The sequence below is a fragment of the Pseudomonas macauensis genome, assembly GCF_047902425.1.
Taxonomy (GTDB): domain Bacteria; phylum Pseudomonadota; class Gammaproteobacteria; order Pseudomonadales; family Pseudomonadaceae; genus Pseudomonas.
On the sequence record NZ_CP138377.1, the window covers coordinates 4,702,517 to 4,927,063 of the forward strand.

The 224,547-nt window shown below is 65.9% G+C and carries 211 protein-coding genes and 1 riboswitch (2 of these 212 only partly in view); of the genes, 98 read left to right on the forward strand and 113 right to left on the reverse strand.

The annotated features are described in order from the left end of the window. Positions 1–367 carry the 3' portion of a 23S rRNA (adenine(1618)-N(6))-methyltransferase RlmF gene (gene rlmF, locus SD196_RS21500; RefSeq protein WP_416310633.1) on the forward strand. The gene continues 644 nt to the left of window position 1, outside the view, so 367 of the gene's 1,011 nt are visible here — the last part of the coding sequence; its start codon lies beyond the left edge, outside the window; its stop codon occupies positions 365–367. 3 nt (positions 368–370) lie between these two features. Here rlmF and SD196_RS21505 read toward each other — a convergent pair whose 3' ends face one another. Beyond that, positions 371–913, reverse strand: coding sequence for a hydrolase (locus SD196_RS21505; protein WP_370599963.1), 543 nt, complete (start codon positions 911–913; stop codon positions 371–373). Between the two features lie 49 nt (positions 914–962). Next, the gene (locus SD196_RS21510) at positions 963–1,505 is read right to left on the reverse strand and encodes a gamma carbonic anhydrase family protein (protein ID WP_416310634.1); all 543 of its coding nucleotides are present in this window, start codon (positions 1,503–1,505) and stop codon (positions 963–965) included. 76 nt (positions 1,506–1,581) lie between these two features. On the opposite strand from SD196_RS21510, the gene prlC reads away from it, so the two are divergent. Continuing rightward, positions 1,582–3,627: an oligopeptidase A gene (gene prlC / locus SD196_RS21515; protein ID WP_416310635.1), complete on the forward strand. Its 2,046-nt coding sequence runs from the start codon at positions 1,582–1,584 to the stop codon at positions 3,625–3,627. Further along, positions 3,627–3,896: a YheV family putative zinc ribbon protein gene (locus tag SD196_RS21520; protein ID WP_275608395.1), complete on the forward strand. Its 270-nt coding sequence runs from the start codon at positions 3,627–3,629 to the stop codon at positions 3,894–3,896. The genes prlC and SD196_RS21520 overlap by 1 nt, the downstream gene beginning before the upstream one ends. A gap of 67 nt (positions 3,897–3,963) precedes the next feature. Here the strand turns inward: SD196_RS21520 and SD196_RS21525 are convergent, their stop codons facing one another. The 3 genes from SD196_RS21525 to sbcD all read right to left on the reverse strand — a co-directional run bounded on the left by SD196_RS21525 (position 3,964) and on the right by sbcD (position 9,485). Beyond that, positions 3,964–4,455 carry a Dps family protein gene (locus SD196_RS21525; protein ID WP_416311763.1) on the reverse strand — a complete coding sequence of 164 codons (492 nt, stop codon included), beginning with the start codon at positions 4,453–4,455 and terminating at the stop codon, positions 3,964–3,966. 357 nt (positions 4,456–4,812) lie between these two features. After that, entirely contained in the window at positions 4,813–8,262 is a 3,450-nt protein-coding gene (locus SD196_RS21530) for an AAA family ATPase (protein ID WP_275608396.1), read from the reverse strand. Then, complete coding sequence (gene sbcD, locus SD196_RS21535; protein WP_275608397.1) at positions 8,259–9,485, reverse strand: exonuclease subunit SbcD; 1,227 nt, start codon at positions 9,483–9,485, stop codon at positions 8,259–8,261. The genes SD196_RS21530 and sbcD overlap by 4 nt, the downstream gene beginning before the upstream one ends. 133 nt (positions 9,486–9,618) lie before the next feature. On the opposite strand from sbcD, the gene SD196_RS21540 reads away from it, so the two are divergent. From SD196_RS21540 to SD196_RS21550, 3 genes are all read left to right on the forward strand, one after another. Further along, complete coding sequence (locus tag SD196_RS21540) at positions 9,619–10,983, forward strand: TAXI family TRAP transporter solute-binding subunit (protein WP_343577604.1); 1,365 nt, start codon at positions 9,619–9,621, stop codon at positions 10,981–10,983. A 115-nt stretch (positions 10,984–11,098) separates the two neighbouring features. After that, positions 11,099–12,106 (forward strand): nucleoid-associated protein YejK, encoded by a 1,008-nt coding sequence (gene yejK, locus SD196_RS21545; protein WP_331319167.1) that lies wholly within the window; start codon positions 11,099–11,101, stop codon positions 12,104–12,106. A gap of 160 nt (positions 12,107–12,266) precedes the next feature. Continuing rightward, entirely contained in the window at positions 12,267–13,187 is a 921-nt protein-coding gene (locus SD196_RS21550; RefSeq protein WP_331319168.1) for a DUF4344 domain-containing metallopeptidase, read from the forward strand. Here the strand turns inward: SD196_RS21550 and SD196_RS21555 are convergent. The 4 genes from SD196_RS21555 to SD196_RS21570 form a co-directional block, all read right to left on the reverse strand. Continuing rightward, positions 13,168–14,103, reverse strand: a complete 936-nt coding sequence (locus tag SD196_RS21555) for a glutathione S-transferase family protein (protein WP_416310636.1) — start codon at positions 14,101–14,103, stop codon at positions 13,168–13,170. The two genes, SD196_RS21550 and SD196_RS21555, sit on opposite strands and share 20 nt — an antisense overlap. Before the next feature lie 63 nt (positions 14,104–14,166). Next, the gene (locus tag SD196_RS21560; RefSeq protein ID WP_275608402.1) at positions 14,167–14,469 is read right to left on the reverse strand and encodes a GIY-YIG nuclease family protein; all 303 of its coding nucleotides are present in this window, start codon (positions 14,467–14,469) and stop codon (positions 14,167–14,169) included. Further along, entirely contained in the window at positions 14,466–15,167 is a 702-nt protein-coding gene (locus SD196_RS21565) for a glutathione S-transferase C-terminal domain-containing protein (protein WP_275608403.1), read from the reverse strand. The genes SD196_RS21560 and SD196_RS21565 overlap by 4 nt, the downstream gene beginning before the upstream one ends. Before the next feature lie 72 nt (positions 15,168–15,239). After that, the gene (locus SD196_RS21570; protein ID WP_416310637.1) at positions 15,240–15,722 is read right to left on the reverse strand and encodes a nuclear transport factor 2 family protein; all 483 of its coding nucleotides are present in this window, start codon (positions 15,720–15,722) and stop codon (positions 15,240–15,242) included. A 112-nt stretch (positions 15,723–15,834) separates the two neighbouring features. Between SD196_RS21570 and SD196_RS21575 the strand changes: the two genes are divergently transcribed. After that, positions 15,835–16,791: a GlxA family transcriptional regulator gene (locus SD196_RS21575; RefSeq protein ID WP_416310638.1), complete on the forward strand. Its 957-nt coding sequence runs from the start codon at positions 15,835–15,837 to the stop codon at positions 16,789–16,791. Between the two features lie 40 nt (positions 16,792–16,831). Here the strand turns inward: SD196_RS21575 and pcsA are convergent, their stop codons facing one another. From pcsA to SD196_RS21600, 5 genes are all read right to left on the reverse strand, one after another. Next, on the reverse strand, positions 16,832–17,575 hold the full coding sequence (gene pcsA / locus SD196_RS21580) for a phosphatidylcholine synthase (RefSeq protein WP_370601703.1): 744 nt from the start codon (positions 17,573–17,575) through the stop codon (positions 16,832–16,834). Between the two features lie 282 nt (positions 17,576–17,857). After that, positions 17,858–18,634 carry an amino acid ABC transporter ATP-binding protein gene (locus tag SD196_RS21585; RefSeq protein WP_275608407.1) on the reverse strand — a complete coding sequence of 259 codons (777 nt, stop codon included), beginning with the start codon at positions 18,632–18,634 and terminating at the stop codon, positions 17,858–17,860. A gap of 12 nt (positions 18,635–18,646) precedes the next feature. Next, positions 18,647–19,744, reverse strand: a complete 1,098-nt coding sequence (locus SD196_RS21590) for an amino acid ABC transporter permease (protein WP_275608408.1) — start codon at positions 19,742–19,744, stop codon at positions 18,647–18,649. Between the two features lie 10 nt (positions 19,745–19,754). Further along, entirely contained in the window at positions 19,755–20,939 is a 1,185-nt protein-coding gene (locus tag SD196_RS21595) for an amino acid ABC transporter permease (RefSeq protein WP_416310639.1), read from the reverse strand. A 125-nt stretch (positions 20,940–21,064) separates the two neighbouring features. After that, positions 21,065–22,093, reverse strand: coding sequence for an amino acid ABC transporter substrate-binding protein (locus SD196_RS21600; RefSeq protein ID WP_275608410.1), 1,029 nt, complete (start codon positions 22,091–22,093; stop codon positions 21,065–21,067). Between the two features lie 514 nt (positions 22,094–22,607). Between SD196_RS21600 and SD196_RS21605 the strand changes: the two genes are divergently transcribed. The 8 genes from SD196_RS21605 (at position 22,608) to SD196_RS21640 (ending at position 32,586) form a co-directional block, all read left to right on the forward strand. Beyond that, a complete protein-coding gene (locus SD196_RS21605) occupies positions 22,608–23,261 on the forward strand; it encodes an alpha/beta hydrolase (protein ID WP_416310640.1) in 654 nt (217 codons plus the stop codon). A gap of 239 nt (positions 23,262–23,500) precedes the next feature. Beyond that, on the forward strand, positions 23,501–24,439 hold the full coding sequence (locus SD196_RS21610) for a GGDEF domain-containing protein (RefSeq protein WP_331319172.1): 939 nt from the start codon (positions 23,501–23,503) through the stop codon (positions 24,437–24,439). A 93-nt stretch (positions 24,440–24,532) separates the two neighbouring features. After that, on the forward strand, positions 24,533–25,690 hold the full coding sequence (locus SD196_RS21615) for a dipeptidase (protein ID WP_416310641.1): 1,158 nt from the start codon (positions 24,533–24,535) through the stop codon (positions 25,688–25,690). A gap of 142 nt (positions 25,691–25,832) precedes the next feature. Further along, positions 25,833–27,359: an ATP-dependent RNA helicase RhlB gene (gene rhlB / locus SD196_RS21620; protein WP_275608414.1), complete on the forward strand. Its 1,527-nt coding sequence runs from the start codon at positions 25,833–25,835 to the stop codon at positions 27,357–27,359. Positions 27,360–27,659: 300 nt separating this feature from the next. Next, positions 27,660–29,618, forward strand: coding sequence for a methyl-accepting chemotaxis protein (locus SD196_RS21625; protein ID WP_343577587.1), 1,959 nt, complete (start codon positions 27,660–27,662; stop codon positions 29,616–29,618). A gap of 183 nt (positions 29,619–29,801) precedes the next feature. After that, positions 29,802–30,749 (forward strand): ornithine cyclodeaminase family protein, encoded by a 948-nt coding sequence (locus SD196_RS21630; protein ID WP_275608416.1) that lies wholly within the window; start codon positions 29,802–29,804, stop codon positions 30,747–30,749. A 13-nt stretch (positions 30,750–30,762) separates the two neighbouring features. Further along, positions 30,763–31,893, forward strand: coding sequence for an NAD(P)/FAD-dependent oxidoreductase (locus SD196_RS21635; RefSeq protein WP_416310642.1), 1,131 nt, complete (start codon positions 30,763–30,765; stop codon positions 31,891–31,893). Positions 31,894–31,962: 69 nt separating this feature from the next. Beyond that, positions 31,963–32,586, forward strand: a complete 624-nt coding sequence (locus SD196_RS21640) for a helix-turn-helix transcriptional regulator (RefSeq protein WP_416310643.1) — start codon at positions 31,963–31,965, stop codon at positions 32,584–32,586. Between the two features lie 111 nt (positions 32,587–32,697). Here SD196_RS21640 and SD196_RS21645 read toward each other — a convergent pair whose 3' ends face one another. The 9 genes from SD196_RS21645 to SD196_RS21685 all read right to left on the reverse strand — a co-directional run bounded on the left by SD196_RS21645 (position 32,698) and on the right by SD196_RS21685 (position 45,653). Continuing rightward, on the reverse strand, positions 32,698–33,474 hold the full coding sequence (locus SD196_RS21645; RefSeq protein WP_275608419.1) for an ABC transporter substrate-binding protein: 777 nt from the start codon (positions 33,472–33,474) through the stop codon (positions 32,698–32,700). Between the two features lie 604 nt (positions 33,475–34,078). After that, positions 34,079–35,065 carry a GTP 3',8-cyclase MoaA gene (gene moaA / locus SD196_RS21650; protein ID WP_416310644.1) on the reverse strand — a complete coding sequence of 329 codons (987 nt, stop codon included), beginning with the start codon at positions 35,063–35,065 and terminating at the stop codon, positions 34,079–34,081. Positions 35,066–35,188: 123 nt separating this feature from the next. Beyond that, positions 35,189–36,007 carry a peptidylprolyl isomerase gene (locus SD196_RS21655; protein ID WP_275608421.1) on the reverse strand — a complete coding sequence of 273 codons (819 nt, stop codon included), beginning with the start codon at positions 36,005–36,007 and terminating at the stop codon, positions 35,189–35,191. 52 nt (positions 36,008–36,059) lie between these two features. Further along, entirely contained in the window at positions 36,060–36,746 is a 687-nt protein-coding gene (gene narI, locus SD196_RS21660) for a respiratory nitrate reductase subunit gamma (RefSeq protein ID WP_275608422.1), read from the reverse strand. Between the two features lie 2 nt (positions 36,747–36,748). Continuing rightward, entirely contained in the window at positions 36,749–37,489 is a 741-nt protein-coding gene (gene narJ, locus SD196_RS21665; RefSeq protein ID WP_275612000.1) for a nitrate reductase molybdenum cofactor assembly chaperone, read from the reverse strand. A gap of 17 nt (positions 37,490–37,506) precedes the next feature. Further along, positions 37,507–39,042 (reverse strand): nitrate reductase subunit beta, encoded by a 1,536-nt coding sequence (gene narH, locus SD196_RS21670; RefSeq protein ID WP_416310645.1) that lies wholly within the window; start codon positions 39,040–39,042, stop codon positions 37,507–37,509. 11 nt (positions 39,043–39,053) lie between these two features. Then, positions 39,054–42,833: a nitrate reductase subunit alpha gene (locus SD196_RS21675; protein WP_416310646.1), complete on the reverse strand. Its 3,780-nt coding sequence runs from the start codon at positions 42,831–42,833 to the stop codon at positions 39,054–39,056. Positions 42,834–42,934: 101 nt separating this feature from the next. Beyond that, on the reverse strand, positions 42,935–44,338 hold the full coding sequence (locus tag SD196_RS21680; RefSeq protein WP_416310647.1) for a NarK family nitrate/nitrite MFS transporter: 1,404 nt from the start codon (positions 44,336–44,338) through the stop codon (positions 42,935–42,937). Between the two features lie 7 nt (positions 44,339–44,345). Further along, on the reverse strand, positions 44,346–45,653 hold the full coding sequence (locus tag SD196_RS21685; protein ID WP_331319182.1) for a nitrate/nitrite transporter: 1,308 nt from the start codon (positions 45,651–45,653) through the stop codon (positions 44,346–44,348). 173 nt (positions 45,654–45,826) lie between these two features. Here SD196_RS21685 and SD196_RS21690 point away from each other — a divergent pair, with 173 nt between their 5' ends. The 3 genes from SD196_RS21690 (at position 45,827) to SD196_RS21700 (ending at position 48,925) form a co-directional block, all read left to right on the forward strand. Next, complete coding sequence (locus SD196_RS21690) at positions 45,827–47,689, forward strand: histidine kinase (RefSeq protein WP_343577568.1); 1,863 nt, start codon at positions 45,827–45,829, stop codon at positions 47,687–47,689. Next, on the forward strand, positions 47,686–48,339 hold the full coding sequence (gene narL, locus SD196_RS21695; protein WP_275608428.1) for a two-component system response regulator NarL: 654 nt from the start codon (positions 47,686–47,688) through the stop codon (positions 48,337–48,339). The genes SD196_RS21690 and narL overlap by 4 nt, the downstream gene beginning before the upstream one ends. Positions 48,340–48,556: 217 nt before the next feature. After that, complete coding sequence (locus SD196_RS21700; protein WP_343577565.1) at positions 48,557–48,925, forward strand: putative zinc-binding protein; 369 nt, start codon at positions 48,557–48,559, stop codon at positions 48,923–48,925. Between the two features lie 3 nt (positions 48,926–48,928). On the opposite strand, the gene ubiT is transcribed toward SD196_RS21700, so the two are convergent. The 13 genes from ubiT to SD196_RS21765 all read right to left on the reverse strand — a co-directional run bounded on the left by ubiT (position 48,929) and on the right by SD196_RS21765 (position 61,719). After that, positions 48,929–49,402 carry a ubiquinone anaerobic biosynthesis accessory factor UbiT gene (gene ubiT, locus SD196_RS21705; RefSeq protein WP_343577563.1) on the reverse strand — a complete coding sequence of 158 codons (474 nt, stop codon included), beginning with the start codon at positions 49,400–49,402 and terminating at the stop codon, positions 48,929–48,931. Next, positions 49,396–50,286 (reverse strand): U32 family peptidase, encoded by an 891-nt coding sequence (locus SD196_RS21710; RefSeq protein WP_331319186.1) that lies wholly within the window; start codon positions 50,284–50,286, stop codon positions 49,396–49,398. Before SD196_RS21710 ends, ubiT begins: the two co-directional genes overlap by 7 nt. A gap of 10 nt (positions 50,287–50,296) precedes the next feature. Then, positions 50,297–51,292, reverse strand: coding sequence for a ubiquinone anaerobic biosynthesis protein UbiU (gene ubiU, locus SD196_RS21715; RefSeq protein WP_331319187.1), 996 nt, complete (start codon positions 51,290–51,292; stop codon positions 50,297–50,299). A 54-nt stretch (positions 51,293–51,346) separates the two neighbouring features. After that, a complete protein-coding gene (gene glp, locus SD196_RS21720) occupies positions 51,347–52,582 on the reverse strand; it encodes a gephyrin-like molybdotransferase Glp (protein WP_416310648.1) in 1,236 nt (411 codons plus the stop codon). Beyond that, positions 52,579–53,133: a molybdenum cofactor biosynthesis protein B gene (gene moaB, locus SD196_RS21725; RefSeq protein ID WP_331319189.1), complete on the reverse strand. Its 555-nt coding sequence runs from the start codon at positions 53,131–53,133 to the stop codon at positions 52,579–52,581. Before moaB ends, glp begins: the two co-directional genes overlap by 4 nt. 135 nt (positions 53,134–53,268) lie before the next feature. Next, positions 53,269–54,783, reverse strand: a complete 1,515-nt coding sequence (locus SD196_RS21730) for a C69 family dipeptidase (protein ID WP_275608435.1) — start codon at positions 54,781–54,783, stop codon at positions 53,269–53,271. Positions 54,784–54,972: 189 nt separating this feature from the next. Next, a complete protein-coding gene (gene moaE, locus SD196_RS21735) occupies positions 54,973–55,425 on the reverse strand; it encodes a molybdopterin synthase catalytic subunit MoaE (RefSeq protein WP_275608436.1) in 453 nt (150 codons plus the stop codon). 4 nt (positions 55,426–55,429) lie between these two features. Then, complete coding sequence (locus SD196_RS21740) at positions 55,430–55,678, reverse strand: MoaD/ThiS family protein (RefSeq protein ID WP_275608437.1); 249 nt, start codon at positions 55,676–55,678, stop codon at positions 55,430–55,432. After that, positions 55,675–56,166 carry a cyclic pyranopterin monophosphate synthase MoaC gene (gene moaC / locus SD196_RS21745; RefSeq protein WP_275608438.1) on the reverse strand — a complete coding sequence of 164 codons (492 nt, stop codon included), beginning with the start codon at positions 56,164–56,166 and terminating at the stop codon, positions 55,675–55,677. Before moaC ends, SD196_RS21740 begins: the two co-directional genes overlap by 4 nt. A 283-nt stretch (positions 56,167–56,449) precedes the next feature. Beyond that, positions 56,450–57,841, reverse strand: coding sequence for a PhoH family protein (locus SD196_RS21750; protein ID WP_275608439.1), 1,392 nt, complete (start codon positions 57,839–57,841; stop codon positions 56,450–56,452). A gap of 313 nt (positions 57,842–58,154) precedes the next feature. After that, entirely contained in the window at positions 58,155–59,171 is a 1,017-nt protein-coding gene (locus SD196_RS21755) for a histone deacetylase family protein (RefSeq protein ID WP_416310649.1), read from the reverse strand. 12 nt (positions 59,172–59,183) lie between these two features. Beyond that, positions 59,184–60,413 carry a Zn-dependent hydrolase gene (locus SD196_RS21760; protein ID WP_343577550.1) on the reverse strand — a complete coding sequence of 410 codons (1,230 nt, stop codon included), beginning with the start codon at positions 60,411–60,413 and terminating at the stop codon, positions 59,184–59,186. 16 nt (positions 60,414–60,429) lie between these two features. Further along, positions 60,430–61,719, reverse strand: a complete 1,290-nt coding sequence (locus SD196_RS21765) for an MFS transporter (RefSeq protein WP_343577548.1) — start codon at positions 61,717–61,719, stop codon at positions 60,430–60,432. A 160-nt stretch (positions 61,720–61,879) separates the two neighbouring features. Between SD196_RS21765 and SD196_RS21770 the strand changes: the two genes are divergently transcribed. The 21 genes from SD196_RS21770 (at position 61,880) to SD196_RS21870 (ending at position 87,964) form a co-directional block, all read left to right on the forward strand. Beyond that, the gene (locus SD196_RS21770) at positions 61,880–62,836 is read left to right on the forward strand and encodes a LysR family transcriptional regulator (RefSeq protein WP_275608443.1); all 957 of its coding nucleotides are present in this window, start codon (positions 61,880–61,882) and stop codon (positions 62,834–62,836) included. A 57-nt stretch (positions 62,837–62,893) separates the two neighbouring features. Beyond that, on the forward strand, positions 62,894–63,673 hold the full coding sequence (yaaA, locus tag SD196_RS21775) for a peroxide stress protein YaaA (RefSeq protein ID WP_416310650.1): 780 nt from the start codon (positions 62,894–62,896) through the stop codon (positions 63,671–63,673). A gap of 976 nt (positions 63,674–64,649) precedes the next feature. Next, positions 64,650–65,960: a GDP-mannose 6-dehydrogenase gene (gene algD / locus SD196_RS21780; protein ID WP_275608445.1), complete on the forward strand. Its 1,311-nt coding sequence runs from the start codon at positions 64,650–64,652 to the stop codon at positions 65,958–65,960. Positions 65,961–66,107: 147 nt separating this feature from the next. Continuing rightward, a complete protein-coding gene (gene alg8, locus SD196_RS21785) occupies positions 66,108–67,592 on the forward strand; it encodes a mannuronan synthase (RefSeq protein WP_275612001.1) in 1,485 nt (494 codons plus the stop codon). 34 nt (positions 67,593–67,626) lie between these two features. Next, positions 67,627–68,796 (forward strand): PilZ domain-containing protein, encoded by a 1,170-nt coding sequence (locus tag SD196_RS21790; RefSeq protein ID WP_275608446.1) that lies wholly within the window; start codon positions 67,627–67,629, stop codon positions 68,794–68,796. A gap of 13 nt (positions 68,797–68,809) precedes the next feature. Next, the gene (algK, locus tag SD196_RS21795) at positions 68,810–70,219 is read left to right on the forward strand and encodes an alginate biosynthesis TPR repeat lipoprotein AlgK (RefSeq protein ID WP_275608447.1); all 1,410 of its coding nucleotides are present in this window, start codon (positions 68,810–68,812) and stop codon (positions 70,217–70,219) included. Positions 70,220–70,302: 83 nt separating this feature from the next. After that, the gene (locus tag SD196_RS21800) at positions 70,303–71,736 is read left to right on the forward strand and encodes an alginate export family protein (RefSeq protein WP_275612002.1); all 1,434 of its coding nucleotides are present in this window, start codon (positions 70,303–70,305) and stop codon (positions 71,734–71,736) included. Positions 71,737–71,888: 152 nt separating this feature from the next. Next, positions 71,889–73,574: a mannuronan 5-epimerase AlgG gene (algG, locus tag SD196_RS21805; protein ID WP_331319195.1), complete on the forward strand. Its 1,686-nt coding sequence runs from the start codon at positions 71,889–71,891 to the stop codon at positions 73,572–73,574. A 9-nt stretch (positions 73,575–73,583) separates the two neighbouring features. Then, a complete protein-coding gene (locus SD196_RS21810) occupies positions 73,584–75,002 on the forward strand; it encodes an alginate O-acetyltransferase (RefSeq protein WP_275608449.1) in 1,419 nt (472 codons plus the stop codon). A 38-nt stretch (positions 75,003–75,040) separates the two neighbouring features. Next, complete coding sequence (locus SD196_RS21815) at positions 75,041–76,165, forward strand: mannuronate-specific alginate lyase (RefSeq protein ID WP_331319315.1); 1,125 nt, start codon at positions 75,041–75,043, stop codon at positions 76,163–76,165. Between the two features lie 378 nt (positions 76,166–76,543). Next, complete coding sequence (locus SD196_RS21820; protein ID WP_416310651.1) at positions 76,544–78,106, forward strand: MBOAT family O-acyltransferase; 1,563 nt, start codon at positions 76,544–76,546, stop codon at positions 78,104–78,106. Positions 78,107–78,119: 13 nt separating this feature from the next. Further along, positions 78,120–79,322, forward strand: a complete 1,203-nt coding sequence (locus tag SD196_RS21825; protein ID WP_275608451.1) for an alginate O-acetyltransferase — start codon at positions 78,120–78,122, stop codon at positions 79,320–79,322. Between the two features lie 59 nt (positions 79,323–79,381). Next, positions 79,382–80,032, forward strand: coding sequence for an alginate O-acetyltransferase AlgF (gene algF, locus SD196_RS21830; protein WP_275608452.1), 651 nt, complete (start codon positions 79,382–79,384; stop codon positions 80,030–80,032). Positions 80,033–80,313: 281 nt separating this feature from the next. Next, positions 80,314–81,759, forward strand: coding sequence for a mannose-1-phosphate guanylyltransferase/mannose-6-phosphate isomerase (locus tag SD196_RS21835; protein WP_275608453.1), 1,446 nt, complete (start codon positions 80,314–80,316; stop codon positions 81,757–81,759). Between the two features lie 1,142 nt (positions 81,760–82,901). Continuing rightward, positions 82,902–83,366 carry a multidrug transporter gene (locus SD196_RS21840; RefSeq protein ID WP_331319196.1) on the forward strand — a complete coding sequence of 155 codons (465 nt, stop codon included), beginning with the start codon at positions 82,902–82,904 and terminating at the stop codon, positions 83,364–83,366. Positions 83,367–83,392: 26 nt separating this feature from the next. Further along, complete coding sequence (locus SD196_RS21845) at positions 83,393–84,691, forward strand: glycoside hydrolase family 3 N-terminal domain-containing protein (protein ID WP_416310652.1); 1,299 nt, start codon at positions 83,393–83,395, stop codon at positions 84,689–84,691. A gap of 60 nt (positions 84,692–84,751) precedes the next feature. Beyond that, a complete protein-coding gene (locus tag SD196_RS21850) occupies positions 84,752–85,582 on the forward strand; it encodes an SDR family oxidoreductase (RefSeq protein ID WP_275608456.1) in 831 nt (276 codons plus the stop codon). Beyond that, complete coding sequence (locus SD196_RS21855; RefSeq protein WP_331319199.1) at positions 85,582–85,968, forward strand: hypothetical protein; 387 nt, start codon at positions 85,582–85,584, stop codon at positions 85,966–85,968. Before SD196_RS21850 ends, SD196_RS21855 begins: the two co-directional genes overlap by 1 nt. 85 nt (positions 85,969–86,053) lie before the next feature. Further along, the gene (locus SD196_RS21860) at positions 86,054–86,719 is read left to right on the forward strand and encodes a dual specificity protein phosphatase family protein (protein WP_416310653.1); all 666 of its coding nucleotides are present in this window, start codon (positions 86,054–86,056) and stop codon (positions 86,717–86,719) included. Positions 86,720–86,794: 75 nt separating this feature from the next. Then, on the forward strand, positions 86,795–87,682 hold the full coding sequence (locus SD196_RS21865) for a TIGR01459 family HAD-type hydrolase (RefSeq protein WP_275608459.1): 888 nt from the start codon (positions 86,795–86,797) through the stop codon (positions 87,680–87,682). Between the two features lie 39 nt (positions 87,683–87,721). Then, positions 87,722–87,964 (forward strand): hypothetical protein, encoded by a 243-nt coding sequence (locus SD196_RS21870; RefSeq protein WP_331319316.1) that lies wholly within the window; start codon positions 87,722–87,724, stop codon positions 87,962–87,964. A gap of 167 nt (positions 87,965–88,131) precedes the next feature. Here the strand turns inward: SD196_RS21870 and SD196_RS21875 are convergent, their stop codons facing one another. The 4 genes from SD196_RS21875 to SD196_RS21890 are packed head-to-tail and all read right to left on the reverse strand — an operon-like array spanning position 88,132 to position 92,937. Next, positions 88,132–89,037: an HlyD family secretion protein gene (locus tag SD196_RS21875; RefSeq protein WP_275608460.1), complete on the reverse strand. Its 906-nt coding sequence runs from the start codon at positions 89,035–89,037 to the stop codon at positions 88,132–88,134. 13 nt (positions 89,038–89,050) lie between these two features. After that, on the reverse strand, positions 89,051–89,251 hold the full coding sequence (locus tag SD196_RS21880) for a DUF1656 domain-containing protein (RefSeq protein WP_152228250.1): 201 nt from the start codon (positions 89,249–89,251) through the stop codon (positions 89,051–89,053). A 1-nt stretch (position 89,252) separates the two neighbouring features. Next, on the reverse strand, positions 89,253–91,442 hold the full coding sequence (locus SD196_RS21885) for an FUSC family protein (protein WP_416310654.1): 2,190 nt from the start codon (positions 91,440–91,442) through the stop codon (positions 89,253–89,255). A 1-nt stretch (position 91,443) separates the two neighbouring features. Next, positions 91,444–92,937 carry an efflux transporter outer membrane subunit gene (locus SD196_RS21890; RefSeq protein WP_370601705.1) on the reverse strand — a complete coding sequence of 498 codons (1,494 nt, stop codon included), beginning with the start codon at positions 92,935–92,937 and terminating at the stop codon, positions 91,444–91,446. 217 nt (positions 92,938–93,154) lie between these two features. Between SD196_RS21890 and SD196_RS21895 the strand changes: the two genes are divergently transcribed. The 3 genes from SD196_RS21895 (at position 93,155) to SD196_RS21905 (ending at position 96,164) form a co-directional block, all read left to right on the forward strand. Next, positions 93,155–94,090, forward strand: a complete 936-nt coding sequence (locus tag SD196_RS21895) for a LysR family transcriptional regulator (protein WP_275608462.1) — start codon at positions 93,155–93,157, stop codon at positions 94,088–94,090. Positions 94,091–94,397: 307 nt separating this feature from the next. Beyond that, positions 94,398–95,372: a 2-hydroxyacid dehydrogenase gene (locus tag SD196_RS21900; RefSeq protein ID WP_416310655.1), complete on the forward strand. Its 975-nt coding sequence runs from the start codon at positions 94,398–94,400 to the stop codon at positions 95,370–95,372. Between the two features lie 102 nt (positions 95,373–95,474). Beyond that, positions 95,475–96,164: an alpha/beta hydrolase gene (locus SD196_RS21905; RefSeq protein WP_370599989.1), complete on the forward strand. Its 690-nt coding sequence runs from the start codon at positions 95,475–95,477 to the stop codon at positions 96,162–96,164. Between the two features lie 45 nt (positions 96,165–96,209). Here SD196_RS21905 and SD196_RS21910 read toward each other — a convergent pair whose 3' ends face one another. After that, positions 96,210–97,109, reverse strand: coding sequence for a DMT family transporter (locus SD196_RS21910; RefSeq protein ID WP_416310656.1), 900 nt, complete (start codon positions 97,107–97,109; stop codon positions 96,210–96,212). 137 nt (positions 97,110–97,246) lie between these two features. Between SD196_RS21910 and SD196_RS21915 the strand changes: the two genes are divergently transcribed. Further along, positions 97,247–98,122, forward strand: a complete 876-nt coding sequence (locus tag SD196_RS21915) for a helix-turn-helix domain-containing protein (protein ID WP_275608466.1) — start codon at positions 97,247–97,249, stop codon at positions 98,120–98,122. Positions 98,123–99,039: 917 nt separating this feature from the next. On the opposite strand, the gene SD196_RS21920 is transcribed toward SD196_RS21915, so the two are convergent. The 4 genes from SD196_RS21920 to SD196_RS21935 all read right to left on the reverse strand — a co-directional run bounded on the left by SD196_RS21920 (position 99,040) and on the right by SD196_RS21935 (position 103,130). Then, positions 99,040–99,363 carry a DUF3325 domain-containing protein gene (locus SD196_RS21920; RefSeq protein WP_275608467.1) on the reverse strand — a complete coding sequence of 108 codons (324 nt, stop codon included), beginning with the start codon at positions 99,361–99,363 and terminating at the stop codon, positions 99,040–99,042. Then, the gene (locus tag SD196_RS21925; protein WP_275608468.1) at positions 99,363–100,886 is read right to left on the reverse strand and encodes a PepSY-associated TM helix domain-containing protein; all 1,524 of its coding nucleotides are present in this window, start codon (positions 100,884–100,886) and stop codon (positions 99,363–99,365) included. Before SD196_RS21925 ends, SD196_RS21920 begins: the two co-directional genes overlap by 1 nt. Next, positions 100,883–101,197 (reverse strand): DUF3649 domain-containing protein, encoded by a 315-nt coding sequence (locus tag SD196_RS21930; protein ID WP_275608469.1) that lies wholly within the window; start codon positions 101,195–101,197, stop codon positions 100,883–100,885. The genes SD196_RS21925 and SD196_RS21930 overlap by 4 nt, the downstream gene beginning before the upstream one ends. Before the next feature lie 535 nt (positions 101,198–101,732). Continuing rightward, positions 101,733–103,130: a PLP-dependent aminotransferase family protein gene (locus tag SD196_RS21935; RefSeq protein ID WP_416310657.1), complete on the reverse strand. Its 1,398-nt coding sequence runs from the start codon at positions 103,128–103,130 to the stop codon at positions 101,733–101,735. A gap of 138 nt (positions 103,131–103,268) precedes the next feature. On the opposite strand from SD196_RS21935, the gene SD196_RS21940 reads away from it, so the two are divergent. Together SD196_RS21940 and SD196_RS21945 are read left to right on the forward strand one after the other, a co-directional pair. Continuing rightward, positions 103,269–104,156 carry a DMT family transporter gene (locus SD196_RS21940; RefSeq protein WP_370599992.1) on the forward strand — a complete coding sequence of 296 codons (888 nt, stop codon included), beginning with the start codon at positions 103,269–103,271 and terminating at the stop codon, positions 104,154–104,156. Between the two features lie 440 nt (positions 104,157–104,596). Further along, positions 104,597–106,627 (forward strand): DEAD/DEAH box helicase, encoded by a 2,031-nt coding sequence (locus SD196_RS21945; protein WP_416311764.1) that lies wholly within the window; start codon positions 104,597–104,599, stop codon positions 106,625–106,627. A 40-nt stretch (positions 106,628–106,667) separates the two neighbouring features. On the opposite strand, the gene SD196_RS21950 is transcribed toward SD196_RS21945, so the two are convergent. The 7 genes from SD196_RS21950 to SD196_RS21980 form a co-directional block, all read right to left on the reverse strand. Next, positions 106,668–107,453, reverse strand: a complete 786-nt coding sequence (locus tag SD196_RS21950; RefSeq protein WP_416310658.1) for a 3-hydroxybutyrate dehydrogenase — start codon at positions 107,451–107,453, stop codon at positions 106,668–106,670. 43 nt (positions 107,454–107,496) lie between these two features. Next, positions 107,497–107,844, reverse strand: coding sequence for a YceK/YidQ family lipoprotein (locus tag SD196_RS21955; RefSeq protein ID WP_416310659.1), 348 nt, complete (start codon positions 107,842–107,844; stop codon positions 107,497–107,499). A 54-nt stretch (positions 107,845–107,898) separates the two neighbouring features. Continuing rightward, positions 107,899–108,258 carry a YceK/YidQ family lipoprotein gene (locus tag SD196_RS21960; RefSeq protein ID WP_275608474.1) on the reverse strand — a complete coding sequence of 120 codons (360 nt, stop codon included), beginning with the start codon at positions 108,256–108,258 and terminating at the stop codon, positions 107,899–107,901. Between the two features lie 24 nt (positions 108,259–108,282). Next, positions 108,283–109,416, reverse strand: coding sequence for an ABC transporter permease (locus tag SD196_RS21965; protein ID WP_416310660.1), 1,134 nt, complete (start codon positions 109,414–109,416; stop codon positions 108,283–108,285). 9 nt (positions 109,417–109,425) lie between these two features. Continuing rightward, positions 109,426–110,598: an ABC transporter permease gene (locus SD196_RS21970; protein WP_275608476.1), complete on the reverse strand. Its 1,173-nt coding sequence runs from the start codon at positions 110,596–110,598 to the stop codon at positions 109,426–109,428. Next, positions 110,580–111,551, reverse strand: a complete 972-nt coding sequence (locus SD196_RS21975; RefSeq protein ID WP_331319210.1) for an HlyD family secretion protein — start codon at positions 111,549–111,551, stop codon at positions 110,580–110,582. Before SD196_RS21975 ends, SD196_RS21970 begins: the two co-directional genes overlap by 19 nt. Before the next feature lie 85 nt (positions 111,552–111,636). After that, positions 111,637–112,116 (reverse strand): phosphate-starvation-inducible protein PsiE, encoded by a 480-nt coding sequence (locus SD196_RS21980; protein WP_275608478.1) that lies wholly within the window; start codon positions 112,114–112,116, stop codon positions 111,637–111,639. A 197-nt stretch (positions 112,117–112,313) separates the two neighbouring features. On the opposite strand from SD196_RS21980, the gene SD196_RS21985 reads away from it, so the two are divergent. Then, positions 112,314–112,595 carry a DUF3509 domain-containing protein gene (locus SD196_RS21985; protein WP_416310661.1) on the forward strand — a complete coding sequence of 94 codons (282 nt, stop codon included), beginning with the start codon at positions 112,314–112,316 and terminating at the stop codon, positions 112,593–112,595. Positions 112,596–112,842: 247 nt separating this feature from the next. Beyond that, entirely contained in the window at positions 112,843–113,109 is a 267-nt protein-coding gene (locus tag SD196_RS21990; protein WP_331319211.1) for a YebG family protein, read from the forward strand. A 536-nt stretch (positions 113,110–113,645) separates the two neighbouring features. Here the strand turns inward: SD196_RS21990 and SD196_RS21995 are convergent. Then, complete coding sequence (locus tag SD196_RS21995; protein WP_275608481.1) at positions 113,646–114,680, reverse strand: Leu/Phe/Val dehydrogenase; 1,035 nt, start codon at positions 114,678–114,680, stop codon at positions 113,646–113,648. A 157-nt stretch (positions 114,681–114,837) separates the two neighbouring features. On the opposite strand from SD196_RS21995, the gene SD196_RS22000 reads away from it, so the two are divergent. Beyond that, on the forward strand, positions 114,838–115,647 hold the full coding sequence (locus SD196_RS22000; protein WP_275608482.1) for a SirB1 family protein: 810 nt from the start codon (positions 114,838–114,840) through the stop codon (positions 115,645–115,647). An 11-nt stretch (positions 115,648–115,658) separates the two neighbouring features. Here the strand turns inward: SD196_RS22000 and SD196_RS22005 are convergent, their stop codons facing one another. The 3 genes from SD196_RS22005 to SD196_RS22015 all read right to left on the reverse strand — a co-directional run bounded on the left by SD196_RS22005 (position 115,659) and on the right by SD196_RS22015 (position 121,575). Next, positions 115,659–118,187, reverse strand: coding sequence for a LuxR C-terminal-related transcriptional regulator (locus tag SD196_RS22005; protein WP_416310662.1), 2,529 nt, complete (start codon positions 118,185–118,187; stop codon positions 115,659–115,661). Positions 118,188–118,372: 185 nt separating this feature from the next. Beyond that, the gene (locus tag SD196_RS22010; RefSeq protein ID WP_343577499.1) at positions 118,373–119,743 is read right to left on the reverse strand and encodes a DUF1329 domain-containing protein; all 1,371 of its coding nucleotides are present in this window, start codon (positions 119,741–119,743) and stop codon (positions 118,373–118,375) included. Between the two features lie 23 nt (positions 119,744–119,766). After that, positions 119,767–121,575 carry a DUF1302 domain-containing protein gene (locus SD196_RS22015; RefSeq protein WP_275608485.1) on the reverse strand — a complete coding sequence of 603 codons (1,809 nt, stop codon included), beginning with the start codon at positions 121,573–121,575 and terminating at the stop codon, positions 119,767–119,769. Between the two features lie 294 nt (positions 121,576–121,869). Here SD196_RS22015 and SD196_RS22020 point away from each other — a divergent pair, with 294 nt between their 5' ends. From SD196_RS22020 to SD196_RS22030, 3 genes are all read left to right on the forward strand, one after another. Next, entirely contained in the window at positions 121,870–122,622 is a 753-nt protein-coding gene (locus SD196_RS22020) for a helix-turn-helix domain-containing protein (RefSeq protein WP_416311765.1), read from the forward strand. Positions 122,623–122,735: 113 nt separating this feature from the next. Beyond that, positions 122,736–124,157, forward strand: coding sequence for an NAD(P)/FAD-dependent oxidoreductase (locus tag SD196_RS22025; RefSeq protein WP_331319215.1), 1,422 nt, complete (start codon positions 122,736–122,738; stop codon positions 124,155–124,157). 33 nt (positions 124,158–124,190) lie between these two features. Further along, positions 124,191–124,538: a cupin domain-containing protein gene (locus SD196_RS22030; RefSeq protein WP_275608487.1), complete on the forward strand. Its 348-nt coding sequence runs from the start codon at positions 124,191–124,193 to the stop codon at positions 124,536–124,538. A 182-nt stretch (positions 124,539–124,720) separates the two neighbouring features. On the opposite strand, the gene SD196_RS22035 is transcribed toward SD196_RS22030, so the two are convergent. From SD196_RS22035 to SD196_RS22065, 7 genes are all read right to left on the reverse strand, one after another. Further along, entirely contained in the window at positions 124,721–125,488 is a 768-nt protein-coding gene (locus SD196_RS22035) for a crotonase/enoyl-CoA hydratase family protein (protein WP_331319217.1), read from the reverse strand. A gap of 123 nt (positions 125,489–125,611) precedes the next feature. Then, entirely contained in the window at positions 125,612–126,523 is a 912-nt protein-coding gene (locus tag SD196_RS22040; RefSeq protein WP_275608489.1) for an SDR family oxidoreductase, read from the reverse strand. A 106-nt stretch (positions 126,524–126,629) separates the two neighbouring features. Beyond that, positions 126,630–126,923 (reverse strand): hypothetical protein, encoded by a 294-nt coding sequence (locus tag SD196_RS22045; RefSeq protein ID WP_275608490.1) that lies wholly within the window; start codon positions 126,921–126,923, stop codon positions 126,630–126,632. A 99-nt stretch (positions 126,924–127,022) separates the two neighbouring features. Continuing rightward, positions 127,023–127,901, reverse strand: a complete 879-nt coding sequence (locus tag SD196_RS22050; RefSeq protein WP_416310663.1) for an alpha/beta fold hydrolase — start codon at positions 127,899–127,901, stop codon at positions 127,023–127,025. Next, the gene (locus SD196_RS22055) at positions 127,901–128,683 is read right to left on the reverse strand and encodes a class II aldolase/adducin family protein (protein ID WP_275608492.1); all 783 of its coding nucleotides are present in this window, start codon (positions 128,681–128,683) and stop codon (positions 127,901–127,903) included. The genes SD196_RS22050 and SD196_RS22055 overlap by 1 nt, the downstream gene beginning before the upstream one ends. 194 nt (positions 128,684–128,877) lie before the next feature. Further along, the gene (locus SD196_RS22060) at positions 128,878–129,564 is read right to left on the reverse strand and encodes an LrgB family protein (RefSeq protein WP_416310664.1); all 687 of its coding nucleotides are present in this window, start codon (positions 129,562–129,564) and stop codon (positions 128,878–128,880) included. Beyond that, positions 129,551–129,928: a CidA/LrgA family protein gene (locus tag SD196_RS22065; RefSeq protein WP_416310665.1), complete on the reverse strand. Its 378-nt coding sequence runs from the start codon at positions 129,926–129,928 to the stop codon at positions 129,551–129,553. Before SD196_RS22065 ends, SD196_RS22060 begins: the two co-directional genes overlap by 14 nt. A 113-nt stretch (positions 129,929–130,041) precedes the next feature. Between SD196_RS22065 and SD196_RS22070 the strand changes: the two genes are divergently transcribed. Then, the gene (locus SD196_RS22070; RefSeq protein ID WP_416310666.1) at positions 130,042–130,938 is read left to right on the forward strand and encodes a LysR family transcriptional regulator; all 897 of its coding nucleotides are present in this window, start codon (positions 130,042–130,044) and stop codon (positions 130,936–130,938) included. An 86-nt stretch (positions 130,939–131,024) separates the two neighbouring features. On the opposite strand, the gene SD196_RS22075 is transcribed toward SD196_RS22070, so the two are convergent. Together SD196_RS22075 and SD196_RS22080 are read right to left on the reverse strand one after the other, a co-directional pair. Beyond that, positions 131,025–131,492, reverse strand: a complete 468-nt coding sequence (locus tag SD196_RS22075) for a cupin domain-containing protein (protein WP_331319222.1) — start codon at positions 131,490–131,492, stop codon at positions 131,025–131,027. After that, positions 131,492–131,944: a flavodoxin gene (locus SD196_RS22080; RefSeq protein ID WP_331319223.1), complete on the reverse strand. Its 453-nt coding sequence runs from the start codon at positions 131,942–131,944 to the stop codon at positions 131,492–131,494. Before SD196_RS22080 ends, SD196_RS22075 begins: the two co-directional genes overlap by 1 nt. A gap of 140 nt (positions 131,945–132,084) precedes the next feature. Between SD196_RS22080 and folM the strand changes: the two genes are divergently transcribed. From folM to SD196_RS22105, 5 genes are all read left to right on the forward strand, one after another. After that, positions 132,085–132,810, forward strand: a complete 726-nt coding sequence (folM, locus tag SD196_RS22085) for a dihydromonapterin reductase (RefSeq protein ID WP_416310667.1) — start codon at positions 132,085–132,087, stop codon at positions 132,808–132,810. A gap of 31 nt (positions 132,811–132,841) precedes the next feature. Next, positions 132,842–133,402: a GTP cyclohydrolase I FolE gene (gene folE, locus SD196_RS22090; protein ID WP_331319225.1), complete on the forward strand. Its 561-nt coding sequence runs from the start codon at positions 132,842–132,844 to the stop codon at positions 133,400–133,402. Position 133,403: 1 nt separating this feature from the next. Beyond that, positions 133,404–133,775 carry a dihydroneopterin triphosphate 2'-epimerase gene (gene folX / locus SD196_RS22095; RefSeq protein WP_275608501.1) on the forward strand — a complete coding sequence of 124 codons (372 nt, stop codon included), beginning with the start codon at positions 133,404–133,406 and terminating at the stop codon, positions 133,773–133,775. A gap of 127 nt (positions 133,776–133,902) precedes the next feature. Continuing rightward, positions 133,903–134,214 carry a DUF1244 domain-containing protein gene (locus SD196_RS22100; RefSeq protein ID WP_275608502.1) on the forward strand — a complete coding sequence of 104 codons (312 nt, stop codon included), beginning with the start codon at positions 133,903–133,905 and terminating at the stop codon, positions 134,212–134,214. Positions 134,215–134,227: 13 nt separating this feature from the next. Next, positions 134,228–134,566 (forward strand): HopJ type III effector protein, encoded by a 339-nt coding sequence (locus tag SD196_RS22105; protein WP_275608503.1) that lies wholly within the window; start codon positions 134,228–134,230, stop codon positions 134,564–134,566. A gap of 235 nt (positions 134,567–134,801) precedes the next feature. On the opposite strand, the gene trxB is transcribed toward SD196_RS22105, so the two are convergent. After that, positions 134,802–135,749 (reverse strand): thioredoxin-disulfide reductase, encoded by a 948-nt coding sequence (gene trxB, locus SD196_RS22110; protein ID WP_275608504.1) that lies wholly within the window; start codon positions 135,747–135,749, stop codon positions 134,802–134,804. Positions 135,750–136,156: 407 nt separating this feature from the next. Here trxB and SD196_RS22115 point away from each other — a divergent pair, with 407 nt between their 5' ends. The 3 genes from SD196_RS22115 (at position 136,157) to SD196_RS22125 (ending at position 140,322) form a co-directional block, all read left to right on the forward strand. After that, positions 136,157–138,091 (forward strand): diguanylate cyclase domain-containing protein, encoded by a 1,935-nt coding sequence (locus tag SD196_RS22115; protein WP_416310668.1) that lies wholly within the window; start codon positions 136,157–136,159, stop codon positions 138,089–138,091. A 96-nt stretch (positions 138,092–138,187) separates the two neighbouring features. Then, entirely contained in the window at positions 138,188–138,928 is a 741-nt protein-coding gene (gene cysZ, locus SD196_RS22120) for a sulfate transporter CysZ (protein ID WP_275608506.1), read from the forward strand. Between the two features lie 191 nt (positions 138,929–139,119). Beyond that, the gene (locus SD196_RS22125) at positions 139,120–140,322 is read left to right on the forward strand and encodes a glycosyltransferase family 4 protein (RefSeq protein WP_416310669.1); all 1,203 of its coding nucleotides are present in this window, start codon (positions 139,120–139,122) and stop codon (positions 140,320–140,322) included. 2 nt (positions 140,323–140,324) lie between these two features. Here SD196_RS22125 and SD196_RS22130 read toward each other — a convergent pair whose 3' ends face one another. The 4 genes from SD196_RS22130 to SD196_RS22145 form a co-directional block, all read right to left on the reverse strand. After that, the gene (locus tag SD196_RS22130; RefSeq protein ID WP_275608508.1) at positions 140,325–141,284 is read right to left on the reverse strand and encodes a DegV family protein; all 960 of its coding nucleotides are present in this window, start codon (positions 141,282–141,284) and stop codon (positions 140,325–140,327) included. A gap of 356 nt (positions 141,285–141,640) precedes the next feature. Further along, positions 141,641–142,753 (reverse strand): NADH:flavin oxidoreductase, encoded by a 1,113-nt coding sequence (locus SD196_RS22135; RefSeq protein ID WP_275608509.1) that lies wholly within the window; start codon positions 142,751–142,753, stop codon positions 141,641–141,643. 81 nt (positions 142,754–142,834) lie between these two features. Next, the gene (locus SD196_RS22140) at positions 142,835–143,425 is read right to left on the reverse strand and encodes a TetR/AcrR family transcriptional regulator (RefSeq protein ID WP_331319229.1); all 591 of its coding nucleotides are present in this window, start codon (positions 143,423–143,425) and stop codon (positions 142,835–142,837) included. Positions 143,426–143,500: 75 nt separating this feature from the next. Beyond that, positions 143,501–144,391 carry a LysR substrate-binding domain-containing protein gene (locus SD196_RS22145; RefSeq protein WP_343577471.1) on the reverse strand — a complete coding sequence of 297 codons (891 nt, stop codon included), beginning with the start codon at positions 144,389–144,391 and terminating at the stop codon, positions 143,501–143,503. Between the two features lie 107 nt (positions 144,392–144,498). Between SD196_RS22145 and SD196_RS22150 the strand changes: the two genes are divergently transcribed. After that, the gene (locus SD196_RS22150; protein WP_275608512.1) at positions 144,499–144,906 is read left to right on the forward strand and encodes a tautomerase family protein; all 408 of its coding nucleotides are present in this window, start codon (positions 144,499–144,501) and stop codon (positions 144,904–144,906) included. Here SD196_RS22150 and SD196_RS22155 read toward each other — a convergent pair. From SD196_RS22155 to SD196_RS22165, 3 genes are all read right to left on the reverse strand, one after another. After that, positions 144,893–145,633 carry a nitroreductase family protein gene (locus SD196_RS22155; RefSeq protein WP_331319232.1) on the reverse strand — a complete coding sequence of 247 codons (741 nt, stop codon included), beginning with the start codon at positions 145,631–145,633 and terminating at the stop codon, positions 144,893–144,895. The genes SD196_RS22150 and SD196_RS22155 overlap by 14 nt on opposite strands. A gap of 112 nt (positions 145,634–145,745) precedes the next feature. Then, positions 145,746–146,231, reverse strand: a complete 486-nt coding sequence (locus SD196_RS22160; RefSeq protein WP_331319233.1) for a glutathione peroxidase — start codon at positions 146,229–146,231, stop codon at positions 145,746–145,748. A gap of 214 nt (positions 146,232–146,445) precedes the next feature. Continuing rightward, positions 146,446–146,931, reverse strand: coding sequence for an FKBP-type peptidyl-prolyl cis-trans isomerase (locus SD196_RS22165; protein WP_275608515.1), 486 nt, complete (start codon positions 146,929–146,931; stop codon positions 146,446–146,448). Between SD196_RS22165 and SD196_RS22170 the strand changes: the two genes are divergently transcribed. From SD196_RS22170 to SD196_RS22185, 4 genes are all read left to right on the forward strand, one after another. Further along, the gene (locus tag SD196_RS22170; RefSeq protein ID WP_243806424.1) at positions 146,900–147,232 is read left to right on the forward strand and encodes a DUF3565 domain-containing protein; all 333 of its coding nucleotides are present in this window, start codon (positions 146,900–146,902) and stop codon (positions 147,230–147,232) included. The genes SD196_RS22165 and SD196_RS22170 overlap by 32 nt on opposite strands. A 2-nt stretch (positions 147,233–147,234) precedes the next feature. Then, entirely contained in the window at positions 147,235–148,425 is a 1,191-nt protein-coding gene (locus SD196_RS22175; protein WP_331319234.1) for an acetate kinase, read from the forward strand. Positions 148,426–148,485: 60 nt separating this feature from the next. Next, positions 148,486–150,612 carry a phosphate acetyltransferase gene (gene pta / locus SD196_RS22180; protein WP_331319235.1) on the forward strand — a complete coding sequence of 709 codons (2,127 nt, stop codon included), beginning with the start codon at positions 148,486–148,488 and terminating at the stop codon, positions 150,610–150,612. 79 nt (positions 150,613–150,691) lie between these two features. Beyond that, the gene (locus tag SD196_RS22185) at positions 150,692–151,606 is read left to right on the forward strand and encodes an acyltransferase (protein WP_343577462.1); all 915 of its coding nucleotides are present in this window, start codon (positions 150,692–150,694) and stop codon (positions 151,604–151,606) included. 199 nt (positions 151,607–151,805) lie between these two features. On the opposite strand, the gene SD196_RS22190 is transcribed toward SD196_RS22185, so the two are convergent. The 3 genes from SD196_RS22190 to SD196_RS22200 all read right to left on the reverse strand — a co-directional run bounded on the left by SD196_RS22190 (position 151,806) and on the right by SD196_RS22200 (position 154,340). Beyond that, positions 151,806–152,516, reverse strand: a complete 711-nt coding sequence (locus SD196_RS22190; RefSeq protein WP_275608519.1) for an OmpA family protein — start codon at positions 152,514–152,516, stop codon at positions 151,806–151,808. A 92-nt stretch (positions 152,517–152,608) separates the two neighbouring features. Continuing rightward, on the reverse strand, positions 152,609–153,250 hold the full coding sequence (locus tag SD196_RS22195; RefSeq protein ID WP_207885970.1) for an MBL fold metallo-hydrolase: 642 nt from the start codon (positions 153,248–153,250) through the stop codon (positions 152,609–152,611). 70 nt (positions 153,251–153,320) lie between these two features. Continuing rightward, positions 153,321–154,340: an AraC family transcriptional regulator gene (locus SD196_RS22200; protein WP_275608520.1), complete on the reverse strand. Its 1,020-nt coding sequence runs from the start codon at positions 154,338–154,340 to the stop codon at positions 153,321–153,323. A gap of 121 nt (positions 154,341–154,461) precedes the next feature. Between SD196_RS22200 and SD196_RS22205 the strand changes: the two genes are divergently transcribed. Next, positions 154,462–155,301 (forward strand): metal-dependent hydrolase, encoded by an 840-nt coding sequence (locus tag SD196_RS22205; protein WP_275608521.1) that lies wholly within the window; start codon positions 154,462–154,464, stop codon positions 155,299–155,301. 344 nt (positions 155,302–155,645) lie between these two features. Here the strand turns inward: SD196_RS22205 and SD196_RS22210 are convergent, their stop codons facing one another. Both SD196_RS22210 and SD196_RS22215 read right to left on the reverse strand, forming a co-directional pair. Then, positions 155,646–156,584 carry an alpha/beta fold hydrolase gene (locus SD196_RS22210; protein ID WP_416310670.1) on the reverse strand — a complete coding sequence of 313 codons (939 nt, stop codon included), beginning with the start codon at positions 156,582–156,584 and terminating at the stop codon, positions 155,646–155,648. A 72-nt stretch (positions 156,585–156,656) separates the two neighbouring features. Beyond that, positions 156,657–157,301 (reverse strand): TetR/AcrR family transcriptional regulator, encoded by a 645-nt coding sequence (locus SD196_RS22215; RefSeq protein WP_416310671.1) that lies wholly within the window; start codon positions 157,299–157,301, stop codon positions 156,657–156,659. Positions 157,302–157,401: 100 nt separating this feature from the next. On the opposite strand from SD196_RS22215, the gene SD196_RS22220 reads away from it, so the two are divergent. Then, the gene (locus SD196_RS22220) at positions 157,402–158,277 is read left to right on the forward strand and encodes a hypothetical protein (RefSeq protein WP_331319238.1); all 876 of its coding nucleotides are present in this window, start codon (positions 157,402–157,404) and stop codon (positions 158,275–158,277) included. Between the two features lie 188 nt (positions 158,278–158,465). Here SD196_RS22220 and SD196_RS22225 read toward each other — a convergent pair whose 3' ends face one another. From SD196_RS22225 to SD196_RS22240, 4 genes are all read right to left on the reverse strand, one after another. Next, complete coding sequence (locus SD196_RS22225) at positions 158,466–161,192, reverse strand: LuxR C-terminal-related transcriptional regulator (RefSeq protein ID WP_416310672.1); 2,727 nt, start codon at positions 161,190–161,192, stop codon at positions 158,466–158,468. A gap of 217 nt (positions 161,193–161,409) precedes the next feature. Continuing rightward, a complete protein-coding gene (locus SD196_RS22230; protein ID WP_275608526.1) occupies positions 161,410–162,777 on the reverse strand; it encodes a DUF1329 domain-containing protein in 1,368 nt (455 codons plus the stop codon). A 152-nt stretch (positions 162,778–162,929) separates the two neighbouring features. Further along, complete coding sequence (locus SD196_RS22235; protein ID WP_275608527.1) at positions 162,930–164,852, reverse strand: DUF1302 domain-containing protein; 1,923 nt, start codon at positions 164,850–164,852, stop codon at positions 162,930–162,932. Positions 164,853–165,058: 206 nt separating this feature from the next. Next, a complete protein-coding gene (locus SD196_RS22240; RefSeq protein ID WP_416310673.1) occupies positions 165,059–166,741 on the reverse strand; it encodes a fatty acid--CoA ligase in 1,683 nt (560 codons plus the stop codon). 270 nt (positions 166,742–167,011) lie between these two features. Between SD196_RS22240 and SD196_RS22245 the strand changes: the two genes are divergently transcribed. Next, positions 167,012–168,187 (forward strand): thiolase family protein, encoded by a 1,176-nt coding sequence (locus tag SD196_RS22245; RefSeq protein ID WP_275608529.1) that lies wholly within the window; start codon positions 167,012–167,014, stop codon positions 168,185–168,187. A gap of 49 nt (positions 168,188–168,236) precedes the next feature. Here the strand turns inward: SD196_RS22245 and SD196_RS22250 are convergent, their stop codons facing one another. Further along, positions 168,237–169,421, reverse strand: a complete 1,185-nt coding sequence (locus SD196_RS22250) for an MFS transporter (protein ID WP_275608530.1) — start codon at positions 169,419–169,421, stop codon at positions 168,237–168,239. Positions 169,422–169,509: 88 nt separating this feature from the next. Here SD196_RS22250 and SD196_RS22255 point away from each other — a divergent pair, with 88 nt between their 5' ends. Then, on the forward strand, positions 169,510–170,286 hold the full coding sequence (locus SD196_RS22255) for a helix-turn-helix transcriptional regulator (protein WP_343577447.1): 777 nt from the start codon (positions 169,510–169,512) through the stop codon (positions 170,284–170,286). A 206-nt stretch (positions 170,287–170,492) separates the two neighbouring features. Here SD196_RS22255 and SD196_RS22260 read toward each other — a convergent pair whose 3' ends face one another. Next, on the reverse strand, positions 170,493–171,122 hold the full coding sequence (locus SD196_RS22260) for a LysE family translocator (RefSeq protein WP_275608532.1): 630 nt from the start codon (positions 171,120–171,122) through the stop codon (positions 170,493–170,495). A gap of 82 nt (positions 171,123–171,204) precedes the next feature. Here SD196_RS22260 and SD196_RS22265 point away from each other — a divergent pair, with 82 nt between their 5' ends. From SD196_RS22265 to SD196_RS22290, 6 genes are all read left to right on the forward strand, one after another. Beyond that, positions 171,205–172,170 (forward strand): 2-hydroxyacid dehydrogenase, encoded by a 966-nt coding sequence (locus tag SD196_RS22265; RefSeq protein WP_416310674.1) that lies wholly within the window; start codon positions 171,205–171,207, stop codon positions 172,168–172,170. Next, complete coding sequence (locus tag SD196_RS22270; RefSeq protein WP_416310675.1) at positions 172,167–172,931, forward strand: DUF3658 domain-containing protein; 765 nt, start codon at positions 172,167–172,169, stop codon at positions 172,929–172,931. Before SD196_RS22265 ends, SD196_RS22270 begins: the two co-directional genes overlap by 4 nt. 52 nt (positions 172,932–172,983) lie before the next feature. Beyond that, the gene (locus SD196_RS22275) at positions 172,984–173,988 is read left to right on the forward strand and encodes a methyltransferase (protein ID WP_416310676.1); all 1,005 of its coding nucleotides are present in this window, start codon (positions 172,984–172,986) and stop codon (positions 173,986–173,988) included. A gap of 117 nt (positions 173,989–174,105) precedes the next feature. Next, a complete protein-coding gene (locus tag SD196_RS22280) occupies positions 174,106–175,563 on the forward strand; it encodes an amino acid permease (RefSeq protein WP_275612008.1) in 1,458 nt (485 codons plus the stop codon). A gap of 44 nt (positions 175,564–175,607) precedes the next feature. Further along, positions 175,608–175,724, forward strand: a riboswitch (yybP-ykoY riboswitch). 90 nt (positions 175,725–175,814) lie between these two features. After that, positions 175,815–176,396 carry a TMEM165/GDT1 family protein gene (locus tag SD196_RS22285; RefSeq protein WP_275608536.1) on the forward strand — a complete coding sequence of 194 codons (582 nt, stop codon included), beginning with the start codon at positions 175,815–175,817 and terminating at the stop codon, positions 176,394–176,396. 107 nt (positions 176,397–176,503) lie between these two features. After that, positions 176,504–176,947, forward strand: coding sequence for a ketosteroid isomerase-related protein (locus tag SD196_RS22290; protein ID WP_275608537.1), 444 nt, complete (start codon positions 176,504–176,506; stop codon positions 176,945–176,947). A gap of 123 nt (positions 176,948–177,070) precedes the next feature. Here SD196_RS22290 and SD196_RS22295 read toward each other — a convergent pair whose 3' ends face one another. Both SD196_RS22295 and SD196_RS22300 read right to left on the reverse strand, forming a co-directional pair. Then, positions 177,071–178,078, reverse strand: coding sequence for an NAD-dependent epimerase/dehydratase family protein (locus SD196_RS22295; protein WP_275608538.1), 1,008 nt, complete (start codon positions 178,076–178,078; stop codon positions 177,071–177,073). A 34-nt stretch (positions 178,079–178,112) separates the two neighbouring features. Further along, the gene (locus SD196_RS22300) at positions 178,113–178,934 is read right to left on the reverse strand and encodes a M48 family metallopeptidase (protein WP_275608539.1); all 822 of its coding nucleotides are present in this window, start codon (positions 178,932–178,934) and stop codon (positions 178,113–178,115) included. A gap of 189 nt (positions 178,935–179,123) precedes the next feature. On the opposite strand from SD196_RS22300, the gene SD196_RS22305 reads away from it, so the two are divergent. After that, positions 179,124–181,256 (forward strand): methyl-accepting chemotaxis protein, encoded by a 2,133-nt coding sequence (locus tag SD196_RS22305; RefSeq protein WP_416310677.1) that lies wholly within the window; start codon positions 179,124–179,126, stop codon positions 181,254–181,256. A gap of 227 nt (positions 181,257–181,483) precedes the next feature. Here SD196_RS22305 and SD196_RS22310 read toward each other — a convergent pair whose 3' ends face one another. Genes SD196_RS22310 through SD196_RS22320 form a run of 3 tightly spaced genes read right to left on the reverse strand, consistent with a single transcriptional unit; the run spans position 181,484 to position 182,563 of the window. Beyond that, positions 181,484–182,095 (reverse strand): SOS response-associated peptidase, encoded by a 612-nt coding sequence (locus SD196_RS22310; protein ID WP_416310678.1) that lies wholly within the window; start codon positions 182,093–182,095, stop codon positions 181,484–181,486. 19 nt (positions 182,096–182,114) lie between these two features. Continuing rightward, positions 182,115–182,381: a DUF2007 domain-containing protein gene (locus SD196_RS22315; RefSeq protein WP_331319249.1), complete on the reverse strand. Its 267-nt coding sequence runs from the start codon at positions 182,379–182,381 to the stop codon at positions 182,115–182,117. Then, entirely contained in the window at positions 182,381–182,563 is a 183-nt protein-coding gene (locus SD196_RS22320) for a CPXCG motif-containing cysteine-rich protein (protein ID WP_207885994.1), read from the reverse strand. The genes SD196_RS22315 and SD196_RS22320 overlap by 1 nt, the downstream gene beginning before the upstream one ends. Before the next feature lie 142 nt (positions 182,564–182,705). Here SD196_RS22320 and SD196_RS22325 point away from each other — a divergent pair, with 142 nt between their 5' ends. Next, positions 182,706–183,863, forward strand: coding sequence for a 1-acyl-sn-glycerol-3-phosphate acyltransferase (locus SD196_RS22325; RefSeq protein WP_416310679.1), 1,158 nt, complete (start codon positions 182,706–182,708; stop codon positions 183,861–183,863). Positions 183,864–183,902: 39 nt separating this feature from the next. On the opposite strand, the gene SD196_RS22330 is transcribed toward SD196_RS22325, so the two are convergent. Then, positions 183,903–184,181: a hypothetical protein gene (locus SD196_RS22330; protein WP_275608545.1), complete on the reverse strand. Its 279-nt coding sequence runs from the start codon at positions 184,179–184,181 to the stop codon at positions 183,903–183,905. Positions 184,182–184,449: 268 nt separating this feature from the next. Between SD196_RS22330 and SD196_RS22335 the strand changes: the two genes are divergently transcribed. Then, positions 184,450–184,656: a hypothetical protein gene (locus tag SD196_RS22335; protein ID WP_275608546.1), complete on the forward strand. Its 207-nt coding sequence runs from the start codon at positions 184,450–184,452 to the stop codon at positions 184,654–184,656. Positions 184,657–184,722: 66 nt separating this feature from the next. Here SD196_RS22335 and SD196_RS22340 read toward each other — a convergent pair whose 3' ends face one another. Then, positions 184,723–185,310: a YajG family lipoprotein gene (locus SD196_RS22340; RefSeq protein WP_275608547.1), complete on the reverse strand. Its 588-nt coding sequence runs from the start codon at positions 185,308–185,310 to the stop codon at positions 184,723–184,725. A gap of 811 nt (positions 185,311–186,121) precedes the next feature. Here SD196_RS22340 and mqo point away from each other — a divergent pair. Next, on the forward strand, positions 186,122–187,615 hold the full coding sequence (mqo, locus tag SD196_RS22345) for a malate dehydrogenase (quinone) (RefSeq protein ID WP_331319250.1): 1,494 nt from the start codon (positions 186,122–186,124) through the stop codon (positions 187,613–187,615). A 70-nt stretch (positions 187,616–187,685) separates the two neighbouring features. Here mqo and SD196_RS22350 read toward each other — a convergent pair whose 3' ends face one another. From SD196_RS22350 to SD196_RS22360, 3 genes are all read right to left on the reverse strand, one after another. Further along, entirely contained in the window at positions 187,686–188,087 is a 402-nt protein-coding gene (locus tag SD196_RS22350; RefSeq protein WP_275608549.1) for a VOC family protein, read from the reverse strand. A 539-nt stretch (positions 188,088–188,626) separates the two neighbouring features. Then, the gene (locus SD196_RS22355; RefSeq protein WP_275608550.1) at positions 188,627–188,914 is read right to left on the reverse strand and encodes a PA4642 family protein; all 288 of its coding nucleotides are present in this window, start codon (positions 188,912–188,914) and stop codon (positions 188,627–188,629) included. A gap of 98 nt (positions 188,915–189,012) precedes the next feature. Then, on the reverse strand, positions 189,013–189,498 hold the full coding sequence (locus SD196_RS22360) for a hypothetical protein (RefSeq protein WP_416310680.1): 486 nt from the start codon (positions 189,496–189,498) through the stop codon (positions 189,013–189,015). Between the two features lie 137 nt (positions 189,499–189,635). Between SD196_RS22360 and SD196_RS22365 the strand changes: the two genes are divergently transcribed. Beyond that, on the forward strand, positions 189,636–190,553 hold the full coding sequence (locus tag SD196_RS22365) for a LysR family transcriptional regulator (protein ID WP_331319252.1): 918 nt from the start codon (positions 189,636–189,638) through the stop codon (positions 190,551–190,553). Here the strand turns inward: SD196_RS22365 and SD196_RS22370 are convergent. The 3 genes from SD196_RS22370 to SD196_RS22380 all read right to left on the reverse strand — a co-directional run bounded on the left by SD196_RS22370 (position 190,537) and on the right by SD196_RS22380 (position 193,211). Next, complete coding sequence (locus SD196_RS22370) at positions 190,537–191,961, reverse strand: aldehyde dehydrogenase family protein (RefSeq protein WP_416310681.1); 1,425 nt, start codon at positions 191,959–191,961, stop codon at positions 190,537–190,539. The two genes, SD196_RS22365 and SD196_RS22370, sit on opposite strands and share 17 nt — an antisense overlap. A gap of 214 nt (positions 191,962–192,175) precedes the next feature. After that, the gene (locus SD196_RS22375) at positions 192,176–192,652 is read right to left on the reverse strand and encodes a WbuC family cupin fold metalloprotein (RefSeq protein WP_416310682.1); all 477 of its coding nucleotides are present in this window, start codon (positions 192,650–192,652) and stop codon (positions 192,176–192,178) included. A 1-nt stretch (position 192,653) separates the two neighbouring features. Next, positions 192,654–193,211: a hypoxanthine-guanine phosphoribosyltransferase gene (locus SD196_RS22380; RefSeq protein WP_275608555.1), complete on the reverse strand. Its 558-nt coding sequence runs from the start codon at positions 193,209–193,211 to the stop codon at positions 192,654–192,656. A gap of 155 nt (positions 193,212–193,366) precedes the next feature. On the opposite strand from SD196_RS22380, the gene upp reads away from it, so the two are divergent. The 3 genes from upp to SD196_RS22395 all read left to right on the forward strand — a co-directional run bounded on the left by upp (position 193,367) and on the right by SD196_RS22395 (position 196,469). Then, positions 193,367–194,005: a uracil phosphoribosyltransferase gene (upp, locus tag SD196_RS22385; protein WP_275608556.1), complete on the forward strand. Its 639-nt coding sequence runs from the start codon at positions 193,367–193,369 to the stop codon at positions 194,003–194,005. 3 nt (positions 194,006–194,008) lie between these two features. Then, positions 194,009–195,310: a uracil-xanthine permease family protein gene (locus SD196_RS22390; RefSeq protein ID WP_275608557.1), complete on the forward strand. Its 1,302-nt coding sequence runs from the start codon at positions 194,009–194,011 to the stop codon at positions 195,308–195,310. Positions 195,311–195,470: 160 nt separating this feature from the next. Beyond that, positions 195,471–196,469, forward strand: a complete 999-nt coding sequence (locus tag SD196_RS22395) for a lysylphosphatidylglycerol synthase transmembrane domain-containing protein (protein WP_275608558.1) — start codon at positions 195,471–195,473, stop codon at positions 196,467–196,469. Between the two features lie 3 nt (positions 196,470–196,472). On the opposite strand, the gene SD196_RS22400 is transcribed toward SD196_RS22395, so the two are convergent. Beyond that, on the reverse strand, positions 196,473–196,658 hold the full coding sequence (locus tag SD196_RS22400) for a hypothetical protein (protein WP_275608559.1): 186 nt from the start codon (positions 196,656–196,658) through the stop codon (positions 196,473–196,475). Positions 196,659–196,748: 90 nt separating this feature from the next. Next, positions 196,749–197,600: a formyltetrahydrofolate deformylase gene (gene purU, locus SD196_RS22405; protein WP_207886010.1), complete on the reverse strand. Its 852-nt coding sequence runs from the start codon at positions 197,598–197,600 to the stop codon at positions 196,749–196,751. Positions 197,601–197,860: 260 nt separating this feature from the next. Here purU and mvaT point away from each other — a divergent pair, with 260 nt between their 5' ends. Then, positions 197,861–198,235 carry a histone-like nucleoid-structuring protein MvaT gene (mvaT, locus tag SD196_RS22410; protein ID WP_275608560.1) on the forward strand — a complete coding sequence of 125 codons (375 nt, stop codon included), beginning with the start codon at positions 197,861–197,863 and terminating at the stop codon, positions 198,233–198,235. A gap of 60 nt (positions 198,236–198,295) precedes the next feature. Here mvaT and sbcB read toward each other — a convergent pair whose 3' ends face one another. Beyond that, the gene (gene sbcB / locus SD196_RS22415) at positions 198,296–199,726 is read right to left on the reverse strand and encodes an exodeoxyribonuclease I (protein WP_331319256.1); all 1,431 of its coding nucleotides are present in this window, start codon (positions 199,724–199,726) and stop codon (positions 198,296–198,298) included. Between the two features lie 428 nt (positions 199,727–200,154). Here sbcB and SD196_RS22420 point away from each other — a divergent pair, with 428 nt between their 5' ends. The 7 genes from SD196_RS22420 to SD196_RS22450 all read left to right on the forward strand — a co-directional run bounded on the left by SD196_RS22420 (position 200,155) and on the right by SD196_RS22450 (position 207,889). Continuing rightward, positions 200,155–200,922, forward strand: a complete 768-nt coding sequence (locus SD196_RS22420) for a hypothetical protein (protein WP_331319257.1) — start codon at positions 200,155–200,157, stop codon at positions 200,920–200,922. 88 nt (positions 200,923–201,010) lie between these two features. Then, positions 201,011–201,751: an RDD family protein gene (locus SD196_RS22425; RefSeq protein ID WP_275608563.1), complete on the forward strand. Its 741-nt coding sequence runs from the start codon at positions 201,011–201,013 to the stop codon at positions 201,749–201,751. Beyond that, a complete protein-coding gene (locus tag SD196_RS22430) occupies positions 201,748–202,734 on the forward strand; it encodes a stage II sporulation protein M (protein WP_343577415.1) in 987 nt (328 codons plus the stop codon). Before SD196_RS22425 ends, SD196_RS22430 begins: the two co-directional genes overlap by 4 nt. Next, the gene (locus tag SD196_RS22435; RefSeq protein WP_416310683.1) at positions 202,721–204,298 is read left to right on the forward strand and encodes a DUF4129 domain-containing protein; all 1,578 of its coding nucleotides are present in this window, start codon (positions 202,721–202,723) and stop codon (positions 204,296–204,298) included. The genes SD196_RS22430 and SD196_RS22435 overlap by 14 nt, the downstream gene beginning before the upstream one ends. After that, positions 204,295–205,560, forward strand: coding sequence for a DUF4350 domain-containing protein (locus tag SD196_RS22440; protein WP_416310684.1), 1,266 nt, complete (start codon positions 204,295–204,297; stop codon positions 205,558–205,560). The genes SD196_RS22435 and SD196_RS22440 overlap by 4 nt, the downstream gene beginning before the upstream one ends. Beyond that, complete coding sequence (locus SD196_RS22445; RefSeq protein ID WP_331319260.1) at positions 205,557–206,564, forward strand: AAA family ATPase; 1,008 nt, start codon at positions 205,557–205,559, stop codon at positions 206,562–206,564. Before SD196_RS22440 ends, SD196_RS22445 begins: the two co-directional genes overlap by 4 nt. Then, on the forward strand, positions 206,561–207,889 hold the full coding sequence (locus tag SD196_RS22450; RefSeq protein ID WP_331319261.1) for a DUF58 domain-containing protein: 1,329 nt from the start codon (positions 206,561–206,563) through the stop codon (positions 207,887–207,889). The genes SD196_RS22445 and SD196_RS22450 overlap by 4 nt, the downstream gene beginning before the upstream one ends. A gap of 375 nt (positions 207,890–208,264) precedes the next feature. On the opposite strand, the gene SD196_RS22455 is transcribed toward SD196_RS22450, so the two are convergent. The 3 genes from SD196_RS22455 to SD196_RS22465 all read right to left on the reverse strand — a co-directional run bounded on the left by SD196_RS22455 (position 208,265) and on the right by SD196_RS22465 (position 209,555). Beyond that, on the reverse strand, positions 208,265–208,624 hold the full coding sequence (locus tag SD196_RS22455) for a PilZ domain-containing protein (RefSeq protein WP_275608569.1): 360 nt from the start codon (positions 208,622–208,624) through the stop codon (positions 208,265–208,267). Positions 208,625–208,684: 60 nt separating this feature from the next. Continuing rightward, positions 208,685–209,107 (reverse strand): DUF4124 domain-containing protein, encoded by a 423-nt coding sequence (locus SD196_RS22460; protein WP_275608570.1) that lies wholly within the window; start codon positions 209,105–209,107, stop codon positions 208,685–208,687. Positions 209,108–209,183: 76 nt separating this feature from the next. Next, positions 209,184–209,555, reverse strand: a complete 372-nt coding sequence (locus SD196_RS22465) for a tetratricopeptide repeat protein (protein ID WP_275608571.1) — start codon at positions 209,553–209,555, stop codon at positions 209,184–209,186. Positions 209,556–209,654: 99 nt separating this feature from the next. Here SD196_RS22465 and SD196_RS22470 point away from each other — a divergent pair, with 99 nt between their 5' ends. The 3 genes from SD196_RS22470 to pyk all read left to right on the forward strand — a co-directional run bounded on the left by SD196_RS22470 (position 209,655) and on the right by pyk (position 213,001). Then, positions 209,655–210,461 (forward strand): outer membrane assembly lipoprotein YfiO, encoded by an 807-nt coding sequence (locus SD196_RS22470; RefSeq protein WP_343577409.1) that lies wholly within the window; start codon positions 209,655–209,657, stop codon positions 210,459–210,461. Positions 210,462–210,552: 91 nt separating this feature from the next. Then, positions 210,553–211,461, forward strand: a complete 909-nt coding sequence (locus SD196_RS22475; protein ID WP_370600016.1) for a universal stress protein — start codon at positions 210,553–210,555, stop codon at positions 211,459–211,461. A gap of 88 nt (positions 211,462–211,549) precedes the next feature. After that, positions 211,550–213,001, forward strand: a complete 1,452-nt coding sequence (gene pyk / locus SD196_RS22480) for a pyruvate kinase (RefSeq protein WP_275608574.1) — start codon at positions 211,550–211,552, stop codon at positions 212,999–213,001. A gap of 429 nt (positions 213,002–213,430) precedes the next feature. On the opposite strand, the gene SD196_RS22485 is transcribed toward pyk, so the two are convergent. From SD196_RS22485 to SD196_RS22495, 3 genes are read right to left on the reverse strand one after another with little or no spacing between them, the layout of a single operon-like run. Then, the gene (locus SD196_RS22485) at positions 213,431–214,204 is read right to left on the reverse strand and encodes an enoyl-CoA hydratase-related protein (RefSeq protein WP_275608575.1); all 774 of its coding nucleotides are present in this window, start codon (positions 214,202–214,204) and stop codon (positions 213,431–213,433) included. A 48-nt stretch (positions 214,205–214,252) separates the two neighbouring features. Then, positions 214,253–215,191 (reverse strand): iron-sulfur-binding ferredoxin reductase, encoded by a 939-nt coding sequence (locus SD196_RS22490; protein WP_331319264.1) that lies wholly within the window; start codon positions 215,189–215,191, stop codon positions 214,253–214,255. Beyond that, on the reverse strand, positions 215,184–216,302 hold the full coding sequence (locus tag SD196_RS22495; RefSeq protein WP_331319265.1) for a GGDEF domain-containing protein: 1,119 nt from the start codon (positions 216,300–216,302) through the stop codon (positions 215,184–215,186). Before SD196_RS22495 ends, SD196_RS22490 begins: the two co-directional genes overlap by 8 nt. Before the next feature lie 261 nt (positions 216,303–216,563). Here SD196_RS22495 and SD196_RS22500 point away from each other — a divergent pair, with 261 nt between their 5' ends. Continuing rightward, entirely contained in the window at positions 216,564–218,087 is a 1,524-nt protein-coding gene (locus SD196_RS22500; RefSeq protein ID WP_275608578.1) for a fumarate hydratase, read from the forward strand. A 239-nt stretch (positions 218,088–218,326) separates the two neighbouring features. On the opposite strand, the gene SD196_RS22505 is transcribed toward SD196_RS22500, so the two are convergent. The 3 genes from SD196_RS22505 to SD196_RS22515 form a co-directional block, all read right to left on the reverse strand. Then, positions 218,327–218,629, reverse strand: a complete 303-nt coding sequence (locus SD196_RS22505) for a ribbon-helix-helix domain-containing protein (protein ID WP_275608579.1) — start codon at positions 218,627–218,629, stop codon at positions 218,327–218,329. A gap of 33 nt (positions 218,630–218,662) precedes the next feature. Next, a complete protein-coding gene (locus tag SD196_RS22510; RefSeq protein WP_275608580.1) occupies positions 218,663–219,244 on the reverse strand; it encodes a DJ-1/PfpI family protein in 582 nt (193 codons plus the stop codon). Positions 219,245–219,350: 106 nt separating this feature from the next. Further along, positions 219,351–219,929, reverse strand: a complete 579-nt coding sequence (locus SD196_RS22515) for a DUF2846 domain-containing protein (protein ID WP_343577399.1) — start codon at positions 219,927–219,929, stop codon at positions 219,351–219,353. Between the two features lie 188 nt (positions 219,930–220,117). Between SD196_RS22515 and SD196_RS22520 the strand changes: the two genes are divergently transcribed. Together SD196_RS22520 and SD196_RS22525 are read left to right on the forward strand one after the other, a co-directional pair. Further along, complete coding sequence (locus SD196_RS22520; RefSeq protein ID WP_275608582.1) at positions 220,118–220,387, forward strand: CopG family ribbon-helix-helix protein; 270 nt, start codon at positions 220,118–220,120, stop codon at positions 220,385–220,387. After that, entirely contained in the window at positions 220,378–220,665 is a 288-nt protein-coding gene (locus SD196_RS22525) for a type II toxin-antitoxin system RelE/ParE family toxin (RefSeq protein WP_275608583.1), read from the forward strand. Before SD196_RS22520 ends, SD196_RS22525 begins: the two co-directional genes overlap by 10 nt. On the opposite strand, the gene SD196_RS22530 is transcribed toward SD196_RS22525, so the two are convergent. After that, entirely contained in the window at positions 220,659–221,549 is an 891-nt protein-coding gene (locus SD196_RS22530; protein WP_416310685.1) for a carbon-nitrogen hydrolase family protein, read from the reverse strand. The two genes, SD196_RS22525 and SD196_RS22530, sit on opposite strands and share 7 nt — an antisense overlap. Beyond that, positions 221,549–222,142, reverse strand: a complete 594-nt coding sequence (locus SD196_RS22535; protein ID WP_416310686.1) for a GNAT family acetyltransferase — start codon at positions 222,140–222,142, stop codon at positions 221,549–221,551. Before SD196_RS22535 ends, SD196_RS22530 begins: the two co-directional genes overlap by 1 nt. Positions 222,143–222,251: 109 nt before the next feature. Between SD196_RS22535 and SD196_RS22540 the strand changes: the two genes are divergently transcribed. Further along, entirely contained in the window at positions 222,252–222,650 is a 399-nt protein-coding gene (locus SD196_RS22540; RefSeq protein WP_275608586.1) for a nuclear transport factor 2 family protein, read from the forward strand. A 301-nt stretch (positions 222,651–222,951) separates the two neighbouring features. Here SD196_RS22540 and SD196_RS22545 read toward each other — a convergent pair whose 3' ends face one another. Together SD196_RS22545 and SD196_RS22550 are read right to left on the reverse strand one after the other, a co-directional pair. After that, a complete protein-coding gene (locus SD196_RS22545) occupies positions 222,952–224,232 on the reverse strand; it encodes an acyltransferase family protein (protein ID WP_416310687.1) in 1,281 nt (426 codons plus the stop codon). Between the two features lie 44 nt (positions 224,233–224,276). Continuing rightward, positions 224,277–224,547: the final stretch of a phospholipase D-like domain-containing protein gene (locus SD196_RS22550; protein ID WP_275608588.1), read on the reverse strand. The gene runs 887 nt beyond the window's last position; only the last 271 of its 1,158 coding nucleotides appear in the window; the start codon falls outside the window, past its right edge — the gene reads right to left on this strand; the stop codon is at positions 224,277–224,279.

The window sequence follows — 224,547 nt, forward strand, 5'->3', positions numbered from 1 at the left end:
GCCCGAGGAAGCCAGCAGCGGCAGCCGGCGCAAATGGAAGAACCTCGGCAAGCTCGACCCGTCGCGCCAGCTACCGAAGCTGAACTTTGGCGGGCAGAGCAACGAGCTGTGGTGCGAAGGCGGTGAGATCGCCTTCCTGCGCAAGCTGGCGGCGGAAAGCGCGGGAGTCGGCAAGCAGGTGCTGTGGTTCAGTTCGCTGGTGTCCAAGGCCGGCAATCTCGACGAGTTCCGCCGCGCCCTGAAGAAGGCCGGCGCCGTCACCGTGCGCAGCGTGGACATGGCCCAGGGCCAGAAGCAGAGCCGCTTCGTCGCCTGGACCTTCCTCGAACCCGAGCAACGCGCGACATGGCGCGCACAGTGGCAATGACGCTCAGCGGATGAACTGCTTGCTGATCTCCCGGAACACTTCCGTGCCGGCGCGCTCCATCCACTCGAAAGCGACCATCTCCCGCGAGACGATCATCGCCCCGGCCTGACGCATGCGCTCCAGCGCCAGCGCTTTGTCCCGCGGGCGGCGCGAGCCGATCGCCTCGTCCACCACGAATACCTCGCGGTCCTCGGCCAGCAGGCCCAGCACCGTCTGCAGCACGCAGACATGCGCCTCGGTGCCGCAGACCACGAACTGCCGGCGCTCCCCGCCGGGCATCTGCAACAGGCCGGGATCGGTCACGGCGGAGAAGGCGATCTTCTCCAGCAGCGCCTCGGCCGGCAGCGCATCGCGCAGTGCGGGCAGGGTCGGCCCCAGGCCCTTCGGATATTGCTCGGTGGCCAGCACCGGTACGCCCAGGCGCTGCGCGACCGTCAGCAGCCAGGCTGTATGTTCGAGCACCGACTCGGCTTCATGAATGGCCGGGAACAGGCGTTCCTGGATATCGATGATCAACAGGGTGGACGTCTGGGCGCGTAACAGCATGGCGGGTTCTCCTCTGACGGGGCGTGGATGTCATGGGCTGGCCGGGCTCTCAGCCGGCATAGCCCTCGGCGATATGCTGGTCCTTGAGCTTCACATAGTTTCCGGCGCTGTAGCTGAAGAAGGCGCGCTCCTTGTCGGTCAGCGGACGGGCCTTCTTCACCGGGCTGCCAACGTAGAGGTAACCGCTTTCCAGCACCTTGCCCGGCGGCACCAGGCTGCCGGCGCCGAGGATCACCTCGTCCTCGATCACCGCACCGTCCATCACGATGGAGCCCATGCCCACCAGGATGCGGTTGCCGATGGTGCAGCCATGCAGCAGCACCTTGTGGCCGACGGTCACCTCGTCGCCGATGGTCAGCGGGAAGCCGTCCGGATTGAACGGGCCGGCGTGGGTGATGTGCAGCACACTGCCGTCCTGCACGCTGGTGCGCGCGCCGATGCGGATGCGGTGCATATCGCCGCGGATGGTGACCAACGGCCACACCGAGCTGTCCGCGCCGATCTCCACGTCGCCGATGACCACGGCGCTGGCGTCGACGAACACACGCTCGCCGAGCGCTGGCGTTTTGCCCTGATAGGTTCTAATCGTCACGATAAGCTTCCTCAAGCTGCGTACGGGGCCGATTGTATTTAAGATGGCCGGGTGTTTCTTCAACCAAGGTGCCACCGTGAGCGCGAATCCCCTTCTGCAGAGCTACGACCTGCCGCCCTTCTCGTCCATCCGTCCGGAACACGTGAAGCCGGCCATCGAGCAGATCCTCGCCGACAACCGCGCGGCCATCGCGCGCATTCTCGCCGAGCAGAACGGCACCCCGACCTGGGCCGGCCTGGTGCTGGCCATGGACGAACTGCATGACCGCCTGGGCAAGGCCTGGAGCCCGGTCAGCCACCTCAACGCGGTGTGCAACAGCGCCGAACTGCGCGAGGCCTACGAAGGCTGCCTGCCGCTGCTGTCCGCCTACTGGACCGAACTGGGCCAGAACCGCGAGCTGTTCAAGGCCTATGAAGCGCTGGCCGCCGGCGCCGAGTCCAAGGACTTCGACGTCCCCCAGAAGACCATCCTCGAACACGCCCTGCGCGACTTCCGCCTGTCGGGTATCGACCTGCCGGCCGACCAGCAGCAGCGCTACGCCGAAATCCAGACGCGCCTGTCCGAGTTGGGCAGCCGCTTCTCCAACCAGCTGCTGGATGCCACCCAGGCCTGGACCAAGCACATCACCGACGAAGCGGCCCTCGCCGGCCTGACCGACTCGGCCAAGGCGCAGATGCAGGCCGCCGCCCAGGCCAAGGAGCTGGACGGCTGGCTGATCAGCCTGGAGTTCCCCAGCTACTTTGCGGTGATGACCTATGCCGAAGACCGCGCCCTGCGTGAAGAGGTCTACGCCGCCTACTGCACCCGTGCCTCCGATCAGGGCCCGAATGCCGGGCAGAACGACAACGGCCCGGTGATGCAGGAAATCCTCGACCTGCGCCAGGAGCTGTCGCGCCTGCTGGGCTTTGCGAACTTCGCCGAGCTGTCCCTGGCCACCAAGATGGCCGAGACGCCCGAGCAGGTCCTGCACTTCCTCCGCGACCTGGCCGTGCGCAGCAAGCCCTTTGCCGCCCAGGATCTTGCGCAGCTCAAGGCCTACGCCGCCGAACAGGGCTGCCCGAACCTGCAAAGCTGGGATGCCAGCTACTTCGGCGAGAAACTGCGTGAAGCGCGCTACAGCGTGTCCCAGGAAGCCCTGCGCGCCTACTTCCCGATCGACAAGGTGCTCTCCGGCCTGTTCGCCATCGTGCAGAAGCTCTATGGCATCCAGATCCGCGAGCTGAACGACTTCGAGCGCTGGCACCCGGACGTGCGCCTGTTCGAGATCGAGGAAAACGGCCAGCACGTCGGCCGCTTCTACTTCGACCTCTACGCCCGCGCCAACAAGCGTGGCGGCGCCTGGATGGACGGCGCCCGCGACCGTCGCCGCACCGCCGGCGGCGAGCTGCAATCGCCGGTGGCCTACCTGGTGTGCAACTTCACCCCGGCGGTGAATGGCAAGCCGGCGCTGCTGACCCACGATGAAGTCACCACCCTGTTCCACGAGTTCGGCCACGGCCTGCACCACCTGCTGACCCGCGTTGAACACGCCGGTGCCTCGGGCATCAACGGCGTGGCCTGGGACGCGGTGGAGCTGCCGAGCCAGTTCATGGAGAACTGGTGCTGGGAGCCCGAGGGCCTGGCGCTGATCTCCGGCCACTATGAGACTGGTGCCGCGCTGCCCCAGGACCTGCTGGAGAAGATGCTGGCCGCGAAGAACTTCCAGTCCGGCCTGATGATGGTCCGCCAGCTGGAGTTCTCCTTGTTCGACTTCGAACTGCACGCCACCCACGGCGACGGCCGCAGCGTGCTCGACGTGCTGGAAAGCGTGCGCGATGAAGTCGCGGTGATGCGCCCGCCGGCGTACAACCGCTTCGCCAACAGCTTCGCGCACATCTTTGCCGGCGGTTACGCGGCTGGTTACTACAGCTACAAGTGGGCCGAAGTACTGTCCGCCGACGCCTTCTCCCGCTTCGAGGAAGAAGGCGTGCTCAACCCGGCGACCGGCGCGGCGTTCCGCGACGCGATCCTGGCCAAGGGTGGCTCCCAGGAGCCGATGGAACTGTTCGTCGCCTTCCGTGGCCGTGAGCCGTCCATCGACGCCCTGCTGCGCCACTCCGGCCTTTCCGAGGAGGCTGCGTGATGGCCGAGGTAAAGAAGCGCTTCATCGCCGGGGCCGTGTGCCCGGCGTGCAGCGAGCAGGACAAGATCGTCATGTGGGACGAAGACGGCGTGCCACACCGCGAATGCGTGGCCTGCGGCTATGCCGACACCCTCAACGCCCAGGGCCAGTCGGTGCCGAAGGAGCTGACCACGCGGGTCAACGTCAGCGGCCTGAAGAAGCCCGCCGACCCGAAGGTGCAGAGCGTGCAGTTCTTCCCCAACCCGAAGCTGAAGAAGCCGGGCGAGTAAGCTCACGCCGCCAATAAAAAAGCCGTTTCTCCCTCGGGAGAAACGGCTTTTTTCATGCGCCGGAGAATCAGTGGCCGGTGCCATCACCGCGGCGGCTGGTCTCGAAGAGGAACCAGGTGCGCTGCTCGGTTTCGTCGATCCAGTTCTCGATCAGGCTGGCCGTGGCGATGTCATGGTACTCGTCGCACAGGTCATGCACTTCACGCATGTAGGAGGTCAGCGCCTTGTTGTCCCCCTGCAGCTCGGCCAGCATGTCCAGCGGCTGCACGAACTCCGCATCGTTGTCGAGAATGCGCTTGTCGCGGGCGATGTGGCCGATGGAGCGGATGGTGTTGCCACCGATCTTGCGGGTGCGCTCGGCGATGGCGTCGGTCATCGCGAAGATCTCGGTGGCATGGTCGTCCAGCAGCAGGTGGTAGTCGCGGAAGTGCGGACCGCTGACGTGCCAGTGGAAGTTCTTGGTCTTCAGATAGAGGGCGAAGACGTCGGCGAGCAGACGGTTGAGCGCGGCGGAAAGATCGCGGGTGGCGTTCTTGCTCAGGTCCGAAGGCGTGGCCAGGGCCGGTGCGCGGCGAACCGCGGGCTTGGCGGCGGCCGGCTTGGCGGCGGGTTTGCTGGCAGCAGGCTTGCTGGCGGCGGCCTTGGTGGTCGGCTTGGCTGCAGGTTTGGCGGCCGCCTTCGCTGCCGGCTTCGTAGCGGCGGTTTTTGCCGCCGCAGGTTTCTTCGGAGCCGATGCGGATTTCTTCATCACAAATCACCTCTACGAAAGATCACGATACCTGTGGATGCCTTCCCATTCGGGGCGTGGCTGACTTACGCGGTTTTGAGCCTATCTCGCTCAGCGTTGTTTGCAAGTCGACAGCCGCCGGCAGCGATGCGTTCCCCATGAATGCAGATCAATCGTGCAACCACCTCCTCAACCTTTCTCCGGCGTGAAGCGGAAGCACGCGTCGAGCTGGCTGTAACCCATGCCGACGCCCTTGTGCACCTTGAGCTGCACCGGGATGCGTTCCTTAAGCGCTTCGACGTGGCTGATCACGCCAATGGTCTTGCCCGTTGCGTTGAGGCTGTCGAGGGCGTCCAGCGCCACTTCCAGCGTCTCGCCGTCGAGGGTGCCGAAGCCTTCGTCGAGGAACAGCGAGTCGATGCTGGTCTTGTGGCTGACCAGGTCGGACAGGGCCAACGCCAGCGCCAGGCTGACCAGGAAGCTTTCGCCGCCGGACAGCGTCTTGCAGTCGCGCGCGGTGTCGCCCTGCCAGGTGTCGATCACCTCCAGCTCCAGCTCGCCGTCACTGCGCCGCGCCAACTGATAGCGGCCGTGCAGACGTTGCAGCTGGCGGTTGGCGAGGTGCACCAGGTGGTCGAGGGTCAAGCCCTGGGCGAAGCGCCGGTAACGCGCACCGTCGGCCGAACCGATCAGGCTGTTCAGACGCTGCCAGAGATCGTGCTCTTCCTCCTGCCGGCGAATCTCCTCGAACAGGCTTTGCTGGCTGGCGCGTCGCGCATCGTCGCCCTGCAACTGTGCGCGGATTTCGCCCTGGCGCTGACCCAGTTCGCGCAGCTCGGCGTTGAGGGTGAGCAGTTGCTGGTTCAGCTCGTCCAGCGACAGATCGCCATGCGGCTCGGCCTTCAGGCGCTCGACGTCCCGCAACGCCGCCGCGCGCAAGGCAACGGCCTCGGTAATGGCCATTTCCAGTTTCTGCTTGAGGGCGCTGAGCTCGGCGCGCTGGACATCGTCCAGCAGCGCCGCGAGATACGCGGACTCGTCGGCGAACGGACTCTGCTCCAGGGCGTGCAGCCAAGCCGCCTGGCTCTGGGTCAGACGAACCTGATCCTGCTCCAGGCGCTCCAGCAGCGTCTGTTCGCGACCTTGCAGCGCATCGGCCTGGCGCTGGCTGGCACTCAGGAGGGCTTCGGATTCGGCCAGTGCCTGCTGCGGATCATCCACCTTCGGCAATTCTGGCCGTGATTCGAACGCCGAATCCTGCCAGCGCTGCTGCCACTGCTGCGAGACCTGCCGCGCCGAGGTAGCGGCCTGCGCCACATCACGCTCGGCGGCGGCCAGTTGCTGAGCCAACTGCTGGTCCCGTTGCCAGTCTTGCCATTCCTCGCTTCGTTCGACTAGCCACTGCTCGCCGTCGTCCGGCAGACCGTAACCCAGCTCCGCCAGCGCGACAGCCAAGGCGTCTTCCTGCTGTTGCAACTCGGCACGCAGGCCGGCGATCTGTTGCGTGCGCTCCTCCTGGCGCTGCCGGGCGAACTGCTGCTCGCCCTCGAAGAGCGCCAGCTGCTGCGCCGCCTCGCTGTGCGCCCGCTCGGCATCGACGCGCGCCTGTACGCTCTCCTGCAGGCGAGCCTTGTGCTCTTCCAGCGCCGTCAACTGCTGTTGCAGATCAGCCAGCGCCGTTTCGTGACGCTGGCGCTCGCTCGCCAGCGCCTGCTCATCCTCCAGCTGCAATCCCTGGGTAGCGCACTGCTGTTGCCAGGCTTCGTGCTGTTGCCGGAGCGCCGCGTCGGCTTCGTCGAGCTGACGTTGCCCTTGCTGTATCTGCGCCTCCAGCTCGGCCAGCTCGCCACGCAGGGCAATGCCCTGGCTCTCCAGTTCAGCCAGCGCCCGCTTGCTCTCTTCCAGCGCGGTCTGGGTCGCCGACACATCCAGTGCCTGGTAGGCGTCCACCGCCGGGTGCTGCTGGGAGCCGCAGAGCGGGCAGGCTTCGCCCGGCTGCAATTGCGCGCGCCAGTGTTCGAGCTGGTGGATGCGCTGCTCCTGCTGCAGGAGCTTTTCCCGGTCGGCAACCTGCTGCTGCATCGCCTTGTAGCGCTCGCGCAGGGTAACGATGGCGCCGTCGCGCTCGCCCTTGCGTTGGCGCAGCGCGAGCAGTTCCGGTTGCCAGCGGGCGAGCTGCGCGGCGGCCTGGGCCCGTGCCTGGGCGATCTGCTCCAGGCGGTCGAATCCACGGCCAAGCGCCTGCGACTGCTGCGCACGTTCGCGCAGTTGCGCCTCGGTCGCACCGGCCAGCAACGCATCCAGTTGCTGCCGGGCGGTGGACTCGTTCTGGCGAGCCTCGCCCAGCTTCTGCTCGGCATGACTGACGGCGCCTTGCAGCACCTCTCGACGGGTGCCGGCGTCGCGGAACGCCTGCTCCGCGAGATCGAACTGACGCTGGCTATCGGCACAGGCCGACACCAGACGAGCACGTTGGGCGAACTGCGCGCGCCAGCCCCCGAGCAATTCTCCCAGCCGGGCCCGTTGCGGTTGCTGGGCAAGACGAGCTTCCAGCGCCGTACGCTGCTCAGCCACAGCGTTCAGTTCCGCGCCACGAGCATCGCTGACCTGTCGGGCGAACTGGCTGGCGCTCCACAGTGCCTCGGCGATCCGCTCGCGGCCGGCAGCCTGTTCGGCGCGATTGTCCTCCAGCGCGGCGCGGTCCTGCGCCAGACTGTCATGATTGGCGCGCCAGGCCTGGTGCAGCGGCTGCAAACGCGCGGCGGGCTCGCTGGCGGCCAGGCGTTGCAGGTCCGGCTGCGCCGCGTCGAGCGACTGGCGGGCGCCGGCCTCCTTCTCGCTGGCCTGCTGCATCTGCTGCTCGGCGCGGCCGAGGTCCTCGCGCCAGCGATGCTGCGCCTGCAACGCCACCTGGCGGCCCTGCAGCGAGGCTTCCTTCAGCAGCGCCTGGTGGTTCTGTTGCTCGAGGGCTTCCCGCTGCTCGCTGCTGAGCAACTCGACGCCCTCGGCGCGGGCGCGCAGCTGGTCGAGCGCGCCACGCACGTCGCGGGTCCGTTCGAAGACGCGCTGCGAGATCAGCCCGTAGATTTCCGTGCCGGTCAGTTCCTCCAGCAACTCGGCGCGCTGGTTGGCGTTGGCTTCGAGGAAGGCGGCGAAACCGCCCTGAGCCAGCAGCATGGACTTGGTGAAGCGCTCGAAGTCGAGGCCGGTGAGGATTTCGGTCTGCTTGAGCTTGTCGTTGATCTTGTCGGTGAGGATTTCCCCTTCGCCGCTGGCGCGGTCGATGCGCACCAGCTCCACCTTCGGGGCCTGCAGCGCGCCCTCGGCCTTGTCGCGGGCGCGGCGCTGGCTCCAGAAGGCGCGGTAGGGCTGTCCTTTCACCTCGAACTCCACTTCCGCGAGGCAATCGGCGGTGTGCCGGGTCATCAGCTCGTTGCCGCTCTGCGACAGCACGCTCATGCGCGGCGTACGGTGATAGAGCGCAAGACAGATGGCATCGAGCAGCGTGGTCTTGCCGGCGCCGGTGGGGCCGGTGATGGCGAACAGGCCGTTGCCGGCGAAGGGCTCGGCGGTGAAATCGATCTTCCACTCGCCCTTGAGCGAGTTGAGGTTCTTCAGGCGCAGGCTGAGGATTCTCATGGCTGCTGCTCCTGATCTTGCAACTCGCTGACCACCTGCCGGTACAACCCGCTCAGGCGATCGCGCAACGGCGCGTCCAGCTCCTCGCTGTCCAGGCGCTGGCGGAACACATCCTCGGGGCTTAACTCATCGAGGGTTTCCTTCGCCTCGCTGAACAGGGTTGCCTGCGCATTACCGCGCTCGCGGCGGGTCCGCAGGACGACCACCGGCAGGTCCTCGCACAGCTTCTCGACTCGCACCTGGATATCGGTGAGGTAGTCGTCGGTGTGCACCAGTACCTCCAGCCATACCGGCTGTTCCACGCTGCCCTCCCGAGCCACGCGGGCCAGTTCGGCGGGCAGGCTGGCAAGGCTGCCGGACACCGACTTCAACGGCTGGAAGCAGGGCACCGGCAAGGCACTGACGCTGCGCAGGCCGCTGTCGTCCAGGTCCACCAGCAGCACCTCCTTGCCCTGGGTGGCCTCGTCGAAACTCAGCGCGATAGGCGATCCGCAATAGCGGATGTGCTCCAGCCCACCTACCTTCTGTGGCCGATGGATGTGCCCCAGGGCGATGTAGTCCGCCGGCGGAAAGGCACTGGTGGGGAAGGCTTCCAGCGTGCCGACGTAGATCTCCCGCACCGACTCGCTGGCGCTGGCGCCCACCGTGGTGAGGTGGCCGGTGGCGAGTATCGGCAAGTGGCGGCCGAGGGCTTCGCGCTGCGCCTGGGCGCGTTCGAACAGCTGCCGGTAGTGCGACTGGATCGCCTGTTGCAGCGCCAGCTGTTTGTCCTGCGCACTCTGCCCGGCCTGGCTGGTGAGCACGTCGCGGGGGCGGATGAAGGGGATCGCGCAGAGGATCGCACCGGGTTCGCCGTCACGCTGCGGCAGCACCAGCACCTGCGACTCGAGGTCGGTGCCGACCGCAGCGATCACCTGGGTATCCAGGCGCGCCAGCAACTCGCGGGACTCCTCCAGCATCGCCACCGAATCATGGTTGCCGCCCAGCACCACCAGGCGTGCGCCGGTATCGCGCAGCTCGACGATGAAGCGGTTGTACTGCTCGCGGGCATAACTGGGCGGCGCGCCGGTATCGAACACGTCGCCGGCGATGATCACCGCATCCACGCCCTGCTCGCGCACCTGCCCGACCAGCCAGGCGCAGAACGCCTGGTGCTCGGCCTCGCGGCTCTTGCCCATGAAGTGCTGGCCCAGGTGCCAGTCGGAGGTGTGGAGAATGCGCATACCGTGACGTCCGCAGCCGTTATCCAAAGGCTGGGATGATAGCGGCTTCCACCGCCGTGATGGCGGATTCGCCGGCCACCGCCGCGCAGGCTGGCTATCTTTTCAGGACGGCTCGACGCGAAAAGGACTCTCCATGCAACGCCTCGTCAACATGCTCAAGGACCTCGCCATCCTCGTCCGCGCCAACCTCTGGCTGGTGCCGGTGCTGGCTGCACTGGTGGCCGCGCTGTTCTACTTCGTCGCCCCGCCACCGCCCATGAGCGCGACCCTCGCCACCGGCGCACCGGGCGGCGGCTATGCGATCTTCGGCGAACACTTGAAGGAGGAGCTGGCCAAGCAGGGCTTCGAGCTGAACCTGGTGAAAACCGCGGGCTCGCGACAGAACCTGGAGAAGCTGCTGGATGAAGGCAGCGGAGTGAACATCGGGCTGGTGCAGAGCGGCCAGGAGCAGCAACTGGAACCCGCCCAGCGCGGCGGCTTGCAGACGCTCGGGGCGATGTTCCAGGAGCCCCTGTGGCTGTTCCAGCGCCGCGACCTGAAGATCGACCGCATCGCCGACCTGCTGCCGCTGCGGCTGGCCATCGGCACGCCGGGCAGCGGCACCGAGGCGGTGACCGAAGCCATCCTCAAGGCCAATGACATCCCCAGCGACCCACTGCCGGCGAACTGGCAGGCCCGAGGCGGCAACACGGTGGCCAGTGAGCTGCTGGCCGGCACCCTGGACGCGGCCTTCTTCGTCGGCCCGGCGGAGAACCCGCTGATCCAGCGCCTGGCGGCCAGCCCGGAGCTCAAGCTCGCCGGCTTCCGCCGTGCTCACGCCTACGAGGCACGGATTCCGTTCCTCAAGCGGGTGGAGGTCAGCGAAGGCCTGCTGAACCTGGCGCAGAACGTCCCGGAACAGGACATGGCCACGCTGTCGCCGGTGGCGACCCTGGTGATCAACGACAACTTCCACCCGGCGCTCACCCCGCTGATCCTGGAGGCCGCGCGCCGGGTGATGAGCAAAGGCACCCTGCTCGACCCGGCCGGCGCCTTCCCCAGCGCCGAGCCGCGCACCCTGGCCCTGCAGAGCGACGCCGAGCGCTACTACAAGAGCGGCCCGCCACTGCTGCAGCGCTTCCTGCCGTTCCGCATCGCCTCGCTGGCCGACCGCTACATCATCCTGCTGATCCCCTTCATCGCCATCCTGATCCCGCTGATGAAATCCATCGGCCCGCTGTACCGCTGGCGCATCCGCGCGCGCATCTATCGCTGGTACCGCTACCTGCGCGAGATCGACCGGCGCCTGGACGAACGCGCCGGCAGCGCCGAACTGAGCACCGAGATCGAACGCCTGGAGCAACTGGAAGCCGAGCTGGCCAAGGTCGAGGTGCCGCTGTCGTACTACAACGAGCTGTACGAACTGCACCTGCACCTGAACTACGTGATCCGCCGCCTGCGCCAGTTGCGCCGCAACCGCCGCGAGCGCGACGCGGGGACGATGCCGGTGGCGGACTGATCGGCGTAGAGCACAGGTGCTCCGGGTCGGGTAAACTCTGGCGTTTTCCAATCATCTGCCCGCCCCGTCGCTACCCTGCCTGCGGCGAGGCCGGCATTGAACATCCAGGTCCGCCATGCCGATTCGCCACGCCATCGTCCACCTGATCGACAAGAAGCCCGACGGCAACCCCGCGACGCTGCACGCACGCGAAGCCGAGCTGGGCGACTCCCAGGCCATCGAGAACCTGATGGCCGACCTCAACGAGAGCTACAACGCCAAGCCGAACAAGGCCTGGGGCCTGTTCCAGGGCGAATCCGGCGCCTACCCGTTCAGCGGCTGGCTGACCGAGTACCTGGACGGCGGCAAGGATTTCGTCGCCTTCTCCAAGCAGGCGGTGGAGCACCTGAAGTCGCTGATGGAAGAGTCGAATCTGTCCACCGGCGGCCACGTGCTGTTCTGCCACTACCAGCAGGGCATGACCGACTACCTGGCCATCGCCCTGCTGCACCACAGCGAAGGGGTGGCGGTGACCGAGTCGCTGGAAGTCACCCCGTCGCGCCACCTCGACCTGGGCCAGCTGCACATGGCAGCGCGGATCAACATTTCCGAGTGGCGTAACAACAAGACCTCCAAGCAGTACATCTCCTTCATCAAGGGCAAGGGCGGCAAGAAAGTCTCGGACTACTTCCGCGACTTCATCGGCTGCACCGAGGGCGTCGACGGGCCGAGCGAGACCCGCACCCTGCTCAAAGCCTTCAGCGACTTCGTGGAAAGCGAAGACCTGCCCGAAGAGCAGGCCCGCGAGAAGACCGACGTGCTGGTGGACTACGCCACCAGCCAGGCGAAGATCGGCGAGCCGATGGCCCTGGACGCGCTCTCCGAGCTGATGGACGACCAGGCGCCACGCGCCTTCTACGACTACATCCGCAACAAGGACTACGGCCTGTCGCCGGAGATCCCGGCGGACAAGCGCACCCTCAACCAGTTCCGCCGCTTCACCGGCCGCGCCGAGGGGCTGTCGATCAGCTTCGAGGCACACCTGCTGGGCAGCAAGGTGGAGTACGACGAGGAACGCGACATGCTGATCATCCGCGGCCTGCCGACCCAGCTGCACGACCAGCTCAAGCGGCGCAAGAACTGAAGCCGCACCGTGCATGAAAAAGCCCATCGAGAGATGGGCTTTTTCATGGGGGAGACTTCGAGGCCGGGCCGTTCGCGGCACTCCACCGACGAACCGCCGAAAACCTCCACGCCACGGCTGCTAGAGTCAATTGAGGCGCCTCACTCTCACGGTGGCCGCCATGTCCGCCCACGCATTCACCGCCGCCTCCCCTCCGCGCTCCGGGTGCTCCCGGACGCACCGCTCGTACCTCGCACTGCTGTTCCTGCTCTGTGCCGGGCTCGTCTGCGCCGATCCCGCGCCGCCGCTTTCGCCCAACGTCGCGCGCTTCGTGCTGGCCAACGCCGAATTCAGTGTGATGCACGAGATGGGGCACATGCTGATCGCCGAATACGATCTGCCGGTGCTGGGACGTGAGGAGGATGCCGCCGACCAGCTCGGCTTCATCCTGTTATTCCGCCTCTACGCGAAACTGCCCCAGGACGAGATCGACGCGCGCCTGCTGGACATCGCCGACTACTGGCGCCTGGAATGGCAGACCCCAAAGCCACCGCCGGACCAGGTGCTGGCCTGGGACAGCCATCCACTGGACGAACAGCGCTACTACAACATCGCCTGCCTGCTGTACGGCAGCGACATGGGCCGGCTGGACTGGGTGCCGGCGCTGACGGGGCTGCCCTACGAGCGCGCCGTGTATTGCGACCAGGAATTCAAGCAGGCCAGCAAGGCCGTGAACTGGGTGCTTCACGTCCGGCGCACCCAGGCCATACGGCATCATCCCGGGGCACGCCTGGAGTTCGAGCCACCGCTGATCAATCTTGAGGAAACCGAGCAGCTGATCGCCCTGCTGCGCGACGAGAACCACCTCCAGGCCCTGGTGAACGAGGTGTTCCTGCAGTTCCATCCGCCTCGCCCGCTGACCCTGCGACTGATCAACTGCGGCGCACCGGATGCCTGGTACAACATCAACGCGGGGGAAATGGCGCTCTGTTACGAGCGCCTGCAGCATTTCCGCGAGATGGCCGAGAACCTGCCGCGCCTGCGTACCCCAGTGACGCGGCAGTGCCCCGGGCCTGCGGGGCTCAGGCCGGGCGGATGCTGAAGCCCAGGCGCGGGAAGTGCACGTGGACGGTGCCGGCGCGCGGGTCCTCGCGACGCAGGATCAGGCTTTCGCGACCCGCGTGCAGCAGTTCGCCCTCTACCGGGTCCACACCATAGTCGGTGGCGGCAATCACCACCCGCGAACCAGCCGTGAAGCCATTGGGATCGACAAAATCGTCCTCCGGCAGTGCGGCGGGCTGGCTGTCACGGGCGATCGCGATGGCCTCCTCCGCGCTCATCTCGCTGTGGGCGCCGTGGCCGAAGCCGAGTACCCGGCCCAGCCAGGCGCTGGCCGCCGGGTAGTCGTCCACCAGCGGCGCAGTCACCGGCGTGCCCTTGAGGAACCACAGGCAGTGGGCCAGGGCGAAGTCGGCGATCGACGGCTCGCCGAACAGGAAGTCGCCCTCCTCCCGCGCCAGTTGTTGCTCGATCCGCGCCATGAACACCGGCCACTGGTGCCGGGCCAGCTCGGCCGGCAGGCGGCTCGCGGTGCCGCCGCTGAACAGCTGGCTGCGGTCGGCGATGAAGGCCTTGAGGAATTCCGGCGGCAACTTGCCGAAGCGCACCGCGATGGATTCGGGCTGGAACACCAGGCTGACGGCGTGCTGGAAGATCACCGAATCGGCCCACTGAGCGAAGCTGGCGGTAGTGAATTCCTGGCCCTCGGGGAACAGCGACGGCACGGCCTTTTCCTGCTCCAGGCGGCGGGCGATCAGGGCGGTATCGCAGTAGATGTCGGCGCCGACCTGCAGCACCGGGGTCCGGCGGTAGCCGCCGGTCAAGGCCATCAGGTCCGGCTTGGGCATCAGCGGCGGGATGGTTACCGAGTGCCAGGACAACTGCTTGAAGCCCAACAGCAGACGCGCCTTTTCGGCGAAGGGCGAAGTCGGGTAGTGGTGCAGGATCAGCTCGGACATCACGGGCTCCAACAGCCTGAAGGTAGACAGGCAGCTTAACCCGCAGGGCGGCGGCAGCCTACCTCATGCCTCGGATAGGGCAACATCCACGGCAGTGATGGCCGGATTGGCCTGCACCAGGCGCTCCTTGGCCAGCTTGGTCAGCCCCTTGATCGCCCGCTCGCGGCGCAGCGCATCGCCCTTGCCAGGGCAGGCTTCGACATAGACCAGCGCCTGCGCCGGGCTGGAATGGAAGAAACGCGCGCCGCGGCCGCTGCGATGGGTCTCGAAACGGCGCTGCGGGTCATCGCTGATGCCACAGTAGAGCGCGCCGTTCTCGGCGCGCACCAGGTAGACGAACCAGGGTTTGGCTTCTGCCGCGGTCACGATGCCCAGACCCGTGCCTGCATGCGCTCGCAGTAGGCCACCAGCCGTTCATAACTGCGCGCCATGTCGTTGAGCGGGGTTTCCAGGGTGCTCAGCACCAGGTTGGCCAGCACGCCGTAGGCGGCGGCATCGGCGCTGCACGGCTGGGCGCCGCCATAGAACGGCAGGTCGCCGAGCATGCCATCGAGCGCTTCGAGGTCATCGCGGGCGAAGCTCAGCAGCTCCTCACGGCTGTGCCGGGTCAGGCCGCGGCCGCTGAGGTGGCCACGGATCTTGCGCTGTATGAGCTGCCCCACCAGCGGGCGCAGGGGCGCCGGGATGCTGCGGAACATCACGTCCTTCACCTGGCGGAAGCCCTGATCGTCGAGCCAGCGGAAGTACACCAGCAGTGGCACCAGGTGCTCGTCGCACATCCGGGTGATCGACACCGCCCAGCCACGGCCGCGCGCGTCCAACCCGGCGTCAAGATCGAATTCGTAGTACTGCTGCAGGGTGCGCATGATGATCGCGGTATCGGCGATGGCCTTGCCGTCCAGGGTGATGAACGGCAGCTTGCCCTTGGGCCCCTTGCGCGGGTCGCTCACATGCTTGATCTGGTATTCCAGCCCGGCCAGGCGCAGGAAGGTTTCCAGCTTCAGGCAGAAGGGACTGACGTTGGGCACATTGAACGCGGGCGGGAACTGAAAAAGAGTGATCATGGCGGCATCCTGTCGGAGTCGCCTGTCATTTAAGCCTATCCGCCCCGCGCGGGCGAGCCCGGCACCTTGACATCAGGCCGTCGCGCCCCGCTGTGCGCGGTAGGCGGCAAGTGCCCTGGCCGCCTGGGCGCGGATCGAGGCCTGCACCGGAGGTGCCCAGCCCAGTAGGGCTCCCTTGGCGCCGAGGGCCTGGCGCGACCATTTCCACAGGTCGAACGAATCCACATGCTGACAGATCAATCCGTCGCGGAAGTGGAAATGTGCCTGGATGTGATTGATCACTTTCCGACCGGTCTGGGTAAAGGTGTAGGACGCCACCCAGCGCGCCGAACCCCGCGTCTCGTCGGCCTCCACGCCCTCGTAGCTGAGCGAGAAATCCTCGGCGCGGGCGGTGAGCATGCGCCACATGTCGCCGGCTTCGGCGCCACGCAGGTCGGTGAAGACCGGGTCGCTGAACCGCACATCGGCACTGTAGCAGGCAGCCATGGCCTCGCCATCGCGGCGCTGGAAGGCCTGGTAGAAGCGTTTGATCAACTGGGCATTGGGATGGGCCATGGCGGCGCTCGCAGGATGGGGTTGAGCGCAGTTTCGATGAAGCCTGGGCTGGACACGATTGGCAATATCGACAAAATTATGATCGATAACGCCAAAATCGCAGTGAGACGTCATGTTCAGGATAGCCCTGTTCGTCTGCCCGCAAACGCTATGTTCCAGCCTTGGCCTGGCCATGGATGCCTTCCACCTGGCCAACCGGCTCGCCGGCCGGCGTCTCTTCGAGGTCTTGCGCGTGAGCGCCGACGGCATGCCGGTTGCCCTCTCCTTCGGACGCATTGAAGTCGAAGGCGGTCTCGACCTCGCCAGCGACTGCAGTCTGCTGCTGATCCCCGCCACCGGACCGGACGTGGCCGCCACCTGCCGCGCCAATCAACCGCTGCTCGCCTGGCTACGCGCCGCGCCTACCGGCGTCGAACTGGGCAGCCTGTGCAGCAGCGCCTTCCTGCTCGCCGAAGCGGGAGTGCTGGATGGCCGTCGCGCCACCACCCACTGGGCGCTGGAGGCGGCCTTCCGCGAGCGTTATCCACAGGTGAACCTGGACATCGACGCACTCTGTACCGAAGACAGCGGCCGTCTCTGCTCCGGCGGCGCGCAGGCCGGGCTGGACCTGTGCCTGTACCTGATCGAGCGCCACGCCGGAGCGGCCCTGGCCCGACGCGCGGCGGCCACCCTGGTGTTCGAGCATGGACGTGGCCGGCAGCGGCGCTTCACCCCGCTGCTGCCCGAGCCGGTCCCCGAAGGTTCGGCGCTGGCCCCCTTGCTGGAATGGCTGGAAGACAACTACGCCGAACCGTTCGACCTGGCCGCGCTGGCGCAGCGCGCGCATTGCTCGACGCGCACCTTGCTGCGGCGCTTCCGGGAACAGTTGGGGATGACGCCGAACGATTATGTGCAGCGCCTGCGCATCGCCTCGGCACAGGAGGCGCTGGGCGACCCGGGGCGCTCGCTGGAGCGCATCGCCAGCGATATCGGCTACGCCGACCGCGCCAGTTTCGCGCGGTTGTTCAAGCAGTTGTGCGGGGAAACGCCGGGGGCCTTCCGGCAGCGGTTGCTGGGACGGTCGGCGTAGAAATGTAGGAGCGAGCTTGCTCGCTCCTACAGGAAGAGGATCAGTGGAACCACTCCATCGCCGTGCGCCATACGCAGACGCCGACGAAGTAGGCCGATGCGACGAACCACAGGCCCAGGAGCCAGGGCTGGTCGTGGGGCTGCTGGAGGATCAGCAGCGCACTGCTGAGCATCCAGACGAAGGTCACGGCAATGTTCAGCGGCATGAACTGACGCACGCGGAACGGGTGCAGGAACTTCATCTTGGTCAGGGTCAGCGCGGCCAGCACCAGCACGGTGACGAAGCTCACCCAGGGATGCAGGGCGAGTACGTAGAAGTACACCGCGACCACGTTCCACGCGGCCGGGAAGCCGACGAAGTAGTTGTCCTTGCTCTTCATGTTGACGTTGCAGAAGCAGAACAGCGAGGACACCAGGATCACCCCCACCGCCAGCAACTCCGTGTGCACCGGCAGCGGCACGTAACGGTAGATGAAGATCGCCGGAATGAAGACGTAGGTGAGGTAGTCAATCACCAGGTCCAGGGTGGAGCCATCGAAGTGCGGCAGTACCGCCTTGACGTCGAACTTGCGCGCCAGCGTGCCGTCCAGGCCATCCACCAGCAGGGCGACGCCCAGCCACAGCAGGCACGCCTGGGGTCGGTTGTCGACCAGAGCCAGCAGCGCCAGAAGCGCAAGGATGACACCGCTGGAGGTCACCGCATGGGCGCTCCAGGCTTTGGCTTTGCTCAGGTTCACTGGCGATAGGATCAGGTTCACGTCGGCTCTCTTCCTTCGGACGGCGATGCAGGCGAGCTACTTGAAACGTTAGCCCATCCCTGACAAACCACTGCACATGGGAACACCGACCCGCCGGCCGAGTTCAGCGCCCGCGCATCGATTCCGCCTTGGCGGCAGTGGAAAGTTCCAGCATACGCTGTCGCGGCGGCGGGGTGCCATCGGGGGAGACGAGCGTGAAGGATGGGCCTGACGGAATACTGCCTGTAGGAGCGAGCTTGCTCGCGAACGGCATGACACCGGCGCAACCGGGGAATCCGTTCGCGAGCAAGCTCGCTCCTGCAAGATACCTCAGTGCAGGATCTGGCTGAGGAACAGCTTGGTGCGGTCCGACTTCGGATTGTCGAAGAACTGATCCGGCGGCGCCTGTTCGACGATCTCGCCCTTGTCCATGAAGATCACCCGGTTCGCCACGGTGCGGGCAAAACCCATCTCGTGGGTCACGCAGAGCATGGTCATGCCGCTCTGCGCCAGGCCGATCATGGTATCGAGCACTTCCTTCACCATTTCCGGGTCGAGTGCCGAGGTCGGTTCGTCGAACAGCATGATCTTCGGCTTCATGCACAGCGCGCGGGCGATCGCCACGCGCTGCTGCTGGCCGCCGGAGAGCTGCCCCGGGTACTTGTTGGCCTGCTCCGGGATGCGCACGCGCTCCAGGTAATGCATGGCGATTTCCTCGGCCTGGCGCTTGGGCAGCTTGCGTACCCACATGGGCGCCAGGATGCAGTTCTGCAGCACGGTCAGGTGCGGGAACAGGTTGAAGTGCTGGAACACCATGCCGACCTCGCTGCGGATCGCCTCGATCTGCTTGAGGTCGTTGGTCAGCTCCGTGCCGTCGACCACGATGCTGCCCTGCTGGTGCTCCTCCAGGCGGTTGATGCAGCGGATGGTAGTGGACTTGCCCGAACCGGACGGGCCGCAGAGGACGATGCGCTCGCCCTGCTTCACCTCCAGGTTGATGTCCTTGAGCACATGGAACTGGCCGTACCACTTGTTCACGCCCTTCATGGTGATCATCGTGTGATCGCCGATGGCCGGCTGTGCGGTCTTTTGGGTGGCTTCCGACATGATGACGAACTCCTAACGCTTATGGCCGGTGTCCAGCTTGCGCTCCAGGTGCATGGAGTAGCGGGACATGCTGAAACAGAAGATCCAATAGACCGCCGCGGCGAACACATAGCCTTCGATGGCCATGCCCAGCCAGGCCGGGTCCGCGGTGGCGCGCTTGATGCTGTTGAGGAAGTCGAACAGGCCGATGATGATCACCAGGCTGGTGTCCTTGAACAGCGCGATGAAGGTGTTGACGATGCCGGGGATCACCAGCTTGAGCGCCTGCGGCAGGATCACCAGGCCCATGCTCCGCCAGTAGCCAAGCCCCATGGCGGCGGCGGCCTCGTACTGCCCCTTGGGGATCGCCTGCATGCCGCCGCGCACCACCTCGGCGATGTAGGCGGCCTCGAACAGCACCACCATCACCATGGCCCGCAGCAGCTTGTCCAGGTTCATGCCCTCGGGCAGGAACAGCGGCAGCATCACCGAGGACATGAACAGCACGGTGATCAGCGGCACGCCGCGCCAGAACTCGATGGTGGTGACGCAGATGACCTTGATCGCCGGCATCTTCGACCGCCGCCCCAGCGCCAGCAGGGTGCCCAGCGGCATTGCCCCGCAGATGCCAACCGCGGCGATCACCACGGTGAGCATCAGGCCGCCCCAGGAGCTGGTGGAGACGGTTTCCAGGCCGAGGAAGCCGCCGTGCAGCAGCCAGAAGGCCACCAGCGGCAAGGCCACGAGGAAGCACGCGCCGTACTTCAGTTTGTACTGGAAGCGTTTGAGGAACAGCGGCGCCGCCCCGAAGATCACGAAGAGCACGGTGAGGTCCACGCGCCAGCGCAGCTCCTCGGGGTAGAAGCCGTACATGAACTGGCCGAAGCGCGAGGCGATGAACACCCAGCAGGCGCCCTCGCGCGTGCAGTCGGCACGGGTGGCGCCGCTCCAGTTGGCCTTGATGAACGCCCACTCCAGCACCGGCGGCAGGATCAGGTACACCAGGTACAGGCCCAGCAGCGTCAGCAGGGTGTTGAACCAGCCGGAGAACAGGTTGGCGCGCAGCCAGCCGAGGACGCCCACGCTCATCGCCGGTGGCGGCAGGTCGGGCTTGAAGGTATGAGTTGCCATCGAAGCCTCCCTATCTCTCGATCAGCGCGATGCGCTTGTTGTACCAGTTCATCAGCAGCGAAATGCTGATGCTGATGGCCAGGTACACGCTCATGGTGATGGTCATGGTCTCGATGGCCTGGCCGGTCTGGTTGAGCACCGTGCCGGCGAACAGCGAGACCATGTCCGGGTAGCCGATGGCGGCCGCCAGCGAGGAGTTCTTCGCCAGGTTCAGGTACTGGCTGGTCAGCGGCGGAATGATCACCCGCAGCGCCTGCGGGATGATCACCAGGCGCAGGATCTGCCCCGGGCGCAGGCCGAGGGAGCCGGCGGCCTCGGTCTGGCCGTGGCTGACCGCCTGGATGCCCGCGCGCACGGTCTCGCCGATGAAGGCGGCGGTGTACACCGACAGCGCCAGGATGATCGACACCAGCTCCGGGATCACCACCCAGCCGCCACGGAAGTTGAAGCCCTGCAGCACCGGCACGTCCCAGTGGAACGGCGCGCCGGCGAACAGCGATACCAGCGCCGGCAGCAGGATCAGCAACGCCAGGCCGCTGAGGAACACCGGGAAGGTCTTGCCGGTGGCATGGCGGCGGGCCTTGGCCCACTTCCAGATCACCACCCAGCCGACCAGCGCCAGGACGAATGCGACGATGAACGGCCCCAGGCCGTCGGCAGCCATCGGTTCGGGCATCTGCAGGCCGCGGTTGTTGACGAAGAACAGGTTGCCGAAGCTGATGCTCTGCCGGGGGCCGGGCAGCGGCCCGAGCACGGCGAAGTACCAGAAGAAGATCTGCAGCAGCGGCGGGATATTGCGGAAAGTCTCGATGTACAGGGTCGCCAGCTTGCGGATCAGCCAGTTGCGCGACAGCCGCGCCACGCCGAGGATGAAGCCGATGACGGTGGCGAAGAAGATGCCGACCACCGTGACCAGCAACGTGTTCAGCAGGCCGACCAGGAACACCCGGCCATAGGTGTCGCTCTCGCTGTAGTCGATCAGGTGCTGGGAGATACCGAATCCGGCGCTGTTCTGCAGGAACCCGAAGCCGGACTGGATGCCCCGGTGCGCCAGGTTGGTCTGGGTGTTATCGAAGAGAAACCAGCCGACCGCGACAACGACGATCACCGCGATGACCTGGAAGGCCCAGGCACGGACCGTGGGATCGGTGAGCGAGAACCCTCGCGGACGCTGGGCTTTGATGGAATTCTGCATGTAAGCCCTCTCGGAATCCTCCGCAAGCGGGCACGGGGCTACGCCCGCGTCGCCAGCGGAGGCTTCACGTCATCAGAAACAGGGCCGGCGCCCACCATCAGGGCGCCGGGCACACACGGGAAGGGTCAGCGCACCGGCGGTGCGTACTGCAGACCACCCTTGTTCCACTGGGCGTTGAGGCCACGCTTGATCTTCAGCTCGCTGCCGTCGCCGACGTTGCGGTCGAAGATCTCGCCGTAGTTACCCACTTGCTTGACGATCTGCACCACCCAGTCCTTGGACAGTTTCAGATCCTTGCCGTAGTCGCCTTCAGCGCCGAGCAGGCGGGCGACGTCCGGGTTCTTGGTGTTCTTGGCCATCTCCTCGACGTTCTTCGAGTTCACGCCCAGTTCTTCGGCGTTGAGCAGCGCGAAGAGCGTCCAGCGCGCGATGTGGAACCACTCCTCGTCACCCTGGCGTACCGCCGGGGCCAGCGGCTCCTTGGAGATGACTTCCGGCAGCACCACGTAGTCATCCGGCTTGGCCAGCTTGATGCGCTGGGCATAGAGCTGCGACTGGTCGGAGGTCAGCACGTCGCAACGGCCGGACTCCAGCGACTTGGCGCTCTCGTCGGAGGTGTCGTAGGTGATGGGGGTGTACTTGAGGTTGTTGGAGCGGAAGTAGTCGGACAGGTTCAGCTCGGTGGTGGTGCCCGCCTGGATGCACACGGTGGCGCCGTCGAGCTCCTTGGCGCTGGAAACGCCGAGCTTCTTGTTCACCAGGAAGCCCTGGCCGTCGTAGTAGGTCACGCCGACGAAGCTCAGGCCCATGGCGCTGTCGCGCGAACTGGTCCAGGTGGAGTTGCGCGAGAGGATATCAATCTCGCCGGACTGCAGCGCGGTGAAGCGCTCCTTGGCGGTCAGCGGACTGAACTTGACCTTGCTGGCGTCGCCGAACACGGCGGCGGCCACGGCACGGCAGACATCGACGTCGATGCCCTTGTACTGCCCTTTGGCGTCGGCGTAGGAGAAGCCCGGAAGACCGTCACTGATACCGCACTGCACGTAGCCTTTCTTCTTCACTGCATCCAGGGTGGCACCCGCGTGAGCGAGGCCGCTGATACCGAACAGGGCGGCGGTAGTCAGCACAGCCAGGGTGGATTTCACCATCTTCATCGATCTTCTCCGTTGCTTTTTTAGTGTTCTGGAGTCCCGGTTCCACCGCCGTACCCTCGTGAGGCACAAGCAAGACCACTGACGGGATGGAGACCTAAGGGTGAGTCTAGTCGGCTCTCGGAATCCGCACCGAGGCATTGCAGACGTCCCCCGAGCCCGCAGGTGATGCGGGCTGGAACGGGTATAAGAGATCATTGCGCATGAAGGCGAAGACCCGTCGCGCCAACCGATGACCACGGCGGACGACGACGGGCCCTGAAGCGGCCCAAGGCCCTTGCCACCCCGCTTGCGGTACAGCTTTCCGGATGGGGTCGGTAAAGTGTTACCGCAAACGGGGTGGCAAAGCCTGGAACCTGAGATAGCAAGGGCCGTACCAGCTCCGCGTCGCCGCCATCAATCCGCCAGCGTCAAGCCCCGCAAGTTATGGCAATGCGACATCTTCTTGCACAACACTTCCGACAGTTTTCGCGCGCGGTGCGCCTTTGCAGAGCGCCCGCCCCACTCTGGAGCCTTCATGACCCAGCCCCTGATCCTCGAACCCTCCCGCCCGGCCGACGCCTGCGTCATTTGGTTGCACGGCCTGGGGGCCGACCGTTACGACTTCGAGCCGGTAGCACAACTGCTGCAGCGCAGCTTCAACAGCACCCGCTTCATCCTCCCGCAGGCGCCAACCCGGCCGGTCACGGTGTTCAACGGCATGCCCGCACCGAGCTGGTACGACATCCTCGCCATGGCGCCGGCCCGCGCCATCGACCAGGCCCAGCTGGACGCCTCCGCCGACAGCGTGATCGCGCTGATCCAGGGCCAATTCGACCAGGGCATCGAGGCCCGCCGCATCATCCTCGCCGGCTTCTCCCAGGGCGGCGCCGTGGTGCTGCACACCGGCTACCTGCGCTGGAACGGCGAACTGGGCGGCGTCATGGCGCTGTCCACCTATGGCCCGACCTTCGGGAACGACGTCAGCATCCCCGCGCCCCAACGACAACTGCCCGCGCTCTGCCTGCACGGCACGCTCGACGACGTGGTGACGCCCGACATGGGCCGCGCCGCGTACGACTTCCTGATCGGCAATGGCGTCCCGGCGCAGTGGCGCACCTATCCGATGAGCCATGAAGTGAGCAACGAGGAACTCGGCGACATCGCCGCGTGGCTGCGCGAACGCCTCTGACCCCTCCTCCGCAGGAGCCAGGCCCGGCGCACGGCCAGTGGAGGCCGGGCGTGCCGGCGCCATCAGGTGGAGTGGCTGGAGAGCTGATGGATCGCCGGGCCGACCGCCGGTCGGCCCGGCGTGAAGCCAGATTGCCAGTATCCAAATCTGATTAATACTGATGGCTCAATGTGCGAATTGGACTACTAGGGAGAGTCGGTCGTGCACATCATCAGCTCCTTCCCCGCCTCCATTGCGCCATGAAGCCCGCGCAATGGACGGAGGATATCCAGCAACTGCAGCACCTTCGCCTGTTCCAGAACGTGGCTGCGGCCAGCCTGCAACAGCTGCTGAAGGACTTCCGCGCCTGCGAACTGGAAGCCGGTGAAATCCTCCTCTCCCCGTTCAACCGCAACCACTTCCTTTATATGGTCCTGCACGGCCAGTTGAAGGTGTACCTGGGTTCGCTCGACAACCAGCCGGTCACCACCCTCAACCCCGGCGACTGCGCCGGCGAGATCAGCTTCATCGACAACGACCACCCTTCCGCCTACGTGGTGGCCGCCGAATCGACCACCGTCCTGCGCCTGCATCGCGAATCGCTGATCAGCCTCTTCCAGCACTCCCCGCAGGTGATGCAGAACCTCCTGGGCGTGCTTTGCGAAAAGGTGCGCCAGGGCAACCGGATCATTCTCGACACCGAGCAGAACGCCAACATCGACACCCTGACCGGGCTGTTCAACCGGCGCTGGCTGGAGCACATCTACGACCGCGAAAGCACCCGCTGCGCGTTCAACGAACACCCGCTGTGCCTGCTCATGCTGGATGTCGACCACTTCAAGGACTACAACGACGAACACGGCCACCTGGCCGGCGACTATGCCCTCTGCCTGGTCGCCCACACCCTGCGCAGCCAGTTGCGCCCCAAGGACAGCATGGCGCGCTACGGCGGTGAGGAGTTCGTCATCCTGCTCCCGGAGATCGGCGTGGAAGAGGCCCGGCGCATCGGCAACCGGTTGCGCCAGAGCCTGGAGCAGGTGAAGACCTTCTATTCGCCGATGGGCGTGCTGCCCGGCGTCACCGTATCCCTGGGCCTTGCCCAGATGGACTACCAGGAAACCCTGCCGAACCTGATCCTGCGGGCCGACAGCGCGCTCTACCAGGCCAAGCAGGAAGGCCGCAACCGCCTGGTGGGCTGACCTGCCCGCACAAGCCGCGCGGATTTCCCGCGCCTGTCCGTCCCGACCTTTGCTAGAGTCCGCGCACTAGAACAAGACAGCCGGGAAGCTGACATGCGCAAAACCCTGATCGTGTTGCTATTGCTGGTGGCCGTTGGCCTGGGGATCTTCTTCAACCTGCCGGTGTACCTGGACCGCAAGATGAACACCGTGGCCAGCCCGCCACCCTACCCCGCCTCGGAATCCGCGACCGCCCTGCACAACACACTGTTCGTCGCCGACCTGCACGACGACGCCCTGCTCTGGGACCGCAACCTGCTGGACCGCCACGACCACGGCCACACCGACGTGCCGCGCCTGCTCGAAGGCCACGTCGGCCTGCAGGTGTTCTCCACCGTCACCAAGACCCCGCGCGGCCTGAACTACGAACGCAATGGCGCCGACAGCGACAACATCACCCCGCTGGTCATCGCCCAGCGCTGGCCGTCCCGCACCTGGAACAGGCTGCTGGAACGCGCCCTCTACCAGGCCGAGCTGCTCGAGAAGGCCGCCGCTGATAGCCAGGGCAAGCTCACCCTGATCCGCAGCCGCGACGACCTCGCCCGCTTCCTCGCCGCCTGGCAGAAGAACCCGAATCAGCTCGCCGGCGTGCTCGCCACCGAAGGCCTGCATCCGCTGGAAGGCCGGCTGGAGAACATCGATGTCATGTACGACGCGGGCTTCCGCATCATGGGCCTAACCCATTTCTTCGACAACGAAGTCGGCGGCTCCGCCCACGGCCTGAAAAAGGGTGGCCTGACGCCCTTCGGCCGCCAGGTGATCGCCCGTCTGGAAGAGAAGAAGATGCTGGTGGACCTGGCGCACGCCTCCCGCGCCCTGATCGATGACGTGCTGGCCATCGCCACCCGCCCGGTGCTGGTCTCCCACACCGGCGTCGAGGGCACCTGCCCAGGCGTCCGCAACCTGACCGACGCCCACCTGCAACGCATCGCCGCCACCGGCGGGCTGATCGGCATCGGCTACTGGGACGGCGCCGTGTGCGACACCTCGGTCAAGGCCATCGTCAAGGCCATCCGCTACGCCGCCGACAAGGTCGGTGTTCAGCACATCGCGCTGGGCTCGGACTTCGACGGCGCCGTACACACGCCCTTCGACACCAGCGGCCTGGCACAACTGACCCAGGGCCTGGCGGAAGCCGGATTCAGCCAATCGGACATCGCTGCCATCATGGGTGGCAACGTGCGTCGCCTGCTGCTGGAAACGCTGCCCTGAGAGCCTGCTGCCGTTTCGCCGCACCGCGTCGAAACGGCATCCGCCCCGCCCGTCAAGCCCGCGAAATCCTGTGGCACTTCGCCCTGCGGGCATCTTGCATTACACTGGCGGCCGTTCATTCCTTAACCAGTACGAGACCACCGTGCTCAAAGCACTCAAGAAAATCTTCAGCAAGGGCGAGGGCGAGCAGCCCGTCGCCACGCCGGCAGCCCCCGCCCCCGCTGCCTCCGAGCCCGCCCAGAGCGGCGAGAAGCGTCCGCGCAAACCGCGCAATCCGCGTCCTGAAGGCGAAGCCGCCGAGAAGCAGGCCCGCGCCCCCAAAGGCGACAAACCCCGCGCCGAGCGTTCCGAGAAAGCCGAACGCGGCGAAAAGACCGAGCGCACCGACAAGCCTCGCGAGCCCAAGGCCGACAAGCCGCGCCGCGAGCGCAAACCGCGTCCGCCGGTGGTGGACAACTGGAAGCTGGAAGACTTCGTGGTGGAGCCGGCCGAAGGCAAGACCCGTTTCCACGACTTCAACCTCGACCCGCGTCTGATGCATGCCATCCATGACCTGGGCTTCCCCTACTGCACACCGATCCAGGCGCAGGTGCTGGGTTACACCCTCCGCGGCCAGGACGCCATCGGCCGCGCCCAGACCGGCACCGGCAAGACCGCCGCGTTCCTCATCTCGATCATCACCCAGCTGCTGCAGACCCCGCCGCCGAAAGAGCGCTACATGGGCGAGCCGCGCGCGCTGATCATCGCGCCGACCCGCGAGCTGGTGGTGCAGATCGCCAAGGACGCCGTGGGCCTGGCCAAGTACACCGGCCTGAACGTGATGAGCTTCGTCGGCGGCATGGACTTCGACAAGCAGCTCAAGACCCTGGAATCGCGCTTCTGCGACATCCTGGTCGCCACCCCGGGCCGCCTGCTGGACTTCAACCAGCGCGGCGAGGTGCACCTGGACATGGTCGAGGTGATGGTGCTGGACGAAGCCGACCGCATGCTCGACATGGGCTTCATCCCGCAGGTCCGCCAGATCATCCGCCAGACCCCGTACAAGGGCGAGCGCCAGACCCTGCTGTTCTCCGCCACCTTCACCGACGACGTGATGAACCTGGCCAAGCAGTGGACGGTCGATCCGGCCATCGTCGAGATCGAGCCGGAGAACGTCGCCAGCGATACCGTCGAACAGCACGTCTATGCCGTGGCCGGCAGCGACAAGTACAAGCTGCTGTACAACCTGATCGCGCAGAACGACTGGACCCGCGTGATGGTCTTCGCCAACCGCAAGGACGAGGTGCGCCGCATCGAGGAACGCCTGACCAAGGACGGCATCAGCGCCGCCCAGATGTCCGGCGACGTGCCGCAGCACAAGCGCATCAAGGTCCTGGAAGGCTTCCGTGAAGGCAAGATCCGCGTCCTGGTCGCCACCGACGTCGCCGGTCGCGGCATCCACGTCGACGGCATCAGCCACGTGATCAACTTCACCCTGCCGGAAGACCCGGACGACTACGTGCACCGCATCGGCCGTACCGGCCGCGCCGGCACCACCGGTACCTCCATCAGCTTCGCCGGCGAGGACGATGCCTTCGCCCTGCCGCCGATCGAGGAACTGCTGGGCCGCAAGATCAACTGCGAGATGCCGCCCACCGAGCTGCTCAAGCCGGTACCGCGCAAGCACTGATCCGCTGCTGCACCACAAGAAGGCGAAGCCCCACGGCTTCGCCTTTTTTGTTTCCACGTTGCGTTACGTCCGGTGACGCCTTCGCCTCCCTCCCCCTTCCCGCGCCGCTCATTCATCCCGCCGGACCCGCCGGGACGACCTGGCGTCGGCCCCCGCAAACAATGGCAACACGCCATCCTCCGGCGTAGGCGCCAGTCGCGCGCCCTTTTCGATCATTTTTATTTACAGTCGTAAATTAATTCGCACGCTTCTTGCACAGCAAGCGAGAACAAGTCCAAGAAACCTCGGCGGAATCCTCCCATGTCCCTGCGCGCCAAACTTGCCCTCAGTTTCCTGTCGATCGGCCTGCTTCCCGTGTTGGTGATGGCCATCGTGGTCTACCTCCAGGCCAGTCGAGCCCTCGAAGAGCAAAGCCTGAATGCCCTGGAGGCAGTCGCCAGCATCAAGCAGCGGCAATTGATGGATGCCTGGAAAGCGCGACACGACCAGCTCAGCAGCCTCGCCAACAACCTCGGCAGCAACTACGCGGGCCTCGACAGCGACGCCCTGGTGACCACCGCCAACTACGACCGCCCGGTGTTCGAGAACTTCATCAAGACCTTCGGCTACCGCGAGCTGCGCCTGGTGGCCGGCGACGGCACCGTGGTCTTCAGCCTCGGGCGCGGCGCCGACTACCAGCAGAACATCGGTTCTCCGACCTGGCGGGACACGCCGTTCGGGCGCTTCATCCGCTCAGCCCTGGACAGCGGCAAGGCCAGCATCAGCGACCTGGAGCCCGCGCTGGACGACCAGCAACCGGTGCAATGGCTGGCCACTCCGATCAAGGAGAACGACCAGCTGAAACTGCTGCTCGTCCTGGAACTGCCGCTCACGGCGATCAACGAGGTGATGCAGAACCGCCAGGGCCTGGGCGACGCCGGGGAAACCTACCTGGTGGGCAGCGATGGCAGCCTGCGCTCGGACTCGGTTCGCTTCGCCGATCACCACGTGCGCCGCGACAAGGAAAACCCCGCTTCCCTGCCCGGCCAAGCCATCGAGAAAGCCCTCGCCGGTGAGCAAGGACGCCTCGCCGAAACCGGCCTGAGCAACGAGCCGGCGCTTAAATCCTTCGTCCCGCTGAACCTCGACGGCCTGCACTGGGCGCTGGTGGCGGAGATGGACCAGGACCAGGCCTTCGCACCGGTGCGCAAACTGATGTGGCAGATCCTCGTGCTCGGCCTGCTGACCCTGGTCGGCGTGGCCACCGGCACCTGGCTGGTCAGCCGCAGCGTGATGCGCCCGCTGGGCGGCGAGCCGGCCAGCATGGCCGCTCTGGCCCAACGCCTGGCCAACGGCGAATTGCGCCTCAGCGACGATGCCAGCGCCAGCAGCGGCCTGATGCAGGCCCTGCGCGAAATGACCGCGGCCTGGCGCCAGGTGGTCGAGCGCCTGCGCCAGGCCAGCGAAGCCGTGGGCGATGCCAGCGGCGACATCCTCGACGCGGCCGGTCGCACCAGCAATCACCTGGACCAGCAGCAGGAAGCGCTGGAAATGGTGGTCAGCGCCGTCGACCAGATGGCCGCCACCGTGCAGGAGATCGCCGGCAGCGCCAGCCGCAGCGCCGATGGCAGCGCCGCCGCGCGAGAAGCCTTCACCGCCATGCAGGACACGCTGCAACACATGATCGGCCGTCAGGACCAATTGCTCACCGGCCTGCGCCAGGCCGATGGCGTGGTGCAGACGCTGGCCGGCGAGAGCCAGCAGATCGGCTCGGTGCTGGACGTCATCCGCTCCATTGCCGAACAGACCAACCTGCTCGCCCTCAACGCCGCCATCGAGGCCGCCCGCGCCGGCGAAGCGGGCCGTGGTTTCGCCGTGGTCGCCGACGAGGTCCGCAACCTTGCCCAGCGCACCCGTAGCGCCACGGACGAGATCGTCGCCATCGTCGGCAGTCTCGGCGATTCCTCCGTCCAGGCCCAGTCGAGCATGAGCGGCGCCAGCGAACAGGCGCGCACCCTGGAACAGAACACCCAGGCGGTACTGGAAACCCTCGGCGTGCTCGACGAGTCCCTGCAGGGCGTACACGCCATGGCCTTCCAGATCGCTGCGGCAGCCGAACAGCAGGCCGCCACGACCCAGGAAGTGAACCAGCACATGCACCGCCTGAGCGACATGACCGTGGAAAACCGCAAGACCGCCGCCCACACCCGCGACTGTGGCGAGCACCTGCGCCGCGTGGCGGGCGGTCAGCAGGAACTGGTAGCGCAGTTCAAGCTGTGACCGCCCGCGCCCTTCCATTGTAGGAGCGAGCTTGCTCGCGAACCGCACCACACCGGAATCACCGGCAGAATGCGTTCGCGAGCAAGCTCGCTCCTACGAAGAGCCGCAGCCGACCACCCGCTCTTGCCGAGCAAGACAATAGAGTCCAGAATGGAAAAATAAATCCACATTTGGAGTCTCGCCATGTCTGCCGCCACGCCCCTCACCCTCAACCAGGCCGACGCCGAGCGCCTGCTCGAACAGGTCGACGTGCTCCAGGCGATGCGCGACATGTTCGCCGAACTGGCCGGCGGCAACGCCGTGCAACCCGCGCAGCAACTGGTGGAATTCCCCAACGGCGGCGGCGACTTCATCAACTACCTGGGCGTGCTGGCTTCGCAGAAGGTCTACGGCGTGAAGACCTCGCCGTACATCGTGCGCCAGCCCAAATCGCTGGTCACCGCGTGGAGCCTGCTGATGTCCATGGAGACCGGCCAGCCGCTGCTGCTGTGCGACGCCGGTAGCCTGACCACCGCGCGCACCGCCGCCACCACCGCCCTGGCGGTGCAGGAACTGGCGCGCCCCGATGCCAAGCACCTGGTCATCGTCGGCAGCGGCCCGGTCGCCCGCGCGCACCTGCGCTATGTCGCCGGCCTGCGCGAGTGGCAGAGCATCCGTGTCTACTCGCCGAACCTGAGCGCAGGCGTGCTGGCCCAGTTCGGCGCCATCGACTCCCGCGCCGAACCGGCCACCAGTATCGAAACCGCCGTGGCCGATGCCGACGTGGTGCTGCTGTGCACCTCCTCCGGCACCCCGGTGCTCGACCCAGCGATCCTTACCAAGCCGGCGCTGATCACCTCCATCAGCACCAACGTCGCCCGCGCCCACGAAGTCCCGCCGCACTCCCTGGCGCAGATGGACGTGTACTGCGACTACCGCGCCACCACCCCGGCCTCCGCCGGCGAGATGCGCCTGGCCCGCGACGAGCACGGCTGGGACGGCAGCATCTGCGGCGACCTGCCGGAACTGGTCAGCGGCCGCGCCGCCAAGCCGGACTACCAGCGCCACGCCTTCTTCCGCTCCATCGGCCTGGGCCTGGAAGACGTCGCCCTGGCCAATGCGCTCTACCACCTCCAGACCAAGAACGCCTGAGCCGGAGACGAACATGATCGAAGTCGACTTCCTCATCATCGGCGGCGGCATTGCCGGCGCCTCCACCGGCTACTTCCTCTCCCGTCACGGCAAGGTCGCCGTGCTGGAGCGCGAATCCCACGCCGGTTACCACTCCACCGGCCGTTCGGCGGCGCTCTACACCGTCGCCTACGGCACGCCGCAGGTCCGCGCGCTGACCGCCGCCAGCCGCGCCTTCTTCGACAATCCGCCCGAAGGCTTCGTCGAACACCCGATCCTCACCCCGCGCGGCGAGATGACCGTGGACTTCGAAGGCAACCCGGAAGAGCTCCAGCGCCAGTACGAGAGCGCCCGCGCCAGCGTGCCGGAAATGCGCCTGCTGGACGCCGACGAGGCCTGCGCCATCGTCCCGGTACTGCGCCGCGAGAAGGTCCACGGCGCGATGATCGACCCCAGCGCCGCCGACATCGACACCGACGGCCTACTGCAGGGCTACCTGCGCGGCATTCGCCGCAACGGCGGCAGCGTCCAGCTGGACAGCGAAGCCCTGGAAATCAGCCGCATCGACGGCAGCTGGGAAGTGCGTTGCGCGCAGGAAACCTACCGTGCGCCCGTGCTGGTCAACGCCGCCGGCGGCTGGTGCGACAAGATCGCCGAACTGGCCGGCGTCGCCCCGCTGGGGCTCACGCCCAAGCGCCGCGCGGCCTTCCTGTTCAGCCCGCCCGAAAGCGTCGACAGCCACTCCTGGCCGGTGCTGGTGAGCCTCGACGAATCCTTCTACTTCAAGCCCGACGCCGGCATGCTGCTGGGCTCGCCGGCCAATGCCGACCCGGTGGAGCCCCACGACGTGCAGCCCGAAGAGCTGGACATCGCCCTGGGTATCTACCAGATCGAGGAACACACCACCCTGAGCATCCGCCGGCCGAGCCACACCTGGGCGGGTCTGCGTTCGTTTTTCGCCGACGGCGACCTGGTCTCCGGCTACGATCCCGTCACGCCCGGCTTCTACTGGGTGGCTGGCCAGGGCGGCTACGGCATCCAGACTTCGGCGGCGATGGGTGAAGCCAGCGCCACGCTGATCCGCGGTGAAGCGCTGCCCGAGCATCTGACGCGCCACGGCCTGAGCGCCGAGATGCTCTCGCCGGCACGCCTGCTGCAGAACTGACCGTGACAGCCCGCGGGCGCTTGCGGCACACTCGCCAGCGCCCGCCCCACCGCCCCGAGAGCCGTGCCCATGACCGCCGCTGATCCGCTGGACAATTACAAGGCCATCGCCGACGCCATCGCCGCCCTGTTCTTCCCCCACGCCGAAGTGGTCATCCACGACCTGCGCAATCAGCGCGTGGCCTACCTGGCCAACAACATCTCCAAACGCGAGATCGGCGACGACTCGGCGCTGGAAGACATGCTCGAAGGCGGTCACGACGAACGCAACATCGGCCCCTACGAGAAGCTCAACTGGGACGGGCAGAAGATCCGCTCCATCAGCACCGTGCTGCACGACGGCAAGGGCGAGCCGCTGGCGGTGCTGTGCATCAACCTCAACATCACCCTGTTCGAAACCGCCAAGGCGGCGCTGGACCTGTTCCTCTCCTCCAGCAAGGTCATCCCGCAGCCGGACGCGCTGTTCCGTGATGACTGGCAGGAGCGCATCAACACCTTCCTGCATGGCTGGCTGCAGCAGCGTCAGCTGAGCCTCTCCACCCTCAGCCGCGACCACAAGCGCGAGCTGGTGCTGGCGTTGCATGCAGAGGGGGCGTTCAAGGGCAAGAGCGCGGCGAACTATGTGGCCAATGTGCTGAACATGGGGCGGGCGACGGTTTACAAGCATTTGAAGGAGTTGAAGGAGGAGGTGTGAGCCGACTCCTTCCCGCGATTTATTCTCCGGTTCGCGAGCAAGCTCGCTCCTACGAAAGGCAAAATAAAAAGGCCGCCCAAAGGCGGCCTTTCCTGCAACTCAACGGGCAGATCAATCCCCGTAGATATCGCTCTTGAAGTACTTGCCTTCAATTTCCTTGTACTTGCCATTAGCCCGCAGCGCATCGATGGCGGCGTTGAGTTGGCCGACCAGCTCGGTATTGCCCTTGCGCACCGCGATACCAGCGCCCTCGCCAAAGTATTTCGGGTCCTTGAACTCCGGCCCGATGAAGGCGAAGCCCTTGCCGCGCTCGGTTTGCAGGAAACCGATCTCCAGCGGAATGGAGTCGGCGAAGGTGCCATCCAGACGGCCTGCGACCAGGTCCAGGTAGATCTCATCCTGGCTGGTGTAGCGCACGACGTTGGCGCCGGCCTTGCCCAGTACCTCGGTGGCGAAACGGTCGGCGGTGGAGCCGCGCTGCACGCCAATGTTCTTGCCCTTGAGCTGGCTGAACTGGTCATCCAGTTGCGAGCCTTCCTTCATCACCAGGCGGCCCGGGGTGAAGTAGTACTTGTGGGTGAAGTCCACCGAGCGCTTGCGCTCGTCGGTGATGGTGATGGACGACAGCGCGGCGTCGATCTTGCGCACCTTCAGCGAGGGGATCAGGCCGTCGTACTCCTGCTCGATCCACTGGCACTTGCGCTTCATCTGCTCGCACAGGGCGTTGCCGATATCGTAGTCGAAGCCGGCGATGCCGCCCTCGGGCGTCTTGTAGGCGAAGGGTGGGTACGCCGCCTCGATGCCGATGCGCAGCGGCTTGTCGTCAGCGTGGGAGAAGGTGGCAAAGGCAGCCAGCATTAGGCCGCCCAGCAGGGCTTTACGATTCATCGATGAACTCCGTGGCGTAGTCTGGGAACCCGGCAGCCGTGCGCCGGTACCTCGTTGGCAGTGCACAGGAAGAGCTTGGCTCGTCCGGGGTCGCGGCGCAGAACGCCGCAGCAGCATTGCCTTGCTCTTACCCAGGCGACCGTCTTGTTGTTGTTCGTCCATGCGTGCCATCACGCATAAACTTAAAATCCAATCTGGACTAAAAAGTACAGAACGTCAATCTGTCCTGCGACCGTCCGGCGCACTCTCCTTTGCTGCCCCGCCGCTACTCCTTCGGAGGAATGTCGGCCGCGGGTCGCTGGCCTTAGGCTGGACGTGTTCCAGCCAATCCGAGGAGGAGTCGAACAGTTAACCTGCATGATTTTTCGTAGATTCCACGGTTCAACTTGGCAGAGTGCCCGAGGCCCCGCGATACGCTCATGTCGCCGGGGCCTTTTTCTGTTGCAGAAAGAAAGCCCACGTCAGTGCGGTGCTCGATGACAGGGCGCGAGGGCCGCCCTCACCTCAGCCCTCTCCCACAGGGAGGGGGCTGATCGGCGAGGTAGCCGGGAACTGATGCAAGCAAGGCAAAGGGCGGGCGCAAGGCCCGCCGAGGGAGGAAGGATCAGCCGCCGCTGAGGTTCATGAAGCGCAGGACCTGCACGTCGCCCACGCTGAATTCGTGGCGCGCCGGCTTGCGCTGCAAGGCGCCGTGCAGCGCTTCGAGGATGGGCTCGTCGTGCAGCGGATGGCGCCGCAGCAGGCCGCGCAGGTCGAGGGAATGCTCGTGGCCCAGGCACAGCAGCAGACGGCCTTCGGCGGTCAGGCGCAGGCGGTTGCAGGTGGCGCAGAAGTTGTGCGAGTGCGGCGAGATGAAGCCGACACGCGTGCCCGGATGCTGCGCCAGGCGCACGTAGCGCGCCGGGCCGCCGCTGTGCTCGGCACTGTCCAGCAGGTCGTGGCGCTCGGCGATCAGCGCGCGGACTTCGTCGCTGGAGCAGAAGCTTTCCTCGCGCTCGCGACCGACCTGGCCCAGGGGCATTTCCTCGATGAAGCTGATGTCCAGCCCGTTAGCGATGGCGTAGTCCACCAGCGCCGGCACCTCGTCGGCGTTGCGGCCTTTCATCACCACGCAGTTCAGCTTGATGCGCTCGAAACCGGCCTTCTGCGCCGCTTCGATGCCGCGCAGCACTTGCTCCAGGCGGCCGGTGCGGGTGATGGCGGCGAAGCGTTGCGGGTCGAGGGTGTCGAGACTGATGTTCAGGCGGGCAAGGCCGGCGGCGTGGAGATCACCGGCCAATCGGGTGAGCTGCGAGCCATTGCTGGTCATGCACAGCTCGCGCAGGCCGGGCAGCGCAGCCAGGCGCTCGCAGAGGTGGACGATGCCGGGACGCACCAGCGGTTCGCCGCCGGTCAGGCGCAGCTTCTTCACACCGCGCTCGACGAATATCCGCGCCACCCGCTCGATCTCTTCCAGGGTGAGCACCTGCTGGCGCGGCAGGAAGCGCATGTTTTCCGACATGCAGTAGACGCAACGGAAATCGCAGCGGTCGGTTACGGACAGGCGCAAGTAGTCGACCTTGCGGCCCTGGCCGTCAATCCATTCGGACATGGTGTTTCACTCCGGGGCGGTCGTCCGGCGCGCGGCGCGGTGAGGACCGATATTCGTATCCGTTTCCGAAGCCCCTCCCTCCTTGGGGAGGGACGGTCGGGAGAGAGGGGCCCGGAACCCGGTTCACTGCACCAGCGGACTCTCCGCGCCATCGAAGGCGAAGCCCTCGATCCGCGCCTCACCGGCCAGCACGCTGATGTACTGGCTGACCGCGCGCTGCAGCACCTGGGCGCGCAGGTAGCCGGCGATGCGTGGGCGGGCCTGCTCGAAGTCCAGCGGCTCGCCGCCGTCGCGCTCGATCAGCTCGACGACGTGCAGGCCGTAGCGGCTCTCCAGCGGATGACCAAGCAGGCCGGGTTGCTGTTGCAGGAGTCGTTTTTCGAATTCGGGGACGGTCTGCCCCGGCTCGATCCAGCCCAGGCCACCCCCGTCGTCTTTCGACGGGCAGTCGGAGAAGCGCATGGCCTTTTCGGCGAAGCGCTCAGGATGCTCGCGCAGTTCGGCCAGCAGCTCCTCGGCGTGCTCGCGGGCCTTGGCGCGACCGTCCAGATCGTCCGGCGCGCAGCCCAGCAGCACGTGGCGCAGGCGCATGCGCCAGGGCGTGGTCAGGCGGGTCGGGTTGGCGTCGTACCACTGGCGGCAGCTGGCTTCGTCCGCCTCGGGCACCCCAACCTCACGGTCTATCAGTGCGCGGATACGTGCTTCTTCCGGGGCCTCGCCCTCCTCAGCGACGGCCGCCAGATCCAGCGCGTCGGCGCGTTGCAGCAGCAGCTGGCGCACGACCAGCGCACGGCAGGCGGAATACAGGGCTTCGCCATGGCTGGCGGCCGGGTGGTATTGCAGCTCACGGGCCAGTTCGCCCTCGTCGATGGCGACGCCGTTGACGGAGATGGCAGGCAGGTCGACATGCTCGACCTTGGCTTCGTAGTGGGAACAACTCATTTCGACTACCTCCGGTTGGCGGATAACGCCTGTGGCGTCATCCGCCGCTTCATTACGCTGCGCGACGCTTGGTGCGGACCACCTGGTAACGGCGGCCGAAGTACCACACCGGGGCGCTGACGATGTGCACCAGGCGGGTGAAGGGGAACAGAACGAACAGGGTCAGGCCGAGGGTCACGTGCAGCTTGTAGACCAGCGAGACCGGAGCGATCGCCTCGGCGGCGGCCAGCGGCTGGAAGGTGACGATGGACTGCGCCCAGTTGGCGAGCATCACCATCACCGAACCATCCAGGTGATGGGTGGAAGCGACGATGGTGGACAGGCCGAGGATCAGCTGGACGTAGAGCACCAGCAGGATCATCAGGTCCGACGCGTTGCCGGTGGCGCGTACGCGGTCGTTGGTCAGGCGGCGCAGGATCAGGCCGGTCAGGCCGATGAAGCAGAGAATGCCGAAGAAGCCGCCGGAGACCATCGCCAGCAGTTGCTTCTGCTCGGTGCTGATCAGGTGCTCATAGACCGAGTGCGGGGTCAGCAGACCGACGAAGTGGCCGGCGAGGATGAACAGCACCCCCACATGGAACAGGTTGCTGTACACGCGCATGCCCTTCTTGCTCAGCATCTGGCTGGAGCCGGCTTTCCAGGTGTATTGCGAGAGGTCGAAGCGCGCCCAGCTGCCGATCAGGCAGATGAGCAGCGCGACATAGGGGTAGATCCCGAAGGCGAGAAGATTGAGGGACATGGTCAGGCTCCTACTTTGGCCGCCCGGTACTGCATCTGCGGAACCGGCTGGGCGACCCACTGCATGGGTTGTTCGGCGGACGTGGAGACACGTCGCGCGCTGGTGGACGGGCAGCCGGCGGCCGGCTCGGCAAAGCTCACCGGGGTTTCCTCCCAGGCCTTGTCGATGGCTTCCAGGCTGTCGTCGCGCACTTCCTGTTCGCGGTCGCGCTTGAGCGCGCTCATGTCCGGCCGCTCGCCGGACAGCTCCAGCAGGCCCTGGAACACGGCGGCATAAGCGCTGCCGCGTTCCTCCAGACGCAGCGCGATCAGCGCGAGGATGTGCGCGACTTCCGCCAGGCCCACGCGGGCCGATTCGGCGTCCTGCAGGGCGAGGAACTCCAGGTACAGCGGCAGGTAGTCGGGCAGCTCGTTGACGTCGATGGCCAGGCCCGCCTGGGTGTAGCGGTCCATCAGGTCGACCATGGCCTGGCCACGGTCGCGGGACTCGCCATGCACGTGTTCGAACAGCAGCAGCGAGACCGAGCGACCGCGTTCGAACAGTCCGTCGTAACGGGCCTGCACGTCGAGGATGTCGCCCTGGCACAACTCGTTGAGCAACGCGGCGAGGCCGTCGCGCTGCGCTTCGGGCAGGTCGCAGGTGCGGATCAATGCATGCAGCGCCAGGCTTTCCTCGCGCAGTTCGACGCGCGGATAGTCCAGCAGCAGCGCGCTGAGCTTCAGTAACTGGCTGTGGCTTTCCATGGAAATGGTCATGGCGCTCACTCCTGTATCTGCACGGTCTGGATGACGTTGCGCTGGTCCACGGCCTTGCCGCCGAACAGGTTGACGCCGGAGTTGCTGGAGCAACCGTTGCCGAAGCTGAAGCCGCAACCCGAACGCTCGGCGAAGGCATCCGACAGCGCTTCCTCGCGATGAGCAGTGGGGATGACGAAGCGGTCTTCGTAGTTGGCGATGGCCAGGTAGCGGTACATCTCTTCCACCTGGTTCACGGAGAGGCCGACCTTCTTCAGCACGTCCAGGTCCTGCTTGCCTTCCACGTGCTCGGCACGCTTGTAGGCGCGCATGGCCAGCAGGCGCTTGAGCGCCAGCAGCACCGGGGCGGTGTCGCCGGCGGTCAGCAGGTTGGCCAGGTACTGCACGGGGATGCGCAGTGACTCGACATCCGGGATCACCCCGTCGCTGCCGATGTGGCCTTCGGCGGCGGCGTTCTGGATCGGCGACAGCGGCGGCACGTACCAGACCATCGGCAGCGTGCGGTATTCCGGGTGCAGCGGCAGGGCCAACTTCCAGTCCATGGCCAGCTTGTACACCGGCGATTTCTGCGCGGACTCGATGACGCTGTCCGGCACGCCGTCCTTGCGGGCCTGCTCGATCACTTTCGGGTCGAATGGATCGAGGAAGATTTCCAGCTGCTTCTGGTACAGCTCGCGCTCGTTCTCGCAGGTGGCCACTTCGTGGATGCGGTCGGCGTCATACAGCAGCACGCCGAGGTAGCGGATGCGACCCACGCAGGTTTCCGAGCAGACGGTCGGCTGGCCGGCCTCGATGCGCGGGTAGCAGAAGATGCACTTCTCGGATTTGCCGCTCTTCCAGTTGAAGTAGATCTTCTTGTACGGGCAGCCGCTGATGCACATGCGCCAGCCGCGGCACTTGTCCTGGTCGATGAGGACGATGCCGTCTTCCTCGCGCTTGTAGATCGCACCGCTCGGGCACGAAGCCACGCACGCCGGGTTCAGGCAGTGCTCGCACAGGCGCGGCAGGTACATCATGAAGGTGTTTTCGTACTCGCCGTAGATGTCCGCCTGGACCTGATCGAAGTTCTTGTCCTTGCGACGCTTGGCGAATTCGGTGCCGAGGATTTCCTCCCAATTGGGGCCCCACTCGATCTTCTGCATGCGCTGGCCGGAGACCAGCGAACGTGGGCGGGCGACCGGCTGGTGCTGGGCCTTGGGCGCGGTGTGCAGGTGCTGGTAGTCGAAGTCGAAGGGCTCGTAGTAATCATCGATTTCCGGCAGGTCCGGGTTGGCGAAGATGTTCGCCAGCACGCGGAACTTGCCGCCGATGCGCGGGACGATGGAGCCGTCGGCGTTACGCTTCCAGCCCCCCTTCCACTTCTCCTGGTTCTCCCACTCTTTCGGGTAACCGATGCCGGGCTTGGTTTCGACGTTGTTGAACCAGGCGTACTCGACGCCTTCGCGGCTGGTCCAGACGTTCTTGCAGGTGATGGAGCAGGTGTGGCAACCGATGCACTTGTCGAGGTTCAGCACCATGCCGACTTGCGAACGAATTTTCATGGCAGTAATCCTCAAATGTCCTGGGGCAGCGGTTGCGGCAGGGCGTCACCGCCCAGCCCGCCGTGCTCCGGCTCGTCGAGCCAGTCGACCTTGTTCATCTTGCGCACCACGACGAACTCGTCGCGGTTGCAGCCGACAGTGCCGTAGTAGTTGAAGCCCCACGCTTGCTGGGCGTAGCCGCCGATCATGTGGGTGGGTTTCAAGACCACGCGGGTCACCGAGTTGTGGTGGCCGCCGCGGGTGCCGGTGGTCTCGCTGCCCGGCAGGTTCACGATGCGTTCCTGGGCGTGGTACATCATCACCATGCCGTCCTTCACCCGCTGGCTGACCACCGCGCGGCAGGTCGCGGCGCCGTTGGCGTTGAAGACTTCGACCCAGTCGTTGTCCTCGATGCCGGCGCGCCTGGCGTCGTTCTCGCTCATCCAGATGATCGGGCCGCCGCGCGACAGGGTGAGCATCAGCAGGTTGTCGCTGTAGGTGGAGTGGATGCCCCATTTCTGGTGCGGGGTGATCCAGTTCAGGGTGATCTCGGTGTGACCGTTGGGCTTCTTGTTGAACAGCTTGTCGGTGCTGCGGGTGTTGACCGGCGGCCGGTAGCTGACGAAGCCTTCGCCGAAGGCCTGCATCCAGGGGTGATCCTGGTAGAACTGCTGGCGGCCGGTGAGGGTGCGCCACGGGATCATCTCGTGGACGTTGGTGTAGCCGGCGTTGTAGCTCACGTGCTCATCTTCGAGGCCCGACCAGGTGGGACTGGAGATGATCTTGCGCGGCTGCGCCTGGACGTCGCGGAAGCGGATCTTCTCTTCTTCCTTGGGCAGCGCCAGGTGGGTGTGGTCGCGACCAGTGAACTTCGACAGTGCTTCCCAGGCCTTCACGGCCACCTGGCCATTGGTTTCCGGTGCCAGGGCAAGGATCACCTCGGCGGCGTCGATGGCGCTCTCGATGCGCGGACGGCCTTCGCTGATGCCCGGTTCGGTCACCCGATGGTTCAGCTCGCCGAGCAGCTTGATTTCCTTGTCGGTGTTCCAGCCGATGCCCTTGCCGCCGTTGCCGAGCTTGTCCAGCAGCGGGCCGAGGGAGGTGAATTTCTTGTACGTGTTCGGGTAGTCACGCTCGACCACATGCAGGGTCGGCATGCTGCGGCCGGGAACCGGTTCGCACTCGCCCTTCTTCCAGTCGCTGCCGCCGAAAGGCTGCGCGAGTTCGTTGGCGGTGTCGTGCAGCAGCGGCACGGTGACCAGGTCCTTCTCCACACCCAGGTGACCGACGGAAACCTCGGAGAACTTCCTGGCGATGGCCTTGTAGATTTCCCAGTCGCTCTTGGCTTCCCACGCCGGATCGGTAGCGGCGGACAGCGGGTGGATGAAGGGGTGCATGTCGGAGGTGTTGAGGTCGTCCTTCTCGTACCAGGTCGCGGTCGGCAGGACGATGTCCGAATACATGCAGGTGGAGGACATGCGGAAGTCCAGGGTGGTGACCAGGTCCAGCTTGCCTTCGGCGCCCTGCTCGACCCAATCGACTTCGCCCGGGCACGGGCCGCCGGCCTTGCCGAGGTCGTCGTTCATCACGCCGTTCTTAGCGCCCAGCAGGTACTTGAGCATGTACTCGTGGCCCTTGCCCGAGGAGCCGAGCAGGTTGGAGCGCCAGATGAACATGTTGCGCGGGAAGTTCTGCGGATCGTCCGGCTGCTCACTGGCCACGCGCAGGTTGCCGGCCTTGAGTTCGCGCACCACGTAGTCCTGCACCGGGATACCGGCCTTCTCGGCGTCGGCGGCGATGCGCAGCGGGTTGCGGTTGAGCTGCGGGGCGGAGGGCAACCAGCCCATGCGCTCGGCGCGGATGTTGTAGTCCAGCGCGTGCTCGGGGAACTGCCTGGTATCGGCCAGCGGTGAGAGGACTTCGTGCATCGAGATCTTCTCGTGGCGCCATTGCGAGCTGTGCAGGTAGAAGAAGCTGGTGCCGTTCATCTGCCGCGGCGGACGGCTCCAGTCGGTGCCGAAGGCCAGCGGGACCCAGCCGGTCTGCGGGCGGAGTTTCTCCTGGCCGACGTAGTGCGCCCAACCGCCACCGCTCTGGCCGATGCAACCGCACATCATCAGCATGTTGATGACCGCGCGGTAGTTCATGTCCATGTGGTACCAGTGGTTCATCGCGGCGCCGATGATGACCATGGCCTTGCCGTGGGTCTTGTCGGCACTGTCGGCGAACTCGCGGGCCACCTGGATCGCGCGGGCCGCCGGAACGCCGGTGATACGGGCCTGCCAGGCCGGGGTGTAGGGCACGTCGGCGTCGGTATAGGACGCGGCCACGTTGCCGCCGCCCAGGCCACGATCGACGCTGTAGTTGGCCATCTGCAGGTCATACACGGTGGCGACGCGCAGGGTCTGGCCGTCGGCGCCAGTCACTTCGCGGAACGGCACGCGGCGCACCAGCACCTCGTCGTTGTCCACGCCCTTGAAGTGCGGATGCTCTTGCCCGGCGAAGTACGGGAAGGCCACGTCGCAGGCCTTTTCCGGACCGTCGATCAGGGTCAGGGCCAGGCGGGTTTCACGCTTCTCGCCGCCTTCGGTTTCCTCGATGTTCCATTTGCCCGACTCGCCCCAGCGGTAACCGATGGCGCCAGTGGGCGAAACCAGCTCGCCGGAGATTTCGTCCAGGCCGATGGTCTTCCACTCGGGGTTGTTGTCCTGGCCAAGATTGCCCGCCAGGTCCGCCGCGCGCAGGTAGCGGGTCGGCTTGAGCACGCCGCCTTCGTGCGGTTCGAGCAGCACCAGCATCGGCATGTCGGTGTACTGGCGGCAGTAGTCGACGAAGTAGGCGCTGGGTTTCTCGAGATGGAATTCCTTGAGGATGACGTGACCAAAAGCCATGCCCAGCGCAGCGTCGGTGCCCTGCTTGGGGTTGAGCCAGAGGTCGGTGAGCTTGGCCACTTCGGAATAGTCCGGGGTGACGGCCACGGTCTTGGTGCCCTTGTAGCGGACCTCGGTGAAGAAGTGCGCGTCGGGGGTGCGGGTCTGCGGGACGTTGGAGCCCCAGGCGATGATGTAGCTGGAGTTGTACCAGTCGGCCGATTCCGGCACGTCGGTCTGCTCGCCCCAGATTTGCGGGGACGCAGGCGGCAGGTCGCAGTACCAGTCGTAGAAGGACAGGCACACGCCGCCGATCAGCGACAGGTAACGGGCGCCGGCAGCGTAGCTGACCATGGACATCGCCGGGATCGGCGAGAAGCCGATGACGCGGTCCGGGCCATAGGTCTTGGCGGTGTAGACGTTGGCGGCGGCGATGATCTCGGTGACTTCGTTCCAGCTCGAACGCACGAAGCCGCCCAGGCCGCGCTCGCTCTTGTAGCTTTTCGCCTTGGCCGAGTCTTCGACGATGCTGGCCCAGGCGTCCACCGGGTCGTTGTGGACAGCGCGAGCTTCACGCCAGAGCTTGAGCAGCGGCTTGCGCACCTTGGGGTACTTCAGGCGGTTGGCGCTGTAGATGTACCAGGAGTAGCTGGCGCCACGGGGGCAGCCGCGCGGCTCGTGGTTGGGCAGGTCCGGGCGGGTACGCGGGTAATCGGTCTGCTGGGTTTCCCAGGTGATCAGGCCGTTCTTCACGTAGATCTTCCAGGAGCACGAGCCGGTGCAGTTCACCCCGTGGGTGGAACGCACGATCTTGTCGTGCTGCCAGCGCTGCCGGTAACTGTTTTCCCAGGCACGGCTCTCGTTGCTGACTTCGCCATGACCATCGGCGAATTCGCCCTGCTTCTTCTTGAAGAATTGCAGGCGGTCGAGCAGGTAACTCATCTGTATCTCCTCACCCGGTCTGCGCCGGGCGTTAAAACGCTAATCAAGCTCGCGAAACAGGTCTTGCGGCGGGCGCACGGGGCGCCCACCACGGCAATCGATCAACAGGGGCTTTCCGCGCCCTTGCGCGCGTACCACCACCAGGTGGCGACGATGCAGCTCAGGTAGTAGGCGACGAACAGGTACAGGGCGCCCTCGGCGCTGCCGGTCATGGCCAGCGAGGTGCCGAACGCCTTGGGAATGAAGAAGCCGCCGAACGCGCCGATAGCGGCGGAGAAACCGATCACCGCGGCCGATTCCATGCTGGCGTTCTTGGTTGCCTGGGCCTCGCTGAAGCCGCCTTGTTTCAGGCGCGCGGCCCACTCATTGCGGAAGATCACCGGGATCATGCGGAAGGTGCTGCCGTTGCCGATGCCGGCGAAGAAGAACAGTGCGATGAAGGAGCCGAGGAAGCCGAAGAAGCTGCCGGCGCCGCTCGCACCGGGCAGGAAGCTGATCACCGCGAACACGCCGGCGATCATTGCCGCGTAGTTCCACAGGGTGATGCGCGCGCCGCCGAACTTGTCCGCCAGCCAGCCGCCCAGCGGCCGGCTCAGGGCGCCCACCAGCGGGCCGAGGAAGGCGTACTGCAGCGGGTTGATATCCGGGAACTGGGTCTTGCTGAGCATGGCGAAGCCGGCGGAGAAGCCGATGAACGAGCCGAAGGTGGCCACGTACAGCCAGCACATCAGCCAGTTGTGCTTGCGCTTGAAGATCACCGACTGCTCACGGAACGAGGCCTTGGCATCGGCGATGTCGTTCATGCCGAACCAGGCTGCGATGGAGACCACGGCGATGAAGGGCACCCAGATCCAGCCGGCGTTCTGCAGGAACAGGCGACCGCCGTCACTCAGCTGCTGCGGCTCGCCGCCAAAGGCGCCGAACAGGCCACCGGCCACGGCCAGCGGGACGGCGAACTGCATCACCGAGACACCCAGGTTGCCCAGGCCGGCGTTCAGGCCCAGGGCAGTGCCCTGCTGGTTCTTCGGGTAGAAGAAGCTGATGTTGGACATGCTGGAGGCGAAGTTGCCGCCGCCGAAGCCGCACAGCAGCGCGATGGTGGCGAACACCCAGTAAGGCGTGCTCGGGTCCTGCACGGCGAAGCCCAGCCAGATACAAGGGATCAGCAGCGAGGCAGTGGACAGCGCAGTCCAGCGACGGCCACCGACCATCGGCACCATGAAGGAATAGAACACCCGCAGGGTGGCGCCGGAAATCGACGGCAGCGCGGCAAGCAGGAACAGTTGGTCGTTGCTGAAGCTGAAACCGGCGGCGTTCAGGCGCACGGTGACGGTGCTCCAGATCATCCACACGGCAAAGGCCAGCAGCAGCGCGGGAATCGAGATCCACAGGTTGCGTGCGGCGATACGCTTGCCGCTCTGCGCCCAGAACTCGGAGTCCTCGGGGCGCCAGTCGATCAGCAGCGGACCGCTGGCGGCTTTGAGTTGGGTGTTGATCATGCCCATGACGGCACTACCTCGGGATTGACGAAGAAGGAATGGGGGTGGCGTCGACATCGGCCGCCGGGGCCTGGCCGTCGCGGCGCTGTTGCTGCTTGATCGCGTAGTGCATCCAGACCATGCAGATCACGGTCAGGCCGAACAGCAACATGAAGCAGGAGGACCGCACGCCGATGCGGTCGGCGGCGTAGCCGAACAGGATGGGCAGGCAGAAGCCGCCGAGGCCGCCGATGACCCCGACCATGCCGCCGACGGTGCCCATGTTCTGCGGGTAATAGTCGTGGATGATCCGGTACACACTGGCCTTGCCGAAGCCCTGGGCGATGCCCACGACGAACACCAGGAAAGTGAACAGCCAGACGTTCAGGCCGATGCCGAGGCTGACGTCGCCCTTGATGCCGTGGATGGTCATGGTGGTCGGCGGGTAGGAGAGGAAGAACAGGCAGACCAGGCAGATCCAGAACACGCCCCAGTTCACCGCGCGGGCGCCGTAGTGGTCGCTGAACCAGCCGCCCAGGGCGCGGATCAGGCCCGACGGCAGGGTGAACAGCATGGTGATGAAGGACGCGGTGCGCAGGTCCAGGCCGTACTCGGCGATGTAGTACTTGGGTAGCCACAGGGCCAGGGCAACGAAGCCGCCGAAGACGAAGAAGTAGTACAGGCCGAAGCGCCACACGCGCAGCTCGCCCAGCGGCGCCAGCTGCTTGGCCAGGGTCGGCCGCGGGCGGCTCGGGTCGGCGTCGCCGCCCTTGGTGTGGGCCGGGTCGGTCCAGGTGCAGAACCAGAACAGCAGCGCGGTGACCAGCATGGCCACCGAGTAGATCTGCGGGACCATGCGCCAGCCGAAGGCGACCACGATCATCGGCGCCACCAGGTTGGTGATCGCCGCACCGGCATTGCCGGCGCCGAAGATGCCCATGGCGGTGCCCTGGCGCTCCTTTTCGAACCACGAGGAGGTATAGGCGATGCCTACCGCGAAGGAGCCGCCGGCCAGGCCGACGAACAGCCCGAGCACCAGGTAGTGCCAGTAGAGCGTGGCGAAGGCCAGGCCGTAGATCGGGATGGCCACCAGCAGCATGTGGATGAAGAACACGATGCGCCCGCCGAAGCGGTCGGTGATCAACCCCAGCGGCAGGCGCACCAGCGAACCGGTGAGAATCGGCAACGCCACCATCAGGCCGAACTGGGCTTCGGACAGCCCCAGCTCCTCCTTGATGCGAATACCGATGATCGAAAACATCGTCCAGACCGCGAAGTTCACGGCGAACGCCAGTGTGCTCATGCCGAGCACGGAGTACTGTTTCTGACGATGGGACAGCATGGCTAAGCTCACTTCCTGACAGCCTTTGCCCGCACGTTAGGTAAGGACTAGTCGCCTTCTCTTGATCGTCATCAATGAGCCAAAGGGCGATTCATGAGCAGATGCGCGCCGCTACCTCCTAGTGGGTATCACCGAAACGAATGCTTAATTTATTGTTTTTAAAGGCATTTTTAATGAACACGGTGCACTCGACCGAACCCTCCGCCAGCGACCGATTCTTTGTGGGTAGTCCCCCCGCCGGGCGCCCTTCCCTGCGCAAATCCATCGTCGTGCGCTTCGGCTGCTACCTCACCCTGCTGGTGTCGCTGGCGCTGGCCGGCATGTTCAGCGCCCTGCTGTTCGCCGACTATTCGCACCAGGACGCGGCGGTGATCAACCAGGCCGGTTCGCTGCGCATGCTCACCTACCGCCTGGCGCTGGACCCATCGCCGATCAACCGCCAGGCCCTGCAATCTACCCTGCGCGCGCGCCTGGACAGCGAGGAGATCAACCGCCTGCTGCGCCGCGCCGATGCCGACGCGCCGATCCGCCGGCAACACGAACAACTGCGCCAGGAGCTGAGCAAGCTCGACCTGGCCCAGGCCCCGGCACTGGAGACGCTGGACACCTTCGTCAGCCATATCGATGCCTTCGTCGGCACGCTGCAGAGCAACGCCGAGCAGCGCTCGCAGATGCTCAGCACGGTGCAGGGCCTGTGCCTGTTCCTCAGCCTGCTGGTGGTCTTCATCAGCCTCTACGACCTGAGCTACCACGTGGTCGGCCCCTTGCGCGACCTCACCAGCACCGCCCGCCGGCTCGGCCAGGGCGACCTCAGCGCGCGGGTCAGCAGCAGCGGCGAGGATGAGCTGAGTCAGCTGGGCGAACGCTTCAACCAGATGGCGACGGAACTGCAGGCCATCTACCGCGAGCTGGAAGCGCGGGTGGAAGACAAGACCCGCGACCTCTCCAACAGCCACCAGCGCCTGGAACTGCTCTACGCCAGCGCCCGCCGCCTGGGCCAGGACCCCTACGACGAACGTACCCTGCAACCGCTGCTGAACCAGCTCGAACGCGTGCTGCAAGCCGGCAAGGTGACCTTGTGCCTGAACAAGGACGGCGTCGAACGCGCCTACACCTCGCTGACCACCGACGGCATCACCGGCGGCTTCTGCCTGCAGGGCAACTGCGGCGACTGCCGTGCCCAGGCCGAGCACTGCAGCGAACCGACCAAGGGGCTCAACCCGTTGCTGATGCAGCCGCTGTCCATTGGCGAGCACCGCTTCGGCGAGCTGTTCATCGAGACTGCCAGCGGCCGTCTGGAAGACTGGCAGCGGCAGTTCGTAGAAGGCTTCTGCGACAACATCGCGCGCACCTTCGCCCTGTCCCTGCAACAGGAGCAGGAGAACCGCCTGGCGCTGTTCGCCGAGCGCGGCACCATCGCCCGCGAACTGCACGACTCACTGGCGCAATCGCTGTCCTACCTGAAGATCCAGGTCAGCCGCCTGGCCACCCTGCTCAAGCGCGAAGCGCCCGCGGAAAAGATCGACGAAACCCTCGACGAGCTGCGCGAAGGACTCAACAGCGCCTACCGCCAGTTGCGCGAACTGCTTACCACCTTCCGCCTGAGTCTGGAGCAATCCAGCCTGGAGGCGGCGCTGGTGAAGACGGTGGAGGAGTTCGGCGAGCGTGGCGACCTGGCCATCGAGCTGGACAACCGCATGGCGCACATCCCGCTCAACCCCAACGAGGAAATCCACATCCTGCAGATCGTCCGCGAGGCGCTGTCCAACGTGGTGCGCCATGCCCGCGCCAGCCACGCGAAGGTCAGCCTTGCCGAGGATGCCGACGACCAGGTGTGCATCACCATCGACGACGACGGCGTCGGCTTTGACCCAGCGCAGAGCCGCAATGGGCACTATGGGCTTAGCATCATGCGGGAGCGCAGCCAGACCCTGGAGGCGAACTTCAGCATCGCCCCACGCATGCCGCAGGGCACCCGCGTCAGCGTGCGCTTCACCCACAAACCCCTGTCGCAGTCCCCGGAGACCCACCCATGACGGCCACCCCCACCGACGACCGCGCGCGCATCCTGCTCGTCGACGACCACCCGATGATGCGCAAGGGCGTGGTTCAGCTGCTGGAGTTCGAGGACGACCTGCAGGTCGTGGGTGAAGCCGGCAGCGGCGAGGAAGCGCTGCGCCTGGCTGCGGAGCTGGAACCGGACATGATCCTGCTCGACCTCAACATGAAGGGCATGACCGGCCTCGACACCCTGCGCGCCATGCGCGAACAGGGCGTGGACGCACGCATCGTGGTGTTCACCGTCTCCGATGATCGCAACGACGTGATCAACGTCCTGCGTGCCGGCGCCGACGGCTATCTGCTCAAGGACATGGAACCCGAGCGCCTGCTCGAACACATCCGCCAGGCCGCCACCGGCCAGCTCACCATCAGCCCGCAGCTGACCCAGGTACTGGCCCAGGCCCTGCGCGGCGACGACCGCCCCAAGGGCATCGAGGAGCTCACCGACCGCGAACGGCAGATCCTGCGCCAGCTCGCTCACGGCTACAGCAACAAGATGATCGCGCGCAAACTCGACATCACCGAAGGCACGGTGAAGGTCCACGTGAAGCGCGTGCTGCACAAGCTGGGGATGCGTTCGCGCGTCGAAGCGGCGGTGTGGGCGGTGGAGAACCACCTGGTCTGACCGTCCCCCACCCGATCTGCCCCAACCTGTAGGAGCGAGCTTGCTCGCGAACAGACTCCGCTGCGGGGCTGGTTCGCGAGCAAGGACTGGGCGTCCCCCTCGCTCCTACAAGGAAGCCTCTACCTCACTGGTAGTAGTCCGCTCGCCGACTTGATTCAGATCATGTCGCGCCAGCCCAAGGCGGCAGGACACTGCGGAACTCACCCAGGAGGTCCCCATGCCGCCCTCGCCGCACCTGCCCCTCGTCTATTCCTGCTCCGGCTGCTCCAACCTCGCGCAGTTGGCCAATGACCTCGCCCTGCGCCTGGACCGCGATGGCCTGGCGGAAATGTCCTGCATCGCTGGCGTAGGCGGCGACGTACCGGCGCTGGTGAAGAAGGCCTGCTCAGGTCGGCGAATCATCGCCGTGGACGGCTGCCACCTGCACTGCGTGCAGAACTGCCTGGCACGCCATGGGGTGAAGGCCGAACACGAAATCACCCTCACCGAATACGGCCTGAAGAAACGCTACGGCCAGGACGCGCCGGTACAGGACTTCGAGATGCTCTACGAGGAACTGCAGTTCCTCGTACGCACCTCGGCCTGATGATCACGCATTTTCCTGCACCGCCCGGCTGGCGCGGCGCATCGCATTCCACAACCACGGAGGCAGGCTGTCAGGGTCGAGGCTGTCGATCAGGTTCTTCACCGCCAGCCCCAGTTCGGTATCGCCTTCGATCACCAGGCGGCGACGGAAGAACAGCGTGTCCGGGTCTTCCTGCCTGCCCGCCAGCAGCAGGAAGTCGCGCCAGCTGCCCCGAATGGTCACGCTGGGCGAACAGGCGTCGGCAAAGCGCAGGCCGTTGCGGTCATGGGTGAAGCTCCAGGCCAAACCGAGATCGCTCACTTCCAGCCGCAGCCAATGGCCGTCGAGGATATCGAAAGCGCCGTCAGCCAGCGCTTCGGCGAACAGCCGGTTGGCGGCGCGCTGCAATACCGCGTGCTGAAGTCCGGACGGAACCCGCGCCGCCAGCGGCAACAGGCAATCGGCAGTACGCAGGGCGCCGGCTTCGAGATTCAGCACAGGTTCACCTCATCACTGCGCAGCATGCCCGGACGGCCATGCCAGTATCCGTTGCAACCCTCCACCGCCAGCGGCGGCGTGGCACCCTGGCGTACGCGGTCGAAGGCCTGCACCACCTCCACCATGCCCTCGGCGCGCGGACTCAGACGCAGCAGATCGGCGCCACAGTCGCGCAGTGAGGCGTAGTCCGCCAGCAGGTTGCTGACCTCGCCGGACATCGTCTGGATACCGTTCAGGGTAAACAGCGGTGCGCCCTCCTGGCTGAGCATCGACATGCCCTCCGGGTAGTTCATGCAGCAGAACTGGCAGTCGTCCTTGGGACGGTTTTCCGCGCGAGCGGTGAAGCAGCGCGCCGAGTAGGCGAGCGGCAAGTGGCCGTAGGCGAACACCTCGGTCTCCACCTCGCTGATCCCCAACTCGCGGGCCTGCTCGATTACCGCGTGGATCTGCTCGCCGGAGCACTCCACCGGCGGCACCCAGCGGCGCAGGCCGGCTGCGTGCAGTTCCGCCAGCGTGTGGCCGTTGTAGACGTTGAGCGCAGGGCCGCCGACGAACTCGACGCCGAGGCTGGAGAGCATCTGCACCGCGCCCATGTCGTTGGCCTCGACCTGCAACTCGCCGTTCCCGCACAGCCGGCGCAGTGCGGAGAGCTCCGAGGCCGCCTCGATCAGCGCCAATCCCGAGACGAGAATCTGCGCCCTGCCCTGCTGCTGCAGCTCACGGCCAAGGCCGAGCCAGTCATCCAGCGACAGTGCACGGCGCTTGGAGCAGACGGTCTCGCCGAGGGTGATCACGTCCAGCGGCTGTTCGGCCATCTGCGCATAAAAATCCAGGAGTGTCCGGCGGTCCCAGTAGAACAGCACCGGGCCTAAGCTCAGTTTCATCACGACGCCCTCACTGCCAGGAACGATGGTAGGCGCCCAGGGTGGTCTGGTGGCCTTCGGAAAGCTTGTCCAGGGCTTCCTGCCACTGGGTCAGCGTGCGGTAACTCTCAGGCGCGCGCTTCCAGGAATCCAGCGCCTGGCGCCAGACGCGGGTGACCTGCTCGACATAGGCCGGGCTGCGCTGGCGGCCCTCGATCTTCACGGCCGCCACGCCGATTTCCGCCAATTGCGGAATCAGGTCGATGGTGTTGAGGCTGGTGGGCTCCTCCAGGGCATGGAAGCGCTCGCCGTTGACCACGAAGCGGCCCTTGCACAGGGTCGGGTAGCCCGCCGGTTCGTCTGGTGCATAGCGGTCGATCAGCACGTCGTTGAGCCGCGAGGTCAGCCCTTCGGGCTCCTCGCTCCAACGCACCGCCTTGGCCGGCGAGCAGACGCCGCAGAGATTCGGCGACTCGCCAGTGACATAGGACGACAGATGGCAGCGCCCTTCGGCCATGATGCACAGGCTGCCGAAGGCGAAGACTTCGATGGGCACCGGGCTGTTCGCCGCCACCTGGCGCACCTGCGCCAGCGACAGCACGCGCGGCAGCACGGCGCGGCGGATGCCGTAGCGCTCGTGGTAGAAGGCCAGCGCCGCGACATTGGTGGCCGAGCCCTGCACCGAGAGGTGAAGCGAGAGGTTCGGGTGGCGTTTGGCGGCGTAGCCGAGCACCGCGCAGTCGGCGGCGATCAGTGCGTCCACGCCCAGGTCGGCGGCATGGTCCACCGCACGCTGCCAGCGGGCCCAACCGGCGGCGCCGGGGTAGGTGTTGACCGCCACGTACATCTGCTTGCCGGCGCCGTGGATAAGTTCCACGCCCTGGCGCAGCTGGCGGTCATCGAGGTTGAGACCGGCGAAGTGCCGGGCGTTGGTGTCGTCGCGAAAGCCGACGTAGATGGCGTCGGCGCCTTCGCGCAGGGCCGATTTCAGGGCGGGCAGACTTCCCGCCGGGCAGACCAGTTGCATGCTTCCCCCGGACACTTCGAAGGCCGCCGGCCCCGCCGGCGGCCGGGAACGGCGTCAGGCGCCGAGTTCGCTGAAAGACAGGAAGGGCAGCGGCTCGCCGGCGTGCAAGGTGCGCCCGGCCTCCACCACCGCCAGGCCATCGGCCCAGCTCGCCGCGCGCAGCATGGCCGAGCCCTGCTGCGGGTGCAGGCAGATGCGCGCCACGCCGGCATCACCCAGCTCCAGACGCGCACGCAGGTACTGGCGGCGTGAATTGGGCGTGGGCCAGTCGAAGCCAGCCGGCAACGTCACCGGCAGCGTCTGCACGTCGCTGCGCCCCTGGGCACGCCAGAGGAAGGGACGGGCCACCACCAGCGCGGTGACCAGCGCTGCGGCCGGGTTGCCCGGCAGGCCGATCCACGGTTTGCCGGCGATGCTGCCGAAGGCCAGCGGCTTGCCCGGCTGCATCTTCAGCTTCCACAGGTGCAGCTCGCCCAGTTCGCGGATCGCCTGCTTGAGACAATCGCGGTCGCCCACGGAAACGCCGCCGCTGGTGATCAGCACGTCCCACTCGGAGGCGGCCAGGCTCAGGGCATCGCGGCTGGCCGCCAGGGTGTCGGCGAGCACGCCGTAGTCATGCACCTCCATGCCCCAGCCACGCAGCAGCGCGCCGATGCTGAAGCGGTTGGCGTTGTAGATCTGCCCCGGCGCCAGCAGTTCGCCCGGCTCGCGCAACTCATCGCCGCTGCTCAACAGGCAGACGCGCAGCGGACGGTACACGCTGACGCGATCCAACCCGACGCTGGCCAGCAGGCCGAGGTCCTGGGCGCGCAATTTCTTCCCGGCGCTGAGCAGGGCATCGCCCGCGCAAAGTTCTTCGCCGCGGCGACGTACATGGCTGCCGTGCTCGACCACGGGGACCTGCAGCCAGTCGCCATCGACCTCGCAGTCCTCCTGGGCGACCACGCTGTCCGCGCCCGGCGGCAGCGGCGCGCCGGTGAAGATACGCATGGCCTGCCCGGGTTGCAGCTCGGCCTGCGCGGCCTCACCGGCGGCGATGGTGCCGGCGATCTTCAACCGCGCGCCGGCGAGGCCCAGATCGGCGCTGCGCAGGGCGTAGCCGTCCATCGCGCTGTTGTCCCACAGCGGCAGGTCGATGGGCGCATGAATGTCCTCGGCCAGTACGCGGCCCAGGGCGTGATCCAGGTCGACGCGCACGATCGGCGGCGCCACGGGGACAAAGTCCATCAGTGCCGCAATGGCTTCGTCCACCGGGCGCAGGCCGGCGCCGGAACAGCCGCAGCCGCTCATGACCGGGTACCGCAGGCCAGCACAGGGCGCTCGGGCAGGCGCTTGAGATGGGGAACGAAGTTGCAGGGCCTGGTGCGGCTGTCCAGCTGGTGCACCAGGATCTTTTCCCAGGCGGTCAGGCAGGCGCCGGTGGAGCCGGGCAGGCAGCAGATCAGCGTGCCGTTGCTGATGCCGGCGATGGCGCGGGACTGGAGGGTGGAAGTGCCGATTTCCTCGCGGGAAATCTGCCGGAAGAGTTCACCGAAGCCGTCCACGGTGCGTTCCAGCAACGGAGCGACCGCTTGCGGAGTGTTGTCGCGCAGGGTGAAGCCGGTACCGCCGGTGATCAGGCCGACCTGGACCTTGGGGTCGGCGATCCACGCCGAGACCACGGCGCGAATCTGGTAGATGTCGTCGATGACCAGCCGGCGTTCGGCGAGGGCGTGGCCGGCGCGCTGCAGGGAGGTGACCAGGGCCTGGCCGGAGGTGTCGTTGTGCAGGCTGCGGGTATCGCTGACGGTGAGGACAGCGATCTCCAGCGCCTGGAATTCCTGGGTGCTGAGATGGCTCATGGAGGGGCTTTCCAAAGAAGGGCGAATAAGAGCGAAAAAGGGCTGGCGCCAGCCTGCGCCCGTTCGCGGATACCGCCCATTCCTCCTAGGAGGTACTGCCCCGGCGCGTGCGGGGCAGTACCGTCCGTCAAAGCCCTACAGATGCTTGATCTTCTCCAGCTCCTCGGGGCTGTAGTTCTGCTCGGTGGATTTGGTCAGGTCGGTGAGGATGTTGGCGCGCAGCACGCCCGCCTGGTCCAGGGCCCAGAGCGCGGTGCCGTTGCTGAAGCGTTCGGCGGCGGCGCGGGCCACTTCGCCGTCCTTCTGCGCGAGGGCCTTGAGCATCTCGTCCTGGGCCGGCTGCGCGGCACGCAGACTGCCTTCCAGGCGGTCGCGCCAGCCGTGCAGCAAGGGCATGTACTGCTTGTCGTTGGCGTGGGCGAGCGAAGTCAGGCTACGGAAGGTCCACCAGGCGGAGTGCTCGTCGAAGTCGTCGCTGCCCTGCTGGAACACCCGCGGCGTGCCGCGCAGGCTCTCCAGGTAGTACGGCAGCAGCAGGCCATCACGCACGTTGCCCAGCGATTGCCAGGACAGCACCTGCAAACCCTTGGGCATCTGCGGGCGAACCTGCAGGATGTGTGCCTCGACGTTGCGCTCCATGGCAATCGGCCGCTGCTTCTGGTCGCCGGCCGGTTTCTTGCCGTCCAGCGGCGTACCGGCGTAGCTGTCGATGCGCAGGATGGCAGCCACCTGCTCGACGCTGATGGGCTTCTCGGGCTTGGTATAGAAGGGATACTGCTGCTGACGGATATCCTGCTTGCGGCCGGGCTCCAGCTTGTTCTGCACCAGCCATTCGCGGTCGACGTTGTAGGCGTCGCCAACGATGCCGAAGGCCTTGGCGAAGTTGAATTTCGCCGGGTCGACTTTCTCCAGTAACTGGTGCTTCTCGGCGAACTCGGCGATGCCGGCGCTGCTCTGGACATTGGCCTTGTCGTTGAGGTCGGCGTCGTGCACGCGCATGCCGTTCGCCATCACCACGTAGCCGTCGTCCGGCACGCGCACGGCAATCCAGTGGTGCCCGGAACCGATCTCGAACAGCCAGGCCTCCTTGTCGTCGGCGATCTGGATGCCGTTGGTTTCCCCGGCACCCAGGGTCTCGACGTACTTGCCCAGCAGCTCCACGCCTTCGCGGGCCGTCTTCGCCTGGGGCAGGATCAGGTCCGGCAGGATGGCCTCGATCACCCCACCCTCGTCAGCCACCAGAGGGTCTGCCTTGGCCGCCTTCTCGTTGGGCTCGGTGCTGTTGGTGGCCGAGAGAATCACGCCGGCTTCGTTGGCGCCGAACTCGCTCCAGGGGCCGAGGGCGCCGCGCTGGTCGCCGTTCCAGTCGCGCATGGCGGTGTAGCGCATCCCGGACTTGGGCGCGGGTACGCTGACGCCGTTGTCGAAACTCAGCGTGTCGCCGTCCTTGTACTGTTGCGGCGGCACCACGACGAAGCGCTTGGCGTGGTTGTTGTAGGTGTAGTCCTCCAGGCGCGCGACCAGCACGGAGCCGTCGGCGGTGGCCTTGCGCCCGGCAATGATGGTGGTGCAGGCCAGCGCGCTCTGGCAGAGGCCGCCGACCAGCAGGGCGGCGGTGAGCGCCTTGAGCGCGAAATGGGGCTTGTACATGGGGAATCTCCTTGGCGAGCGATTCCGCCGTGGCGGCATTCACCGGCACGGCGCTGGAGCCAGGAGATGTACAACGTGGCGCGGAACGCTTCCTTGGCGTAGAGCAACGACACCTCCCTGGCATCGCCCCTGAGCATAGACAAGCCCCGCGCTCACGCCCTCTTCAGGGCGCAGGCGCGACGAATGGACTCAGCCTTTCCAGCGCTCGGCGGCAGCCTGGTCGCTACAGCGGCCCTCGACCCAGCGCGGGCCTTCGCTGGTGTCTTCCTTCTTCCAGAACGGCGCACGGGTCTTGAGGTAGTCCATGACGAAGTTGCAGGCGTCGAATGCCGCCTGGCGGTGGGCGCTGGCGGCGCCGACGAAAACGATGGGTTCGCCCGGCTCCAGGCGGCCTATACGGTGGAGGATTTCCAGGCGCAGCAGCGGCCAGCGCTGGTTGGCCTCCACGGCGATCTTCTCCAGCGCCTTCTCGGTCATGCCGGCGTAGTGTTCAAGGAACATCCCGCCGACTTCGCGGCCGTCGTTGAAATCACGCACGTAGCCGACAAAGCCGACCACCGCACCGACGCCGACGTTGGCGGCATGCATCGCATTGAGTTCGGCGCCCGGATCGAACGCCGCCGGCTGCACGCGGATCGCCATGCTCTCAGCCTCCGGTAACGGTGGGGAAGAAGGCCACCTCGTCGCCATCGGCGAGGGGTTCGTCCAGGGAGCACAGCTCCTGGTTACGCGCGCACATCAGGTTCTGTTCGCCGAGCACGCTCCAGGAACCGCCGCGCTCCAGCAGCAGGCGCCGCAGGTCGTCGAGGCTGGCCAGGGACTGGCTCCAGTTCAGCTGCTCGCCGTCGAGGCCCAGGGCTTCGCGGTAGCGGGCGAAGTACTGCACGCGGATCATGGGGTGTCTCCTGCCACGCTATCTGTCGCCAAGTAATGGCCACTCTTGCCGCCGAGCTTTTCCAGCAGGCGCACGCTTTCGATGGTCATGCCACGGTCCACGGCCTTGCACATGTCATAGATGGTCAGCGCGGCGACGCTGGCAGCGGTCAGCGCTTCCATCTCCACGCCGGTCTGCCCGGCCAGCTTGCAGCGGGCGACGATGTGCACGGTGTCCTCGCCTTCGGCGGCGAGCTCGACCTTGACGCTGGTGAGCAGCAGCGGGTGGCACAGCGGGATCAGTTCATGGGTCTTCTTCGCCGCCTGGATGCCGGCGATGCGCGCCACGGCGAACACGTCGCCCTTGGGGTGGCCGCCGTCCTGGATCAGTTGCAGGGTCGCCGGGAGCATGCGCACCCGGGCTTCGGCCACGGCTTCACGGGACGTCACGGCTTTTTCGGTGACGTCGACCATGTTGGCGCGGCCTTGGGAATCGAGATGGGTCAGCACGGGCGGGAACTCTCCGGAGAATGCGGACGATCAAAGGAACAGTGTAACCCCGGGGCGCGTCGACGGCAGTACGACGGGCGGCGCGTTGGGGAGAGGATTGTATACAAAAAGAGGTATGAACAGGCTAGGCAATGGCGCCGGACGGCTTCGCGAGCAAGCTCGCTCCTACGAAGAGCCGTACCGGTTGTTACTGCGCGCACGGGACGAAGGAGACGCCCAGTCCTTGCTCGCGAACACCCCGGCCTGAAAAGAAAAGGCCCGCCGATTGGCGGGCCTTGGTGAGTTACAGATGCGCCTCGGCAAACTCCGCCAGCACCGAGCGCGGCACCCCTTGCAGGGTCACGTGCACGCCGTGGGGGAAGTCCTTGAAGCGTTCGGTCAGGTAGGTCAGGCCCGAGCTGGTCGCCGACAGGTAGGGCGTATCGATCTGCGCCAGGTTGCCCAGGCAGACCACCTTCGAGCCGTTGCCGGCGCGGGTGATGATGGTCTTCATCTGGTGCGGGGTGAGGTTCTGGCACTCGTCGATGAGGATCAGGCTCTGCTGGAAGCTGCGGCCGCGGATGTAGTTCAGCGACTTGAACTGCAGCGGTACCTTGCTGAGGATGTAGTCGACGCTGCCATGGGTGCACTCGTCGTCCGAATGCAGCGCCTCCAGGTTGTCGGTGATGGCGCCGAGCCAGGGTTCCATCTTCTCTGCCTCGGTGCCCGGCAGGAAGCCGATGTCCTCGTCCAGCCCCTGCACGCTGCGGGTGGCGATGATGCGACGGTAGCGCTTGCTGACCATGGTCTGCTCGATGGCGGCGGCCAGGGCCAGGATGGTCTTGCCCGAGCCCGCGGCGCCGGACAGGTTGACCAGGTGGATGTCCGGGTCGAGCAGCGCATAGAGGGCCAGCGCCTGGTAGATGTCACGCGGGCGCAGGCCCCAGGCTTCCTGGTGCAGCAGCGGCTCCTGGTGCAGGTCGAGGATCAGCAGCTCATCCTGCTGGATGCCCTTGATCCAGCCGACGAAGCCCTGCTCGTCGACGATGAACTCGTTGATGTGCACCGCCGGCAGGTTGTCGGTGAGTTGCACGCGATGCCAGGTGCGCCCGTGGTCCTGACGGGTCTCGACCTTGCTCACGCGGTCCCAGAACGAACCGGACAGCGAATGATAGCCACGCGACAGCATTGCGACGTCATCGACCAGCTGGTCGGTGTGATAGTCCTCGGCGAACACCCCACAGGCGCGCGCCTTCAGGCGCATGTTGATGTCTTTGGTGACCAGCACCACGCGCTTGCTGCTGTGGCGACTCTTCAGCTCCACCAGCTGGTTGATGATCTTGTTGTCGTTGAGGTGCTCGGGCAGCCAGGTGATCGGCTCGGCCCGCTTGCTCATGAGGATCGACAGGCTCCCGCAGGGGCCGCTCTTGCCGCGCTGGATGGGGACGCCATCCTCCACCTGCTCGGGCGTCGCCTCGCCCAGCACCGAATCGATGAGGCGGATCGCCTGGCGGCATTCCGCAGCCACGGTGTGCTTACCGGTCTTGAGCTTGTCCAGTTCCTCCAGCACCGTCATCGGGATGGCGACATGGTGCTCCTGGAAGTTCAGCAAGGCGTTTGGATCGTGGATCAGAACATTGGTATCGAGGACGTACAGGGTGGGCTGGGTCGGGCTGGAGCGTCCATGGTCATCCATACGCGGTTCACCTCTTCTGGGGGCGTTACGACGGAATGCCACTACAGCGCTCCGCCGCGCGGTGAGCCGCCTGCTCTCGCTACCGGGGCACGAGAGCACTGCATACAAGGGGACGGGCCGGGGCCGCCACCTGTCTGCAGGGTTCGGCGGTCTACGACTCCAGAAATACAGGAAAAAACATGACGATAAAAAGTCTTTTTCTTTCTCAGAACAGTTTTTTTCGCCACACGACAAAATACCTTGGCGGGGGCTCCGGACAGCGCTAGTTTTAAAAGTCCTGCCTCCCGCCTTGCGTTGGCTGTTTTTTGGCCGATCAGTCCATCATCCCACCGAAGAACGCCTGCGCATTGGCCTGAAGCGTCTGCAGGTGATAACCGCCCTCCTGCACGATGACCGTCGGCATGCCCAGCGCCGCGACCTCGCGCCCCAGCCGGGCGAAGCCTTCGGTAGTCACCGCCACTTTCGATTGCGGATCGTCCTTGTAGATGTCGAAGCCCAGTGACAGCACCAGCGCCTGCGCACCGAACTTACGGACCGCCTGCTGCGCTGTTTTCACCTGCGCGAAGAACTCCTCCTCGCTGGCACCGTGAGCCATCGGCAGGTTGACATTGAAGCCTGCGCCCTGCCCCTCCCCCCGCTCGTCGTCGAAACCGGCGACCACCGGGTAGAAGTTGGTCGGGTCGCCATGCACCGAGACATAGAGCACGTCATCGCGGCCGTAGAAGATTTCCTGGATGCCCTGGCCGTGGTGCATGTCGGTGTCGAGGATGGCGACCTTGTCGAAACGCGCACGCAACTCGGCGGCAGCAATAGCGGCGTTGTTCAGGTAACAGAAGCCACCGGCTGCTTCTTCCCGCGCGTGGTGACCCGGCGGGCGGCATAGCGCATAGGCGGACGGAGCACCATCGCGTACAACTCTCGCCGCCGCCACGGCGCTTTGCGCCGACCAGTACGCCGCCCGCCAGGTATGCTCGCCCACCGGACAGCTGCCATCAGCGAGATAACGCGCAGCCTGGGCGAGAATTCCACGCAGCGGATTACCCTCGCGAATGAACACGTTGGACATCACCTCGTCGCCCCAGTCCTCCGGCACCTCGTGCCAGCGTGCACAGGCGTGCTCGAGGAAGTCCAGGTATGCCGCGCTGTGTGCCCCCAGCAACGGCTCGCGACCGAAGTCAGCTGGCGCCACGATCGGGAAGCCCAGTTCCCCCACGGCTTTCAATAGGCATTCGGCACGCTGCGGGATCTCTTGAGGGGTACGCATCTGGCCGCGGGAAAAATAGCTGCGCGGCAGGTGCAGCAGTTGATCTGGATGGAAGAAAGTCAGCATGGCTATCTCCTGTCAGTCGTCACGGCCGGCGCGGGCCAGCACGGCGTTGAGCAGCACGTCGGCGCCCTGGGTCGCCTGTTCGGGGATCACGTCCTCGGCCTCGTTGTGGCTCAGGCCGCCGACGCAGGGAATGAACACCATGGCGGTCGGGCACATGCGCGCCAGGTGGATGGCGTCGTGGCCGGCGCCACTGACGATGTCCTGGTGCGAATAACCCAGGCTCTGCACGGCCTCGCGCACGTGGCCGACACAATCGGCGTCGAAGGGCGTGGCCGGGCTGATCCAGTGCACACCGATCTGCAGCGTCAGCTCGCGGCGTGCGGCGATTGCTTCGAGCAGCGCGCGAGCCTCCTGCTCCATCGCGGCGATCACGTCGTCACGGTGGTGGCGCAGGTCGATGGTGAAGTCCAGCAGGCCGGCGATGGTGTTGCGCGAGGACTTGGCAATTTCCAGCTGGCCGACGGTCACCAGCCCGTGGGGCGCAAAGCGCTGGGCCAACGCTTCGAGGGCCTGGATCATCTCGGCAGCGCCGAACAACGCGTCGTGGCGCAGCGGCATCGGCGTGGTACCGGCGTGGGCGGCCTGGCCGCTGACGCGTACGTCCAGCCAGCGAATCGACTGGCCGCCGGTGACAACCCCGACATCGATGCCGTTGTCCTCCAGGATCGGCCCCTGCTCAATGTGCGCCTCGAAATAGGAATCCAGGCGCCGTCCCAACGGCAGGTCCCCCTGCCAGCCAAGCGTCTGCAGCGCTTCGCCGACGCTCACGCCCTCGGCATCCCGAGAGGCCAGCGCGGCATCCAGCGGCATGGCGCCAGTGAAGGTGGCCGAGCCGAGCATGGCCGGCGTGAAGCGAGCGCCTTCCTCGTTGGTCCAGACCGCCACTTCCAATGGGCGGCGGGTACGGATGCCTTGGTCATTCAGGCTACGCAGCACTTCCAGCCCGGCGAGCACCCCGTATACGCCGTCGAAGCGGCCGCCCTCGGGCTGGGTGTCGAGGTGACTGCCCATGACCACCGGGTCAAGACTGTCGTCTGCCCCGGCACGACGGGCGAACAGGTTGCCCACCGGGTCACGACGCAGGCTCAGGCCGGCTTCACGGCACCAGCGCTCGAACAGCTGGCGGCCGGCGCGATCCTCTTCGCTGAGCGCCAACCGGCGCGAGCCGCCACGCGCGGTAGCACCGACCCCGGCCATGTCCATCAGGCTCGCCCACAGGCGAGCGCCATCGATCTTCAGCATTGCAGTCTCCTGGAAATCACACGGTGGCCGGCGCGGCGCGCACCCGCAGACGGCGGTCGAGGCCGACGATGCACAGCAGCGAGAGGCCGGCCAGCAGGGAATAGAACAGCGCCAGCGGCAACCACTGGCCCTCGAAGCGGTGCGCCAGCCAGGTGCCGACCAGTGGGGTCAGGCCACCGGCGATGGCGCCGCAGACCTGGTAGGCGATGGAAATCGCCGAGTAGCGCACGCGGGTGTCGAACACATCGCTGACATAGCCGGCAATCACCGAGTAGAAGCTGGACATGCACACCACGGCGGTGGCGATACCGAGAACGATCGCCAGCGCATGGCCCTGGCTGACCAGCAGGAACATCGGGTAGGGCGAAGCCACCGCCAGCAGCGCCGCCAGCTTGAGGAAGCGCGCCGCGCCAATGGCTTCGGCCAGGCGTGCGGCGAGCGGCTGCACGCAGAACTGGATGATCGCCACATAGAACAGGCAATCGAGGATCAGTGTGCGGTCGATGGCCAGGTTCTGGGTGGTGTACGAAATCATGAAGGTATTGGTGAAATAGACCCCGGCGATACCGATGGTGTTGGCGCCGATGCACAGCAACAGCGGCCGCCAGGCCGTGCGCACGACTTCCAGCGCCGGCAGCTTGTGCTGCCGCGCCTGCTGCTTGATTCGCGCGAACTCGGGAGACTCGTTGACACCCAGTCGGATCGCCAGGCCCACCAGCAACAGCGCCGAACTGGCAAGGAATGGCAGACGCCAGCCCCAGTCGAGGAAGGCCTGGCTGTCCATGCTGGTCACCGCCTTGAACGCCAGCAGCGAGAGGATCAGCCCGGCCGGGCTGCCCAGTTGGGCGAAAGACGCGAAGAAGGTGCGCCGGCCGCTGGGCGCGTGTTCGCCGGCCATCAGCACAGCCCCGCCCCACTCGCCGCCAACGGCGATGCCCTGAACGATGCGCAACAGGACCAACAGTACCGGCGCGAGCAACCCGATCTGTCCGTAGGTGGGCAGCAGGCCGATACAGACCGTGGCCACCCCCATCATCACCAGGGTGACCAGCAGCGCCTTCTTGCGACCGATACGGTCGCCCAGGTGGCCGAAGATCAGGCCGCCAAGCGGGCGGGCGAAGAAGCCCACGGCGAATGTGCCGAAGGCAGCCATGGTGCTGAGGAACTGGCTGTCGGAGGGGAAGAACAGCGTGCCGAACACCAGGGCGGCGGCGGTGGCGTAGATATAGAAGTCGTACCACTCGATCATGGTGCCGATGAACGCGGCCGTGGCGGCGCGAACCGGCTGGGGTGCGGGCTGGGACATCTCAGGCTCCCGATCTTGTCGATTGTTTTAGGCGGGCTGGGCGCTCTCTGGCGCACCGGGACGTTATCGCCCCTCACCTGATAATCAGTCAATTTTCTAATCGTTATTCAAAGAATAAACCCTGCTTATAATAGGAGCATTCTTTCACCGGAGCCCCCCCATGGAACTCGGCCGCTTCCTCAATGACCGCCTGGACTGGAACCTGTTGCGCACCTGGCTGGTGATTGGCCAGGAACGCAGCATCAGCCGCGCCGCCGCACGCCTGCACCTGACCCAACCAGCGGTCAGCCAGGCGCTGCGGCGGCTGGAGGAGCAGTTGGGCGCGGCCCTGGTACAACGGCGCGGGCCGCGCTTCGAGATCACCGCGCTGGGCGAGGAAATCCTGCGCATCGCCGGCGACATCAACGGCAACGTCTCGCGCCTGGCGGCCGCTCTGGAGCAGCCGGCCGACCAGGTGGTGGGCAAGGTCCGCCTGCTGAGCATCAGCCGCATCCAGTCGGACTTCTACGACCAGTTCCTCTGCGACTTCCACCGCGCTCACCCCGGCGTGGAACTGGATGTAGAGGTGATGCGCAGCGCCGACGTGCTCAGCTCGCTGCAGCAGAAGACCGCCACCCTGGGGCTGGCCCTGTGCCGCCAACCCTCGCCGCGCCTCGAGCAACGTGCCTTCCTGCGCCAGCGCTATGTGTTCCTCTGCGGCCGCCACCACGCGCTCTACGGCCGCCGCGACCTGCACCTGGCCGATCTGCAGGGTGAGGACTACGTCACCTTCACCAGCGACCAGATTGGTGAAGTGCTTTCACCGCTGACCATCTTCCGCGACCAGCAGGGCTTCACCGGCAAGCTGGTGGCCTCCTCTCCCAGCCTTGAGGAAGTGCGCCGCCTGGTGACCTGCGGCTTTGGCATCGGCTGCCTGCCCCACCACATCGTCGCCGACGACCTTGCCATGGGGCGGCTGTGGGCACTGCCGCCGGAAGACGGCGTGGCCGATGTGGACATCCACCTGCTGTGGAATCGCGAGCAGAAGCACACTCAGGCTGAGCGCTGCTTCCTCGGCGAGCTGCTCAAACGCATGGAAGAGGTGCCGGTGGAGCAGCGCCTCCTATCGTCCCCATAGCTGGAGCCAACGCCTGCGACTCCTTACAATCGCCGCTCGCTTGTAGGAGACCGCACGATGCTGATGGTGATTTCCCCCGCCAAGACCCTGGACTACGGCACCGCCCCGGTGACGGAGCGCTTCACCCTGCCCGAGCACCTGGATGATGCGCAGGAACTGATCGGCATCCTGCGGGAACTGTCGCCGGCGCAGATCGCCGAGCTGATGAGCCTGTCGGACAAGCTCGCCGGCCTGAACGCCGCACGCTTCGGCAGCTGGCACCCGGAGTTCACCCCGGCCAACGCCAAGCAGGCGCTGCTGGCCTTCAAGGGCGACGTCTATACCGGCATGCAGGCCGAGGACTTCAGCGAGGACGACTTCGACTTCGCCCAGCGCCACCTGCGCATGCTGTCCGGCCTCTATGGCGTGCTGCGCCCGCTGGACCTGATGCAGCCCTACCGCCTGGAAATGGGCACCAGACTGGCCAACGCCCGTGGCAAGGACCTCTATGCCTTCTGGGGCGAACGCATCAGCGGCTGGCTGAATGAAGCCCTGGCCCAGCAGGGCGACGACGTACTGCTGAACCTCGCCTCCAACGAGTACTTCGGCGCGGTGAAGCGCAAGGCATTGAACGCGCGGGTGATCGACACCGAGTTCAAGGACCTGAAGAACGGCCAGTACAAGATCATCAGCTTCTACGCCAAGAAGGCTCGCGGGATGATGGCGCGCTACGTGATCAAGGAGCGCCTGCAAAGCCCCGAGGGCCTGAAGGACTTCAACTATGCCGGCTACTTCTATAACGCCGAGCACTCCAAGGCGGATCAGCTGGTGTTCCTGCGCGATCACCCCGAAGACTGACCCGCCCTGCCGGGAGCCCATCGGGCTCCCCTCCCGCCGTTCCTGCCCTGCCTCTCCGCCTGATGCCAAGTCGCCTGTAAGCCATTGACCATGAAATGAGTCAGCCAAAGGGGGCTGGCTTGTCTATTTCTTGCTCAAAAAACGCCCGATTGACCTTACTGTTCATAGGGTCTGTATAGCCGTTCGTCTGCTTCGGGAAAAATCGTGAGATTTTTTTTCGACCCCCGACCTGCCGTTCGTGGCAAGAAAACCTCCCTGATTTGCCCTCCCCAAGCCTCTCAATTGCCACTAACAGCCCATGGCCATGACGTGCATTTCACGATTGCAACTTGCAATGGAGAAAGCTGAACGGCAGCTGAACGAACCTATTGAAGGCGACGCGCGGTCGAATTTCACCGAAAATTCAATTGAACTTTTCCACACCTTGCAGATTGCACTGCACCGATACACTCCAGAACGACTTCCCTTTTGCCATTACTGCGGCATCAAATGATGTCATTTGGATATTTCAAAAGATTTCAGGGATGGGATGAGTGGAAGGAACTAACCCTGTTCGGGATAAATCCTATTTCCGCAACGATCATTGATGCAGATCACCGAAGTGCATCGATGACATGGGCTCTTTTGTTCTAACGATAATTCCCAATTGGCATTGAACAATCGCAAGCACATGAAAAAACTGAACTTTTAGATGATGAAGGCAATCATCAAAGCAAACCGGAGCACATCAGCGCGGAAATGAACACACAGTGAAATCCGCCTGAAACATAACGGGGCAAGTATTTGAAATTTGCCCAAAGACAGTGCTCTGAAGTTTAGCACTACTTTCCCTGCCTAACCGGAGGAAGTACGGAGGACACCTGAGTGTGCCTTCCGCGGATTCTTTCAGCCTGAATAAAGTGCCCTGCGGGGCAAACGAAATAAACCGCCCTTCGGGGCAACTTTGAAAGCTCGACAATTGAACGAGGTGAATGCGATGCGAATCAGCATCTTTGGTCTTGGGTATGTTGGCGCAGTATGTGCCGGCTGCCTGTCCGCACGAGGCCACGAAGTCGTCGGGGTGGATGTTTCCACCACCAAGATCGATCTGATCAACAAAGGGAAGTCGCCCATCGTCGAACCCGGTCTGGAATCGCTGCTGGAGCAGGGCATCCGTTCCGCTCGCCTGTCGGGCACCACCGACTTCAAGAAAGCTGTTCTGGACACCGATGTGTCGTTCATCTGCGTGGGCACGCCGAGCAAGAAGAACGGCGACCTGGACCTGGGCTACATCGAATCGGTCTGCCGCGAAATCGGCTACGCCATCCGCGAGAAGAAAGACCGCCACACCGTGGTGGTGCGCAGTACCGTACTGCCGGGCACCGTGAACAACGTGGTGATCCCGATCATCGAAGACTGCTCGGGCAAGAAGGCCGGCGTCGACTTCGGCGTGGGCACCAACCCGGAGTTCCTGCGCGAATCCACCGCGATCAAGGACTACGACTTCCCGCCCATGACCGTCATCGGTGAACTGGACGCCCAGACCGGCGACCTGCTGGAAGAGATCTACCGCGAACTGGACGCGCCGATCATCCGCAAGACCATCGAGGTCGCCGAGATGATCAAGTACACCTGCAACGTCTGGCACGCCGCCAAGGTCACCTTCGCCAACGAGATCGGCAACATCGCCAAGGCGGTGGGCGTCGACGGCCGCGAGGTGATGGATGTCATCTGCCAGGACAACAAGCTCAACCTGTCGCGCTACTACATGAAGCCCGGCTTCGCCTTCGGCGGTTCCTGCCTGCCCAAGGACGTGCGCGCCCTCACCTACCGTGCCAGCCAGCTGGACGTCGAGCACCCGATGCTCGGCTCGATCATGCGCAGCAACCAGCACCAGGTGCAGAAGGCCTTCGACATCATCGCCGCGCACGGCAGCCGCAAGGTCGGCCTGCTCGGCCTGTCGTTCAAGTCCGGCACCGATGACCTGCGCGAAAGCCCGCTGGTGGAACTGGCCGAGATGCTCATCGGCAAGGGCTACGACCTGCAGATCTTCGACCGCAACGTCGAGTACGCCCGCGTCCATGGCGCGAACAAGGAGTACATCGAATCGAAGATCCCCCACGTTTCCTCGCTGCTGGTCTCGGACCTGGATGCCGTCGTGAAGTCCTCCGACATCCTGGTGCTGGGCAATGGCGACGAGCTGTTCGTCGACGTGGTGAACAAGGCGTCCGAAGGCAAGAAGGTCGTTGACCTGATCGGCTTCATGCCGAGCGTCACCGACGAACGCGCCGAAGGCATCTGCTGGTAAGCGCAACCGGCTCTTCGTAGGAGCGAGGGAGACACCTCGTCCTTGCTCGCGAACGCTCTCCGCCACACCACGGTGCCAGGCGGGTTCGCGAGCAAGCTCGCTCCTACGAGGGCCTCCACCGCCCCAACGACGCGACTGACGGATCTCATCATGGAAACCTACAAACGAGTGATCGGTGAAGCCCTGGGCTGGCTGGCCTTTCTCAGCCTGCTGATGGTTTTGGCGCTGGCAGTGCCCAAGACCGTGTTCGACGCCGACTCCAAGGACTTCCTGCTACTGATCGGTGCGGTCGGCATCTGGCGCTATTCCATGGGCGGCCTGCACTTCCTGCGCGGCATGCTGTTCCTCTATGGCGTCTACCCCTACTACCGCCGCAAGCTGCGCAAGATGGGCGACGCGGCCGATCCATCCCATGTATTCCTGATGGTCACCAGTTTCCGCATCGACGCACTGACCACTTCCATGGTCTATCGCTCGGTGATCAAGGAGGCCATCGCCTGCGGCTATCCCACCACCGTGGTGTGCTCCATCGTCGAGATGTCCGACGAGGTGCTGATCAAGCAGCAGTGGCAGAAACTCAATCCGCCGGAACACGTTTCGCTCGACTTCGTGCGCATCCCCGGCACCGGCAAGCGCGACGGCCTGGCCCACGGCTTCCGCGCCATCTCCCGCGACCTGCCGGATGAACACGCCGTGGTCGCGGTGATCGACGGCGACACCGTGCTGGAGCCCGGCGTAGTACGCAAGACCGTGCCCTGGTTCAAGCTGTTCAGCAACGTCGGCGGCCTGACCACCAACGAATTCTGCGAGGTGCAGGGCGGCTACATCATGAGCGAGTGGCACAAGCTGCGCTTCGCCCAACGCCACATCAACATGTGCTCCATGGCCCTGTCCAAGCGCGTGCTGACCATGACCGGGCGCATGTCGGTGTTCCGCGCCCAGGTCGTCACCGACCCGGACTTCATCGCCGACGTGGAAAGCGATCACCTCGACCACTGGCGTCTGGGCCGCTTCCAGTTCCTCACCGGCGACGACAAGTCCAGCTGGTACAGCCTGATGCGCCTGGGCTACGACACCTTCTACGTGCCGGACGCGGCGATCAACACCGTCGAGCACCCGCCGGAAAAGAGCTTCATCAAGGCCAGCCGCAAGCTGATGTTCCGCTGGTACGGCAACAACCTGCGGCAGAACTCCCGCGCCCTGGCCCTGGGCCCGCAACGCCTGGGCTGGTTCACCAGCGTGGTGCTGTTCGACCAGCGCCTGTCGATGTGGACCTGCCTGCTGGGCCTGGTCGCCGCAATCATCGCCAGCATCAAGTACAGCATCGTCTTCCTGCTGATTTACCTGCTGTGGATCGGCATCACCCGATTCATCTTGACCCTGCTGCTGTCGCTGTCGGGGCACCACATCGGGCCGGCCTACCCGCTGATTCTTTATTACAACCAGATCGTCGGCGCCATGGTGAAGATCTACGTGTTCTTCCGCCTCGACCAGCAGTCGTGGACCCGCCAGAACACCAAGCTCGACCGCGGTCTGGCCAGCTTCCAGCAATGGTTCAACACCTGGTCCTCACGCGCCATGACCTTTTCCGCGGCCAGCGTCTTCGTTGCCGTACTGCTGACCATCGTCTGACCGCCCCCTATTAGCTACAACAGGACTCGCCCACATGAATACCGCCGTCAACGTCAATGTCGTGCACGAATCCGAAGCCCAGCGCCAGCACGCCCGGGTCAAACTGCCCGCGCGCATCCGCTACATCGGTGCCAACCGTGAAGGCGTCGATGCCCGCCTGCTGGACATCTCCGCCGGGGGCTTCGCCTTCACCGCGGGCAGCGCGCCGGTCCAGGTGGGCGACCTGCACAAGGGCAAGCTGCTGTTCCAGATCGACAGCATCAGCTTCTCCCTGGAAGTCGACTTCCAGGTGCGCTCCTTCGAGCCGGACAGCCGCCGCGTCGGCTGCGAATTCCAGCACCTGAAGCCGCGCGAGGTCGCCGCCCTGCGCTACCTGATCACCTCCTTCCTCGCCGGTGAAGTGATCAGCGTCGGCGACATGCTCAACACCCTGCAGCGCGAGAACTTCACCAAGGCCCGAAAGCACGGCATCGGCAGCGGCGGCATGGGCTTCTTCAGCCGCATCCGCGCGGTGACCCTGAGCACCGCCATCTTCGTGGTCGGCGTCGGCGCCTTCGCGGTGATCCTCAACAACATCTACAACCTGTACTTCGTCACCCACGCCGACTCGGGCGTGGTCAACGTCGCCAACCAGCAGATCACCATGCCGCGCGAAGGCACCGTGGAGAGCCTGGTGGAGGCTGGCGCCGACGTCGCCAAGGGCGCGCCGATCGCCACCTTCTCCGCCAACCTGCTGGACCTGCTCAAGGGCAACCTGACCGAAGAGCAGCTCAGCCCGAGCAACATCGAGAAGCTGTTCGGCCACCAGATGAAAGGCACCCTGACCAGCCCGTGCGACTGCCGCGTGGTCGAGCAGCGCGTGGCCAACGGCCAGTTCGCCAACAAGGGCGACATCATCTTCACCCTGACCCCGCGCGACAGCACCGCCACCGTCGAGGCCCGCTTCCCCTACCGCAACGCCGCCGAACTCTCGCCGGGCACCGCCGTGCACTTCCAGATCGCCGGTGACAGCGAAGTGCGTGGCGGCCGCATCGTCCGCACCGCGCCGGTGGACGGCGACCTCGCCTCGGAAATCCGTGTACAGATCCAGCCGGACCAGCCGCTGGACACCTTGCTCGCCGGTCGTCCGACCGAAGTCAGCATCGGCGGCCTGCCGGGCCGCACCCTGCTGAACAAGGCGATGGCCCTGGCCACCGCACGCTAAGAGGGAATACGCCATGAACCGTCCCGTCGAAGCCCTTGCCCTGAAGATGGCCCCTAAGCTGGCCCTGGCACTGGCCATCGCCGTGGCCGCTGGCTGCGCCGGCCTGCCTGACCAGCGCCTGGCCCAGGAAGCCCTGGAACGTGGCGACATCGCCACCGCCCAGGCCAACTTCCAGGCCCTGGCGACCATGGGTTACGCCGACGCACAGGTCGGACTGGCCGACATGCAGACCGCCACCGGCGACCCCGCCGAGCAGGCCCGCGCCGAGAAGCTCTACCGCGAAGCGGCCGAGACCTCCCCGCGCGCCCGTGCCCGCCTGGGCAAGTGGCTGGCGGCCAAGCCCGGCGGCACCGACGCCGAGCACCGCGAAGCCGAGCAACTGCTGACCCGCGCCTTCAACGAGGGCGAGGACAGCGCACTGGTGCCGCTGATCGTCCTCTACCTGCAATACCCGCAGGCCTGGCCGAACGTGAACCCGCAGCAGCGTATCGACCAGTGGCGCGAACAGGGCCTGCCGCAGGCGGACCTGGCGCAGATCATCCTCTACCGCACCCAGGGCACCTACAACCAGCACCTGGGCGAGATCGAGCAGGTCTGCCAGCGCTGGCTGAGCCGCATGGACGTGTGCTGGATGGAACTGGCCACCGTGTACCAGATCCAGGGCAACAAGGATAAGCAGAACGCCCATATCGAAGCGCTCAAGACCACCTGGAAGGCCGGCCACGTGCCCTCCGAGCGCGTCGACTCGGTGGCTGGCGTGCTGGCCGACGAAAACCTCGGCACGCCTGACCCGCAAGCCGCCCAGGCGCTGCTTACCGAAATCGCCCCGGCCTACCCGGCGGCCTGGGTGAGCCTGGCCAAGCTGCAGTACGACAACCCCGACCTGGGCGACCTGGACCAGATGCTCAGTTATCTGAAGAAAGCCCAGGACGCCGCCCAACCGCGCGCCGAGCTGCTGCTGGGCCGCCTCTACTACGACGGCAAGTGGGCCCCGCAGGAGCCGCAGAAGGCCGAACAGTACCTGCTCAAGGCCGCCGCTACCGAGCCCCAGGCGCATTACTACCTCGGCCAGATCTACCGCCGTGGCTACCTGGGCAAGGTCTACCCGCAGAAAGCGGTGGACCACCTGCTGATCGCCGCGCGGGCCGGGCAGGCCAGCGCCGACATGGCGCTCGCGCAATTGTTTTCCCAAGGACGTGGCGTTCGGCCGAATTTGGTCAACGCTTACGTCTTCGGCGAGCTTGCAAAGCGCCAGCAGGTCCCCACCGCAACTGACCTGATGGCGCTGATCGAGCCGCAGATACAACCGGCCGACCGCACTGCGGCCCAGCAGTTGCTCAAGCGCGAGGAACAAACGCGCGGCGCCAACTGGCAAGCCACCGTCAGCCTTCTGCAGAACAACCAGGAACAAGAAAACCTATGAAGCGCAACGTCCCGATGACCACCCCGCTGTTTCAACCGCGAGCTCTGGCTTCCGCTGTTCGCCGCGCACGCCTGTTCCCAGCCATGCTCGGCGCCGGCATCAGCCTCGCCGGCACCCTGTTCGGCAGTCTTGCTCTGGCGGCAGAGGAGCCGCCAAAGAACTACGGCCTTGACGTCAAGATCACCGCTGAATCCGAGGATGACCGCGACCTGGGCACCGCCCACGGCGGCGACCTCAACGGCCTGGGTATCGACCTGCGCCCCTGGGCCTTCGGCCAGTGGGGCGACTGGAGCGCCTACGTGATGGGTCAGGCGGTCGCCGCCACCGACACCATCCAGACCGACACCCTGCAGAACGACGACATCAACAACGACAGCACCCAGGGCAGCGACAACAAGCGCGAGCCGGACGACGCCTACCTGGCCCTGCGCGAGTTCTGGGTGGACTACGCCGGCCTCACCCAGTACCCCGGCGAGCACCTGCGTTTCGGCCGCCAGCGCCTGCGCGAAGACAGCGGCATGTGGCAGGACACCAACATCGAGGCCCTGAACTGGACCTTCGACACCACCCTGCTGCGTGCCCATGTCGGCGCCGCCCAGCGCTTCTCCGACTACCGCACCGACATCACCGACCTGGCGCCGGACGACAAGGACCGCACCCACGTCTTCGGCGACATCTCCACGCAGTGGATGCCCCAGCACTGGGTGGGCCTGCGCCTGCACCACTCCGATGACAGCGGCAGCCTGCCGGACCCGGGCGAGACCGTCGACTCCCTGGACAAGCGCTCCACCGGCGACCTGACCTGGGTCGGCATCGAAGCCAACGGCGACGGCTACAACTGGCGCTCGCAGATGCCCATCAACTACTGGGCCAGCGCCACCTGGCTGACCGGTAACCGCGACCGCCTGACCACCGTCCCGGTGAACGGCGAGCGCATCGCCACCGGCAAGCAGAGTGGCGACGTGGATGCCTACGGCGCCGACCTCGGCCTGCGCTGGAACATCGACGAGCAGTGGCGCGTCGGCGGTGCCTACGCCCGTGGCAGCGGCGGTGGCAAGAACGGCGAAGACCAGTTCGAACAGACCGGCCTGGAAAGCAACCGCTCCAACTTCACCGGCACCCGCGCCCGCGCGCATCGCTTCGGCGAGGCCTTCCGGGGTGAGCTCTCGAACCTTGAGGCCGCCACCCTGTTCGGCTCCTGGCAACTGCGCGAGGACTACGACGCCAGCGTCATCTACAACAAGTTCCGGCGCGTGGACAGCGACTCGGATATCGGCAACAGCGGCATCAGCGCCCCGCTGGTCAACGACTCCAAGGACATCGGCCAAGAGGTCGACCTGGTCATGACCAAGTACTTCAAGCAGGGCCTGCTGCCGGCATCGATGAGCCAGGCAATCGACGAACCGTCGGCGCTGGTGCGCTTCCGTGGCGGTGTGTTCAAGCCCGGCGACGCCTACGGCAGCCACGTCGACTCGACCATGCACCACGCCTTCGTCGATGTGATCTGGCGCTTCTGAGGACTGCAGCAATGGCTGGTTTGTTGATGGCTCCCCACAGTGGCGGGAATGACGCAAAAGCGCAGGCGGACGACCGCCTGCGGCTCGCCCGTCACGCCCGTAAGCAAGGGAGCCCGACAAACCATGCCAGCGCTCGCAAGGAGACAACGGCCATGAACCGCCATCCGTTACACGCCCTGCCGCTGACCGCGCTGCTGCTTGGCGGCCTGTTCAGCGCCACCGCGCCGGTGTGGGCCGCGTCGCCCGCGGACAAGGCCCACGCCAGCGCGAAGGTGGAAGCCTCCGCCCATGGCAAGAACGGCAATGCAAAAGCAAAAGACAGCAGTGCCGAAAAAGCCCCCGAAGCCCCCTCGGGCACCGAACCGGGCCAGACCAAGACGCTGAAGGAATCCGGCAGCTACACCGTGACTGCCGCGCCCAGCGAGCCGCTGCACATGGAACCGCCCAAGCTGCCTGACCTCTCCGGCTACACCGCCGAGGCCGTGCAGAAGAAGATCGACCGCAGCAAGCATGGCAAGGCCGTGGTGCAGCGCATGGTCCAGCAGCAGCCGCTGAAGGAATTCACCGGCGGCAAGAACCGCCTCGCCGAATGGGTGAAGCGCCAACGCCAGATGCCCCAGGCGATCTTCATCGAAGGCGGCTACGTCAGCCTCGCCGACCTCGCCGCCAAGCTGCCGAAAACCGCGCTGGAAGAGGTCGAACCGGGCATCTACATTGCCCGCCTGCCGATCGTGGTGAACCAGGGCGCGACCCTGGAGATCGATGGCAAGGTCAAGGAACTGCGCCTGTCCCAGGACCGCGGCGCCTTCCTGGTCAACGACGGCAAGCTGTTCGTGCGCGACTCCAAGGTCACCGCCTGGAACGAGGCGAAGAAAGAGCCGGCCTGGTTCAAGAGCCCGAACGAATTCCGTCCGTTCCTGATTTCCTGGGGCGGCGCCGAGGCCTACCTGGTGAACAGCACCTTCACCAGCTTCGGCTACAACGCCTCCAAGGCCTACGGCATCTCCATCTCCCAGTACAGCCCGGGCATGGACAAGACCATGAAGCGCCCGCGCCCGAAAGGCTGGGTGATCGGCTCGACCTTCGTCGACGCCTGGTACGGCTTCTACTGCTACGAGGCGGACGACCTCGTGGTACGCGGCAACACCTACAAGGACAACGTCATCTACGGCATCGACCCGCACGACCGCTCGCGCCGCCTGGTCATCGCCGAGAACGTCGTCCATGGAACCAAGAAGAAGCACGGCATCATCGTTTCCCGTGAGGTGAACGACAGCTGGATCTTCCACAACAAGACCTACGACAACCACCTCTCCGGGATCGTCCTGGACCGTAACTCCGAACGCAACCTGGTGGCCTACAACGAGGTGTACCGCAACCACTCCGACGGCATCACCCTCTACGAGTCGAGCGACAACCTCATCTACGGCAACCAGGTACTGGCCAACCAGCGCCACGGCATCCGCATCCGCAACAGCGTGAACATCCGCCTGTACGAGAACCTGGCCGCCGGCAACCATCTGATGGGCGTTTACGGCCACATCAAGGACCTGTCCGACACCGACCGCAACATCGACCTCGACCCCTTCGATACCAAGGTCTCGTTGATCGTGGTCGGCGGCAAGCTGGCCGGCAATGGCTCCGGCCCCCTGTCGGTGGACTCGCCGCTGTCGCTGGAGCTCTACAAGGTGGCCATGCTCGGCCCGACCAAATCCTCCGGGATCAGCTTCAACGGAGTGCTCGGCGAGAAGCAGGACCAGATCCTGGACCTGCTGGTGCGCCAGCAACGCGCCGTGCTGCTCGACCCCGTGGAAAGCCAGGCCGAATTGCAGAACTGAGGACCGACCATGAAACGTATGACTTCCAACCTGTTGCGCCTGTCGGGCCTCACCGCCAGCCTGCTGCTCGCCCACCAGGCCCTGGCCGCCGACGCCTCGGCGCCGACCTACACCGCCCAGCCGACCGCTGCGCTGTGCCCGAACGCGGCCAACGACGCGGCCTACAACACCAAGTACCTGGGCTTCTTCACCCACCTGGTGCCGGCCCAGGAAGACTGGCTGTTCCGTACCACCTACGACCTGCGCACCGACTTCGGCACCACGGCCGAAGGCTGGCGCGAGCTCAAGCAACTGCGCGACGAACTCAAGCGCAAGGGCATCGACCTGGTGGTGGTCTACCAGCCCACCCGCGGCCTGGTGAACCGCGAGAAGCTCAACCCGCAGGAGAAGGCCAGCTTCAACTACGAACTGGCCAAGCAGAACTACCTGGCGACCATCGCCCAGTTCCGCAAGGCCGGCATCTACACCCCGGACTTCTCCCCACTGTTCGACGAGAAGCAGGAGCACCCCTTCTACTTCAAGGGCGACCACCACTGGACGCCCTACGGCGCGATGCGCAGCGCAAAGATCGTGGCCGAGACGCTGAAGGAAATCCCCGCCTACAAGGACGTGCCGAAGAAGGAATTCGAAAGCAAGCGCGTGGGCCTGCTGTCCAAGCTCGGCACCTTCCACAAGGCCGCCGCCCAGCTCTGCGGCAGCGGCTATGCGCCGCAGTACGTCGACCGCTTCGAGACCGAACCGGTAGGCGATTCGGGCGGCGGCGATCTGTTCGGTGAAGGCGGCGATGCCCAGGTCGCGCTGGTCGGCACCTCCAACAGCGGCCCGGCCTACAACTTCGCCGGCTTCCTGGAGGAGTACGCCAAGGTCGACATCCTCAACAACGCGGTCTCCGGCGGCGGCTTCGACAGCTCCCTGCTGGCGTACATGACCAGCAAGGAATTCCACGACAAGCCGCCGAAGATCCTCATCTGGGAATTCGCCACCCACTACGACATGGCGCAGAAGAGCTTCTACCGCCAGGCCATGCCGCTGGTGGACAACGGCTGCGCCAACGGCAAGCCGGCGTTGACCCGCAAGGTCAAGCTGCATCCGGGCAGCAACGAGGTGCTGGTAAACAGCGGCGCCATGCCGATCCGTTCGGGCAGCTACACCGCCGACGTCACCTACTCGGACCCCGGCGTGCACGAACTCAAGAACACCATCTGGTACATGAACGGTCGGCGCGAACAGCTGAAGATCGAGCAGTCCAAGTCGGTGGACACCGGTGGACGCTACGTCTTCGAGCTGCGCAACGACGAAGACTGGTCGAACCAGCAGTTCCTCTCCCTGGAAATCGAGGCGCCGGAAGACATGCCGGCGGGTCTGGAGGTCGAGGCCAAGCTCTGTCAGACCCCAACAGCCAAGTCGGCCGATGTGGCCGCCAACTAGAGAGAGCGGGGACGAAAGCCATGCCCAGCCTACGAAAGATCAAGACACCCATCGTGGCCCGAATCGGCCTGACCGTCGCCGTGGTCGGCGCGTTGTTCGGCGGCCCCCTGTTTCCCAGGATCGGTCACGCCGCCGACCTCGTGCCGCCGCCGGGTTACTTCTCCGCCGTCGGTGAAAAAGGCAGCAAGAAGGATTCGGACAGCTGCCCGGCCATCCCCACGCCCTACACCGGCAGCCTGCAGTTCACCAGCAAGTACGAGGGCTCGGACTCCTCGCGCTCGACACTCAATGCCGATGCGGAGAAGAAGTTCCGCACCCAGATCAAGGACATCACCGAGATGGAGCGCGGCACCGCCAAGCTCATCACCAAGTACATGCGCAGCGGCAACAAGGGCGACCTGGACTGCGCAATGAACTGGCTGGAAGCCTGGGCCGAGGCCGGCGCGCTGGAAAGCACCGACTTCAACCACACCGGCAAGTCCATGCGCAAATGGGCCCTCGGCAGCCTGTCGTCGTCCTACATGCGCCTGAAGTTCTCCAGCAGCCGCCCGCTGTCGGCCTACGCCGAGCAGGCGAAAACCATCGAGAGCTGGTTCAGCACCCTGGGCAGCCAGGTGGTTCGCGACTGGAGCGACCTGCCACTCAAGCAGATCAACAACCACTCCTACTGGGCCGCCTGGTCGGTGATGTCCACCGCCGTGGTGACCAACCGCCGCGACCTGTTCGACTGGTCCGTGCAGGAATTCAAGGTCGCCGCCAACCAGGTGGACAACGACGGCTACCTGCCCAACGAACTCAAGCGCAATCAGCGCGCCCTGTCGTACCACAACTACTCGCTGCCGCCGCTGACCATGATCGCCGCCTTCGCCCAGGTGAATGGCGTCGACCTGCGCCAGGAGAACAACGGCGCCCTGCAACGCCTGGCCAACCGCGTGATGCAAGGCGTGGACGACCAGGACCAGTTCGATGAGAAGACTGGCAAGGACCAGGACATGGACGACCTGAAGGACAACAGCAAGTTCGCCTGGCTGGAACCCTACTGCGCACTCTACAGCTGCGCCCCGAAGACCCAGGACTGGAAGAAGAAGATGGAACCCTTCAACAGCTTCCGCCTGGGGGGTGAAGTGACCAAGGTTTTCAACCGACAGGGGGCGGGGAGCTGAAGCAGCGACCCACCCCAGCCTCTCCGTGACGACGAGAGGTCCGACTTGAAAGGTCCGTCACCCTAACCCTCTCCCCCAAGGGAGCGGGAACTGTCCGAGCGATCGGGCGGCACCCAATCAGCCGGTGGGCATGAGCATCCCCGCCAGCACGGATACCCCCTCTCCTTTTGGGAGAAGGCCCGGGTGAGGGAACCCCTGCGCCGAAATATCGGCAAGGACATCCACCCGACCCACGCGACAAAGACGTGGGCGGGCGCAAGAGATTAAGCAACACCAGGGGAGGAAATGGCGGGTTGTCCCGGCCTTTCCTCAAGGCGTCGAGAGACGCCGGAAGGGCTGGAGCGACCTTAGGTTTGAAGCTCCAGAGAGAGACGCGGAATGGTCTTTTCTTCCAACGTGTTCCTGTTCCTGTTCCTGCCGATATTTCTCGGCCTGTACTACCTGAGCGGGAACCGCTACCACAACCTCCTGTTGCTGGTGGCCAGCTACGTCTTCTACGCATGGTGGCGGGTGGACTTCCTGGCGCTGTTCGCCGGCGTGACGCTGTTCAACTACTGGATCGGCCTGCGCATCGGCGCGGCCGGCGTGCGCACCAAGGCTGCGCAGCGCTGGTTGATCCTCGGCGTGGTGGTCGACCTCTGCGTGCTGGGCTACTTCAAGTACGCCAACTTCGGCGTCGACAGCCTCAACCAGCTCATCACCTCGATGGGCATGCAGCCCTTCGTGCTGACCCACATCCTGCTGCCCATCGGCATCAGCTTCTACACCTTCGAATCGATCAGCTACATCATCGACGTGTACCGCGGCGATACCCCGGCCACGCACAACCTGATCGACTTCGCGGCCTTCGTGGCGATCTTCCCGCACCTGATCGCCGGCCCCGTGCTGCGCTTCCGCGACCTGGTGGACCAGTTCAACCACCGCACCCACACCGTCGACAAGTTCGCCGAAGGCTGCACCCGCTTCATGCAGGGCTTCGTCAAGAAGGTGTTCATCGCCGACACCCTGGCGGCGGTGGCCGACCACTGCTTCGCCCTGCAGGACCCGACCACCGGTGACGCCTGGCTCGGCGCCCTGGCCTACACCGCGCAGCTGTACTTCGACTTCTCCGGCTACAGCGACATGGCCATCGGCCTGGGCCTGATGATGGGCTTCCGCTTCATGGAGAACTTCAACCAGCCCTACATCAGCCAGTCCATTACCGAGTTCTGGCGTCGCTGGCACATCAGCCTGTCCACCTGGCTGCGCGACTACCTGTACATCAGCCTGGGCGGCAACCGCGGCACCACATTCCAGACCTATCGCAACCTGTTCCTCACCATGCTGCTGGGCGGCCTGTGGCACGGCGCCAACGTCACCTACATCATCTGGGGCGCCTGGCACGGCGTGTGGCTGGCCATCGAGCGCGCTCTGGGCGTGAACGCCGCGCCCCACGTACTCAACCCGCTGAAGTGGGTGTTCACCTTCCTGCTGGTGATCGTCGGCTGGGTGATCTTCCGCGCCGAGAACCTGCATGTGGCCTGGCGCATGTACGAGGCCATGTTCAGCTTCGGCGACTGGAAGCTTTCCGAGCTGAACCGCGCCAGCCTCACTGGCCTGCAGGTCGGCACCCTGGTGATCGCCTACATCGTCCTGGCCTTCTTCGGCATCCGCCAGTTCTACAGCCAGCCGCTGCAGAGCAAGGCGCCCAAGGCCGCGGCGAAATCCGACGAGGTCCAGGCCGACGGCCCGGCCAGCGCCCAGCCGCGCCCCCCGGCGGCAGCCCAGGACGACCCGGCGGCCATCGCCTACTCGCCCAGTGGCGCTGCCGTCTACACGCAGCACTGGATGACCCAGCTGCCGGTGCTGGCGACCCGCATCGCCCTGCTCCTGCTGTTCGCCGCCTCGGTGCTCAAGCTCTCGGCGCAGAGCTACTCGCCGTTCCTCTACTTCCAGTTCTGAGCGAGGCCGGATCATGCAACCGACTACACATCCCACTCTCAGCAAACCCCTGCAGTACACCTACATCGCCGTGTTCGGCGGGATGCTGCTGGGCCTGGCAGGCCTGTCGCTGAAGGCCTTCCCCAGCTTCTCCGCCGCCGAGGGCACCACCGTGCTCAACGGCAAGCTGGCCCACGCCTTCGAAGGCCACTACGACGACCAGTTCCCGATCAAGCGCCTGGGCACCAACCTCTGGGCCGCGCTGGACTACACCGTCTTCGAGGAAGGTCGTCCGGGCGTGGTGCTGGGCAAGGACGGCTGGCTGTTCACCGACGAGGAATTCAAGCCCGCCCCCACCCAGCAGCAGCTGGATGACAACTGGGCGCTGGTGCGCGGCGTGCAGCAGGAGCTGGAGCGCCGTGGCGTGAAACTGGTGCTGGCGATCATCCCGGCCAAGACCCGCCTCTACCCCGAATTCCTCGGCAAGGAACAACCGGCGGCGCTGCACGCCTCGCTCTACCAGGACTTCCTGCAGCGCGCCCGCCAGGCCGGCATGGCCGCGCCCGAGCTGCTGGAAACGATGGAGAAGGCCAAGGACAACGGCCAGGTCTTCCTGCGCACCGATACCCACTGGACGCCGCTGGGCGCCGAAGCCGTGGCCCAGCGCCTGGGCGAAAGCATCCGCGCCGGCCAGGGCGCCGACCTGCCGAGCCAGACCTTCATCACCGAAGCCGGCAAGAGCGGCCCACACAAGGGCGACCTGCTCACCTTCCTGCCGCTGGACCCGCTGTTCAGCAACCTGCTGCCGCCGGAAGACCAGCTCGAGCAACGCCAGACCCATCCGGCCGAGGAAGCCGCAGCCGGCTCCGACAACAGCGGCGCTGGCGACCTCTTCGGCGACAGCGCCCAGCCGCAGGTCGCCCTGGTCGGCACCAGCTACAGCGCCAACCCGCGCTGGAACTTCGCCGGCGCCCTCAAGCAGGCGCTGTCGGCGGATGTCATCAACTACGCGAAGGAGGGCAAAGGCCCTCTGGAACCGATGCTCGAACTCTTGCAGGACGAAGGCTTCAAGCAGAAGCCGGCGCAACTGCTGGTCTGGGAATTCCCCGAACGCTACCTGCCGATGCACAGCGACCTCAGCCAGTTCAACCCGGACTGGGTGGCGCAGCTGCGCGCAGAAGGCAACCGAGACGAACGCCTGGCCGCCAACCAGGCAGGCAACCCAACGGCGCACTGAGCGCCGCGACAGGGCATCACCCATGCCCCTACAAGAGAGAAAGACGGAGGTACAACCCCATGAACCGACTGACCATTCGCACCCTGAAGTCGTCCGCACTGGCCCTCGCCCTGGGCGCCGCATCCTTCGGCGCTTTCGCCGGCGGTGAAGGCGCACTCTACGGGCCACAGGCGCCCAAGGGTTCGGCCTTCGTGCGGGCCTACAACGCCGGCAGCTCCGAGCTGAACGTCGCGGTCGGCAACGCCACCCTGAACGACGTCTCGCCGCTGGGTTCCAGCGACTTCAAGTTCCTCCCGGCGGGCAACTACACCGCCAAGGTCGGCAGCCAGAACCTGCCGGTGAAACTCGATCCGGACGCCTACTACACCCTCGTCAGCCAACCCGGCGGGCAGCCGCGCCTGGTGCCCGAGCCGCCGTTCAAGAACAAGCAGAAAGCCCTGGTCCGCGTACAGAACCTGAGCGGCCAGGCCCTGACCCTGAAAACCGCTGACGGCAAGACCGACGTGGTTGCCAACGTCGCTCCGCAAAGCCACGGCGACCGCGAGATCAACCCGGTGAAAGTAAACCTCGCGCTGTACGACGGCGCGAAGAAGGTCAGCGACCTCAAGCCCGTCACCCTCGAGCGCGGCGAAGTGGTCTGCCTCTACGTCACCGGCGAGGGCGGCAAGCTCAACCCGGTCTGGGTCAAGCGCCCTGTGAAGGTGGACTGATCCCATGAGCCGGCGGCCACTGCCCTGCCACTCCCATACGGAGTGCGGCCGAGACTGCACATCTCCCGCCGGCACCCACTGCCTCCCCCTCCCCCTGGGAGCGGGCCGGGGTGAGGCGCTCGTGAAGCGCCTCCCTCCCAACAACGAGACCGGTCCTACGCCGGCAGAAGCATCGGTGCGCCGCCACTCCGGCACGCACAGGAGAGGTCACCCACAAGGCACGCCGGGCTGCATGACGCGGCGCGGCAAACAGTACGCATGAACGCTTTAGGAGAATCCACATGATCCCAGTAATCCTTTCCGGTGGCAGCGGCTCGCGACTCTGGCCTCTTTCCCGCAAGCAGTACCCCAAACAGTTCCTCGCCCTCACCGGCGACCACACGCTGTTCCAGCAGACCCTGGAGCGTCTGGCCTTCGAAGGCATGGAACCCCCGGTGGTAGTCAGCAACCAGGAGCACCGTTTCATCGTCCAGGAACAGCTCGAAGCGCTGCAGCTCAAGACCCAGGCGATCCTGCTCGAGCCCTTCGGCCGCAATACCGCGCCGGCGGTTGCGATCGCCGCCATGAAACTGATCGCAGAAGGCCGTGACGAACTGCTGCTGATCCTCCCCGCCGACCACGTGATCGAGGACCAGCGTGCCTTCCAGCGCGCCCTCGCCCTGGCCACCAACGCCGCCGAAAAAGGCGAAATGGTGCTCTTCGGCGTCCCCGCCACCCGTCCGGAAACCGGCTACGGCTACATCAAGTCCGGTGACGAGCGCGGCCTGCCGGAAGGCGTGATCCGCGTCGAACGCTTCATCGAGAAGCCCGACGAAGCCCGCGCCCAGCAGTTCGTCGAAGAAGGCGGCTACTACTGGAACAGCGGCATGTTCCTGTTCCGCGCCAGCCGCTTCCTGGAAGAGCTCAAGAAGCACGACACCGACATCTACGACACCTGCCTGCTGGCCCTGGAGCGCAGCCAGCACGACGGAGAACTGATCAGCATCGACGCCGCCACCTTCGAGTGCTGCCCGGACAACTCCATCGACTACGCCGTGATGGAAAAGACCCGCCGCGCCTGCGTGGTGCCGCTGTCCGCCGGCTGGAACGACGTCGGCAGCTGGTCGTCGATCTGGGAAGTCCACGAGAAAGACGCCGATGGCAACGTCACCATGGGCGACGTGGTCGTCCACGACAGCCACAACTGCCTGGTGCACGGCAACGGCAAGCTGGTCTCGGTGGTCGGTCTTGAAGACATCGTGGTCGTCGAGACCAAGGACGCCATGATGATCGCCCACAAGGACCACGTGCAGGACGTCAAGAAGGTGGTCAACCAGCTCGACGCCGCCGGTCGCAGCGAGACCCAGAACCACTGCCAGGTCTACCGTCCGTGGGGTTCCTACGACTCGGTGGACATGGGCGGCCGCTTCCAGGTCAAGCACATCACCGTGAAGCCCGGCGCACGCCTGTCGCTGCAGATGCACCACCACCGCGCCGAGCACTGGATCGTGGTATCCGGCACCGCGCAGGTGACCTGTGACGACAAGACCTTCCTGCTCACCGAGAACCAATCCACCTACATCCCGATCGCCTCGGTCCACCGCCTGGCCAACCCGGGCAAGATCCCGCTGGAAATCATCGAAGTGCAATCAGGCAGCTACCTGGGAGAAGACGACATCGAGCGTCTGGAAGACGTCTACGGGCGCACCACGGAGAACGTGGAGCCACTGCGTGCAGTAGCCCGCTGAGTCTGGCGCTTCCCTCATCGGCGCCAACGCCCCTGCACCGATTGGTGCGGGGGCTTTTTTATGGGTGCGCCATTACTCCGCTGCGGACTGATACTCCCATCGAGGACCTGGCCCGCTCCTGCAAAGGCCATACGGGGCTCACCCTGTAGGAGCGGACTTCGTCCGCGATGATCTTGCTCTTCGTAGGGCGGATAACGCCTCTGCCTTATCCGCCGTATTGGGGTTGAGTGTTTCCGCGCCGCTTCGGCGTGCTCGGATGTTTCTTGTTTCGCCCCCTCGGGCGAGTCCCTTTTGGGCCCCAAAAGGAACCAAAAGGGCCCGTCCCGGCATCCGGGTCCGGCTTCGCCGGACTGCCCTCGCTCCGGTATCGCTCCGAGGGTCGGCGTACAAGGGCCGTCCCTGGCCCTTTACGCCTCTCGCGACATCCATGTCGCTCGCCCCTCTGCGCAATACCTCCACTCGGCCTCCTGACGGGACTCTGCGCGCGCCTGGAACTTTGGCTGCTTCATGCTGGATGGCGCTTCGTAGGATGGCGTAGAGCGAAGCGAAATCCATCAAGGCGGATAACGCTGCGCGTTATTCGCCCTACAGGTGTTCACCCAGCTACGTGGGTGCACTGCTAAGCCCTCGCGGACAAGGTCCGCTTCTACAAGAGCATGACCAGCGCGGGACAAAGCGCTCTGCCTTTGCTCTTGAAGACTTCCAGAGAAACTTTCGCACGCACCGGAGCGCCCCTTCAGGAGGCCGAGTGGAATCGGAGTTTCAGGGGTTGAGCGGCATGGATGCCGCGAGAGCCGCGATGGGCCAGGGATGGCCCTTCGCGGCGGGCCCCTGAAACTTCGATGTAACGAGGGAATTTTTCGCCTAAGCGAAAAACCGGATGCAGGGGCAAGACCTTTTGGTTCCTTTTGTGTCGTTTGACAAAAGGGACTCGCCCGAGGGGGCGAAACCCAATACATCAGCACACACCGAGGCGGCGCAGAAACACAGAACAAGACGGCGGATAACACCTGAGCGTCATCCGCCCTAAAAGAGCATCGCGGACAAAGTCCGCTCCCACGAAGAGCCACGCCCCGCTCTGCATCAACCCGCCCCACCCCACCTCCTGCTAAGGTAATCATCAAATCCCCACGGAGCGCTCCATGCTGTATGGCATCCTGCTGATCGTCACCTGGATCATCCTGCTGATCCGCTACCCCTCCCGTGCCCTGCCCATTTCCGGCGCCGGCCTGGTCGGCCTGGCAGCAGTGATCGCCCTCGCCATCTGGCAGGACAGCAACGACACCCGCCAACTGCAACACCTGGAGCTGCGCATCGCCTACCAGCCCGAGCAATGCCCACCCGGCCGCCCGCTGGCCGTCAGTCTGAAGAACGGCGCCAGCCGTCCCCTGCTGGAGCTGCGCTGGAAGGTCGCCGCCTACCGCCCCGGCGACACCACCGACCTGGCCGAAAACCTCTACGAAGCCCCGCGCTACCGCGGCCCCGGCGCGCTGCTCGCCGGCGACGCCTGGAGTGACTGCCTGCCCCTGCCGCCGCTGCGCCCCGGCTACCGCGCCAGCACCCTGGAATTCCGCGCCGAGCGGGTGAGCGGGCGATTCGGTAACTGATTTCATCTCCCCACGGGAAGGACCCCATGACACTTCGCACACGACTCCTCGTGGGTCTGGGCTGGCTGATCGGCATTCTGCTGCTGGTGCTGGCCGCCAACCTGCAGGACCCTCACCTGCTGCCGGTACGCGGCGTCGCGCTGCCGATCCTGCTGGCCGTCTGCGCAATCGGCATCCTCATCTGGCTGGGATCCGGACGGCGCTGGTACTGCTGGGTCGGCTGCCTTCCCCTGTTGCTGGCGATGCTGCTGGCCGGCTGGAACCACTACCGCCTGCTCGACGACAAGACCCTGGTCCTGGAACGCGGCAACGCGAACCTGCAAGCGCTCGGCGGGCACTTCATCGTCGGTGTCGGCGCCCCTCGTACCGTCGAGCCGCTGATTCGCCAGGGCCTGGTCGCCGGCCTGTTCATCACCGCGCGCAACGTTCAGGGGCAGAGTGCCGAAGCCCTCCGCCAGCAGATCGGCCAATGGCAGGCGCTGCGGCGCGAAGCGGGATTGCCGCCGCTGATCATCGCCGCCGACCAGGAGGGTGGCATCGTGTCCCGGCTGTCTCCGCCATTGCCGCGACGTCCACCGCTGGCCGCGCTGCTGAACGCCAACTCCACGCCGGAAGCCCTGACCGCAGCCGCCTTCGAATACGGCGCCACCCAGGGCCGCGAGCTGGCCGAGCTGGGCGTCACCCTGGATTTCAGCCCGGTGGTGGACCTCAAGCCCGCGCAGCGCTCACGCCTGGACTTCCACAGCGCCATCGCGTTGCGGGCGATTTCCGCCGATCCGCAAGTGACCACCAACGTCGCCCTCGCCTATGTCCGCGGACTCGAACACAGCGGGGTGCACGCCACCCTCAAGCACTTCCCGGGGCTGGGGGACGTCCCGCAGGATACCCACCACTTCTCCGCCAGCCTGGCGACTGACATCAGACGCTTGCAGGCCTTTGACTGGCGCCCGTTCCGCCAGATCGCCCAGCAGACCCAGGCGCTGATCATGCTGGGCCACGTGAAGGTCACCGAACTGGACGCACGCAACCCGGCGTCCTTCTCGGCCACCGTGGTGCAGAAGATCATCCGCGAAGGCTGGCGGCACGACGGCGTGCTGATCACCGACGACCTGACCATGGCGGCCGCCTACAACCAGGGCCTGTGCCATGCCACGGTGCAGGCCTTGAACGCCGGCGTCGACCTGCTGTTGGTCAGCTATGACGACGAGAAGATCTACCCCGCGCTGGCCTGCGCCTTGCGCGCACTGGAGGACGGCAAGCTTTCCACGCAACGGCTGGAGCAGAGCGCACGCCGACTGGCGCGAACCTTCGGCCCAGCGAAATGATTCACCCGTCCGCCGCAATCCGGTACGTTAGTGCCGCCCATTGCCCAAGGACCGCTCGCCATGCCCCAACCCGTCGCGCTCATCACCGGATGCTCCAGCGGCATCGGCCGCGCCCTCGCCGATGCCTTCCGCAACGCCGGCTACCAGGTCTGGGCCACCGCCCGCCGTGACGAAGACGTCGCCGCCCTCGACCAGGCAGGCTTGCGCGGTGTGCTGCTGGACGTCAACGACGAACCCGCCGTCGAGCGCCTCGCCGAACAGCTGCAGCATGAAGCCGGTGGCCTCGACGTGCTGGTCAACAACGCCGGCTACGGCGCCATGGGGCCGCTGCTGGACGGCGGCAGCCAGGCAATCCGCAAGCAGTTCGAGACCAACGTGTTCGCCGTGGTCGGCCTGACCCGTGCGCTATTCCCGGCACTGCGGGCGCGACGCGGGCTGGTGGTCAACGTCGGCAGCGTGTCCGGTGTGCTGGTCACGCCCTTCGCCGGTGCCTACTGCGCCTCCAAGGCGGCGGTGCATGCGCTGAACGAAGCGCTGCGCCTGGAACTCGCTCCCTTCGGCATCGAGGTGCTGGAAGTGCAGCCCGGCGCCATCGCCTCCAACTTCGGCGCCAACGCCAGCCGCGAGATGGCGGCAGTGGTCAGCGAGGACTCCGCCTGGTGGCCGCTGCGCAACTTCATCCAGGCGCGCGCCGCCGCGTCCCAGGACAAGCCCACCCCGGCCAGCGACTTCGCCCGCGAACTGCTCGCCGCCGTACAGCGTTCGCCACGCCCGCGCCTGGTGCGCATCGGCCACGGCAGCCGCGCCCTGCCGCTGATCGCCCGCTGGCTGCCCAGCGGCATGCTGGACAAGGTGCTGAAGAAACGCTTCGGCCTCGACGGACAACTCTGATGACGTACCAGGTCCGCTACCTCGCTCTGGCCGGCATCCTCGCCGCCTTCTTCCTCAACGTGGTGGCGCGCGGCCTGTTGCGGGTCGGCGGGGTGCCGGCGACCCTGCTGGTGGCGGCGCTGATCGCCGCCGCCATGGCCTTCTGGTTCGCCCGCCGGCACAAGCGCCTGGCGCAGACCGGCGAGCGCTGGCGGCTCACCGCGCTCTACGGGGGTGGCCTGGCCGTGCTCTACCTGATCCTGGTCGGACTGGCGGCCTGGAAGAACACACCCAGTCCCGCCGCCCTGCTGCTCTACGGCCTCAACTACCTGTGCTACCCGCTGAGCCTCTGGTGGTTCTTCCGTCCTGGCGTGCTGGTGCGCTTCCTGCCCGAAGACGCCCACTGAGCCCCTTCACTTATTTTTCACACCCATTTCATCCGGGCACCACTCGACGCGACCTATCGTGGCGCGGACCTTTCGAGGAGTGCCCATGTCCTTCCCCCGCATTCTGCGCGGCGCCGCTGGCGTCGTTGCCCTGATCGCCACGCTGACCACCCTTCCCGCCTTCGCCACTGGCGAGACGCAGGCCGACTGGGCCAAGCCGGTGGACAAGTCGTTCAACCTCTACCAGATGTCGCCGACCCTGTACCGCAGCGCCCTGCCCGGCAGCCAGAACCTGCCGGAACTGCAGCAGCTCAAGGTGAAGACCGTGGTCAGCTTCATCAAGGACGACGACAAGGCCTGGATCGGCGGGCAGCCGATCGATGTGGTGAGCTTCCCCACCCACGCCGACCGCGTCGATGACGCCGACGTGCTGAAGGTCCTGCGCATCCTCCAGCAGGCCGAGCAGCAGGGACCGGTGCTGATGCACTGCAAGCACGGGCGTGACCGCACCGGCCTGTTCGCGGCCATGTACCGCACCGTGGTCCAGGGCTGGAGCAAGGAAGACGCGCTGAAGGAAATGACCGAAGGCGGCTTCGGCACCGAAGACGACATGAGCGACGCCATTGCCTACGTGCAGAAGGCCGACGTGGACAAGCTGCGCCTGGCCCTGGCCAGCGGCGACTGCAGCACCAGCGCCCTCTCCAGCTGCCACCTCAAGGAGTGGCTGGTCAGCACCTTCAGCGAGTCGCGCGCGGCGCACCCCAATCACTGATCCACTTCGGCTCACGCCAAATGCCGGCGAGTGCGGTAGGTTAGGAGACTTTCCCATCCGCTCGCCAGGCCCGCCATGACCTCCTCCCGCTTCAGCGCCGTCACCCACACCCGCTACATCGACCACGCAGGGCTGGACGCCTTCTGCGCCGACTACGACGGCTTCCTTCTCGACCTCTGGGGCGTGCTGATCGACGGCCTCGACGTATTCCCAGGCGCCCTCGCCTGGCTCCGCCGACGCGCCGCCGAAGGCAAGCCGGTGTGGTTCCTGAGCAATGCCTCGCGCAGCGTCAACGAGATGGCCGATACCCTGGAGCATCTGGGCGTTGCTCGCGATCTCTACAGCGGCATCACCACCTCCGGCCAGTTGGCCATCGACGCCCTCACCCATGAGCGCGAACTCCAGCGCGGCCTCATCCATACCGTCGGTGTGGTCGACTCACTGGCGACCTGGCCCGACGAAATCCGCGAACGCTTCAGCGATGACCTTCACGCCGCCTCGCTGATTCTCGGTGTCGGCAGCTTCCCCCAGGACGAGCTGGAGGCGCGTTTCGCGCCGCTGCGCGGCGCCACCGACAAGCCGTTCCTGTGCGCCAACCCGGACCGCGTGGTGGTCTCCGGCGGCAGGACGGTATTCGGCGCCGGCCGCCTGGCCGAGGCCTTCGCCGAAGAGGGCGGCACCGTGCACTGGTACGGCAAGCCCGACCCATCGGCCTTCCGCATCGCCCAGCGGCAACTGGAAGCGCGTGGTGCCCAGCACATCCTGTTCGTCGGCGACTCGCTGGTGACCGATGTACCCGGAGCGCTGGCCGCGCGCATCGACACCCTCTGGCTGGCCGCTACCGGCATCCACCGCCAGGCGCTGGGGGTGCCGTTCAACGGCGCACTCGACCCGGAGCAGACCAACGCGCTGCTCGACGGCTACCCGGTTCGCCCGCACTTTGCCGCGCCGGGGCTGGTCTGAAGTCAGGACATCCCCCGAGTTCGACCGCCCATGAACGAGATGATCGACCTGCTGCAATGGCCGGCCATGCTGGTCACCGTCCTCGCCGCCTGGCTGGTGGGCTCGCGCGACCGCAAGCGACGCAAGGTGGGCTTCTGGGTGTTCCTCGCCAGCAATGCCTTGTGGATCGCCTGGGGTCTGCCGGCCAAGGCCTATGCGCTGGTGCTGCTGCAGCTGTGCCTGGCGGCGATGAACCTTCGCGGGAGCTACAAGAACCGCCGGCGCGAACAGACTGGCGGCTGAACAGCTTTTGTAGGAGCGAGCTTGCTCGCGAACCGCATGGCGCCGGAGCTGGGCTGTTCGCGAGCAAGCTCGCTCCTACGAAGAGCCAGGGCACTCTGCCCAGCAATCGCCTGCACGGGCCCCATTGAAAACGGGAGCCGAAGCTCCCGTTTTTCCAGTGGATCAGCTCACTGCACCGTCGCAGCCGCCCCTTCCGAATGCTCCGCATCGCGCGTCTGCGGATTGACGATCACCGTGGCGGTGATACCCGCCGCCAGCAGCACGCCGTCCGGCACTTCGTCGATGTGGATGCGCACCGGCACGCGCTGGGCCAGGCGCACCCAGTTGAAGGTCGGGTTGACGTCGGCCACCAGCTCGCGGCTTTCCGGGTTGTCGCGGTCGTAGATGGCGCGGGCGATGCTCTCGACGTGGCCCTTCAGGCGCTCGCCGCTCATCAATTGCAGTTCGGCCGGATCGCCCAGTTGGATGTGCGGCAGCTTGGTTTCCTCGAAGTAGCCGTAGATCCAGTAGGAGTTCTCGTCCACCACGGCCATCTTCGCCTCGCCAACGCGGGCGTAGTCGCCACGGTGCACGTTGAGGTTGGTCACGTAGCCGTCCACCGAGGCGCGCACCTGGGTGCGTTCCAGGTTCAGCTTGGCGGCGTCCAGCGCGGCCAGGGCCTGCTGGTAGTCGGCCTCGGCGGCGGCGGCGGTGTTGCTGGCGTCGTCCAGGCTCTCGCGGGACACCACTTCCTCGTCCATCGCACGGCGGCGCTTGGCGTTGAGCTGGCGCATCTGCAGGGTGGCCTTGCGCGAGGCTACCGCGGCCTCGGCCTGCTTCACCGCGATCTGGTAGTGGTCCGGGTCGATCTGCATCAGCAGGTCGCCTTTCTTCACCTGCTGGTTGTCGCGCACCGGCACGTCCACCACCACGCCGGAGACGTCGGCGGCGACGTTGATGATGTCGGCGCGCACCCGGCCGTCGCGGGTCCAGGGGGTATCCATGTAGTTCACCCAGAGGGCGCGGCCGATCAACGCGGCGACCGCCAGGATGATCAGGGTCGCCAGCAGGCTGATGATGGATTTGAGGGTCATGGATGCACGCTCGTTACTTGTAGATGGTGAGGGAGAGGCCGCCGAACAGGCAGGCGAACAGGCACACGCGGAACAGCGCCGGGTGCCAGGTGAAGCGGTACAGGCCGATGGAGGCGAAGATGCGGTCTATGCCCCAGCAGATCACCGCGGCAACGATGAACATCAGGGTCAGGGTCGGCATGTAGACCCCGTGGAACGCGATCTCGCGGGGCAGGTCAGGCAACATGGAGGGTCTTTCCTGAAGAGGTTTTGCTGTCGCGCAGCGGCGACTGCGGGTCGAGCAGGCTGCTGCGGATGAAGTGCAGGTAGCTGAGCACGCGGCGCAGGGGCGAACTCTCGAAGTCGGGGGCGCGCGGCTCGTCTGTGTGTTTCACGCAGTCGATGGCCTGTTCCACGGCGGCCAGGGCGCGCTCGCGGTTGGCTTCGCTGGGTTTGACGAACAGGCGGATCAGCGCACGGCCCACGGCGCGGATCGACTGGCGCCAGGGGGTCGACTCGGCGTAGCAGGGCTCGTTCGGCAGGGCTTCCTGTTCAGCGCGCAACTCGATGACCGCATGGCCGATCTCCAGCACCACGAAGGTCCAGCGCAACAGGCGACGCTGCATCTGCGGGCTGCGCGCGGCCGCGCCGTAGGCCTGGTTGAGCAGGTCGCGGGTGCCGCTCTCGAAGGACGACACCAGGCCATCGAGCTTGCCGCTGATGGCTTCCACCACGCGCAGGCGCAACTCATTCTCCAGGCGGCGCCACAGCCAGGCGCTGGTCGGCGGCATGATCACCGCGACGATCACCGCAGCCAGGCTCTGCGACAGCACCAGGGCGATGTACTCGTTGAGCATGCGGCCCGGATCGTAGACCGTCAGGTTGGCCGGGATCGCGCCGAAGCTGAAGAACACCAGCAGGCCCAGGCCGTAGCCGGCGTACTGGGGTTTGATCGAGAGGAACGCGCCCACCGCGAACACCGGCGCCAGGGCAAAGGCCAGCAGGGCGAAGCCGTCCAGGTGCGGGAACACGAAGAAGGTTTCGGAGAAGCCGAGGATCGCCGCGAAGAAGGTGCCCACGGCCATCTGCATGGCCAGCTTCGCAGGGTCCGGCGCCGCCGAGACCAGCGCGGCGACGGCGGCCGCGTTGAGTACGAAGGTGCTGCCGCTGGGCCAGGCGGTCTCGATCCAGAACAGGCCGAACACCAGCACCATCAGCGCGGTACGCCCGCCCGCCACCAGCGAGGCGACCAGGTTGGCCTTGGGCGAGAAGCCGTGCTTCCAGTTCTCCCGCTCGTGCTTGTGGGCGGCCAGGGAGGCGTGGGTCAGGGCGTAGTTGTAGAGGTCGTCGGCCAGGCGGTAGAGCAGCTCGCCGGCGGTGTTGTAGTCCAGCAGTGCGGCGGCGTCATCCTGCTCGGCGAGCAGTTGCCCACGGCCCGCGCGGATGCACTGCATCATCCGCGAGCGGTGGCTTTCCAGCTGCGCGGCGAGGCGTTCGGCATCGCGCTCGGTGACCGACTGCCCGCGCCAGGGCGCGAGCACCTGGGCCAGTTCGTCCAGGCAGGGCTGCAAGGCGCGCAGCACCGCTGCGGCTTCCTGCACGCGCAGGCGCTCGAGCAACTGGTGCAACGCGTTGTAGCGGGTGGAGACGACCATGAACTCGTTGTTCAGGCGCGACAGGCGGCCCGAACGCAGGCGCATGTGCGGGTCTTCGAAGCGGGTGACGCTGCGCAGCGCTTCCAGGCCCACGGCCTGGGAGGCGAAGGCCACGTTGGCGGCTTCGAACTTCGGCCGCTCGCCGCCGCCGAGGTTGTCCAGGACGAAGCCGGCGAAGGCGCCGAAACGCTGGTACAGCGCGCTGCGCATGGCGGTGGTGGAGGTCTGCGGGAACAACGTGGCGCTGACCACGGTGGAACAGACGATGCCGAGACAGATCTCCAGCACCCGCCAGATCGCCGACATGAACGCGGCTTCAGGGTGCAGGGTGGCGGGCAGGCCGATCAGCGTCGCAGTGTAGCCCGCCAGCATGCAGGCGTAGGAGCGGAAGTCGCGGTAGCGCGCGGCGCCCACGGTGCACAGGCCGATCCACAGCGCCGAGACGAGCAGGAACAGCACCCGCTCCTGAGCGAAGATGGCGATCAGCGCCACCATCACGGTCAGGCCGATCAGGCTGCCGATGATCCGGTAGAAACTCTTGGCGAACACCTGGCCGCTCTGCGGTTGCATGACGATGAACACGGTGATGGTCGCCGTGCTCGGTTGCGGCAGCTCCAGGCGCATCGCCAGCCACAGGGTCAGCAGCGCGGCGAGCAGCACCTTGGCGATGTAGATCCAGGTGACGCCGTCGCTGCGCCCCCACTCCAGCAGTGCGCGACGCAGGGCGTCGAGCGGCGCCGGCGGATGGGCGCTGTAGTCATTCGCCGCCATCTCAGCGCTCGCTCACCGCACGGACGTCGACGGTCTCCGGGACCATCTTCGAATCCCTCGGCCCTTCCTGGACGTCCATCAGGCCACCGCCCAGGGCAACCACCAGGCCGGCATGGGTGGAAAGGCGCGCGGCGCGCACCTGCTGTTCCACCAGCTGCTGCTGGAACAGGCGGGTCTGCGCGTTGAGCACGTTGAGGTAATCGGTCAGGCCGCCACGGTAGGCCTTGGTGGCGATGTCGTAGGTGCGCTGGGCAGAGGCCACGGACTTCTCGGCGAAGCCCTGCTGCAGCTCCATGGAGTGCATGCGGATCAGCTGGTCGGAGATGCCCTTGAGGGCGTTGACCAGGGTCTGGTTGTACTGCGCCACGGCGGCGTCGTAGCCGGCCGATTCCTGGCCCAGCTGCGAACGGCGGCGACCGCCGTCGAAGATCGGTAGCGAGATGGCCGGGCCGACGCCATAGGTGAACTTCTCGGCGTTGAGGAATTCCAGCACGCCGCCGCCCACTGCGCTGTAGCCGATGCTGGCGACCAGGTCGACGTTGGGATAGAACTCGGCGCGGGCGACGTCCACGCCCTTGGCTTGCGCGGCGACCTTCCAGCGGCTGGCGACCACGTCCGGACGGTGGCCAAGCAGTTCCATCGGCAGCTTGCTGGGCAGGCCAGGGCCTTCGGCAAGCTTCAGGCTCGGGCGCTGGATCGCGGCGCCGGCGCCAGGGCCCTTGCCGGCCAGGGCAGCGATCTGGTTGCGGGTCAGCTGGATTTCCTCGTCCACCGACTCGATCTTGCGTTCGGTTTCCGGCAGCGGGGTTTCCGCCTGGCTGACTTCGAAATGGGTGCCGATGCCGCCGGCCAGGCGGCGCTGGGCGAGGGCGAGGATGTCCTGCTGCTGCTTGAGCATGGCCTTGCCGATGTCCAGCTCGGCGTACTGCAGCGACAGCTGGATATAGGCGCGGACGATGTTGCTCTCCAGCTCCAGCTGGGCCATGCGCGCCTCGGCGGCGGTCATCTTGGCGATGTCCAGGTAGCGCTCGGTGTTGCTGCGCTCGCGGCCCCAGAGGTCCAGCGAATAGCTGAAGCCCAGGGCGGCGTTGTTGTTGAAGGTAGTGGTGTCGGCCAGGTCACCCGGACCGTAGAAGTAGTCGGTCGGCCAGCGGTGGCGGGTCAGCGAGGCGTCGGCACTGATCTGCGGCGACTCGGCGGACTCGGCGACGCCGGCCATGGACAGCGCCATGCGCACCCGCGCCTCGGCCTGGGCCAGGGTCGGACTGCCCTCCAGCGCGGTCTTCACCCAGGCATTCAACTGCGGATCACCATAGGCGCGCCACCACTGCTCCGCCGGCCAGCCGGCTTCCCGGTTGGCGTGCGCGATGGCGGCATCGGTGGCCAGCTCGGTATCGCCCAGGCGCTGTTCCTGCGGGGCGATGCCATTGGTGCTGATACATCCGGCGATTGTTGAAAAAATGACAAAGGAGCCGACGAACGTCAGTCCTTTCATGAGGTGACGCGACACGGTGGAGGTCCTGGAAGTGATCTAGCTTTTCAGCGTGGGGCCGGGCTTGGAGATGCCGGCAGAGCCAATTGCGGCGATTGAATTTTAGGGAGGTGAAAGGGAACGGATAAGACGGCTGATTTGCGATTGTTTGTTACCGATAATGAAACAATAGAACCTTCCATCCGTGTGACAATACGCCGCTCCCACTGACGAGGCCCCCATGGACACATTGCAGACCATGCGAGCGTTCGTCTGCGTCGCGGAAACCGGCAGCTTCACCGCCGCCGCGCAGCAGCTGAACACCACCACCGCCTATGTTTCGCGTGCGGTGGCCAACCTCGAATCGCACCTCCAGGCACGCCTGCTCAACCGCACCACCCGGCGCATCGCCCTGACCGAGGCCGGCCAGCGCTACCTGCTGCGCTGCGAGCAGATCCTCGCCTACGTCGAAGAAGCCGAGGCCGAGGCCAGCGACGCCCACGCCCGCCCCGCCGGCCGCCTGCGCGTGCACTCGATGACCGGCATCGGCCAGCACTACGTGATCCGCGCCATCGCCGAGTACCGCCAGTTGCATCCGGAGGTGACCTTCGAGCTGACCATGGCCAACCGCGTGCCGGACCTGCTCGACGAAGGCTTCGACGTGGCCATCGTGGTCGCCTCGGAACTGCCGGACTCGGGCCTGGTGTCGCAGCGTATCGGCGAAACCTACAGCATCCTCTGCGCCTCGCCCGATTACCTGGCCCGGCGCGGCACGCCGAAAACGCCTTCGGAACTGATCGAACACGACTGCCTGCGCCTTATCAGTCCAGTACTACCCCTGGACAGGTGGTTGTTCGATGGTCCCAACGGCCAGGAAATGATTACCCTTGGCCAGTCGGTCTTCCAGGTGAACGTGGGCGATGCGATGACCGAGGCAATCAGCTCCGGCATGGGCATCGGCGCCCTGCCCGTCTACTCGGCGGTCGCCGGCCTGCGCGACGGCTCGCTGGTGCGGGTGCTGCCGCGCTACAAACTGCAGCAATTGAACGTGTACGCGCTGTACCCGTCGCGGCAGTACCTGGACGCGAAGATCAAGACCTGGGTCGCCTACCTGCGCGAAAACCTGCCCGGCGTGCTCCAGGCCGACGGCGCGGGTGTCGCCAGCGTCGCACCCTGATCCGCTTTCCCGCGTTTGCGGGCAAGTTCGCTCGATGTAACTCCTTACCCCGGTGTGAGCGAACTTGCCCGCAACCCTCCTTCTCCCGCTCCGTAATGCCCGGAAACTCCCTGTAGGAGCGGGCTTGCTCGCGAACCGCATGGCACCGAGATCGCAGGGAAGTCCGTTCGCGAGCAAGCTCGCTCCTCCCCCAAGGCAACAGCCATCCCAGCGTTCGATAAGCGCCCGCCACGCGTGTGGGCCTTGCCCCGCTCCGGCCTGACGGTGGTAGGGTTACCCCCTTCATTTCACCAGCCGTCCGAGCGCCATGAAAAAGAACGTCTTCGTCTTCAGCCGCCTTGCCCCGGAACACCTCGACCGCCTGCGCAGCCAGTTCAACGTCACCGTGCTCGACCCCAAGCAGGGCGACGTGAACGAACAGTTCGCCGCCTCCCTGCCGACCACCCACGGCATGATCGGCGTGGGCCGCCCGCTGGGCGAGAAGCAGTTGGCCAACGCCGGCCAGCTGGAAGTGATCTCCAGTATCTCGGTCGGCTACGACAACTACGACCTCGCCTACCTGAACCAGCGCGGCATCCCGCTGACCAACACCCCCGACGTACTCACCGAAACCACCGCGGACCTGGGCTTCGCGCTGATCATGGCCACCGCCCGGCGCACCGCCGAGCTGGACGCCTGGACCAAGGCCGGCCAGTGGAAGCGCACCGTGGATACCCCGCAGTTCGGCGTCGACGTGTACGGCAGGAAGCTCGGCATCCTCGGCCTGGGCCGCATTGGCGCGGCCATCGCCCGCCGTGGCCGCTTCGGCTTCAACATGGACGTGCTCTACCACGGCAACAGCCGCAAGCCGGAACTGGAGCAGGAACTGGGCGCGCGCTTCTGCGGCTTAGAGGAGCTGCTGGGCGAGGCGGACTTCGTCTGCGTGGTGGTGCCGCTGTCGGAGCAGACCCGCAAGCTGATCGGCAAGCGCGAGCTGGAGCTGATGAAGCCGAGCGCCATCCTGGTCAACATTGCCCGTGGCCAGGTGATCGACGAAGCCGCGCTGGTGGAAGCGCTGCAGGAAAAACGCATCCTCGCCGCCGGCCTGGACGTCTACGAGAAGGAGCCGCTGGCCGAATCGCCGCTGTTCGCCCTGCCCAACGCCGTGACCCTGCCGCACATCGGCTCCGCCACCTTCGACACCCGCCGTGCCATGGCCGAGTGCGCGCTGGAGAACTTCGAGACCGCCCTGCGCGGCGAGCGGCCGAAGAACCTGGTCAACCCGCAGGTGTGGAAGGGCTGAGCCCAGACGCCACCGCTCATCCGGCTGCTGCATTGCGCGCTGCAGCGCACCTATCCTTACCACGCCTGCCCGGCCGGGCAGGCGTCCCTTGAGGAGCAGCCTATGAGCGAATTGCCTACCATCGTCCTGGTCCACGGCTTCTGGGGTGGTGCCGCGCACTGGAGCAGGGTCATCGTCGAACTGACACGGCTGGGCCACACCGGCCTGCACGCGGTGGAGCTACCGCTGACCTCGCTGGCCAACGACGTCGAACGCACGACGAAAATGATCGCGCAGCAGAAGGGGCCCGTCCTGCTGGTCGGCCACTCCTACGGCGGCGCGGTGATCAGCCAGGCCGGCAATCATCCGCAGGTAGCGGGCCTGGTCTACATCGCGGCTTTCGCCCCGGACGCCGGTGAAAGCCCCGGCGGCATCACCCAGGAGCACCTGCCGGAAGCTGCGCCCAACCTGGAACCGGACAGCGACGGCTACCTGTGGATAAAGGCCGACAAGTTCCATGAAAGCTTCTGCCAGGACCTGAGCGCCGACGAGGCACTGGTGATGGCGGTGACGCAGAAGGCGCCGCTGGCCAGCACCTTCGGCGACACGCTCAGCACACCGGCCTGGAAGGCCAAGCCGTCCTGGTATCAAGTCTCCAGCGCGGACCGGATGATCGCACCCGCCAATCAGCAACGCATGTCCGCGCGCATGAACCCGAGGAAGGTCATCACCCTCGACAGCAGCCATGCCTCGCTGGCGTCGCGGGCCCAGGAAGTCACTGCCCTTATAGACGAGGCCGCCAGGTCGCTCTGACCAAGCAAGAATGCAAAGGGCTGGAAATCTCCAGCCCTTCTCGCTTCATACCCGCGCCGGTTGCGCCGTCACCTGCGGCTTCGGCTTGCGGAACACCAGCACGTTGCCCGCCATCACCAGCGCCAGGCCGGCCAGCGCCGGCAACGTCCAGTGATACCCCTCGGCATAGGCCGAAACGTTCAACGCCACCACCGGGAACAGCACGGTGCAGTAGGCCGCGCGCTCCGGCCCCATGCGCCCCACCAGCGTGAGGTAGGCGGTGAAGCCGATCACCGAGCCGGGAATCGCCAGGTAGAGCAGCGAACCGACGTACTGCGTGCTGCTGTCGAAGGTCAGCGGCACGCCCTGCACCAGGCAGATCGCCAGCAGGATCAGCGAGCCGTAGAGCATGCCCCAGGCGTTGGTCGACAGCGGCCGCAGCCCGGCCTTCTGCTGCAGGCTGGAGAGCAGGTTGCCCGCCGAGAAGCACAGGGTGCCAGCCAGGGCCAGGCCCAGGCCGTAGTAGGTCTCGCGGCCAGCGCCATGGCTGGACAGTTCCGGCCAGAACAGCAGCACCAGCCCGACCAGCCCCAGGGCACCGCCGCCCAGCACGTTCGGTGCGATGCGCTGCTTGAAGAAGATCCGCGCATTGAGCGCATTCCACAGGGTGGCGGTGGAGAACACCACGGCGATCAGCCCGCTGGGTATCCACTGGCTGGCGGTGTAGAAGCAGAGGAAGTTCACGCAGAACAGGCACAGCCCCTGGGCCAGGCAGATCGCCTGGCCGCGCCGTCCCAGCGGTTGCAGGCGGCGCGAGACCAGCAGCAGGGCGAACAGCACCAGTGCCGCCAGGCTGAAGCGATAGGCGATGGACAACGGAATGGCGACCACGCCGACCTGCAGTTTGATGGCGATCCACGTGGTGCCCCAGATGAGCACGGTGAGCAGGTAGAGCGAGAGGTTCATGGCGGTCTCCGGAGTACTGGGGAATCAGTCTCCCGCCCGGCCCTGGCGCCGGCTTGCAGATTCTTGCGCTTATTACTAAAAAGCCAGCTGGCAACCCGCGCCCGCGCGGGTAGAGTGGGCACAACAGAGGAACGCCCATGTCCGCCATCCAACAGCTCGAAGTCTTCCAGTCGATGAACGCCTCGCCCAACGCCCGCCTGGAGCGTTGCGCCGAGCTGGGCGACGGACTGTCGGCGGCCATCTGGAGCAACAGTCACGACGCCCGCGACTACCACGCGCCCAGCCACCACACGCTGTCGTGCTACCTGAACGATGGCACCGGCACCTTCCGCCGCGGCGCGCCGGGTAGCAAGGGCGCGCCGGACAAGCTGTGCGTGATGCCCGCCGGCTCCGAGTCGGCCTGGATCGTCAACGGCGACATCCGCCTGGCCCACCTGTACATCGGTCAGGAACAGTTCGCCCTGGGCTGCATCCGCCTGCTGGACCGGGAACCGCGCGAGCTGCAACTGCACGAGCGGACCTTCCTCGACGACCCGCAACAGGCGGCGCGCTTCCGTCAGTTGGTGAAGCTGGACTGGCATGAGCCGGGCGAACGTATCCGCACCAGCAGCCTGGCTCATGAGCTGATCGATCACCTGCTGCTCAATCAGGTCGGGTTGCGTGAAGGGCTGCGCCTGAAGGGCGGGTTGGCGCCGGTGATGCGCCGACGCGTCGCGGAATACATCGAACAGCGCCTGGACCAGCCGCTGTCCCTGGGTGAACTGGCGATGCAGACGGCGCTCTCGGAATACCACTTCGCGCGGATGTTCCGGGAAAGCTTCGGCATGCCGCCGCACCAATACGTCCTGGCCCGCCGCGTGGCCCTGGCGCAGCGCCTGCTGCGCGACACCCGCCAGCCGCTCGCCCAGGTTGCCTTGGCTTGTGGATTTTCCAGTGCGAGCCATTTCGCCAACCGGTTCCGTTCGGTGGTGGGAGGGACGCCGGGGGAGTATCGGCAGGCGTTCGAGGAGTGAGGGAGCGGGGGCGTACCGAGCCGGTAGGCGGATCGCGGACGGACGTCCACTCCTACGGTGTGATCGCGCTGGGGGCTGCTTTCGTAGGAGCGGATTTTGGTTTTTGTTTAGGTGTCCAGCGTCGCTTCGGCGTGTGTTGGGAGATTTTGTTTCGCCCCCTCGGGCGAGTCACTTTCTCAAACGACAGAAAGTAACCAAAGGTCTTTGCCCCATCATCCGGGTCCGGCTTCGCCGGACTTCCCTCGCTCCATCGAAGTTTCAGGGGCCCGCGTCGACGGGCCATCCATGGCCCAACGACGCTCTCGCGGCATCCATGCCGCTCAACCCCTGAAACTCCGACTCCTCTCGGCCTCCTGAAGGGGCGCCCCGGTGCGCGCGGATATTTCTCTGGAAGTCTTTAAATCCAGAGCCAGAGCAGTGTGCATGCGTTCGTAGGAGCGGACTCCGTCCGCGATGCTCTTGCTTTTCGTAGGGCGAATAACGCGCAGCGTTATCCGCCGAGATGGGTATCGCTTCGCTCCACGCCATCCTATGAAGAACATCCACCGTCACCGGCACGCGCAGAGTCCCGTCAGGAGGTCAAGTGGAGGTATTGCGCGAGAGGCGTAGAGGGCCAGGGATGACCCTTCTACGCCGACCCTCGGAGCGATACCGGAGCGAGGGATGTCTGAGCGAAGCGAAGCCCCGGATGCCGAGACTAGCCTCCTTGGTTACTTCTTTGGAGGCGGCATTCCGACGCTTGGAAGAAGTAACTCGCCCAAGGGGGCGAAACCAAAGACATCCGAACACGCCGAAGCGGCGCTGAAACACCGAAGCCGCGGCTAATCGGCGGATAACGTCGAACGTTATCCGCCCTATGAAAGGCATCGGGCGCAACGGCAGAGTACGGTTCGCGAGCAAGCTCGCTCCTACAAGGTTCAGCCCAACACCGCCACCACGCCACCAATCACCGGCATCGCCGCCGCCGTCGGCAGTGCCCAGCGCGGCCGCCAGGCCAGCAGCAAAACCAGCGCGGCCCCGGCGATCATCAGCAGACACGCCCAGTAGACGATACCCAGCTCGATCCCCATGCGATGAATCGCATAGGCCAGCGCCAGCGCCCCATCCACCAGTGCCACACCCCGTAGCAGGCGCACGCGGAATTCCGAGGGCGCGCTGCCGAACAGATCACGATGATGACGCGACAGCGAAAGACAGGCCGCCGCCAGCGCCAGCAGGTTCAGACCGAACACCAGCAACATCAGGCGAACTCCTCGGTACGGCCACGGCGCACCCGCACGGGCTCGGCGCGTTCCCGGCCCAGGTGCCAGGCCAGTACAGCGCACAGCGCGCCCATCAGCAGCAGACCAAGATCGATCCCCGCCATCAGCCAGTCGCCCTCGGCGATACGGCGGGTCAGTCGGCCGGGCTCGGGCCCGAACAGGCCGAGCACCGGCAGCAGCAGCGCCAGCGCGGCCAGCGCACCGAACTGTTCACGGGCCATGCCGCGTCCACCGCGGCGCCACAGCGCATGGGCCAGCGCCAGCAGCCAGGTCGCCACGAACGCGGTGGCCTCCCAGCGCTCACGCCCGGCCATCCCGGCGGGCAGCAGGCGCGATGCCGCCAGCAGCCCCAGCGACGCCAGCGGCAGCCCGCCGCACACCGCGCCATTGAGTACCCGTACCAGCGCCACGCCCCGATGAGCGCGCGCCTCACGCTTGCTTACCCAGACCTGCAATCCGCCGAAGACCATCGCGCAGCCCAGCAGGCCGAGGATGAAATACATCACCCGCAGCAGATGGTTGCCGAACTGCGCCATGTGCAGGCCGGTCAGCCAGGCGTAGGTGTGATAGCCGGATTTGTAGGGCGGCTGCACATGCAGCAGCGCGCCGGTGCCGGAGTCGAACGACACCGTACGTTGATCATTCACCATGCTGCGCTCGACGGCCCGGCGCACCTGGACCATCGCCGAGGCGTCATTAGGATGCTCGACGTTGATCCAGCCCACGGTGCTGTCGTCACCCCAGGCCTCGCGCGCCTTGAGGATCATGCGGTCGATGGACTTCGGCGGCTTGGCCGGCTTGCCCAGTTCCTCCCGCTCGAAGGCGCCCTGCACTTCATGCTCGAAGCGCTCCATGTCGTTCTTGTAGGCGGCCTGGATGCCGGCAGTCATGTAGAAGGTGATGAAGATCGCCAGCCCCGTGTACGCCATCAGCAGATGGAACGGCAGGCCGAGCACGCCCAGCACGTTGTGCGCGTCCAGCCAGGCGCGTTGCCTGGCCGCCTGCGGCCGCAGGGTGAAGAAATCCTTGAAGATGCGCCGGTGCACGATCACCCCGCTGACCAGCGCCACCAGCATGAACAGGCCGGCCACGCCGACCACATAGAGGCCAATCATGCCGCCGTGCAGTTCGTAGTGCAGTTCGAGGAAAAAATTGCCGCCCACGGTTTTCGGCAGCTCCTCGCCGGTCCGCGCATCGACCAGGAAGGACTGGAACTCGCCAAGGTCTTCCGGCACCCAACCGGCGATCCAGTACGGCATGCGCTCGCTCGGCGGCAGCATCCAGTAGGCGTGGGCACGGGGGGCACGCTCGACGATCAGTTCGCGGACCTGGTCGGCGCCGACCTGGATCGATTCCAGCGGCTGCAGTTGCGGCAGCATCCAGCGGGTCAGCTCCTTGTCGAACACCGCGACGGTGCCGGAGAACAGCACGACAAAGAGAATCCAGCTGACCAGCAGTCCGCTCCAGGTATGCAGCCCGGACATGGATTGGCGCAGGCTCATGGACGCACCCCGTAGCTCGCCGGCAGGAAGGCCGCCAGTCCGAGCACGACGCTCAGCGCCAGCGGCGCCCAGACCGCACGCCAGGGACTGCGCGCACCGAAGGCATAGAGGATCGCCGCGACCCAGACGATGAAGCAGGCCAGGCTGGCCAGGGATACACGGTCCGGCCGCGACATCGGCAGGTAGACACTGAGGAAGGCAGTGGCGGTGTAGGCCAGGGCGTAACCACCGACCACGGCGCTCAGGATGCGGGCGGTGACGGCACCGGCCTGGGCGCCGCTCAAGCCTCGGGAGCGCGGGGTAGCTGACATGCGGGTGAATCCTGCGAAGCCTCCCGGGAGCTTCCCGGAAGAGTGATTGAAAAGCAGAATTATATGATATTGCTTCTCAATTAAAAGAAATCAGTCGGCGTCTTTGTCAGCATCTGTGTCCGCCATCCGCTGCACGGCACAGGGGCTGCCGACATCCTTGGACAACCGCCCGCCCCGGCGCCGCGACCTACCCGTGGTAGGTCGCGGTTCCCGTAACGACACGGCCGTTGCCGTAGATGCAGCGGGTAGCGTCGTAGCAGCCGGCGATGTATCGCGGCCGGAGAGGTTGTCGGCGTTGATGGCGAAGGTTTCGTAGCGCACGGCGGGGGTGCAGCAGGGCGTAGCTGGGCACGTCCAGCGAGTTGTCCGAAGCCCCCGGACTGCGGCCGTTGTAGCGAGCGTCCGCGCCGAAACCGAGGCCCTTCAGCACGCCGTCGCGCAGGCGGGCATGAAATTTCCTTGTGCAGATCAAGCGGGATTGCACAGAGGCCGAACGGCGAAGGAAAACCTGCAGGCCGATCCGAAAAATTTTCTGTCAGCGCGTGCGCGCCACATCCATGGCCCGCTCCAGCCCCTCGAACACTCGCGGCGACAGGCACTGGGCGACATTGAAACGCAGGAAGCCGGTGGCGCTCTGGCTGAGGCTGAAGACATTGCCCGGCGCCAGCACCAGGTTGTCCGCCAGCGCCGCGCGGGACACCTCGGCGGCGTCCAGCCCACCCGGCAGGCTGGCCCAGATGAATATCCCGCCGCGTGGCTCCAGCCAGGGCTGGATATCCAGCGTGCGCAGGCGCTGCAGCGTCTCGCCCATGGCATCGGCCAGGCGTGCGCGCAGGCTGTCCAGATGCCGACGGTAGCTGCCCTTGCGCAGCAGCTCATGGAGCATTTCCGCGCTGAACGGACTGTTGCCGAAACTGGTGGCCAGTTTCAGGTCCACCAGCCGCTCGCACCACTCGGGCTGGGTGGCGATGTAGCCGCAGCGCACCGAGGCGGACAGCGTCTTGGAGAAGCTGCCGACCTGGATCACCCGTTCCAGCCCGTCGAAGGCGGACAGGCGCGGCGCACTCTCGTGCTCGAAGTCGCCGAAGATATCGTCCTCGACGATCAGCAGGTCGTGGGCCTCGGCCAGTTTCAGCAGGCGATGGGCGACCAGCGGCGAAAGCACCGCGCCGGTGGGGTTATGGAAGGCCGAGTTGGTGATGTACAGGCGCGGGCGGTGCTGCTCCAGCAGGCCCGCCATGGCGGCCACGTCCGGCCCGGTTGGCGTGTAGGGCACGCCGACCACCTGCACGCGGTGGGCGCGCAGCAGGGCCTGGAAGTTGAAGTAGCCGGGATCGTCCACCAGCACGCAGTCGCCCGGCTCCAGCAGGAAGCGGCAGACCAGGTCGATGGCCTGGGTGCCGTTGTCGGTGAGCACCACCTGCTGCGGGCCGACCGGCACGCCGTAGTCCGCCAGGCGGCGCGCCAGCTGCTCGCGCAGGCCGGCGTGGCCATAGGGGCGCCCGTACTCCAGCAGGCTCGACTGCGGCGCCCGGGCGATCTGCCGCAGCGCGCGGCGCAGCTCGTCTTCCGGCAGCCAGGACGGCGGCAGCCAGCCGCAACCGGGCTTGAGCGAGGTGTCGGCGGCTTCCAGCGACTGCCGGGATATCCACAGGGGATCGATGCTGCGGTCCAGCGCCGGGCTGATCTCCGCCAGCGACAGGGGCGGCGCATGGCCGCTGACATAGAAACCGGAGCCACGCCGGGCGGCGATCACCCCATCGGCGGCGAGACGGTCGTAGGCTTCCACCACCGTGGTCTTGGACACCTCCAACTGCTCGGCCAACTGGCGGATCGACGGCAGCCGCTCACCCGGCACCAGCGCGCGCGCGGCCAGGCGCTCGCGCACGTGGTGCATCACCGTATCGACTCGCGTGCTCTTTGGCCTGCCCATGCTGCCGTCGCTCCCCCAGAGATAATGTGTACCGGGATAATTTACGGACAGTTTGCGCAAATTGTACCTTTCTGTCACTGGCCGCCCGGCGGGTCCGCGCGCATTCTCCAAGCTCGCCCTCCTGCTGGATGACCCACCATGAACAACACCCACACGCTCGCCACGAACAGCAATCTCGGCGGCTGGCTCAGCGGCTTCCTCGGCGTCCTCATCTTCAGTGGCTCGCTGCCGGCCACGCGGGTGGCGGTGGCCGACTTCGACCCGACCTTCCTCACCCTCGCCCGCGCCAGCATCGCCGGCCTGCTGGCGGCGCTGATCCTGATCGTGCTGCGGCAGAAGCTGCCAGCGCGCCGCGACCTGCTTCCCCTGCTGGTGGTCGCCGGCGGCGTGGTGGTCGGCTTCCCGCTGCTTACCGCCCTGGCGCTGCAGCACGTCAACTCGGCCCACGCCATCGTCTTCGTCGGCCTGCTGCCGCTGGCCACTGCGCTGTTCGGGGTGATGCGCGCCGGCGAACAACCGCGCCCGGCGTTCTGGATCTGCTCGTTGCTGGGCAGCGCTGTGGTGGCCGGCTTCGCGCTGTCGCAAAGCGGCGCGGGCAATCTCACCGGCGACCTGCTGATGCTCGCCGCCATCGCCGTCTGCGGCCTGGGCTACGCCGAAGGCGGGCGCATCGCCCGGCACCTGGGCAGCTGGCAGGTGATCTGCTGGGTGCTGGTGCTGTCCCTGCCGCTGATGCTGCCGCTGGCCTGGTACACCCAGCCGGAAACTTACTCCGGCGCCAGCTGGCCGGCCTGGCTGAGCCTGGGCTACGTGTCGCTGTTCAGCATGCTGATCGGGTTCTTCTTCTGGTACCACGGCCTGGCCACCGGCGGCATCGCCGCGGTCGGCCAGCTGCAACTGCTGCAGCCCTTCTTCGGCCTGGCGCTGGCCGGCCTGCTGCTGCACGAGCAGATCAGCCCGCTGATGGCCGGCGCCACCGTCGCCGTGGTGCTGTGCGTCGCCGGAGCCAAACGCTTCGCCCGTTGACCGCTGGTTTCCTTCCGCGCCCAGGCGAGAAAAATCGCGGTATCATCGGGCGTTTGCGTACTCGGCTGGATCGCCGGAAGGAAACTCGGATGAAGCCACCCGCCGAATCTCCATTGCCCGCCGTGGCGCGCGACGAATTCGCGCCACGCCCGCGGCTGACCCTGGGCAGCCATGTGCACAGCGGCTTCGACCTGCGCAGCGGGCGCATGCAGAACATCTCCCGGCACCGCGCCGCGCTGGCCTTCCTGTATGACGACATGCCGGTCTCCGGCAGCGTCACCCCGCGCTCGGGCCGCGAGATCCGTGTCTTCCGCGATGACCGCATCGTGCGCGTCAGCCGCCAGCTGGAACTCGAACAGGCCTGGCGCCTGGACCTGCGCGAACTGGGCTTCAGGCCGGCGATGCGGCGCAGCGATGCGCTGGAGGACAGCGCCGGGGAAATGTTCGAGCTGCCCGACGACAGCGCCTGGCAGGGCTTCATGCGCGAAGGACTGCCGCAGCTGCGCGAGCAGGGCTGGGAAATCGACGTGCGCCCGGAGTTCGTCTTCGACATCTCGCCGGTGGAAGACTGGTACGCGGAGATCGAGGAAACCGAAGACCGCCAATGGTTCGACCTGGAGCTGGGCATCCAGGTGGACGGCCGCCGCATCAGCCTGCTGCCGTCGCTGATCGAACTGATCCGCCGGATGCCGGCGCTGCTCGATCCAGCCGCCCTCGCCCGCCACGCCGACGATGAGCAACTGGTGCTGCGCCTGGATGCCGGGCGCACCCCGATCCACACCTGGCAGACCGCCTCGGATCGCCCTCTGCGGGTATCGCTGCCGTTCGGCAAGCTCAAGCCGATGCTCGGCACGCTGTCGGAGTTCTACATCGGCGACCTGCCGCCGGTGCGCCGCCTGCGCATGGGCGCGGCCGACGCCTCGCGCCTCTCCGAACTGGAAGAACTGCCGCTGGCCTGGGAGGGCGGCGAGCAACTGCGCGAGATTGCCCACCGCCTGCGCGACTACCGCGCGCGCCCGGCAACCATTCCCGAAGGCCTCAACGCCGAGCTGCGCGCCTACCAGCACGAGGGCCTGAGCTGGATGCAGACCCTGCGCGAAGTCGGCGCCAGCGGCATCCTTGCCGACGACATGGGCCTGGGCAAGACGCTGCAATCCCTCGCCCACATCCTGCTGGAGAAGCAGGCCGGACGCCTGACCAGCCCGGCGCTGGTGATCATGCCCACCAGCCTGATCCCCAACTGGCTGGACGAAGCCGAGCGCTTCACCCCCGGCCTGCGCGTACTCGCCCTGCACGGCGCCGGGCGGCGCAAGGCGTTCGCGAAGATCGCCGAGCACGACCTGATCCTCACCACCTACGCCCTGCTGCCGCGCGATGCGGAGAAGCTCGCGCAGCACGAGTACCACCTGCTGATCCTCGACGAGGCGCAGAACATCAAGAACGCCGGCACCAAGGCCGCCCAGGCCGCGCGCCACCTGCAAGCGCGCAACCGCCTGTGCCTGACCGGCACGCCGCTGGAGAATCACCTGGGCGAGCTGTGGTCGTTGTTCCACTTCCTGCTGCCCGGCTGGCTGGGCGACGCACGCCAGTTCGCCATCGACTACCGCACGCCCATCGAGCGCCACGGCGACCAGGCACGCCTGACCCACCTGGCCGCGCGCATCCGCCCCTTCCTGCTACGGCGCACCAAGGAGCAGGTGGCCTCGGAACTGCCGCCCAAGAGCGAGTTCATCCAGCACATCGAACTCAGCGAGGCGCAGCGCGACCTCTACGAAACCGTGCGCCTGGCGCTGGACCGCAAGGTCCGCGACGAGATCGCCCGCCGAGGCCTGGCGCGCAGCCGCATCATCATCCTCGAGGCGCTGCTCAAGCTGCGCCAGGTGTGCTGCGACATCCGCCTGGTGAACAAGGAAGCGCCGCCGCCCTCCGGCAAATCGGCGCGCACGGTGACCTCGGGCAAGCTGGTGTACCTGCTGGACATGCTCGAAGAACTGCTCGCCGAAGGCCGCCGCGTGCTGGTGTTCTCGCAGTTCACCTCGATGCTCGCGCTGATCGGCGAGGCACTGGTCGAGCGCAACCTGGAGTACGCCCTGCTCACCGGCGACACTCGCGACCGCCGCGCGCCGGTGAAGGACTTCCAGGAAGGCCACGTGCCGCTGTTCCTGATCAGCCTGAAGGCCGGCGGCGTGGGCCTGAACCTGACCGCCGCCGACACCGTGATCCACTACGATCCCTGGTGGAACCCGGCCGCCGAGAACCAGGCCAGCGACCGTGCCTACCGGATCGGCCAGGACAAGCCGGTGTTCGTCTACAAGCTGATCGCCCGTGGCACGGTGGAAGAGAAGATCCAGATGCTGCAACGCGACAAGGCCGCGCTGGCCGCCGGCATCCTCGAAGGCACAGGCTCCGACTGGCAGCTCGACGACGCGGATATCGACGCACTGTTCGCGCCGTTGCCCAAGGCGGTCTGACGCACAACGCAAGGCGGGCAGGAACGTGGGAGCGGGGAGTTCAGCGCATCCCCCAGCCATGGCTGACCAGCACCGACTGCCCGGTGAGCGCCGCCGACGGGAAGCTGGCGAGGAACAATACGGTCTGCGCCACGTCGTCGACCGTGGTGAACTCGCCGTCCACGGTGCCACCGAGCATGACCTTCTTCACCACTTCCTCCTCGCTGATCCCCAACTCCTTCGCCTGCTCGGGGATCTGTTTCTCCACCAGCGGCGTACGCACGAAACCGGGGCAGACCACGTGGGAGCGCACGCCGTGCGGGCCGCCTTCCTTCGCCAGGGTGCGGGCCAAGCCCAGCAGGCCGTGCTTGGCGGTGACGTAGGCGGATTTCAGCGGCGAAGCCTCGTGGGAATGCACCGAGCCCATGTAGATCACCACGCCGCCGCGCTTGGCCGGGTACATGTGGCGCAGCGCGGCGCGGGTGGTGAGGAAGGCGCCGTCGAGGTGGATGGCGAGCATCTTCTTCCAGTCGGCGAAGGCGAAGTCCTGCAGCGGATTGACGATCTGGATGCCGGCGTTGGACACCAGGATGTCGATGCTGCCGAAGGTCGCCACGACGCGATCGATGCCGCTGTCCACCGCCTGCTCGTCGGTGACATCCATGGCCAGCGCCAGGGCCTTGCCGCCGGCGCTTTCGATCTCATCCACCACGCGCTGCGCAGCATCCCGCTGCAGATCGGCAATGGCCACCGCCGCGCCTGCCTTGGCGAGCGTCAGGGCGATCTGCTTGCCGATACCGCTGGCCGCGCCAGTGACTACCGCGACCTTGCCGTTCAATGGGTTCATCACAGCGTTCCTCGAAGGGTCTGGAACACTCACTCTAGACGGCCTATTCGCGGAGCATCTGAATGTCGCCGTCCCGATTCTGGCGGTACAGGGTATAGGGCAGCACCAGGGTATCGGCCACTGCGGACAAGCCCATATCAATGACTGGCGCCGGATACTCCATCAGGCCGAAGCGATAGAGTGCCCCGCCTCGCCGATGACCATCACCGCTCAACACGCAAACGTTGTAGACGACACCACCGTAAACTCGCGGCAGCTTGTCGCCACACGCCGTTCCCCTGAGACCCAGATCATCGACCTTGGCGACGTTGTCGCTGGATAGCGTCCGTACCGACCCGCAACCCGCCACACCCGCCGCGATCAGCAGTGCAACCATCGAGCGAAGGATCATGGTTCAACTCCCTGTCAACGATTGACCGGCCACGTTGGGTGGCGGATACATCACTCAATCCTTGCGCAGTTCGATACTGCCATCGCGGCTCTGCCGATAGAGGGTGTAGGGCAGGGCCAGGGTGTCGACCACGCCGGAGAAAGCCATGTCCAGCACGGGAAGTATCGGCGGGCCGAAAGTCGAGTTGGCTGGTGTTGGCGGCGGCGTGTAACCCGTGTCGGCCGGGGGCTCCCCGTACAGCTGGCAGGCATCCCAGACCACACCGCTATAGACCCGGGGAATGGCACCGCAATAGGTGCCCTTGAGCCGCAGCTCGCTGGCATTCACCACATCGTCGCTGCGCAGCGTGTGGTAGGAACCGCATCCACTGAGCAGGCCGGCCATGAGCAACGGCCAAACCAGGTACATCTTCATGTCGAAACTCCCTCTCAACTTTCTTTACCAGCCCTTGAGCTGGTCCCATCGCCAGTTTCGATACTGGTAGATCAGTGTACCCAGGAGACCATAGGCCGCCGCCATGGCGAAGAGGATAAGAATCCTGTCGGCCACGGCGGAGAGCGGCAGGTTCATCTGGTTCATCTCCACCACCGCGCGGATCGCCCAGGTGGAGGGAATGGCATCGGCCAGCAGCTGCACCCACTGCGGCATGGCCTGGGGTGGCCAGGTAAAGCCGGCCATGTAGAACAGCGGCAGGGTGATGAAGGTCATGGTCAGGTAGACCGCCTCCTCCGACGGCAGCAGCTCGGCGACGAACTCGCTCATGGCGATCACCGCCAGCAGGAAGGGCAGCACCAGCCCCATCAGCATGAAGAACGAGGCCGTCTGCCGGTAACCCATCATCCATGGCCAGATCACGTAGAAGAGCATGGCCAGCACCGTCCAGATCGACAACTGCGCGGCGTAGCGGCCGAAGCGCGTCGAAACGGGCTGGCGCAGCGAGCGCGGGGTGCCGCCGCGCAGGTTGAGGTTCACCCGCGTGCAGGAGAGCAGCAGGCTGTGCTGCAGGATCAGCGTCACCAGGCCGGGCAGGACGATGGCGGCGAAGCTGGGGCCGGGGTTGAACAGGTCGGTGAGCTGGCCGATCGCCGGTTGCAGCAGCACGCTGGCCTGCCGCTCGGAGAAGCCGCCGCGCGTCAGCCGCTCGCGGTTGTAGCGCAGCGACAGCTCGTTGTAGGTGGCGCTGATGTCCTGCTGGATCTGCCCGTTGGCCATGCGGTTGGTGGCATCGCCGAAGATCGGCACGGTGACCGACTCGCCGCGCAGCACGCGCTTTTCGAAGTCCAGCGGGATGACCACGATGGCGAACAGCTTGCGCCAGGCGAGATCATGCTGCGCCTCGGGCAACTGGTCGTAGCCGCGGGTGGCGATCTTCGGCGCGGCATCAAGCAGGCGCACCAGTTCGCGGGACGCCGCGCTGTGGTCCATGTCGATCACCGCCACCGGCAGGTCGTTCATGGTGCGGTGCGCGTAGGGCAAGGTGGTCAGCGCCACCGACAGCACCATCATCAGCCACAGCGGCTTGCCCAGCATGTTGCGCAGGGATTGGCGGAAGACGCTCCAGAAGTTTTCCATGCGCTTTCCTTACGCCGGGCTCAGGTCGAGACGCCGACGCAGGCGCATCTTGGCGATCATGTAGGCCAGCAGCGGGTAGAGCAGCAGCTTGCAGCAGGTGTACAAACCCGACTCGGCCGGCGCCTTGCGCAGGAACTGGTCGAACAGGCCGTGCAGGGTGTGAGTCAGCGGCTCCGCCTCGGCGATCACCCGGGCGATCTGCGGCATCGCCAGCTCCGGCAGCAGCACGCCGGAATAGGTCTGCGCCAAACCGATCAGCAGGCCGATCAGCGAATAGGCGCTGAAGCGGTTGGCGGTGAAGATGAACAGCACCAGTCCGAGGCTCTGCGCCGCCGCGACGTAGCAGACGGTGATCGCCAGCATCCACCAGGGATTGCCGTTGATCCGCGCGCCGTTGAGCCCCACCAGCAGGAACAGTTCGACCATCAGTAGCGTGCTGAACAGCAGCGTGTAGGGCGCCAGCTTGCCCAGCAGGCGCACGCCGAGGGCCTGGGCCCGCAGGATGTGCGGGGACGATGCGCGCAGCTCCGGCGCCTCGCGGGCCAGCACATGGACGGTAGCAACGATCACGAACAGCTGCAGCAGGTGGACAATGGCCGCGAACTGCTGGAAGTAGATGTAGTTGCCGCTGGCGTTGAACAGGCTCTCGTAGGACACCGCGACGCTGGCCAGCGCCGGCATCGGACGATCCATCCCGGCGGCCAGGCGCGGGCGCAGCTCGGCGTTGACGGCGCTCATCAGCCCACTGAAGTCCTGGGTGGAGTAGAAGCCGGCGGAATAGAACAGCGAGTTGTAGTACAGCTCGGCGGTGGGCTGGCGGCCGGCCAGCGCGTCCGCCTCGAAATCGCGGGGGATGTACAGCAGCGCATAGTCGTCGGCCATGCGCAGGCGGCGCAGACCTTCCTGCAGGCCACCGCCGAGCACCTCGACCTTGGCGTGGGAGCCGGCGTCCAGCTCGCGGACGATCCGCCGCGACAGGTGGCTGTGATCGGCATCGACCACCGCCACCGGCATGTCCAGCAGGGTGCCGGCCTGGTAGACGCCGCTGATTACCACGAACAGCAGCAGCGGCCAGAGCCAGCCGAGCCAGTGGATGGTCCAGCTGCGCAGGGCGATGCGCGTCTCGCTGCCGAAGGCCTGGGCGAAACGCAGCAGGTTGCGCCTTACTGCTTCCAGTGCCACAGCGCGCTCATCCCGGGACGCAGCCCCTCCACCGGTTTCTCCGGATAGAGCCGCACCTCGAAGGTCTTCAGGTCGAAGTCGCCGGTGGCGCGGGTGGCGCGCTTGGTGGCGAAGTCACCGAGCGGCGCGATGTAGCTGACCCTGGCGCGGACTTCGGCGTTCTTCAGGGCGGGCACCTGGATGCTCACCTCATCGCCCTTCTTCACGTCGGCGAGGATGTCTTCGCGCAGGTTGAACACGAAATAGCTGTCGGACAGCCGCACCAGTGTCAGCAACGGGCTGTAGGCATTGATCAGCTCGCCCTGCTCCGCCGGGATCGGCCCGACTTCGCCGTCCACCGGCGCCACCACGTTGAGGTCGTCGGTCTGCGCCTGCAGTTCGAGAATCTGCGCATCGGCCCGGCGCACCGCGGCTTCCAGCGCGCGGCGGCGCTCCTCGCGGTCGCCCTGGGTGCCTTCGTCGAGATTGGCCTGGGCCTCGGCCACGCGGTTGCGCGCCACGTCGCGGCCACGGCGGGACAGGTCCAGTTGCGCCTGGGAAACGAAGCCACGGCCGGCCAGCTCCTCGTTGCGCTGGTACTCGAGCTCGGCATTGCGCAGCTCGGCCTGAGCCTGGGACAGGCTGGCCTGCAGGGCGCGCAGGGTTTCCTCGCGGGTGCCGTGGAGGGATTCGTCGAGATTGGCCTGCACCTGGTTGCGCGCGGCGCGCAGGGAATCCAGTTGGGCCTGCAACTCGGGGCTGCTGAGGGAAATCAGCAGCTGGCCCTGCTTCACATCGTCGCCGCGCCGCACGTGCAGCACTTCGACCCGGCCCTTGGCCTTGGACGCGACGATGACATCGGTGGCATCCGCCTCGCCCTGCAGCAGCAGCGGCTGGGTGTGCAGGCGGAGATAGAGGGTAATGGCGATGATCACCAGGATCAGCAGGGGTGCGAACAGCTTCCATCCCTTCATGGGCTCGGACTTCCTCGGCAGCCGGATGCACCGATGGTAGTGCATCCGGCCGCTGTGCGGCGGGCCGTGATCAATGCCTGTGCGATCAGCGCTCGTCGTCGCTGATCAGTTCACGCTCGCCGCTGCGCTGCGGCGAAGCCGGCGAAGGGAAGCGCGAGGAGGCATAGCGCACCACCAGGATCGCCAGCGCCAGCAGCAACAAAGCCACCGAGACCAGGATGATGCCGTCGTCCGGCACGTGGTTGTGCTGGATGTCGGCGATCATCAGGCGGGTCAACGCAGTCATCGCCACGTAGATCAGGAAACGCACCGGCATATGGTTGGTCTTGAAGTAGATCCCCACCATCGCGCCCAGTTCGAGGTAGATGAACAGCAGCAGGATGTCATCGATGCTCGCGTGCCCCTTGCCCATCATCTCGCCGAAGGCCACCGCCGCCGACCAGAACACCGAGCCGCCGATGGCGAACAGCGCCAGGTAATGAAAGCCCTCCACCAGCAGGTTGCCCAGGGATTCGGCACAGCCATGCATCCATTCTCGCAGGCGCTCGGCCCAGTCCAGTTTCATTGGTTAGATCTCCACGTCTTAAAGGATTCCTGAGGGGAATGCCTGCCAGTCACTCTTTGCAAGAACTGCATTGCAAGCACTACGCCATTGATCTTGAGCAGTCATGGCAGCCCGTCGCTGCGGCACCATGACGGCGAACTTTTCCGGTTGCCCTCCGGTCAATCCAGAAGCACGCCCACAACAGGCAGGACCGATTCATGGAAAGTCCCTTTCAGGTACTGACCGACGCCTTCGGGCAGCAGTACCGCGTCAACTTCAGCCTTGAAGGGCTCGACGGCCGCATCGTCCTCACCCTCTCCACCGAGGACGGCGTCGCCGCGCGCCGCATGATCCGCAACAGCCAACTGCAGGACCCGAAGCAGTTGCAGCGCTTCATCCAGAGCGTCCGCTTCGGCCTCGCCATCGAGCACGGCCGTATGGCGCCGCAGTTGCTGGCCTCGATGACAGGCAGCGGCCACGGTCTGCTCAGCGCTTCCTAAGCCAAATTCCTATCTTCTGAAGATTCTGACTGACGGCGCATCGCGCCGGTCACGTCGGAACCGCTGCGCGCGCCTACAGGGCGCGCGCACTCATTTGGGCCATCACCCGATACCCGCCTCCCTCTTTCCTGCGTCTAGGCTCTGACGAATGATTCGCGCACCGGCAGTAGCATTGCGCGATCACTTTACTGTATAAATAAACAGTAATTTCCACTCCCCCAACAAGAGAAGGCTTACGAGGTGATGAATGGCCGTCGAAGTGGTGTACCGCAGCAGCCGCGATCCGGAGCGCCTGTTCATGGATAAGGCAGAAGCCGACCGGCACGACAAGATGCTGGAGCTGGCGGAAACGCTGGCCGAAGTGCTGCAGAAGGCGGTGCCTTCGCTCAAGGAGGACCAGGTCGAGGAAATCGGCATCTTCATGGCCAAGAACCGCGACGCCTTCGCCCGTGCCTTCAAGAACCAGCCCGATGCGTTGAACGAGATTTTCAGCGAGAGCGCAGCCGACGAGTGAGGCGGCCCATCGCGGACGGAGTTCGCTCCTAAGCAGGCGCAATAGTCCGTGGTTACCTGTAACCAACGATTCATCCGCGAAAGATTTCGCGGACAAGGTCCGCCCCTACAAGAGCCGTGCACTGGCTCTAGCTCTGGCTATTGAGGACTTCCAGCGAAGTGTCCGCGCACTCCGGAGCGCCCCTTCAGGAGGCCGAGTGGAATCGGAGTTTCAGGGGTTGAGCGGCATGGATGCCGCGAGAGCCGCGATGGGCCAGGGATGGCCCTTCGCGGCGGGCCCCTGAAACTTCGATGGAGCGAGGGGACCCCGGCGAAGCCGGGGCCGGATGCAGGGGCAAGACCTTTGGTTACTTTCTGTCGTTTGAGAAAGTGACTCGCCCGAGGGGGCGAAACAAAATATCTCAGCGCACACCGAAGCGGCGCTAGAACACCCGAACTTCACGACGGTGAATAACACCAGAGGTGTTATTCACCCTGCAGAGAGCAAAAGCATCGCGGACGGAGTCCGCTCCTACGAAAGCCATAGGAGCGGCCGCATCAGTGCCCCGAATACTCCCCGTAGAGAATCCGCTCCGCCAGCTTGTCAGCGACCCGCGCCGGCGACAGGTGATCGGCCTGGGCATGGGCATAAACCTCGGTCAGCCGCTCGGCGATCCGCGACAGGTGCGCAGTGATGGTCGGCAACGCCTCACCCTGGTGTTGCAGCGCAACGTAGATCAGGCCGCCGGAGTTGATCACGTAATCCGGTGCATAGAGGATGCCCCTGGCCTCCAGTTCGTCGGCGACGTCGGGCTGCGCCAGTTGGTTGTTCGCCGCCCCCGCCACCGCCGCGCAGCGCAGATGGCCGACCGCTTGCGAGGTGAGCACCCCGCCCAGCCCGCACGGCGCGAGGATGTCGCAGGGCGTGGTGAGCAGCGCCTCATTGGGCACCGGACGCGCACCCAGCTCCTCCACCGCCAGCTCCACTTTTCCCGAATCGATATCGCTGACCAGCAATTCCGCGCCGGCGGCGGCCAGGTGCTCGGCCAGGGCATAGCCCACATGTCCCAGCCCCTGGATGGCGACCCGCAGGCCGTCCAGGTCATCGCTGCCCAGGCGCGCCTGGGCGCTGGCGCGGATGCCGGCGAACACGCCCAGTGCGGTGTGCGGCGAAGGGTCACCGCCCGTGGTGGTGCTGGTGACATGGCGGGTGTACTGGGCGATGCAGTCCATGTCCGCGCTGGAGGTGCCGCTGTCCACCGCGGTGATGTAGGCGCCGCCCAGGGAATCGATGAAGCGGCCGAAGGCTTCGAACAGTTCGCCGCGATTGGGTACGTGAGGCGGGCGGATGATCACCGCCTTGCCGCCGCCCTGGCGCAGCCCGGCCAGCGCGGCCTTGTAGCTCATGCCCTGGGCCAGCCGCGCGGCGTCGCGCAGGGCGGCTTCCTCACTGGGATAGGGAAGATAACGGCAACCACCCAGTGCCGGCCCGAGCCGGGAATTGTGGATGGCTATGATGGCCTTGAGTCCCGTGGCCGGGTCCTGGGTGAGATGCAGCGACTCGAGCCGGGTGGCTTCCATCATGTCGAACATGGCGGCGCTCCCTTGCTAGTGACCGGGCGCCCAAGCTTTCGGGCCCTAACAGTATAGGCATCCCCCTCCATCCGCGTTTGTTCGCGACGAGCGCAGGCGGAGACTGGACGAGCGCGGCCCGCAACGGTTAAAACCGCAGGGTCAGCCGGAGAACGCCATGAACCCGCGTCAAGCCTGCCTCGCCTGCCTCGCCCAGGAACCACCCGCTCTGTTCGAGGCTGCGCTGTGGATCGCCGCCGAGCACGAGCCGCACCAGGGCCCGGAACAGGCACGCCGCCTGCTCGACAGCCTGGCGCATCAGGTCGCGGTGGCGTTGCCGGTGGCGACCACGGACGCCGAGCGGGCCCAGGCGCTGTTGCGCCGCCTGAGCGAGCTGGGCTTCGCCGAGGACGACGAGTTCCCCCTGCAACCCCGCGCCGCCCTGCTCCCCCGGGTACTGCAACGCCGCCATGGCCAGCCGCTGTCGCTGGCGCTGATCGCCCTGGAGCTGGCGCGCCAGCAAGGCATTTCCCTGGTCGGAGTGAATTTTCCCGGACGCTTCCTGCTGCGCGTTCCCGGCGCCGATCATCTGCTCGACCCGGCCACCGGCCGTCGCCTCTACACCCGCGACTGCCGCGACCTGCTGGTACGCCAATTGGGGCCGCAGGTGGAGCTTTCCGCCGCGCACCTGCAAACCGCCAGCGCCGCCGATATGCTCCAGCGCCTGTCGCGCAACCTGCGGCAACTGCACCTGGGCGTGGGCGAACCGATGGCCGCGCTGAAAGATGCCCAGCGTGTGCTTGAACTGGGCCCGCCGACCGCCGGCGACCATCTGGCCCGCGCCGATCTCTACCACGCGCTGGAGTGCCCGCAGGCCGAACGCTACGACCTGGAGCGGGCGATGCTGCTCAGCGACGACCCCGCCGAGCAACTGCGCCTGGCCCAGCGCCTGGCGGAGATCAGCGTGCCGCCCAAGGCGTTGCACTGAGCCATAGAGCCTCAGATCTTGAGCAATCCCAGTTCCTTCGCCCGCGCCACCGCCTGGGTGCGCCGCTCGACGCCGAGCTTGCCGTTGATCCGCCGGGCGTGGGTCTTCACCGTGTGCAATGAGATGTAGAGACGCTCGCCGATTTCCAGGTTCGAGCAGCCTCGCGCGATCAGTTCCAGCACCGACAGCTCGCGCAGGCTGAGCAGGCTGTGCGCGGGCATCTCGCTGGCGCAGGGGCGCAGGCCGAACAGCCCCGGCTGGCGCCGCTGGGTCTCCCGCAGAGCGGCGAGCAGGCCGAAGCGCTGCACCAGCGCCACCCCCTGGTCGAGCGCGGTGCGCGCGTCATCCAGGTTGCCGGCGAGGTAATGGACTTCGGCCAGCGCCAGCCAGACATCGCAGGCCAGGGTGTTGCGCCCCTGCCGCAGCAGGTCGGGCAGCATCGCGGAGAGGCGTTGCAATGCACCCTCGACCTCGCCGTCGTACAGTTCGGCGAGCGCCAGCAGGTGCTCCACCCGCAGGATCAGGTCAGGCATGGCGGCCGGCGGATTCAGGCGGTCGGTGCGGCAGCGCGAGGCGACCCGCAGCAACACCTCGCGCGCCTGCTCCGCCCGCCCCTGGCGGAGGCTCAGGGCGCCGCTGACCAGCAACAGCGAGCCGCGGTACACGGCCTCGGGTACATGCTGCAGCTGCATCAGCCGTTCCGCCTCCAGCAGTCGGTTGAAAGCGCCGTCGATGTCGTCATCCAGCGCATCCAGCCAGGCCATGCCGGTGAGGCCGTAGATCAGGCACGGATCATGGCTGCGGCGGGTTTCGGTAAGGCCGGCGATGAACAGCTCGCGCGCCTCGTCGTTGCGACCCTGGCGCAGGCTCAGCCAGCCGCGGCGCAGGGCGACGCGTCCAGCCATGGCGTTGCCGGTCACGCTGATTTCGTCCAGATAGTCCTGTACCCGCGCCAGCAGGGCGTCGGCGCGTTGCAGCTCGCCGCGCTGCTCCAGCCACTGGGCGCGGTCCAGCTCCAGCAGCGCTTCGAAGGTCAGGCTGCCATGCAGCCGCGCGAGCCTGAGCGCATCCCGGTTGATCAGGCGGGCTTCGGCCAGGTTGCCGCCGGCCTGGGCCTGCTGGGTCAGCGCCGACAGGCAGATCAGCTTTTGCGCCCAGGCATCCTCCGGCAGGTACTCCAGCGCCTCGCGCAGTTGTTCGCGGGCGCCGGCGCGCCCCCGGGCGTGAGTGAGCACTCCGGCCAGGCCCTGCCACTGAGCGACCAGCGTGCGCTGCCGACGCTCACCGGGCATCGGCAGGAAGCGGGTGAAGCCGGCGAGCAGTGCCTTGGCATCGTCCAGCCGGCCGACGAACAACAGGGTCCAGGCATTGAGCACCAGCAGGCACGGCGTGCTGCACAGCAACTCGTCCGGCAGCATTTCGCGCAGCTTGAGCACCCGTTCGAGATTGCGCCCGTGCAGCAGGTGTTCTTCGGTGAAACGCTGCAGCAGGCTGGCCGCCTCGTCCGGCTGCTCGGCGAGCAAGGCGTGTTCGAACGCTGCGTGGAGGTCGCCGGACTGGCTGAACCACTGGCAAGCCCGGCGATGCAACATCGCCGCCGGCCAGCGGGACAGGCGCGCCAGGGTCGGTGCGAGCATCGGCGCAGCCCGGAACCAGCGCTGGGTGTTGTCCACCGGCTCGATCAACGCCCCCCAGGCGAGCAGTCCGTCCAGCCCCTGGCCGGGCGTGTCGAACAGGTAATCGCTGAGCTCCCGGCCAAAGCGCGGAATGCTTGCCAGCGCGCAGAGCATCTCCGCCAGGGACGCGGGCAGAGCAGTCAGCACTTCCCGTTGCAGGTAGTCCTGCAACAGCGCGCTGCCGCTCTCCGCCACCTGTATCGTGCACGGCACCTCGCTGTCGTTCGCCAGGCTCAGCAGGCGCAGGCGGATACCGGCGAACCAGCCATGGGTCGACTCGTGCAGCGCTTCGCGTTGGACCTGCGGCCATTCCAGGGCCGACAGCTGCAGATAACGATCGAGCTCGCCCTGGGTCAGGGCAAGGGTGGCGGCGTCCAGTTCCAGCAGTTCGCCCTCGAGCAGCAGGCGCGTCAGGTTGCACTTCGGCCGCCGCCGGCTGGCCAGCCACCAGCCGATCTGCGGGGACGCCACCGCGAGCAGGCGGTCGAAGCAGTCATCCAGCGCAGCATCCGGCGTCCGGGGGTAATCGTCGAGCATCAGCCAGATCGGTTCGCTCACCGTCTCCAGCCAGGCGCCCAGCGCCTCTTCGCCCCCTTCAAGCACACCGAGCGCTTCGGCCAGCCGCTCGCAGAATTGCGCCGGCTCCAGCGGCCGCCCACCGAGGCTCAACCAGACCACGCGGGTGCCGGCTGGCGCCTGGCGTGCACACTCGCTCAGCAGCACCGTCTTGCCGCAGCCGGGCGGCGCCACCAGCAGACGCAGGCGGCATTCGGCGGCGCCAAGACTGGCCCGCAGGCGTTCACGGGGCAGATGCTTGCGGGGCAGTCGCGGCAGCGCCGCGCTGTGCAGGGCGATTGTCGACATGGGCTTCTTCCGGCCATTTGCTGCGGGCCAGACTATGCCCCGGCGCGGACCGGGCAAAGGACCATCAGCGGCATTCATGGCGCGTCATAGCGCCGGCTGCTCACGGCCCGGCGCAGACACTGCGCCCCCAAAAAAAGAAACCCGGCGCCTACCGTGAGGCGCCGGGCAAGGAGCACAGCAGCGGATCAGCGCACGCCGGTGTTGCGCAGGGCCGCCGGGGTGAAGTCGGCCATGCTGGCCTTGTTGCCGAACTGGTAACCGCGCTTCTCTTCGTTGTTCAGGCCGAAGGTCACGTAGCGGCCGGCGAGGATGTCGTACAGCGACTCTGCGGCGTAGCCGGTGGCCAGTTCCGGGTAGAAGGTCATCGAATGGCCCTCGCCCACGCGCCACAGTTGGCCGCGACCGTCGTACAGCTCGGACTCGGCGATCTGCCAGCTGTCCTCGTCGAGGTAGAAGTGGCGAGTGGCGTAGATGTTGCGCTCGCCGGCCTTCAGGGTGCCGACCACTTCCCACACACGGTGCAACTCGTAGCGGGTCAGGTCCTGGTTGATGTGACCGGGTTTGACGATATCGTCGTACTTGAGCTGCGGCGAGTTCAGCCGGTAACTGTTGTACGGGATGTACATTTCGCGCTTGCCCACCAGCTTCCAGTCGTAGCGGTCCGGCGCGCCGGAGAACATGTCGTAGTTGTCGGAAGTACGCATGCCGTCCGAGGCGGTGCCCGGGCCGTCGTAAGCCACCTGCGGGGCGCGGCGCACACGGCGCTGGCCGGCGTTGTAGATCCACGCCAGGCGCGGCTCCTTCACCTGGTCGAGGGTCTCGTGGACCAGCAGCACGTTGCCGGCCAGGCGCGCCGGGGCGGTCACTTCCTGCTTGAAGTAGGTGAGGATGTTGCCGGTCTTGCTGGCGTCCTGCTCGGTCATGCTCTGCGGCACCGCGATCGATTCCTCGAAGCGGATCGGCGTATAGCTGCCGTTGGTCTGCGGCACCACCTGCACCACCACGCGGGAGATATTGCCGCCGTGGTAACGGGTCAGGTGGTTCCACAGCGCCTGCACGCCGTTCTTCGGAATCGGGAAGGCGTAGTAGCGGCTCTTCTCGAAGTTCTCCAGGCCGTTGCCGTCGTTGATCGGCTGGACGAACTCGGCGCTGTGCTTGATCGAACCGTAGACCTCGTCGGGCAGCGCGAAGCTGCGGTGAGTCTTGTACACCGGGATCTTGTAGGTGTCCGGGTAGCGCTTGAACAGCGCCAGTTGGCCGGCGGAAAGCTTGTCCTTGTACTGGTCCACGTTCTGCGCGGTGATAGTGAACAGCGGCTTCTCATCGGCGAACGGGTCGGAGAGGAAGCCCTTGGCGTCCACCTTGCCTGCATCGCGGGCGATGCCGCCGGTCCAGGCCGGGATGCTGCCGTCGGCGTTGCCTTCCTTCTGCGAGCCCATCGGCGTAAGGCTGCTGCCAAGCTTCGCCACCTCATCGGCGGAGACCGCGGCCATCACCCCGCAGGACAGCAGGCTCAGGGCCAGCGCGCCACATTGAAGGATTCTTGTCGTTCTCATACGTCGGTTCCTTGGTCAGGCGGTCAGAAGTTCACGCCGAAGCTGAGCGAAACGAAGTCGCGGTCGACGATGGTGTTGTAATCGCCGCCGAAGAAGTTCGTGTAGTTCAGGCTCGCGGTGTAGGTGTTCTGGTAGTCGGCATCGATGCCGACGCTGGCGGCCTTGCTGCCTTCGTTGAAGACCGGGCCGTAGCCATGCACGTCATGGGACCAGGCGATGTTCGGCTTGAGGTTCACCCCGGCGAACACGTTGTTGTAGTCCCAGATGGTGCGGGCGCGGTAACCCCAGGACGAGGAGGTGTAGAAGCCGCCGCTGCCATACTGGGCATCGGCCACCGCGTTCTCCGGCACACCGTACACCGAGTCGCGGCCGTAGCGTTCGCCGACCTCGCGGGTCATGCCGCCAACGTAGGTCACGCCGACTTCGCCCACCAGGGTGACGCGGTCGGCGCCCATGGCCTGGTCGAAGAAGTGGGTGAAGGTGGTCTGCGCCTGGCTCACGTCCTTGCGTATATAGCCGTGGTTGACCTGCTCGGCCTGGGCCAGCGCGCCCGCCACACCGCCGCTGGCGAAGCCGCCGGCCACTGTGGTGGCCAACAGCGGCGTCAGGTCGGTGGTGTTGAGTTGCAGCGGCATGTTCGGCCGGAAGCTGAACTCGCCCTGCCAGGCGGTGCCGGTGGGCAGCGTGGTGGAGAAGCTCAAGCCATACAGGCGGATGTCCTCGGGGTATTCAAGGAAATAGTGGCCGCGCCCCAGCAGGATCGGCTGGGCCAGCGCCGAGGCGCCCGCGCCGATGGCACGCAGGGCATTGCCGATATCGGCGGCACTGGCGTTCTGCATGCTCACGATGGGCGTGCGGCTGTGGTAGTTCATGGCGTAGGCGCCGTACTCGACGTCATCGCCCAACCAACGCAGCGACAAGCCCCACTGCCCGGAGTCGCGGGCATCGCGGTCGGCGCCGCGCGGCACCATCAGGCCCTCGGGGGTGACAGTCACGCCCAGGGAGTTGAGCAGCGCCTTGGTCGCCGGCGCGTTCAACGCAGTGACGGTGTTCTTGTCGAGGATGTTGTAGTTGGTGTTGCAGCCATCGGCCGCCACGTCCGTGGTGGAGAAGAAGGTGCCGCAGTTGTCGAGCACCGTCTGGTCCCACTCCAGCTGGTAGAAGCCTTCCACGGACAGCGAGTCGGTGAGGCTCTGCGACATGTAGAGCATGTTCACCGGGATCAGGCCTTCCTTGATTTCCGAACCGGGCCGGCGGAAGGCGGATACGTCGATGGGGTTGATGGCGTTGATGCTGTTGCCGATGAAGGTGCTCTCGCCCCAGCTCACCACCTGCTTGCCCAGGCGCACAGTGCCGGGCATGTCGGCGATGGAATAGTTGTAGTAGCCGAAGGCATCGAGCAGCTGCGCCCCGGAGGACTTGGCGCCTTCCTTGCGACCGCTGTTGGAGATCGGCTTCCACTCGGTGCCTTCATCCTCCAGGCGGAAGTCGTACCAGTACTTGCCCCGGGTGAAGACGCCGAAGTCTCCATACTTCAGCTCCAGGTCGTGGATGCCCTTGAAGATCTTCGAGAAGGTGTGGCCCTTGCGGAAGTTCAGGCGCCCGTCGTCGTTGGTCTGGGTCATCCCGTGGCCGCCGTTGGCGGAACCGATCAGATCCTGCTTGGGACTCTGGGTACTCCAGCTGGCCCCCACGGACAGGCTGGAATCGAACTGTCCTTCAATCTCCCCAATGTTGAACGAAACGGCCTGTGCCTGGGCGGCGCATCCCAGGGCGACAGCGGTGGCGAGAAGTTGCGGTTGGAAGAATCCGCGCCTTGTTTTTGTTGTCATGCGGCTCTCCTGACGGTGTCGAGGTGGCTACACCCTACTCAGGCCCCCGGTGGGGAGTAAGCGCTCCAAGGTGGTATTCGCGGCGTCGCCCGAAAGAGTGAATCCCTGCTCTGCCACGGCCCTTTCCGGGCGATATTGGCGCAGGCAATGACGGGCCATCGAGCATCTGGATAGTGCAGCGGCCATTGCCACTACCCGAGGGGCAGGGTTCTTTGGCATCCTTGGCAACCTATGCACGCCATCGACCAACGCCCGACCGACAGCCACCTCACCGAACAGACCCGCGAGGTGGTCCTGCGCTATCACGAATGCTGGAAGCATCGCGACCTCGAAGCGGTGCTCGCGCTCTACCATCCGCAGGTGGAGTACAACGACTTCTTCCAGAATCGCACCCTGGGTTATGCCGACCTGCGCGACTACGTGCAGGGCACCATGCCCAGCCGCCCGGAAGAGTTCCTCGCCCACATCGACCGCATCCGCGTGGATGGCGATACCGCGTTCATCCAGTACCGCATCGCGGTGACCCTGAGCGGCCGCCTGGCGACCTTCCATTCCAGCGAAGCCATCACCGTGCGCGACGGCCTGATCTGGCGGATCAACGAATACGCCTCGGTGGTGCGTGAAGGCGGCGAGAACCGCCCACAGGCGGCGGACCCGCGCCCGGCCACCAGCCGCCTGGGTCTCTCGCCGCGCCAGCTGAGCCAGCTGGCCAGCGACCTGGAGCACTACTTCAGCAAGAGCCAGCCGTACCTGGCTCCAGACCTGGACCTCACCCAAGTGGCCACCGCCACCGGCTACACCCGCAACCAGATTTCCTACCTGCTCAACCAGGTGATGGGGCTGAGCTTCTACCAGTACGTCAACCAGACGCGCCTCACCCACCTGCTCGACCAGCTGCGCCCGCCGCTGCCGGCGCGCATCGACGAACTGGCGTTCTCCGCCGGTTTCAACTCGCTGTCAGCCTTCTACCGCTGCTTCCGCCAGCACACCGGGCAGTCCCCGCGCGAGTACCTGAAGCGCCTGCGCGACGAGCAGAACGACGCCTGACCGAGAGCTGCCGGCGGGCGCGCGGGCACTCCCCGCGTACCCGCGCAGACGACAGGAGCCCGCGCCACCTCTAGGCTTGACGACATTCCCCCACTTCCCCTCCGGAGTCGTCTATGTCGGCATGGCGTCATATCAGTCTGTGGATGAACCAACTGGACGACGACCTCGTCCCGCGTCCGTCCCTGCAAGGCTCGCTGGACGTCGATGTGGCCATTGCCGGCGCCGGTTACACCGGACTGTGGACCGCCTACTACCTGAAGCAGCGCGCGCCGCAGCTGAAGATCGCCATCGTCGAAGCGGAAACCGCCGGCTTCGGCGCCTCGGGCCGCAACGGCGGCTGGCTGATGGGCAACATTCTCGGCGAAGACCGCCTGCTCGCCGGCCTCTCCCCGGAACAGCGCCGTGCCTCCTACGACCTGCTGCACGACATCCCCGACGAAGTCGCCCGTGTGCTCGAACGTGAAGGCATCGACTGCGACTACCGCAAGGGCGGCGTGCTCTACACCGCCGCGCGCTATCCGGAGCAGGAACGCCGCCTGCGCGACTACCTCGCGCACCTCCATGCCGAGGGCCTGACCGAAGACGACTACCGCTGGCTCACCGCCAGCCAGCTCGCCGAACAGCTGCGCATTCCCAGCGCACTGGGCGCGATCCACACCCCGCACTGCGCCACCATCAACCCGGCCAAGCTGGTCCGTGGCCTGGCCCGCGCCGTGGAGCGCCAGGGCGTGCAGATCTTCGAGAAGAGCCGCGTGACCCACTGGGCGCCGGGCCTGCTGCGCACCGCGCAAGGTGAGCTGAAAGCGCACTGGGTGGTGCCGGCCATCGAAGGCTACGCCGCCGACCTGCCGCCGCTGGGCAACTACCAACTGCCGGTGCAGAGCCTACTGGTGGCCACCGAACCGCTGCCGGAATCGGTCTGGGCCGAGATTGGTCTGGAACAGGGCCAGGCCTTCAGCGAATTCAGCCGCCAGGTCACCTATGGCCAGCGCACCGCCGACAATCGCCTGGCCTTCGGCGCCCGCGGCGGCTACCGCTTCGGCGGCAAGCTGCGCACCGATTTCAGCCTGACCGACGATGAAGTGGGTCTGCGCCGCTACCTGTTCGGCGAACTCTTCCCGCGCCTGAAGGACGTACGCATCACCCACACCTGGGGCGGCAACCTCGGCATGTCGCGGCGCTTCCGCCCACACATGCTGATCGACCGTCGCAACGGCATCGCTCTTTCCGGCGGTTACGGCGGCGAAGGCGTCGGCGCCACCAACCTGGGTGGTCGCACCCTGGCCGACCTGATCCTCGGCCAGCACAGCGAACTGACCCGGCAGCCCTGGGTGATCGACGACCGCACCCTGCAGGACGGCCTGCGTGGCTGGGAGCCCGAGCCATGCCGCTGGCTGGGCTACAACGCGATCATCCGCAGTTTCGTGCATGAAGACGAAGTGCTGGCCAACCCGCACAGCGCCCCGTGGCGCCGCCGCCTGGCGGAGAAGCTCGCCGCGACCATGGAAGGCCTGATGACCTGGAAGGTCGGCTGATCAGCCCCTAGAGAAAACCCACTGGAGCCCCGAATGAAACTGACCCACCTGAAGAACACCCTGCACGCCGAGCTCGGCGCCGCCAGCCCGGTCGCCGTGCCGCTGGGCGAGCCGGTGTCGGAAACCCGCGTGGAATCCATCGAACGCACCGACCGCGTGGAAACCGGCATCTGGGAATGCACCCCCGGCCGCTGGCGCCGTCAGATCGTCGAGCAGGAGTTCTGCCACTTCATCTCCGGCCGCGGCACCTTCACCCCGGATGGCGGCGAGACCATTGCCTTCCAGGCCGGCGACGCCTTCCTGCTGCCGCAGAACAGCCTGGGCGTATGGGATATCCAGGAAACCGTGCGCAAGACCTATGTGATCATCCAGCGGGATTGATCGGCGCGGTCGGCGCGGGTGTAGAGGGAAGGTCCGGAGCACTGACTGGTGCAGTGTTCATCCTGAAACGCCCGATTGGTAGGAACCGTCATGACCGACTGACGCCGAGGCGTACGCCGCTCAGGACGGTCCCCTCTCCCTCCGGGAGAGGGTTAGGGTGAGGGCGCTCTCGCCCCGTTCCCTCAAAACTCCCCGTGCCGCCCTTCCCCGTCGGTGAAGCGCTTCGCCCCTTCCACTGTCTCTCCGCTCTGGATCACCGCCATCCCGCCCTGGAATTCATTGGCCATCGCCACATCGAAGGACAGGGTCCATTGCGTGAAAACACTGGCACGATCGGCCAGCATGCAACGCTGGGGAAACTCGGCGATCTCCCGCGCCAGCTCTTCCGCCGCCTCCAGCGCCTGCCCGCGCGGCACCACGCGGTTGGCCAGGCCCATCATCAGCGCCTCCTGCGCCCCCACCGGGCGGCCGGTGAGGATCATGTCCAGCGCCCGGCCCTGGCCAATGATGCGCGGCAGGCGCACGGTGCCGCCGTCGATCAGCGGCACGCCGAAGCGCCGGCAGAACACCCCGCACACCGCATCCTCGGCCATCACCCGCAAGTCGGCCAGCAGCGCCAGTTCCAGCCCGCCGGCCACGGCATAGCCCTCGATGGCGGCGATCAGCGGCTTGGACAACTGCATGCGGCTTGGCCCCATCGGCCCGTCGCCTTCGGTTTCCAGGCGATTGCGCCGCTCACCGTCCTCGGCCACCGCCGCAAGATCAGCGCCCGCGCAGAAGGTGCCGCCGGCGCCGGTAAGCACGGCGACCTGCGCCTCCTCGTCCTGCTCGAAATCGCGCAAGGCATCGGCCAACGCCTGGGCGGTGGGCAGGTCCACGGCATTGCGTACCGCCGGGCGGGCGATCACCAGGGTGGTCACCGGGCCGTTCCTCTCGATTATCACGCTCATGGCGAACTCCTTGGGCATCGAGGCAGAAAAGCAAAGGGCCGACTATGAGCCGGCCCTTTCACCATACTGCGTCTGCCGCCGAGGAACAGCCCGCTGGCCGTTCCGCCGGTCAGGCTGGCCGGATCAACCGGCGTATTTCTGCAGGTTCGCCATCATCTCGCGCAGCGCCTCGACGTTGTCCTTCGGGTGCGCGGCGTTCTCGAAATCGCAGATCTGCGCGAAATTGGCCGCCACATCCTCGACGCTGAAACCCTTGCGCGGGTCGAAGCCCACACCCAGGCTGCGCTCCCAGCGCACCTTGCCGATCCAGCCGCCGCCCACTTCGAACAGGCCGGAAGTCTCCTGGCAGGCTTCGCTGCCCAGGTACACCACCAGCGGGCTGACCAGCTCGGGCTTGAGCTGCTCGAACACCTGCGGCGGGATCAGGCCTTCGGTCATGCGGGTGCCGCCGGTGGGAGCGATGGCGTTGACGAAGATGTTGTTCTTGCGGCCTTCGATGGCCAGGTTGCGGGTCAGGCCGTACAGGCCGAGCTTGGCCATGCCGTAGTTGCTCTGGCCGAAGTTGCCGTAGATGCCGGAGGTGGACGAGGTGAAGATCACCCGGCCATAGCCCTGCTCGCGCATGAACGGCCAGGCGGCGCGGGTTACCTTGTAGGCGCCCTCGACATGGACCTTGTAGACCAGGTCCCAGTCGGCGTCTTCCATCTTGTGGAAGGTCTTGTCGCGCAGGATGCCGGCGTTGTTCACCACCACGTCGATGCGGCCGAACGCTTCCACGGCCTGGCGCACGATCTTCTCGCCGTCGGTCACCGAGTCATGGTTGGCGATGGCGGTGCCGCCGGCTTCGCGGATTTCCGCCACCACGCGATCGGCGGCCGAGGCGTTGGCGCCTTCACCGTGAGTGCTGCCACCCAGGTCGTTCACCACCACCGTGGCGCCGTGCTTGGCGAACAGCAGGGCGTGGGCGCGGCCGATACCGCCGCCGGCTCCGGTAACGATCACGACTTTTCCGTCGAAACGCAGGGCATCACTCATGGCAGGAACTCCAGGCAGGTCTGTTTTTCCGGAGTGTCCGGCAGTCGCGATCGGGTCACAAGCAAGACGATCAGGGCGAATGGTGCCCAATAAGGCCGGGGGATGATCAGCGGATCGGCAGGTTCAGTTCCTCGCGCGGGCCGAGCTTGAACAGCCACCAGTCATATTCGCTCCAGAACAGCAGCAGGCCGAACGCCGGCAGCAGCGCCAGGGCGCCCAGTGCAGCGGGCACCCAGTGCTGGATCATCCAGGCGTAATAGCAACCGGCGGCGCAGATGCCTACCAGCAGCAACAGCAAAGGGACGGCGACGAAGACGAAATCCCGGCGCAGGTGCAGCAACGCCCGGTACAGCATCGAGCCCTGGGGCTGGCGGACGGGAATGACGGATCTGAGTGGCATGGCGGCGGCCTCCGGTTGGACAAATCCGGGGAAGCTACCGCCGCCACACGAAGCCAAACGATCAGTCAGTTCCGAATATCCAGACGGATCAGTCCGTACCTATCGAGCCCTTTCCTGTCGGAACGCCAGATAGTGCTGTAGCACCTGTTCCGGCGCCTCAACCTGCGGGTAATGACCGATACCGGAAAGCTCGACGGTATCCGGCCGGGGGATCAATGCCCGATAACGCTCCACCATGTGCGCGCCGGAAATCGGGTCCACCGGGCCATCGATCACCCGCAGCGGCACCTGCGTGCGCTGCATCGCGCCAACCCAGCGCTCGCGGTGCTCGCGGCGGTCGAGGATGTAGTGGATCAGCCGGTGCATCACCCGCGTCCCGTCGTTATGCCGGATCAGCTCCCAGAAGGTGTCCAGTTCCGCCTCCGATGGCTGGCTGGCCGGGCCGAATACCTTGGCGAAGTTCTGCGCCAGGCGGCGGCGGTTGAACAGCCGGGCGAACAGGCCGCCCAACGGGCTGAGCAGCAGTTTCTGCGACAGCACCGCGCGATGGGTTTCCGGGAACAGGCCGCCGTTGAGGAACACGCAGGAGGCCAGGGCGAACCCGCCCTCCTCGTGCCGCGCCAGCAGTTCCTGGCCGACGCTGTTGCCATAGTCGTGGACCAGCAGGTGCACCGGCTCGTGTACGTCCAGGTGCACCAGCAGCGCCTGCTTCAGGTCGGCCTGTTCGAGGATGCGGTAGTCGTGGCCGCGCGGCTTGGCGGAGTCGCCGAAACCGAGCATGTCACAGGCGATCACCCGGTAGCGCTCGGCCAGCGGACGCCACAGGTAATGCCAGTCCCAGGAGGCGGTGGGGAAGCCGTGGATCAGCAGCAACGGCTCGCCGCTGCCGGCGCTCCAGTAGCGGATGTGGTGGCCGCGGAAGGTGAAGGAACTGCCCTGCGCGCGCCAGTCGCGCAGGGCGATGCCAGGCAGGCCCATCAGTCGCGGTAGCCGGGGTTCTGCTGGTCCAGCTTGCGCAGCAGCGCCGGCCACGCCAGCGCGCCGCCCAGGCCCTGCTTGCTGCGGGTGACGCCGGCAGCCATGGCCATGGCGCCGTCGAGGATCTGCTGCGGAATCATGATCAGTTCGGCGCCGCCACCCTGGGCCAGCACCTGGATCTCGCAGGCGCGCTGCAGGGTGAACATCATCAGGAAGGTGTCGGCGATGGTCGGGCCGCAGGTCATCAGGCCGTGGTTGGGCAGGATCATGAAGGCAGCCTCGCCCAGGTCGGCCTGCAGACGCGCCTTCTCGTCATGGTTCAGCGCCACGCCCTCGTAACCGTGGTAGGCCAGGCTCGAGAGCACGAACAGCGACTGCTGGGAAATCGGCAGCAGGCCTTGTTTCTGCGCGGAAACGGCGATGCCGGCGGCGGTGTGGGTGTGCAGCACGCAGGAGACGTCGTGGCGGACTTCGTGGACGGCGCTGTGGATGGTGTAGCCGGCCGGGTTGATCTCGTAGGGGCTGTCCATCAGCTTCTTGCCGGCGAGATCGACCTTCACCAGGCTGGAGGCGGTGATCTCGTGGAACATCATGCCGAAGGGGTTGATCAGAAAGTCTTCGGTGCCGGGCACCTTGGCGGAAATGTGAGTGAAGATCAGGTCATCCCAGCCATGCATCGCGATCAGTCGGTAACAGGCGGCAAGATCGACGCGGGTCTGCCATTCGGCGGCGGAAACCTGGTCCTTGACGTTCGCGGTGGGCAACGGGTGTGCGGCGTGCATGGGCGGAACCCTCTTCGTTGTTGTAGTTGTGCCAGGCAGCAGTCTAGCCAGCGGCGCGAGCGGTGGACTGTCACGGAACTGACAGTTGCCCCCGGCATGGCTTGCCGAATGACAGGCCATAAGCCGGGCGCAGGGCAGCCTTGCCACCCTGCGCCCGATCTCAACGACAACGAATGGAAACCGCCCCCGGCGGCTTACAGGCAATACGCCAGGACCGGCGCCATCAGCAGGTTGAACAGCCCGGTCAGGACCATCAGCAGGCCGGCCGCCGAACCTTCCTCGCCGCCGAACTCATAGGCCCGGCTGGTACCCGCACCGTGGGCGCCCACACCCAGCAGCGCGCCACGAGCCAGGGCCGAGCGCAGGTGCAGCAGGCGCATCAGCACGCCACCGACCAGGGCGCCGAACACCCCGGTGATCATTACGAAGGCGGCGGTCAGCGAAGGAACGCCGCCCAGGTCATGGGACATTTCCATGGCGAACGGTGTGGTGATCGAGCGCGGCAGCAGCGACAGGGTCACCTGGCCGTCCAGCGCCAGCGCATGGGCCAGCGCCCATGAACTGCCGATGGCCATGCTCGAGCCGGCGAGCATGCCGGTCAGCAGCGCCGGCCAGTGGCGGGCGAGCAACGCACGCTGCTGCCAGATCGGAATGGCGAAGGCCACGGTGGCCGGGCCGAGCAGTGCCACCAGCCAGTTGGTGTCGCGGGCGTAGTCGGCGTAGGTCGCGTGCATCGGGATCGCCAGGGCGAACAGCAGCACCGGGACGAACACGATCGGCGACAGCCAGTACTGCTGGTAACGCCGGTACAGCAGGCGGCTGAGCAGGTAGCCGCCGAGGGTGGCGGCCAGCCAGAACAGGGGTTGCTTATCGAGACTCATGGCGCGACCTCCAGTGGCACATCCATTCCACCGCCAGGGCGGTAGCCAGCATCACCAGCACGGTGCTGGCGGTGATCACCAGCAGGATCTTCCAGCCCTCGCTGCGCAGCAGCGGGCCGTAGTCCAGCAGGCTCATCAGCGCGGGGATGAAGAACAGCAGCATTTCCGCCAGCAACACGCCGGCGCCGCCCTGCAGCAGGGCCGGGCGGATCGCCCCGCAGGCGAACAGCACCAGCAGCAGCGCCAGCCCGATCACCCCGCCCGGCAGCGGCAGGCCGGTGAGGGTGGCGATCCAGCCGCCGACCCACCAGAAGGCGGCCAGGACGGCGAGTTCGAAAATCAGGCGGGCGGCGCGGCGGAACATGGCAGCGGTCTCGATGCTTTTGGGAGAGGAAGAAAGCGTTCGGGAATGGTGCAAAGCCTACGCCCGCGCCTATCATCGCCAAAGCGAATTGATCGAATCGGAGCCATTCCGGAATGGAATTCAAGCAACTGCGCACCTTCACCGAAGTGGTGCGCCAGGGCAGCTTCACCCAGGCGGCGGTGCACCTGAACGCCAGTCAGTCGGCGGTGAGCAAGCAGGTCGCCCAGCTGGAACAGAGCCTGCGCGTGCAATTGCTGGAGCGCAGCGGTCCGCATATCCGCCTGACCGCCGCCGGCGAGGTGGTGCTACGGCGCGCCGAGGACATGCTGCGCCTGCGCCGCGAGCTGCTCACCGAACTGGACGACCTCACCCGCCTGCACCGTGGCGAACTGCGCCTGGGCCTGCCACTGCTGGGCGCCGACGCGCTGTTCGCCGGGCGCTTCGCCGAGTACCGGCGGCGCTACCCGAACATCGCCGTGCACCTGATCGAGGGCGGCAGCAAGACCATGGAAGAGCTGGTCTACAGCGGCGAGCTGGAACTGGGCGGCGGCCTCACCCCGGAAGACCCGGCGTTCGACCACCAGCCGTTCTGCAACGAGCCGCTCGACGCCCTGCTGCCGGCCGATCATCCGCTGGCCACGCGGGAGAGCCTGAGCCTGGTGGAACTGGCCGATACGCCCTTCCTGCTCTACCAGCAGAGTTTCACCCTCAATGATCGCTTGCTGCGCGCCTGCCGCGAGGCCGGCTTCGAGCCGAAGGAAGGCGGCCGCAGCGGCCAGGCGGACTTCCTCGGCGCGCTGGTCGCCGCCGGCCAAGGGGTGGTGCTGCTGCCGCGGGTCGTGGCTGAGGACCTGGAACGTCCGGGCGTGGCGCGTGTGCTGCTGAGCCAGCCGGACCTGCGCTGGGATATCAGCTTCATCTGGCGGCGCGATGCTTACCTGTCGAATGCGGCCAAGGCGTGGCTGGCGTTGATGGAGGAGATGCCGTTGCATCCGGTGGGAACGGCGTGATGCGGGTTCGCGAGCAAGTTCGCTCCAACAGGTTAGCCCCTGTACCGAGCCCGCTCTTGTAGGAGCGAGCTTGCTCGCGAACCGCTTTACAGCAACTCGGGAAACGCCCCGATCAGCTTCGGCCACGCCCGCTGCGCCTCGGCGTCATCGGCCAGCAGCCTGAACCCGGCGAACTCGAACGCCGGCGACACCGTGCAGCCCACCAGCACGTAATCCCCCAGGCAACGCGCCGCCTGCCAGGCGTGGGCGGGCACCGCGCGCTGCGGCAGGCTGCCCTCACCCACCGGGCCGAGGCGTTCGATGAGCAGGCTTTCCGGTGTTTCGGCCACCAGCAGCTCCAGCGGACCGCCTTCGTGGTAATGCCAGAGTTCGTCGGCATCGATGCGGTGCCAGCGGCTGACCGTGCCGCCGGGCAGCAGGAAGAAAATGGCCGAGGATTGCTGGCGGCCATCGGCGCCCATCAGGGACGAATCGAACACCCGGCGATAAAAGCCGCCCTCGGGGTGCGGGGCGAGCCCCAGGGTATCGATCAGATAACGGGCGCGGGGGTGCATCAGGCTTTCAGCGCGGCAATGAACTCGGCGATCCAGGGCTCGGCGTCGGTCTCCTGGTCCACCGTTTCGCTGCCGTCCAGGCGCAGCATCGGCACCACTTCGCGCATGCCCAGCTCCACCAGCAGTTCGCGCACCAGCTCGCCGCCGCCGCAATAGGTATCGCCATAGCTGGAGTCGCCCAGGGCGATCACGCCGCCCGGACGGTCGCGCCAGTTCGGCAGGCGGTCGCGCAGTGCGTAGTACAGCGGCTGGAAGGTGTCCGGCAGGTCGCCCATGCCAGTGGTCGAGGTCACCACCAGCAGCGCCTCGGGGCCGAAGTCCAGCAGGCCGTCGAGGGTGACACGCGGATCGTGCCAGGCTTCGAAACCGGCCGCTTCGAGCAGGCGCTTGGCGTGGCGCGCGACCTCTTCGGCGGTGCCATAGACCGAGCCGGACAGAATGGCGACTTTCATGTTCACTCCCACAAGGCAAGACAAGGCCACCCATTATGCCCCAACCGTGCCGGGCCGCGCCGGGGCTGGTATAGTTTTGCCCTACCCGGCCGCTCGGATATTTCCCGCAGCGCCGTTTTCCCCGATTCCACGAGGCGCGCATGGGCAATACCCCGGCTCCCATCCTCATCACCGGCGCCAGCCAACGCATCGGCCTGCACTGCGCGAAGCGCCTGCTGCAGGACGGCCATCCGGTGATCGCGACCTACCGCCAGGAGAAACCCGGCGTCGATGAGTTGCGCCAGCTGGGCGCGACCTGCCTGCACGCGGAGCTGGCCGACGAGGCCGGCATCCTCGCCTTCATCGGTACGCTCGCATCCCATACCGACCGCCTGCGCGCGATCATCCACAACGCCTCGGCCTGGATTACCGAAGTGCCCGGCCATGAGGCCGACGCCTTCGACGAACTGTTCCGCCTGCACATGCTCGCGCCCTACCTGATCAACCTGCGTTGCGCGCCGTTGCTCGAACGCGACGCGGCCGAGCGCGGCGCCCCGGCGGACATCATCCACCTCTCCGACGACGTCGCCCGCAAGGGCAGCGCCAATCGTATCGCCTACTGCGCCAGCAAGGCCGGCCTGGACAACCTCACCCTGTCCTTCGCCGCGCGCTTCGCCCCGCGCATCAAGGTCAACGGCATCGCGCCGGCACTGATCATGTTCAACCCGGGCGACGACGACGCCTACCGCGCCCGTACCCTGGCCAAATCCGCCATGGGCATCGAGCCCGGCCCCGACGTGATCTACCAGAGCGTGCGCTACCTGCTCGACAGCCCCTACGTGACCGGCACCACCCTGACCGTCAACGGCGGCCGGCACCTGAAATGACCCGCACAGCGCGGGCGTGAGGACTCCCCCAATGATCGAAGACATGTCTCGCCACTACCGTGAGATTCTCCTGGGGCTCGGCGAAGACCCCGACCGCGAGGGCCTGCTGGACACGCCCAAGCGCGCGGCCAAGGCCATGCAGTTCCTCTGCCACGGCTACGGGCAGACGCTGGAGGAGATCGTCAACGGCGCGCTGTTCGCCTCGGACAATGACGAAATGGTGATCGTCAAGGATGTCGAGCTCTACTCGCTGTGCGAGCATCACCTGCTGCCCTTCATCGGCAAGGCCCATGTGGCGTACATTCCCACCGGCAAGGTGCTGGGCCTGTCGAAGGTGGCGCGCATCGTCGACATGTTCGCCCGTCGCCTGCAGATCCAGGAAAGCCTGACCCGGCAGATCGCCGAGGCGATCGAGCAGGTCACCAGCGCCGCCGGCGTTGCCGTGGTGATCGAGGCACAACACATGTGCATGATGATGCGCGGGGTGGAGAAGCAGAACTCGGTGATGAACACCTCGGTGATGCTCGGCGCGTTCCGCGAGTCCAACACCACCCGCCAGGAATTCCTGCAACTGATCGGACGGAGCAAGTGAAATGACGCAACTGGAGCCAGGCATGGCGCGAATCCGGGTCAAGGATCTGCGCGTGCGCACCTACATCGGCATCAAGGAGGACGAAATCCTCAACAAGCAGGATGTGCTGATCAACCTCACCATCCTCTACCCGGCCGGCGATGCGGTGCAGGTCAACGACATCGATCATGCGCTGAACTACCGCACCATCACCAAGGCGATCATCGCCCACGTGGAAGAAAACCGCTTCGCCCTGCTCGAGCGCCTGACCCAGGAACTGCTCGACCTGGTAATGAGCAATCCCGCGGTGCACTACGCTGAAGTGGAAGTGGACAAGCCGCACGCGCTGCGTTTCGCCGAGTCGGTGTCCATCGCGCTGGCCGCCCGGCGCTGACCGGCCGGTCGCGCAAGCCGTACGCCCGTGCCAGTCGGCCAACGGGCGTTGCTGGCCGATCGCCTCGCTCTATAGAATCGCGCCAGCCCCGCCATGCGCCTCTGTTGCGCCCAATGAGAGATACGCCATGACCGAGCCCCTGAACCTGACCGACGAACAGCGCACCGAACTTGAAGCCGCCGCGTTCCGCACCCTGGTGCAGCACCTGCGCACCCGCAAGGACGTGCAGAACATCGATCTGATGAATCTTGCCGGCTTCTGCCGCAACTGCCTGTCCAAGTGGTACAAGGCCGCGGCCGACGACATGGGACTGGCGGTCAGCCCCGACCAGGCCCGCGAAGAGATCTACGGCATGCCTTACGCCGAATGGAAGGCCAAGTATCAGACGGAAGCGTCGCCTGCCCAGCAGGCGGCCTTCGATAACGCGAAGAAGCACTAACGAGTTTGCCTTGATGACCCTCAACGATTTTCGCGCGCGCCTGCGCAGCGAGCAGCACCTGTTCACCGACACCCTGGCGTACATCGCCGAGCACTACAGCTACACCCCCAGCGCCTTCAGCAACGGCACTGTGGAAAACCCCGCCGGGCAGAACGAAGGCTCCTGCAAGACCCTGGGCTTCGCCATCCTCGAAGGCCTGAGCCAGGAGGAGTCGCTGCTGGCGTTCGGCGAGCACTACCGCGCCGTGCGTGACAACCCCGAGGGCACCGACCACGCCAACATCCGCGCCCTGCAGAGCACCGGCCTGGCCGGCGTCAACTTCGAGCGCCAGCCGCTGTCGCGTCGCGGCTGAGGTCGTTTGGCTCGATGAAAAAGCCCCGCTCATGCGGGGCTTTTTCTTGGGCGCTCGAACCACTCGACCGCCTGATGCTGACCTGCAGGAGCGAGCTTGCTCGCGAACCTGCAAGGCACGGCGTCAAGCGATTCGCGAGCAAGCTCGCTCCTACGAAGAGCCACAGTCACTGAGCGGCGCAAAGAAAAAGGCCCCGCAAGCGGGGCCCCTTCCTGCACGCCGGCTCTTCGGGCCGTTACAGGGAATCCAGGTAACGTTCCACGTCCAGCGCGGCCATGCAGCCGGCGCCGGCGGAGGTGATGGCCTGACGATAGACGTGGTCGGCCACGTCGCCGGCAGCGAATACGCCGGGGATGTTGGTTGCGGTGGCATTGCCCTCGCGGCCGCCATTGACCACCAGGTAACCGTCCTTGAGCGCCAGCTGGCCCTCGAACAGCGAAGTATTGGGCGTATGGCCGATGGCGACGAACAGACCGTCCACTTTCAGCTCGGACGTCTCGCCATCGTTGTGGCGCAGGCGCACGCCGGTGACGCCCATGGCATCGCCCAGCACTTCCTCGACCTGGGCGTTCACCCGCAGCTCGATCTTGCCCTCGGCGACGCGGGCGCGGAGCTTGTCCTGCAGAATCTTCTCGGCACGGAAGCTATCGCGGCGGTGCACCAGGGTGACCTTGCTGGCGATGTTGGCCAGGTACAGCGCTTCTTCCACGGCGGTGTTGCCGCCGCCCACCACCGCCACTTCGCGGTTGCGGTAGAAGAAGCCGTCGCAGGTGGCGCAGGCGGACACGCCCTTGCCCATGAACGCCTCTTCCGAGGGCAGGCCGAGGTAGCGCGCGCTGGCACCGGTGGCGATGATCAGCGCATCGGCGGTGTAGGTGCCGCTGTCGCCCTTGAGCACGAAGGGTTTACCGGCCAGGTCCACACCGTGGATATGGTCGAAGACGATCTCGGTCTCGAAGCGCTCGGCGTGTTCCTGCATGCGCTGCATCAGCGCAGGCCCGGTGAGCCCGTGGGGATCGCCCGGCCAGTTGTCGACTTCGGTGGTGGTGGTCAACTGGCCGCCGGCCTGCAGGCCGGTGATCAGCAGTGGCTTGAGGTTGGCGCGGGCGGCGTAGACCGCGGCGCTGTAACCGGCCGGACCGGAACCCAGAATGATGACCCGCGCGTGGCGACTCTCGGACATCGCAGCCTCCTAGTGTTCAGTTGAAGAACGACGTTCGGTGGAAGAACGTCAGGCAGAAGAAAAGGGAGCTGCCAAAGTACCAGGGGGAAGGTTGGAGGAACGGCAGCTCCTCTGAAAGGTTTCTTGCGCGGGACCGCATGACCTGGAGACCTTCGGCAATGCGGTGTGGCCTGAACCACGGAACCCATTGTCCTGCAGAATTTCCAAATACCCTTGAGATATGTCAGGCGTATCCTGATTTGCCATTGATCCGGCGCAATTGGACTTGGGACGCAGCTTACAGCTCAGACATAGCCCTACAGAAATGCCCAATCTCAATTCACTTCATAGCCATTGTCTATCCGCCGCGCATCTACTCTCCAACTGACTAGACTCAAGCCAACATCAAAGGTCCCTTCGTCTTTCGCATGAATCTTCGCGCTCGCCTGCTCCTGCTGTTCCTACCCCTGTTCGCCGCCAGCCTGGCCGGGGTATGGATGCTGTCAGACATGATCCTGCTCGACCGCTTCGACCGGGGCGACCGCCAGCGCCTGGCCGATGAGGTACGTATCGTCCACAAGCGCATCGGCTTCGAGAAACAGCGCTTCCTCGATATCGCCCGCAGCTACGCCTGGTGGGACAGCAGCTACGCCTTCATGCAGCACCCCGATGCGAAATTCATCGCCGACAACCTCGAAGTCGACATGCTCGGCATCCTCGGCTTCGACTATGTGCTGTACGTTGACCGCAAGGGACGGATCGTCGGCCAGCAATGGAAGCTCGACGACCTGGCCGGCCGCTTCCCCGGGGTGTCCACACCCCACCCTTACGTCCTGCAGCGCGACATCCTGAAAACCGCCCTCGACCTGGGCGCCCTGGACGTAGAGGGCGATACACGGCACAGCATCGACCAGTTGGTGCAGATCGACGGTGTGCCGCAGTTGCTGCTGAGCTATCCGATCAGCGACAGCGCCGGGCGCGCCGAACCCGCCGGCGCGCTGATCGCCGGCGTACTGTTCGACAAGCAGCGGACGGCCGCCCTGGAAGACCAGATGGGCGCGCGCCTGCGCCTGGCCGACGATGCCCGCCCCGACAGCAGCTGGCGGCCACTGAACATCCCCAACAACCGTGGCGCCACCCTGCTCAGCCCACGCGAGCTGCTGGGCAAGAACAAGCAGCAGATGTCGCTGCTGTACCTGAACTCCAAAGGCCAGCCGCAGATGCGCATCGAGGTCACCAGCCCCAGGCCGCTGTACGTGCAGGGCCGGCAATCGATCCGGCTGTTCCTCTACCTGGCGCTGGCCCTGCTCGCCACTGCCCTGCTGCTGGCCTACCTGGCGCTGGAGTTCTGGATCATCCGCCGCGTGCGCACGCTCAACCACGAGGTTTCCAGCATCGGCCCGGACGACAACCAGCATCGCCTCGGCAGCCTGGGCAACGATGAACTCGGTCAGCTCGCCGGCGAGATGAACCACATGCTCGACCGCCTGGAAAAGAGCGAGGCACGGGACCGGGCGATCCTCGACGCGATCCGCGATGGCTACTTCGAGATGGACGACAAAGGCATCATGCTCACCGTCAACGCCGCGCTGTGCCGGATGCTCGGCTACTCGGCCGAAGAAATCGTCGGTCGTCACTACAGCCAGCTGCTGCCCGAGGCAGACGCCCAACGCGCCCAGGCGCTCTACGTCCAGGTGCGCGACGACGAGCAGCGTGAAACCACCTTTTCCGCCCCCTTCAAGTGCCGCGACGGCCGCCTGCTCAACTGCGAGACGCGCTGCTCGGCGATCCGCGACAACCAGGGTGTGTTCACCGGTTTCCGCGGCATCCTGCGTGACATCAGCCAGCACGTCGCCTACCAGAACCAGCTGATCGACCTGGCCTTCCGCGATGCCGTGACCGGCCTGGGCAACCGCAAGGCGTTCGACGAACAGCTGCCCGCTGCGATCATCCGTTGCGAACGGGTCGCCCTGCTGTACATCGACCTGGACCGCTTCAAGCAGGTCAACGACCGCTTCGGCCACGCCACCGGCGATGCCCTGCTGGCCGCCGTCGGGGACCGCCTGCACAACAGCCTGCGCCAGCCGGACCAAGCGTACCGCCTGGGTGGCGACGAATTCGCCGTGCTCCTGGAAAACGCCGAACCGCCGCAGGCCGAAAGCCTGGGCACGCGCCTGCTGCGGGTGCTGGGCAGCCCCTACGAGCTGAACGGCCAGACCATCGACTTCGTCACCCCGAGCATCGGCATCGCGTTTTATCCACAGGACGCGAGCGACGCCGAGGGCCTCACCGGCGCCGCCGACATCGCCATGTACCAGGCCAAGCAGGAGCGCAACCGCTGCCAACGCTACCACCGCGCCTGAACCGCCACACACCCGGCAAAACAGACGGCTCGCCGGCCCTTCGCCGGGTCTGCTAAGGTCGCAGCCGCTTTACCTTGGAGTCCCCTGGAGAATCCCATGTCTACCCTGAGCGGCCCGCAATACCTCAGCGAAGGCCTGAAACTGATGATGCGCCCCGGCCTGCGGCTGTTCGTGCTGTTGCCGCTGAGCATCAACCTCATCCTGTTCATCGGCCTGATCGGCTTCGCGGTCAGCGAGTTCAGTCACTGGGTCGACGCCCTGATGCCAAGCCTGCCGGACTGGCTGAGCTTCCTGCAGTTCATCCTCTGGCCGCTGTTCGTCGCGCTGGTACTGCTGATCGTGTTCTTCACCTTCACGATGATCGCCAACCTGATCGCCGCGCCCTTCAACGGCTTCCTCGCGGAGAAGGTCGAAGTGGTGGTGCGCGGCACCGACGACTTCCCGGAGTTCAGCTGGACCGAACTGATGGCCATGGTGCCGCGCACCATCGGCCGCGAACTGCGCAAGCTCGGCTACTTCCTGCCGCGCGCCCTCGGCCTGTTCATCCTCAGCCTGATCCCCGGCCTGAACCTGATCGCCGCACCGCTCTGGCTGCTGTTCGGCGTGTGGATGATGGCCGTGCAGTACATCGACTTTCCCGCTGACAACCACAAGCTGGGCTGGAACGAGATGCTCGCCTGGCTGCGCGAGCGACGCTGGGCCTGCATGGGCTTCGGCGGTGTGACCTATCTCGCGCTGCTGATCCCGGTGGTGAACCTGGTGATCATGCCCGCCGCCGTGGCCGGCGCAGTGCTGTTCTGGGTGCGCGAGGGTGGGGACAAGGCGCTCACTCGCTAAACCTTCCGGGGCAGGTGCGCAACGTCCTTGCCCCGCCTCTCGGCATCCTATTTCCCCGAGAGGGGCGGAGGCTGTCCTACCGCCCCCAGGGACGAGGTCAATCGCTCCCGCAAGGTTTGCACTTTGTGGCTGTCATATTTCGATCATCGCCGCGTCATCGGCGCGCCACTGCGCGTCGCGACACTGCGTATATGACCAGAAAGCCCCTGCGCATTGCGCTGATCAGCGAAACCTTTCCGCCGGAAATCAACGGCGTTGCCAACACCCTCGGCCGGCTGGCGGCGGGGCTGTTGCGCCTGGGCCATCAGATCCAGGTGGTGCGGCCACGGCAGCAGTGTGACGGAGGGCGCCACAGCGACGCCGAACTGGTGCTGACCCGTGGCTGGCCGCTGCCGGGCTATCCGGGGTTGCAGTGGGGGCAATCCTGCCTGCACAAGCTGCTGCGCCACTGGAAGGGGCTGCGCCCCGACGTGCTCTACATCGCCACCGAAGGCCCGCTGGGCCTGGCCGCCCTGCGCGCCGCGCGGCGCCTGCGGATTCCGGTGATCAGCGGCTTCCACACCAATTTCCAGCAGTACAGCGCGCACTATGGTTTCGGCCCGCTGATGCGCCTGGTAACCCTCTACCTGCGCTGGTTCCACAACCGCACCCAGCAGACCCTGGTGCCCAGCGCCAGCCAGTCGCTGGAGCTGCAACGGCGTGGCTTCGAGCGCCTGGCGCAGCTTTCGCGCGGCGTCGACAGCCAGCTGTTCCAGCCCGGCCGCCGCGACGATGCTCTGCGCCGCGAATGGGGCCTGGGCGAGCGCGATATCGCGGTGTTGCACGTGGGCCGGCTGGCGGCGGAAAAGAACCTGACGCTGCTGGGCAGCAGCTTCCGCGCGCTGTGCGCGGCACACCCGCAGCTCAAGCTGCGCCTGGTGATCGTCGGCGATGGCCCGCTGCGCACCCACCTGCACAAGGAACTGCCCGAAGCGGTGTTCTGCGGTCTGCAACGCGGCGAGGAGCTGGCGCGGCACTACGCCAGCGGCGACCTGTTCCTCTTCCCCAGCCTGTCGGAAACCTTCGGCAATGTGGTGCTGGAAGCGCTGGCTTCGGGCCTGGCCGTGGTGGCCTTCGACCAGGCGGCCGCGGGGCAGCACATCCGCCATGGGCACAACGGTGCGTTGGCGGGCCCGGGGGACAACCAGGGCTTCTTCGACGCGGCCAGCTGGTTGCTGGAAGACCCCGAGCGCCTGCGCCGGGTACGACTGAACGCCCGTCACCACGCCAGCCATCAGGCCTGGGACGCGGTGGTGGAACGTTTCGAAAGTTATCTACAGGAAGCCTGCCGCCTGACGCTGTCCAGGAAGACCACCCGCCTGGGGCCGGTGGGCGGGTCTTCCGTACACAAGTAAGGTCAGGCGAAGGGGATCGGCTGCGCCGCGAACGACAGGCTCATGGCGCCCGCCCCCAGGTTGATGCCACCGGTGGGGCTGAGCATCGCCAGGTGCACCTGCACCCCCTTGGCCTGGCACGCCGCTTCCAGCGCGGAGAAGCCCGGCAGGTCGCGCAGCGCGGAAGGATCGCCGGCGTAGCTCAGGCACATCTGCGGTGCCAGCAGCTCGCCCGCCTCGACCCGTGCGCGGGCGAAGTTGAGCAGGCGCTCGGCGGACTTCTCGTAGTTCGGCGATACCGACACCGGCTTGTCCTCACCCTGCACCAGGCTCAGCACCGGCTTCATGTCGAGCATCGAGCCAATGCCGAGGAAGGCGCCGCGCAGGCGATCGCCGATGCTGCTGCGGTCGCCCTTCTGGAAACCACGGCGGCGGATGTGCCCCAGGTCGCTGGCGACCAGGAAGGTGTTCATCTGCTGGCTGAGCTGTTCCAGGCGGGTGCGCACAGCGTTGGGATGCTGGTCTTCGCCGAGCAGGCGCACACCTTCGGCGGCCAGCACGGCGAGGCCGGCGAACACCGTCTGGCTGTCGATCACCCGCAGCGCGAAGGGCCCGGCGATGCCGGCGGCGGTACGGCGCTCCTTGTAGCTCTGCAGCAGGCTGAAGGAGGCCTGGGTGGCGTGTTCGAAGATCGGGCTGCGCTGGCTGGTGACGGTCAGGCAGATGACGTAATCGAAGTCGGTGACCAGTTGTTCCAGGAACCAGTCGTGGGTCTGCGCCGGCGTCAGCGGCTCGCTGCCGTCCTCGGGGCCGACCTTGGGCAGATCCTGGGAGTAGAACTTGAGGGTGGTGTCGGGATCGCGATCATCGACGATACGGCGCTCGCCCAGGCGAATGCCGATGGGCAGGACGCGAATGTTGTTGGCAGCGAGGAATTCGGGGGGCAGGTCGCAGGTCGCATCGACCACCAAGCCGATCCGCATGGCTTACTCCTATGGCCGTATCCCGGCCTATTGTTGTGTGAACGCGGTCATACAATGCCCGTTTCAGACCCTTAAGTCAGCATGCGGAAAGGTGGGTCTCGGAAAAGATTTGTAAACGCCTAGGACGGGGCTTTCAGAGCATTCAGGCAATCCATAGCCAGCCATAAATAGAGCGAATGCAGCGAGAGTGCTCTCGTAGAAACGGATCTTATCCGCGACTCGGCCGACAGGCCGGGGCCTTCGTGAGGATCGCTGTCCCGGCTGCGCCGGGATTTCGCGGAGAAGCTCCGCTCCTACAGAAAGCGAAAGCCCCTGGCACCGTCGGCGCCAGGGGCTTTTTCACATCAGGTCGCGAATCAGGCCAGCGACATCAACGCATCACGGCTGAACGGCTTGATATCGGCCAGGCGGCCATCGCGCACTTTCAGCGCCCAGTCTGGGTCGACCAGCAGCGCACGGCCGACGGCGACCAGGTCGAACTCTTCCTTGTTCAGGCGCTCCAGCAGGCCCTCGATGCCCGAAGGCTGGGCGACTTCCTGGGTGTTGCCGAAGAAGGCCAGGAACTCGCTGCCGTCCAGGCCGACGTTACCGACGGTGATGGTCGGCTTGCCGGTGAGCTGGCGGGTCCAGCCGGCCAGGTTGAGCTCGGAGCCTTCGAATTCAGGAATCCAGAAGCGGCGGGTCGAGCAGTGGAAGATATCCACACCGGCGTCCGACAGCGGCTTGAGGAAGGCTTCCAGCTCCTCGGCGGTCTGCACCAGACGGGCGCTGTAGTCCTGCTGCTTCCACTGGGAGAAGCGGAAGATGATCGGGTAGTCGGGGCCGACAGCCTCGCGCACGGCGCGGATCAGCTCGATGGCGAAGCGCGAGCGGTTGGCCAGGCTGCCGCCGTATTCGTCGGTGCGCTTGTTGCTGCCGTCCCAGAAGAACTGGTCGATCAGGTAGCCGTGGGCGCCGTGGATTTCCACGCCGTCCATGCCGATGGCCTTGGCGTCGCGGGCGGCCTGGGCAAAGGCGGCGATGACGTCCTGGATGTCTTGCTTGGTCATCTCATGGACCAGCACGGTGCCGTCCTTTTCCTTGCCGCTGGGGCCGTAGCCCGGGACGCTGGCGTCCGGTTCGGTGCCCAGGCGGCGCACGGCGCCGACATGCCAGAGCTGCGGGACGATCTTGCCGCCTTCGGCATGCACGGCGTCGACCACCTGCTTCCAGCCGGCCAGGGCGTCTTCACCATGGAAGCGCGGCACGTTCGGGTAGCCGTTGGCGGCCTTGTGGTTGACCGTGGTGCCTTCGGTGACGATCAGGCCGACACCGGCGGCGGCGCGGCGGCGGTAGTACTCCACCACCTGGGCATGGGGCACGCCGCCCGGGCTGAAGTTGCGGGTCATCGGCGCCATCACGATACGCGTGGGCAGTTCCAGGTCGCCCAGGCGGAAAGGCGAGAACAGGGTGTCTACGGATGCGGTCATTGAAGTCTCCATGACGACCAGGCGACCGGTCGTCTCATTCTTTTATGAAGGGCTATGAAGGGTTGGGATGACTCAGGCAGATCAGGCCTGAAGCAGGTGCTCCAGGCGTTCGATGAAACGCTCCACGGGTTTGAGCGAGGCGCTGACCTTCAGTCGCGCCAGCACACCCTGCCAGGCATTGCCGACGAACTCAGCCAGGTGCTCGACGTTCTCCGCGGCCGGCAACTCACCGGCACGCTGGGCGTCAGCGAGGCAGTCGCGCAGGGTATCGATGGACTGCTGCAGGATGCTGTCGATGCGCTCGGCGATGGCCGGCGACAGCTCGGCCATCTCATAGCTCAGGCTGCCGATGAGGCAGTGGTATTCAAGCTTCTCCTGGCGGGCAAAGTGCGCCAGCAGCTCGCGGTAATAGGTGAGGATGCGCGCACGTGGGCCCAGCGCCGGGTTGCCGAGGGCTTCGGCGTAGCGGGCCAGGCGCGGCGCGTAAAGGTGCTCCAGGGCCTGCAGGGCGAAGTCTTCCTTGCTCTCGAAATAGTGATAGAAGGAGCCCTTGGGGATGCCGGCGGCCTGGACGATGTCCTGCACGCCGGTGCCGTGGTAGCCGCAACGGGTCATCGCCAGGGAGCCCTTGGCGAGGATCAGGTCGCGTTTGTCGAGTCGAATGCTGTTCATGGGGAGCAAGAATATGACCGGTCGTCTCGCTTTTCCCAGCATCATTGATCGCGGTGATTTTCCCTCAGAAGCGGATCAGTGAAAGGCCGGGTTTGCCAGCAGCTCGGCAACGCCTTCGCAGAGCAGTTCGCGCAGGCGCGCCACCACCGCTTCGGGCTCGGCCTCGCCGCGATGCAGGCACAGCCCCAGCGGCGCCATGACCGGCAGCCCGGCACGCTCAGGGTCGAGCCGCTCGATACTGGCCGGCAAGCCGATGGGCGTACGCAGGCCAATGCCCAGCCCGGCCGCCACCGCCGCCCAGATACCCGACAGCCCGGCGCTGGTGAACGCCACGCGCCAGGCGATACCCGCGCGGTCCAACGCCTCCGTCGCCGCGCTGCGCAGCAGGCACGGGGACTCCAGCATGACCAGGGGCAACGGTTCCGCGCCGGGCACCGGCAGGCTGTCGGGCGCGCCGATCCAACATTGCGGCACGGCGCCGATACGCTCCATGTGCGCCGTGCGCTCGCCGGTTTCCCAGGCCAGCGCCAGGTCCAGCTCGCCGTTGCGCACGCCTTCGATCAGTTGCTGGTTGCGCGCCGTGCGCACCTCGATACGCACCTTCGGATGGGCACGGGCGAAGCGGGCCAGCACGGCGGGCAGCAGGGTTTCGCCGAAGTCTTCCTGCAGCCCCAGGCGCACGCGGCCTTCCAGTGATCCGCCGCGCAGGGCGCCAGCGGCCTCGTCGTTCAGTTCCAGCAGTCGGCGGGCATAGGCGAGCAGCGTCTCGCCCGCCTCGGTCAGCGCCATGCCACGGCCTTCACGGCGCAGCACCGGGGTGCCGGCCTGCTCCTCCAGCTTCTTCAACTGCGCGCTGACGGCGGAGGTGGAGCGGCCCAGGCGATCCGCGGCGCGGGCGAAGCTGCCCAGCTCGATGCCGGTGACGAAGGTGCGCAGCACGTCCAGATCGAAGTTGATGCGGATCATGGCAACCATCCCATTTAATCGAACTATCGGTGAAATATTTCCCGATTTTCCGAATCAACCTGCCGCGCTAGCCTGGAATCGTCAATCACCAACCGAGGAGCGGCACCATGCCCACCGTTCGCATTTCCCTGCGCAAAGGCAAACAACCGCAGTACCTGCACGAGCTGGCCGATACCGTCTACGATGCCATGCACGAAGCCTTCAACGTGCCGGAAGGCGATCAGTTCGTGATGATCCACCAGCACGAGCCGGAGGAGTTCATCTACAACCGCGGCTATCTGGGCGGGCCGCGCAGCGACGACTTCGTGCTGATCGCCATCACCATCGGCCGCCCCCGCGACGCGCAGACCAAACAGGCTTTCTACCGGCACCTGAACGCGCTGCTGGGCGAACGGCTGGGCATCGCCAGCGAGGACGTGATGGTGCAGATCACCAGCAGCGAGGCGGACGACTGGTCGTTCGGTGGCGGCCGCATGGGCGTGATGACCCGCCCCGACGCGGTCAGTGCCAGCTGACGCGCTGCTCCAGCGGGAAGCGCAGGCGCGCGTTGTAGACGCCATTGTCGGCGGCGCGCCCCACCGCCAGCAGCATGATCGGCACGGCGCGGCGGGGAATATCCAGCACCTTGCGCAGCCGTACTTCGTCGAAGCCCTCCATCGGGCAACTGGCGAGGCCGTGGCTCTGCAGGGCGAGCATCAGGTTCTGCGCCGCCAGCGCGGTGGACTTCACCGCCCACAGGCGCATCTCCGCGTGGCTGTTGGGCTGGCGCATCAGCGCACGGCGCAGGCCGACGAACGCATAGAGGGTGCGCTTGAACAGCCCGCGCAGGCCGAATGCCCCCTGGTTGTACTGGAAGGGCGCGGTGCGCTGGTAGAAGTCCCGCACCTTCTCCGGCACCTGCGGCTCCGGCCACTGGTCGAGGATCGCCGCGCAGGACTCGCGCCAGGTATCCGGGCGCGCCAGCACGGCGATCAGCACTGGCGCCGTGCGCGCCGCGTTCTGCCCCAGGCACACAGGCACCAGCTGGCGACGCAACTCGGCATCGCGGATCACCTGAAAACTCCATGGCTGCAGGTTGCAGGCGTTGGGCGCGAGCACCGCCTGCTCCAGGCAATCGCGCAGCACGGCATCCGGCACCGGCTCATCGAGGAAGCGCCGCACCGCGCGGCGCTGTTCGATCAGCGCGCGCAACGCATCGGGGGTTGCGGGCAGGCAGGATGATTCGGCGGCGAAACGGCTCATGACGGATTCCTCGGGCAGGTCGCCCGATTAAGCCGCCACGCTCGGCGCGGAACAAGTCGAGTGGGAGAAATGCCGGCGGGATTGGCGCAAGCGCCCTCTCCCGCCGGAAGGATCAGGCGCCCAGCGCCTTCTCGATGGCATGCACCAGCGCGGGATCGTCCGGCGCGGTGCGCGGACTGAATCGCGCCAGCACGCGGCCGTCCGGGGCGAGCAGGAACTTCTCGAAGTTCCAGGTGATGTCGCCGGGGAACTCGGCGCCCTCGCCCGCCAGCAGTCGGTACAGCGGGTGGCGTTCCGAACCGTTGACGTCCAGCTTGGAGGACATCGGGAAACTGACCCCGTAGTTCAACGAACAGAACGACTGGATCTCGGCTTCACTGCCAGGCTCCTGCCCGGCGAACTGGTTGCACGGCAGGCCGAGCACCACGAAACCCTGATCCTTGTATTGCTGGTAGAGATTCTCCAGACCGGCGTACTGCGGAGTCAGGCCGCACTTCGAGGCGACGTTGACCACCAGCACGACCTTGCCCTTGAGCGGGGCCAGCGGCAGATCCTGGCCGTCGAGCCCTTGCAGCGTCAGACCGTGAAAAGCGCTCATTGCTTACTCCTTGAAGAGGTAGGCACAGCGTGCCCGCGCAGGGGCGGACAGCGGGTCCGTCGCTCTGCGCCATCCCAATCGATACGGGAAAAAATGCCCTGGCCTTGTTGCACTAGAAAGGCTGCATGAGAAAGGCGCCCGAAGGCGCCTTTCCCAGATGAGCTTAGCAGCTCAATGATGGCTTCACCCGGTCACATCCGACCGGTGAAAACGATCAGTGGTGGTGACCACCTTCGCCGTGGATGTGGCCGTGGGCGACTTCTTCGGCGGAAGCGTCACGCACGTTGACCACCTTCACCTTGAAGTTCAGGCGCTGGCCGGCCAGGGGGTGGTTGCCGTCGACGGTCACGTCGTCGCCGTCGATGTCGCGGATGGTGACGATCTGCATGCCGCCGTCCGGAGCGGAAGCGTGGAACTGCATGCCAACTTCCAGCTCGTCCACGCCTTCGAACATTTCACGGGTCAGGGTGGCGACCAGTTCGGCGCTGTACTCGCCGTAGGCGTCGGCCGGCTCGATGGTGACGTCCAGCTCGTCGCCAACCTGCTTGCCTTCCAGGGCCTTTTCCAGGCCGGCGATGATGTTGTGGGCACCGTGCAGGTAGACCAGCGGAGCGCCGCCGGCGGAGCTGTCGATGACCTCACCTGCGTCGTTGGTCAGGGTATAGTCGATGGAAACCGCCTTGTTGGCCGCGATCTGCATGGTACGAAACCTTTCTGATATAGAAGTTGAGCGCGCAAGTTTACGCTGCGACGCCCCCGAATGCGACCCGAAGACGGACGGACGGGACAACGCGGACGCCCCGCGCCTGCTTGACTTTCATCAGGATGAAGACGGGTACTGGGTGGCAGTCTTGTCCTGCGGCCATACCCAGCACCTGCGGCACCAGCCACCCTGGCAATCCCGGCCCTGGGTGCTGGACCCGCAGCAACGTCAAGCGCAGATCGGCCGGCTCTTCCCCTGCGGCTGGTGCGCCAAGGAACAGAACAGCGACAAGGAGTAGGCATGCCGGCACGCAACATCCTGGTGATCAACTGCGGCAGTTCTTCGATCAAATTCGCCCTGGTTCGAGAGGGGCGCGACGACTTCATCCTCCACGGCCTGGCCGAACGCCTCGGCTCCACCGGCGCCAGCCTGCGCTGGCAGGGCGAGGGCGACGCGCAGCCACAGACCCTGGAACTGCCCGGCGGCGACCACCAGGCCGCCCTCGCCCGCCTGCTGCCGCTGGTGAATGAAGCCGCCCAGGGCGAACTGCATGCCATCGGCCACCGCGTGGTGCACGGCGGCGAACGCTTCACCCAGGCCTCGCGGCTGAATGACGAAGTCCTGGGCGCAATCCGCGAAACCTCGCCGCTCGCGCCGCTGCACAACCCGGCCAACCTGCTGGGCATCGACGCCGCCCTGGCGCTCTACCCGAACCTGCCGCACATCGCCGTGTTCGACACCGCCTTCCACCAGAGCCTGCCCGAGCGCGCCTACCGCTACGCCATCCCCGAGCCGTTGTACCGCGAGCAGCACGTACGCCGCTACGGCTTCCACGGCACCAGCCACCGCTACGTCAGCCACATGGCCGCCGAGATGAGCGGGCTGGCGGTGGGCGACAGCAACTGGCTGTCGGCGCACCTGGGCAACGGCAGCTCGACCTGCGCCATCGCCAACGGCCAGAGCCGCGACACCAGCATGGGCCTGACTCCGCTGGAAGGCCTGATGATGGGCACCCGCTCGGGTGACGTCGATCCGAACCTGCACAGCCACCTGGCGCGCACCCTGGGCTGGAGCCTGGAGAAGATCGACCACATGCTCAACCACGACAGCGGCCTGCTTGGCCTGTCGGGGCTGTCCAACGACATGCGCACCCTGGAACACGCCCGCGAACAGGGCCACGCCGGCGCGGCGCTGGCCATCGAAGTATTCTGTTACCGATTGGCCAAGTCCCTCGCCTCGCTGACCTGTGCGCTGCCGCGCCTGGACGGCATCATCTTCACCGGCGGCATCGGCGAGAACTCGGCCCTGGTGCGCAACCTCACGGTGAAGCACCTGCACGTACTCAATCTCGAACTCGACGGCGAAGCCAACGCCCGCTGCGTACGCGGCGTCGGCGGACCGATCCACCTGCCCGGCCATCCCCGGGTGCTGGTGATTCCCACCAACGAGGAACGGCAGATCGCACTCGACACCCTGGCCGTCCTCGACTGAAGATTCCAGGGCCTGCCCCACAAGGGCAGCGCCCTTTCCCGCACGGCTTAAGGAGCCCGGATGCACACCTTCTTCCTCGCGCCGACCGGTTTCGGTGTCGGCCTGACGTCCACCAGCCTGGGCCTGATCCGCGCCCTGCAACGCGCCGGCCTTAAAGTCGGTTTCTTCAAACCCATCGCCCAACCCCACGCTGGCGACGACGGCCCGGAACGATCCAGCGAGCTGGTCGCCCGCACCCACGGCCTCAATGCCCCTACCCCGCTGTCGCTGGCCAAGGTCGAGCGCATGCTCGGCGATGGCATGCTCGACGAGCTGCTGGAAGACATCGTCGGGATGTTCAACCAGGCGGCGGAAGACAAGGACGTCATGATCGTCGAGGGCATGGTGCCGACCAAGCACGCCAGCTACGCCGCGCGCATCAACGGGCACCTGGCGCGCAGCGTGGACGCCGAGGTGATCCTGGTGTCGGCGCCGGACAACGAGACGGTGAAGGAACTGTCCGACCGCATCGAAATCCTCGCCCAGCTGTTCGGCGGCCCGCGCGATCCGAACCTGGCCGGGCTGATCGTGAACAAGGTGCGCGGCGGCGAAAGCGACGACGCACCGCGCGACGCGGAGGCCGCCGCCCGCCTGTTCGGCGAACGCCTGAAGGAACACTCGTCGCTGCTGCGCGACGGCGACGTGCGCCTGCTCGGCTGCATTCCTTGGCAGGACGAGATGAACGCCCCACGAACCCGCGACGTGGCCGACCTGCTGGATGCCAGCGTGCTCAACGCCGGCGACTACGAACAACGCCGCGTGCAGAAGATCATCCTCTGCGCCCCCTCGGCGCCGAACACCGTGCACCTGCTCAAGCCCGGTGTGCTGGTGGTGGTGCCGGGCGACCGCGACGACATCATCCTCGCCTCCTGCCTGGCCGCCATGAACGGCGTGCCGCTGGCCGGCCTGCTGCTGTGCTCGGGGCTGACGCCTGACGCACGGATCATGGAGCTGTGCCGCAGCGCACTGCAGAGCGGCCTGCCGGTACTGACGGTGAAGACCGGCTCCTTCGACACCGCCGGCGACCTTACCCGGATGAACAAGGAAATCCCGGTGGATGACCGCGAGCGCGCCGAGCGCGTCACCGAGTTCGTCGCCGGACACATCGACTTCGAATGGCTGAAGGACCGCTGCGGCGCGCCCCACGAACTGCGCCTGTCGCCGCCGGTGTTCCGCTACCAGCTGACCCAGCGCGCCAACCGCGCGGGCAAGCGCATCGTCCTGCCCGAAGGCAGCGAGCCGCGCACCGTGCAGGCCGCCTCGATCTGCCATGCGCGCGGCATCGCCCGCTGCGTGCTGCTGGCCAAGCCCGACGACGTGCAGGCGGTGGCGCAGATGCTCGGCATCGTGCTGCCCGAGGACCTGGAAATCATCGACCCGGACCTGGTGCGCAGCCGCTACGTCGAGCCCATGGTCGAACTGCGCAAGGGCAAGAGCCTGAACGCGCCGATGGCCGAGCAGCAGCTGGAAGACAACACGGTGCTGGGCACCATGATGCTCGCCCTGGACGAAGTGGACGGTCTGGTCTCCGGTGCCATCCACACCACCGCCAACACTATTCGCCCGGCGCTGCAGCTGATCAAGACCGCGCCCGGCTACAACCTGGTGTCCTCGGTGTTCTTCATGCTGCTGCCCGACCAGGTGGTGGTCTATGGCGACTGCGCGGTGAATCCCGATCCTTCGGCCAGTGACCTGGCGGAGATCGCACTGCAAAGTGCCGACTCCGCGCAGGCCTTCGGCATCACCCCGCGGGTGGCGATGATCAGCTACTCCACCGGCGACTCCGGAAGTGGCGCAGATGTCGAGAAAGTGCGTGAAGCCACGCGCATCGCGCAGGAAAAACGCCCCGATCTGTTGATTGATGGCCCCTTGCAGTATGATGCCGCCGCCATCGCCAGCGTCGGCCGCCAGAAGGCACCCGACAGCCCGGTGGCAGGACGCGCCAACGTGTTCGTGTTCCCCGACCTGAACACCGGGAACACCACCTACAAGGCCGTCCAGCGCAGCGCCGACTGCGTCAGCATCGGGCCGATGCTGCAGGGGCTGCGCAAACCGGTGAACGACCTGTCGCGCGGCGCGCTGGTGGACGACATCGTCTACACCATCGCGCTCACCGCGATCCAGGCCGACAGCGGCAAGGACGGCTGACAACCCGGCACGAGGATGTGCCCGAGAACGCTTCACGCGCCCGGTGGACCGGGCGCCCACGTACAAGGACCATTCCTCGATGTTGAGTTTCCTTCCTGCCAGCCTGCGCGGCATCCTCGCCAGCCTCATCCTGTTCGTCAGCACGTTGTGCTGGGCAACCCTGCTGTTCAGCATGACCCTGGTGAAGATCCTGTTGCCATTCGCGGCTGCACAAAGCGTCTGCAGCAAGATCATGAGCCTGATCGCCGAAGGCTGGATCGGCTGCAACAAGGGCTGGATGAACCTGGTCCGCGACACCCGCTGGGACGTCAAGGGCCTGGAAAGCCTGGAGTACGAGCACTCCTACCTGGTCACCAGCAACCACCAGAGCTGGGTCGACATCCTCGTCCTGCAGTACCAGCTCAACCGCCGCGTGCCGCTGCTGCGCTTCTTCCTCAAGCAGGAACTGATCTGGGTTCCGATCATCGGCCTGTGCTGGTGGGCGCTCGATTTCCCCTTCATGAAGCGCTACACCAAGGCGTATCTCGCCAAGCACCCGGAGAAGAAAGGCAAGGACCTGGAGACCACCCGCAAGGCGTGCGCCAAGTTCAGCCGGATTCCGGTGTCGATCTTCAACTTCCTCGAAGGCACCCGCTTCACCCCGGCCAAGCACGACGAACAGCAGTCGCCCTTCCGCTACCTGCTCAAGCCCAAGGCCGGCGGTATCGCCTTCGTCCTCGACGCCATGGGCGAACAACTGCGCACCCTGGTGAACGTCACCATCCACTACCCCGACGGCCGCCCGACCTTCTGGTGCCTGCTGTCGGGCAAGCTGCGCGAAGTGGTGGTGCGTTTCGAGGAGCTGGAGATTCCGCGCCAGTTCGTCGGCAAGAGCTACGACCAGGACGAGGGCTACCGCGCCGAATTCCAGCTGTGGGTGAACCAGCTCTGGGAGCGAAAGGACCAGATACTGGCGCAGCTGCACCGCGAGTTTCCGGCCGCTGCCAAAGCGTGAGTTTTTTGTAGGAGCGAGCTTGCTCGCGAACAGCCCCCGCTGCGGGGCTGGGGTTCGCGAGCAAGCTCGCTCCTACAGGTTCGGCCCCGTGCCACGTGCAACCCAGGAACGTAGCGCGTACAACCGTGACACGAATTCCCCCAAAAAAAGACGCCCATGAAAAAGCCCGCCAATCGGCGGGCTTTTTCATGGGCGGCGCTTACTGCTGGTACTGCTGAGTCTGCGCGCCCGGCAGGGCCTTCAGGTTCACTTCGACGCGGCGGTTCTGCGCGCGGCCGTTGGCGTCGGCGTTGGACGCGATCGGCTGGTCCGGGCCCATGCCACGGGTGCTTACGCGGGTGGAGTCTACGCCTTGGGAGGTCAGGTATGCGGCCACGGACTGCGCACGACGCTGGGACAGGTCCATGTTGTGCTGGCGGCTGCCGGTGCTGTCGGTGTAACCGACGATCTCGATGCTGTTCTGGTTGAACTCCTTGAAGGAGTTGGCCAGGTTGTTCAGCGGGGTGTAGAAGGACGGAGCAATGTTCGCCGAGTCGGTGGCGAAGGTGATGTTGCCCGGCATGATCAGCTTGATGTCATCGCCCTGGCGCTCGACCTGTACGCCGGTGCCTTGCATCTGCTGGCGCAGCTTGGCTTCCTGCTTGTCGGCGTAGTAGCCGTAACCGGCGGCGGCGGCACCGATGGCGGCAGCGCCGATCATCGCGCCCTTGCCACGGTTGTCGTGGTTGATCGCGGCACCGGCGACAGCGCCGGCCAGCGCGCCCAGGGCACCGTACTTGGCGGTCTTGCTCATGCCACCCTCGGCCGGGGCCTGGGTGTTGGGATCATAAGGATTCTGGGAAGCGCAACCGGCCATGAGAGCGAGGACGGTGGCAGCCGCGACCATGGACAGACTACGTGCAGTGAACATGAAGGAAGACTCCTGGATAACGAAATCGCCCGATTGGGCGCTGGTTAGATCATACAACAGCAAAAAGATTCAATTTTCCTTAACGCGCGCCATCAGGCCCGAATGAATGGGTTCTCGCGCATCTCGTCGCCCAGACAGGTATCCGGACCGTGGCCGGTCACCACGGTGGCCTCCTCGTCCAACGAATACAGACGCTCGCGGATCGAACGCTCGATGGTGTCGTAATCACCGCCCCACAGGTCCGTGCGACCGATGCTGCGGCGGAACAGGGTGTCGCCGGCGATCAGCAGCTTGTCCTTGGGGAACCAGAAGCTCATCGAGCCCGGCGTATGCCCCGGCGTGTGCAGCGCCACGCCGCAACCGCAGGCCAGTTCCTCGTCATCCGCCAGCCACTGGTCCGGCGACGGCACCGGGGTGTAGGGCACGCCGAACATGCGGCACTGCATCTCCAGGTTGTCCCAGAGGAACTGGTCATCCTTGTGCAGGTGCAGGGTGGCACCGGTCTTTTCCTTCATCTGCCCGGAGGCGAGGAAATGATCGAGGTGCGCGTGGGTGTGGATGATGCTGACCACCTTCAGCCCCAGCGCGTCGAGACGCTGCAGGATGAGTTCGTGGTCACCGCCCGGATCGACGACGATGGCCTTCTTCGTCAGCGGGTCGCCGATGATGGTGCAGTTGCATTGCAACGGGCCGACGGGGAAGGTTTCGCGGATCAGCGCGGGCTGCTCACTCATCACGGGCTCACTCGATGGGATTGGGCGGACCGGCATTTTCGCCTATTCCACCCTGCCCTGGCGAGCCGGCTCAATCGTCCCGGCGGTAGTCGGTCGGCAGCTTGCCGGTCCATTTCCTGAACGCCCGACGGAAGTTCGACGGGTCGTTGAAGCCCAGCAGCAGCGCGATCTCGTAGAGCGGCAGGTGTGTGGTGGTGAGGTACTGCAGGGCCAGGCGCTTGCGCACGTCGTCGAGCACTTCCTGGTAGGTGGTGCCCAGGTTCGATAAATGTCGACGCAGGCTGCGGCCGCTGGTGTGCAACTCGCCCGCCACGGTCTCCAGGTCGGGGAACTCGCCGGGACGCGCCAGCAGCAGTCGGCGAATACGGGTCAGCAGCCCTTCCTGCACGTCCAGCGTGGCCAACAGGGCCTCGCACTGCTGCTCGCACATCTGCACGGTGGCCGGGTTGGCCAGGGCCATGGGCCGCGCCAGGTAGTCGCTGGGCAGGCCGATGAAATGGAACGGCTGGTCGAACGACACCTCGCCGCCGAACACCTCGGCGTAACGCTCCGCGTAGGCCGGCGCGGCATGGCCGAAGCCGACGCTGACGCCCTGCAAAGGTTCGCCGACGAGGAAGCGGGCGATGGTGTAGAGGCTGGTCATCAGGCCTTCGGCGGCGAAACGCCCCATCGGCCCGAGCGGGATCGACTCGCTGGCGCGCAGGTAGGAGATGCCTTCGTCTTCCACCATCTCCAGGTCGTAGGCCAGGCCGAGCACGCGGTAGTACTTCAGGGCGAAGCCGATGGCGCGTTCGAGGTTGGCGCTGGAGAGCACCGCGTAGCCGAGGATACCGTGGGTGGAGACGTTCAGCCGCAGCCCCAGCAGCAGGCCGAAGGCCGGCTCGTTGCAGTGCGCCAGGGCGGTGCCGGCGAGCAGGTTGAAGTCGATGAAGGACAGGCGGCCATTGGGGCTTTGCAGCACCTCGGGGCGCACACGGGCCAGCTCGAACAGGCGCGCGCGGGGCACGCCCAGCTCCTCGGCAAGATCGAGCAGCGCCTGTGCATAGGCGACGGGCACCAGTTCGGCGGTGAAATTGAGCGGTTGTTTCATCGTTTTTCTTGTGTCGACCGCTGGCCGGATATGACCGGAAAGTTGGCAGACAATAACCTTGTGACGCTTTCCCCACAAGCCCACAGTACTGACCATGGACAACCACAACAATGGAGCCGCCATGGCCAGCACCACCCCCGCGGGACTGGAAATCAAGCCCCGGCATATGGACTTCGATCTGCCCGATCCGCTGCCGCGTCACTGGCATGGCGGAGACGCCTTCAAGTCCCATCTGTTCGATGCGATGTCGGTGCTGTTCCCCGACGGCGAGCGCTTCTTCATCGACTCGGTGCGGCAGTTCCGCGAGGACATCACCGACCCGGTGCTCAAGGAGCAGATCCGTGGTTTCATCGGCCAGGAAGGTCACCACAGTCGCGAGCACCTGGTGTACAGCCAGCGTCTGCGCGAGCAGGGCTACGACATCACGCGCATCGAGAAGCTGGCCCAGGCGCGCATCCGTTTCACCCAGAAGAAATTCCCCGCCAAGCGCCAGCTGGCTGCCACCGCCGCGCTGGAGCACATCACCGCGATCATGGCCAACGGGCTGCTGACCGACCCGCGTACCATGGAGGGCGCCGACCCGGTGATGCAGCGCCTGTGGCGCTGGCACGCGCTGGAAGAGACCGAGCACAAGGCGGTCGCCTTTGACGTCTACAACCAGGTCTGTGGCAGCCGCAAGCTGCTGCGCCGGGCGATGATCATGGCGACCTTCTTCTTCGTCCTCGACACCTTCCGTGGCCTCACCCACATGCTGCGCAAGGACGGCCTGCTGTGGAACTGGCGGGTCTGGCGCGACGGGCTGAAGTGGAGCTGGGGCAAGCACGGCGTGTTCCGCCCGCTGGTGCGCGAGTACCTGGACTTCTTCAGGGCCGACTTCCATCCCTGGCAGCACAACAACCTCGATCTGCTGCACGAGGTGCGTCGGGAGTACGACCCGCAGCCGCTGGCGCACGCGGGCTGAGTTTTTCGCCGCAGCAACCGCCGCCCCGTCTTGTCGGGGCGGCGTTGTTTTCGAGATGCCGGCCTATCGGCCGGTTTCGCGGATAAGATCCGCTCCTACGAAACGGTCCGGTGCGACGCACCTGTAGGGGCAACTGTCTTCTTCGGGAAAGTCGGTGCCGGTATTTCCCCTCACCCCAGCCCTCTCCCGGAGGGAGAGGGGGCAGACCGTGCAGGCTGACGCCAAGGTTTCCTCCTAAATCGAACGGTCCCCTCTCCCGCTTGCGGGAGAGGGTTAGGGTGAGGGGCTCTTGTAGGAACGAAAAAGCCCGGCGCTGGGCCGGGCTTTTCCTGGAGCGGTCGGGCTCAGGCATGCAGGAAACGCAATGCATCCGCCGCCGACTCCTGGGGAATCTCTTCCATCGGGATATGCCCCACGCCCGGATAGACCTTCACCTCGATCCCCGGCACATCACGCTGCCACATCGGCACGTGGCGCGGCGAAATCCAGCGATCGCGCTCGCCCCACATCAGCATCGTCGGCACCTTGAGCCCCGCCACGCGGTTCGGGGTGCCGGTCAGCTCCTCGCGGTTGGCCTTCACCAGCACGCGGAAGATATCGATCATCGCCCGGCGGTTACCCGGACGGCGGCTGATGTCGTAGTAGCGGTCGATCACACCCGGTTTGATCTTGCGCGCATCGCCGTAGACTTCCTTGATGCCCTGGGCCACCAGCGCGCGCGGCATCCACATCGGCATCAGGATGCCGGCGCCGGGCAACACGGCGCTGGCGATCATCAGCGGCACCTTCTGCATGTAGTAGCCGGCCGGGTCGATCAGGATCAGCCGCTCCACCCGGTGCGGTTGCGCCAGCGCATAGTTCCAGGCGATGTAGCCGCCCAGGGAGTTGCCGGCGATGGAGACGTGCTTGAGGTCCAGGCGATCGAGGAACATGCCGAACACCTTCACCAGGCGCTCGCCGCTGTATTCGCGGTCGTGACCGCCGCCGGTGAGGCCGAAACCCGGTACGTCGAGGCGGATGATGCGGAAGTGCTCGCTCAGCTCGGCGACCCAGCCGTCCCAGGTGTGCAGCGACGCCATCACGCCGTGGACCATCACCAGCACCGGCTTGTCGCGGCTGCCTTCGTCACGGTAATGGATGTCGAAGCCGTCGACGTTGATGAAGCGCGAGCCGGTTTCCGGCGCAGCGTAGCGGTCCTTCAGCGCAGCCAGCGACAGGGCGCCGAAGCCGTAGCGAGCCAGGCCCTCGGCCAGTGGCTGTTGCAGAGACAGGGTGGCGGACATGGACGAGTGACTCCCGTGCTTGTTGTTCTCGAACCGAGATCACACCACAGCCCGCTTTCCACCGCGCCCAACCTAGGTAGTGCGTGAGCAGAGCGTCGTTACCAATAGGTCACCAATGACCTGCTTCACCTCACCCAGCGGCATGTCGCCGCCCTTGCCCAGCAGCTCCAGCGAAGTGGCCTCCAACGCCCAGATCAGCGCCTGGTAGGTCAGCGCCGCGTGCCGCACGCCTTCGCCCTGGAAGCGCTCTTCGAGCAACGCCCGCAGCTCACGGTGCGCCTCGGCGCGATGGGCGGCGAGAGGCGAGTCGGTGCGCAACGCTTCCTCGTGCATCAGGCGGATGATCGGCCCCACCGCCAGGTGATAGTCGAAGAAGCGCTCGACCATCGCCCGCAGCCAGGCATCGGTGCCGCCGGCGTCGGTGCGCATCTCGCGAAAGCGCATCAAGAGCAGTTGCACCGCCGTGCGGTAGATGCCTTCGAGCACGTCGAGCTTGCTCTGGAAGTACTTGTAGAAGGTGCGCCGCGACACCTTGGCGGCGTCCAGCAGGTCGTTCACCGTGGTATCGGCCAGCCCCTTGGCGACGAACACCGGAATGCTCGCCAACTGGATGTTGGCCCGTTGCAGGTGCCCCACCAGCGGCCCGTCGCTCTGGCGCGCCACCGCGCCGATACCGCCGAGGTCCTCGAAGACCGCGCTGACCGCTGCCGACTCCATCTCCCCTCCCCCGCATCACCCAACCAAGGCGCGGGATGACGCCGCTCCCCGGCCTCGTTAACCTAGGCCGACCGCTCCCCCGCGCAAGGAAAGCCCGTTCGTGCCGAACCTACCACGCCGTCTGCTCTGGCCGCTGGCCATCCTTTTGCTGGTTCTCTGTCGCCCCGCCTTCAGCGCCGACCTGTACTACCTCGGCCAGAAGATCCCGGACATCAAACGCCCCTGGACCAGCGCCGACTACCAGCTGCTGATCGACGCGCTGAAGAAGATCGACGAATCCCAGGCCAACGGCCTGCCCCGACGCAGCGGCGAGTTCACCGGGCCGATCTACCAGCGCATGGTCAGCGAGGAAAACTTCCGCCCGCAGCTGAACATCTACGCCCCGCTGGAGCTGCGGCAGAACGAGGCGCGCGAGGTGCTGTTCAAGCTCAAGGAGCTGATGCGCCTGTACTTCGACTTCCGCGCCGCCAAGCAGCCTTACGGCGCCGAGGCGCTGGGTCTGATGAGCTATTCGCTGCGCGAACAGGCGATCCTGTTCAACCTGACGGTGGAATTCTGGATGACCCTGGCGCAGAACGAGCAACGCAATCCGGTGCGCCTGCAAGGCATGCAGGAAGCCAAGGCGGCAGCCTCGATGCTCACCAGCAGCGCGCTGGACTACCTCGGCCTCACCGCCCAGTTCGACCGACAGGACCTGGTGCTCTACAGCGCCGAGCTGTCCAAGCAGATGCCCGAGCTGTTCATCCACCTGCCGGCGGAAGTGCGCGCGCAGTTGCTGATGCGCGTGGACGAACTGGCGCAGAAGCATGCCTATGCCGAAGTGCGCGAGAACATGCGCGATCTGCAGCCGGTGCTGCAGGCGATCCAGGATGACGTGCAGAAACAGTTGGCCGCTCCGGCCAAGGGGCAGGCCGTGCCGAAGGGACTGGATTTGAGCGCGCCAGCGGAGCCGGAGAAGAAGAAAGGGGTGATGTGATGCGGGGGCAAGCCCCGAGTCACGAAGAAGCCGGTGGAGCGAGCTGAAAGCTCCACCCCCAATCCTGCTTTGGCCACCCTCTCCCAAAGGGAGAGGGGACTGATCGGTGCAGGGAGAAGCTCAAGACGGCCCCCTCTCCCTCCGGGAGAGGGCTGGGGTGAGGGGAACCAACGGACAGCGGAATCCCCCTAGCGCAATAACCCCATCTCCTTCGCCCGCGCCACCGCCTGGGTGCGGCGCTCCACGCCGAGCTTGTCGTTGATGTGCCGGGCGTGACTCTTGACCGTATGCAGGGAGATGAACAGCCGATCACTGATCTCCTGGTTGGAGCAGCCCTGGGCGATCAGCTCCAACACCGCCAGCTCGCGGCCGCTCAGGCAATCGGTGAGTGCTACGCAGCGTTCCGGCGGCGCCGGCAAGCGTTCACGCAGAGCCTCCATGGCCGGCGAAGAAGCCCGCACAGCCAGTTGCTCACGCAGCCATTCCGGATGCTGCAGCAGCACTTCATGCAACGGGATCAGCAGGCCCACGGCCAGGCCATTCAGGCACTCGCCCAGCTCGAAGGAGGCCTCGCGCTCGCGACCGTCCTGCAGCAGCAAGGCGACCAGTTGGCCCTGGGCGAAGCGCGCCTGCAACTGCGCACCGCCTTGCAGGGCGCCGCTGGCCACGGCGCGCAGCCGCGCTTCGGCATCGGCCATGCGGCCTTCGCGGCGCTCCAGCTGGGACTGGAGCATTTCCACATGGCGCGGCAGCTGCGGCGAACACTCCGGCGGCGTGGCCGGTTCGTCGCCGGTGTAGGTGTCGCGCAGGCGCTCCAGCCAGGCGGCCGCCAGTTCGGTCTGCCCCTGGCCGAGCCAGAGTTCACATTTGATCAGGGTGATGGCCGACAGGTAGTAGACCGGCGGCACGTCCCACACGTGCATCATCCGCTCGACCTCGGCCAGGTGGGCGAAGGCGCGGGTGTAGTTGCCCAGCCGCCCTTCCAGGCTGGCCAGCACGCAGAAGCCGATGATCAGGCTGATATCCCGGCAGGCACGCGCTTCTTCAATGCCAGCCTTGAGGCACTTGCGCGCCTCGTCCGGCTGTAGCGCGAGGCTGCGCAGGTAGCCCTGGTAGAGCATCAGCCGCCCGCGCACGGCGTAGCGGCGCTGGCTTGACAGCCCGGAGAGTCGCGCCAGCCCCTGGCGAACCTCCTCTTCGGCGCGCAGCACCTCGCCGCGCGCCTGCAGGACGCGGGCGCGGTCGTAATGCACCATGGCCTCGAACAGCGGATTGCCGAAGCGTTGCGCCAGCTCCAGGGCATCCCGGTTCAGGTTGCGGGCACGCCACAGGTCGTCGCGGACGATGGCCAGGTTGCTCAGGGTCGACAGGCACAACAGGCGCGGGCCGAAGCGTTCCGGTCCGAGCCCTTGCAGGGCCTCCTCGCAGTGTCGCTCGGCGGTGGCGATGTCGCCGCGCCCCCGGGCAACGACACCCGCCAGCGCCTGCCACTGGGCCATCAGGTCGCGCTGGGTGGCCGGATCGGCCGCCGGCAGGAAGCGCGACAGTTGCAGCCCCAGTTCCTCGGCGGCGTCCAGCTGGCAAGCCAGCGCCAGGGCCCAGCTGTACAGCACGATCAGACGCGGCGTGCTGGCCAGCAGGCTGTCGGGCAGGTCCATCTTCCAGCGCAGCAGCGTGGCGACGTTCTGTTCGGCCAGCAGCTGTTCCTCGGACAGGCTCTGCACCAGGTTCGCCGCCACTTCCGGGTGACCGGCGCGCAGGGCCTGTTCCACGGCCTCGTCGAACAATCCCTGGGTGCTGAACCAGCGGCACGCACGCAGATGCAGTGCCGCCGCCGAAGGGCCGGAGCCGGGCAGCGGCCGCGCCAGCAACAGGTCGGAGAACAGGTGGTGATAGCGGAACCACTGGCCCTGCTCGTCCAGCGGCACCAGGAATACCTGGTGCTGCTGCAGATGACGCAGGATCGAAGCGCTGTCATGGGAGTCCCGAAGGGAATCACAAAGCTCGGCGGAGAAGCGCTCGAAGCGCGCGGTCTGGTAAAGGAAGACCTGCACCTCCGGCGACTGCTTGTCGATCACTTCTTCCAGCAGGTAATCGCGGATCAGCTCCTCGGCGCCGTGCACCGAAAGATCGGGCACCTTCGCCGCCAGCTCGTCGCCATGGGCCAGCAGCCACAGGCGCAGGCCGGCGATCCAGCCTTCGCTGCGCTCGACCAGGTTATCCAGGGCGTTGTCATCCAGCTGCGCGCCGTTGGCAGATACCAGCCGCGCGGTTTCCTCGGCGGTCAGCCGCAGGTCCTGTTCGCTGAACTCCAGCAGGTGCCGCGACAGGCGCAGCCGGGCCAGGTGCCAGTCGGGGCGCTGGCGGCTGGTGACCAGCAGCACCAGGCCGGGTGGCTGGTGGTTGAGGAGAAATTGCAGGCAGCGGTCGAGCACCGCGCCCTGGGCCAGGTGGTAGTCGTCGAGCACCAGCAGCAGCGGGCGCTCGACGGAGAGGCAGTCCACCAGTTCGTCGAGCAGGTCGTCGAGCCAGGCTTCGAAGGCGAACGGCTGGTGCCGCTGACGCATCTTCAGGATGCCCAGCGCCTCCTCGCCCAGCATGGGAAAGTGCAGGCGCAAGCCTTCGAGCAGGCGTTCGAGGAAACGCCCCGGATCACTATCCCTGGCACTGAGCCCCAGCCACAGACTGCACCATTGGCTTTCCAGCGTCTGACAGAACTCGATGGCCAATGAGCTCTTGCCGAACCCCGCCGGCGCAGACACCAGAATCAGCCGTCCCTCCAGTCCGGACGCCATGCGCTCGCACAGTCGCGAGCGCGAGACGTGGCCATGCGGCAGCGGCGGCCGGAAGAAACGGCTGCCCCCTGTGCTGGTGGGAACCTCGGTCAGTCGTGGCAGAGTCGAGAAGTCGGTCATCAGCCTGGCTCTTGCTCTAGCTCTTGTTTCTATGTGGACGGAGCCTAGCCGCTCGCGAGCGGTATTTGAAGCCGATTTTGTTACCGTTGCCCACAAGATGACCAGAAGCCTTCCGACATTCCGCATTCCCATTCATCCGGTGGATGATCGCCCATAAAAAAACCGGCCCGAAGGCCGATCTTTTCTCACCGCGGAACCACCCGTGGGGATCGGGGGATCAGCGCACGCCTTCCTGGCGCAGCGCTGCCGGGGTGAAGTCGCTTTCCGAAGCGCTGTAGTTGAAGTCGTAGGCGGATTTCTCCTCGTTCTTCAGACCCAGCACCAGGTAGCGACCGGACAGCAGGTCATACAGGGTTTCGGCGGTGTACCACGGTACCTGGTAGTTGTAGTAGTACTGGTTGAAGGCCTCGGCCACGCGCCACAGGGTGCCGCGACCGTCGTAGTGGTCGATCTCCACGGCCTGCCAGGTGTCCTCGTCGATGTAGAAGTCACGCTTGGCATAGATGTGGCGCTCGCCCGGCTTCAGGGTGGCGGTCACGTGCCATACGCGGTGCAGCTCGTAGCGGGTCAGGTCCTGGTTCAGGTGGCCGGGCTTGATGATGTCGGCGTACTTGAGCTTCGGATCATCGAGCTTGTAGTTGTTGTACGGGATGTACAGCTCCTGCTTGCCCACCAGTTTCCAGTCGTAGCGGTCCGGCGCGCCGTTGTACATGTCCAGGTTGTCGGAGGTACGCAGGCCGTCGGCGGCGGTACCCGGACCGTCGTAGGAAACCTGCGGGGCGCGGCGTACGCGGCGCTGGCCGGCGTTGTAGAGCCAGGCCAGGCGCGGTTCCTTCACCTGGTCGAGGGTCTCGTGCACCAGCAGCACGTTGCCGGCCAGGCGCGCCGGGGCGGTCACGCGCTGCTTGAAGTAGAACAGCACGTTGCTCGGCTTGCTGGCGTCGTAGTCCTTCAGGTCGGTGCGGAAGACGAATTCGTCCTGGAAGTACACCAGCGAGTAGGAGCCGTTGACCTGCGGGGTGGCCTGGGTCACCAGACGGCGCACGTGGCCGCCGCGATAGCGGGTGATGTGGTTCCAGATGACTTCCAGGCCGTCCTTCGGAATCGGGAAGGGGTTGGCGGTCTGGAAGTTCTGCAGGCCGTTGCCGCCCTGCACCAGGGTGGTGGTGGTGGCGTTCTTCTTGGTCGCCGCCAGCACGCTGTCCGGCACGGTGGCGGTACGGTGCGACGGGAAGACCTGCATCTTGTAGGTGTCGGGATAGCGCTTGAACATGGCTTGCTGGCCGGGGGTCAGCTTGGCCTTGTACTGGTCCATGTTCTGCGCGGTGATGGTGAACAGCGGCTTCTCGCTGGCGAACGGATCGGAGAGGAAGCCCTTGCTGTCGGCGGTGCCGGCGTTCTTGGGCAGGCCGCCAGTCCAGGCAGGGATGCTGCCGTCGGCGTTGCCGGCCTTTTCCGCGCCCATCGGGGTCAGGGTGGTGCCGAGCTTGGCCGCTTCATCGGCGGAGACGGCCGCCATCACCTGGGAGGCGAGCAGGCTGAGTGCCAGCGCGCCGGTGTGCAGCAGGATCTTTGTTGTTCTCATGCGTTTATCGTCCTCGTTGAGTCTGTGCCCACCGCGGTGGCCGCCCCTTGCGGGACGGGTCGCGGGTTGTATCTGCTGCACCGCCGGCCGGTTCGACCGATCGGCGGGTGGCCCGCCGCGTGTGCGGGCCGGATACCGGTTGAACGGCCGGTTTAGAAGTTCACCCCGAAGCTGAGGCTGACGAAGTCGCGGTCATCGACGGTGGTGTACTTGCCGTCGAAGTAGGTGGTGTAAGCCAGGCTCGCGGTGTAGGTGTTCAGGTAGTCGGCGTCGACCCCCAGGCTGACGGCCTTGCGGCCTTCCTCGAAGTTGCCGCCAGGGCCGGGGGAGTAACCGTCCACGTCATGGGACCAGGCGACGTTCGGCTTGAGGTTCACGCCGGCGAACACGTCGTTGTAATCCCAGATGGCGCGGGCGCGGTAGCCCCAGGAATCGGCGGTGGTGAAGCCTTCGCTTTCGCAGTTGCGGCTGACGTTGTTGGCGTTGGCGGTGCCCAGGGTGGACACGTTCAGCGCCTCGCAGGTCGGACGGCCGTTGAGGCTGCCGTTCAGCGGGCCGGGGCCGAAGACCGGGTCGCGGCCGTAGCGTGCCTTGTTCTGGCTTTCCAGGCCGCCGACGTGGGTCCAGCCGACCTCGCCCACCAGGGTCAGACGCTCGGCGCCCATGACCTGGTCGAAGAAGTGGGTGAAGGTGGTCTGCAGCTGGGTGATTTCCTTGCGGCGGTAGCCGTGCAGGTCCTCGCCAGCGTTGCCGTTGAGCACCGAGGCGTTGTTGTAGACGTGGTTGCCGCCGATGGCCACCGGGTCCAGGCCGGAATACAGGATATCGGTGGTGTTCAGCTGTACCGGAGCGTTCGGACGGTAGCTGATCTCACCCTGCCAGGCGGTGCCGGTGGGCAGCGTGGTGGAGAAGCTCAGGCCGTACAGGTGGATGTCTTCCGGATACTCGACGAAGTAGCTGGAGTTGCCGGCCATGGCCGCCGCGCCGGCCTGGGCGGCCAGGGAGGGGCTGATGGCGGCGATGTTGGTGATCAGCTGGTTGATCTGCGCCACCTTGGCGGTGTCGGCGCCACGGCCGCTGAAGATCGGCAGGCGGCTGTGGTAGTTCATGTAGTAGCCGCCGAACTCAGTGTTCACGCTGTCGGCGAAGTACTTCAGCGACAGGCCGTACTGGCCGCTGTCACGAGCGTCGCGGTCCGGCCCGCGCTTGACCACGATGCCTTCGTTCCACGGCGAGGGAGTCAGCGCCAGGTTCGGGCCGAGCAGGGCGTTCAGAGTGTTGATCGAGCCCTTGTTGTTGGTCAGCACCGCGAGGTTCTGGGTACAGCCATCGGCGATAACGTCCGGCTGGGAGAAGAAGGTGCCGCAGTTGTCGACCACCGTCTGGTCCCACTCCAGCTGGTAGAAGCCTTCGGCGGAGAGGTTGTCGGTGAGGTTCTGCGACATGTAGAACATGTTCACCGGCACCAGGGCTTCCTTGATCTCGGAGCCCGGACGGCGGAAGGCGGTCACGTCGAACGGGTTGATCACGCTGATGCCGTTCTGGATGAAGGTACTTTCACCCCAGTTCACCACCTGCTTGCCCAGGCGCACGGTGCCCGGCAGTTCGGCGATGGTGTAGTTGTGGTAGATGAACGCGTCGAGCAGTTCGGCGCCGGAGGCCTGGGCGGCTTCCTTGCGATTGTGATCGCTGAGCGGCTTGAACTCGGTGTCCTCGTCCTTCTGCTCGAAGTCGTACCAGTACTTGCCGCGCAGGAATACGCCGGTGTCCTGGTATTTCAGCTCGAGGTCGTGGATGCCCTTGAAGATTTTCGAGAAGGTCTTGCCGGCCTTGTAGTTCAGGTGGCCGTCGTCGGAGGTCTGGGACAGGCCCTTGCCGCCGTTGTTTACGCCGATGAGGTTCTTGTTCGGATTCTCCGTCGACCAGCTGGCCCCCACGGACAGCGACGAGTCGAACGAACCTTCGATTTCCCCGATGTTGAAGCTGACGGCGGAAGCGGGGGTCGCCAGCGAGGAAGCCAGGCTGACGGCCAGCGGCAACCGCGCCAGTCGCCAGATATGTTGCATGGTTTTCATCGACGCTACTCCATGTGTTTTTTGTTATGAGTAGTGGCGACTATATCCACGGCCCTACACACCTTGATCGCTCGAAAGTGTGATTTCTCTCAGAAAGGCCCTGACTAGACAGTCGCGCGGGCCAGAGACGGCGTCATCACTGGCCCGCGCCGCGCCAAGCGCTTGCTTGGCACGGATGCTTCAGACACTGACCAACCGGTCGTCGCTCAAACCGTGGAGAGGAAGGCGCTGCCAGCCTCCTGCCATTGGGCGATGTCTACCCGGATACGCTTCTTGTCGAGCTTGCCGACACTGGTCTTGGGAACTTCAGTAACAACGGCGATCTGGGACGGAATCGCCCACTTGTTGATGTTCCCTTGCTCGACGAAAGGCTTGAGGTGCTCCTTCAGCCCCTTGGCGTCCAGCGACTGGCCCTCGCGCAGCACCAGCAGGGCGAAGGGACGCTCGCCCCATTGAGGATCGGGCACGCCCACCACGGCGACTTCGCGCACCGCCGCGTGACGGCTGATCAAGTCTTCCAGCTCCAGCGAAGACAGCCACTCACCGCCGGTCTTGATCACGTCCTTGATACGGTCGCGGATGTCGATGAAGCCCATGCCGTCGATGGTCGCGACGTCGCCGGTATGCATCCAGCCGCCGGCCCAGAGCTCCTCGCCCTTCTGAGGTTCCTGGAAGTAACCCTGGGTCAGCCAGGGTGCGCGCAGCACCAGTTCGCCCTGGGATTCGCCATCGGCCGGGAGAAGCTGGCCATGCTCGTCCATGATCGCCGCCTCTACCATCGGCACCGGCACGCCGGCCTTGATCCGGTAGGTGGTGCGCTCATCCTCGGTGCCGGCGCGCAGCTCCTGGTTGAGGTAGCCGCAGGAAATCAGCGGGCAGGTCTCGGACATGCCATAGGCGGCGGTCAGCTGGATGCCACGGGCCTTGGCGGCGTCATACAGGGCGCGGTTCAGCGCGCTGCCGCCGATGATGATCTTCAGCCCGCCGAAGTCGTAGTCCTTGGCGCTGGCGGCGTTGAGCATCATCTGCAGGATGGTCGGCACGCAGTGGGAGAAGGTCACCTTCTCCTCGCGGATCAGCTTGCACAGCAGCTCCGGCTCGTAGCGGCCCGGATACACCTGCTTCACCCCCAGCATGGTGGCCACGTAGGGCACGCCCCAGGCGTGGACGTGGAACATCGGGGTGATCGGCATGTACACGTCATCGGTGCCCATCAGGCGGATGCTGTCCAGGCTGCCGATGGTCGAGGCCATCGCCAGGGTGTGCAGCACCAGCTGGCGGTGGGTGAAGTACACGCCCTTGGGGTTGCCGGTGGTGCCGGTGGTATAGAAGGTGGTGGCCACCGAGTTCTCGTCGAAATCGGGGAAGGCGTAGCGCGGGCTGGCCGCCGCCAGCAGGGTTTCATACTCGCCCACGCAGTTGGGCAGCGCGCAGCTCTTGTCGGCGCCGTCGGTGAGCAGCAGGGTCTTTTCCACCGTGGTCAGTTGAGCGGCGATGCCCTGGTAGAGCGGCACGAACTCGCTGTTGACCAGCACGAAGCGGTCGTCGGCGTGGTTCATGGTGTAGAGGATCTGGTCGGGCGAGAGGCGGATGTTGATGGTGTGCAGCACCGCGCCGATCATCGGGATGGCGAACATGCATTCCAGGTAGCGATGGCTGTCCCAGTCCATCACCGCCACGGTGTCGCCGGCCTTGACGCCCGCCTCGGTCAGTACGTTGGCCAGACGCGCCACGCGCTCGTTGAAGGTGGCATAGCTGTAACGCACGCTGTCGCGGTAGACAATCTCCCTGCCCTTTTCATAACGGCTGCCCGAAAGCAGCAGGCTCTTGATCAGCAACGGGTACTGGTAGGCATTCTGTGCAGCAGGGATGACGCGGGTTTTCAGCATGGCGGGACACTCTCACGGCTGGATTTCCAGAAGGAATACATCAGGATGATTGCGACTCTAGAGGCCTCCCGGTGTCCGTTCATCAGTCAAAAGAGTGATTTGCCGATGACTCTTTGGCCACATCCAGTCACGCGGTAGAATCCACCCCGCCCGGTCGTTCACGGCCGGCCCCTTACCCGGAGTTCGGGTATGGCCTGCTTACAACGCAGCTCTGCCGACGCGCAGCCGGTCATACGCGAGCTCCTACAACAAGAGCAAAGAGGTAGTTTCATGTCCGAGATCGTCATCGTCAGCGGCGCCCGTACTCCCATGGGCGGCTTCCAGGGCAGCCTGTCCGGCGTTCCCGCCGTGGAGCTGGGCGCTGTCGCCATCCGCGAAGCCATTGCCCGTGCCGGTATCCAGCCCGAGGACGTGCAGGAAGTGATCATGGGCAACGTACTGCCCGCCGGCCTGAAGCAAGGCCCAGCCCGCCAGGCGGCGCTGAACGCCGGCCTGCCCGCCGCCACCGGCTGCACCACCATCAACAAGCTCTGCGGCTCCGGCATGAAGGCCGTGATGCTGGCCCACGACCTGCTCAAGGCGGGCACCAACAACGTGATGGTCGCCGGCGGCATGGAAAGCATGTCCAACGCACCCTACGTGATCGAAAAGGCCCGTACCGGCCTGCGCATGGGCCACGGCGAGATCAAGGACCACATGTTCCTCGACGGCCTGGAAGACGCCCGCACCGGCCGCCTGATGGGCTCCTTCGCCCAGGAAACCGCCGACAAGTACGGCGTGACCCGTGAAGAAATGGACGCCTACGCCATCGAATCCCTCAAGCGCGCCCAGACCGCCATCAAGGACGGCTCGCTGGACTCGGAAATCGTTCCGGTCACCGTGACCACCCGCAAGGGCGAGACCGTGGTGAAGGACGACGAGCAGCCGCTGACCGCCAACCTGGACAAGATCCCGGGCCTGAAGCCGGCGTTCAGGAAAGACGGCACCATCACCGCCGCCAACGCCAGCTCCATCTCCGACGGCGCCTCCGCGCTGGTCCTGATGACCGCTGAAGAAGCCGCGCGCCGTGGCCTGAAGCCGCTGGCCAGGATCGTCGCCCACGCCACCCAGAGCCAGGACCCGGCCGAGTTCACCCTCGCCCCGATCGGCGCCATGACCAACCTGTTCAAGAAAGCGGGCTGGACCAAGGACGACGTGGACCTGTTCGAGATCAACGAAGCCTTCGCCATGGTCACCATGCTCGCCATGCGCGAACACGGCCTGGACCACGCCAAGGTCAACGTCTACGGCGGCGCCTGCGCTCAGGGCCACCCGGTCGGCTCCACCGGCTCGCGGATCATCATCACCCTGATCAACGCCCTGCAGAAGAAGGGCGGCAAGCGCGGCGTCGCCTCGCTGTGCATCGGCGGCGGCGAAGCCACCGCGGTGGCGATCGAACTGGTCTGATCTTCGGTCAGGCATGAAAAAGGGGCGCCTCGGGCGCCCCTTTTTCGTTTCAGGCCGTCGCCACCTTCGGCGCATGCGCTGCCGTGCGTGGAAACACCACCGCCGCCAGGAAGGTAACCACCCCCAGCACCGCCAGGATCAGGTACAACCCGGCCAACCCCTGGCGCGGCTCGATATAGCTGATCAGCGGAATCGCCGCAGCGCTGGCGCCGAAGGACACGAAGTAACGCAGGGCGAACACCCGCGCCTGCCACTGCGGCGCGACGAAGTTGGCGACCATCGCGTCGTTCACCGTCACCTGGCCGAACACCGCGAACATGAACAGCGCACCGACCACCGCCACCGGCCAGCCCTCGGCATAGGCCAGCGCCACCAGCAGCGGGCCCTGGCAGAAGGTCATGAGCAGGAACGGGCCCTTGAGGCTGAAGCGGTCCAGCAGCCGCCCCATGATCAACTGCGCCACGGCGCCAAAGGCATAGGCCAGGCTGACCACCACTCCAAGGCTTTCCGGCGAGGCCAGCAGTTCTTCAAGACGCACTTGGAACAGGCGCGGATAAGTCACGGTGCTGGCGTTGAACACCACGCCGCCGGTGGCCGTCACCAGCGCCAATACGCCGAACACCCGGGGCATCGACAGTCTCTGCCCCCCCAAACCCCGTGGCGCCGGATGCTGCACCGCCACCGGCGCCTCGGCACGGACCTGCCAGGCGAAGCCGATGCCGATCAACACCGCCACGGCGCCCGGCAGGATGAACGCCGCGCGCCAGCCGAAGTGCGCGGTGAGAAAACCGGTCAGCAAGGCGGCGAAGGCCACGCCCAGGTTGCCCCACATGCCGTTGATGCCGATCTCGTGCCCACGGTTCTGCGCATGGGCCACCAGCATCGCGGTACCCACCGGGTGGTAGATCGCGGCGAACACGCCGATCAGGGTCAGGCCGGCAACCAGCATCGGCACCGAACTGGCCAGGCCGGTGAGGATGGAGGACGCGCCGATGCCGAAGAAGAACAGCTGCATCATGTGCCGGCGGTCCCACTTGTCGCCTAGCCAGCCGGCCGGGATCGAGCAGGCACCGAAGGCGATGAAGCCGCCCAGGGACAGGCCGATCATTTCGGCATAGCTCAGGCCGAAGCTCTGCGTCATGCCCAGCACGGCGGCCGGGAAGATCAGCATGAACATGTGGTCGATGATATGGGCGGCGTTGATGTAGCGGATGATCGTTCGAGGTCGTGACATGGCGTCGGGCTCTCGGCTTGAGTGGAGGAAGGTCCATGCTAGGCTGTCGAAAAATCGCAGACCTGACAGAAAAGTCATTGAACCCGACATGCATCTGCACATTCCCCAGGACTCACGCCTCGCCGCGATCGGCCTCGACTACGTCGACGGGCACCACGTGCAACCCCACGACCATCCGCAGGCGCAGCTGCTCTACGCCGCCAGCGGCATGATGCGCCTGGTCACCCGCCAGGGCGCCTGGGTCATCCCGCCGACCCGCGCAGTGTGGATTCCGCCGGGCACCCGCCATGAGATCCATATGTCCGGCGAGGTGCACATGCGCACCCTGTTCATCCGCGCCGAGGCGTGCCTTGCGAACCTGGCCGACTGCTGCGTGCTGGCGGTCACGCCACTGTTGCGGGAGATGATCCTGCGCTGCATCCGCTGGCAGGCACAGCCGGGCGAGCCGGCACTACCGCTGCTGGAGCAGTTGATCCTGCTGGAGATCGCCACCCTGGAGCGTCTGCCCCTGGCCCTGCCGCTACCGGCCGACCGCCGCCTGCAGGCGATCTGCAAGGCGCTGCTCAAGCACCCCGAGCATCCGCATACCCTGGAGGACTGGGGCCAACAGGTGGGCGCCAGCTCGCGCACCCTGGCCCGGCTGTTTCGCCAGGAACTGGGCATGAGCTATCAGGAATGGCGCCAGCAGCTGCGCCTGACCGAAGCGCTGCCCCGCCTGCTGGCCGGCGAGAGCGTACAGAGCGTGGCGGCGGCGCTGGGCTACACCAGCGGGCGGGCGTTCAGCGCGATGTTCAGGCGATTGCTGGGGGAGAATCCGCGAGAGTACCTGCAGGCATTGGCACAGTTGGCGGAGATCAAGGCCTGAGCCGGCCTGCATCGTCCTCGACTCCCCGTAGGGCGGATAACCCGGAACGGGTTATCCGCCCTACATCGAGGGACCGTCGGAGTCCGATAGCTGTTGTAGGAGCGGATCTTATCCGCGAAGAGATTCGCTTTCTGCCGGGACGTCCGGCGTGCTCGGTCGGGACTTCGCGGACAGGGTTCGCTCCTACGGGAGGGTCATCCCGTGCTTCAGCGCAGCTCGGTGAACGCCAGCTTGATCCCCAAGCCCACCAGCACTACCCCCATCATCCGGTCGAACCAATGGCCCATGCGGGCGAAACCGGCGCGCACGCGCTGCTGGCTGAACAGCAGCGCCACCAGGCAGAACCAGGCGGCCGTCGCGCAGGCCAGGTAGACGCCATAACCCGCTTGCACCATCAGCGGCGTGTGCGGGTTGATCACCACAGTGAAGAGAGACAGGAAGAACAACGTCGCCTTCGGGTTCAGGCCATTGGTGACGAACCCGGCGACATAGGCCCCGCGTGCCGTGCGTTCCACTGGCGCGACGATGCTTTCGGCAGCCGCCGGATCGGCGGGTCGCGCCCGCAGCGCCTTGATGCCGATGTACAGCAGATAGGCCGCCGCCAGCCACTTCAGCGCGTTGAACAGCACGATGGACTGCGACACGATCAAGCCGATCCCCAGCAGCGAGTAGGTGACGTGCAGGAAGATCGCACTGCCCACGCCCAGCGCCGTCCAGGTGCCGGCGCGGCGCCCGTGGGTCACGCTCTCGCGCACCACCACGGCGAAGTCCGGACCGGGGCTGGCCACCGCCAGCAGATGGATGAATGCCACGGTGAGAAATTCCGTCCAGTACATCGCGCCTCCGCAGAGCGTTCGGAAAACAGTTAGGCTGATTACCTTACGTCACACCGAATCACCGCAAAAGGTACAGCCACCCATGAACAGCGCTCGCGCCGTCTTCCTCGACCACGCCTCCCTCGACCTCGGTGACCTCGACCTCGCGCCGCTGCGCGCGCCGTTCGGCGAGCTGGTCCTGCACGGGCGCAGCGATGCGGAGCAGGCGGCCGAGCGGCTCGAAGGCGCCCAGGTGGCGATCAGCAACAAGGTGCGCATCGACGCCGCCGTGCTGGAGCGCTGCCCGGAGCTGAAACTGATCCTGGTCGCCGCCACCGGCACCAACAACATCGACCTCGCCGCTGCCCGCCGTCACGGCGTAACCGTGAGCAACTGCCAGGGCTATGGCACCCCGTCGGTGGCCCAGCACACCCTGATGCTGCTGCTCGCCCTGGCCACCCGCCTGCCCGACTACCAGGCGGCGGTGCGCGCCGGGCGCTGGCAGCAGGCCCCGCAGTTCTGCCTGCTGGACTTCCCCATCGTCGAACTGGAAGGCAAGACCCTCGGCCTGCTCGGCCACGGTGAACTGGGCGGCGCGGTAGCGAAGCTGGCGGACGCCTTTGGCATGCGCGTGCTGCTCGGCGCCCTGCCCGGCCGCCCGCCTCGCACTGACCGCCTGCCCCTGGACGAACTGCTGCCGCAGGTCGACGCCCTCACCCTGCACTGCCCGCTGACCGAAGCCACGCGCAACCTTATCGGCCAGCGCGAACTGGACCTGATGAAACCCCACGCCTTCCTGATCAACACCGCCCGTGGGGGTCTCGTCGACGAGCAGGCGCTGGCCGATACCCTGCGCCGCGGCCACCTGGGCGGCGCGGCGTTCGACGTGCTCAGCGTGGAGCCGCCCAAGGACGGCAACCCGCTGCTGGCCGGCGACCTCCCGCGCTTCATCCTCACCCCGCACAGCGCCTGGGGGAGCCGCGAGGCCAGGCAACGCATCGTCGGCCAATTGAGCGAGAACGCCGCCAGCTTCTTCGCTGGCGAGCCGCGCCGGGTGGTGGCGCCATGAGCCTGCACCTGGTCTGCGGCGACGGCGCCGCCCACGCACTGCGCCGGGCAGTGGAAGCCGGCGTACTGGTCGAGAAGAGAATCCGCGTGATGCCGGATGATCTGGCCGTCGGCCCGCTGAGCGACGTCGACTCGCCCCCCTGCCAGCAACGCGCCACGTTCTGGCGTGAGCTAGGCGGCGACGCCCTGCGCGAACGGGAAATCGCCGTCGAACTGGCCACCGACGCGAACTGGCTGCGCAGCCCGGACGCCGCCATCGTCACCCTCTGGCACGGCGACAGCGCCAGCGAGCAACTGCTGCTGCGCCGCGTCTGCGCCCTGCTGCCGGCACACGTCACCCTGCGTAGCGTCGGCGCCGGCAGCGGCCAGTGCCGCTGCGAGAACCGCCACGCCATCGCCATGCTCAAGCCCGAGGAACTGGCCAATGCCCTGGCCGCCAGCCACGAAGTGGATGCCACCGAACGCCAGTGCCTGGGCGAAGACTGGCAACGCGCGCTGGCCGCCAACGCCGAACTGCGCCTGTGGCTGGACGGCCAATTGAGCAGCGCCGGCTTTGATCACATCGACCGCATCCTGCAGGACAGCGCCAGCGACTCCTGGCGTCCGGTGCAGTCGGTGATCGGGCCGACCATGGCCTACGTCGAGGGCCTGTTCGTCAGCGACCTGCTGGCCGCCTGGCGCCTGCGCGAACTGGTCGCGGCGGGGCGCCTTGCGCTGCGCGGCGAGGACTTCTGGACAAACGCCGAAGTGCGGCTCGCCTAGGCTCGGCCGACGCAGCCCTGCTAAACTCGCGCCCTTTTTTCGAGGAGGCCGCATGTCCAACGCCCCCACCAGTGAAGTGCTGCTGCGCCAGATCGAGCGCTTCCAGGGCCGCGTCCTGCTCGCCGGCCTGCCCGCCGACGCCCTGCTCGGCGACCTGCCGCAGGCCCGGGGCTGGAGCTGGCACGCCGGCGAAAGCCAGCAGCTCGAAGCCCGCTATCCGGGCCGCTGCCACTTCGGCGCAATTCCACCCGAAGGTGCGTTCGATGCCGCCGTGCTGTTCCTGCCCAAGTCCCGCGAACTCACCGATTACCTGCTCGCCGCCCTCGCCAACCGTGTGCCGGCGGGCGAGCTGTACCTGGTCGGCGAGAAACGCGCCGGCGTCGAGCGCGCCAGCAAGCAGCTCGCCGTCTTCGGCCGCGCCAGCAAGCTCGACAGCGCCCGCCACTGCCAGTTGTGGCACGCGCACGTCGACGGCGCGCCCGCAGCGCCCGATCTGCACGCCCTGGCGCAACGCTACGAACTGCCGCTGGCCGACGGCCCGCTGCACGTAGTCACCCTGCCCGGCGTGTTCAGCCACGGCCGCCTGGATCGCGGCAGCGCCCTGCTGCTGGAACAGCTGGACGGCCTGCCGGGCGGCCAGGTGCTGGACTTCGGCTGCGGCGCGGGCGTCATCGGCGCCACCCTCAAGCGCCGTTATCCACAAAGCCAGCTGACCCTGCTGGATGTCGACGCCTTCGCCGTCGAAAGCAGCCGACTGACCCTGGCCGCCAACGGCCTCAGCGCCGAGGTGATCGCCGGCGACGGCATCGACGCTGCCCCCACCGGGCTCGCCGCGATCGTCAGCAATCCGCCCTTCCACCAGGGCGTGCACACCAGCTACGCCGCCACCGAACACCTGCTGCGCCAGTCGGCCCGCCACCTGGCGAGCGGCGGCGAGCTGCGCCTGGTGGCCAACAGCTTCCTGAAATACCCGCCGCTGATCGAGCAGCACCTCGGCCCCTGCCAGACCCTGGCCGAGGCCGACGGCTTCCGAATCTACAGCGCCCGGCGGCGCTGATCGAAGGCTCGCACTACACTGCACCGAGCCATGGACCGGCGCGCCGCCGCACGCCCAGACTTATCGAGGACACCTGTGAATCGAAGAATCAAAGACGATGTCGAGCTGACATTCGCCATGGGGCCGAAAGAGAAGCCGCATCACCTCAAGCGCTCTCTCAAGCCCCGCCACCTGAACATGATCGCCATCGGCGGCTCCATCGGCACCGGCCTGTTCGTCGCCTCCGGCAGCACCATCGCCACCGCCGGCCCCGGCGGTGCGCTGATGGCCTACGCACTGATCGGCCTGATGGTGTTCTTCCTGATGACCAGCCTGGGCGAGTTGGCGGCGTACATCCCCGACTCCGGCTCGTTCTGCACCTATGGCAGCCGCTTCATCGACGATGGCTTCGGTTTCGCCATGGGTTGGAACTACTGGTACAACTGGGCGGTGACCATCGCCGCGGAACTGGTGGCCGCGCAGCTGGTGATGAAGTTCTGGTTCCCCGACGTGCCTGGCATGTACTGGAGCGTGGTGTTCCTGGGCATCATGTTCATGCTCAACTTCTTCTCGGTGAAGGGTTTCGGCGAGAGCGAGTTCTGGTTCGCGCTGATCAAGGTGGTCGCCGTCGTGGTGTTCATCGGCATCGGGCTGGCCAGCATCATCGGCATCATGCACGGCATCGACAGCCCCGGCTTCAGCAACTTCACCGCCGGTGACGCGCCCTTCGTCGGCGGCCTGCAGGCGATGATCGGGGTGGCGATGATCGCCGGCTTCTCCTTCCAGGGCACCGAGCTGATCGGCGTCGCCGCGGGCGAATCGGAAAACCCGCAGAAGTCCATTCCCATCGCCATCCGCCAGGTGTTCTGGCGAATCCTGATGTTCTACATCCTGTCGATCTTCGTCATCGGCATGCTGATCCCCTACACCGATCCGAACCTGCTCAAGACCGACAGCACCGACATCAGCACCTCGCCCTTCACCCTGCTGTTCGAGCGCGCGGGCCTGGCCGCCGCGGCGGGCGTGATGAACGCGGTGATCCTCTCGGCGATCCTCTCGGCCGGCAACTCCGGCATGTACGCCTCGACCCGGATGCTCTACACCATGGCCACCCAGGGCAAGGCGCCGCGCCTGTTCACCCAGGTGTCGGAAAGCGGCGTGCCGCGCTATGCGCTGCTGGCCACCACCTTCATCGGCGCGCTGTGCTTCCTCACCAGCTTCATCGGCGACAAGACCGTCTACACCTGGCTGCTCAACGCTTCGGGCATGTGCGGCTTCATCGTCTGGCTGGGCATCGCCGTGTCGCACTACCGCTTCCGCAAGGCCTTCGTCCTGCAGGGCGGCGACCTGAACAGCCTGCCCTACCGCGCCAAATGGTTCCCCTTCGGTCCGCTGTTCGCCTTCACCCTCTGCCTGATCATCACCCTGGGGCAGAACTACCAGGCGTTCGTCGGCGAGGAAGTGGACTGGGCGGGACTGGTCGCCACCTACATCACCATCCCGCTGTTCCTCGCGATCTGGCTGGGTTACCGCTTCAAGAACGGCACCCGCTTCATCCGCTACGAGGACATGGACATTCGCTCCAGCCGCGAATGATCCGACCTGCAGGCTTGCCCAAGTCCTACGACTTGGGCAGAATGCGCCCCGTCCTAGGGGAGTAGTCTCCCGCGAGCGCCCAGCTCGCCCGGTACGCGTCAACACACTTGGTCCGCAGACCATGGCGCGTGCGACCCGCCTGCAACGCTCAGGCCCGGGTTTGACAAGACCTATGACACGAGCAACCTGACCCGGGGCGGGCAGGTGGCGCGTGTCATGGTGCTTAGTCGACCCGCCCCTTAGGAAGCCTGATGGAATCCCTCTTCGTCCCAACCCTGATCGTTGCCCTGGCCGAAATTGGCGACAAGACGCAACTGCTCGCGCTCGTTCTCGCCGCCCGTTTCCGCAAGCCCTGGCCGATCATCGCCGGGATCATCGCCGCCACCCTGGCCAACCACTTCGCCGCCGGCGCCGTCGGCAGCTGGGTCGCCAGCTTCTTCTCCGCCACTGCACTGAGCTGGGTGCTGGCCGCCTGTTTCCTGGCCGTCGCCGCCTGGACCCTGATCCCCGACAAGCTGGATGACGACGAAGAAGGCGCGCTGAAGAAGTTCGGCCCGTTCCTCACCACCCTGATCGCCTTCTTCCTCGCCGAGATGGGCGACAAGACCCAGGTCGCCACCGTGATGCTGGCCGCGCAATACCCGCATTTCCTGCTGGTGGTGCTGGGCACCACGCTGGGCATGCTGATCGCCAACGTGCCGGTGGTGCTGGCGGGCAACTTCGCTGCCGACCGCCTGCCGCTGAACCTGATCCGTCGCCTGGCCGCCGCCGCCTTCGCCATCCTCGGCCTGGCCGCCGCCTGGCACGCGCTGCAACTGGGCGGTGTGGTCTGACCTGAAGCCCGGTGGGACCCTGGCGCGCCGGCCAATGCCTGTGTTTCACAAACGATACACAGTGGCGTGCCATTGTCCCCCGTATTTCAGCAAGCACAGGAAGCGCCATGTCTGAGAAGGATCTCAAGAGGCTCGCCCGCCAGCACATCGACCTTGTCTGGAACAAAGGTCATCTGGCGCTGGCCGAGCAGTTGCACAGCCCGGACTTCCTCTACAAGAGCGCCTTCACCGCGCAGCCGCTGAACAATGCCGGCTACCGCCGGCTGGTGGAGGGCATCCGCTCGGCCATGCCGGACCTGGAAGTGGTGGTGGAAGAATGCATCCGCGAAGGCAACAAGGTGTTCACCTGGAGCACCCTGCTGGGCAGCATCTCCCGCCCCGCCTTCGGCTACCCGGCCAGCGAGAAGATCCTCAGCCTGTCGGCCATGGGCTTCTGGGTGTTCAGCAGCACCGGGGAAATCCTCGAACTGTGCACCATGTTCGACATGGAGAGCTTCCGCGCGCAGATGGGGCTGCAGAACCGGCCCTTCGCCGAGAAGGCCCTGCCCTGACATGAAAAAGCCCGGCAATGCCGGGCTTTTTCATTTGTGCTCTTCGTAGGAGCGAGCTTGCTCGCGAACAAACTCCGCAGCGATGCGAGTTCGCGAGCAAGCTCGCTCCTACACATACAGGCGTCACAGATAGTCGTTGGCGTGGAACCAGGCAATCGCCCGTTCCAGCGTCTCTTCCAGCGGCACCTGGGCCTCGAAGCGCAGCTCTTCGCGCGCCTTGCGTCCGTCGAGGAACTGCCCGCCGGCCATCACCTCGATCGCCGTGTCGTCCAGCAGCGGCATCTTGCCGGTCAGCCGGTAACGCCAGCGTCCCAGGGTCGCCAGGGCTCGGGCACGGTGCAGCGGCATCGGCGTGGGTGCCGGCTTGCCCAGCAGGCGGGCGATGGTGGCGGTCAGCTCGCCCATCTCGATGTTGTGCCCGGTGAGCAGGTAACGCTCGCCGACCCGGCCGCGCTCCAGCGCCAGCAGCAGGCCGCGTCCGGCCTCGGAGGCGTCGATCACGTTGCGCCGGCCCGGCACGTAGTGAAGCATCTCGTCATGCCCGATGGCGGTGATCAGGCGTCCGGTGGTGGGGCCGATGTCGAGCTCGCCCAGCACCATGCCGGGAATCCCGATCACCACCGGCAACCCGCCACGCGCCTGCTCGCGGGCCTGCTCGTCGAGCGCCCACTTGCACATGACGTAGGCGCTCTTGCCGGTGGGCAGGCCCTCGTAGAACAGCCCCTCGTGCCCCGGCAGCCCCTGCGGGTGCAAGGGCATGGCGAAGGCGGAGCCGACGTAGAGAATGCGCGGCACCTTGGCCTGCAGGCAGGCGGCATAGAAATGGTTGGTCAGGTCCAGGGCACTGGCCACTTCCTCCTGCCAGCGCCGTGGGCGCACCGGGTAGTAACCGGCGCTGAAGATCACCCCATCCAGGCCGCTCAGTGCGCGCGCCATGCCCTGGTGATCGAAGAGCTCGGCCACCCGGCACTCCGGCTCGAGATAGGCCAGGCGTTGAATCTGCGAAGACGGCCGGTGGATCAGCACCAGTTGGTGTCCCGCTGCCTTGATGGCACGGGCGGCGTGATGGCCCAGGAGCCCAGTGGCTCCGAGTACAGCAATTTTCACGGGCGCTCCCTGTTCACGTTGCACAGCGGCGCGATCACGCGCCGCTCCTGGCAGGCCATCAGCGAGCCTTGGCTTGCTCGTACAGCGGCATCACCTTCGGAATGGCGGCTTTCAGGTTGGCCATCCGGGTGCTGTCAGCCGGGTGGGTGCTGAGGATTTCCGGCGGCGCTTCGCCACCACCTGCCTGCCCCATCTTCTGCCACAACGTCATCGCGGCGTTGGGGTTATAGCCGGCGCGGGCGGCCAATTCCAGGCCGATCAGGTCGGCCTCGTTCTCGTTCTGCCGGCTGTTGGGCAGGGTCATGCTGTATTCGACCACCTGGTGTGCCAGGTCGACACTGCCCTGGCCCAGCCCCAGCAAGGCGCCGCCGATACCCAGGCCCATCTGCTCGGCGTAGGCCCGGGACATGGCTTCACGGCCGTGCTCACGCAGGGCGTGGGCGATTTCGTGGCCCATCACCGCGGCGAGTTCGTCGTCGGTCAGTTGCAGCTTATCGATCAGCCCGGTGTAGACGATGATCTTGCCGCCGGGGCCGCAGTTGGCGTTGAGCTCGTCGCTCTTGATCACGTTGACTTCCCACTTCCAGGACGGGGCGTCCGGACGGAAGGCGCCGGTCTGCGGAATCAACCGGCTGGCGATGGCCTTCACGCGCTTGGCATCGCTGCTGCTGGCGTCCAGCTTGCCAGCCTTGGACGCCTCGCCGAGGGTCTGCTGGTAGGACTGGGCGTACATCTGATCGACCTGCGAGCTGGACAGCATGCTGAACATGGTCTGCTGGCGGTTGACGCCGACGACGCCCCCGCTGGTGGTGTTCACCTGCTGGCAAGCGGTCAGCAGCAGGGCTGCGGCCAGGCCGGCGACACGGAAAAGACGGGGCATATGCTCTCCTGAAACTGTGCAATCACCCAAAGACAGCGCGCATGGTAGGCCGCGTCCCGATGGCCGGCAACTACCCCGCAGCAGGCGGCATACAACGGCGTTACAACCCATTACAAGCAGTGCCTAATGAAACCGACCGGTCATGCCGATAACCAGGCACACGCAGGCTCTGGGACATCGGGTACCCGTATGAAATTCAAGTCGATCCAGTTTTCCGTGGTGGCGCTGGCCGGGGCCAGCGTCTTGGCGGTGGTCGCAGCATTGGTGCTGTATGCGCTGTTCGCAGGGTCACGGACCCAGGCACTGGTGCAGGAGCGTACCCAGGCCTTGCTCGAACAGGTGATCAACGAGCGCCTGGTGGCCATGGCGCGCGGCCAGGTCAGCCAGATCCAGCGTGAGCTGGAGTACCCGCTCACCGTCGCCAAGGACCTGGCCAACACCAACGCGCTGATGGGCAAGGTCGACGCCAGCGGCGCGCCGCTGCTGAAGATCAGCCGTGACGAGATGTCCGGCCTGCTGCGCCAGACCGTGGAGCAGAACCCCAAGCTGCTCGACGCCTTCGCCGGCTGGGAGCCCAACGCCTTCGCCGGCAGCGACAGCGAGCACGCCGGCAAGCCGGGCTACGGCGCAGACGGCCGCTTCATGCCCTGGTGGTACCGCAAGGACGGCGGCCTGACCGTCGAGGCCATGGGCGACACCCTGGAAAGCCAGAAGATGCAGCCCACCGGCGTGCGCGAGGGCGAGTACTACCTGTGCCCGAAAGAGAAGCGCCAGCCCTGCATCGTCGACCCGGCGCCCTATGAAATGGGCGGCAAGATGGTGCTGATGTCGTCCTTCAACGCGCCGATCCTGGTTAACGGCCAGTTCAAGGGATCGGTAGGCGTCGACCTGTCGCTGGATTTCATCCAGACCCTGCTCAAGAACGCCGACGGCCAGCTCTACAACGGTGCCGGCGAGATGGCGCTGATCTCTGGCAACGGCCGCCTGGTCGCCTACACCAAGGACGCCGGCAAGCTCGGCGAACCGGCCACCACCGTGCTGGACGCCGATACCCTCGCCAACCTCTCCAAGCTGACGCTGGACCAGCCGCTGTCGAAGCTCGACGCCGAGCGCGGCCAGATCGAGCTGCTCCTGCCCTTCACCATCGCCGACACCGGCGTGCGCTGGACGCTGGCCGTGCAGCTGCCGCAGGAGGCGGTGCTGGGGGAACTGCACAAGCTGCAGAGCGACCTGAAGTCCCAACGCGACGGCGATACCCTGGGCATGACCCTGGTGGGCCTGATCATCGCCGCCATCGGCCTGGCCGTGATCTGGCTGGTCGGCCACGGCATTGCCCGCCCGCTGCGCCAGCTGGTCGGCATGCTCGATGACATCGCCCAGGGCGAAGGCGACCTCACCCGCCGCCTGTCCAGCGACCGCGCCGACGAACTGGGCTCCATCGCCAAGGGCTTCAACACCTTCCTTGGCAAGCTGCAGGGCATGATCGGCCAGGTGGTGACCTCGGTGCAGCGCGTCAGCGACTCCTCCGAGCACACCGCGGACATCGCCATCCGCACCAACCAGGGCGTGCAGCAGCAGCTGGCGGAAATCGAGCTGGTCGCCACCGCCGTCCACGAGATGACCGCCACCGCTCAGGACGTGGCGCGCAACGCCACCCACGCGGCCGAGGCGGCCAACCACGCCGACCAGGCTGCGCACCACGGCAAGCGCATCGTCGAGAGCAGCTCGGCGGCGATCCAGGCGCTGGCCAGCGAGATCGGCCGCGCGGTGGGCGTGGTCCAGACCCTGGCCCGCGACAGCGAGAACATCAATGCGATCCTGGTGGCCATCCGCGGCATCGCTGAGCAGACCAACCTGCTGGCGCTCAACGCCGCCATCGAAGCGGCCCGAGCCGGCGAACAGGGGCGCGGCTTCGCGGTGGTCGCCGACGAGGTGCGCAACCTGGCGCAGAAGACCCAGCAGGCCACCGAGGAAATCCAGTCGATGATCCAGCAATTGCAGCACGGCACCCGCGAAGTGGTGCAGGTGATGCAGCAGAGCCAGGAGAAGACCGACGACAGCGTGCGCCACGCCAGCGAAGCGGCCCAGGCGCTGGAGTCGATCACCCAGGCGGTGTCGGTGATCAACGACATGAACACCCAGATCGCCAGCGCCGCAGAGGAGCAGAGCGCGGTGGCCGAGGACATCAACCGCAACGTCACCAACATCGGCATGGTCGCCAACCAGGTGGCTGGCGGCGCGGACGAAGCCTCCCAGGCCAGCGCCGAGCTGACCAAGCTGGCCGAGCAGCAGCGCCGGCTGGTGAATCAGTTCAAGGTGTAAGCGACATCGGCAGGATGCTTCCTGCTCCTGTAGGAGCGAGCTTGCTCGCGAACCACCCCCGCTGCAGGAGGCTCCCTCTCCCCTGCCCTCTCCCTGAAGGGAGAGGGAGCTGCCCGTGCCGGCTGATACCTGGGTTACATCCTGCACCGAACGGTCCCCTCTCCCGCTTGCGGGAGAGGGTTAGGGAGAGGGGCTCTTGATCCTGCAGGAGCAGGGACAGATCAGCGTCACGCCGGCGTCAGACACTCCGGCCCATTGCAGGTCGGATCATTGATGAAGTTCGCCAGCACCTGCTCGCGCAACCGCGCCTGGGGCAGCTGCAGCAGCTCCAGCAACCGCGCGGTATCGGTCTCATTCGACAACCACTGCGCCTGCTCGGCCACATCGAGAATCAGCGGCCGGCGCATGTCCCCCGCCGCCTGGGTCACCATCGCCACGCTGTAATAGATGTGGCCCTCCACCGGATAGGCCTCCCACACCGCCGCGAAGCAGATCAACCCGCCGCCGGAAATCCAGTGCGGCCGCTTGCGCACGCCGCGCCACTCGTAGAAGCCGTTGGCCGGCAGCAGGCAGCGGCGCTGGGCGAAGGCGTCGCGAAACATCGGCTGTTCGGCGATGGTTTCGGCACGGGCATGAGCCGGTGTGCGCGACAGGTCCTTGAGCCAGGCCGGCGTCAGGCCCCAGCGCGCAAGGTCGGCATGGCGGGCGCCGCCCTCCTCGCGCAGCGCCAGCACGCGGGCGCCGGGCGCGAGGTTCCATTGCGGCTGCAGGTCCGCAGGGAAACCGGCGCTCTCGGCAAGTTCGCGGTTCCAGCGGAACAGGGCATAGCGGCTGGTCATGGGCTCTCGAAACGATCAATCAGCACAGCAGGACGCCGGGACCGGCGTCGTTGTCGTCGGCAGGCCCCGGCAGGGGTTGCGCGGCATTGTACGCGGCGATCAACGCCCTCGCGCGCTCGGCATGCTCATCCTCGACCCACAGGTGCAGAAGGCCCATGCCCGGCAGCTCACCGATGCCGCCGAGCAGGTGGCGTCCGCCCAGGTGCGACGAAATGCCCTCGTTGGCCAGCATCCCGCCCAGCAGTTCGGCCTCGATCAGGTCGGCGGGTTCGTAGATTCGCTGCATCAGTCGTCCTCGCGCTGGACTTCCAGGGACCACTCCACACCGTCGGTGTAGAGCTGGAACAGGATCGGCCGGCAACACACCGGACAATCTTCATAGTAGCGCTGGTCGCCCCCGGACAGGTCGAGTACGGCCTCCGCCGGCTCGCCACAATAGGGGCAGGTATAGGCCTGACTTTCGAGCATCGCTGGTTCCCCCGTGACTTCCGTTTATAATCGCGCGGTCTTTCAGGGTGCCCAGTCTGACCGAGCGGTCCCCTGGCAACCCTCCGAGCTGTCTACTTCGCGGCCCGGCCCGTGATACCCCTAAAAAATTCAATCAGAGAGCATGATGGGCGAGTTCGAAGCCATCCGACCGTATAACGACGCCGAAGTCCCGGCCGTCCTGCAACGCCTGCTGAGCGATGACGCCTTCCTCGGCGCGCTGGCGCGTTACCGCTTCCCCCGTCTGTCCGGTCCGCTCGGCTGGCTGCTCAGACCTCTTATAGCTCATCGCCTGGCCCGTGAAGTCACCGGCATCCGCACCGTCATCGCGCTGCAGGACAAGATCGAGCCCTACGTCGACCGCACCATCGAGCACGCCACCGATGGCGTCACCTATTCCGGCGTCGAACGACTGAAGCCTGGCTGCGCCTACCTGTTCATCGCCAACCACCGCGACATCGTGATGGACCCGGCCTTCTGCAACTACGCGATCTATCACGCCAAGTTGCCGACGCCGCGCATCGCCATCGGCGACAACCTGCTGCAGAAGCCGTTCGTCAGCGACCTGATGCGCCTGAACAAGAGCTTCATCGTGCACCGCTCGATCACCGGCCGGCGCGAGAAGCTGGCGGCGTACCAAAAGCTCTCGGCCTACATCAACCACTCGATCTGCAAGGACGGCCAGTCGATCTGGATCGCCCAGGCCGAAGGCCGCGCCAAGGACGGGGACGACCGCACCGACTCGGCGATCCTCAAGATGTTCCACATGAGCCGCAAGGACGAGCCGTTCGCCGAGGTGATCCGCGAACTGCACCTGATCCCGGTGTCGATCAGCTACGAATACGACCCGTGCGATGCCGCCAAGGCCCGCGAACTGTTCACCCGCGCCACCACCGGCGAGTACCAGAAGGCGCCGGGCGAGGACGACCGCAGCATCGTGCAGGGCATCACCGGCTACAAGGGCCGGGTGCACATCAACTTCGGCGAGCAAATCACCGGGGAGTTCGGCGACACCAAGCAGCTGGCCGCCGAGCTGGACCGGCAGATCCTCGGCAACTATCGGCTGTTCCCGGTGCACTACCTGGCCTACGAGGCTTCCGCGCTGCGCGATCCGGCGCTGCAGGTGCCCACCGCCGCCAGCCTGTTCAAGGACGAGGAGCTGCGCCGCGCCCGCACCGAATGGGAGCGTCGCCTGACAGAATGCCCCGCCGAGCAGCGTCCGTACCTGATTCTGCAGTACGCCAACCCGGTGCTGAACCAGTACCGCCTCAAGCAGGCATGAAAAAAGGCGCCCTCGGGCGCCTTTTTCAATTCCGGCCGGTCACAGCCGCGTGCTGTACCAGCTGACCGCCAATGCCAGCGCCATGCAGGCGAAGCCGAAACGGTAGAAGAAGCGGTTCAGTCGCAGTGTCGGCTCGAAGCTGTCCAGCGGCATCGGCTGCACTTCGCTTTCAGCGGCCAGACGAGCCAGGGCCAGGCGTTCACGGCGACGGGTGGCCAGCAGCAGCCAGGCACCGGCCAGGGTGAAGAACAGCGCCAGATCGTTGAGGACCCGGCCAGGATGGGCCTGGAACAGATTCCAGAGCGCCTGCAGCGACATCACAACCTCCGCTTCGGGACTGCACACCAGTTATCACGAAGGAAAGCCGGGGGTGAGTCTACTGGATGAACGGGCATCGCCCGTCATGGATGGGAAACAATCGTCGCGCATTTTATCCGCAGGCCAGTCACCGCAGCCAGCGCGTAACGCTTAATTACGACGAGCGTAAGAATTATCGAGAATCGGTCTAAGACCTCTCCCGCGCCCTGGCACGTTGTTGGCTTTAACGAATGCTGCCAATCAAAGTCTTTCGCCAAGGAGATTCGCCATGCTCGAAATCATCCCCCACGAAAACGCTTACCTGATCGAACACCTGGAAGAAATCGAAGCCGTCGTCGTCGAGCTGTCCTTCAACGTCCAGGACGACCATTGGCTGGTCTACACCCAGGCGTGCGGCCATGAGCACCTGGACCTGCCTGAAACCGACGAGCGCATGCGCTCGATCGAGGTCGATCCGTACCGCCAGGCCGCCTGATCGCAGTATTCAGCCGCCCATGAAAAAGCCCGGCATTGGCCGGGCTTTTTCATGTCCGTGCGGCGATCAGCGCTGGTTCAGCGTCTGGCCGATGCTCGGGTCCTTGAACACGCGGTTCAGGGCATCGCTGAGCACATCGCCGACCAGCTTGCTGTTGGTCGCCTCGTTGGGCGCCATGCCGAAACGCTGGTTCAGCGCGGCGCCGTAGCGGCCGCTGTAGTGACGCGCACTGGTCTGCACGTCGACGCGGAAGGTCGCGCTGATGTCGGCCTCGGTCACGTACATGCCTTCCTTGGGCGACTGGTACTTCAGCTCGGCCAGGGTCAGGGTCAGCTGCGGTGCGTTGTAGGCGTTGGGCGACGGCGTGAAGCCCAGCAGGCGCACGGCGGTTTCGGCCTGCAGCTGCAGCTTGGGAATCACATCCTGGCTGCGCACGGTGAGCTGGCTGGTTTCGGAGTACAGGCCACCTCGGGTACCCAGCGCAGTGCTGGGACGGCCGTCGACGACCTTGACCACCACCGGCTGGCCCTGGCCAACGGCGGTGATGGGCCCCTTGAATACCGGGTCCGGATTGAGTTGTTGCGGGCTGAGCGCACAGCCGGTCAGGGTCAGGCTGGCAGCAGCGATAAAGCTGAGCAACAAACGTTGCAGCATGCTCATCTCTCCATGGGTTGGGCAATGGCCGGCAGTATACCGGCCGTCAGCGCGGGCAGATAGCGCCTGGCCATTGGACGCGAATCACCGTCCCGGGGTTCCCCGACGGGCGCGGCCACATGCCGTCTTGACCTGCCCCGGGGCGAGGCGCACCAAGGCGGGGCGCAAAACGTAAATCAAGGGGTATACCCTAGGAAAAAAGTCTAAGGTGCAGGGCTTTTTTTCTGTTTCGCCGTTATAATCGCCCCCCGATTATAAGGACGCCTCCAGATCGGGCCCCGCACGATGCCGACACACCGTGTCTCGCCTCTGCCACCCCTCAAAGAGAGTCGCCACTCGCCTCGGTCACTGGCCGTCGCGCTTTACGTTCGTTGCGCAGAACGCTTGGCAAGGATGCAGCCGCCCCCTCCGTACGGAGACCGGACCGGCCCGCAACGACGATCCCCTTTGAGTTTCACGCCTCCAAAAGAGCGTGATTTGAAGGTTTTTCACTACTTCACGAGAGTGTGGCGAGCAATGAAGAGTTTTGCGTCGGTAGCAGCACCATTAACGTCTGTCCCCGCAGCACTGAATCGCTTTTTCGGCACCGGAAGCCGCGCATAAGCGCCCACCCGATGCACTTGCGGATGCCCTGATCGTCCGCCGTGGATTGCCGAGCGAAGGTGCAGCTTTCTCCTCCTCCAATCCCGGCCGAAGGCATTCGCGGAGGGTCGCACGCGACCCGAGAAGAATTCGGACAGGCGGCTTCACGCGCAGTGAGCGCAAGGCCCCTGTCACAACTGGCTGCTGATAGTTTTCTGGAGACGCGTTAATGGCGCAGAACGATTACGAATCGATGGACGTGCTGCTGGTAGGCGCCGGCATCATGAGCGCAACCCTGGCTGTCCTGCTCAAGGAAGTCGATCCGAGCGTCAAGCTTGAGATCGTCGAACTGCAGGAGTCCGGGGCCATCGAAAGTTCCAACCCGTGGAACAACGCCGGTACCGGCCACGCCGGCCTCTGCGAGCTGAACTACACCCCGCAGGCCGCCGATGGCTCGATCGACATCAAGAAAGCGGTGAACATCAACGCCCAGTTCGAGGTGTCCAAGCAATTCTGGGCCTACCTGAGCGGGAAGGAAGCCTTCGGCTCGCCGCGTAACTTCATCAACCCTGTTCCGCACATGAGCTTCGTGCGTGGCAAGGACATTCCGTTCCTGAAGAAGCGTTTCGAGCTTCTCAGCCAGCACCATGCCTTCACCTCGATGGAATACACCGAGGACCGCGGCAAGATCGCCGAGTGGGCCCCGCTGACCATGCCCGGCCGCCCGGCCGACGAGCAGGTCGCCATGACCCGCGTGGAAAGCGGCACCGACGTCAACTTCGGCGCCCTGACCAACCAACTGCTGAGCTACCTGGCCAGCCGCGAAGGCAGCGCAGTCCGCTACTTCCAGAAAGTGGTCGGCCTTGAGCGCAGCGCTGACGGCTGGCTGGTGGACATCAAGAACACCCAGACCGGCGAGGCCCGCAAGGTCAAGGCGAAGTTCGTCTTCCTCGGCGCCGGCGGCGGCGCACTGCCGCTGCTGCAGCTGTCCGGCATCCCGGAAAGCAAGGGCTTCGGCGGCTTCCCGGTGAGCGGCCAATGGCTGCGTTGCGACAACCCGGAAGTGGTCAAGCACCACCAGGCCAAGGTCTACAGCCAGGCCGAAGTCGGCGCCCCGCCGATGTCCGTGCCGCACCTGGACACCCGCGTAGTCGACGGCAAGACTTCCCTGCTGTTCGGCCCGTACGCCGGCTTCTCCACCAAGTTCCTGCGCCATGGTTCGTTCCTCGACCTGCCGCTCTCGGTGCGCACCAGCAACCTGCTGCCGATGCTCGCCGTGGCCCGCGACAACATGGACCTCACCCGCTACCTGGTGAAGGAAGTCATGCAGTCCATGGACCAGCGCATCGAAGCCCTGCGCAAGTTCTACCCGGAACTGAACCCGGCCGACTGGCGTCTGGAAACCGCCGGCCAGCGTGTGCAGATCATCAAGAAGGACTCCAAGAAAGGCGGCATCCTGCAGTTCGGCACCGAACTGGTGGCGGCCCAGGACGGCAGCATCGCTGCCCTGCTCGGCGCCTCGCCGGGCGCCTCGGTGACCGTGTCGATCATGCTGGGCCTGCTGGAGCGCTGCTTCCCCGAGCGCTACAAGTCGGCCGAGTGGACCGCGAAGCTCAAGGAGATCTTCCCGGCCCGCGAGAAGCAGTTGGAAACCGACGCCGAGGTCTACCGCGAAGTCAACCAGATGACCGCCGACCGTCTGCAGATCGTCGCCGCGTCCTGAGCCTCGCGCTCATGAAAAAGCCCGCCTTCCGGCGGGCTTTTTCGTTTCTGCTTTCGTTCCAGGTAAGAGGTCAATGACAGCTGACCATCCAGCCTACGCCGAAGCGGTCGGTGAGCATGCCGAAGCGCTGCGCCCAGAAGGTTTTCTCCAGCGGCATCTCCACCCGCCCCTCCTCCGCCAACGCGGCAAACGCCTGCTCCGCCGCTACCACGCTACGCAGCGTCAGGTGCAGGGAGAATCCATTGAAGGTGGAGTTGTGCTCGCCACGGCCATCGGACAGGAAGACGTCCGTCTCGCCAATTCGCAGGCTGGCGTGCATCACCTTGTCCAGCCAACCGTCCGGCACCGGTGACGGGCCGGGCGCCTCCTCGTAGCGCATCAGCATGTTGAGTTGGGCGCCCACGGCGTGCTGGTAGAAGGCAATAGCCTCATCGGCGCGTCCATGGAAAAACAGATAGGGCTGTACTTGCACGGCTTCGTCCTCGCCTTGTCGTTATCGTTGTAAGGAGAAGTCTAGGCGGGGAATCGGAGATGGGTTCGCGAGCAAGGACCGGACACCCTCGGCCCTACTAAAAGTGACACCCTCCGTAGGAGCGGACTCTTTCCGCGATTCTTCTTGTTTGGGTTTTCAGCGTCGCTCCGGCGTGTTCTGCGACTTCTAGTTTCGCCCCCTCGGGCGACCTACTTTGCCAAACGACGCAAAGTAGGCAAAAGTCTCTGCCCCATCATCCGGCCCCGGCTTCGCCGGGGTTCCCTCGCTCCATCGAAGCTTCAGGGGCTCGCCGCGAAGGGCCATCCCTGGCCCATCGCGGCTCTCGCGGCATCCATGCCGCTCAACCCCTGAATCTCCGATTCCGCTCGGCCTCCTGAAGGGGCGCTCCGGTGCATGCGGACAGTCCTCTGGAAACTGCTTTTTGCTTTTCGTAGGCCAGCGGAGACCCACAATCCTTCTCGCGAACCGTCAAAACGAAAAAACCCGCACAAGGCGGGCTTTTCAGCGAGTCCATGCAATCAGCCGCGAGCAGCCTTGATCACCTCGATATAGGGCTCGGCCTGGCGCTGGTCCTGGATCAGGGCAACGAAATCCTGGCCCTTGGCGTCCTTGGCGTTGAGGTCGTAGCCGGCCTCGACGAAGAAGCCGACGAAGCGCTCGAAGTCATCGATGCGCAGGCCGCGATAGGCCTTGACCAGCTTGTGCAGGGACGCCGGGGTGTCGTCGGCCGGTTCCACGTCGAGGAACAGCTTGATGGCGTCGTCGCCGATTTCTTCGCCAATCACCTGCTTCTTGTCTTTACGCATCGCTCGCTTCTCTCTACGGCTGTCTCGGGGATCGCGGCCCGCATCGGCTCAGGCCGGGCACCACGGGTCGGGCAGTTTAACCCTGCGCCGTGCGCGGCTCAACGCGCGCGCACCGCCCCGGTGTGCAGATCGGCCCAGATATGGCCATTGCCGTAGCTCAGGAACTGTACGTAGACAGTGCCGTTGCGCAGCAGGTCGAGCAGCCTCGGATAGGACGCCTGGGGGTAAGAGAGGCTGAGCACCCGGGTCTTGTGGTCATAGACCGGCTTCTTCAGGCTCTTGCCTTCGGCATCGAAGCTGATCACCACCTGGCTGATCTGCGCGCCCTTGTTCAACGGCTTGCCCTTCAGGCGCAGCAACGCCGGCGTGGTGATCGGGATCGGCTGCTGGTTGGACTGGCGCTGGTTGCCCAGCACCACGCTGTATTCGGTGACCTGCAGCAGTTGCTGCTGCTCCGGCTCGCCCTGGCGCAGGCCAGCATCGTCCGGCGGCAGGAACTGGCTGTGCATCGGCGGCGCGGCGAAGGCCGCGAGGGGTAGACAGAGCGCCAGCACCAACGCGGCGCCCGGTATGCGAACGGACATCATCACCTCCGCAGGACAGGGCCAAGCACTCTAGCACGGCCCCGAAGCGCCACGACAGGCGCACATGGCACACCCGCCGATACATTGATAGCCTTCAACGCAACACTACTCTTACATCGACCAATCACTACCTCATCATGCTGCACAACGTCTCCGATCTTGACCTGCGCCTGCTGCGCATCTTCGCCTGCGTGGTGCGCTGCGGCGGCTTCTCCGCGGCCCAGGGCGAGCTGGGCATGGGCCAGTCGACTATCAGCACGCACATCGCCAGCCTGGAAACGCGCCTGGGCTATCGCCTGTGCGAGCGCGGCAAGAGCGGCTTCCGCCTGACCGAGAAAGGCGAGCGGGTGCTGGATTACACGCAGAATCTGTTCGCCGCGCTCGGCGACTTCCGCGACCAGGTGCAGTCATTGGCCGGGCGCCTGGTGGGCGAACTGCACCTGGGCCTGGCCGACAACGTCGCCACCCTGCCCGGCGCGCGCATTCACCAGACCCTGGCGCGCTTCAACCGCCGCGACCAGGACGTACGCCTGCACTTCCTCATCGAGTCGTCCACCGAACTGGAACGCCTGGTGCTCAGTGGCCGCCTGCACCTGGCCATCGCCTGCTTCAGCCGACGCCTGCCGAACCTGCGCTACGAACCGCTGTACCACGAGCGCGTGGCGGTGTTCTGCGGGCGCGAGCACCCGTTGTTCGACAAGCCGGTGAAGGACGCCGCCGAACTGGAAAGCTGCAACTGGATTCAGCACGGCTATGCGGTGGCCGACGTGCAACTGCCGGCCGACCCGCAGCGCAGCACGGCGTTTACCCAGCACATGGAAGCGGTGCTCCACGCGGTGCGCGCAGGCACGCACCTGGGCTACCTGCCGACCCACTACGCCGAACGCTGGGTGGAACAGGGTGAGATGCGCGCGCTGCTGCCGGACAGCCTCGGCTACGGCATCACCCATAGCCTGGTGGTGCGCGACGAGCCGGGGCACAACGAAGCGCTCCAGGCGCTGGTGGAAGACCTGCGCCTGGAACACGGCGTAACGCCGATCAGCGCGGCGCGGTGATGTGCTTGATGTCGAAGAACGACGACAGGCCCCACGGGCCCAGCTCGCGGCCGATACCGCTGCGCTTGCCGCCCCCCCAGGAGGTCTGCGGGAAGACGACTTGCGGCGAGTTCAGCCAGACGTTGCCGGCCTCCAGGTTCTCGGCAACGCGCTGGGCGCGTTCCAGGTCGGCGCTGCACACGGTGGCGGCCAGCGCGAAGTCGCTGTCGTTGGCCTGACGCAGGGCGTCGGCTTCATCACTGAAGGTACGTACGCAGAGAACCGGGCCGAAGATTTCCTCGCGCCACAGGCGGCTGTCCGCCGGTACGTCGGTGTAGACGGTCGGGCGGATGAACCAGCCCTCGCCAGCCTCGCCACCGGTCAGGCAGGCCAGGCCTTCGTCGCGGGCCACGGTGAAGTAGTCGAGCACCTTGCGGGACTGCGCTTCGCTGGTCATCGGGCCCATGTCGGTCTCGCCCAGCAGAGAGTCGCCGACGCGCAGGCCTTCCACCGCCAGCTTCAGCTTGGCCAGCAGCGGCTCGGCGATGGATGCCTGCACCAGCAGGCGCGAGGTGGCGGAGCACATCTGCCCGGCGTTCCAGTAGACGCCGGCGATGATCCACTGCACGGCGTCGTCCAGGTCGCAGTCCTCGAACACCAGGATGGGCGACTTGCCACCCAGTTCCAGGCCCACCGGCAGGGTGCGCGCGGCGGCGGCTTCCATGACCTTGCGGCCGACGACGTTGCTGCCGGTGAAGGACAGCTTGGCGATGCCCGGATGGCTGCACAGCGCTGCGCCGGCATCGGCCAGGCCCGGCACCAGGTTCAGCACGCCAGCAGGCAGGCCGATGGCGTCGGCGATCTCGCCCAGCACCAGCTCGATCAGCGGGGTGATTTCCGAGGGCTTGAGCACCACGGTGCAGCCCGCCGCCAGGGCCGGTGCGACCTTCCAGGCGCTGGTCACCAGCGGGAAGTTCCACGGCACGATCAGGCCGACCACGCCGATGGGCTCGAAGCGGGTCTGCGAGCGATAGCCGGCGTCCGGCAGGGCGACTTCGGCGTTCTGCCGGGCGTCCAGCTGGTCGGCCAGTTCGGCGTAGTAGGCGAAGGTGGCAATGGCGTCGCCGATGTCGATTTCGGCTTCCAGGCGCGGCTTGCCGCTGGCCTGCATCTGCAGGGTGATCAGGGCTTCGCGGCGGGCTTCCAGCTGCTCGGCGAAGGCGCGCAGATAGCCGGCGCGCTGGGCGGCGCTGGTCAGCTTCCAGTCAGCGAAGGCACGCTTGGCGGCAGCCACGGCGCGCTCGATGTCGGACACGCCGGCACAGGCGACTTCCGGCAGCGCTTCACGGGTGGCGGGAGCGATCGGGCGCAGTACGGCGCCGCTGTCGGCGGCCTGCCATTGGCCATCGATATAGAGAAGACGGGACATGCGAACCTCGGGGCGGGTTTTGGTGAGGGTCGCAGGATAGGCAGGGCATGCATTGGGAAAAATGCTCGCTTGCCCATGCATACATCGATGTGAATAGATGCATCAGGGATCTGTAGGAGCGAGCTTGCTCGCGAACCGCTTCGCGCCAGACATTCCCATCGGCGCCGGGATGTTCGCGAGCAAGCTCGCTCCTACGAAAAGCCGAAGAGCCTGTTCAGGCGGGAAACTGGGAGCGCATCCAGGCCAGGTAATCCGCGGCGTCCGCCTCGCCCTCACTCGGCGCCCATTGCCCGCGCTCGTCCTCGCCCAGCGGCACGAAGGGGCCGGCCTTGGCTTCGAACATGATGCTGTCCGGCTCCAGCGCCACGATGGCGTGGAAGGTGCCCGGCGGCAGGTCGGCGCCGACGCATTCGCCGCCCGCGCGCAGGACGCGGGTAGTCAGCAGCTCGCCGCTGTCGGAGAAGATCAGCAGACCCAGCGCGCCCTTCACCACCAGCAGGCTTTCGGCCTTGTCCGGGTGGCGATGGCAATGGGGCGGGATGTAGCTGTCCGGCTGCAGCGCGTTGAGCAGCCGGTGGCAGGGCTCGCTCTGCTCGTGGAAGTTGTGGTTCTGCCGACGCCGGGGGCTGGCGGCGGCGCGGGCCGCGACCTCGTCGAACAGCGCACTGTCGAGAAAACGCGGCCCGCTCATGTCAGAGCCCCTTGACCGCGAAGATGCCGGCAGCGTTGCGCCAGTAGCCCTTGTAGTCCATGCCGTAGCCGAAGATGTAGCGGTCGACGCAGGACAGGCCCACGTAGTCGGCCTTCAGGTCCGGACGGGCCTTGCGGTCATGGTCCTTGTCGATCAGCACGGCGGTGTGCACGCGCTTGGCGCCGGCGTGCTTGCAGAAGTCGATGATCGCCGAGAGGGTGTGACCTTCGTCGAGGATGTCGTCGATGATCAGCACGTCGCGGTCGATGAAGGAGATTTCCGGCTTGGCCTTCCAGAACAGCTCGCCGCCGGTGGTCTCGTTGCGGTAACGGGTCGCATGCAGGTAGGAGGCTTCCAGTGGGAAGTTCAGCAGCGGCAGCAGCTTGCCGGAGAAGATCAGGCCGCCGTTCATCACGCAGAACACCACCGGGTTGGTCTCGGCCAGGGTGCCGTTGATGGCCTCGGCCACGCGGGCGATGGCGGCTTCCACCTCGGCATTGGTGTACAGGCAGTCGGCTTCGGCCATGACTTGGCGAATGTGCGCGAGATCGACGGACATGGGGGTTCTCCCGTGAAAAAGTGCGCAAAGGTACCTATCAGCGTGCCATGGGGCAAGGGTCAGCGGACGAAAGTCCCCGACAATCGTGGCCCAAGGTAGCTAGGATGCATTACGCTACCGCAATTTTTTTGCCAGCCCGTCCGGAGACCCCGCCCATGCCCGTACTCGAGATTCGCCATCCCCTGATCCGCCACAAGATCGGACTGATGCGCCGTCACGATATCAGTACCAAGAATTTCCGCGAGCTGGCCCAGGAAGTGGGCGCCCTGCTCACCTACGAGGCGACCAAGGACCTGCCGCTGGAAAACTACGAGATCGAAGGCTGGGCCGGCCCCGTGCAGGTGGAGAAGATCGCCGGCAAGAAGATCACCGTGGTGCCGATCCTGCGTGCCGGCATCGGCATGCTCGACGGCGTGCTCAGCCTGATTCCGGGCGCCAAGGTCAGCGCCGTAGGGGTCGCGCGCAATGAGGAAACCCTCGAAGCGCACACCTACCTGGAAAAGCTCGCGCCGGACATCGCCGAGCGCCGCTCGCTGATCATCGACCCGATGCTGGCCACCGGCGGCTCCATGGTCGCCACCATCAACCTGCTCAAGAAAGCCGGCAGCAAGGACATCCGCGCCATGGTGCTGGTGGCCGCGCCCGAAGGCATCAAGGCGGTCAACGATGCGCATCCGGACGTGCTCATCTATACCGCGTCGATCGACCAGTGCCTGAACGAGCACGGTTACATCATGCCGGGCCTGGGCGACGCCGGTGACAAGATCTTCGGCACCAAGCAGAAGGACACCTGATTCATGGCCGATGAATTCAATGAACCGCTGTGGCGCCAGGTGATCTCCGGCGCGCAGATGCTCTTCGTGGCCTTCGGCGCGCTGGTGCTGATGCCGCTGATCACCGGCCTGGACCCGAACGTTGCGCTGTTCACCGCCGGCTTCGGCACCCTGATGTTCCAGATCGTCACCGGGCGCCAGGTGCCCGTGTTCCTGGCCTCCAGCTTTGCCTTCATCACCCCGATCATCCTCGCCAAAGGCCAGTTCGGCCTGGCCGCGACCATGGGCGGCGTGGTGGCGGCGGGATTCGTCTACACCTTCCTGGGCCTGGCGGTGAAGATCAAGGGCACCGGTTTCATCGACCGCCTGCTGCCGCCGGTGGTGATCGGCCCGGTGATCATCTCCATCGGCCTGGCCATGGCGCCGATCGCTGCGAATATGGCCATGGGCAAGGCCGGTGACGGCAGCGAACTGATCCCCTACAAGACCGCCATGCTGATCTCCATGCCGGCACTGGTGACCACGCTGATCGTCGCCGTATTCGGCAAGGGCATGCTGCGTCTGGTGCCGATCATCGCCGGCGTGCTGGTGGGCTACGGCCTGTCCTTCGCCTTCGGCGTGGTCGACGTGGCCAAGATCGTCGCCGCGCCCTGGCTGGAGCTGCCGAAGTTCACCGCGCCGGAGTTCAACTGGCAGGCCATCCTGTTCATCGTCCCGGTGGCGCTGGCTCCGGCCATCGAGCACATCGGCGGCGTCATCGCCGTGGGCGGCGTGACCGGCAAGAACTACCTGAAGACTCCGGGCCTGCACCGCACCCTGCTGGGCGACGGCATCGCCACCTCCACCGCCGGCCTGTTCGGCGGCCCGCCGAACACCACCTACGCGGAAGTGACCGGCGCGGTGATGCTGACTAAGAACTACAACCCGAAGATCATGACCTGGGCGGCAGTGTTCGCCATCGGCCTGGCCTTCATCGGCAAGTTCGGCGCCATCCTGCAGAGCATCCCGGTACCGGTGATGGGCGGCATCCTCTGCCTGCTGTTCGGCACCATCGCCTCGGTGGGCATGAACACCCTGATCCGCCACAAGGTCGACCTGTCCCAGGCGCGCAACCTGTGCATCGTCTCGGTCACCCTGGTGTTCGGCATCGGCGGCGTGCTGATCGGCACCGGCACCGGCCCGGACGACTTCGGCCTGAAGGGCATCGCCCTGTGCGCCATCGTCGCCATCCTGCTGAACCTGATCCTGCCGGGCGAAGACGGTTGGGAGAACAAGGCGCTGGAAGAAGGCGCCGGCGTCTCTTCAGCAGAGAAATCCGCCGAGTGAGCGAGGGGCGCCGCCCGATGGCGGCGCCCTGCCCACGGAAAGTTCGGCGAACGCAGTCCTCCGCTGACGGTCCACTCTGCATGAAACAGCGACTCACCCAGCACACTTTGCCGCTCCACCCTATCCTGCCCACTCCTCCGCCCCTGCCGGAGGCGCGCCCGTGACACGTGGCTGGTGGCTGTTGCTGGGCCTGGTCGGCGCCTCGCTGATTCCCCTGGCCCTGGGCGGCCCGGAGATGCTCACCCAGGTCCTGGCCTTCCCCCTCGACAGCCTGCTGATCATGTTCGGCATGATCCTCCTGTGCTGGCTGATCAACGCCCAGAAACTGCGGGTGCTGCTCAATGGCCGCGCCGGCGACATCGGCCGGGTCCAGTCGGTTGGCATCATCATGGCCTCGGAGTTCGCCTTCTACGCCACCCCGGGCGGGACCGGCGGCCCGTTGACACTGATGGCCCTGCTGTCGCGCCACGGCATGCGCCCGGCGCACAGCAGCGCGATCTTCGCCGTGGACCAGCTCAGCGACCTGATGTTCTTCCTCTGCGCGCTGGCGGCGGTACTGGTCTGGGCCCTGTCGCACAGCGTCAGCCCGAACCTGGAGACCTCACTGATCACCAGCGGCGCGCTGCTGGGCGGAATTCTCTTCGGTGTGGTGCTCTTGGCGCGCTTCCAGCGCCGGGTGATCAAGGCCATTGGACGCCTGTTCGCACGCCTGGGCATGAAGCCGCGTACGCGCCTGCACTGGGCGCGCAAGAGCCTGCACTTCCGCGACACCCTGGTCAGCAGCCTGCGCCAGCCCAAGCGCCGCCTGGCGCTGATCTTCTCCCTCACCTGCTGCCACTGGACGCTGCGCTTCTCGGTGCTCTACCTCACCCTGTACGCCATGGGCGTGGACCTGCACTGGGCCTGGACCTTCCTCATCCAGCTGCTGTCGCTGGCCGCGGGACTGGCTACGCTGCTGCCCGGCGGCGCCGGCGGCACAGAGTTGACCTCCGCCGCGCTGCTCGCCCCGCTGGTGGGCAAATCCACGGCAGCCGCGGCCATCCTGATCTGGCGCGTGGTGACCTACTACTTCTATCTGGTGATGGGCGCGCCGGTATTCGCCCTGCTGGCCGGGCGGCCGTTGCTGCGCAGGTTGATCGGGCTGCGGGAGAAAGGCTGAGACTCAGTCTTCGGCAGGCTTATCGCCTTCGGACGGCGTTTTCGGCTTGAGCGAATCCCAGAGTTCGGCGGCGCCGGGAAACTCGGTGCCATCCTCTTCACTCAAGGCTTCGGGGTCGTAGCGACTGGTACAGCCTTCGCCCAGGGTGGGCGGCGGGGTGGCGGTGCCAGGGTTCTTCGGATCGTTCATCGTGGCACTCTCCGGTTGGGCGCAGCGCCTGCCGTCAAACGACGGCAGGCGCATGCGGAGTACCCAGTGTAGCGAACGACCGACTGCGAATCAGTCGAACACCACGGTCTTGTTGTCGTGCACCAGCACGCGGTCTTCCAGGTGGTAGCGCAGGCCGCGGGCCAGCACCAGCTTCTCCACGTCCTTGCCCAGGCGCACCAGGTCCTCGACGTTGTCGCGGTGGGTGATGCGCACCACGTCCTGCTCGATGATCGGGCCGGCGTCCAGCTCCTCGGTCACGTAGTGGCAGGTCGCACCGATCAGCTTCACCCCACGCAGCGAAGCCTGGTGGTAGGGCTTGGCGCCAACGAAGGACGGCAGGAAGCTGTGGTGGATGTTGATCACCTGGTGGCGGTACTTCTGGCACAGGTCCGGCGGCAGGATCTGCATGTAGCGCGCCAGCACCACGTTGTCGGCCTGGTGCTCGTCGATCAGGCGCGAGACCTGCTCGAAGGCCGGCTGCTTGTTCTTCGGGTCCACCGGAACGTGGAAGTACGGAATACCGTGCCACTCCACCATGCTGCGCAGGTCATCGTGGTTGGCGATCACGCAGGGAATCTCGCAGTCCAGTTCGCCGCTGTGCCAGCGGTGCAGCAGGTCGGCCAGGCAGTGCGACTCGCGACTGGCCATCAGCACCACGCGCTTCTTCACCGACGAGTCGGTGATACGCCATTCCATGGAGAACTCGCGCGCGATGGGCGCGAAGGCCTGGCGGAATCCGTCGAGGTCGAACGGCAGGGAATCGGCACGGATTTCATGCCGCATGAAGAACCAGCCGTTGTCATTATCGGAATGGTGACTGGCCTCGGTGATCCAGCCGTTGTAAGTGGCCAGGAAATTACTCACCTTGGCGACGATGCCGACCCCGTCAGGGCAGGCGATCACCAGTCGAAAAGTGCGCATGGGTGTACTCCAGATACATCGCGAAGGCCGCCATTCTAGCGGCTGGAGGGGAAAAGTTCAGCACTGCGCGGGAGTGGCCGACGAGAGCCAATTAGGCCTGGCTCTAAGTTTTCCGGTTAAATCCACCGCGCTAATAACTTAAATACTTGACTAATTACCCACAAAAGTTGTCTTCGCAGTTTACTTGAACAACTGTGCTGACTATTATGGGTGCTACAAACTATCCGCCACCGCTGGACCTCAAGAACAAGGTACCCAACATGTCGCTGATCAATGAGTACCGCGCCACCGAAGAAGCCATCAAGGAACTTCAAGAGCGCCTGAAATCCCTCGAACAGGACGACAAGCTGAAGAAAGAGCTTGAGTTCGAAGAGAAACTCCGCGCACTGATGGGCAGCTACGGCAAATCCCTGCGCGATATCATCGCCCTGCTCGATCCGGACGCGAAGCTGAGCAAATCGCCGCGTGCCGCCAAGAGCACCGTGACCAAGCGCGCTCGCAAGGTCAAGCAATACAAGAACCCGCACACCGGTGAAGTCATCGAGACCAAGGGCGGCAACCACAAGACTCTCAAGGAGTGGAAGGCCAAGTGGGGCGCCGAGGCCGTTGAAGGCTGGGCCACGCTGCTGGGCTAAGCCCTTCTCGCAATAAAGAACGCCAGCCTTGCGCTGGCGTTTTTTATTGCCTGGCAACAGCTAGAGGCCATAGCGCCCGCGCAATGCGAGTGCATATTTCGTCCAGGCTTCAAGCACCACGCGGTTTGCTGCACCGGCATTACTCATCTGCTCGGCCATTGCGCTGTCGAAGTTCGACAGAGTATTCGGCGCGCCCCACTCCGGCGCACTCAGGCGCAAACGGCAGAAGTCCTGCCATTGTTGCTGTTCGGTGGCAGACAAAGTTTCCGGGAAATTACGCGCCCGGTATCGGAACAGAAGTTCTGGAAGTCGCGGATCATCGAACGGCCATTGCTCTTTGGCCAGTCGCATAGGATCTGCCTGACGCACCTGCTCACACAATCGGCGGTCCCGGTCTCCGATAAATCCGTCATACAACTGCTGCTCCGGGTCCTCGGTCGTCGCGAAACTTTCCTCGGAATAGATCGGCGCCAGTTTTTCCTGCCAGACCGCCTTGGCCTGAACCAATGTCTGCGCAACTGCCAGGCATCCATCCACATCCAGACCGATGCGTTCGCGATCCTGCGGACGGAGTACCTTCAGCGGCGCCACCACCGGGCAGCGGTTGATGTGCAACAGTTTCAGCGGGACCGGCAGCTCGCCTTCGGCGAGTTCGTCCCGGCGCGTGTACAGGCGCTGGCGCAGGGTCTCGGCGTCCAGCTCCAGCAGCGGCGCTGGATCGGCGGCCAGGTCGCAGACGATCAGCGCATTGCGGTTGCGGGGGTGCCAGCCCAGCGGCAGGACCACCGACAGATAATGGCGTGCCCCGGAGAAGCGCCCGGACACGTGCACCAGCGGCTCGTGCATACGGATCTGATCCAGCACGCCCTGCTTGCTGCGCAGGCGGTAGAGATAGTCGTAGAGCTTGGGCTGACGGGCACGGATCAGCCGCGCCAGGGCGATGGTCGCCCGCACGTCCGACAGCGCATCGTGGGCCTGGCCATGGTCGATGCCATTGGCGGCGGTGAGGCGCTCCAGCTTGAGGGTGACGGCGCCGTCCTGCTCGGGCCAGACGATGCCTTCCGGGCGCAACGCATAGCAGGTGCGCACCAGGTCGATCAGGTCCCAGCGGCTGTTGCCGCCCTGCCATTCGCGGGCGTAGGGGTCAAAGAAGTTTCGATACAGGCTGTAGCGCGTCACTTCATCGTCGAAGCGCAGGGTGTTGTAACCCGCGACGCAGGTGCCCGGCTGCGCCAGCTCGGCATGCAGGCGGGTCATGAACTCGGCTTCGCCCAAGCCAAGTTCCTCCAGCCGCTGCGGGACTATCCCGGTGACCAGGCAGGCCGCCGGATGGGGAAGGACGTCGTCGCTGGGACGGCAGTAGAGATTCAGCGACTGGCCGATCTCGTTGAGGGCTTCGTCGGTGCGGATGCCGGCGACCTGCAGGGGGCGGTCGCGGCGCGGGTCGATACCGGTGGTTTCGTAGTCGTACCAGAAGATACTGGCGGTCATGGCGCGTTTCCTTGCCTGCGTGCGATTGCGCCGCAGTCTAACAGTGCGCGTTGCCTCACTTCCAAACTGCGGTCCTGGCCCATGGCCAGCTGCCATCCTATGCTTCACCTCCAACGGACTCGCCTGAAGGAAAGGAACTTCCATGCAAGATATCTCTGTGCACAATCCCTGCAGTCCTCCGCAGAGCGACCTGTCCCTCATTCCCGCCATGCTCGCTGCGCGCGCCGCGGAAACGGCGTCTGTCTGCAGTTACGGCTTCGCAACTGGATCGCTCAGGCTGTCCCATACAGCATCCGCCCAGCTACAGCCCAACCTCCCACCCCATTTCAGGAAAGATCGCTCAACTGGCCATCGCTTCTCCTGACAGACCAATCAAGCAAAAACGGCACACTTCGAGCCCCTATTTACCAGCAGAGCGGAACTGCCAAATGTCGAACGAAAACGCGATCAACCCCTTCACTCCTCCGACCAGCCAACTGCAGGACGACGCTCGGGGCTCCAGTGTTCCGAGCATCGAAGAAGCACTGGCCAGAGGCTACGACTTCACCATCGGAGACGTGATCCAGGAGGCCTGGCAGCGGGTCAGCGGCACCAAGGGGCTGATCATCGCTGGCTTCATCGTCTATGGGGTTGTCGTGCAAATCGTCAGCTTCGCGCTGGGGCTGGTGCTAGGCATTGGCTACGCAGCGTCCGGCACCGAAGTCAGCGCCAGCGTAGCGATCCTGCAGTTGGTCGTGGGAGTCATTGCTGGCGCGGTGGGATATCCCTTCCTGGCAGGCATCAACATGCTCGGGATCCGCCGCGCCGCTGACCAGCCTGTTTCCTTCAACGAGATGTTCAGCCACTTCGGCCTGTTCATCCCGCTGCTGATCACCGGCCTGATCATGACCGTACTGATCTACCTGGGAATGTTGCTGCTGGTGCTGCCCGGCATCTACCTGAGCATCGCCTACATCCTGGCGATCCCGCTGGCTGTGGAGCGCAAGCTCAGCCCCTGGCAGGCCCTGGAGGCTTCGCGCAAGGCCATCACCCAGCACTGGTTCAAGGTCTTCGGGCTGTTCCTCGTGCTCGGCGTGATCATCATGGTCAGCGCCATTCCGCTCGGTATCGGGATGGTCTGGTCACTGCCGCTGGCAATCATCTGCATCGGTGTGCTGTACCGCACCATCTTCGGCGTACTGCCACCGGCCAATTGAACCCCGTTCGCCAATTGCCGCCAGCGCGGTTGCCTCGCCGCAGCGCGCTGGCTAGCATCTGCCTTTCAGCCATCGATAGCGATTCCCCTTGACCGCAGCCGCCGTTCCACGCCCGGACGCACGTCCGCCCAGCCCCGCGCTGGATACCCGCTACCACGTGGAGACGCCGGAAGGGATCGACCTGTTGCTGCGTCCCGCCGGCGTTATCCCACGAGCGATCGCCTACCTGATCGACCTGGGTATCCGCGCCCTGCTGATGTTCGCCCTGTTCATGGCGCTGGCCTTCCTCGGCCAGCTCGGCACCGGCCTGGGCTTGCTGCTCACCTTCGTCATGACCTGGTGGTACATGGTGCTCTTCGAAGTGCTCAACCAGGGTCGCTCGCCCGGCAAGCAGATGATGGGGCTGCGCGTGGTCCACGATGACGGCACGCCGATCGGCTGGTCCGCCTCGCTGCTGCGCAACCTGCTGCGCTTCGCCGACATCCTGCCGTTCGGCTACGCCCTGGGCCTGCTCAGTTGCCTGTCCAATCCGGCGTTCAAGCGTCTGGGCGACCTGGCCGCCGGCACCCTGGTGATTTACCGCGATCCGCCGCCGGGCCGTCCGCAGCCGCCCCAGGTAGCGCCGCAGCTGGCGCCCTGGCCGCTGAACCTGGAAGAACAGCGCGCGATGATGGGCTTCGCCGAGCGCTCCGGACAGTTGTCCGCGGCACGCCGCGAAGAACTGGCCGGCATCCTTGCCGAACCGCTGGGCGTCCCCCCCGAACACGCGGAGGCACGCCTCAATGCCATCGCCAGCGGCCTGCTCGGCAGCGGCCAGGTGACCCCATGAAGCAGGCCCTGTTCGAACAACGCCACCAGGGTGCATGGAAGCGTTTCGGCAAGCGCCTGGAACAACTGGAAAACGGCAAGCGCCAGGAAGCCTCCGAGCGCCCCGACGAATTCGCCGCGGACTACCGGCGCATCTGCCAGCAACTGGCACTGGCGCAGGAACGCGGCTACAGCAGCCACCTGATCGATCACCTGCAACAGCTGGCCATGCGCGGGCACCAGCAGTTCTACCGGCACCGCAGCCATCTCGGCGCGCGCATCCTCGGCTTCATCACCGCCGGCTTCCCGCGCCTGGTGCGCGAGGAGTGGCAGTTCATCGCGGTCGCCAGCCTGCTGTTCTATGGCAGCGCCCTGCTCATGGGGCTGCTGGCCTATCACTTCCCCGACCTCACCTACAGCGTGATGGCACCCGAGCGCGTTGCGGAGATGGAGACCATGTACTCGCCGGAGGCGCGGCGCCTCGGCCCGATGAGCGAACGGGACACCGGCGATGACTGGAAGATGTTCGCCTTCTACATCATGAACAACATCGGCATCGCCTTTCAGACCTTCGCCAGCGGCCTGCTGTTCTGCCTGGGCAGCCTGTTCTTCCTGCTGTTCAACGGCCTGATGATCGGCGCCGCGGCCGGGCACCTGACCCAGGTCGGCTACATCGAGACCTTCTGGTCCTTCGTCATCGGTCACGGCGCCTTCGAGCTGACCGCCATCACCTTCGCCGGCGCCGCCGGCCTCAAGCTCGGCTGGGCGTTGCTCGCGCCCGGTCGCCTGAGTCGCCTCGATGCGCTGCGCCAGGCGGCAGCCCGAGCCGTGCAACTGGTGGGCGGGGTAATCCTGTTGCTGCTGATCGCCGCCTTCATCGAAGGCTACTGGTCCTCGCTCACGCAGTTCCCGGCGACCGTGAAGTACATCGTCGGCGCCTGCCTCTGGCTGCTGGTCGGCGGTTATTTCCTGTTTGCCGGACGGAGCCGCCATGCGCCTGACTGACGCCAGCGTCGCCATCCGTCCGCGCAGCCCATGGGAAGCCCTGGACCTGGGGATTCTCCTGGCGCGCCGCCACGCCGGCCTGCTGATGGGTAGTTGGGCGCTGGTCACCCTGCCGGTGTTCGCCGTGCTCAGCCTGCTGCTGTGGAACCATTCGGGCTGGGCGATCCTGCTGTTCTGGTGGCTCAAGCCAGCCTTCGAGCGCCTGCCGCTGTACATCCTGTCGCGAGCCCTATTCGACGACACGCCCACCCTCGGGCAGGCCCTACGGGCCTTCCCCTGCCTGCTCAAGAACCAGTTGCTGCCCAGCCTGCTGTGGCGCCGCTTCAGCCCGACACGCAGCTTCGACCTGCCGGTGCTGCAGCTCGAAGGCCTCAAGGGCCAGGCCCGCAGCCAGCGCCTGGTGGTCCTCGGTCAGCGCAACGCCGGCGGCGCCACCTGGCTGACCTTGATCGGCATGCACTTCGAATCGGCCCTGTGGCTCGGGCTGTCCGTGCTGCTCTACCTGTTGCTGCCGCAGCAGTGGGTCGCGGACTGGAAATGGCAATCGCTGATCAGTCTGGCCGACGGCGAATGGGGCTGGCTGGAACACCTGAGCAATCTGCTCTATGCGCTGGTTCTGGTGGTCTGGGAACCGGTCTACGTAGCCTGCGGCTTCACGCTCTACCTGAACCGGCGCACCGAACTGGAAGCCTGGGATATCGAGCTGGTGCTGCGTCGCCTGCGCCAGCGCCTGATCGGCAGCGCGTATGCCCTGCTGTTGATCGCCGCCGTCTGCCTGGCGCCACTACCCGACTCCAGCGCCTGGGCCGCGAACCAACCCGGTTACAGCTGCCCGCTACCCGACCAGAACCCCAACGGCCCCCAGGCCACCCGCCTGCAGAACCAGGTGCTGAACAGCGAACAATCGCGCCACGCCGCCGAAGCCATCCTGGCGGCGCCGCCATTCCGCAACAGCGAGACGGTGACCCGCTGGCGACTGAACGATCCCAAGGACAAGGACAAACCGAGCAAGGACGACGAACAGAGCCTGAAGCGTTTCTTCGAGGCCCTGGAGCACTGGCAAGCGTTCAAGTACATCGCGCAGATCATCGAAGTGCTGCTGTGGGGCGCCTTGATCAGCGTTGTCGCCCTGCTGATCTGGCGCTACCGCGAGTGGCTGCGACTGTTCGCCGGCCGTATCGGCCTGCCGCAGCGCCAGCGCCGCGAGGTGCCGAGCGTGCTGTTCGGCCTGGAACTGGCCCCGGAAACCCTGCCCGAAGATGTCGCCAGCGAAGCCGAGCGCCTGTGGGACGAGCAACCGCGCGCCGCGCTGGGCCTGCTGTACCGCGCACTGCTCAGCCGCCTGCTGCATGACTACCGCGTGCCACTGCGCGACTCCACCACGGAAGGCGAGGTGCTGGTACGTGTCGAAGCCCTCGACAACCCGCCACTGGACAGCTTCACCCGCAGCCTGACCCAGCACTGGCAGGCGCTTGCCTACGGTCATCGCACGCCCCGGGACGACCTCAAGCAGCAGCTTTGCGGGCAATGGCGCGGCCTGTTCGGCAACGAGGTGCGCCCATGAAGCGCTCCGTCGCCCTGCTGATCACCCTGGCCGTCCTGCTGGTACTGGGCGTCGCCGGGTACTACCTCTACACCCACCTCAAGCCCTATCCCGAGACCATCGAGCACGGCCCCGCGCCGGAAGTCCGCGCCAATCCCTATCTGGCCGCCGAGGCCTACCTGCGCGGACGCGGCCTGAAGGTCAACGCGGCCAAGGGAATGGAAGTGCTGGAGCAGTTGCCGAGCAAGGGCCACACGCTGATCCTGCTCGGCAGCCGCGAGAACCTCACGCCGAAGCAGACCGAACGCCTGCTCGACTGGACCTCCCGCGGCGGCCACCTGGTGGTCACCGCCGAACGCTTGTGGGATGAGGAAGAAGGCAAGAGCGGCGACCTGCTGCTCGATCGCCTCGGCGTGCAGCAGTTCCTCACCGAAGACCTCGACAAGGACAAGGGCGCCGCCCAGCCGGAAGACAAGACCGATGCGGAGCCCGCCGCGCCGGAAAAGCCGGCCGAGCAGCCGGCCGCCCCCGCTGCCGACCCCGAACTCGCTGCCCCCGCCGAGGAAGAAGATCCCTACCCGAAGCTGACCAAGCTCTACCTGGAAAACGAAAAGGCGCCGGCCTACATCGACTTCGACACCGACTACCACCTGTTCGACTCGAAGAACGTCGCCTACGCCTGGGCCAACAGTTCGGAAGCCACTCACCTGCTGCAACTGCAACAGGGCCAGGGCCTGGTCACCGTGCTGACCGACAACTGGATCTGGCAGAACAACCAGCTGAGCGACTACGACAACGCCTGGCTGCTCTGGTACCTGACCCAGGACAGCAGCGTGACCCTGGTCTACCGCGCCGACGGCGACAGCCTGCTCTCCCTGCTGGCGCGCTACTTCCCGCAAGCGCTGGTCGCCTGCGCCGTGCTGCTGGCGCTCGCCCTGTGGCGCCAGGGCATGCGCCAGGGCCCGCTGCAACCAAGCCCGGCGCGCGGACGCCGGCAACTGGAAGAGCACCTGCGCGCCGGTGCCGATTTCGTCCTCCGCCAGCGCGGCCAGATTGCCCTGCTGCAGGGTCTGCAACGCGACATACTGCGCCGGGCGCGGCAGCGCCAGCCGGGCTTCGAGCGCCTGCCCGTCGCCGAACAATGGCAGACCCTGGGCCGCATGACGCGGCTGCCGGTCAGCGCCATCAGCCAGGCCATGCGCCCCTATCCGCAGCAACGCATGGCCATCGCCGAATTCACCCGCCAGGTCGCCCACCTGCAAAGCCTCAGGAATTCCCTATGAGCGAACAGATACCTGAACAAGCCAGCCCGTCATCCAATCCGGCCGCCCAGCGCCAGCGCGCCAGCCAGCTGGCCCAGGCGCTGCGCCATGAACTTCAGAAGGCGCTGATCGGCCAGCAGGGCGTGATCGACGATGTGCTGACCGCGCTGCTCGCCGGTGGCCACGTACTCATCGAAGGCGTCCCCGGCCTGGGCAAGACCCTGCTGGTGCGCGCCCTCGCCCGCTGCTTCGACGGTGGCTTCGCGCGCATCCAGTTCACCCCCGACCTGATGCCCAGCGACGTCACCGGCCACGCGGTCTACGACCTCGCCACCGAGCAATTCAAGCTGCGCAAGGGCCCGGTATTCACCCACCTGCTGCTGGCCGACGAGATCAACCGCGCGCCGGCCAAGACCCAGGCGGCATTGCTGGAAGTCATGCAGGAGCGCCAGGTCACCCTCGAAGGCCGCGCCCTGCCGGTGCCGCAGCCGTTCATGGTGCTGGCCACCCAGAACCCCATCGAGCAGGAAGGCACCTATCCGCTGCCCGAGGCGGAGCTGGACCGCTTCATGCTCAAGCTGCGTATCGACTACCCGCAGGAGGCCGAGGAGCAGACCCTGGTGCGCCAGGTGACCCGCTCGGCGCGCAGCGACATGCTCGACGTGGCGCCGATTCGTCCGCTGCTCAAGGAAAAGGACGTCATGGCGCTGCAGAAGATCGCCTCCGACCTGCCCATCGACGACCAAGTGCTGGACTACGCTGTGCGCATCGCCCGCACCACCCGCAACTGGCCGGGCCTGGCCCTGGGCGCCGGGCCGCGCGCATCCATCGCGCTAGTGCGTTGCGCGCGGGCGCGGGCGCTGCTGCGCGGCGGCGACTTCGTGCTGCCGGACGACGTCAAGGGCAGCGCCCTGGCGGTGCTGCGGCATCGCGTGCGGCTGTCGCCGGAGCTGGACATCGAGGGCCTGTCGGTGGATCAGGTGCTGCAACAACTGCTCGACCAGGTACCGGCGCCGCGCCTATGAAGCCATCGCGCGCCCTTCTCGCGCTGCTCGGCGTGCTGCTGGCCGTGGCCATCGCCCTGGGCACGGCGACGGCCCTGGACGCTCCGGCGCCGCTGCTCGGCCGCCTCTGGTGGGGCGCCCTCTGCGCCCTGGGCCTGCTCGCCCTGGCCGACGCCCTGTGGCTGCGCCGCCTGCCCTCGCCGCGCCTGGAGCGACAGATGAGCGGCAACCTGCCACTGGGCCGCTGGAGCGAAGTACGCCTGCAACTGCACCATCGCTACGCGCAGGTGCAACGGGTGACCGTGTTCGATCACCTGCCCGGCGCCATGGACTTCGAGCACCTGCCGCAGGTGGTCGAACTCCACCCGGGCGAGCAGACCGAGCTGGGCTATCGCGTGCGCCCCCTGTCGCGCGGGCATTTCGTCTTCCCCCGCTGCGAGCTGGAACTGTCCAGCCCGCTGCGCCTGTGGAAGGGCCGGCGCTATCTGGAAGAGCGCAGTGAAACCCGCGTCTACCCCGATTTCGCGCGCATCTACGGCGCCGAGCTGATGGCCGTGGACCACTGGCTGAACCGCATCGGCGTACGCGCCGGGCAGCGCCGCGGACTGGGTCTGGAGTTCCACCAGCTGCGCGAATTCCGCGACGGCGACACGCTGCGGCAAATCGACTGGAAAGCCACCGCGCGCAAACGCACACCGATCGCCCGGGAATATCAGGACGAGCGCGACCAGCAGATTCTCTTCCTGCTCGACTGCGGCCGGCGCATGCGCAGCCACGATGGCGACCTGTCGCACTTCGACCATGCCCTCAACTCCAGCCTGCTGCTGGCCTATGTCGCGCTGCGCCAGGGCGATGCCGTGGGCCTGATGACCTTCGCCGGCGACCAGACACGGCACCTGCCGCCAGGCAAGGGCAGCGCGCAGCTGAGCGTGCTGCTCAATGGCGTCTACGACCTCGACAGCAGCCAGCGCGCGGCGGACTACGCGACGGCGGTGCAGGCCGTGCTCACCCGCCAACGGCGCCGTGCCCTGGTGGTGATCATCACCAACCTGCGCGACGAGGATGACGAAGACCTGGTAGCCGCGGTGAAGCGGCTGGGACGGCAACACCGGGTGCTGGTGGCCAGCCTGCGCGAGGAAGTGCTCGACCGGCTGCGGCAGTCACCCGTGGAGGGCTACGAAGAAGCGCTGGCCTACTGCGGCACGGTGGAATACCTGAATGCCCGCGCCGGGCTGCATGAGAAGCTGGTGGCCCATGGCGTGCCGGTGCTGGACGCACGACCCAGCCAGCTCGGACCGGAGCTGGTCAGCCGCTACCTGGGGTGGAAGAAGGCGGGGGCGTTGTAGGGCGACGCCGTCTTGTTCGGTGTTTCTGCGCCGCTTCGGCGTGTACTGAAACATTGGGTTTCGCCCCCTCGGGCGAGCGGATGTTTCGCTGGAAACCGCTTTGGCTTTCTGCTTTTCGTAGGAGCGAGCTTGCTCGCGAACCGCCCAGCATCCATGCGGCCTGGAAACCCTGTGCGCGAGCAAGCTCGCTTACAGGTTGGCCGTCTGTAGGGCATACAACCGTTCGCGGTTGTACGCCGATACGCCGAGCTCAGCCGCCGACGACAGGGCCAAGTTCGGAGCGCGGGGGATCGAGGTCACACCTTGTTCTGACGGCGGGAATTCCCGGCGTCCTGCCTTCCGCTACCGCCAGGTCGGTTCAGCGCGTCCTGCGCCTCAGACCGACTCCACCTGACGGCGAAAACTGAAATAACGGCGTAGCGCATCGACCAGCTCGACGTACTCCATCGGCGGCGCCACCAGGCTGAAGCCGGAGTCGAAGTTGCCCGGATTGACGTCCTCGCGGCACCACTGGCACGTCGCGGAGAACTCGATCAGCTGCAGCTTGCCGTCATGGCCCGGGATCTTCAGGCGCATGTCGAAACGGCCACCCACCAGCATCGGCAGCTGGCTGATCAGCAACATCCCGTCCAGCGAGACGTTGCCCAGGTAACCCATCGGTTTGTCGGTGATGCTGTTGAACACCTTCAGGTAGTAGGGCAGCTGATGGCGCTCGATATGTCGTTGATGGCGCATAATGGCGTTTCGCTATGAAATATCGTCCAGTATGGCAATGCCGCCCGCTTGGGGCCAGTCCTAACGACAACCTTCCGCCAGTCGCGCTTCGAGCTCGCGACGGGCGGCGTCGATCTGTGCATCGCTGTAGTAGGTCCGTTTACCGTCGCTATCCTGCGTGAAGTAGCGACCGCCCAGACTGAGGTTGTTCAGGCTCTGCTGCCACTGCGCGCACTGGGCGTTCAGCTTGGCCTGCTGCTCGGTCGCCTTGGCTTGCGCGGCGGCCTGCTCGTCACGACGGGCATCGTAGAAGCGGGCGGTGCGCTCTTCCCGCTCACGGGTCGCCGCGTCACGCTCGACGACCTGGGGCTTCACTTCGATGCGCTGCGCCCCCGGCGGTGGGGTTTCGCTGAAATGCACCTTGCCCTGCGCGTCGGTCCAGCGATAGATGTCGGCGTGGACCAACAAGGGAAAACACCAGACGCAGAGCCACAGGGCACGCATTCCAACCTCCTCCGTGAAGTCACTCCATGAGATTAGCCAGCGATCGGGGGCGCTCAAGTTCGCCACCGACCGGCGGTCAGGGCGTGACCGGATAGCTGCGCGCCGTATCGCCGGGCAGACGGCCATTCAGGCGTAGCGTTTCCAGCCGGGCCTTGGCGCGGTAAGCATACTCGCTGGTGGGGTAGCGGGCGATGATGAACTGGTAGGTCTGCGCGGCGTCGACGAAGAATTTCTGCCGTTCCAGGCATTGCCCGCGCAGCATGGAGATCTCCGGCTGCAGCCAGGGGCGCGCGCGGCTCTTGCGCTCGGTTTCCGAGAGTTCGAGCATGACCCGATCGCAATCGCCGCTCTTGTACGAGCGGTAGGCGTTGTTCAGGTGGTAATTCATCGACCAACTGGTGCATCCGGTAACACTCAGGAGCAGCAGCAGGGTGGCCAGGGTTCGCATGGGCATATCCTCCGTTGGGAAGTGTATCGGCCCGTCTTGGCCGTACTGAAGCCCGCCACTAGACTGGCGCGGATAACGCCCCGGCGCCAAGGAGATGCCATGCGCTCAGCTTTCGCCCTGCCCTTCGTGGTGCTCCTTCCCCTGCTCGTCGGCTGCGCCCCCACCACGCCGCTGTTCGTCGCGCAGGTCACCACCGGTGAAGTCGCCGAATACAAGCAGCTGAAGAACAAACGCATGACCGCCGCGGTGGAAGAGGAAGGCGACCTGCTGACCTACAGCGCCCAGGCCATCCGCGACAACAAGAGTGCCGAGGCCGAGCAGCTCTACCTGACCGGCTACGGCAACACCCGCTACAGCCCGGAAGTGCGCGCCATCGCGCTGTACCAGATCGGCCTGATCTACATGAGCCGCTTCAACGACCAGCGCGACGATGCGAAGGCGCTGCAGTACTTCGAGCGCATCGACCGCGAATTCCCTGGCACCCAGGCTGCCGCCCATGCGGACGCGCGCATCCTGATGATCCGCCAGCGCGCCAAGGACCCGGTGCAGAAGAACGCCCGCGAGCTGCTGGCGGATTGGAAGCCGCAGTACAACCTCGACCTGAACAAGCCCAGCCTCGATCCGGACATGACCCTGCTGTCGCGCCGCGCGGTGCTCAAGGACCGCGTCGACGAAGCCGCGCAGCTCTACCTGCTGGGCGCCAACGACCCGGCCATCCCGCCGGACATCCGCGAAAAGGCGCTGTACCAGCTCGGCCTGATGTACATGGCGCCGGACAACCCGCACCCCGACCGCGACCAGGCCATCGCCTACCTGCGCCGGCAACTGGCCGAGTACCCCAACGGCGATCTCGCCGACAAGGCGGCGCACCACCTCGACCAGGCGCTGAACAGCCAGCGCAACTGAGGGCGGCTTCCCGCGCGCAGCGCTGACCCAGATCAAGCGCTACGCGCTAGGCTTGGACTGCAATGGTCGCAGCCCGCGCGAGGAAGCCGACATGAAACTCCAGCATCTGCTCGTCGTCATCGACCCCACCCGCGAAGACCAGCCCGCCCTCACCCGCGCCCAGTGGATCGCCGAACGCAGCGGCGCGCGACTGGAACTGCTGGCCTGCGAGTTCAATCCCGCCCTGGACAACAACCTGCTGTTGGATCAGGGCGATCTCGAACGGGGAAGGCAGAGCCTGCTCGAACAGCGCCTGGCCTGGCTGGAGCAGCTCGCCGCGCCGCTGCGCCAGGCCGGCATCGAGGTGAAATGCCAGGCTCGCTGGGGCAAACCGCTGCACCGGCAGGTCGTCCTGCACTGCGAGCAGAGCCAGCCCGACCTGGTTCTCAAGTCCGCGCACCACCACAGCCTGCTCAAGCGCCTGGTGCTGACCAACCACGACTGGCAGCTGATCCGCCATTGCCCGCAGCCGCTGTGGCTGGTGCAACACGGCCAATGGCGTGGCGAACGCCTGTGCGCGGCACTCGACCCGCTGCACGCCAGCGACAAGCCGGCGGAGCTGGACCACCGCCTGATCGGCGTGGCCCGCGAGTTCGAACAACGCCTGAAACTGCAGGCGCATTACCTGCACGCCTACGTCGCAGTGCCACAGACCCTGGCATTCAACGCCGAACTGCTGGCCAACTACGACGACTATGTGCAACGTACCGCAACCCACCACCGCGAGGCCTTCGACGCCCTGCTGGCGCAATACCCGACCATCGACCGCGCGCGCACCCAACTGAGCCAGGGCTTTGCCGAAGAGGTAATCCCCACCTACGTACGCGACAAGGGCATCGACCTGCTGCTGATGGGCGCGGTCGCCCGCGGGCAGTTCGACAACGCGCTGATCGGCCAGACCGCCGAACGGGTGCTCGAAGAGGTGGAATGCGACCTGCTGGTGATCAGACCTGTCACCTGAAAGAGAGTAAGATGGCGTCCTGGCTGCCTTCGGAACCTTTCCAGGCTCTCCGGGCGGCCTGACCGCTGCTTTCCCCTAGGAGTCCCGCATGTCCCTTCGCCGCACCAAGATCGTCGCCACCCTCGGCCCAGCCAGCAACTCCCCCGAAGTCCTGGAACAGCTGATCCTCGCCGGGATCGACGTCGCCCGCCTGAACTTCTCCCACGGTACTCCCGATGAACACCGCGCCCGCGCCAAACTGGTCCGCGACCTCGCCGCCAAGCACGGCCGCTTCGTCGCACTGCTGGGCGACCTGCAGGGCCCGAAGATCCGTATCGCCAAGTTCGCCAACAAGCGCATCGAACTGGCCGTCGGCGACACCTTCCGCTTCTCCACCAGCCACCCGCGCACCGAAGGCAACCAGCAAGTGGTCGGCATCGACTATCCGGATCTGGTGAAGGATTGCGGCGTCGGCGACGAACTGCTGCTGGACGACGGTCGCGTGGTCATGGCGGTCAAGGAAGTGAAGGCGGACGAACTGGTCTGCGAAGTGCTGATCGGCGGCCCGCTGTCCGACCACAAGGGCATCAACCGCCGTGGCGGCGGCCTCACCGCGCCGGCCCTGACCGACAAGGACAAGGCCGACATCAAGCTCGCCGCAAGCATGGACCTGGACTACGTCGCCGTGTCCTTCCCGCGTGACGCCAAGGACATGGAATACGCCCGTAGCCTGCTCACCGAGGCCGGCGGCACCGCCTGGCTGGTGGCCAAGATCGAGCGCGCCGAAGCCGTGGCCGACGACGAAGCCCTGGACGGCCTGATTCGCGCCAGCGACGCGGTGATGGTGGCCCGCGGCGACCTCGGTGTGGAAATTGGCGACGCCGAGCTGGTGGGCATCCAGAAGAAAATCATTCTGCACGCACGCCGCTACAACAAGGCCGTGATCACCGCGACCCAGATGATGGAGTCGATGATCCACAACCCGATGCCGACCCGCGCGGAAGTCTCCGACGTGGCCAACGCCGTGCTGGACTATACCGACGCCGTGATGCTCTCCGCCGAGAGCGCCGCCGGCGAATACCCGGTGGAAGCGGTCCAGGCCATGGCGCGCATCTGTGCCGGCGCCGAGAAGCACCCGACCACCAAGAAGTCCAGCCACCGCCTGGGCCAGACCTTCGAGCGCTGCGACGAGAGCATCGCCCTGGCGGCCATGTACACCGCCAACCACTTCCCGGGAATCAAGGCGATCATCTGCCTGACCGAAAGCGGCTACACCCCGCTGATCATGTCGCGCATCCGCTCCTCGGTACCGATCTTCGCCTACTCCCCGCACCGCGAAACCCAGGCCCGCGTGGCGCTGTTCCGCGGCGTGGAAACCATCCCCTTCGACCCGGCAGCCCTGCCGCCGGAGCGGGTCAGCCAGGAAGCCGTCGACGCGCTGCTGCAGCGTGGTGTGGTGACCAAGGGTGACTGGGTGATCCTGACCAAGGGCGACAGCTACACCACCCAGGGCGGCACCAACACCATGAAGGTGCTGCACGTGGGTGATCTGCTGGTCTGATCCCGCACCGGCAACAAAAAAGGCCGCCCTTATGGGCGGCCTTTTCATTCCGGGTTGCTCAAAGGGCAACCAATGTCTTGGAAGCCAGGCGCCGTGCGGGCTTGGCGTCTTGACCCCAAGGTTATCCACAACACCTTCCACATCTTGTGTGGGCAACCTGCCGGGCGTCGCTCAAATACCACCCAACCCCCTGAAAGCCCCGGCGGACGTGGGTTCGCCAGGTTGCCCCAAAGCTTATCCACAGCACGCTCCACAGATTGTGTGGGCAACCGGGTGCATCCGTAGGGCGTACAACCGTTCGCGGTTGTACGCCGATACGCCGTCGTCATCGTTGGCGCCATGACCGAGCACGGAGCGCATGGAGACCACGGCCAGGCGGCGTATAACGCGGAGCGTTATACGCCCTACATTCCAAACCTGCGGGAGTTGTTACAGGAACTTGGAGAAATCCGGCTGGCGACGCTGGGTGAAGGCGCTCAGCGCTTCCTGGGCCTCCGGCGAGTGCAGGCGCTCGACGAAGAGCTGTCCCTCCTCCGCCACTACCTGGCGCAATTGCTCGATGTAAGGCGCCTTAAGCAGGCGCTTACTCAGCGCCACCGCCGCCGGCGGCAGTTGCTGCAGCGACTGGCAGACCTCACGGGCACGCTCGATGGCAGCGGCGCCGTCGGCCAGCGCTTCGTTGGCGATGCCGTACGCCACCGCCTGCTCGCCGGTGAAACCTTCGCCACGCATCAGCAGGCTGGCCGCCTTCACAGGGCCGACCAGGCGCGGTACCAGGAAGCTGGAGCCGAACTCCGGGCACAGGCCGAGGTTGACGAAGGGCATCTTGAACTTGGAGCCCTGGGCGACGAAGACCTGGTCGCAGTGCAACAACAGGGTGGTGCCGATCCCCACGGCGGGGCCGGCCACCGCCGCGACCACCGGCTTGGTGAAGTCCATCAGCGCGCGCATGAAGCGGAATACCGGGCTGTCCGGGCCGCTGGGCGGTTGCTGGAGGAAGTCGACGATGTCATTGCCACTGGTGAAGCATTCCGCGCCGCCGGTGATCAGTACCACGCGCACGGTGCGATCCGCCTCCGCCGCCTCCAGGGCCTCGGCCAGGGCGGAGTACATGGTGCGGGTCAGCGCGTTCATCTTGTCCGGACGGTTCAGGCGCAGGGTCAGCAGGCCCTGTTCGCGTTCGACGAGAATCTGTTCGCTCATGGCAAATCCTTCTTATTGGACTTCTACTTATTGGGGCCGCGCGCCGCTTCAGGCGTGCGGAAGGAACAGGTCGGCCAGCGTCTGGCCGCGCGGCACGCCACAGAGGTAGAGGCGGCGGGCGAAGGCATCGACGCTGTCGGGGTGGCCGCAGAGTAAGGCGATGCTCCGCCGCGAAACAAGCCGGAGTTGCGCCAAAACTTCGGCCGACTCGGCCGCGGTCATCAGCGTCACCTCCAGCTCCGGGTGCACGGCGGCAAGCTCGCGCAGCGCTTCGGCGAGGTAGTGGCCGGCATTGTCATGAGCCTGGTGAATGACCCGGATGGGACCTGCGTGATGCTGGCGCAACGCCTCGCGCAGCACGCCCCAGAGCGGCGCCAGACCGGTGCCGGAGGCCATCAGCAGCAACGGCCGGTCGTGCCATTCGGGGTCATAGTGCAGGGCGCCGCCGCGCAGCTCGCCCAGGCGTACGCTGTCGCCCGCCTTCAACTGGCGGGCAAAGCCGCTGAACGCGCCAGGCAGACGGCAATCGATGTGGAACTCCAGCCAGGGGTCGATACCCGGTACGCTGGCCAGCGAGTAGGGCCGCGCCACGCCCTCGGTGCTCCAGAGGATCAGGTGCTGCCCGGCGCGATAGCGCAGCGGGCGTTGCGGCGTCAGGCGAAGACGCAGTACGTCCGGCGCCGGCCAGTCCAGCTCGGCGACGCTGGCGGGCAGGCCGTCGCGCTGCGGGTCGAAGACTTCCACGGCGAGGTCTTCGATGACCTGGCACTGGCAGGACAACCGCCAGCCCTCGTCGCGTCGTGCGGCCTCCAGCGCATCGGGTAATGCATCGCGGACTTCTCCGCGCGTGCAGCGCACCAGGCAGGCGTGGCAGCTGCCGGCGCGGCAACTGTAGGGCACGGCGACGCCGGCCCCGCGCAGGGCATCGAGCAGGTTGACTCCGGGGGTTACCGAAAAGCGTTGCGATCCGGCCTGTATCTCAGGCACGCGTCCACTCCCATGCGGCATCGCAGCGGTTACGTCCGCTGCGTTTCGCACGGTAGAGCGCCTGGTCGGCCCGTTGCAAGGCCTCGTCGAGATCGTCGGTGGGCTCCAGCAGGGTCATCCCCGCCGACAGACTCAGCACTTCGATATTCACCCCTACCGGCTGCGCGTCGGCGTAGGCCATGCGCAGCCGTTCGCAGCAGGTCGCCAGCCGGTCGGCATCGGCGTTGGGCAGCAGCAGGACGAACTCCTCGCCGCCATAGCGCGCCAGGATGTCGCCCTCGCGCAGGCAGGCCCGCGCCACCGCGGCGAAGGTCTGTAGCACGCGGTCGCCGGCGGCGTGACCGTGGAGGTCGTTGATGCGCTTGAAGTGATCCAGGTCGATCAGGGCCAGGCCATGACGCTGGTTCAATGGCATTTCGTCCAGCGCGCGGCCGGCCAGACGCAGGAAGTGGCGGCGGTTGAACAGGCCGGTCAGCTCATCGGTGGCCACCAGGTCCTCCAGCTGACGCATCATCCCGCGCAGCGTGTCCTGGTGAGCCTGTAGCGCGTAGCGGCGTTGGCGCATGCGCTGGCGCAGCGCCTGGACATAGCCGGCGAACAGGCTGAGCCAGACCAGGACGATGAACAGCACCAGCAGTTGCAGGATCGCCTGGGCGGGCAGCTCGAGGCGTTGCTGGAAAGCCTCCCACAGGTTCAGGCCGGCGAAGGCGATGAATGCCAGCCCCGCGCAACGGGCGAACACCCTGGGCTGTAGCTGGAACACGCCGAACAGCAGGATCAGCACGTAGAACACCATCAGGGTGCCGCGCGCGGAGTCGACGTTGGCCAGGAACAGGGTGTGCCAGAGGAGCGCGACCAGCACCTGCGGCTCGGTCATGCTCGGGTCGGAGAAGCGTTGGTTTCGCCCGGTGAGGAACAACCAGAAGAAGGCCAGTTGGCTGGCCACCACCAGAAGCGTGCAACCCAGCGCGAAGGCGACGGAGCCGCGGAAGAAGTCACCAAACACTGCCATCCATAGCAATAGCTGCGCCAGCGCGTAAGTGCCGACGGCCATGCCGAATCGCCTGATGAGTAGTTTTTGTAAGGCGCGCTGTTTCAGCAGTGTGCTCATGGGGCTCCATCCCGTAATGGCACCTGGCCTCCACTCTACTATCAAAGCGCCTGATCGCCTAGCCGATCGGAATGTGGGCGCCCACGTGGCTTCCAAATAAAAGCGGCGGCCCCCTGTGACCAAGGTCGGATCACTGGCGCGTGCGCGGCAAGCGGCCGCAGCGGTATACTACGGCGCCTTTTTTCGCCGGAACCGTGCCGGCGTACTCCCGATGTAACAGGCCCTGCGCCTGTATTTCCCGCCTGAAGAGGACCGTGCTCCATGGCCGTGATCAAGCAAGACGACCTGATCCAGAGCGTCGCCGATGCCCTGCAGTTCATCTCCTACTACCACCCGGTTGATTTCATCCAGGCCATGCATGAGGCCTACCTGCGCGAAGAATCGCCGGCTGCCCGGGACTCGATGGCGCAGATCCTGATCAACTCGCGCATGTGCGCCACCGGCCATCGCCCGATCTGCCAGGACACCGGCATCGTCACCGTGTTCGTCCGCGTCGGCATGGACGTACGCTGGGACGGCGCCACCATGAGCGTCGACGACATGATCAACGAAGGCGTGCGTCGCGCCTACAACCTGCCGGAAAACGTCCTGCGCGCCTCCATCCTGGCCGACCCGGCAGGTAGCCGTAAGAACACCAAGGACAACACCCCGGCGGTGATCCACTACTCCATCGTCCCCGGCAACACCGTGGAAGTGGACGTCGCGGCCAAGGGCGGCGGCTCCGAGAACAAGTCGAAGATGGCCATGCTCAACCCGTCCGACTCCATCGTCGACTGGGTGCTGAAGACCGTTCCCACCATGGGCGCCGGCTGGTGCCCGCCGGGCATGCTCGGCATCGGCATCGGCGGTACCGCCGAGAAGGCCGCGGTGATGGCGAAGGAAGTCCTGATGGACCCGATCGACATCCATGAGCTGAAGGCCCGCGGCCCGCAGAACCGCATCGAGGAACTGCGCCTGGAGCTGTTCGAGAAGGTCAACCAGCTGGGCATCGGCGCCCAGGGCCTGGGCGGCCTGACCACCGTGCTCGACGTGAAGATCATGGACTACCCGACCCACGCAGCGTCCCTGCCGGTCTGCATGATCCCCAACTGCGCCGCCACCCGTCACGCCCACTTCGTGCTCGACGGTTCCGGCCCGGCTTCGCTGGAAGCGCCGCCGCTGGACGCCTACCCGGAAATCGTCTGGGAAGCCGGTCCCTCCGCGCGCCGCGTCGACCTGGACAAGATCACCCCGGAAGAAGTGCAGAGCTGGAAGCCGGGCGAAACCCTGCTGCTCAACGGCAAGATGCTCACCGGCCGCGATGCTGCACACAAGCGCATGGTCGACATGCTGAACAAGGGCGAAGAGCTGCCGGTAGACCTGAAAGGCCGCTTCATCTACTACGTCGGCCCGGTCGATCCGGTCGGTGACGAAGTGGTTGGCCCGGCTGGCCCGACCACCGCGACCCGCATGGACAAATTCACCCGCCAGATCCTGGAAAGCACCGGCCTGCTGGGCATGATCGGCAAGTCCGAGCGCGGCCCGATCGCCATCGAGGCGATCAAGGACAACAAGGCCGTGTATCTGATGGCTGTGGGCGGCGCCGCCTACCTGGTCGCCCAGGCGATCAAGAAGTCCAAGGTCCTGGCCTTCGCCGAACTGGGCATGGAAGCGATCTACGAGTTCGACGTGAAAGACATGCCGGTGACCGTCGCGGTCGACACCAATGGCGAGTCGGTGCACATCACCGGCCCGGCCATCTGGCAGAAGAAGATCGCCGAGAACCTGGCGGTGGAAGTGAAGTAAGGCTTCGCCTTCTTCGCCCCATGAAAAAGCCCGGCCATGTGCCGGGCTTTTTCATGGGTGGAATTTTTTGTGGTATCGACCTGTGGCTGGCCGATCGCGGATAAATCCGCTCCTACAACAGCCGGCAGCAACGGTGTTTCCCTGTAGGAGCGAGCTTGCTCGCGAACGGAGTTCCCGGCAGCACTGGGGCTGGGCGGTTCGCGAGCAAGCTCGCTCCTACGAAAAAGCCGTCAGCGGAGTCAGGCGCTGCGCGGCACCCGGTTCAGTTCCACGACATTGTCACGGCGCTGGGCTAGAAAACGGGTGCAGCTCACCCGCAGGAAGGAAGCGAAGTTCACCACCTCCCCGCGATAGTCCATTACCTCGTCATAGAGCTTGGTGATCAGTTGATTGGTGGTCATGCCGTCCACCTCGGCGATCTCGCGCAGGATGTCCCAGAACTGGTTCTCCAGGCGCAGCGTGGTGACCACGCCACGGATGCGCAGCGAGCGGGAGCGCGACTCATAGAGAATCGGGTCGGCCTTTACGTAGAGTTCGCACATGGACGGCTTCTCCAGCTTCGATGAGGGGCCAGTTTACAGGCTGATCTTCGTGCCCAGCACGTCGAGGAACTTCGCCAGCCAGGCCGGGTGCGCCGGCCACGCGGGCGCGGTCACCAGATTGCCGTCGACATGGGCGGCATCCACCGGGATGTCCACGTACTCGCCACCCGCCAGCTTCACTTCCGGGCCACAGGCTGGGTAAGCACTGCAGGCGCGGCCCTTGAGCACACCGGCAGCGGCCAGCAACTGGGCGCCATGGCAGACGGCGGCAATGGGTTTCTTCGCGGCATCGAAGGCTTTCACCAGTTCAATCACCTTGGCGTTCAGGCGCAGGTATTCCGGGGCGCGGCCGCCAGGGATCAGCAGCGCGTCGTAATCCTCAGCGCGCACCTCGGCGAAGGTGGCGTTCAGCGCGAAGTTGTGGCCCGGCTTCTCGCTGTAGGTCTGGTCGCCTTCGAAATCGTGGATGGCAGTGCGGATGCTCTGGCCAGCCTTCTTGTCCGGGCAGACGGCATGGACGGTATGCCCGACCATCAGCAGTGCCTGGAACGGCACCATGGTTTCGTAGTCTTCGGCGTAGTCGCCGACCAGCATCAGGATCTTCTTCGCGGCCATCGTGGGCATCCTCCCGGCAGGGCCCGGCCGTGGTGACCGGGCATGCGGGAGAGCTTAGTCAGTCGCGCAATCGGCGGGTAATAGGCCGCTACTACAGCGCATCACCTCAGAGGCCGATGCGCTCGAAAAAGCCCGGCCCCTCGACGGTCTTGCCGCTGGCGGCGATGCTCACCGGCGCCTGCACCTGACGCGTGGCGGGTATCTCCCGCGAGCCCAGCTCATTGCCCACCAGGTTCAACGGGCCGGCGCCCTCCCCGGCGTTGTGCTGGAACTTGGGCGGCGTGTGGGTCTCGTCGTAGCGCAGGTAGTAGACCTGGCCAGCTTTCGCCTCCAGGGCGAAGCCGGAGATCAGGGTGAAGTCCAGGGTGCCGCCCGCGAAGCAGGTCCAGAAGCTGCCCAACAGCGGACGGCGCATCTGCAACTGGTAGCTGCCCGGCACGAAGCTCATGGCGAAATAGCCGTTGCTCGGCAGGCTGCCGATCAGTTCGTTGTTGAGGAACAGCCCCGGCGCCTCCAGTTCCTCGTCGGACCACTGGTTCTGCGGGCGGTAGATGTACACCGTCGCATGCTGTGGATCGCTCGGCAGCGCGCTGAACATCGGGCCATCGAGCGCACCGAAGAACGCACCGGGAGAACTGCAGCCGGCCAGCAACAGGAGGAAGGCGCACAGGGCCAGTCGGAGCATGGAAAGTCCCTCTTATGGTTATGCCCGGAGCATAACCACGGCGCCGTGCCTTGCCACCCGTCGAAAGTCCGGGTCGATGAGTTCACGGATGTGCAGAGATGGCGCCCCGCTCATCCCGTGCAGTTTGACACTGATCCTCTTCGGACGAAGTATTACCCGGTATTACCTTTCACTACAGAGGCACCGCTATGGCCACTTCGGTCAAACTCGACGAGGAAATGCTCGCTCGCGTGCGCGAGCTGGCCGAGCTGCGCCAGCGCTCACCGCACTGGATCATGCGCGAGGCGATCGGCCAGTACGTTGTGCGTGAAGAACAGCGCGAAAAGCTCAAGCGCGACACCGAGCAGGCCTGGGAAGAGTTCCAGGCGACCGGCCAGCATGTCACTGCCGAAGCGGTGGAGAACTGGCTGAACAGCTGGGGCGATGAGGACGAACAAGCCGCACCGAAATGCGAGTGATCTACGCACCCGCCGCGCTTCGCGATCTCGAGCGCTTGCGCCGCTTCCTCCGCGAGACCAACCCAACTGCCGCACGCCGCGCCGGCCAGATCATCCTCCAGGCCACCCAGGCACTGGGGGCGCATCCGCAGATGGGGCGGCTGATCGATGACCTGCCCGTGGTTTATCGAGAATGGCCCATCGACTTCGGCGACAGCGGCTACCTGGCTAGATACCGCATCGATGGCGAAACCCTGGTGGTCCTCGCCATCCGCCACCAACGCGAAGCCGGTTACTGATCCAACACCTTGAGGCGCCCCGGCGTGAACTGCTCCGGCCAGTCGCGGCGGGTGAACACCTGCCCTTCGCGGCGCACGCGGCGGACCTCGTCCAGGTCCAGGTCGTACAGCAGCCAGCGGCTGGCTGCCGGCGTCAGTTCTTCGCTCAGCGCCAGCACGCCATCGGCGGGCATGCCGTAGTCCGGCGGCACGTAGAGCCCCGCGCGGCCGACGTTTTCGTCCAGCGCCGGCGACCAGGGCGCAAGCCCCACGGTCGGCGAGTGCAGCACGGCGATCTGGTTCTCCAGCGCACGGGCCTGGGCGCCGATGCGCACGCGGTGATAGCCGGCCTCGGTGTCCGTGCAACTGGGCGCGAGGATCAGGTCGACCTCCTGCTCGGCGAGGGTGCGCGCCAGCAGCGGGAATTCGTTGTCGTAGCAGATGAGGATGCCCAGCCGACCGAACTCGGTTTCGAACACGCGCAGGCCTTCGCCGCCGACGATGTTCCACTGCTCACGCTCGAAGCGCGTCATCAGCAGCTTGTCCTGGGCGCCGAGCAGGCCCTGCGGGCCAAATAGCCAGGCGCGGTTGCGATACAGGCCGTCATCGTCCAGCACCGGCGCGGAGCCGGGCACCAGGTAGAGATTCAGCCGCCGGGCGATGGATTCGCACAGCGCCAGCCATTTCGGTAACCACGATTGCAGACCGGCGATGGAGCCGTGCAGGTCGCTGCGCTGCGCCTCGGGCAACAGGCCGCTCAACACCAGCCCGGCATATTCGGGCAGCACCAGCAGACGCGCGCCCTGCTCCGCCGCCTCGGCGCACAGGTCTTCGAGGTGCTGCGCGTAGGCCTCCCAGTGTTCGTGCAACTCGATAGCATACTGGCAGGCGGCAACGCGGATCATCAGGTCAGCTCCTTGAGCCAGAAGGACATGGGCTTGGCGCTCTCGCACGGCTCGCCCACGTCGCGCCAGTGGTACTCGGTGTGCAATTCCGGACGGGGGCTGAAGCCCCGGCGCCGCCAGAATTCATCCAGCGTCCGGTAGCCGGCGGGGCGCTCCGGGTGGTCCTGTGGCCGCTGCACCGCGCAGAAGGCACACCAGTCGAAACGCTGCAGCCCGCGTGCATAGCGCTCGCGTTCCTCGAAGAAGCGCAGGCCCAGGCCGGTATTGCGGTACGCCGGTAACAGCACCGACTCACCGAAGTAGAAGATGTGCTCGGGGTTCCAGCCCTGTTCGAGGAAGGGCCGCTGGAACTCTTCGGTCTCATCCGCAAGCGGCAGGCCGGTGGAAGCGCCGACGACCTGCTTCCCGTCGAGTACCAGCACGCACAGGCTCCAGGGCGAGTGCACGTAGGTATCGAGGTAGTTCGCCTCGTACTCCGGGCTGCCGTCGTAGAGATAGGGATATTCGCGGAACACGGTGATCCGCAGGCGCGCCAGGTCATCGATGAACGGGCGGATGGCGCTGCCGGTGAGCAGGCGGATGTCCGTGGGCATGGTCGTTTTCGTCCGCTGGATGCCGCAAACGGCAAAGTGATGGCCGACGGGTCAACCTATCATGGCCGGCGAGCTCACCTTAAGCCCTACCCGCGACAGGAGCATACCCATGCACGCCAAGGCCCTGATCAGTGCCTACTACGCCGCCTTCAACGCCGGCGACATGCCCGCCTTCCTCAGCCTGCTGCACGACGAGGTGGTACACGACATCAACCAGGGCGAGCGCCAGCATGGCAAGGAGGCCTTCGCGCGCTTCATGGAGCACATGAACCGCTGCTATCGCGAACGCCTGGCGGACATCGTGGTGATGGCCAGCGAGGATGGCACGCGCGGCGCAGCGGAGTTCGTCGTGCATGGTGAATACCTGAGCACCGACGAGGGCCTGCCGCCGGCCAACGGGCAGACCTACGTGCTGCCGGCCGGCGCCTTCTTCGAGATTCGCGACGGCAAGGTCGCGCGGGTGACCAACTACTACAACCTCAATGACTGGCAGGCGCAGGTGGGCTGAACCGGATGCCCAGACGCGGCCTTGATCGCGGATGAATCCGCTCCTACAAGAGCCGCTCACGCCCAGGCCGAACCGTAGGGCGGATAACGTTCGACGTTATACGCCACTTGACCGTACTGGAGGCACGCTCCGATGCTGACCTCGGAGTCGCAGCCCAGGGCGCTCCGAGCCTGACCATGGCGCCGACAAGATGCACGGCGTATCGGCGTACAACCGCGAACGGTTGTACGCCCTACGTTCCTGCACCGTGCGCACCGATAGCCGGCCCTTGTCCGCGAACCCCGCTGGCTGACTCCAGGGCTCAGCTCTCCGTCACCGCCCTCGACCGCGATGGCGGCGCCGGCAGCAGATGCCGCACCAGCCACTTGCGCACCGGCACCACGCAGCGCTCCTGCACCAGCACGCAGCTGGTCACCATGAACAGCAGGAACAGCGGGTATAGCCACAACGACAGCGGCTGGCGGGTCGCCTCGTCGACGCAGAAGGCCCAGTCGGCCAGGCAATCCCCCGGTGCGCGGATCAGCTTCTCGGTCCGCGAGAACAGGGTGAACAACGGCACATGCAAGGCGAACAGCGACAGCGACGCCGCCCCCAGGCGCGGCGACCAGCGCCGGATCAAGCTGCTGCGCGGATCGCGCGGCAACGCACTGAGGTACACCAGCATCAACTGCGCCGGCAGCAGCAGGCCGTTGTGCAGCAGGAAGTACCAGAACTTGGCGCCGTGGGTGTAGAGGTAGTCCGCCACCAGGAAATTCACCAGCACGAACGCCCCCATGGATAGCGCCAGCCCGCGACCCGGCGTGTGACCGGCATCCTTGTACTGGCGGAACAGTCCATAGGCGAGGATGCCACCGAGGAACTCCGGCAGGCGCAGCAGCGGATTGCGGTGCAGCAGGCCGGTCCAGGGCATGCCGTATTCCTGGCTGGCCACCACCAGCAGCGGCGGCACCAGGTACAGCAGCCAGAGGATGACCAGCAGGCGCCACTTGTGCCGCACCCGCGCCAGCCGCGGCGCGGCATAGGGGAAGCAGAGGTAGAAGAAGAACAGCGTCGACAGCGACCAGAGCGGCGCGTTGAAGGTCAGGTAGTACGGATTCCACGCCTGCATCATGGTGAGTTGCAGGATGCTGTTGAACAGCAGCTCGCGGTCGCTCATCCAGTGATGGAACAGCTGCGGCTGCAGGCGCCCGATGACCTCGTTGGTGTCATAGATGACGAAGCGCGGCGTGGCCTGGTCCAGGTCCGGGCCTATGCCCAGGCCGCTGACTACCAGCAGCACGGCGATGGTCAACAGGATCGAAAAGATGTGCAGCGGATAGAGGTTGGACAGCCGCTTGGTGAAGAAGCTGCGCGGGCTCTCCCGCAGTTGCCCGTCACTGACATAGACGTGGCAGAGCAGAAAGCCCGACAGCACGAAGAAGGTGCTGGTGGCAAAGAAGCCCAGACTGGTCAGGTCATCGAGACCGGCGAATTTCTGCTCCGTCGGGTAGCTGTGCAGGGTGTGGTAGATCACCACGTAGAGGCCCAGCAGGAAGCGCAGCCACTCCAGGCCGATGAAGCGTTCCTTCTGACTCGTACTCAACGCCGCTCTCCTCTTCGAAAAATCGGTTCGGGCGCTCCACCGGATCAGCGCCGGCGGTCGAGAAAAGTCACCACCAGCCGGTCCAGGGAACCCCATAGCCGTTCACGCAGGCGCTTCCACCAGGGCCGGGCATGCCAGCTGCCGAGGTCTATCTCGCGGCTCTGCTCGAAGTCAGCGCGCAAACAATCGGCGACCGCCGCAGTGAACTGTGGATCGAACGCTTCTACATTGGCCTCCAGATTGAAGCGAAGGTTCCAATGATCGAAGTTGCAGGAGCCGACACTGGCCCAATCGTCGACCAGTACCATCTTCAGA

Excerpts from the sequence above, each read along its gene's own strand:
- folE (WP_331319225.1), top strand. The coding sequence starts at position 132,842 with ATGATCGAAGACATGTCTCGCCACTACCGTGAGATTCTCCTGGGGCTC.
- SD196_RS22005 (WP_416310662.1), bottom strand. The coding sequence starts at position 118,187 with ATGTCGACAATCGCCCTGCACAGCGCGGCGCTGCCGCGACTGCCCCGC.
- SD196_RS21630 (WP_275608416.1), top strand. The coding sequence starts at position 29,802 with ATGTCTGCCGCCACGCCCCTCACCCTCAACCAGGCCGACGCCGAGCGC.
- SD196_RS21640 (WP_416310643.1), top strand. The coding sequence starts at position 31,963 with ATGACCGCCGCTGATCCGCTGGACAATTACAAGGCCATCGCCGACGCC.
- SD196_RS21690 (WP_343577568.1), top strand. The coding sequence starts at position 45,827 with ATGAACACGGTGCACTCGACCGAACCCTCCGCCAGCGACCGATTCTTT.
- SD196_RS22145 (WP_343577471.1), bottom strand. The coding sequence starts at position 144,391 with ATGATCCGCATCAACTTCGATCTGGACGTGCTGCGCACCTTCGTCACC.
- SD196_RS22325 (WP_416310679.1), top strand. The coding sequence starts at position 182,706 with ATGATGGGCGAGTTCGAAGCCATCCGACCGTATAACGACGCCGAAGTC.
- SD196_RS21505 (WP_370599963.1), bottom strand. The coding sequence starts at position 913 with ATGCTGTTACGCGCCCAGACGTCCACCCTGTTGATCATCGATATCCAG.
- SD196_RS22265 (WP_416310674.1), top strand. The coding sequence starts at position 171,205 with ATGAACAGCGCTCGCGCCGTCTTCCTCGACCACGCCTCCCTCGACCTC.
- SD196_RS21865 (WP_275608459.1), top strand. The coding sequence starts at position 86,795 with ATGACCTCCTCCCGCTTCAGCGCCGTCACCCACACCCGCTACATCGAC.
- narJ (WP_275612000.1), bottom strand. The coding sequence starts at position 37,489 with ATGGAAAGCCACAGCCAGTTACTGAAGCTCAGCGCGCTGCTGCTGGAC.
- SD196_RS21945 (WP_416311764.1), top strand. The coding sequence starts at position 104,597 with ATGTTCGAGCTGCCCGACGACAGCGCCTGGCAGGGCTTCATGCGCGAA.
- upp (WP_275608556.1), top strand. The coding sequence starts at position 193,367 with ATGCCCGTACTCGAGATTCGCCATCCCCTGATCCGCCACAAGATCGGA.
- SD196_RS22475 (WP_370600016.1), top strand. The coding sequence starts at position 210,553 with ATGAAACTCCAGCATCTGCTCGTCGTCATCGACCCCACCCGCGAAGAC.
- SD196_RS21685 (WP_331319182.1), bottom strand. The coding sequence starts at position 45,653 with ATGCTGTCCCATCGTCAGAAACAGTACTCCGTGCTCGGCATGAGCACA.
- SD196_RS21895 (WP_275608462.1), top strand. The coding sequence starts at position 93,155 with ATGGACACATTGCAGACCATGCGAGCGTTCGTCTGCGTCGCGGAAACC.
- SD196_RS22070 (WP_416310666.1), top strand. The coding sequence starts at position 130,042 with ATGGAATTCAAGCAACTGCGCACCTTCACCGAAGTGGTGCGCCAGGGC.
- SD196_RS22135 (WP_275608509.1), bottom strand. The coding sequence starts at position 142,753 with ATGACCGCATCCGTAGACACCCTGTTCTCGCCTTTCCGCCTGGGCGAC.
- SD196_RS21555 (WP_416310636.1), bottom strand. The coding sequence starts at position 14,103 with ATGTCCGAGCTGATCCTGCACCACTACCCGACTTCGCCCTTCGCCGAA.
- SD196_RS21590 (WP_275608408.1), bottom strand. The coding sequence starts at position 19,744 with ATGGCAACTCATACCTTCAAGCCCGACCTGCCGCCACCGGCGATGAGC.
- narI (WP_275608422.1), bottom strand. The coding sequence starts at position 36,746 with ATGTCCCTCAATCTTCTCGCCTTCGGGATCTACCCCTATGTCGCGCTG.
- SD196_RS21885 (WP_416310654.1), bottom strand. The coding sequence starts at position 91,442 with ATGGCGGCGAATGACTACAGCGCCCATCCGCCGGCGCCGCTCGACGCC.
- SD196_RS22225 (WP_416310672.1), bottom strand. The coding sequence starts at position 161,192 with ATGACCGACTTCTCGACTCTGCCACGACTGACCGAGGTTCCCACCAGC.
- SD196_RS21635 (WP_416310642.1), top strand. The coding sequence starts at position 30,763 with ATGATCGAAGTCGACTTCCTCATCATCGGCGGCGGCATTGCCGGCGCC.
- SD196_RS21730 (WP_275608435.1), bottom strand. The coding sequence starts at position 54,783 with ATGTACAAGCCCCATTTCGCGCTCAAGGCGCTCACCGCCGCCCTGCTG.
- algD (WP_275608445.1), top strand. The coding sequence starts at position 64,650 with ATGCGAATCAGCATCTTTGGTCTTGGGTATGTTGGCGCAGTATGTGCC.
- SD196_RS22340 (WP_275608547.1), bottom strand. The coding sequence starts at position 185,310 with ATGCTGCAACGTTTGTTGCTCAGCTTTATCGCTGCTGCCAGCCTGACC.
- SD196_RS22235 (WP_275608527.1), bottom strand. The coding sequence starts at position 164,852 with ATGAAAACCATGCAACATATCTGGCGACTGGCGCGGTTGCCGCTGGCC.
- pta (WP_331319235.1), top strand. The coding sequence starts at position 148,486 with ATGCACACCTTCTTCCTCGCGCCGACCGGTTTCGGTGTCGGCCTGACG.
- SD196_RS21550 (WP_331319168.1), top strand. The coding sequence starts at position 12,267 with ATGTCCGCCCACGCATTCACCGCCGCCTCCCCTCCGCGCTCCGGGTGC.
- SD196_RS21995 (WP_275608481.1), bottom strand. The coding sequence starts at position 114,680 with ATGTTCGACATGATGGAAGCCACCCGGCTCGAGTCGCTGCATCTCACC.
- SD196_RS22430 (WP_343577415.1), top strand. The coding sequence starts at position 201,748 with ATGAAGCAGGCCCTGTTCGAACAACGCCACCAGGGTGCATGGAAGCGT.
- SD196_RS22460 (WP_275608570.1), bottom strand. The coding sequence starts at position 209,107 with ATGCGTGCCCTGTGGCTCTGCGTCTGGTGTTTTCCCTTGTTGGTCCAC.
- SD196_RS21675 (WP_416310646.1), bottom strand. The coding sequence starts at position 42,833 with ATGAGTTACCTGCTCGACCGCCTGCAATTCTTCAAGAAGAAGCAGGGC.
- SD196_RS21955 (WP_416310659.1), bottom strand. The coding sequence starts at position 107,844 with ATGATCCTTCGCTCGATGGTTGCACTGCTGATCGCGGCGGGTGTGGCG.
- SD196_RS22080 (WP_331319223.1), bottom strand. The coding sequence starts at position 131,944 with ATGAAAGTCGCCATTCTGTCCGGCTCGGTCTATGGCACCGCCGAAGAG.
- SD196_RS22250 (WP_275608530.1), bottom strand. The coding sequence starts at position 169,421 with ATGTCACGACCTCGAACGATCATCCGCTACATCAACGCCGCCCATATC.
- narH (WP_416310645.1), bottom strand. The coding sequence starts at position 39,042 with ATGAAAATTCGTTCGCAAGTCGGCATGGTGCTGAACCTCGACAAGTGC.
- SD196_RS21790 (WP_275608446.1), top strand. The coding sequence starts at position 67,627 with ATGAATACCGCCGTCAACGTCAATGTCGTGCACGAATCCGAAGCCCAG.
- SD196_RS21765 (WP_343577548.1), bottom strand. The coding sequence starts at position 61,719 with ATGTCCCAGCCCGCACCCCAGCCGGTTCGCGCCGCCACGGCCGCGTTC.
- SD196_RS22165 (WP_275608515.1), bottom strand. The coding sequence starts at position 146,931 with ATGCAGATCGCGGCCAACAAGGCGGTTTCCATCGACTATACCCTGACC.
- SD196_RS22190 (WP_275608519.1), bottom strand. The coding sequence starts at position 152,516 with ATGTTCACTGCACGTAGTCTGTCCATGGTCGCGGCTGCCACCGTCCTC.
- SD196_RS22000 (WP_275608482.1), top strand. The coding sequence starts at position 114,838 with ATGAACCCGCGTCAAGCCTGCCTCGCCTGCCTCGCCCAGGAACCACCC.
- SD196_RS22015 (WP_275608485.1), bottom strand. The coding sequence starts at position 121,575 with ATGACAACAAAAACAAGGCGCGGATTCTTCCAACCGCAACTTCTCGCC.
- SD196_RS22285 (WP_275608536.1), top strand. The coding sequence starts at position 175,815 with ATGGAATCCCTCTTCGTCCCAACCCTGATCGTTGCCCTGGCCGAAATT.
- SD196_RS21990 (WP_331319211.1), top strand. The coding sequence starts at position 112,843 with ATGGCCGTCGAAGTGGTGTACCGCAGCAGCCGCGATCCGGAGCGCCTG.
- SD196_RS22330 (WP_275608545.1), bottom strand. The coding sequence starts at position 184,181 with ATGTCGCTGCAGGCGCTCTGGAATCTGTTCCAGGCCCATCCTGGCCGG.
- SD196_RS22045 (WP_275608490.1), bottom strand. The coding sequence starts at position 126,923 with ATGCCACTCAGATCCGTCATTCCCGTCCGCCAGCCCCAGGGCTCGATG.
- SD196_RS21875 (WP_275608460.1), bottom strand. The coding sequence starts at position 89,037 with ATGACCCTCAAATCCATCATCAGCCTGCTGGCGACCCTGATCATCCTG.
- SD196_RS22290 (WP_275608537.1), top strand. The coding sequence starts at position 176,504 with ATGTCTGAGAAGGATCTCAAGAGGCTCGCCCGCCAGCACATCGACCTT.
- SD196_RS22510 (WP_275608580.1), bottom strand. The coding sequence starts at position 219,244 with ATGGCCGCGAAGAAGATCCTGATGCTGGTCGGCGACTACGCCGAAGAC.
- SD196_RS21740 (WP_275608437.1), bottom strand. The coding sequence starts at position 55,678 with ATGATCCGCGTGCAGTACTTCGCCCGCTACCGCGAAGCCCTGGGCCTC.
- SD196_RS22310 (WP_416310678.1), bottom strand. The coding sequence starts at position 182,095 with ATGACCAGCCGCTATGCCCTGTTCCGCTGGAACCGCGAACTTGCCGAG.
- SD196_RS22205 (WP_275608521.1), top strand. The coding sequence starts at position 154,462 with ATGGCCAGCACCACCCCCGCGGGACTGGAAATCAAGCCCCGGCATATG.
- mvaT (WP_275608560.1), top strand. The coding sequence starts at position 197,861 with ATGTCGCTGATCAATGAGTACCGCGCCACCGAAGAAGCCATCAAGGAA.
- SD196_RS22465 (WP_275608571.1), bottom strand. The coding sequence starts at position 209,555 with ATGCGAACCCTGGCCACCCTGCTGCTGCTCCTGAGTGTTACCGGATGC.
- SD196_RS21710 (WP_331319186.1), bottom strand. The coding sequence starts at position 50,286 with ATGAAACTGAGCTTAGGCCCGGTGCTGTTCTACTGGGACCGCCGGACA.
- SD196_RS22140 (WP_331319229.1), bottom strand. The coding sequence starts at position 143,425 with ATGAACAGCATTCGACTCGACAAACGCGACCTGATCCTCGCCAAGGGC.
- sbcB (WP_331319256.1), bottom strand. The coding sequence starts at position 199,726 with ATGACCGCCAGTATCTTCTGGTACGACTACGAAACCACCGGTATCGAC.
- SD196_RS21595 (WP_416310639.1), bottom strand. The coding sequence starts at position 20,939 with ATGCAGAATTCCATCAAAGCCCAGCGTCCGCGAGGGTTCTCGCTCACC.
- SD196_RS22160 (WP_331319233.1), bottom strand. The coding sequence starts at position 146,231 with ATGAGCGCTTTTCACGGTCTGACGCTGCAAGGGCTCGACGGCCAGGAT.
- SD196_RS21750 (WP_275608439.1), bottom strand. The coding sequence starts at position 57,841 with ATGGATGACCATGGACGCTCCAGCCCGACCCAGCCCACCCTGTACGTC.
- SD196_RS22150 (WP_275608512.1), top strand. The coding sequence starts at position 144,499 with ATGCCCACCGTTCGCATTTCCCTGCGCAAAGGCAAACAACCGCAGTAC.
- SD196_RS21965 (WP_416310660.1), bottom strand. The coding sequence starts at position 109,416 with ATGGAAAACTTCTGGAGCGTCTTCCGCCAATCCCTGCGCAACATGCTG.
- SD196_RS21565 (WP_275608403.1), bottom strand. The coding sequence starts at position 15,167 with ATGATCACTCTTTTTCAGTTCCCGCCCGCGTTCAATGTGCCCAACGTC.
- SD196_RS22230 (WP_275608526.1), bottom strand. The coding sequence starts at position 162,777 with ATGAGAACAACAAAGATCCTGCTGCACACCGGCGCGCTGGCACTCAGC.
- SD196_RS22535 (WP_416310686.1), bottom strand. The coding sequence starts at position 222,142 with ATGCCCACGGACATCCGCCTGCTCACCGGCAGCGCCATCCGCCCGTTC.
- SD196_RS21835 (WP_275608453.1), top strand. The coding sequence starts at position 80,314 with ATGATCCCAGTAATCCTTTCCGGTGGCAGCGGCTCGCGACTCTGGCCT.
- algF (WP_275608452.1), top strand. The coding sequence starts at position 79,382 with ATGAACCGACTGACCATTCGCACCCTGAAGTCGTCCGCACTGGCCCTC.
- SD196_RS21645 (WP_275608419.1), bottom strand. The coding sequence starts at position 33,474 with ATGAATCGTAAAGCCCTGCTGGGCGGCCTAATGCTGGCTGCCTTTGCC.
- SD196_RS22370 (WP_416310681.1), bottom strand. The coding sequence starts at position 191,961 with ATGTCCCGTCTTCTCTATATCGATGGCCAATGGCAGGCCGCCGACAGC.
- SD196_RS22215 (WP_416310671.1), bottom strand. The coding sequence starts at position 157,301 with ATGGAGTCGGCAGCGGTCAGCGCGGTCTTCGAGGACCTCGGCGGTATC.
- moaA (WP_416310644.1), bottom strand. The coding sequence starts at position 35,065 with ATGTCCGAATGGATTGACGGCCAGGGCCGCAAGGTCGACTACTTGCGC.
- SD196_RS22105 (WP_275608503.1), top strand. The coding sequence starts at position 134,228 with ATGACCCTCAACGATTTTCGCGCGCGCCTGCGCAGCGAGCAGCACCTG.
- SD196_RS21530 (WP_275608396.1), bottom strand. The coding sequence starts at position 8,262 with ATGAGAATCCTCAGCCTGCGCCTGAAGAACCTCAACTCGCTCAAGGGC.
- pyk (WP_275608574.1), top strand. The coding sequence starts at position 211,550 with ATGTCCCTTCGCCGCACCAAGATCGTCGCCACCCTCGGCCCAGCCAGC.
- SD196_RS21585 (WP_275608407.1), bottom strand. The coding sequence starts at position 18,634 with ATGTCGGAAGCCACCCAAAAGACCGCACAGCCGGCCATCGGCGATCAC.
- SD196_RS21930 (WP_275608469.1), bottom strand. The coding sequence starts at position 101,197 with ATGTCAGCTACCCCGCGCTCCCGAGGCTTGAGCGGCGCCCAGGCCGGT.
- SD196_RS22360 (WP_416310680.1), bottom strand. The coding sequence starts at position 189,498 with ATGTCCGTTCGCATACCGGGCGCCGCGTTGGTGCTGGCGCTCTGTCTA.
- SD196_RS21570 (WP_416310637.1), bottom strand. The coding sequence starts at position 15,722 with ATGGCCCATCCCAATGCCCAGTTGATCAAACGCTTCTACCAGGCCTTC.
- SD196_RS22520 (WP_275608582.1), top strand. The coding sequence starts at position 220,118 with ATGGCCACTTCGGTCAAACTCGACGAGGAAATGCTCGCTCGCGTGCGC.
- SD196_RS21755 (WP_416310649.1), bottom strand. The coding sequence starts at position 59,171 with ATGCTGACTTTCTTCCATCCAGATCAACTGCTGCACCTGCCGCGCAGC.
- SD196_RS21910 (WP_416310656.1), bottom strand. The coding sequence starts at position 97,109 with ATGAACCTCTCGCTCTACCTGCTCACCGTGCTCATCTGGGGCACCACG.
- SD196_RS21950 (WP_416310658.1), bottom strand. The coding sequence starts at position 107,453 with ATGAACCCATTGAACGGCAAGGTCGCGGTAGTCACTGGCGCGGCCAGC.
- SD196_RS22280 (WP_275612008.1), top strand. The coding sequence starts at position 174,106 with ATGGGGCCGAAAGAGAAGCCGCATCACCTCAAGCGCTCTCTCAAGCCC.
- SD196_RS22055 (WP_275608492.1), bottom strand. The coding sequence starts at position 128,683 with ATGCACGCCGCACACCCGTTGCCCACCGCGAACGTCAAGGACCAGGTT.
- moaE (WP_275608436.1), bottom strand. The coding sequence starts at position 55,425 with ATGGCGATCCGCGTGCAGCCGGCGGCGTTCGATCCGGGCGCCGAACTC.
- SD196_RS22300 (WP_275608539.1), bottom strand. The coding sequence starts at position 178,934 with ATGCCCCGTCTTTTCCGTGTCGCCGGCCTGGCCGCAGCCCTGCTGCTG.
- SD196_RS22030 (WP_275608487.1), top strand. The coding sequence starts at position 124,191 with ATGAAACTGACCCACCTGAAGAACACCCTGCACGCCGAGCTCGGCGCC.
- SD196_RS21615 (WP_416310641.1), top strand. The coding sequence starts at position 24,533 with ATGCGCAAAACCCTGATCGTGTTGCTATTGCTGGTGGCCGTTGGCCTG.
- SD196_RS22470 (WP_343577409.1), top strand. The coding sequence starts at position 209,655 with ATGCGCTCAGCTTTCGCCCTGCCCTTCGTGGTGCTCCTTCCCCTGCTC.
- SD196_RS22305 (WP_416310677.1), top strand. The coding sequence starts at position 179,124 with ATGAAATTCAAGTCGATCCAGTTTTCCGTGGTGGCGCTGGCCGGGGCC.
- folX (WP_275608501.1), top strand. The coding sequence starts at position 133,404 with ATGACGCAACTGGAGCCAGGCATGGCGCGAATCCGGGTCAAGGATCTG.
- glp (WP_416310648.1), bottom strand. The coding sequence starts at position 52,582 with ATGAGCGGCTGCGGCTGTTCCGGCGCCGGCCTGCGCCCGGTGGACGAA.
- SD196_RS21600 (WP_275608410.1), bottom strand. The coding sequence starts at position 22,093 with ATGAAGATGGTGAAATCCACCCTGGCTGTGCTGACTACCGCCGCCCTG.
- SD196_RS21860 (WP_416310653.1), top strand. The coding sequence starts at position 86,054 with ATGTCCTTCCCCCGCATTCTGCGCGGCGCCGCTGGCGTCGTTGCCCTG.
- SD196_RS21855 (WP_331319199.1), top strand. The coding sequence starts at position 85,582 with ATGACGTACCAGGTCCGCTACCTCGCTCTGGCCGGCATCCTCGCCGCC.
- SD196_RS21610 (WP_331319172.1), top strand. The coding sequence starts at position 23,501 with ATGAAGCCCGCGCAATGGACGGAGGATATCCAGCAACTGCAGCACCTT.
- SD196_RS21940 (WP_370599992.1), top strand. The coding sequence starts at position 103,269 with ATGAACAACACCCACACGCTCGCCACGAACAGCAATCTCGGCGGCTGG.
- SD196_RS21925 (WP_275608468.1), bottom strand. The coding sequence starts at position 100,886 with ATGAGCCTGCGCCAATCCATGTCCGGGCTGCATACCTGGAGCGGACTG.
- SD196_RS22455 (WP_275608569.1), bottom strand. The coding sequence starts at position 208,624 with ATGCGCCATCAACGACATATCGAGCGCCATCAGCTGCCCTACTACCTG.
- SD196_RS21605 (WP_416310640.1), top strand. The coding sequence starts at position 22,608 with ATGACCCAGCCCCTGATCCTCGAACCCTCCCGCCCGGCCGACGCCTGC.
- SD196_RS22320 (WP_207885994.1), bottom strand. The coding sequence starts at position 182,563 with ATGCTCGAAAGTCAGGCCTATACCTGCCCCTATTGTGGCGAGCCGGCG.
- SD196_RS21920 (WP_275608467.1), bottom strand. The coding sequence starts at position 99,363 with ATGTTGCTGGTGTTCGGTCTGAACCTGCTGGCGCTGGCGGCGGCCTGT.
- SD196_RS21900 (WP_416310655.1), top strand. The coding sequence starts at position 94,398 with ATGAAAAAGAACGTCTTCGTCTTCAGCCGCCTTGCCCCGGAACACCTC.
- SD196_RS22440 (WP_416310684.1), top strand. The coding sequence starts at position 204,295 with ATGAAGCGCTCCGTCGCCCTGCTGATCACCCTGGCCGTCCTGCTGGTA.
- SD196_RS22450 (WP_331319261.1), top strand. The coding sequence starts at position 206,561 with ATGAAGCCATCGCGCGCCCTTCTCGCGCTGCTCGGCGTGCTGCTGGCC.
- SD196_RS21825 (WP_275608451.1), top strand. The coding sequence starts at position 78,120 with ATGCAACCGACTACACATCCCACTCTCAGCAAACCCCTGCAGTACACC.
- SD196_RS22170 (WP_243806424.1), top strand. The coding sequence starts at position 146,900 with ATGGAAACCGCCTTGTTGGCCGCGATCTGCATGGTACGAAACCTTTCT.
- SD196_RS21840 (WP_331319196.1), top strand. The coding sequence starts at position 82,902 with ATGCTGTATGGCATCCTGCTGATCGTCACCTGGATCATCCTGCTGATC.
- SD196_RS21845 (WP_416310652.1), top strand. The coding sequence starts at position 83,393 with ATGACACTTCGCACACGACTCCTCGTGGGTCTGGGCTGGCTGATCGGC.
- cysZ (WP_275608506.1), top strand. The coding sequence starts at position 138,188 with ATGTCTACCCTGAGCGGCCCGCAATACCTCAGCGAAGGCCTGAAACTG.
- SD196_RS21810 (WP_275608449.1), top strand. The coding sequence starts at position 73,584 with ATGAAACGTATGACTTCCAACCTGTTGCGCCTGTCGGGCCTCACCGCC.
- SD196_RS22275 (WP_416310676.1), top strand. The coding sequence starts at position 172,984 with ATGTCCAACGCCCCCACCAGTGAAGTGCTGCTGCGCCAGATCGAGCGC.
- algK (WP_275608447.1), top strand. The coding sequence starts at position 68,810 with ATGAACCGTCCCGTCGAAGCCCTTGCCCTGAAGATGGCCCCTAAGCTG.
- SD196_RS21700 (WP_343577565.1), top strand. The coding sequence starts at position 48,557 with ATGCCGCCCTCGCCGCACCTGCCCCTCGTCTATTCCTGCTCCGGCTGC.
- SD196_RS22255 (WP_343577447.1), top strand. The coding sequence starts at position 169,510 with ATGCATCTGCACATTCCCCAGGACTCACGCCTCGCCGCGATCGGCCTC.
- sbcD (WP_275608397.1), bottom strand. The coding sequence starts at position 9,485 with ATGCGCATTCTCCACACCTCCGACTGGCACCTGGGCCAGCACTTCATG.
- SD196_RS22445 (WP_331319260.1), top strand. The coding sequence starts at position 205,557 with ATGAGCGAACAGATACCTGAACAAGCCAGCCCGTCATCCAATCCGGCC.
- SD196_RS21960 (WP_275608474.1), bottom strand. The coding sequence starts at position 108,258 with ATGAAGATGTACCTGGTTTGGCCGTTGCTCATGGCCGGCCTGCTCAGT.
- SD196_RS21760 (WP_343577550.1), bottom strand. The coding sequence starts at position 60,413 with ATGCTGAAGATCGATGGCGCTCGCCTGTGGGCGAGCCTGATGGACATG.
- SD196_RS22540 (WP_275608586.1), top strand. The coding sequence starts at position 222,252 with ATGCACGCCAAGGCCCTGATCAGTGCCTACTACGCCGCCTTCAACGCC.
- SD196_RS21680 (WP_416310647.1), bottom strand. The coding sequence starts at position 44,338 with ATGGGCATGATCAACACCCAACTCAAAGCCGCCAGCGGTCCGCTGCTG.
- SD196_RS22485 (WP_275608575.1), bottom strand. The coding sequence starts at position 214,204 with ATGAGCGAACAGATTCTCGTCGAACGCGAACAGGGCCTGCTGACCCTG.
- SD196_RS21520 (WP_275608395.1), top strand. The coding sequence starts at position 3,627 with ATGGCCGAGGTAAAGAAGCGCTTCATCGCCGGGGCCGTGTGCCCGGCG.
- SD196_RS22115 (WP_416310668.1), top strand. The coding sequence starts at position 136,157 with ATGAATCTTCGCGCTCGCCTGCTCCTGCTGTTCCTACCCCTGTTCGCC.
- purU (WP_207886010.1), bottom strand. The coding sequence starts at position 197,600 with ATGCGCACTTTTCGACTGGTGATCGCCTGCCCTGACGGGGTCGGCATC.
- SD196_RS22075 (WP_331319222.1), bottom strand. The coding sequence starts at position 131,492 with ATGCACCCCCGCGCCCGTTATCTGATCGATACCCTGGGGCTCGCCCCG.
- SD196_RS21575 (WP_416310638.1), top strand. The coding sequence starts at position 15,835 with ATGTTCAGGATAGCCCTGTTCGTCTGCCCGCAAACGCTATGTTCCAGC.
- SD196_RS22495 (WP_331319265.1), bottom strand. The coding sequence starts at position 216,302 with ATGAGCACACTGCTGAAACAGCGCGCCTTACAAAAACTACTCATCAGG.
- SD196_RS22525 (WP_275608583.1), top strand. The coding sequence starts at position 220,378 with ATGCGAGTGATCTACGCACCCGCCGCGCTTCGCGATCTCGAGCGCTTG.
- SD196_RS21625 (WP_343577587.1), top strand. The coding sequence starts at position 27,660 with ATGTCCCTGCGCGCCAAACTTGCCCTCAGTTTCCTGTCGATCGGCCTG.
- SD196_RS22050 (WP_416310663.1), bottom strand. The coding sequence starts at position 127,901 with ATGGGCCTGCCTGGCATCGCCCTGCGCGACTGGCGCGCGCAGGGCAGT.
- yejK (WP_331319167.1), top strand. The coding sequence starts at position 11,099 with ATGCCGATTCGCCACGCCATCGTCCACCTGATCGACAAGAAGCCCGAC.
- SD196_RS22380 (WP_275608555.1), bottom strand. The coding sequence starts at position 193,211 with ATGTCCGTCGATCTCGCGCACATTCGCCAAGTCATGGCCGAAGCCGAC.
- SD196_RS22435 (WP_416310683.1), top strand. The coding sequence starts at position 202,721 with ATGCGCCTGACTGACGCCAGCGTCGCCATCCGTCCGCGCAGCCCATGG.
- SD196_RS22355 (WP_275608550.1), bottom strand. The coding sequence starts at position 188,914 with ATGCGTAAAGACAAGAAGCAGGTGATTGGCGAAGAAATCGGCGACGAC.
- SD196_RS21890 (WP_370601705.1), bottom strand. The coding sequence starts at position 92,937 with ATGAAAGGACTGACGTTCGTCGGCTCCTTTGTCATTTTTTCAACAATC.
- SD196_RS22315 (WP_331319249.1), bottom strand. The coding sequence starts at position 182,381 with ATGCAGCGAATCTACGAACCCGCCGACCTGATCGAGGCCGAACTGCTG.
- SD196_RS22505 (WP_275608579.1), bottom strand. The coding sequence starts at position 218,629 with ATGTGCGAACTCTACGTAAAGGCCGACCCGATTCTCTATGAGTCGCGC.
- SD196_RS21870 (WP_331319316.1), top strand. The coding sequence starts at position 87,722 with ATGATCGACCTGCTGCAATGGCCGGCCATGCTGGTCACCGTCCTCGCC.
- SD196_RS22155 (WP_331319232.1), bottom strand. The coding sequence starts at position 145,633 with ATGAGCCGTTTCGCCGCCGAATCATCCTGCCTGCCCGCAACCCCCGAT.
- SD196_RS22175 (WP_331319234.1), top strand. The coding sequence starts at position 147,235 with ATGCCGGCACGCAACATCCTGGTGATCAACTGCGGCAGTTCTTCGATC.
- SD196_RS22210 (WP_416310670.1), bottom strand. The coding sequence starts at position 156,584 with ATGTCCGCCACCCTGTCTCTGCAACAGCCACTGGCCGAGGGCCTGGCT.
- SD196_RS22375 (WP_416310682.1), bottom strand. The coding sequence starts at position 192,652 with ATGAGCGGGCCGCGTTTTCTCGACAGTGCGCTGTTCGACGAGGTCGCG.
- SD196_RS21540 (WP_343577604.1), top strand. The coding sequence starts at position 9,619 with ATGCAACGCCTCGTCAACATGCTCAAGGACCTCGCCATCCTCGTCCGC.
- SD196_RS21655 (WP_275608421.1), bottom strand. The coding sequence starts at position 36,007 with ATGAGTTGTTCCCACTACGAAGCCAAGGTCGAGCATGTCGACCTGCCT.
- narL (WP_275608428.1), top strand. The coding sequence starts at position 47,686 with ATGACGGCCACCCCCACCGACGACCGCGCGCGCATCCTGCTCGTCGAC.
- SD196_RS21800 (WP_275612002.1), top strand. The coding sequence starts at position 70,303 with ATGCTCGGCGCCGGCATCAGCCTCGCCGGCACCCTGTTCGGCAGTCTT.
- SD196_RS21980 (WP_275608478.1), bottom strand. The coding sequence starts at position 112,116 with ATGAAACTGGACTGGGCCGAGCGCCTGCGAGAATGGATGCATGGCTGT.
- yaaA (WP_416310650.1), top strand. The coding sequence starts at position 62,894 with ATGCTGATGGTGATTTCCCCCGCCAAGACCCTGGACTACGGCACCGCC.
- SD196_RS22365 (WP_331319252.1), top strand. The coding sequence starts at position 189,636 with ATGCTGCACAACGTCTCCGATCTTGACCTGCGCCTGCTGCGCATCTTC.
- folM (WP_416310667.1), top strand. The coding sequence starts at position 132,085 with ATGGGCAATACCCCGGCTCCCATCCTCATCACCGGCGCCAGCCAACGC.
- SD196_RS22125 (WP_416310669.1), top strand. The coding sequence starts at position 139,120 with ATGACCAGAAAGCCCCTGCGCATTGCGCTGATCAGCGAAACCTTTCCG.
- SD196_RS22130 (WP_275608508.1), bottom strand. The coding sequence starts at position 141,284 with ATGCGGATCGGCTTGGTGGTCGATGCGACCTGCGACCTGCCCCCCGAA.
- SD196_RS21915 (WP_275608466.1), top strand. The coding sequence starts at position 97,247 with ATGTCCGCCATCCAACAGCTCGAAGTCTTCCAGTCGATGAACGCCTCG.
- SD196_RS21850 (WP_275608456.1), top strand. The coding sequence starts at position 84,752 with ATGCCCCAACCCGTCGCGCTCATCACCGGATGCTCCAGCGGCATCGGC.
- SD196_RS22530 (WP_416310685.1), bottom strand. The coding sequence starts at position 221,549 with ATGATCCGCGTTGCCGCCTGCCAGTATGCTATCGAGTTGCACGAACAC.
- moaB (WP_331319189.1), bottom strand. The coding sequence starts at position 53,133 with ATGAGCCATCTCAGCACCCAGGAATTCCAGGCGCTGGAGATCGCTGTC.
- SD196_RS21770 (WP_275608443.1), top strand. The coding sequence starts at position 61,880 with ATGGAACTCGGCCGCTTCCTCAATGACCGCCTGGACTGGAACCTGTTG.
- SD196_RS22010 (WP_343577499.1), bottom strand. The coding sequence starts at position 119,743 with ATGAGAACGACAAGAATCCTTCAATGTGGCGCGCTGGCCCTGAGCCTG.
- SD196_RS21905 (WP_370599989.1), top strand. The coding sequence starts at position 95,475 with ATGAGCGAATTGCCTACCATCGTCCTGGTCCACGGCTTCTGGGGTGGT.
- ubiU (WP_331319187.1), bottom strand. The coding sequence starts at position 51,292 with ATGCAACTGGTCTGCCCGGCGGGAAGTCTGCCCGCCCTGAAATCGGCC.
- SD196_RS21985 (WP_416310661.1), top strand. The coding sequence starts at position 112,314 with ATGGAAAGTCCCTTTCAGGTACTGACCGACGCCTTCGGGCAGCAGTAC.
- SD196_RS22500 (WP_275608578.1), top strand. The coding sequence starts at position 216,564 with ATGGCCGTGATCAAGCAAGACGACCTGATCCAGAGCGTCGCCGATGCC.
- SD196_RS22245 (WP_275608529.1), top strand. The coding sequence starts at position 167,012 with ATGTCCGAGATCGTCATCGTCAGCGGCGCCCGTACTCCCATGGGCGGC.
- SD196_RS22185 (WP_343577462.1), top strand. The coding sequence starts at position 150,692 with ATGTTGAGTTTCCTTCCTGCCAGCCTGCGCGGCATCCTCGCCAGCCTC.
- SD196_RS21820 (WP_416310651.1), top strand. The coding sequence starts at position 76,544 with ATGGTCTTTTCTTCCAACGTGTTCCTGTTCCTGTTCCTGCCGATATTT.
- SD196_RS21975 (WP_331319210.1), bottom strand. The coding sequence starts at position 111,551 with ATGAAGGGATGGAAGCTGTTCGCACCCCTGCTGATCCTGGTGATCATC.
- SD196_RS22240 (WP_416310673.1), bottom strand. The coding sequence starts at position 166,741 with ATGCTGAAAACCCGCGTCATCCCTGCTGCACAGAATGCCTACCAGTAC.
- SD196_RS22390 (WP_275608557.1), top strand. The coding sequence starts at position 194,009 with ATGGCCGATGAATTCAATGAACCGCTGTGGCGCCAGGTGATCTCCGGC.
- SD196_RS22400 (WP_275608559.1), bottom strand. The coding sequence starts at position 196,658 with ATGAACGATCCGAAGAACCCTGGCACCGCCACCCCGCCGCCCACCCTG.
- SD196_RS22060 (WP_416310664.1), bottom strand. The coding sequence starts at position 129,564 with ATGAGTCTCGATAAGCAACCCCTGTTCTGGCTGGCCGCCACCCTCGGC.
- SD196_RS22025 (WP_331319215.1), top strand. The coding sequence starts at position 122,736 with ATGTCGGCATGGCGTCATATCAGTCTGTGGATGAACCAACTGGACGAC.
- SD196_RS22100 (WP_275608502.1), top strand. The coding sequence starts at position 133,903 with ATGACCGAGCCCCTGAACCTGACCGACGAACAGCGCACCGAACTTGAA.
- SD196_RS22270 (WP_416310675.1), top strand. The coding sequence starts at position 172,167 with ATGAGCCTGCACCTGGTCTGCGGCGACGGCGCCGCCCACGCACTGCGC.
- SD196_RS22200 (WP_275608520.1), bottom strand. The coding sequence starts at position 154,340 with ATGAAACAACCGCTCAATTTCACCGCCGAACTGGTGCCCGTCGCCTAT.
- trxB (WP_275608504.1), bottom strand. The coding sequence starts at position 135,749 with ATGTCCGAGAGTCGCCACGCGCGGGTCATCATTCTGGGTTCCGGTCCG.
- algG (WP_331319195.1), top strand. The coding sequence starts at position 71,889 with ATGAACCGCCATCCGTTACACGCCCTGCCGCTGACCGCGCTGCTGCTT.
- SD196_RS22335 (WP_275608546.1), top strand. The coding sequence starts at position 184,450 with ATGCTCGAAATCATCCCCCACGAAAACGCTTACCTGATCGAACACCTG.
- SD196_RS22515 (WP_343577399.1), bottom strand. The coding sequence starts at position 219,929 with ATGCTCCGACTGGCCCTGTGCGCCTTCCTCCTGTTGCTGGCCGGCTGC.
- SD196_RS22420 (WP_331319257.1), top strand. The coding sequence starts at position 200,155 with ATGTCGAACGAAAACGCGATCAACCCCTTCACTCCTCCGACCAGCCAA.
- SD196_RS21935 (WP_416310657.1), bottom strand. The coding sequence starts at position 103,130 with ATGGGCAGGCCAAAGAGCACGCGAGTCGATACGGTGATGCACCACGTG.
- SD196_RS22260 (WP_275608532.1), bottom strand. The coding sequence starts at position 171,122 with ATGTACTGGACGGAATTTCTCACCGTGGCATTCATCCATCTGCTGGCG.
- SD196_RS22035 (WP_331319217.1), bottom strand. The coding sequence starts at position 125,488 with ATGAGCGTGATAATCGAGAGGAACGGCCCGGTGACCACCCTGGTGATC.
- SD196_RS22040 (WP_275608489.1), bottom strand. The coding sequence starts at position 126,523 with ATGAGTGATGCCCTGCGTTTCGACGGAAAAGTCGTGATCGTTACCGGA.
- SD196_RS22195 (WP_207885970.1), bottom strand. The coding sequence starts at position 153,250 with ATGAGTGAGCAGCCCGCGCTGATCCGCGAAACCTTCCCCGTCGGCCCG.
- SD196_RS22065 (WP_416310665.1), bottom strand. The coding sequence starts at position 129,928 with ATGTTCCGCCGCGCCGCCCGCCTGATTTTCGAACTCGCCGTCCTGGCC.
- mqo (WP_331319250.1), top strand. The coding sequence starts at position 186,122 with ATGGCGCAGAACGATTACGAATCGATGGACGTGCTGCTGGTAGGCGCC.